The following is a 230,686-nucleotide window of genomic DNA, read 5'->3' on the forward strand; positions in this document are numbered from 1 at the left end:
CGAACATTTTTATGTTGGCCAGCGTCTGAGCCGCAAAGGCTTCGTGCATTTCGATTAAGGTTAAATCGTTAAGCGTCATACCCGCTTTATCCAGCGCCATTGGCGTTGCATAAGAAGGCCCCATTAACATGTCTTCCCACACATCTATAGCTGCAAACGCATAACTCTTAATGTAACCCAGTGGGGTATAGCCCAGCGCTTTCGCTTTACTTTCTGTCATCATGAGTACAGCAGATGCCCCGTCCGTAAGCGGCGTGGCATTCGCTGCCGTAACTGAGCCATACTTCTTATCGAAGACCGGGCGCAGCTTTGCATAACCTTCGATTTTCGAGTCAAAACGAATGTTATTATCCTGCTCCAGCGCGCCTTTATAAGGCTCCGCATAGGCAGTCATTACTTCATTGGCTAACTTACCCGCATGCCAGCTTTCAGCAGCCAGGCTGTGCGAACGGTGCGCCAACTCATCCTGAGCCTGACGAGTAATGCCATGGCTTTTAGCCATTTGTTCTGCCGTCTGCCCCATAGACAAACCCGTTGAATATTCAGCTACAGCGGGTGGTACCGGCAGCAGATCTTTTAAGCCCAGTTTTTTAAGCACGGCCCATTTTTGCCCCAGCGTTTTGGTTTTCTGCAAATCAACCAGCGCTCTGGCCAGCTTTTTCGATACACCTATAGGCGATACTGAGGTTGAGTCGGCCCCACCAGCCACACCCACTTCAATATTGCCCGCCATCATCGACTCGGCAATATTAACAGTGGATTGAAAGCTGGTCGCACAGGCTCGGGAAACACTGTAGGCATCGGTGTGCACGTTCATTCCAGTGCCCAGGACGATTTCACGGGCAATGTTAGGCGCTTCGGGCATTTGTACAACCTGACCATACACCAGTTGTTCAACCAGCTTAGGATCCACAGCATTGCGAACCAGTAGTTCGTTTACCACCATCTTGCCCAAATCAACGGCGGGCACGCCGTGAAAATAGCTAGCCATTTTTGCAAACGGCGTTCTTAGGCCGGCAACAATTGCGATCCTGTCGCCGTTGCGCGTTGTGACTGATTGTTGTTTAGCCATGCAATTCAACCTGTATTTGCGACCATTAAGTGGTCTGACCTGTAGTTAGTTGCCAGATTTTTACAAACTATTAAACAAATAGCAAATGTGCAGCGGAATATTTTGCAACATTTATTCACTTGAGGATGGACATCTCTTGAAACAAAATAAAGCGACCCTATTACAGATTGTTGATATAACAACAATTGGACACGCAAATATGGCTTTCTACCCATTTTGCGGGAACCTTTAAGACCTTTAAAAGTCATATCGGTTCAGTGCCGGTACCGGCCAACGGATATCGCGCAATTTTTACCCATTATTTTGCATTTTCAATAACATAAAAAAGGTAAGATTTTCCTATGGCAGCTGAGCAGTTCAGACAGTTACACGCATACCTCGACTCACAGATAATTGGTCAGTCTCAACTTACGCTCAACATGTTAATTGCATTACTTGCTGATGGTCACTTACTGGTTGAAGGGCCTCCGGGGCTGGCGAAAACCCGCGCCATCAATGCGTTGGCAAAAGGCATTGATGGTGACTTTCACCGCGTGCAGTTTACCCCCGACTTACTGCCTGCCGATCTCACTGGTACTGATATCTATCGCCCGGAGACCGGTGAATTTGTTTTTCAGCAAGGTCCGCTGTTCCATAACCTGGTGTTAGCGGATGAAATTAACCGGGCGCCTGCCAAAGTGCAGTCAGCACTGCTTGAAGCCATGGCAGAACATCAGATTACGGTAGGTAACAAAACCTATAAGCTGCCAGAGCTGTTTTTGGTCATGGCCACCCAAAACCCGCTTGAGCAGGAAGGTACTTATCCGTTACCTGAAGCGCAGCTAGACCGTTTTTTAATGCATCTGGAGATTGATTACCCGGATGCCGATACTGAACTGCAAATCTTGCAGCTCACCCGTAACGAGGAATTGAGTGCGCCGCAGGCAGTTCCACCCAGCCTCAGCCAGGCTGATATCTTTGCGGCCCGCAAAGCTGCACTGGGATTGCACATGGCCCCCGCCCTTGAAACCTATCTGGTGCAGCTGATTATGGCCACCCGTCGCCCGGAAAACTACGCGCCGGAGCTAGCCGAATGGATTGAGTTTGGTGCCAGCCCCCGTGCAACTATCGCTCTGGATCGTTGTGCCCGGGCGCATGCCTGGCTGGCCGGTCGTGACTTTGTTGGGCCGGATGATATCCAGGCGGTATTTCACAATGCGCTGCGCCATCGCATCATTTTGTCTTACCAGGCAGAAGCTGAAGGGGTCAACACGAATCAGGTACTGGATAAAATTCTCAATCTGGTGGCCGTGCCTTAAATCATGACTGCGCAATCCTATTTAGCACGATTGCAGTCGGATGGCATTCACTTAGGTGTCAAAGAGCTACTGCAATACCGACAGTTTGCCAATCTGTTGGACTTAACTCCGCGGCGCACGCCCCAGGCGCGCCTGGCGGGCAGTTACCTGACCAAACATAAAGGCAGAGGGATGGAGTTCGACGAAGCCAGGCATTACCAGCCCGGCGACGACATTCGCGCTATTGACTGGCGGGTTACAGCGCGCACCGGTAAAACCCATACCAAAGTTTATCGAGAAGAACGCGAGCGTCCGGTTTTCATTTTGTGCGACATGTCTTCTTCTATGCAGTTTGGTACTCAGTTATTGCTGAAGTCGGTTCAGGCCGCGCATTTAACGGCGCTAATTAGCTGGGCCGCTGCCCAACGTGGCGACAAAGTGGGCGCGCTGGTTTATTCCGATCATATGCATACCGAATGTAAACCGCTGAGTCGTAAACGTGCAGTGCTTGCTATCTGTCACGAACTCATGCGGTGTCAGAATGATGCCCGAAGTCAACAATCGGCTCAGCCCGACACTAATATGGAAAGCGCTCTGGCCCGCCTGCGTCGTCTGGCTAAACCGGGTAGCCTGGTTTATGTCATCAGTGACTTCCTGCAATTAGAAGAACGCGCTTTACAGCATTTAATGCAGATTAGCCGTCATTGTGAAGTCAGTGCGCTGGCCATTACCGATCCGCTGGAGCGCGAACTACCGGTAACGCACCGGTTACAACCAGTGAATGTCACCAACGGTGCTCAGCAACAAACCTGGCTGTTAGGCGATAGCACACTGGCCCGTCATTATTCATCCAGTCAGCAGGCTCGCTGGCAGGCGGTTGAATCGCACCTCAAGCAATGTAAAACCGCATTGAGTTTTATTGATGCCGGCCTGCCGCTTACTGAACAGTTTGAACGCTTACGGAGGTTGTCTCAGTGGACCCGTTAGCTCAGTTAAAAGATATTCATACACCACAAGGCGCAGACTGGTGGCCACTCGCCTGGGGATGGTGGGTAGCAGCACTGCTTGTGGTAGTACTGCTGTGTGGCCTGGTTTATAGGGTAATCCGTCACATCAGATTTAACCGTGCCCGCCGTGAGGCCATCGCGTTGCACAAAACTTTAAGTGTAGATGCCCACTACCCGGCTAAAGCCAATCAATTGCTCAAACGGGTTACGCTGCATTACTTTGATGCTGGTTATTGTGCCGCAGCGTATGGTAACGCCTGGCTACATTTGCTGTTGAGCTGTCTGGCCGACAAGCATCAGTCCAGAGCAAAAGCAGGGCTCAAAGGCCTGTGTCAAAGTTCTTATCAGCCCACTGCGCCAGAGGGTGAACAATTAAATGAAATGCACCAGGCTGTCAGCCTCTGGCTGCAACATGCCAGATTAAAACGGGCGCCTGAATCCCTTACCACGGCGGAGGTAAACCATGTTTGAGTTTGCCTGGTGGTGGATGCTCTGTATTTTACCCTTGCCGTGGATACTCCGGTTACTCAGCCGCAGAACCCAGAGTGCCGAAGTGGCATTGCGCGTGCCAACGCTGCTGAACAACTTACCAGAAACACAATCGTCGAAAGGCTCGAACCTGTGGCTACACCTGTTAGCAGCCGTTATCTGGATATGCCTGGTACTGGCGGCAGCTCGCCCGCAATGGCTTGGAGAACCGGTGAGTATTCCCAGTGAAGGCCGGGAAATGATGCTCGCGGTTGACCTTTCCGGCAGTATGAAAATTGAAGACATGCTGGTTAATGGCCGTCAGGTAAACCGGCTAACCATGATCAAATCAGTGTTACATGACTTTATCGAACGCCGGGTGGGTGACCGCCTCGGGTTGATACTGTTTGCAGATACAGCTTATTTGCAGGCACCACTGACTTACGATCGGGAAACCGTTGCGACCCTGCTCGACGAGTCGGTTATTGGCCTGGTTGGCGAACAAACCGCCATCGGCGATGCTATTGGCTTAGGGGTAAAACGTTTTGAACTCAAAACCGACTCTAACCGGGTACTGATATTACTCACCGACGGTCAAAACACCGCAGGCAATATCTCGCCGGAACAAGCCAAAGAGCTAGCCGTTGATGCCGGAGTGACTGTGTATACCATTGGTGTGGGTGCAGATGTCATGACGGTAAATAGCTTTTTCGGCAGTCGCCAGGTCAATCCCTCACAGGAGTTGGATGAGACTATGCTAACCGATATCGCCAAAGCAACCGGTGGCCAGTACTTCCGCGCCCGGGATGCCGCCGAGTTGGAACAAATCTATGCCATGCTCGATCAACTGCAACCTATCGCCGGTGATGAACGCAAGATGCGTCCACTTACAGCACTCTATTATTACCCGCTGGCGCTGGCACTTATAGTAAGTATATTGCCGGTTCTTGGCCTGCTGATTAATCTGCTCTGGCGCCGTCTTTTTGCAATGAGGATGTCAGCCGAATGATGTTACTGCCTGCTGATTTTCATTTTTTACGCCCTGAATGGTTTTATGCACTCATTCCCCTGCTGCTGGCTGTGTGGTTTGTTAAACGCTGGCGCGCCAAGGCAACGGGTTGGCAGGGCGTGATTGCCAGTCACCTGTACCAGCACTTAATTACCGGTAAACAACAATCTGTCACTTCCCTGTTTGTGCCGTTTCTGGCACTTACCTGGCTAATAGGCGTGATTGCCCTGGCCGGGCCTACCTGGGAGCGCATCCCGCAGCCGGTATATCAGGTGAAAACCGGTCATGTGCTGGTGCTGGATATGTCGCTTTCCATGCGTGCCACCGATATAGCGCCCGACCGACTGTCCCGCGCAAAATACAAAGCCATCGATCTGGTCAATTTAATTGACGAAGGCGACATGGGTCTGGTGGCTTACGCCGGCGATGCCTTTGTGATCAGCCCGCTCACCGAGGATGCTAATACTTTAAATGCGCTATTACCCGGTTTAAGCCCTGAAATTATGCCGGTTGCCGGCAGTGATCCGGTACAGGGATTACGTCTGGCTGAAACCCTGCTAACCAATGCAGGCTTCCAAAATGGCATACTGTACTGGATTACCGATGGTGTGGAAGTTTCACAAATGAAAGAACTAAGCGACTTTCTTTCTGAAACCCCGTTTAAGGTGAATATTCTGGGTGTGGGTACCGAACAAGGTGCGCCCATAAAACAGCTCAACGGTGAACTGTTAAAGCGCAATAATGGCTCGATTGTAATTCCAAAACTGAATGCCGGGGCGCTCCAGCAGCTTAGCCGGCAAGGTGGCGGCACTTTTGCCGAGCTTACCGCGAATGACGCCGATATTCGCCAGCTATCGGCAACGGGCCGTTTCGAAAATCGCGAAACGGAGGATAATGACAATAATAACCAAGGTGATGAATGGCGCGAGGCAGGCCCTTACTTATTGCTATTGTTATTGCCCATTGCCGCGTTTGCGTTTAAGCGTGGTTTACTATTTGCCTTTTTAGTTTCAGTAACGCTGACACTACCTGCGCCGCCGGCCAGCGCTCAGGAGCAGGAAAAACCGCAGGTAGAAGCACCCCAAAGTGATCTGTCTGGCCTGCCGTGGTGGCAGAAACCCTTCTTAAATGCCGATCAACAGGGTCTCGAAGCTTACAACGCGTCACAATATGACACGGCAAGCAGTCATTTTAAAGACCCGGCCTGGAAAGGCGCAGCCCAGTACCGTGAGGGAGACTATGCCGGGGCTGCCGAGACTTATGCTCAGCTTGATACAGCCGACGGTTATTACAATCAGGGGAATGCGCTGGCCAGGGCTGGTGAATTAGATGCTGCAATAGCCGCTTACGATAAAGCGCTGGAAAAACGCCCGACTTTCCCTGATGCCAAAGACAATAAAGCGTTGCTCGAAAAGCTTAAGGAACAACAGGATCAACAGCAGCAGAATCAGCAAAACCAACAGGACCAGAATCAACAGGATCAGTCACAGCAAGATCAGCAGCAGTCTGATCAACAGGACGGTGAATCCGGACAGGATCAGCAAAACCCTGAACAGCAAAATGGTCAGAATCAGCAGGACTCACAGCAAAACTCTCAACAAGAGCAGCAAAATGCTGATCAACAGTCTGAGCAGGAGCAACAGGAAAGCGAGCAACAAGACGATCAGGAAGCACAGTCCGAGGAACAACAACAGCAGCAAGGTGAGCAAAACGAACAACAGGCTCAGGCCCAACAAAGTCAACAGCAACAGAGCGAGCGGGATAAGGAAACGCAGCAGCGGCTGAACAATTTGTTGCGTCGGGTCCCTGATGATCCTGCTTTCTTACTTAAACGCAAAATGCAACTGGAAGCCCAGAAGCGGCAGTATCGCCGCCCACCAGATTCAAACCGGAGTGATTGGTAATGCTTAAACAACGCCATTGGTTTATATGGTTACTGTTACTGACTTTTACAGCCCACGCTGAAGTAACCAGCGTCACTGCGAACGTGGATAAAAACCCGGTGATGCTCGATGAGGCCATCACCTTAACCGTTACCGCCGAAGGCGATGCCGAAAGAGAAGCTTTCGACAGCTCGGTATTGCTCAGTGACTTTGTTGTGGGGCGCACTTCGGTAAGCTCACAAACATCAATTATCAACTTCGATACCCGGCGCACAACCACCTGGAGCACCACCTTGTTTCCGCGCAAGGTCGGGACGTTTACCATCCCCGCATTTACCATTGAAGGACAAAAAAGTACCCCGGTGGAGGTAAGGGTTATTCCGGTCCAGCAAGGCGACGATGCGCCTGCACGGGATTATTACGTTAGTACCGAAGTGAACAATAATTCGGTGTATTTGCAGCAGCAGTTGCGTTATACCGTAAAGCTTTATCTGTCTTCGCAGATTGAACGCGGCAGCTTGCAGGCCCCGGAACTCGAAAATGCGCAAATTCAACAGCTCGGTGATGACAAGCAATACACTGAGCTGGTGAATGGTCGTCGCTACCAGGTAGTGGAGCGTAACTTTGCCGTTTTACCCCAGCAATCCGGCACCTTTACCATTCGCGGCCCGGTATTTTCCGGCGAGGTAATTGCCCCTAGCACCAATCAGCGCTTTGGTTTTTTTAACCGCACACAAACCATCAACCGGGTAGGACCGGATGTGCAGGTAGAGGTCAAACCGATCCCCGCTGAAGTAGATTACCAATGGTTACCCAGCGACTTTGTGCAACTGGATGAAGAATGGCAAAACGATACCTTTACGGTGGGTGAACCTGTCACCCGCACGCTGACGCTCACCGCAGTAGGCGTTGTAGAAGAACAACTGCCGGAGATTGAGCAAATTTATCCGCCGGACTTTAAACTGTATCCGGACCAGGCCAATAGCGCATCGGCTGAAAAGGACAACCGTTTAATAGTGCAACGTACCGAATCGGTTGCCATGATCCCGACCAAAGCAGGCAGCTATATTATTCCGGAAGTCAGAGTGCCCTGGTTTAATGTATCTACCGGTAAAACCGAATACGCAAAACTGCCCAGTCGCACGGTGAACGTGATCGCTGCTGCCGGGCAATCCTCGCCTGTTGCTACACCGCCCCCAATGCAACCGGAACAGCCACAACAAATAGCCGAGGAATCTGAGCAGGCGTCAACTCAGCCTGCCACGGCTGAAGCAGCACAAAACGAATGGGATAACCTGCACACGATCATGCTGGCGCTTTGGCTCCTAACACTGATTGGCTGGCTGTTTACCTATGTTCAGCTTAAAAAACGTGGCCCGCGCAACCATTCACCCGCGCAAGCCGAGGCATTCGAGCCCACCGCATCGGCCAGCCAGTTGCAGCAAGTTGTTCGTCAGGGTGACATCCGTAAAATCCAACCAGCGCTTAACCAGTGGCTTAGTCAGTTCTCTGCGGCTAAACGCTGGCAAATAGAGCAACAGATAAAGCCAGAGGTTGACGCTATGATGGCAGCCGGCTATGCCCCTCAGCCTGGTCAGTGGGATCCTTCCACATTGCTTGATAAGCTGAAGAACCTGCCACACCAGCAAGCTACATCCGAACACGGATTATCCCCCCTCTACCCTACCAGTTAGTGGTGATTTGTTCGCTTGATTACGGACTTTGGATAAATGGATAAATAAAGGAGCGTTTTAGCTCCTTTGTTTTTTTTGAAAAATTTTATTCTTTTGTGAAATTAATTTATTTAATGTCAGGTCTGGTTAATCATGAAAGAAAAAACGCTCCGCTACGACGCTTTGGTACGTGCTCTTCACGGTGATATTTATCGCTATGCGTACTGGCTCACAAACGATAAGAGTACTGCCGAAGATATTGTGCAGGAGACGTTCCTGCGCGCCTGGCGGGCATTGGATAGTTTGCAAGATGAAAAAGCCGCAAAATCCTGGCTGATCACTATTTTGAGACGGGAAAACGCCCGGCGCTTCGAACGCAAGCAGTTCGATTTAGTCGACTTTGACGAAGTATCCGTTGCTGGAAATGACGATCAGGATAGTGACGCGGAGCTCCGTCAGGTAAGACGGGCAATAGGTAAACTGGCACCGGATTATCGTGAGCCCTTGATGTTACAAATCATATTTGGTTTTAGTGGCGATGAAATCGCCCAGCAACTGGAACTCAATAAAAATACCGTTATGACAAGGTTGTTCAGAGCGAGAGCGCAATTAAAGGATGCACTGACATCATCGTCGCAACAAAGAGGTTTACATAGTGGATGAATTAGAATTTCGCCGCCGAGTCTATACAAACCCTGCGGATAACGAGAAAGATTTGCTCGAAGCTGCTGCGCAAAATCCAGACAACGATGCATTTTGGCAGGACATCAAGCAACTTGATAAGAAATTAAAAACCGCAGCTCATGTGCCCGTGCCTGACGATCTGGCTAACCGACTTATCCTCAAGCAAACGTTACGGGAGTTTAATCAGCAAAAACGCCGTAATCGTTGGTATATTGGTCTTGCTGCCAGTGTCGCCTTTACCTTTGGGATTGCGTTAACCGCCTGGCAACAACAGCATGTGCAGCTGGATCAGGCCGCATTAGCGCATATGTACTACGCAGAGACTGAGCAACCCCACGCCAATACCGAGATTACCCCTCAGTTAGTTAACGCCAAACTGGCACAGTTTGGTGCTGAACTCGATACTTCGATTGGTCATATTGCCTCGGCAAATTACTGCATTCTCGATGCGATTCGTAGTTTACACCTGATTATCGAAACCCCTGAAGGGCGCATCTCGGTTTTCCTGGTGCCGGATCACGATAAGCCTATGACCAGAGACTTTGCCGACGAAGTTTATCATGGCAGCAGCTATGCAATGCATAAAACCAATATCCTGGTTGTGGGTGATAAAGATACCAATATTCCGGCATTTAAATCAGAACTTAAACAATTTTTAAAATTTTCAGCGTAGACAAATACCTTAACATTGAAACGCCGGGCAGGAATTGCCCGGCTTCACCATCCTCGCCATCCAAGAATGTCTGAGAATTACAAAACCGTGCTGACGTTCAGTTTAAGCAATAGTTGATTAAGGCATAGTAGAATAGCACTGAATGTCCAGTGCGTAACCTCAAGGAATAACTGACTATGCAAACTTTAACAATGAGTGAAATCTCGATGGTAACTGGCGGCTGCGAAGAATACTGCTGGGGCGACTTTGAAGTTGGCGGATTGGCTGCTGCAGCATCCGGCGGTGCTGTAGCAGGCAGTGTCGCAGGACTGGCCGGAGCAGCTGTAGGCGCTGTTGGCGGCGCTGTCGCTTATCTGCTTGACGTTGTATGGACAGATTAAACTGCCCGGATTGACTGGAGTCTGATATGCAACTCAGCAAAGAAATATTCTTCGTTATTATCAGCTTGTTGTCAGGGGTAGCAGTGATCATTACCGTGGAGCAAGTAGTCGGTGCCGAGGGACTGATAGTGATGGTTGCGAAGAATTTTAGTGCGGGGGCAACGACAACCGCCGTTTATCTCACTCTTAAATGGCTCGAGAGAGAACCTCTATAACCCTACCACAGGATATTCAGTAAACTGAATATCCTGTTTTTTTAAGTCAGAGTCTTATCAAATATAACTCCGTTAGCCACCGCAACCTTATTAAACTTACAAACCTGAATCAAGTTATCGCTATAAACGACTAACTTGCATTAATTCCTCTTGTTCACTTAAGTGCTTTCAAGCCCTTACCTTACCTATTGGCTGTCATCCTGTTATAGTGACTCAACACGAGATGCTTTAGGGGCAAAACGGCTAACGCAGCGCTACTCCGTAAAAAGCACACTTTAATCAAACAATAATGAGAAGGGAGCGCTAATGGCAGTAGGCACAATGATTTCTTTAGGAGTGTATTTTCTGGTTATGCTGGGCATCGGCTGGTATAGCTTTAAGGAGTCCGACACCAGTGTAGAAGGCTACATGCTGGGCGGGCGTAAACTTGGCCCCGCCGTAACGGCTTTATCGGCCGGCGCCTCGGATATGAGCGGCTGGATGTTAATGGGGTTGCCGGGCGCTATGTATGTGGCCGGTATCTCAGCCATGTGGATTGCAGTAGGTCTTACCATCGGTGCTTTCGCTAACTATATACTGGTTGCGCCACGTTTACGGGTTTATACAGAAATTGCCAATAATGCCATCACCCTGCCCGACTATTTTGAAAACCGCTTTGCGGATAACTCCCGGATGCTTCGGGTTATTGCTTCAGTGGTTATTGTTATCTTTTTCACCCTGTATACCTCTTCTGGTGTGGTAGCCGGCGGCAAGCTGTTCGAATCATCCTTTAACCTGAGTTACGAATTAGGCCTATACGTAACCGCAGGAGTGGTTGTGGCTTACACCTTGATTGGTGGCTTTATGGCGGTAAGTATGACCGACTTTGTACAGGGTTGTATTATGTTCCTGTCGCTGATTCTGGTACCCATTGTGGTGGTCATGAACCTGGGCGGATTATCTAATGCCAATGCCATTATCACCGATATAAACCCTAACCTGTTTGCCCTGTTTACCGATGCTTCAACCAACACAGCTCTCTCCACCGTTGGGATTATATCGTTGCTGGCCTGGGGATTAGGCTATTTTGGTCAGCCGCATATTATTGTGCGTTTTATGGCAATTCGCTCGGTAAGAGATGTGCCGGTTGCCCGCCGTATCGGTATGAGCTGGATGATCATGTCCATCATCGGTGCATTGTTTACCGGCCTTTACGGCATGGCATACGTGAGTCAACAGGATGGCGTTAGCATCGATCCGGAAACCATTTTTATCTACCTTTCACAATTGCTGTTCCACCCGTTAATTGGTGGTTTCCTGTTAGCGGCAATTCTGGCGGCCATCATGAGTACTATTTCCTCTCAGTTACTGGTGACCTCAAGCTCTTTGACCAGCGACTTTTATCAGGTATTTCTGCGTAAAGATGCATCAGAGAAAGAGTTGGTAATCGCCGGACGGATATCAGTCATCGTCGTGGCGGCAGTGGCTATTGCGCTGGCTTATGACCGCGACAGCACTATTTTGTCACTGGTCAGTAATGCCTGGGCAGGCTTTGGGGCGGCATTTGGTCCACTGGTGATCTTCAGCCTGTTCGACCGTCATATGACCCGGGCGGCGGCGTTTGCCGGCATGATCACCGGCGCAGTAACGGTGCTGTTATGGATTTACCTGCCGATTACCATTGGTGGCCAATCATTGAGTGCCTGGATGTATGAGATCGTCCCCGGCTTCATTCTATCGAGTCTTGCCATAGTCGTTGTGTCTAAACTGACCCAGCCACGGGAAAGCGTTAAAGAGACCTTTGAAAAGTTTGAAGCCGCCCTGCATCATCAGCAAAATGTAATTTAACCAACACATCGGAGCAGCAATTCAGGTTTTTTTATCTCCCTGAGTTGCTGCTTTGTTCAATCGTTTTTTCATTCAGCTGGCCAGGTTTTCGCCCTGATCAACGCCGCTATCATAAGCAAATCAAGGCTCTCCAGGATGTGGTTCCTTTACTGCCTGCCCTTTTCCAATTCAAGGTTTATGACGGCCAAATTACAGTGGAATAAAAACGTAATTTCAAATAGCAAAATAACATAGCACTTTTGTTTCTAAATATGCTAGGGTTCTATGCATATAATCATTTCGTATATAAACCTAAACAACTTCGGACTCGATAAATGACTGATAGTATCCCGTCAACCACCCACTTGAAACAACTCGAAGCCGAGAGTATCCATATCTTTCGTGAAGTCGCCGCAGAATTTGAAAATCCGGTGATGCTTTATTCCGTTGGCAAGGACTCTTCGGTGTTACTTCATTTGGCACGTAAGGCCTTTGCTCCTGGCAAAATTCCTTTCCCGTTACTTCACGTTGATACCACGTGGAAGTTTAAAGAAATGATAGAGTTTCGTGACCAGCAGGCTAAAAAGTATGGCTTTGACTTGCTGGTACACATCAACCAGGAAGGCGTTGATATGGGTATGGGCCCATTCTCTCACGGTAGTGCCAAGCATACCGATGTGATGAAAACTGCCGCCCTTAAGCAAGCCCTGAACAAATACAAGTTCGACGCCGCCTTTGGTGGTGCTCGCCGTGACGAAGAAAAATCACGCGCCAAAGAGCGTGTTTATTCATTCCGTGACAGCAACCACCGCTGGGATCCCAAAAACCAGCGTCCGGAGTTATGGAACATTTATAACTCTCAGGTAAACCGTGGCGAAAGCATTCGGGTATTCCCAATGTCTAACTGGACGGAACTGGATATCTGGCAGTACATCTACAAAGAAAATATCGACATTCCTCAGTTGTACCTGGCCAAGCCTCGTCCGGTTGTAAAGCGGGATGGCGTACTGATTATGGTAGATGATGACCGTATGCCGCTGGCAGAAGGCGAAGTACCAGAAATGAAATCGGTCCGCTTCCGTACTTTGGGTTGTTACCCACTGACCGGTGCGGTGGAATCGACTGCTGCTACGCTGCCTGAAGTCATTCAGGAGATGCTGCTGACCAAAACGTCAGAGCGTCAGGGCCGGGTTATCGACCATGACAGCGCAGGCTCTATGGAGAAGAAGAAAATGGAAGGTTACTTTTAATGGCTACTAATATCGTCTGGCATCAACACGAGATCAATAAAGAGACTCGCGGCGAAAGCCTTGGCCAAAAGCCGCGTGTATTGTGGTTAACCGGTTTAAGTGGCTCGGGTAAATCGACCCTGGCCAACCTGCTGGAGAAAAAACTCCACGAACAGGGTAAGCACACTTACCTGCTCGATGGCGACAATGTGCGCCACGGCCTGTGCGGCGATCTGGGTTTTAGTGATAAAGACCGGGTAGAAAATATTCGTCGTATCAGCGAAGTCGCTAAATTATTTGTCGATTCGGGCATGGTGGTATTAACCGCGTTTATTTCACCGTTTCAGACCGATCGCGACTTTTGTCGTAACCTGTTAGCCAACGGCGAATTTATCGAAGTATTTGTGGATACCCCACTGGAAGTGTGCGAGCAGCGCGATCCTAAAGGCCTGTATAAAAAGGCCCGCAGTGGTGAAATTAAGCATTTCACCGGCATCGACTCTACCTATGAAGCACCCCAGTCTCCGGAAGTCCATTTGCAGTATCAGGATGAACCGGCGGAACAGACTGCAGAGCGCCTGTTTACCCTGCTTGAAGAAAAAGGATTATTATAATGGCGATTACGGATCCACTGGCACTTCAGGTGCTCGCCATCGCAAAAGAAGCTGGCGCCAAGATCATGGACATTTACGACCGTGACTTCGCCATCTATGAAAAACAAGACACCAGCCCTTTAACTGAGGCGGATTTAGCTGCCCACAAGAGCATTGTGGTCGGGCTTGAGGCGATTTCACAGCTACCTATCCTGTCTGAAGAATCAGCGGATATCAGCTGGGACGAGCGCAAAACCTGGGATAAATACTGGTTGGTTGACCCTCTCGATGGTACCAAAGAGTTCATCAAGAAAAACGGTGAATTTACGGTAAATATTGCACTGATCGACGCCGGTAAGCCAATCATGGGTGTGGTATACGCCCCGGCGCTTAACAAATCTTACGTTGGTGTCGTTGGCCAGGGTGCCTGGACAGAAACCACTGAGGGCGTAAACCCAATCAGCGCCAAGCCGCATCAACCCGGCGAACTTTGGAAAGTCGTGGGCAGTCGCTCACACCAAAGTCCTGAAATTCAAAATCTACTGGCTCAGCTTGAAGGCGAAACCGAACTGGTTGCCATGGGAAGCTCCTTAAAATTATGTCTGGTTGCGGAAGGTGAAGCTCACCTTTACCCACGCTTAGGCCCAACATCTGAGTGGGATACCGGCGCGGCACACGCGGTAGCATTAGCTGCCGGGGCCGACGTTACCGTACTGGACGGAGCTGACCCGCTGAAAGCTGACGCCGAGGCTCTTACTTACAACCAAAAAGAGTCTGTGTTGAACCCTTATTTCCTCGTGAGTGCATAAGCATGAATAACGAAAACGCATTATTGAAAGAAGACATTCTGTCTTACCTAGAACAACACGAACAAAAAGATCTGCTGCGCTTTTTAACCTGCGGCAGTGTAGACGATGGTAAAAGTACCCTGATCGGACGCTTGTTACACGACTCAAAGATGATCTTTGAAGACCAATTAGCAGCCATTACCCAGGACAGTAAAAAAGTCGGCACTACCGGCGACAAAGTTGACCTGGCGCTATTGGTAGATGGTTTACAATCAGAGCGTGAGCAAGGCATAACCATTGACGTAGCCTATCGCTACTTCTCTACCGACAAACGTAAGTTTATTATCGCGGATACCCCTGGACACGAGCAGTACACCCGCAACATGGTAACCGGTGCTTCTACCTGTGACCTGGCTATTCTGATGGTTGATGCCCGCGCCGGTGTAAAAACGCAGACTCGTCGTCACTCATTCCTGGCTTCGCTGTTAGGTATCAAGCATGTTATCGTTGCGGTAAACAAAATGGACCTGATGGATTATTCCGAACAGGTTTACAAAGACATCCAGGCAGACTTCCTGGAGTTTTCCAAGCAGCTGAACATCACCGATATCCAGTTTGTGCCCATTTCGGCACTGGAAGGTGATAACGTAGTTAACATCAGCGAACATACACCATGGTACGCCGGTGAAACGCTGATGAACATGCTGGAAAATATCGCAATCCAGAAAGATGCTAACACCGATGATTTCCGCTTCCCGGTACAATACGTAAACCGCCCTAACCTCGACTTCCGTGGTTTTGCAGGTACTGTTGTATCAGGTTCAGTTAAACCTGGTGATGAAATTACCGCGTTGCCTTCTGGCAAGAAGTCCAAAGTGAAATCGATTGTGACTTTCGACGGCGATTTGGACGTTGCTTACCCACCACTGGCAGTCACCTTAACGCTGGAAGATGAGATTGATATCTCCCGTGGCGATATGATTGTTAAATCAGACAACCTGCCTCTGTTAAGTACTCAGTACAAATCGCATCTGGTATGGATGGCGGATGAGCCAATGATGCCTAACAAACAGTATCTGTTTAAATTTGCCAGTCAGATGACATCCGGTTCTGTAGCGGAAATCGACCACCTGATTGATGTGAACACACTGGAACATACCCAGGGCGTACACATGAACCTGAACGAAATTGCGGTAGTCGACCTGAAATTTACCCAGCCAGTACCTTGTGATAATTATCAGAAGAACCGTGCAACCGGCGCGTTTATTGTGATTGATCGCCTGACTAACGGCACCGTAGGTGCAGGTATGATCATCGATGAAATCGCCAAGGACCAGCAACATAAAACGCAGGAATTCTCAGCCTTTGAGCTGGAGTTTAACGAGTTGGTTCGTAAGCACTTCCCTCACTGGAATGCGCTCGATATTAGCAAACTGTAGGAGCAGGTTCTCGCAAGATGGAACTTAACCAGCTACTGGTACTGATGTTTTTCTTTGGTACCATCGGGGCGCTGATTTTTACAAATCAGCGCCCTTCTACTGTATTTGCATTAACGGTGCTGGGTCTGTTGACGACTCAGCAGATTACCTTTGATCAAATTCTCGATAACTTAACCAATAAGGGCTTAATTACTCTTATTTTGTTGCTCCTGGTGAGCAGCGCCATTGATAAAACCGCCTTTATTAAACGTTTGGGCCGAAAACTGGTAACGGCCAGTTTTACCAAATCATACTGGCGATTGTTTGGCCTTACCTTTTTCTCGTCGGCGTTGCTGAATAATACGGCAATTGTGGCCAGCCTGATTGGACCGGTAAAACAAAACCAGTACCACCCTGCTTCCCGATTACTTATTCCTTTATCCTATGCGGCTATTTTAGGTGGTACCGTTACCTTAATTGGTACGTCTACCAACCTTATCGTAGATAGCTTTTTACAAGAACATGGTCATCCTGGTTTTGGTTTTCTGGACTTTACCCTGTTTGGCCTTATCGCAGGTTTAAGCTGCGGTTTACTGATGTTTATGCTTTCCCCTTTATTACCGGTCATCGCTAACAAGCAACGCGATTTCAGGGAATACATTGTTGAAGCTGAAGTCAGTGAAGATTCAGAACTGGTTGGCAAAACGGTTGAGCAGAATCATTTACGTAATCTGCCGGAATTGTTTTTGGTTGAAGTGGTTCGTCAGGGCAAGCTCATTACGCCGGTCAGTCCTGACTTAAGTATCCAGGCGGATGATAAGCTTATTTTCTCTGGCAATGTAAAGAACCTGGACACGCTGAGCCACATCAAAGGGCTTAAAACCTTTGCTGAGACAGACGGCATTTTGCGTGAAAACCTCACCGAGGTTATCGTTTCCAACCGCGCACAAATTATTGGCCAGACGATAAAAGCACTGGGCTTCAGAGCGCTGTTCGACGCTGCGGTAGTGGCAATTCGCCGTGATGGCGAGCAATTATCCGGCAAGCTGGGAGAAATTAAACTGCAGGCTGGTGACTTTTTATTACTCGCCGCGGGGCCGGATTTCCACAGTCGGCACAATATTTCCAAAAACTTCTTTATTCTTTCTGAGCAGCGCATCGCGCGGCCGCTTTCCACCCCTCAGGAGTGGATAACGGTGGGTGGATTCTTACTGACTGTGTTGCTGGCAGCTACAGATATCTTGCCGCTTGGCATTGGATTACTGTTTTTCGCCGCTGTTCTGCTGGGCGCAAAAGTAACCACAAACGGGGAAATCAAACGTAACCTGCCATTAAACCTGATTGTGGTCATCGTCGGGGCGTTATCACTGGCTACCGGGCTGGAACAGTCTGGTGTCATCGATTTAAGCACCGAGTTACTGGTGCCTTACCTGGCAGATACCAACTGGCTTATGGCACTAATTGTAGTGTATGTGCTCACCCTGCTACTCACTGAGTTTGTTACCAATAACGCTGCTGCCGCATTAATGTTCCCATTTGCCTATGGTTTGGTGGAAATTATCGGCGCGCCGTTACTGCCATTCGCGTTAGCCGTGGCTTTTGCTGCCAGCGCAAGCTTTATATCGCCCTACGGATACCAGACGAACCTACTGGTGTTTAATGCGGCCAATTATAAGTTCAGTCACTTTATTCGCTTTGGTTTACCCATTTCAATTGTGTACTCTTCCATCGTGATTGCATTACTCAACTGGGTTTATTTTTAAGCAAGTTTACTCATAACAAGGATGTAGGATGTATTGTACAAAATGTAAAACCGGTACCTTGAAGCCAAGTTTGTTGGATGGTATGTTTCGCGCTCATACCTGCTCAGATTGCGGTGGAAACTGGATCCTGGTAGAAGACTTTATTGCCTGGAAGGAGCAAAACAACGCCTTTCAGTTTCCCGCTGAGCACACGGTAAGTGAAGACACCGAAGACACCAAAAAAGCGCTGCTCTGCCCGGTAACCGGCGCGATCATGCGCAAGTTTAAAATTACAGCAGGTACCGATCATCGGATTGACTACAGTGCCTCCGTTGGCGGTATCTGGCTTGATAAAGGCGAATGGGATTTACTTAAAGCAGAAGGCATTGCCGGAACACTTAACAACGTGGTCACGCAACAATGGCAAAAGCAAATAAGAGCAGAAAGTACCGCCAATAACCTCAGCGCCATATACGCCGAGAAGTTTGGTGACGATACTTATGAAAAGCTTAAGGCCTTACGTGAATGGCTTAACAGTCAACCCAATAAATCAGACCTCAGAGCCTATTTGCTGGCAGAAGATCCGTATTCTGTTACCAGGTAATCCAGCAAGAACGCGGCGCTGTTATGTTAATCGCAGCGCTCATTTTCACCACGCAACCACTGCGCCCCGTTCAGATACAAATCATCCTGTAGCTGAAGTTGATACACCGTCTGCTTAGCATTGGCAAAATTAAGCTCTAATGTACCGGCCTGACTGGTTCTGCCATGTGCTTGCATTACCATCACTTACGGTACCACTGAAGCCGTCCATGCTGTAGCCGCCTGAGTGAAAACTGCTGGCAAAGCTACCATCGCTAGATAACCATAATTCGTGCTTTTCAGGATACCCTGAGCCGGTAGTAGCGAACAATATAACGCCCTTGCATGTTGCTCTGCTAGCTTGCAGCATCCTGTGCCGGCTCTGGCGCGGCGGGTTCGGAAAGTCTCAAATCTGTGGTTAATCGAATTACCACTTCTCGCTTTTCCTGGTCGACATTGGTACTCATCAAAATGGTAGCCAGGCTCAAACCTTCACGCAGCGCTTTAGCGGCGATAGAAACAATAAGGGGGATAGAAGACCCAACCACCTGGTAATCATTTTGTACATAGCCTTGCTTGTTTTCAGGTTGAGCATCAGGAATGGTCAGAGTAAAACCAAGAGGGGAAAATGTAACCTCAGTTTCAGCGGTATAGATTTCACCGGGTTTAACCTCAACGGCCAGGCACTGTTGGCTCGCCAGCAAAAGAAGTAGTCCTATTAACCTGTTCACTTTACAACCCTGATGATAAAAAGCACGACAAATCAGGTTGTTTTTTGTGCGGCGACATGTAAGAAAAGCGCAAGAGTTATTGGTTATCTGAAAGTAGCAGACTATTACAGAAGCCCCGGATAGCGCCCGATGGGTGCTTCCGGGGTAATTACTGTTACCGGAACAGAACTTTTTCTTTGTTGAACCAGAACACACAGAAGTACAGAAGTGCGCCGGCAATCACTGCAGTGGACGAAAAGATAGCAAACAGCTGGAAGTAATCCATGGTGCCTTTAATCAGCTCTTTGATGGCCAGGGCTACATTCGTTAATGGTACCCAGGCCCAGCCGCCTTTGAGTTCTACGCCAGGTAGCATTGCCAGCATAACCGGCACAATGACGGCAAACACCAGCGGCGTCATATACCCCTGCGCTTCTTTAAAGCTGCGGGCATAAATCGACAAACTTAGCAGCACTGCTGAGAAAATCGCCACCACCGGCACTAACATTAAGAACATCAACACAAAATCGATAGCATTGATGGCGCTCATAAATTCGCTAACCATTTTAATTGCCATACCCTGACTGATTACCAGCCCCCATACGGCCATGCTCGAAACGGTGATCAACGCCGATGTGGCTCCTGCCAGCGCAATGGTAAGGAACTTACCCAGCACCAGTTTGTGTCGTTCGATGGGCGAAATAAGCAGGGTTTCCAGCGTACCGCGCTCTTTCTCACCCGCGCCCAAATCAGTCGCCGGGATCATGGCGCCTTGTAAACACAACATAAAGATAAAGTACGGGATCATGCCGCCGATTTTTTCACCCCAGTTTTCACGCTTGTCCGCCACATCGACTTTTTTAATCACGATAGGCTCAATAAGCGCCTGTTGCTGGGATTCATCCAGATCTAGTAAGGCAAAGGCTTTCTGCTGGCTGCGCTCGGCATAAACATCAACGATTTTATCAAGTCGACGACGCACCATGTTGAGGCCAGCATCATTTAAATAGAGGCTCAGTTCAATCTGGCCACTCTGCAGGGCATCCTCACTAAAATTATCCGGGATAACCAGCACAAAGTCGGCTTGCTCAGACTTTACATAAGCGGCGATATCCTCGCCCTCTTCTATTGTGACCTGATTAAAGAGTTCAGAAGCCGCCAAATCGTCAACCAATGCAGGGGCGTATTGCGCCCCCACCACCGCGTAATCGAGCACCTTGTTTTCAGCTTTATCAACCGCTTTACCGGCAAAAAACATCACCAGACCGATTAATAAAGGAAAGACCAGAATCGGTAGCGCAACCATAAAAAACAGGGTTTTTCTGTCGCGCAGCAGCTCTTTAATTTCTTTCAACATCACTTTCCACATACGCTATGCTCCCTGGTTGATTACGTGCATAAAGGATTTATGAAGTGAGCCCTCTGCCTGACCTTTAAATTGTTCAAAGGAGTCAGAGAAATGGGTTTTGCCGTGATGGATCACCGTTACCCGATCACACAATTCCGCTACCTCATCCAGGTGATGAGTGGAAAAAATCACCGGCACCCCCTGTTCTTTTAGGCGGCTGATAAAATCCAGCACCGTTTGCGCGGCCATAATATCCAGGCCGGTTGTGGGCTCATCCAGAATAACCACTTTCGGGTCGTGCACCACCGCGCGGGCAATAGCCGTCTTCTGTTTCATCCCGGTAGAGAAGTTCTCGCTGCGACGGTCTAAAAAGGTGTGCATATCCAGAATATCAGCCAGCTCAGTTATCTTGGCGTCGATTTGCTCTTCACTCATGCCATGGAGTTGCCCAAAATAGGCAATATTCTCACGACCGGTTAAGCGCCCGTACAAACCGGTAGAGCCAGACAAAAAGCCAATCATCTGACGGGCAACAACAGGCCTGGTTACCACATTGGTACCATTAATAATGATTTCGCCACTGTCGGGGGTGAGTGCGGTTGATAACATCCGCAGTGTAGTGGTTTTACCGGCGCCATTCGGGCCTAACAGCCCCAGCACCTCGCCGGCTTCACAGTAAAAGGACACGTCCTGTACAGAATGGAAAAACCGCCCCTTCAAGCGGGGATCTTTTTTTTCCTGATCGCTGAGTTTTTTAGGATTCTCAACGGCGAATTTTTTTGCCAGATTTGAGATTTCTATCATTATCCTTCCCTAAGTTATTGTTATTGGTCCGGTTGGCTTGTGAAAATTCGTTACACTTTTTCCCGCAAACCAAGGAAAATTATGAGTATACTGGCATGACTAAAAATAATAATCTGCAGAAATGTTACAAAATATAAGGAGTCAGGGATGTCGGAAGTCACCAATCCTTTCCAGGCATGCAATAACATCTTTTTTAAGCCCAATGGCGTGTTCAGAGCCATCGACGAAAAAAACAACTGGTCCTGGATACCGTTTTTCATTGTTATCCTGATGAGTGTGTTACCCGCTTACCTGTATATCAACTTTGTTGACTTCGAATGGTATAAAAATATGTTGGTAGACACTCAGTATGGCGAGTTGAGCCCGGCAGAACAAGACAACATCCGCGGTTCCATGGCCCACCCACAGGTAATGGTGGCAATGTTAATTTTCGGCGTTCTGGGACCCATTGTGGTAAACGCCATCCTGGCGCTGTACCTGAACCTGACAACTAAATCCGACGAGGAAAATCTTAACGGATTCACCGACTGGTATGGCTTCACCTGGTGGGCAGGCATGCCCGTTGTAGTGGGCGCTTTACTGGGTATTGTCTTAATTGCGCTTGAAGATAACCATCAGGTATTACCTACTATCGTCAGCCCTTTATCCGTAGCCTATATCTTTAATGTGAGTATGGAATCAGACTGGTTCGGTTTCGCTCAGGCATTACGTCTGGAAACCTTGTGGTCGGTCTATCTGATAACGGTTGGTATTACCCAGTGGACCCGTTTCGATACTAAAAAATCGGCCATTATCGCCGCCGCACCCTTTGTGATTATCATGGGCGTCTGGGCGTTAATAAAGCTTTTCTAAATGCGGCCAAGTGGCAATTGAATGGTGGCTGGCGCGTTAGGCGCCAGCGGCCGAAAATAATCAGCATCGGCATAAAATGCCTCATTCTGGTTTTCGTACCAGCCTGGTATTCCCAGTAACGGTAAAGGCTTTAAAATATTTTTTGCCGCCAACCCGTCAAGTTCAGATAGCCGCTCAGCCAATGCCGCATCTACCATCTGATAGCGGGTTTTCTCATCCTCTCGCTCAAACCCGGCCGGCACAATCACGGCAAGCCATTTAGCGGTTAAACCAATAAAAGGGTCCAGCAGCATTTCATATAACGCATGACCAATTATCATTGGAAACAGCGTGGTACCCCATTCCTGCTGGTTATCAACCAAACACGCCTGCCATTGATGGTTTGCCAGCAGGCTCAGTAGTCGGTTACCTGCTTCGAGCTTGTCTTGTGGAACGGCAATAACCAGCCCGCACTCATCAAAATGCGTAATACGATTCCGCTTAGGGGTTCTGGGGTGCACGCCAAACTGCGCAATCTCCTGACAATGCAGTGCATTGATCAGTTTTTTAGTGCGCGGGAAGACTATCCACATCATCGCATTAAAGGTGTCATGCCAATTAGTACGCGTTGGCACTTGGTGTTCCTCGGCGATAAAGACTTCATAATAGCGATTTGCCAGAGCGGCCTGCTCATCATCAATAAAGTCAGGACCTGCCCAGCCTTCGTCCATTCGTCTGGCATAATCATTAAGTTGTGGCACTCTTACCGGATTGCGCGCAACCATCCTAAACGTGGTAAACAACTTCTCTATTGGCAAAGAGGACAGCCTGGCTGATTCGGGTTGTGAAGACATGAGAAAACGAGGATATCTTAGCAGTTCAATTTTGTACTGAATTCTCTATACTGGAAAGCTAATGTAAAGCAATCAGAGCAAAATAAATGAAAAAAATCCTCCTGTTGCCGTTAGTTGTTTCCTCAGTGGCGTGGTTATCTGCCTGCTCACAGGAACCAGCGGCCACAACCCCGACAGAACAAAACAACTTTGATGCGGTATATAACAGCATTACAGCCAACAAAATAGCACCGCCACTAAAAATCCTGGCGTCTGATGAATTTGAAGGGCGTTTGCCAACGACAGCGGGCGAACAGAAAACCCTCGATTTTCTGGTTTCAGAATTTAAACGACTTGGCCTTGAACCAGGTAATGGCGACAGTTACCTGCAAGCGGTGGAGCTAATGGAAATTACCGCCGATCCGGACATGGCGATGACCATTGGCGATCATACCTTTGAATACAAAACCGATATGGTTGCCGGCTCCAAGCGCCAGCAGGATGTGGTAACACTCACCGATTCAGAGCTTGTTTTTGTGGGGTACGGTATCAATGCTCCGGAATACGACTGGAATGATTACGAAGGCCTGGATGTGGCCGGTAAAACCGTGGTTATTCTGGTTAACGATCCAGGTTTTGAAAACCCGGAAGGTGGCAAATTTCAGGGTACCACCATGACCTATTACGGTCGCTGGAGCTATAAATACGAAGAAGCCAGCCGCCAGGGTGCCGCGGGAGCCATTATTGTTCACGAAACTGCCCCGGCTTCTTACGGCTGGTCGGTTGTCGCCAATAGCTGGAGCGGTCCGCAGTATGGCTTGGTTAGCCCGGACAAAGGGGCAAGCCGCGTGGCTGTTGAAGGTTGGTTAACGCTTGAAGCCGCCAGCCGCGTATTCGCGGATGCCGGACTCAATTTCGAGGAAGAAAAAGCTAAAGCCATGCAAGGCCCCTATTCCGTGCCGCTCGACCAAAGCATGTCGGTGACGGTTAAAAACACCTACCAGGCATCCACCAGTTACAATGTGCTGGCCACCCTGCCGGGTAGCGAAACACCGGACGAGCACGTGATTTATACGTCGCACTGGGATCATCTGGGCAAGGATGAAAGCCTGGAAGGCGACCAGATTTATAACGGCGCACATGATAATGCAACCGGTACTGCCGCGGCACTGGTTATGGCTGAAGCCTTCAGCAAACTCAAGCCCGCTCCGAAACGCTCAGTGTCATTTTTAATTGTTACCGCCGAAGAGCAAGGCTTGTTGGGCTCTAAGTACTACGCTGACCACCCGATTATCCCGCTTGATAAAACCGTGGCCAATATCAATATGGACGCCATGAATGTACTGGGTAAAACCAAGGACATCGCGGTCATCGGCATGGGTAAATCCGATCTTGAAGAAGAGCTGACTATCGCAGCGAATCGTCAGGGCCGAACCGTCACCCAGGAAGATCGCCCCGAAGCCGGATATTACTATCGCTCAGATCATTTCAGCTTTGCCAAAGTCGGCGTTCCAGCGCTCTATGCGAAGGGTGGTAGCGAGCCCTTTGACGAAGAAACCGCGAAATATCGCAAACGTACCAGCGTGATAGTGACTGGCTGTTATCATCAGGTCTGTGACAAGTTCCGTGACGACTGGGACCTAAGCGGAATTTCACAGGATACCCAGCTGTTAATGGAAGTTGGTTATTTGGTCGCCAACAAAGACAGTTGGCCGCAATGGCGTGAAACCAGTGAGTTTCAGCGTAATTAATCAGGCTCCTCCAGAAAACCGCCACTTTCGGCGGTTTTTTTTATCTAAATGTTTAAATAGGCCAGATTGTACTTGCATTTTTTGCTCATGCTGGCACATTCAGTAGTCGCGAGTGTAAAGGTTTATCCTGCAAAAAAATAATCCACCGCTGTATGTCAATTCGAACACCGACAGAAAACATTATCCTTTAACTATGTGACAAGAGAGAACGCTTCTTATGTGTGGTATTTTCGGTATCTTAGATATCAAAACCGATGTGTCTGAACTCAGAACCCAAGCTTTGGAACTAACCAAAACGCTGCGTCACCGCGGCCCTGACTGGTCGGGTATCTGGAATAATGACAATACCATTTTGTGTCACGAGCGTTTAGCAATCGTCGATGTTGATACGGGTGCCCAGCCACTGATCAGTGACAACGGGCAACAGGCTCTGGCTGTAAATGGTGAGATCTATAACCACAAGCAGCTCGCTAAAGAGCTGGACACTCCTTACAACTTTAAAACCCGCTCTGACTGCGAGGTCATTCTGCCGCTGTACCAACAGCGCGGTGTTGAGTTTATTGATGATTTACAAGGCATGTTTGCGTTCATTTTGTATGACGAAAAAGAAGATGCCTATCTGATTGCTCGTGACCATATTGGTATTATCCCGCTGTATACCGGTTACGACGAACACGGTAATTTCTACGTGGCTTCCGAAATGAAGGCACTGGCCCCGGTGTGTAAAACGATTAGTGAATTTCCTCCGGGCCACTACATGTGGAGCAAAACCGGTGAGATGGTCAAGTATTATAAGCGCGACTGGATGGAATACGACGCCGTTAAAGACAACGAGTCGAACATTGAAGAACTGCGCATTGCCTTCGAAAAAGCCGTTAAGTCACACATGATGTCAGACGTACCTTACGCCGTGCTGTTATCCGGTGGTCTGGATTCATCGCTTGTTTCCGCAGTTGCTGCCAAATACGTAGCCAAACGGGTTGAAGACGAAGACAAATCCGATGCCTGGTGGCCTCGTCTGCACTCATTTGCGGTCGGTCTTGAAGGCGCGCCTGATTTAGTGGCTGCCCAAAAAGTAGCAGAGATGATTGGCACGGTGCACCACGAAATTCACTTTACCATTCAGGAAGGTCTGGATGCTATTCGTGATGTGATTTATCACCTGGAAACCTATGATACCACCACTATCCGTGCCGCCACGCCAATGTACCTGATGACCCGTAAGATTAAAGCCATGGGTATTAAAATGGTATTGTCGGGTGAAGGCTCTGATGAAATCTTTGGTGGCTACCTGTATTTCCACAAAGCACCGAATGCTAAAGAGTTCCATGAGGAAACGGTACGTAAACTGGACCGCCTGCACATGTTCGACTGTGCCCGTGCGAACAAAGCCACCTCGGCGTGGGGTGTTGAAGCCCGTGTCCCTTTCCTTGATAAAGAATTCATGGATGTGGCCATGCGCCTGAACCCGAAAGACAAGATGTGCGGCAACGGCAAGATGGAAAAGTACATTCTGCGTGAAGCCTTTGATAACGGTGAGACCCTGCCGCCGGAAGTGTTATGGCGTCAAAAAGAGCAGTTTGGTGATGGTGTAGGGTACTCCTGGATTGACTCCATCAAGGACTTTGTTGCCAATGAGGTAAGCGATCAACAGCTGGCCTCTGCGGAGTTCCGTTTCCCAATCAATACACCGGATACCAAAGAAGGTTACTACTACCGCACCATTTTTGAGGGATACTTCCCGCAAGAAACAGCGGCTCGCTGTGTGCCTGGAGGTAAGTCTATCGCCTGTAGTACGGTAGAAGCCCTTGAATGGGATGAGAGCTTTAAGAACAATGCCGACCCGTCCGGTCGCTCTATGCAGGGCGTGCACGGCAAAGCATAAGCAACTCTTTGCAACCAAAAACAGCACCTTTGAGGTGCTGTTTTTTTATCTGCTTACCGGGCACTTTTCTCAGGCGTGTGTAACTGCGGATCAAACCACAAGGCTTTGTCGTCCAGCGGCGTTTCTTTCGGCAGTAACGGGTTTTCTAAATGGAAGACCTTACGTTCGCCCACGTTTACTTTCAGTAATGCCTCACGGTGATGGCTCACAAAGATATTATCGAAAGAGCCATCCTCCAGAGCCCTTCTTAACCCCGTTTCAATCAGCCGCGCCATGATGGGATTTGAGCGATTCACAAAGAAATACATCGCAGCAGGATAATGCACAACCAAAGATGGCTCCAGCACGATGTCGTTATCCAGTGAACGGGCATTTAATTCACCCAGTACTTCGCTAACGGCTCGTGGGAAAAAGTCTCCCTGTTTTAACTCCAGGCGGTTAAATGCCTCGGGAAAATCAGACACTGTTAGCACATTAAACCCGTTGGACTGCAAAATTTTAGTATCCGGCCATTCGGCACCCTGTAACGCCGTTAAAGCGGTTAAATCACGGACTTCGCGGATGTCTTGAAACTTAGCGGCAAAGTCCTGATTAATTAAGAACACGCGCCAACCAATAAGGCCTTTATGGATGGGGATACGAATAGGTAACAACTCTTTTTCGCGCTGCATATCCGTCATGACCCAAACGATGTTGATTTCACGGTTTTCCTTTAACTGCCGGATAGCTTTGCCCTGCAACAAAATACGTTCAGACGGGGTGAGAGTGTAGCGTACTCCGGTTTTACTGAGCGCCAGTTTGAGCAGCGTTAACGGGTACTCATGGCGGCTGTCAGTTTCATTGATGGGTCGCGGGTAGTGAATCGACCAGTTGGCAGCACTGGCGTCTAGCGTCCACAGTACCAGTATTAAAAGCAGTCCAATGCCGCGGTAAGTCCTGGTGCGTTGTAGGTTAATAATGTACTTCTTCATTGGTCTTGCCTCAGGCGATACCGACGTATTTATGCGTTTGTAGCGACAGACGCCAGTTACGCTCGATACAGGTTCTGATGGCCAGTTCGGTGGCTCTGGGCTGTTGACTGATAGGTTGCAGACAAATAATGTCCGGAACGGTATCAAGCTTCGCCAGTAATGCGTCCAGTTCATCGATGTGTTTTTGCATCGCGATGGGATGCTTTATTTCATTCGCTCGTTCAAGGGCGCTGGACAGAATATCGTAGCCGCCTTTCATATTAATTTTAGGCGATACGGTGACCCAGGTGTCTTTGGCACAGCGCACTTCAAACGCGCCACTGGTTTCAATTTGGGTGGTATAGCCGTGCTCATGAAGTAATTCAGTGAGCTCGGTTAAATCGTACATGCAGGGTTCTCCCCCTGTAAGCACAACGTGTTTGGCCTGATAGCGCTGCTGCTCAAACAGGGCCAGCAGACCCAGCTCTGAAATACCGAAGTAGCGTTCCGATTCGCCGGCTTTATTAATCACGGCATCAACGCTGTCTATCATGTTTTCGTTCAGTTCCCAGGTGTGCTTAGTGTCACACCACGGACACCCTACCGGGCACCCCTGCAGACGCACAAACACCGCTGGTACGCCGGTATAAACGCCTTCGCCCTGGATGGTTTCGAACATTTCATTGATATTGAGTCGTTGATCTGTCAATTGTTTAATCCTGTCGTGATTATTGTTGGGATTCTAGCAGGGATAGCATAAAATTCCGTTATCATTTATTAAATTATACCTGTTATGTCTGAAAAAGTGATTGTTATCTATTCCGGCGGCATGGACTCATTTACCGTGCTTAATAAAGCGCTGGAAGATGGAAAGTCGCCCATGGCACTGTCCTTCAACTATGGCCAGCGCCATAAAAAGGAGCTCGATTACGCCGCTCGGGTGTGTGCCGAACTATCGATTGCGCATAAAATCGTCGATATCTCGGCCATTAACGATTTGATAGGCGGTTCTGCACTTACCAGCGACATTGATGTACCTGAAGGGCATTACGAAGAACCCAGTATGAAAACAACTGTTGTGCCAAACCGCAATATGATCCTCCTTTCCATGGCTGTGGGCTATGCTGTGAGTGAAGAGTCTACTAAGGTTTACTACGGTGCACATTCAGGCGATCACGCGATTTATCCGGACTGCCGCCCTGAGTTTGTGGAAAAGATGAATGATGTGTGTGCGATCGCCAATTATGAGGCGGTTGAAATAGTCACCCCTTACCTACGGGTAAGTAAAACTGCCATCCTCACTGACGGCCTCAGAATGGGTCTGGACTATGGCAAAACCTGGACCTGTTACAACGGCCGCGAAAAAGCCTGTGGTCAGTGTGGAGCCTGTCAGGAGCGCCTCGAAGCTTTCAGTGATAACGGCATAGCGGATCCACTGGATTATGAATAACCATCACGGCAAGAACATTTTACACCTGTAAAACGGAGTTTTGCTATGCAGTCAGCCCTGTTGAGTTTTGCCACTGTTACTCAGTGTCTGACGAACCCTGCTCAGGCCGGTCAAAGTCTCACAGTACAAATAAAAGGGTACGATAACGGTGTAAAGTCCTCAGCCTGACAGAGGCTGATATTGGAACTTGTTTCTGGCCAGTGGCGTAAGGGCCATTCGCAAAAAATAGCGCGCCTGAGGTTTGTACTCTCAGGCGCTCTTTAATGATACTTACCGTTACTTTTGACTTTCGGTAATGAAGTAGCTGAGTTCCTTAATACAGTGACGCAGTACCGGGTTTAACCGAGTATTCTTACCGTTCATCACAAACAGTTCATGGCTGAATTCAAACAAATTGCCGTTAGCAATAGGTACCAGTCCTAACGCCACACCCTGCTCTTTTGCCATGTAGTCCGGCAATAACGCGACATACTCACCGGTCATCATGGCCGACATCGCCGCATCAAATGAATCAGAAAAAGTCTGGATAGACAGGCGACGGTCGCCATCAATGTAATTGGCAGAGGATAAGCCCGAAATACCGATAGCCGGATAATCTTCAATTCTGACATTGTCAGGCAAGGCGTCCACATCCCGGTACTTAGCTAACGGGTGAGAAGGCGCACAGTACAACCGGCCTTTACACGAGGTGCCAATGGGATGGAAAGTCACTGATTCTGGTTTCACCATATCGTACGTTGAGATCACCAGGTGACATTCACCCGACAGCGCCACATGCTCTACTTCATTATACAGACGAGTTTGGATATTCACGTGGATATCATCAAACTTTTTCATGGTGCTTTTCACTGCCCGGCTCACCGCCATATGGATAGACAGTGGCAGGCCAGCCATCAGCACCAGGGTAATATGACCTGAGTAGTCATCGTGCAGTGATTTTAAATTAAATACAAAGTTATCGAAGGCATTAAAGATACGTTTGGTTTCCTGAAAAACCACCTCGCCTTCTTTGGTCATCTGAAAACCACCGCGCCCCCGGTGACAGAGAACGAGATCCAACCGTTCCTCAAGTTTTTTAATGGCGGCACTGATATTGGGACGCTGCATTCTTAATACCGGCTCAGCTGCCGTGAAGCCATTACAACTGGCTACTGCATAAAACACTCGCAGTAGTTTGATATCAGATTCTTGTAATCGGTTTAACATGATTGCACCCAAAATAGGTATAGTTATCAATACTCAAACCATAATAGGCACAGTACACAATATTTACAATCATATTTTTAGCAATCAGCAGGGAAACCGCGAAAATAACGGCGTGCCGGGCCATGCCGGCAGTATTTTAAGCAATTAAGACAGGGCTACCACCTGTTTTCTTAGTTGCTCAATTTCATCCCGTAACGACGCCGCTTTTTCAAACTCCAGCTCCTTGGCATATTCGAACATTTGCTTTTCAAGCTCACTTACCTGCGCCATCAGCTCGGTTGCCGAGGCGGCTTTAGCGGCCTTCCTGGACTCAGCCACTTTACGCAACTTAACCTGACCTGAACCTGGTGCCACAGAATCGCCTAAATCCATTACGTCGGTGATAGGCTTATTTAACCGCTGCGGCGTAATATTATTAGCTGTATTGTGTTCTATTTGTTTGGCGCGGCGGCGTTCTGTTTCATCGATCGCCTTGCGCATGGAACCTGTAATGGTGTCGGCATACAATATTGCTTTACCATTGACGTGTCTGGCAGCCCGCCCCATGGTTTGAATCAATGACTTTTCGGCACGTAAAAAACCTTCCTTATCGGCATCCAGAATCGCGACCAGGGAGACCTCCGGCATGTCGAGGCCTTCCCGCAGTAAGTTAATCCCCACCAGAACATCAAATTTACCCAGCCGCAGATCACGAATGATCTCTATACGCTCCACCGTATCGATATCGGAGTGTAAATAACGCACTTTTACGCCATGCTCATTAAGGTACTCACTTAAATCCTCAGCCATGCGTTTGGTCAGTGTGGTGATCAGTACTCGTTCATCTACCGCTACCCGCAGTTGAATTTCAGACAGCACATCATCCACCTGAGTCGCCACCGGGCGCACTTCGATAGTCGGATCCAGCAAACCGGTCGGCCGCACTACCTGCTCAACTACTTCGCCGTCTGATTTTTCCAGTTCATAATTACCGGGCGTTGCTGAAACATAGATGGTTTGCGGTGAGATATGCTCGAACTCGTCAAACTTCAGCGGCCGGTTATCCAGTGCCGACGGCAAACGGAATCCGTATTCCACCAGTGTTTCTTTGCGCGAGCGGTCGCCCTTGTACATTGCGCCGATTTGCGACACCGTGACGTGGGATTCGTCTATGAACATCAGGCCATCAGCCGGGAAGTAATCCAGTAAAGTCGGCGGTGGTTCGCCAGGGGCTCTGCCGGAAAGATAGCGTGAATAGTTCTCGATTCCGGAACAATAGCCTAGTTCCAGCATCATTTCGATGTCGAACTGAGTACGCTGCGAAATGCGCTGCTCTTCGAGCAGTTTATTCACTTCCAACAGCTGCTTTTTCCGGTCAGCGAGTTCTTCTTTAATACTGTCCACTGCGCTGAGAATTTTTTCGCGCGGCGTCACATAGTGAGTTTTCGGGAATACGGTCGCCCGCACTACGTTTTTTTCTACCGAGCCGGTGAGCGGATCAAACAAACTGATGCGGTCGATTTCTTCATCAAACAGCTCTACCCTCACCGCTTGTTTTTCTGAATCCGCCGGAAAGATATCAATCACATCGCCGCGCACCCTGAATGTGCCCCGCTCAAACGCCAAATCGTTACGCTTATATTGCAATTCGGCCAGACGTCTTAGAATATCCCGCTGATTGATAGTATCGCCGGTGCGCAAATGCAGCAGCATTTTCATGTAGGATTCCGGGTCACCCAACCCATAAATGGCCGACACACTGGCCACAATCACAACATCACGGCGTTCCATGAGGGCTTTAGTTGCCGACAATCGCATTTGTTCGATATGATCGTTTATCGAGGCATCTTTCTCAATAAAGGTATCAGTACTCGGTACATAAGCTTCGGGCTGATAATAATCGTAGTAAGATACGAAGTATTCTACGGCATTGTGAGGGAAAAATTCTTTCATCTCCCCATATAACTGCGCAGCCAGAGTTTTATTGTGCGCCAGCAATAATGTTGGTCGCTGCACCTGATTAATAATATTTGCCATAGTGAAGGTCTTACCTGAACCGGTTACCCCTAACAGCGTCTGATGAGCAAGACCGTTTTCCAGTCCGTCCACCAGCGCTTCAATCGCCGTGGGCTGGTCGCCCGCAGGCTGATAATTGGAAACAAGCTCAAAGCCTTTATCTGCCATGTTATAAAACCTTTATTCGTGTGTTTGTGCTGAAACTACCCGCAGAGACCGTCGGAACCAGTAAATCGACACCATAGCCATTAGTAAATTCGCTATCACCGCGCCGGTAAAGATACCTTGCAAGTCGTAAAATATGCCCATGGTAATGGTGATCGGTACAAAAAAGATGAACAGCCGGATTACGCTGAGAACCAGAGCCGACATAGGCAAATGAATCGCATTTAGCGAGGAATTAGTGAGAATAACGATCCCCTGTAAACCATACCCTAAAGGTACAATAATCAGGAACATCTGGATCAATTCAGCCACCTGCTGCTCTTTGGCAAACAGTGATGCCAGCAAACCAGAACAGAGCCATAACACAACACAGATAAATAATTGCCACGCCAATACGAATTTCACTATAAGCCAATAGGCATCTCTTACGCGCCCAAACCGATTTGCCCCCATGTTCTGACTGATAAACGGCGGTAACGACATCGACAGCGCCAGCACCACAATGGTGGTGAACGACTCCAGTCGGCTCCCTACGCCCCAGGCGGCGACAGCTTCTTCGCCATACCCTGCGACAACGCGAGTCAAAATGGCACCAGCAATGGGGGTTAACATGTTGGCGCCGGCAGCCGGCAGCGCGATATGTAAGATAGAACGACTGCGTTCAGCCAGTTCCTTTACTGTTAACAACCGGGGCAAGATATAGTTACGCTTTCTGGCCAGCAAATACAGAATCCAGACAGAACAAACAATCCAGGAAATCAACGTAGCCAGAGCGGCACCACCAATGCCCATGGCCGGCACCGGACCAAAACCAAAAATAAACAAAGGATCCAGCAGCGCATTGATACCACCGCCAGTGGCCATAATAATACTTGGTGTTTTGGTGTCTCCACGGGCACGTAGCACGCTGTTACCCACCATGGGCATGGCTAAAAATACCGAAGCAAAATACCAGATTTCCATATAGTCATGAATATGCGGCATTAAGTGTTGCTGGGCGCCCAGTAATTCAAATACAAAATCAATACTCAGGCCACCGCACAAAGCGAGAATCCCCACCATGATGAAAGACAGCATCAGTGCCCCTGAGCCTGTCTCCCTGGCTCCGTCCTGCTTGCCCTGCCCGGCAAGGCGAGCTATCACGGCAGAGGTCCCAATGCCGAGGCCTATATTCAAGCTGATAAGAGTGAAGGTAACCGGAAAGGTAAAACTGATAGCAGCGAGTGGTTCAGTGCCCAACAGGCTTACGAAAAAGGTATCGATAAGGCCAAAGCTCATCATCATGATCATGCCTATGATCATGGGAACAGTCATGCGTTTTAACGACTTGGCAATATCACCATTGATTAAATCTCGTGATTTATCCTGCTTCACCCTGCTCACTTATTACTTTAATGGACTGATGTTACTGGCTGCCTGCCCAGCATAATGCGGCAAACAGCAGGATAGCTTTAAGGTAACTACGTAGCATCTTGCCCGGAATGGTTAATTATTCTTGCAATTTTTAAAGCCAACAAATCTGATTCCAAGTGTAATCGACCGCGTCAGTGAACAACAGGGATTTATCAAATAAAAACGCTAGAAGTTAAACCGGCAACATTTCCGCTCTTTTTATCAATTTAACGCTTAATAACGGAAGCTTATTTGTTTATATTTCACGCAAATAGCAATGTGACAGCCTGTACATAAGGTATCAGGGGGCTCTGACCATGTGCCGAACCAAATCCTGCCCTTCCTCCCGAAAACCGGATACCTTTTAAACAGTCCGCAAAATTGTGTATCAGGTGAATTTATTGTTAATAGGACGTTACTACACGCATTACATCAGCGTTTAACACACAAGAAAAATCATGTCTATCCCCCAAGCAAAAAAAATGACAAGCTTTCGTCTATTATTCCATAGATTAAATTTAAGATACTGTTTTATATAAACTTTAAGGCAAATCAATGTGACAACTTTGTGACAATAAATTGACTTGTCCGCAGTGCATTCAGTACTCTGTCATTTCTATCAACATAGTTATCCACAGATTTGGTGGATAACTAATTAAGAACCAGTATTGGCGCGGCTTAGGCGTTAATTGGCTGCAATTTTTGTAAGTGACGACTAACCTTGTGAGAATACCTCAATGGTTACACATTTATGAAAAACTGTACGCATAAACAGTATTCAACAGTTTTTTAATAGCTTTTAGTTATAGATTTATCTATTTAAATTACTAAAAATCCCCCCGACTTCTGTGTTTCTTCCCCAGTTACCATTAACACAATAATATTCAATGAATTAGCCTTGGCAAGGCTAAGTAAAGTCGAAAAAAGATGCGTTTCGATTGTTTTTTAAGCTGAAACACCGCCGTATGACATTTTTTATCCAAACGAAAGAAAATTTTCACGAAGTTTGTTGACACAAGAATCTTACGTCATTAATATTCGCCTCCGTTGAAACACAGGTCCCCCTTAGCTCAGTTGGTTAGAGCGACGGACTGTTAATCCGCAGGTCCCCCGTTCGAGTCGGGGAGGGGGAGCCAAGTTTCAGCAGTAAATAGCAAGACATAGCGTTCCCCCTTAGCTCAGTTGGTTAGAGCGACGGACTGTTAATCCGCAGGTCCCCCGTTCGAGTCGGGGAGGGGGAGCCAATTTTCTTACTAGGAAATATTGGCTCGATGAATACAAAATTTAATAACCGTTTGTTTTATATGCTGATTTTTTCTATTCTTTTTTGTCACAGATTTCCTTTATTTATAAAGAAAACACAAAATTAGGTTGCTTATCCTAGAAACTAATATCTTTTAGGATAAAAATTCTCATATTTTAAGTCCCCCATCCCGGACTAGAACGCTTCAAACCTCCGGCTATACCTAATGAAATCCATATCTTTATATCCTTCATGGCTCTAATATTTTTTTCCGCCTCACAGTAAACTTAGAATCACCTTCAAATTACAATTTTTATACTGTAATTTATTCCAGCGATTTGGTTTTTAAGGACGGTCAATGGAATATGAGACTTTGATTTGGGGTGTATTTGTCATTTTGGCTGTTATTGTTCTGTGTGTTCTGTGGTTTAGCGTTTGCAGTCTCAAAAAAAGTTTTTCTCTAAGTTTAGAGGTCAAAAAACAAAGCAGCCTGCTCAACTACAGCCCATTCTGGTTAGTTGGGTTTGTATTTTTTTCATTAGCGCTAATTTCCTTCGCCGCGACAATTGTTTTTCACGCCATTACCCCTGAACTAAATTTAAGTTTTGATCTAAGTCGCAAAGGATGGGAATCTGGAATAGGTTTGTTCAAGTTTCCTCTTGGTTGCTTAGCAGCAGGTGCTGCGGCGATGGGAATTACTGCAACTATTTTTCGATCAAGTCAAACTCTACTTCAGATTCAAATTTCAGAGAAGACAGCTAACGTATCGTATTACTATGCAACTATGAAAAGCTTTACCGAATACGTTGAATCGATCAGTAAAAGTTATGATTGGCATAACACTTCACCTCACAAGTTGTTTAATTTACTGTTCAAAACCGATGAGCATTACAATCTAGAGGTACAAGTAGATAACTGCGTAATGCTATATCGAAACGTATGTATGAATATTCAACGTTGCATAGAAGCGATCAACAATAAAGATGAATTCGAATTTTATGTTTCACTAAGTCAATTTAATCTGACTGAATATCTTGGCGGAACCATAATTGGAAATACTGAAAATAAAGACTCGATCGTTTTTGAAGATGTACGCAGTTCCCGCGCATTGACAATAGAATTACCAAGGACATACTGGCTATTGTCCAAAGAAAAAACATTCAACCTTCTCAAAAGAATTTTACAGTTTTCAATCTTGGCTCACATTGACATCGAAACTAAAGCCAAACAGGGCTTCGAACCATTAGTCAATGTGAGTTTGGGGTTCTTATTGGGCGACCTAAGAGAAGCATATAACCATTCAAAAGAATGGGTTGACGAGTGTATTTTTCAAACAAAAACTCAAGGCAACACCAAAGTAATTAGTTCTAAATCAGGGGTGAAAATAACTATTCGATATAAAAATGCTTTTACTATCCAAATGAACTAGCCTGCAAAGCCATTTAGCTGCTTAATTTTTTAATACTTAGTTGAAAGGGAACTAAATATAGCCCTATCAATAACGCTTCTTCTTCAGCTTTGACGGGAGCTCGCGATAAAATGTGATATTGGGTACATACTCCGTTCCCAGTAAGGAGTGCTCAGGGAGCCAACTTACTGGCTCCAAACACCTTCTGTAATACTCCCTGCTCTCCCAGTCGTTTAGTTTACCTGCAAATCTGTATGGATTCTGTTATACCTGTTGTCTTTTTAGTCTGGGTAACTAACGCCTTTATGATTCGTAAATCAGATTTATTCATCTCTCTGCTCTTTATTTTAGTAATACATTGTGGCGAAAGCATGGCGCAAGCTGCCACAACAGAGCCGCTTGCGGATCAACTATCCACACGCAGCTGGCATATCCTGCAGCAAATCACCAGTGAGATTGGCGCCCGCCCTGCCGGCAGTGCTCAGGAAAAAATGCTATTGCACGATTTTACCGCCCGCTATTGGCGTAAGTCCGGTTCGCAGCCGGTTAATAATCAGCGGGTAACCTTTGGCAAAGATAAGTCCAGCGCCAATGTCTGGATAACCCTGCCCGGGAAGTCAGATCAACATATCGTTATTGCTGCCCACGCCGACTCTACGGGAGAGGATGAGGGGTCACAGGGGGCAACGGATAATGGTATCGCGGTGGCTCTGCTGCTGGCCCTTGGCGAACAACTAAGCACTATGCAGCTGCGCCCTGCTGTCACCCTTATACTGTTTGGCGCCGAAGAAGTGGGTCTGATTGGCTCTAAGGCTTTTGTCAACAGCCTCCAGGCAGACAACCGCTTTTTCGGTGACGTACCATTGCCCACTGCAATGATCAATCTGGATACTATCGCTGGTGGCGATTACCTTTACATCCACAGCCCGACTCAGAAGCCATATAAGCTATGCGCTGACAGCGAACACTATAGCCCGTCAACCATTGTAAGAGACACGCTGTTACACGCAGCACAACAGGATACCCTGCCCTTTCAGTTACATCCCGCCTATCCTGATTACCCGGCAGGTGAAACCGGCGGCTGGTCAGATCATGCGCCTTTCGCCTGCGCGGGTATCCCCATTGGTTATATTGAAGCGACAAACTTTTCTATCAATGGCAGGGAGGGCTACGACGGCTATTCCCAGGCCTTGCATCCATCATTATGGAATTGCCTTGATAGGGCTAAAAGAACAGCCTGCAACCGCGATCAGGAAAGGCGCTGGGGGCGGATCTGGCATACCCACGCCGATCAGCTGGTTGAGCTGAACAAAATATATCCAGGACGCCTGCGCACTCAATTGCATGCGGTCACTAAACTCCTGCTCCGTTTTCTTGCCGCAAATAACTCTCATCCGCAATACAACAACTGATCTGACCCGGCACCTTCGCCCTACAAACCTCAAGACGTGTTTATTACATCGTCAATCAATCGTTTAGCAAGCAAAAACTAAGTCGAACAACATTGTTAATTGCGGGCAAAATATTAGATAATACTCAGCTAATATTTATGGCTCACCCATCTCCTGCGTCTGGCAAGCCATGAGGGTAAAATTATTGATAACGGCGTAAGCAAAACCTGATGACCGAATTTCTACTGTTACTGATAAGTACAGTCCTGGTAAATAACTTTGTGCTGGTGAAGTTTCTCGGCCTCTGCCCGTTTATGGGTGTGTCCAGTAAACTCGAGACCGCCATAGGCATGTCCATGGCTACCACCTTCGTGCTAACGTTGGCATCGGTGTGCAGCTACCTGGTTGAAACTTACCTGCTGCAGCCGTTGGGTATCAGTTTCCTGCGCACACTGAGTTTTATCCTGGTCATCGCTGTGGTCGTTCAATTTACCGAAATGGTGGTGCATAAAACCAGTCCGACCCTGTACCGGCTACTGGGTATTTTCCTGCCGCTGATCACCACCAATTGTGCTGTACTGGGGGTGGCTCTGCTCAATCTCACCGAACAGCATAACCTGATTGAAAGTATTATTTATGGTTTCGGCGCTGCCGTGGGCTTTTCTCTGGCCATGATATTATTCGCCGCCATGCGCGAGAGACTGGCTGCAGCCGATGTCCCCACACCGTTTAAGGGGGCGTCTATTGCTATGATCACTGCCGGACTGATGTCTCTGGCCTTTATGGGCTTTAGCGGACTGGTTAAGTTGTAATGTTAGTATCATCATTAATTGCCTTAGGACTGCTGGCGCTGGCATTTGGACTAGCGTTGGGATACGCAGCGGTTCGCTTTAAGGTAGAAGGCGATCCATTGGTTGACCAGGTAGATGCGATCCTGCCACAGACCCAGTGTGGACAGTGTGGTTATCCAGGCTGCCGCCCCTATGCTGAGGCCATTGCCAATGGCGATGACATCAATAAATGCCCGCCGGGCGGTGAATCCACCATTAAAGAACTGGCAGAGCTGATGGGGGTGGAGGCTAAACCGCTGGATGCCGCGCACGGTGAAGATGCCGCGCCCAAAGTTGCCTACATTCGGGAAGACGAATGTATCGGCTGTACCAAGTGTATTCAGGCATGTCCGGTGGATGCCATTGTTGGCGCAGCAAAACAAATGCACACAGTGATTACCGATGCCTGTACAGGCTGCGATCTCTGCGTGGAACCCTGCCCGGTAGATTGTATAGATATGGTCACGGTGAATCCTACTACCGCCTCCTGGCAATGGGATTTTAACCAAACTCCCCGTGGCGACATTCCGGTTAAAGTGATTTCCTGATATGCCGTATGATTTTGAGCAGATAGTTGAGCGCATCGACCAGCAAAAATTTTGGACATTCCCTGGCGGTGTGCACCCGGACGGGCGTAAGCACCTGTCCAATCAAACAGCAATCAACACCTTGCCGCTCCCCAGGCACCTGGTTATCCCGGTAAAACAACATATTGGCACTGCAGGCGTTTGTCTGGTGTCGGTTGGCGATACAGTTTTAAAAGGGCAAACGCTGACCAGCAGCCCACACCCTTTCTCCGTGCCGGTTCATGCGCCTACATCGGGGTTGGTCACTGCAATCGAAGAACGCACCACTGCTCACCCCAGTGGTCTGCCTGAGCTTTGTGTGGTTATCGAGGCGGACGGCAATGATACCTGGACCGAGCTGAATCCTGTCGATGATTATCAGCAACAGTCTAAATCATCCCTGAGCAGTGCAATTTGCGAGGCAGGTATCGCCGGAATGGGCGGCGCAGGCTTTCCCACCCACATAAAGTCAACCGCGCGCAAAAAAGTTGAATTCCTGATTATCAACGGGGTGGAATGCGAGCCTTATATCACCGCCGACGACCGTTTAATGCGCGAGTTTGCCTGGCAAATACGCCAGGGGATCGACATTCTGAGTCACCTGATTGAGCCAAAGGTGGTGATCATCGCCATTGAGGACAATAAGCCCGAAGCTTTCAAAGCCATGCAGCAGGTGTGTAATGACACACCTGTTATTCGCGTAGTACAAATACCCACCAAATACCCGGCCGGTGGCGAGAAGCAACTTATTCAGGTACTTACCGGGCGTGAAGTACCAAGAGCCGGACTCCCGGCAGACATCGGTGTGATGATGTTTAACGTAGGCACTTGCTACGCCATCGCTGATGCTATTTTATATGGCAAACCGTTAATTCAACGGGTGGTCACTGTAACCGGTGAAGCCGTGCAAAAACCACAGAATGTGTGGGCACTGATAGGTACGCCCATAGAACACCTGCTCAGCCAGGCTCAGTATCAGATTAAAAAGCAAAAGGCTCCCACGGTGATCATGGGTGGCCCGATGATGGGCTTCACTCTGCCCTCGGTTGACGTACCCGTGGTCAAAATCACTAACTGTTTGCTGGTCCCCGCTAAGAAGGAACTCAACCTTGATCAACGGGAACTGGCGTGCATTCGTTGTAGCGCCTGTGCTGATGCCTGCCCGGTGAGCCTGCTACCGCAACAAATGTACTGGCACAGTAAGGCTCTGGAGCTCGATAAAGCCGAAGAATACAATCTGTTTGACTGTATAGAATGCGGCGCCTGTGCTTATGTTTGCCCCAGTGAAATCCCTTTAGTGCATTACTACCGTAAGGCCAAGGCACAAATCAGAATACAGCGCGACGATAAAGATAAAGCGGAAAAATCCAAACAGCGTTTTGAGGCCCGCAAAGCCCGCCTTGAAAAAGAAAAGCAGGAACGTGAAGCCAAGCATAAAAAAGCCGCCGCGGCTCGCAAGCAGGCCACGCAACCGGGCGCTGCCGACGATAGCGGAGCGAAAGACAAAGTCGCCGCAGCGCTGGCCAGAGCGAAAGCTAAAAAAGCCGAACAGGCGCAAGCGGCCGACAAACCCGCCGACGCTCAGCCTGACGACAACAAAGCCAAAGTAGCCGCAGCAATTGCTCGGGCTAAGGCAAAAAAAGCACAACAAAACGCTTCACCTACGGCTGGTTCAGACGACGGTGCCGAGGACGAACGTAAAGCTAAAGTCGCAGCTGCGGTAGCCAGAGCAAAAGCGAAAAAAGCCGCTCAACAAACAGATCAGCACGAGCCTGCAAACACGAATGACACAGCACCTACTGAAACCGCTGAAGACGCACGTAAGGCCAAAGTGGCTGCTGCGGTAGCCAGAGCAAAAGCGAAAAAAGCAACAGCGTCAGTAGCGCCAAAAGAAAGCACGACTCAAGCAGACCAAGACAGCGAGAGCAGAGAAGCGCAGCGAAAAGCTAAAATCGCCGCTGCGGTCGCCAAGGCAAAAGCAAAGAAACAAGCGGCTGAGCAAGCCGGGAGCGAGCCTCAGAATCCAGAACATGCACCGGCAGAGTCCGCTCAGGACGAAAACTCACCGGAAGCACAGCGCAAGGCCAAAATCGCCGCTGCGGTTGCCAAAGCAAAAGCAAAGAAACAAGCGGCTGAGCAAGCCGGGAGCGAGCCTCAGAATCCAGAACATGCACCGGCAGAGCTTGCGCAGGAAGAAGACTCACCGGAAGCACAGCGCAAGACCAAAATCGCCGCTGCGGTTGCCCGCGCCAAAGCTAAAAAAGCGCAGCGAGAAGCACAGCAAAGCAGCTCAGAGGATAACGAATAATCATGAAGTTAGTACTATCGAGCTCTCCTCACCAGCATGTGCGACGCCGCACCGATCAGGTCATGCGACTGGTTATTTATGCGATGGTGCCAGGGGTAATTGCCCAATTGTACTTTTTTGGCTGGGGCGTACTGGTACAGATGCTTATTGCCCTGGTAACCGCTTTGGTTTCGGAAAGCGCGATTGTCGCATTACGAAAACGCCAGATTGGTCAGGCGCTACAAGATTACAGTGCCGTGGTAACCGCCCTGCTTCTAGCGGTTAGTTTGCCGCCACTTTTACCATGGTGGATGACCGTTATCGGGACCTTCTTTGCCATAGCGGTAGTCAAACAATTGTATGGTGGCCTCGGGTTTAACTTGTTTAACCCGGCAATGGCTGCTTATGTAATGCTGCTAATTTCTTTTCCAGCCGCTATGAGCAGTTGGTTGCCTCCTGGCGAACTAACCGCGCACGCCGTAACATTCGGCGATGTCATCAGCGTGATTTTTACCGGGTTTAGTCACAGCGGCTATGATATTAATCAGTTAAGAGCCGGTTTCGACGGGGTTACCATGGCAACGCCATTGGACTATGTAAAAACCCAGGTTAGCCAGGGCTATACTTATTCTGAGGCGCTCAGTCACCGGCAGTTTACTGAGACCTTATGGTCCTCTGCCAGTCTGGGCTGGAGTGCTGTTGCACTGGCTTATACACTGGGCGGCCTGGTGTTAATTCAGCAGCGTATTGTCAGTTGGCATATTCCCGCATCACTTATTGCGGGCGTTGCCATTACAGCCACGTTTTTATCCATGATCAATGGTGATGTTTACGGCTCGGCGTTATTTCATTGTGTTAATGGTGCAGTGATGTTTGGTGCCTTTTTCATTGCTACTGATCCGGTATCTGCCTCAACCACACCAAGAGGTCGGCTTATTTATGGTGCCGCTATCGGCTTTTGGACCGTTATCATTCGCACCTTTGGTGGCTACCCTGATGCCATTGCCTTCAGTGTAGTGATCATGAATATGGCAGTACCACTGATTGATTACTACACCCAGCCCAAAGTTTATGGCCAGCAGCGCCCGGTTAAGCAAACAGAGGGAGAGCCCTGATGGCGCTAAACAGCATTACTAAAAATGGCCTTATCCTTACCGCTTTTGCATTAGTAACCACCGGACTCATTGCAGTGACCTTCGATGGTACCAAAGCGCGTATCGATGAACAGCGGGCCAAAAAGAAACTGGCAACACTCAACGAAGTTGTTCCACCAACAGTGTATGATAATCAGCTCTACATGGACTGCATCACTATTGACGCCAGCGCTCTGGGCGATGACCCCAAATCAATTTACCGTGCCCGTATGAGTGGCAATGATGTAGCGCTGGCGGTGGAGTTTACTGCGCCCGACGGCTACAGCGGTGATATTGACCTCATAGCGGGTATTGCTATTAACGGTGAAGTGCTGGGTGTGAGAGTACTATCACATCAGGAAACACCCGGGCTTGGCGATAAAATTGAGATGAGCGTCAGTGACTGGATGCTGTCATTTAATGGTAAATCCTACGATGAAGATCAGGCCAAACGCTGGCAGGTAAAGAAAGACGGTGGTCAGTTTGACCAGTTTACCGGCGCCACTATTACACCCAGAGCTGTGGTAGGCAGTGTAGCGCGCACACTGGCTTATGTTGAGGCTAATCAACACCAGCTATTCAACACGCCGAGCAACTGCCAGGCTTCAACGCAGAGCGGAGGACAGCATTAACATGTTTAAACAGCTCACCATTGATGGCTTATGGAAAAATAACCCTGCGCTGGTACAGTTACTTGGGCTTTGCCCCCTGTTGGCAGTCACCTCAAGCGTTATTAACGGCCTGGGTCTTGGCCTTGCCACTGCACTGGTCCTTATCGGCTCTAATGCGACAGTGTCGATCATTCGCCACTGGGTAACACCGGCGATTCGTATTCCGGTATTTGTGATGATTATCGCCGCTTTCGTTACTATTATTCAGCTGTTGATGAACGCCTTCACCTACGAGCTTTATCTGGCTCTTGGAATATTTATCCCCCTTATTGTAACCAACTGCGCCATCATCGGCCGCGCCGAAGCTTTTGCGTCAAAAAATCCGTTGTCAGTTTCTGCCTTTGACGGCCTGATGATGGGTTTAGGTTTTACTTTTATTCTGGTGGTACTGGGCGGCCTGAGGGAACTTTTGGGTAACGGTACCTTGTTAAACGGTGCAGAGCGTCTGTTTGGGGCCGGGGCCGAAAGCTGGAAAGTCACTGTTTTTACCACTGACCATCCTTTTTTACTGGCCATTTTGCCGCCTGGGGCGTTTCTCGGCATGGGGCTACTCATTGCCGTTAAAAACGTTATCGATAAAAAAATGGCAGAGAAAGCCGCTGCCAGTGAAACCAAAACAGTTGTCCGTGCGCGGGTCACTGCAGAGAGTTAGACGTAATGAATAAAGCCAAACGACTGGAAATTTTAACCCGTCTTCGTGATGCCAACCCGCACCCGACCACCGAGCTCAATTTTTCCAGCCCTTTTGAGCTGCTGGTGGCGGTAACGTTATCCGCACAGGCAACCGACGTAAGTGTTAATAAAGCTACCGATAAGCTTTTTGCGGTTGCCAATACCCCCGAAGCCATTGTTGCACTGGGTGTGGAGGGACTTAAGAGCTATATTAAAACCATTGGTTTATTTAACTCTAAAGCACAGAACGTTTATAAGCTGTGCCAGATCCTGATTGAAAAGCACAATAGTCAGGTACCGGAGAGTCGCGAAGCGCTAGAGGCTCTGCCAGGGGTCGGCCGCAAAACCGCTAATGTGGTGCTTAACACCGCGTTTGGCTGGCCAACTATAGCTGTAGATACCCATATTTACCGCGTCTCAAACCGTACCAAGTTTGCCATGGGTAAAACAGTTGAAAAAGTCGAAGAGAAGCTGCTTAAAGTCGTCCCAAAGGAGTTTAAAGTCGATGTCCATCATTGGCTTATCCTACACGGCCGATATACCTGCATAGCCCGTAAGCCTAGATGTGGTTCATGTATCATTGAAGACTTGTGTGAGTTTAAAGAGAAAACCGATTAATAAATTACTGGCAATGTGAGCTGCTCAGATAGGCTGCCGCTAATACTATACACCCAGTCCAGACTCTGCAAAGCCAATGAACCACTATACCCATTAAAGAGCCCGTTACACTAATGGCTGCTCTTTCAACAAACAATTCAATTAAACCATAACTAAAAAAACGCCAGCAACAATGCTGCTGGCGTTAGAGTGTTTGTCACTATCTATTATGTCTTCTTTATGTTGCGAGCTATTTATTCCTAATTTGGAAACGGCGTACAACTAGAAAAAGGGAAAATAACGCAAATAAAGCGCCAACAGGTGGTGCAGGAACTGGATATCCTGTCACATCAGAGTTCTTATACAACAAATACCCGACTGGAGTTTGTGAATTGGACTCGGTGAACGAAGCGGCATCTGTAGTTGTTAACCAGTCGTCATAATCTTTAATCAAACCATCAGTGCTTTGCAGTTCAACAAATCCAACATCGAGTTCAAATGGTATGTTAGGTGTATTATAGGTGCTGACATAAAACCAAATGTCAATTCCAGAAGTGAACGACGCTCCTAAACCACCATCTGCCCATCCTGAGATATTCCCGCAAGAAGTTGCCGTATCTACCGCACCTGTGCACGGGCTAATAGACTGCAACAGAGCATTAATCAAATCGTCACTCTCTTTGCTGGTCGCGAAGCTCCATCCATCCCACGCACCACCAGACTGCATAGCTAAAGCCAAGTCGTCGTAGGATAGCCCCAAGGTTGCGTCGAGACTACTATATTGAACACCAGTTTCCGTATCGGTCATATAGTCTTGGGTATTGTCGTAACTGACATCTCCAATATTGATTATAGCTGCATTAACCATTAGTGGCACAGTCATTGTCAAAAGGAGTAAAGTGGATTTCATTAAACGCATATTAAAATTTTCTCAGCTCATTATTTTGATAAAGCCAAAGCAAACTTCATGCCACTGCCTTTTCTATTGATTTTTAAGGGAAATATAGCCAATCACACGTTTACTTATATTGGAATGTAAAAAATATTGACAGGCTATCGGTAGAGCATTTGAGAAGACAAACTGATTACTCCATACATTCTAACCGTCTTGCGTTGACTCGTATTCAATAAACACGAAGTGCAACCATATCTACCTTTGTTCTTCTTTGGCTGGCCTACTATCACCGAGGATACGTATATCTCTCATGTATCCAACCGCACGAAACTGGCCATGGGAAAGAACGTCGATCAATTTGAACTAAAGCAGCTCAAAGTCGTCTCAAAGGAGTGTAAAGTCGATGTCCATCACTGACTCCTGCCAGCAATATAGAGCCAATAGTTAGCGTGGGCAAGGAGGTTAAAATAAGCTGGCCATAACGTTCCAGTAAACTGGCTTTCAATACTTTTCGCGCCCGGCTCAGCCGCTGACGCACCAGTTCAGGAGAAACAGAGAGTAACTGCGCCGCCTGATTTGCAGACTGATCCTCCCGATAATATAACAGCACCATTTCACGGCTTTCCTCGGGCAGTTCATCAACCACCTGTTTAAGTAGTAAGTCTATTTGTTCCCGGCTCAGACGGGTCTCAGGCGGCAATTCCTCATCACCATACGCGGCAAGCAAGGCATCGGCCTCCTCACCGCCTACACGATCTGCCAGGCGATGATCGCGCAGGTAATTGCAAGCGGCATAACGGGTCGACTGACGTAACCAGAGTAAAAAGCTTGCAACATTATTGAGTGTGTGCAGTTTTTGCCAGCAACTGATAAACACCTGCTGGGTAATTTCTTCGCTGGCATCAAGGTCCGGGTAATGGCCAGAGCGATGCTGGCTATCGTATTGCGACTGGCTCCAATCAGACGGTTAAACGCCGACTCATCCCCATGCTGAGCAGCAATCATATCGTCGTTTGAAATCAGGCTTTGTGTGCTCACTTTGCAATTCCTTGCGGTTGCTGTGCGGTAGTAAGGTTTAAAGCGTTCTGAACCGATGCACAACTGTTAGCCGACCAAATTCACAATAGCCACAACAACACCGAAGGAACGGGTGCGGCTTGTTCGACATAATACTGACAGTGATTTTTTCATCAGGGTATCTTCCTTATTTATCCATTTATAATAAAGAAACCATTGCCCACAAAAGTGTGACAGGTAATTGAACAAAATACTGTCGAAACGCGCTTTTTACTTTGCCAGGCTTTCAAACCAGCTATTTTGCCTGCTGGTCACAATTTACTTTAATCTGCCTGGCAGATTAATTACAGTGCCACATTAAGCGCTCTCACTGTCATACTGTTGAAAAACTGCTGAATTATATTGTCTTATTAAGGAGCTTCTTATGCGAATGTTACACACCATGTTACGGGTTAAAGACCTCGACACATCCCTGGCGTTCTATGTTGATACCATGGGCATGAAGCTGTTGCGTAAAAGCGAAAATACTGAATATGAATACACCCTGGCTTTTGTGGGCTATGCCGATGAGTCTGAGCAGGCGGTTCTGGAACTGACTTACAACTGGGGTGATAACAAATACGAACTGGGTGATGCATATGGCCACGTCGCTTTCGCAGTCGAGGACATCTATAGCTTTTGCAAACAGCTTGAAGCAAAAGGTGCAGATGTTTACCGCAAACCTGGTCCGGTAAAAGGTGGCAAAACCGTGATTGCTTTTGTTCGCGATCCTGACGGTTATGCAATTGAATTAATCCAACCTGAGTAACCATTAGTGTTAAAAATAGTATCAAAACCGCTGGCGATGCTATCGCTGGCAACATTTGCTTCATGTCAGGCGCTGGCGTTTGATGTAATTGCTCACCGCGGCGCTCCGGGCTACCTGCCAGAGCATACACTAGCATCCACGGCCATGGCTTACGCTCAGCAACCTGACTATATTGAACAGGATCTGGTGATGACCCGTGATGGCAAGCTGGTTGTGTTACACGATATTCACCTGGAAACGGTAACCAACGTGGAAACAGTCTACCCTGACCGCCACCGTGAGGATGGCCGTTACTATGCGCTGGACTTTACCCTTGCAGAACTTAAAACTTTAAACGTTCATGAGCGTACCGATGCAAAGGGCGAGCAAGTTTATGCCAATCGCTATCACGGCCTCGGTCAGTTTAAAGTAGCTACCTTTGCTGAACATATCAGCACCATCCGATCTCTTAATGAAACCGCTGGTGAGTCAGTCGGCTTATACACCGAAATCAAATCACCGGCTTGGCATCGTGAGCAGGGCGTTGATATCAGCAAAGCCGTGCTGACTGTATTGCGTGAACACGGCCTCGATGACGCTAAGGCGAACATCTATATTCAGTGTTTTGACTTTGAAGAAATAAAACGTCTGCGTCAGGAGTTTGGTGCCCGGGTCAAACTGATCCAGTTAATTGCAGAAAACAGCTGGCATGAAACCCCAACCGATTATAATGCGCTGAAAACAGCAAAAGGCATGCAGGCGCTTAGCCGCTACGTGCAGGGGATTGGCCCCTGGCTGGGTCACGTTACCCGTTACCAGCAAGGCCAGCCTACTACAGACCTTACTGAGTGGGTGGTTGCAGCTCAGCAAGCTGGCTTGTTGATTCACCCTTACACTTTTCGGACAGATGCCTTGCCACCGGGAATTTCAGCTTCCCAATTACTGATGCTGATAGTAGAGAAATGGCAATTTGACGGCGTGTTTACCGATCAGGTAGCGCCGGTTAAGCACTTTTTGCAAAACCGCTAACAATGCCCCAAAAAAGAAGCCGCGAAAGTGTGTACGCGGCTTCTTTTTTACATTAACTGATTCAGGACTTTGCCATTCTGACCACTACCCTGCGGTTTGTTGCCCGGGACTGACTGTTGGTGTTGGGCGCAATATGGCGTTTTTCGCCGTGTCCGGTGATCTCGATACGATCCTCTCCCACCCCTAAGTCAGTCAGGAAGTTTTTTACTTCGTTAGCGCGTTTAACCGATAATTGCTGGTTATTCCACGATCCGCCATAGCTATCGGTATAACCATCAAGCAACACCAGTTCTAATTCATTATCTTCACGAAGATAGTCGCCAATCATTTGCAGACGTCGTTTGGAATATTTGGAAAGCTCTGTGGAGTTTTTCTCATAACTCAACACCGTATAACTAATATCGTCAAAACTGTATGGCAGCAAGTTTGAAACACAGCTGACAAATTCGTGATAAACCGGCGTAAAGTTACTCGCATTAAGGCCCACAGCAACCTTGTCGTTGGTGTTATACCAGTCCTGGTAGTAAATGGTTGGCCAGAAGCCCTTCTCCAGCTCGCTCAGCATGGTCCAGGCTGTCTCCTCGGGCAAGTCACCATCATACTGGGTGCGCAACGTCATATCCGCAATTTGCCGGGCCCGTACCCCGGGCATCCATTTCGGCGGCACGGCATAAACAGCTGCAGTGCCAAATTTTTTAGGCAACAGGTTCATATCCAATACAAAATCCATATTGAGCTGCTTGGACGCTTCACTGATAAACTGGGCCTCACCGTATCCAGGTAAAGTGTGGCTTAGCGTACAGTTAAGCCTGGAACGCTCACTAAGTTGCCATTGTGAGTTTTCTACCGTTGAATGGTACTGACGCAGTGATGCCTGAACCGGGCTGGCAGTCATCCCTAACAATCCAACGGTAAATGATATAAGCGAAACCGATTTCAACATGTATAGCCTCAGCAATCGATAAACCTGTTAACCTTCGTCTCTATCTTATCGTCAACGAACAATAAAAGTTTAGCACCGGGTAGATAGTCAGCGCTAATATTGACATAATTCTCCCTTTAATGAGAACTCTGTTTGATTTACCGGACTGTAATGGGTCCAGATCCAATAGCCGTCAGGGTTACTATTCAACCACCAGATTTAGAGTGATATGCCACAAACAATCCCCCCACTGTCACAACGCTTCAGAGGCTACTTTCCGGTCATCATTGATGTCGAAACAGCTGGTTTTAATGCCTCCACAGATGCCCTGTTAGAGATTGCTGCGGTGACTCTGAGCATGGACAGCGCTGGCATGCTGGCACCAGCCGACACCTATCACGCTCACGTCACGCCGTTTGAAGGAGCGAATCTGGAGCAGGCAGCACTCGATTTTAACGGCATCGACCCGGACTGTGCCTTACGTGGCGCTATTAGTGAAGACGACGCGATGAAAGGGTTATGTAAGCATGTTCGTAAGCTACAAAAAGCGGTTGACTGCCAACGTAGCGTGATAGTTGCACATAATGCCACTTTCGATCAGAGTTTTATTAATGCGGCCATCGAACGTTGTAATATCAAACGTACGCCATTCCACCCGTTTGTCTCATTTGATACCACCACACTCGCCGGCCTTGCTTTAGGGCAAACTGTACTGGTAAAAGCCTGTCAGGCTGCCGGCATCAGTTTTGATCAGAATGAAGCCCATTCAGCCCTTTACGATGCCCAAAGAACAGCCGAATTGTTCTGCTACATTGTGAACCGCTATGCCAGTCTGGGCGGTTGGCCGCTCGCCCCGCAAAGTTAACGGGGTGTAAAAATACCATTAGAGTATTAGTGTAATTAGCGATACACTCGCCTAAACTTAATCGTTTAAGATTGAAGCGAGTTATCATGAAGCAAAAACTGATACTGTGGTCGGTTACGGTGGCCTGCGCAGGTTTTTTATTCGGCTTTGACACCGCGGTGATATCAGGTGCCGACCAACCCATTCAGCAGCTTTGGCAAACCTCTGCCCTGCACCATGGCTTGTTTATAATGTCATCGGCGCTATGGGGCACAGTACTGGGTGCGCTAGGTGCCAATTACCCCTGTGATCGCCTGGGTCGTAAACCGACACTTATCATCATTGGCATGCTTTATTTGCTTTCCGCATTAGGCTCTGCACTGGCAACCGATCCGGTGTTTTTCAGTCTGATGCGCTTTATCGGAGGGGTCGGGGTTGGCATTTCCTCCATTGCAGTGCCGGCTTATATTGCGGAAATTGCGCCGGCGCAACAGCGTGGGCGTTTAGTCGCGCTCTATCAGTTTCAAATTGTGTTTGGCATTCTCATTGCCTTTTTATCCAATTATTTGCTGGCAGAGGTTTTCACTCTGGACTGGCGCTGGATGCTGGGAATCGAAGCTATACCCGCAGCGGCATACTTGCTGTTAGTCAGTACCGTACCTGAGAGTCCACGCTGGTTGTTGTTACACAAAAGTGATGAGCAGGCGGCCATTGAGGTTATTTCGCTCACTGGCGAAACCAATCCCAGTCAGATCATCAACGATATTCAGACTGAGCACGATAAGCGCGCCTCTGAATCCTTGTTTAATCCGGCTTATCATTTTCCTATCCTGCTGGCGTTTTTACTGGCCATGTTTAACCAGCTGTCCGGGATCAATTTCGTTATCTACTTTGCACCGCGTATTTTTAACCTGGCGGGCATGGACAGCAGCTCAGCATTACTATCGAGTGCAGGCATCGGTGTTATCAATTTATTGTTTACGCTACTTGGCATGCTGCTGATTGACAAAGCCGGCCGCAAAACCCTGCTCATGGCGGGCTCTATAGGATACGTCATTTCACTGGCAGCAATTACACTTGCCTTCGCCTTGGACCTGTCAGGGCTGATTGTGGTGCTATTTATATTTATGTTTATTGCCGCCCACGCCGTTGGTCAGGGTGCCGTCATCTGGGTCTATATCTCTGAAATCTTTCCTAACGCCGTTCGCACTAAAGGTCAGAGTCTTGGCTGTGGAACCCACTGGGTATTTGCGGCGCTAATCACATTGCTTATGCCGCTGGTGCTCACGACCTTCAGCCCGGTCACAATCTTTGCGTTTTTTGCAGTAATGATGGTGTTACAAGGACTTAGCGTCATCTGGTTATTTCCTGAAACCCGGGGCAAATCGCTGGAAGCGCTGGGCTTGAGCCTGTCAGGAAACAAACAGACACCGAATCAATAAGGCTGACATAAAAAAAGAGGCACCTAAGTGCCTCTTTTTACTATTAAATTACTATTAAAGCTCTTCTGATTTCTCAGACAGATACTTAGCAACACCTTCAGGGCTTGCATCCATACCCGCTTTACCTTCGGTCCAACCAGCCGGGCAAACTTCACCATGCTCTTCGTGGAAGTCCAGCGCATCAACCATACGTAGCATTTCGTCGATATTACGACCTAATGGCAGATCGTTAACCACCTGATGACGTACCTGACCTTCTTTGTCGATCAGGAAAGAACCACGGAAAGCAACACCAGCTTCCGGATGTTCAACGTCATAGGCCTGACAAATTTCGTGCTTGGTGTCGGCAACCAGAGTATATTTAACCGGACCAATACCGCCTTCGTTTATAGGGGTGTTACGCCATGCGTTGTGCGAGAACTGAGAATCGATTGATACACCGATGACCTCAACGCCACGCTTAGTGAACTCTTCGTAACGCTTATCAAATGCAATCAGTTCTGACGGACAAACAAAGGTAAAGTCCAGAGGGTAGAAAAAGACAACGGCTTTTTTACCTTTAATGGCTTCGCTCAGGGTAAAACTGTCAACAATTTCACCACTGCCTAACACAGCTGCTGCAGTAAAATCCGGGGCTGGACGACCAACGAGTACGCTCATATCTATTCTCCATTTTCATTATGTGAATGGCAGTAGTTGTGATCTGTATCACATCAGTATCTGCTACTGCCTGATATAGTGAGTGCAAATAATGAAAATACAATTGACGTTTCAGACTTTTTAAACTCATCAGACCAGACAACCTGCTATTTCCACGATAGATGACCGAATCGTCATAAATCTGCACAAAATATTTGCAATAACCTCAAATAGCAATTATTATCATTTGCATATTGATATAGGAGTGAGTGTTCTATGTATATTTGCATGTGTTACGGTGTAACTGATACTGCGATACGCAAAGCTGTAACTGACAGCGGCGTTGGTAATATACGTGATTTGCGTGAACAACTGCAATTGGGCTCTCAGTGCGGTAAATGCATACAAATGGCTCAACAGGTCATCGACTCAACCATCATTAACGAAAGCTTATTTAAGGACGTTGGCTAACGTCCTTTTTTATAGTCCGCAGTTTTACCGGCTCGCTGTTAACGCCATAAATCCATAACGCCGATTAAATCTATCCGGACTTGTCGACAGCGGTTCTTTTCTAATCATAAATTCTGCGACCTGTGTTAGTTAAACTAACGATATTCAAATTTGCGACACGCTTCAGTCAACTTTCGCTATTGCTGACATAAAAAAACCGGCTGTATCAAGCCGGTTTTTTTACGATATTGCGTGACTATTCCGCTTTGGTTTTCGTAGCTGTTTCTTTAATCAGTGGCTGTAGTTCACCTTGCTGGAACATTTCCAGAATAATGTCACACCCGCCAACTAATTCACCGTCGACCCATAACTGCGGAAACGTAGGCCAGTTAGCATACGCTGGCAGCTCTGCACGAATGTCAGGGTTTTGCAAAATATCGACATAAGCAAATTGCTCACCACAGGACATCAGTGCCTGAGATGCCTGAGCTGAGAAGCCACAGCTGGGCAATTTAGGCGAGCCTTTCATATAAAGCAGGATCGGGTTTTCCGAGATTTGCTGCTGAATACGCTCTAATGTGGTTTGTTCACCGTTGTTTTCCATGAATGCCTCTTAACTTTTTACCTTTGCAGGGATATGTATGCATGAACGCCACTTTTCAAGTGGCGGGTAATGCCGATTGTACCATTAATATGTACCGCGCATAAATTCTGATTTCACAGTTTGCCCTATTTTAAGTGATCCGATAAGTGCATTTATACCTATGATATAGCAAGCTGATGTTGGCGTTTCACAAGTGCTTGGGCTAACCTGTAATACAATAGTCAGTCAGCTTGTTACGACACACAACAGCGTTTGGATTGGTTACCGGTGTTGTGACTGCGAAGTATTAGGTTCCCACCGCCGCCAACTAACTCAAAAAAGAAAAATTTCATCTAATTGTCATTGGGTTAAATAAATCCGTCCCTATATCATAGGGTGTCGGGATAAATGACCGTTAGATAAAAAGACTTATTCTGATAACAGACTACGTACAACTAACCAAGAAAATGGAGACTCATATGGCTTTTGAACTACCAGCGTTACCTTATGAAAAAGATGCTCTGGAGCCACACATTTCTGCTGAGACACTTGATTACCACTATGGTAAACACCACGCTACTTACGTAACCAAACTGAATGGTCTGGTAGAAGGTACTGATCTGGAATCAAAGAGCCTGGAAGAAATTGTTAAGACTTCTGAAGGTGGTGTATTTAACAACGCCGCTCAGGTTTGGAACCACACGTTCTACTGGAATTGCTTAAGCCCGAACGGTGGCGGCGAACCAACTGGCGCACTGGCTGATGCTATTGTTGCGAAATGGGGCTCTTTCGAAGACTTCCAGGCTGCATTCAACGACAAAGCCGTTAACAACTTTGGCTCAAGCTGGACCTGGCTGGTGAAAACTGCTGACGGTAGCCTGGATATCGTTAACACCAGCAACGCAGCAACACCACTGACTGACGACAGCCTGACGCCAGTGCTGACTGTTGACCTGTGGGAACACGCTTACTACATTGACTATCGTAACCTGCGTCCTAAGTACTTAGGTGGCTTCTGGGCATTGGTTAACTGGGAATTTGCAGCCGCTAACTTCGGCGCGTAATCCCCTTTTCGTACCCGCGCCCTGCGGGTACGATCCTTCTCTCTCACCACTGATAATTTTCACTTTTTTCTGCTTATTACTGCCCTTTGCAAGCCCTTAGTTCACTTGGGCCTCATGATTTTATTAACATTTTTGTTGCAAAAATAAACGACGAATATCAGCTTTCCCCCATTGTTTTCTGAAATTATAGGACTATGCTGGAAGTACGGGAGACCGTTTTTTATACAGGGGTATTTATGGGTATTTTCGAGCATTACCAAGAGCGCTATGAAAAACATAAGCAAGAAGAGTTTACCATTCAGGAATTCTTAGACATCTGTAAAAACGACCCGATGGCCTATGCAAATTCCGCTGAAAGACTGTTGCAGGCCATTGGCGAGCCTGAAATGATAGACACATCCACCGATCCGGCACTCAGCCGCATTTTCTCAAACCGCGTCATTGCCCGTTATCCGGCATTCCATGAATTTTTTGGCATGGAAGAAGCGATAGAGCAAATTGTATCCTACCTGCGCCATGCCGCGCAGGGGCTGGAAGAGAAAAAACAAATACTCTATCTGTTAGGACCGGTAGGTGGCGGTAAATCATCACTCGCTGAACGGCTCAAAGAACTGATGCAGAAAGTGCCGATCTATATGATTAAAGACTCACCGGTTAACGACCATCCTTTCTGCCTGTTCGATTTAAATGAAGACGGCAACATTCTTGAGCAGGAATACGGCATTCCAAAACGGTATTTAAAAACCATCATGTCACCCTGGGCCAGAAAGCGCCTGCATGAATACAACGGTGACATCACTAAATTTAAAGTAGTGAAGGTGTATCCCTCTATTCTCGATCAGATGGGCATTGCCAAAACCGAGCCCGGCGACGAAAACAACCAGGATATTTCGTCACTGGTAGGTAAAGTGGATATTCGTCGTTTGGAACAATTTGCTCAAAACGATCCGGATGCTTACAGCTACTCAGGTTCTCTGTGTAAGGCCAATCAGGGCCTGATGGAGTTTGTGGAAATGTTTAAAGCGCCGATTAAGGTGCTGCACCCGCTACTGACAGCAACTCAGGAAGGCAACTATAACCCTACTGAAGGATTCTCTGCCCTGCCCTTTGACGGGCTGATTCTGGCGCACTCAAACGAGTCTGAATGGCAGACATTCCGTAACAATAAAAACAATGAGGCCTTTCTCGACCGGGTATACATTGTCAAAGTACCCTACTGCTTACGCGTTTCTGAGGAGATGCGTATCTACGACAAACTATTGCAAAACAGTGAATTACACGGCGCGCCCTGCGCACCTGACACGTTAAAAAGTCTGGCCCAGTTTATCGTGCTGTCGCGACTTAAAGAGCCTGAGAATTCCAGTATCTATTCGAAGATGCGGGTGTACGACGGTGAAAGTCTGAAAGATACCGATCCGAAAGCCAAGTCTTATCAGGAATACCGCGACTACGCAGGCGTTGACGAAGGTATGGAAGGCCTATCTACCCGTTTCGCTTTCAAGATTTTATCTCGCGTGTTTAATTTCGATCACGCCGAGGTCGCGGCTAACCCGGTGCATTTATTCTATGTGCTGGAGCGACAAATTGAGCGTGAGCAGTTCCCTCAGGATACGGCCGATCGCTATAAAGAATTTTTAAAAGGCTTCCTGATCCCGCATTACGTAGAGTTTATTGGCAAAGAGATTCAAACGGCGTATCTGGAGTCTTACTCTGAATATGGCCAGAACCTGTTTGACCGCTATGTCACCTATGCAGACTTCTGGATCCAGGATCAGGAATACCGGGATCCGGAAACCGGCCAGTTGTTTGATCGTGCGTCGCTAAATGCTGAGCTGGAAAAAACCGAAAAACCAGCCGGTATCAGCAACCCGAAAGATTTCCGTAATGAAATCGTGAATTTTGTGCTCCGTGCCCGGGCCAATAATGGGGGTAAAAACCCGAACTGGACCAGCTACGAAAAACTGCGCACCGTAATAGAAAAGAAAATGTTCTCTAATACGGAAGATCTACTGCCGGTAATTTCGTTTAACACCAAAGGGTCTGCTGAAGATCGTAAGAAACACGACGACTTTGTAAACCGTATGGTGGAGAAAGGGTATACACAAAAACAAGTACGGTTACTGTGCGAATGGTACCTGCGTGTCCGCAAAGCATCTTAGGGTGCGCTTTAGCGTGAAGGGGTTGTATGGCACATTTCATAGACCGCAGGTTAAATAGCAAAGGGAAAAGCACCCTTAACCGTCAGCGGTTTTTAAAACGATACAAGCAACAAATCAAACGCGCTGTGTCAGATGCCGTCGGTCAGCGTTCGGTGACCGACGTCGAGTCTGGCGAACATATCAGCATACCGAAACAGGACATCTCCGAACCATTATTTCACACCGGCAAAGGTGGTAAACGCACCGTTGTTCATCCGGGTAACGACCAATTCACTGCTGGCGACCGTATTGACCGCCCGCCACCTCAGGGTGGACAGGGTTCGGGTCAGGGCGACGCGGGAAACAGTGGCGAAGGGGAAGATGACTTTACCTTTTCGATATCCAAAGACGAATACCTCGACTTACTGTTTGAAGATTTGGCCCTGCCTAACCTGAAAAACAGCCAGTTCGATCAGGTCGTTCAGTACGAGACCTACCGGGCGGGTTATCAAACCGACGGGGTTCCTACCAATCTGGATATCGTGCGCTCACTTAAAGGCTCGATGGCCAGACGGGTAGCCCTGACTGCGGCAGACCGACGCAAGTTGCGCGAAGCCGAAGAGGAGCTTGAGAAGCTTAAAGCCGATAAGCACGATAACACCGTGGCTATTATTGAACTGGAAAAAACCATTGGCGCGTTAAAAGCAAAAATTGCCGGTGTGCCGTTTATTGACACCTTCGATTTACGTTTTAAAAACTACACCAAAAAGCCAGTGCCCACCAGCAAGGCAGTAATGTTTTGCCTGATGGATGTCTCCGGCTCAATGGATCAGGCCACTAAAGACATGGCCAAGCGTTTTTACATCCTGCTTTATTTGTTTTTAAGCCGGACGTATAAAAACGTCGAGGTGGTATACATTCGCCATCATACTCAGGCCAAAGAAGTCGATGAGCAGGAGTTTTTCTACTCTCAGGAAACCGGCGGTACCATTGTATCCAGTGCGCTTAAACTGATGGACGAAATTATCGCCGAACGCTACCAGGACAGCGACTGGAACATTTATGCCGCGCAGGCATCAGACGGCGATAACTGGGCCGACGACTCTCCTCAGTGCCGCGAAATTCTGATGAAAAAACTACTGCCGGTTACACGCTATTTCGCGTATATCGAAATCACCGAACGCCAGCACCAAAGCCTGTGGCGTGAATATCAAAGCGTGGAGGAAGCCTGCAGTAACTTTGTTTGCAAACACATCATCTCGGTCAGCGATATCTATCCTGTATTCCGTGAACTGTTTGAGAAAACCAGTGAAAACAGCGGAGGAAGCTAATGACGGCTGAAATAGCAGAAGTAAAGAAAACACTCAGCGACGGGCCTGACTGGACCTTCGACATGCTGGCCCAATACGAAACTGAAATAGACCGTATTGCCAAAGCATACAAACTCGACATTTATCCTAATCAGATCGAAGTGATCACCGCCGAACAAATGATGGACGCCTATGCCAGTATTGGCATGCCAATTAACTATACCCACTGGTCCTTCGGCAAAAAATTTATTCAGAACGAACAGCAATACCGTCGTGGCCAGATGGGCCTGGCCTATGAAATTGTGATTAACTCCAACCCCTGTATTGCTTATTTAATGGAAGAAAACACCATTACCATGCAGGCCCTGGTAATGGCCCATGCCTGTTACGGACACAACTCTTTTTTTAAAGGCAATTACCTGTTTCAAACCTGGACCGACGCCAGCTCGATTATCGATTATCTGGTATTTGCCAAAAACTACATTGCCAAGTGCGAGCAAAAATACGGCTACGAAGAAGTCGAGCAAACACTGGATTCCTGCCACGCGCTGATGAATTTTGGAGTCGACCGTTACAAACGCCCGCAGAAGTTATCGCTTCAGGAGGAAAAGAGCCGTCAGAAGCAGCGCGCCAAATACTTACAATCTCAGGTTAACGAACTATGGCGCACCCTGCCCGACAGCAAGGAAAAAAACCAACCAAAGGCAATGCGTTTTCCGGCTGAGCCACAAGAAAACCTGCTGTATTTTATCGAGAAAAATGCCCCTTTGCTGGAGCCCTGGCAACGTGAAATTGTGCGCATTGTACGCAAGGTCTCCCAGTATTTTTACCCGCAAAAACAAACTCAGGTAATGAACGAAGGCTGGGCATGTTTCTGGCACTATCATATTTTAAACAAGCTTTACGATGAAGGGCTGGTGACCGACCGCTTTATGCTGGAGTTTTTACACAGCCACACCAGCGTGGTGACCCAACCCGATTACAACAGCCCTTACTACAGCGGTATTAACCCGTATGCACTGGGTTTTAATATGTTTATGGACATTAAGCGCATTTGCCAGGCGCCTACAGAGGAAGATCGCTATTGGTTTCCGGACATTGCCGGTAAAGACTGGCTGGAAACCGTGCATTTCGCTATGCATAACTTTAAGGATGAAAGCTTTATCAGCCAGTTTTTGTCACCCAAGTTGATCCGCGACTTTAAACTGTTTGCAGTGGAAGATGATGCTGATAAACCCTATGTGAGCGTATCGGCTATTCACGACGAGCGCGGTTACCGGGCCATCCGGGAAAAGCTCTCCGCCCAGTATAACCTGAGTAACCTAGAACCTAACATTCAGGTATATAACGTGGATGTACGTGGCGATCGCTCGTTAACGCTAAGGTATGTGCCACAAAATGGCATTCCACTGGCTGACAGTAAAGACGAAGTCATGCGCCACCTGCACAGGCTTTGGAAATTTGATGTCAAACTGGAGCAGTTGCAGGACGATGGGGATACTGCGGTGATAGCACACTGCGTCCGTCAGTAGGCCCTTTAACAGACATTATCAGGAGAGAAATGTTAATAATGAGGATTGCTCAATGGTAGAACACGCCGGGAGTTGTCACTGTGGCGCTATCAGATTTACTGTCAACGCGCCGCAAGACCTGAAAGTGAATCAGTGCAACTGTTCGATATGCAGTAAGTCTGGGTATCTGCATCTCATTGTTCCTGCAGATCGTTTTATGCTATTGCAAGGCAAACAGTGTCTGACGACCTATACCTTTAATACGCATACCGCTAAGCATTTTTTCTGTAAAATCTGCGGTATTAAACCGTTTTATATCCCCCGCTCCCACCCGGATGGCTACAGCGTAAATGCCAGATGCCTGGATGAAACGAGCGTTAACAGCATTGAGATACGGCAGACCAATGGTAAAGAGTGGGAGAAGCAATACCCAATAGGACGTGGCGATTATGAATAGCGTTTAAGGCCGCGCACTGAGATCAAGGGGTCAGATTCTTTGAAACCATTCCTTAAACTCTTCAGAGCGTCTATCCCCTCCGTGTTCAAGATATCCGACAAAGCGCTCAAGTTGTTCGGATATCTGCTTTACAAATTTATCATCGCCCAGCACCCTGGACTTATTTATTGATAATCTTATCTTGTTCACTATCTCATTTGATAACGAGTTGTCGAGAAGACGGTTATAAGCCAGTTTTCGACTCGCGGAGTCATTGCCGAGGGATAAATAGAGAGGGTGAGGCTTTATCAAGGCAATATTTTTATTGCCTCCGTTTGCATGATAGCTACTCCATACGTAGTCTTTTGGGTGATCTACCATTTTTGCTCTGACCGGATTTAATTCAATATATTGGTAAACCTGTAGTAGGTACTCGTCAGAATTCACCAAACTTGATTTAAACCTACCTTCCCAAAGCGTGCCAGTTCGATTGTAAGTGGTGTTGATATAGCGAACATAATAGCGCCCTAAACTCTGCATAACATAACTAATGCCCTCATAGTCTGATGCTTGCAAAAGTAAATGAACATGGTTTGTCATTAAGACAAAACAATGTATCCGCACATTAAATTTGTCTGCACACTCTTTAAGCTTTTTAAGGTAAACCGCATAATCTGCAGCCTGAAAAAAACACGCTTGTCTATTGTTTCCTCGCTGAACAACGTGTACAGGCATATTTGGAACCAATACCCTCGGACGACGAGCCAATTTTAATTCTCCCTGAAAACAAACTGGCTTAAATCTTATGTGAAAATCCACTAAATTATACTGGTCAACAGGCCTGTTCTTTATTTGCGGTAAACTAAAGGCTTACCTCACTATGAGAAAGTATTTTCAAAGAACCTGACCCTTTGATCGAGAAAGTATTTTTAAAGAACCTGACCCCTTGATCGCTGGTTTAATGTTCCTGTCGCTTATCCATCTGCTGCGGCGTGATAAGCAGCAGTATTAATCCACCTGCAGCGGCACAGGCACCAGCCGCCGAAAACGTTAGCATAGAGCCAGCGCCCTGCTGCCACAATAACCCTGCGGCATAATTGCCTATGGCGCCGCCCAAACCAAAGGCCAGACTAATGTAAGCGGCCTGAATACGGCCGTGGATCTGGGAAGGAAAATAGTGATGGATGAAATGCATCGAGGTAGAGTGATTTAAGCCAAAGCTTAACGCATGGATAAACTGACTGAAGAACACCAGCCAGAACATATCGGCCAGCGTCCCAAGAACCAGCCAGCGTACCCCGGTGGCAAGCAAACAGAACACCATTAAGCGCCATACACCGAAGCGGGAAATCAGCCGCTGGGCAACCAGAAAGATGCCGACTTCGACGGTCACACCCAGTGCAATCAGTAAACCGGTTTGCATGCCAGAATAGCCTAAATCCCGCATATACAGTGCAAAAAAGCCGTAGTACGCGCCAAAACTTAATTGCAGTAAGGCATTGGAGAGCAGAAACAACAGTGCCACCTTATCCCGCAAAAACGGCATGATCCGCACGGCAACCACCGCTTTGGGTTTAAGATCTTGCGGTTGTGTAAGGATGAGACTGCTTAGAAAGAGGCCGACTAATACCAACATCGAAGCATAAATTGGCGCATCGGTTGACAAGAAGTCGAGTGCCTTGCCGACTAATACAGTGAGTACGATAAAGCCGATACTGCCCCACAAACGAATACGACCGTAGCGTTTGGAGTCACCTTCAATGGTTTGTAGCGTCAGCACTTCAAGCTGCGGCAACACTGCGGTCCAGAACATCATCATCAGGCCCATAACCAGCGTCAGATACCAGAATGAGTAAGCCCAGAATACACCAATAAAACTCAGTACGGTTAAACCGCTGCCGAGTCTCAGAATAAACAGTATTTTGCCAGTGCGATCGGCAACGCCGGCCCATAGCGAAGGGCCGATAATGCGTGCCAGGGTAATAACCGCAAACAACTCGCCAATTTCTGCCGAAGTGAAGCCGCGCCCATCAAGAAAGACGCCAAGGTAAGGAGTGATGACCCCCAACTGACCAAAATACAGAGCGTAGGTAAGGCTGAGCGCTATAATTGCAAAGCGGCTGGAAGATGCCGCCATTACTTGAGTGTCAGGTTCAGCATCTTATTTAGCTGAACCCGGAATAATCGGCGTGGTGCAATGCACAGCCGCGTTTTGTGCGCGATGACGCAGGCAATGGTCCATTAACACCAGCGCCAGCATGGCTTCGGCGATTGGCACAGCACGAATGCCTACGCAAGGATCGTGACGTCCCTTGGTTACAATTTCAATCGCGTTACCGTCGGTATCAATCGTTTCGCCCGGTACCGAAATACTGGAAGTGGGTTTAAGTGCCATATGAACCACCAAATCCTGACCGGTTGAAATGCCACCCAATACCCCACCTGAATGATTAGAGGTAAATCCATCCGGGGTTAGCGTGTCGCGATGTTCACTGCCCTTTTGAGTTACCACATCAAAGCCGTCGCCCACTTCCACGCCTTTAACCGCATTAATGCCCATCATGGCACCTGCAATATCAGCATCGAGACGGTCAAACACCGGCTCACCCAGGCCTACCGGCATATTAGTGGCTACGACTGACACTTTTGCGCCGATCGAGTCGCCGGACTTTTTCAGATCGCGCATGTATTCATCCAGCGCTTCCAGCTTCGACGCATCCGGGCAGAAAAATGGGTTTTCGTTAATAATGCTGTAGTCAACCGTGTCGATGGCAACCGGGCCTAATTGCGACAAAAAGCCGTGAATTTTAATGCCATGAACCTGCTCAAGGTATTTCTTGGCAATGCCGCCAGCGGCCACACGTATAGCCGTTTCGCGCGCAGACGAGCGGCCACCGCCACGATAGTCGCGAAAACCATACTTTTGCTGGTAGGTATAATCGGCATGGCCTGGGCGGAAGCTCGCAGCGATATTGGAGTAATCCTGACTGCGCTGATCTTTATTCTTAATCAGCAAACCAATACTGGTACCGGTGGTTTTGCCTTCAAACACGCCAGATAAAATTTGCACTTCGTCGTCTTCGCGACGGGCTGTGGTATAGCGTGATGTACCTGGTTTACGACGGTCTAAATCTACCTGTAAATCTTCTTCGGTCAGTTCCAGTCCCGGAGGACAACCATCTACCACACCGCCCAGGGCAATGCCGTGACTCTCACCAAAGGTGGATACCGTAAATATTTTACCGAAAGTATTACCCGCCATCTCTTTTATTTATCCTGTTGGTTGTAACTGTCTAATGCTGCTTTGGTTACAGCGAATATACCATGGCCACCCTGTGCCAGTTCGACCCACTCAATATCCAGTCCCGGGAACCTTGCTGCCATATGCACCAGGCTGTTGCCGACTTCAACAAACATGACGCCCTGCTCGGTAAGATAATCCGCGGCCCGGGCAATCATGGTCTCCACTAAATCGAGGCCATCCTCGCCAGCAGCCAGCGCCAGTTCGGGTTCGTGCTGAAATTCCACCGGCAAGTCGGCCATATCCTCAGCATCCACATAAGGGGGATTCGATACGATTAAGTCGTATTTTTGTCCCTCGAGCTGACTGAACAAATCAGAGTACAAAGGGAAAACCCGTTCACTCAGTCCGTGTTCTTCTATATTCAGTTCTGCCACGGCCAGAGCATCGGCACTGATGTCCACCGCATCAACCTGGGCCTCATCGAACGCGTAAGCCAATGCAATGGCTATACAACCGCCGCCGGTACACATATCCAGAATTCGGGTTGGAGTGTTGCTAAGATATGGCACAAATTTGCCCTGGATCAGTTCGGCAAACGGCGAGCGTGGGATCAGTACCCGCTCATCCACATAAAACGGCAGTTCGCAGAACCAGGCTTCATGCGTTATGTAAGGGAGTGGTAAACGGGTTTGCACTCGTTGCACTACCAACTCGGCGACCTTACTGCGCTCACTTTTGGTCAGCCTCGCTGCAAACACTCCGTCACCGGTTTGAGAGGTTAATGTGTGAGGTAAATGCAGTGCATAAAACACCAGGCTCACCGCCTCATCCCAGGCATTGTCGGTACCATGACCGTAAAACAGTTCTGCATCATTAAACCGACTAACCGCCCAGCGCACCATGTCTAAAATGGAGTGCAGATCAGCAATGGCTTCGTCGAGGTAAAACTTGTCGGTCATACGGGCTACAATGTCCTGAAATTATAAAGCTGGTATGATACCTAATGTTGTCCGCTTCGGACATGCTTAATTTAATGCAAAATCACCCGCAATGAAGATTAGGAAACCTGACCTGTGAAATTTAAGTCGCAATTTCCCCCTGTCACCGCCGAGCAGGACACCGAAGACAGTGATGATATGGCGTTATTTCGGCAAGAAATTAAAGGCGTAGCGCCTTTGAAGCAGGATACTTACGTACCAGAGACGATCCGCCCGGAAGTGAAAATTCGTCGCCAGCAAAAAGCTAACCGGCAGGCCAGGGCAAGCTTTGAATTTTCCGACGCCTTTGAAGGTTTTATTCCGCCAGAAGGCGCCCTTCGCTACTGCCGACAGGATGTGCCCGGTTATGAGCTTAAACGGTTGCGCCGGGGCACGTACAACCCGGACTATATTCTTGATTTACACGGCCTGACCAGAGCGCAGGCTAAACATGAGTTAGCGGCTTTACTGCATACGACGTGGCAGGAACATGTCGACTGTGTGTGTATTGTGCACGGTGTGGGCTCAGGCGTCCTCAAACAGGCGCTGCCCCATTACCTTATTCAACATCCCAGAGTGATGGCCTTCCATCAGGCACCACTGGAATATGGTGGGCAGGGTGCCTTGCTGGTGCTGCTGGAAGTCGAGTCACCGTTTAACAAAAAACGCTAATCACATTCAGGCTTCAGCCATTTGCGGTTTACTTATGGTCATCGCCGCTGTTGTGGATAAACAAGTAAGTGTAATACACCATCATTGCGCATACGATAAAAATGCCAAGTAATGAGCCCCATACAACCGGATCTTTTAATAACATTGACCACATAACAATCACCTTTTTATTTGCTGTTTCTATGGTGATAGTGTGCGCCTGAGAGGCAGAAAAAACGCTGATCCAAATCAATATCAAAATAGCCATCTGGCGCAAAGCATGACCTGGATCAAAAGAATGCGGCTAACCTAATATACAGGGTTTTCAAAACTTTTATTGATAATAGTTATCATTTAGATTAAAGTAAATATGCCTGTTGGGTTTCCGGAAATTTTACGGTCTTGGACGGAATCCCACTTCTGGCAGGCGGGTACATTGCCCGCCTGCTTTTTTCGTTCGAGAGTGCTCTGCACGACCACTCGGGCGTTAGTCAAATAACTTCCAGAACCAGCTTTTCTGAAGGTCTTCTTCGCAGGTTTTTAATTGCGTAGCATAGCGCAGTGAACGGCCTTTAACGCGCTGAGAAACTTTTACCAGCCAGCCTTTTTTAAGATAAGTTTTGCGCCGGTAGCCCCCCCACCCTTCATGATAATTGAGATATTGTGCGTAGGCATCCCATTTTGAGACGCCGTTAATTTTGTGGGTTTTACTGATAAACCAGCCCATAAAATCCATGGCATCCTCAAAATCATCGCGGTCAGCGCCGGAATTTCCCGTTTCGCGAATGTAGTCGCTCCAGGTGGGCGTTTTGGCCTGAGAATAGCCATAAGCCGAACTCACCCTGCCCCAGGGAATGAGTCCGAAGAGAATGTAATCACGGGGCGGCAGCGCATCGTGACGAAAAGAACTTTCCTGGTACATCATGGCCATGGGCACGTGGATGGGTACGCCCCATTTATCACGCATGTCAGCCGCAGCATCGTACCAATCTTCCTTTTCGTAAAAGATCTCACACAGGTTGCTGGTGTCTTTCGGCGGCGTGGTAGCACAACCTGTGATCACTATCGGTAAAAAAATTACCCAGCCAGAAAAAAAGATGCAAATTTTTTTGAACTTTTTGTACATACGCTGTCCAAACTCATGTTCCGAAAGTGTGTTTCCCTGGAACAAATTCTTATGCCTGACCCGTGTCAGGCATTTTTTTTGGCGGGTTCCCGGGCAAAATAGTCGGTGATAAACTCGCTGAAAGACATGTTATCACTGGCTTCAATTTCTCGCTGAGCCACGAAAGAACGCTCAGCTTCGGCGACAAAATCCTCTGCCGATTTAAACTGGTAATTAAAATCAGTAATTTGCTGACGATAGGTTTCTGCCAGCTCACGACCCACTACCGCGTTATCACCTTCTGCCAGTAACTTATTCAGCCAGCGCCCTGAGAAAGTTAAGTCAGGATCGTCCACTTTTAGCCATTCACGTTTAACCGCTTCGCTGTAGCGATTGTCGTTATAGTTTTCATCCATACACTCAGCCACTTCGGCATAGCGTACAAACAGTGCTTCGGCCCAGTCACGCATGGCAACTTCCTGCTCATTTTGCAGCAAGGTTAAGCCTGGCTTACGCCCTTCAAGTACTACCCGATTAAGGTTCACCTCGGTCTCTTTATAGCGCTCTGCATCAAACTTAGGGCTCTCGGTAAGCAGGCACGCCATCAGGAATACATCCAGGAAATGCATTTGCTCTTTATCGATACCAACCGGACTAAACGGATTAACGTCAAGCGCCCGAATCTCGATGTAACTTACGCCTCTCAATGCCAGGGCATCGGTGGGTTTCTCACCTGATACGGTGGGCTGCTTCGGCCGGATTGGCGAGTAAAATTCGTTTTCAATTTGCAGCACATTTTTACTGAGCTGTTGATAATGACCGCCTTCCCCGGCCGCAAAGCCGGCGTAATTTTTTGACGGCGAATACATTGCTTCGCGCAACAACTGCACATACGAATCAATTGAGTTATAGCAAATACGCAAAGAAGACTGTTCATTACTGGTGTAACCCAATCCGCTCATACGTAACGAGGTTGCATAAGGTAAATATAACGTTCCGCGCCCGAGCTGTTTAAAGTCCAGGCCGTGTTCACGCCCTTCAACAAAGGACTTACACAACGCAGGAGAAGCGCCAAATACATACGGAATTAACCAGCAACTGCGACGATAGTTTCTGATCAGACAAAAATACTGTTCAGACACCCATTCCTGAGTGGCTTCTACGCCTTTCTGACTGGCCAGGTGCTGCCAGAATGTGTCTGGGACAGAAAAGTTGAAGTGTACTCCGGAAATCACCTGCATCAGGCTGCCGTAGCGATTGCGTAATCCCATACGGTAAGCTTTCTTCATTTTACCGACATTAGACTCACCAAAATAGGCAATGGGAATATCTTGCGCATTTTCAATAAAGCAAGGCATGCTTAGCGGCCACAGCCGTTCATCACCTATATTATTAATGGTGAATTTGTGCACGTCTTCTAACTGCGCCAGTGTAGTATTAACGTCAGACTCAGGCGGGGTAATAAACTCAAGCAGCGATTCAGAGTAATCAGTGGTGATACTCTCATGGGTAAGGGCTGCTCCCAGCGCCTTTGGATGCGGCGTCATCGCCAGCATGCCAGTTGGATTTATCCGCAAGCATTCGCGTTCAACCCCACGTTTAATCGCACTGAGTGCAGAAAACGCTGAAGATGATTTAAGGGCCTCAAAATCGTAAGAAAGGTCGTGAGTCAGTGGGCGCAATGTCGATTCCATAATGTCGGTTGCGACTTACATTGGTTGCAAGACGGTTAGCTGTGGGTCGTATAATATCAAATATTTATATCGACCCAAGCATAATTCATAGCTCAACGAGGTTAATTTATGGCGCTCCTCCCCCGATTGAGCCACAAAAACACTGTTATTGCAGGCCTGCAGGGCTCACTTCTTTAATAGTAATGCCGAGGGTTTCAAGTTGGGGCAGGATCACACTTTTGTCTCCCACAACAACAATTTGCAATAACTCCGGATGTAAAGACTTAGCTGCCACGGCATCAATTTCAGCTTTACTGATGTTCAGCAATAGAGCTTTTTGTGCTTTTTTATAATTAACCGGTAGATCATAGGCCAGCAGGCGTCGTAAAAAGGCGGCTTTATCCAGTGGTGTTTCGTATTCTAATGCTTCACTCAGCGTAAAGGCATTTTGCAAATAACTGAGCTCTGCATCAGTGATACCGCGTTGCTTATAATGATTGATCTCAGCCAGCAGCTCCATAATACCCGCCGCGGTAAATTCCTGATTCAGATCGGCACCGGCTTCAAACCAGCCCAGGGTTTTACCACCATTAAACGCTGAAAATGCCCCATAGGTGTAGCCTTTGTCTTCACGCAGGTTAAGATTAATACGGCTGTTAAAATCATCACCGAGCGGAAAGTTCATCAACTGGGCACGAAAATAATCGCCGGTAGCATCATAGGGCATCGCCCGCTCAACCATTCTGACCAGGCTTTGAGCAGCACCAGGGACATCCACCAGTAAAATTTGTTGATGTTTATAGTCAGGAAAGTCGCCGTAATCAGCGATTTGATAGTCAGCCCCCTGCCAGGTGTTGATAAAGTCAAAATAAGTGGTGATTTGACCGGGAGTCATGTCTCCCACTACCACAATAGTACCTTTTGCCGGCACGTAGTACTGCTCATAAAACGCTTTAATATCGTCCAGGGTAATTCGGGATACGGTTTCTGCAGTACCGCCGGGAGGCAAACCAACACGATTATTTCCGCCCCACAATACGGCCGTTTTTACTTGTTCCATGATTGCACCCGGCTCTTTGCGCTGGGCAATGATGTTGTCGAGCAGTTGCTGTTTGATACGGGCAAAATCCTCGGCTTTAAACGCCGGGTTAAACAGTTTCTCTTCCAATAGCGCCAGGGTCTCATCTAGGTGCTCTGTCAGACTGGAAATGAAGACCTGGGTATACCGGCCGTTACTGGCAAAACTAATGGAGGAGCCCATTTTAGCCAACGCGTTCGACATGTCCTCATTAGAATAATTCAACGTCGATTCGTTCATCATCAGCGCGGTAAACGTTGATAAGCCGGCTTTATCCACCGGATCCAGTAACATACCGCCATCCAAATCCAGAGTAATGGTTACCGTGGGCGTTTCATCATTAGTAACCCCAAGTACCTGAATACCATTACGCAACTTGAGTTGCCAGAAACTGGGAATAGTCACTACCGGTGGTTCACCCGCTTCAGGCATTTGGCTACGGTCAAAATCAGACGTCGGCGTTTGGTCGGTAGTCACCTGCTGGTTAGTGGCATTCGCCACTACCTGACGCTCTGGCTGACTGACAGTGGCAGGTTTCACCGCCAAGGCGGGCTGACCTTCGGGCACAACACTGAGAACAACCGCTGCCCGGCCTTTAATATACCGATGGAAAACCCGGTATACATCTTCCTTGGTGACTTCGCTGTAACGCTCAACATCCTCGTTCATTAAATCAGGCTTGCCAAAAAAGGTTTCGTTATAGGCCAGGGTCGATACTTTGCCACTGACACTCTGCAGGCCATAAATAGTAGATGCTTTTATATTCGCTTTGACTCTGGCCAGAGCATCTTCGTCGAAAGGGCGACTTTCAAAGTCTGCCAGAATCGCCTCAATGTCGCTGTAAATCGTGGCCAGTGTGTGCTCGGACTCCGGCGAAACCAGGGCCACAAGATTAAATTCGCAGGCCAGTTCACTACAAGGATGAGAAACACCGGCCTGAACCACTTTACCGGTTTTCACCAGTTGCTCGTAAAATACCGATGTCTTGCCACTGCCCAGAATACTGGCCAATACATCCAGCGCAGCCTCGTCTTCGTGCCTTGCGTACACAGTGGGAAAGACTATTTGTACCAGCGGCAAATGCACATTGTCCTGCATGGTAATAAACTTGTTTTCACTAAGTGAGGCGGGCGCTGGCGGCTGAGCATTCACTTCCGGGCCGGCTGGCAAACCAGCAAAATATTTTTCAATCCAGGCTTTGGTCTGAGCGACATTAATATCACCACCGATGGATAACACCGCATTATTAGGCCCGTACCAGCGCTTGAAGAATGCTTTAAGGTCGTTAACATTCACCCGGTCGAGATCTTCAGTATAGCCAATCGTCAACCAGGAATAAGGATGCCCTTCAGGATACAGCACCTCGCCTATTTTCTCGTGGCGTCGGGCATAAGGCTGATTATCAATGCGCTCAGCTCGTTCGTTTTTCACTGTCTCACGCTGGATCTCAAACTTTTCCTGTGTCACGGCAGGTAGCAGAAAGCCCATCCGATCTGACTCCAGCCATAACACTTTCTCCAACTGATTGGCCGGTACGGTCTGATAATAATTGGTTCTGTCACGATTGGTGGAACCGTTAAGCGTTCCCCCAGCATCGGTAATCAGCTTAAAGTGCTGTTCGTCTGCCACATTGACAGAGCCCTGAAACATCATGTGCTCATAGAAGTGGGCAAAGCCCGTTTTGCCAGCTTCTTCTCTGGCTGAGCCTACATGATAAGTCACATCTACGTGCACCAGCGGATCAGAATGGTCTTCGTGAAGAATAACGGTAAGTCCGTTTTCTAACTGATATTTTTCATAAGCAATAGCAACAGGTTGTGCTACACTTTTTGTATTGGCAGGTGAGAGATCGGATGTCTGAGAGCAACCATATATTGAATGGGCTATCAAACCCAAAAGGACAAATCTGAACAACATTAAACATTCCGGAATTAGTGGATGAAGCATCCATCTGCGAAGGTACGTTAAGTTTACGTGACGACTTTAACAATAATTACACGTAAATGTGTACTGTTAAAGCCTCGTCGGCATTTTTTCGTATTTACAGATATATCGAGATTACAGGAACTTATGCAAGAACAGCCAATGGTAATAGATTTTGACTTCGGATTACGGCAACTTAATGGAAACCGTAGCCTGTTATATCGCCTGTTGCGCAAGTTTGCTGCTGAGTATCAATCTTTGGATACCCGCTTGCAAACCATGCTTGCCCAACACGAAATGACAGACGCCGAGAATCTGATACACACCTTAAAAGGCGTGTCGGGCAACCTTGGCTGCACGGCAGTATATCAATCAAGCCGCCTGGTAAATGAAGAACTTAAACTGGGTAAGCCCGAACAGTCCTCATTGAAAGAATTAATCCACCGCCTAGCTGAGACTATCCGGGTAATCGAAGAACTGCCAAACGATTCTGAAATAAATGTTAGCGCTAAAACCGCGCCATCAGACGAGAAACAGAAAACCTTTCAGGCGCTGAGTCAGGCACTACAGCACCACGAATACATCAATGACGAGAAGCTTAATGACTGGCTGACAACGCTTAATCTTAATAGCAGTGACCAGCAGGAGTTAGTCGATGCGGTGTCGTCTCTTGAATATGACAAAGCGCTGGCTATTTTAGAAGACGCTAATGCCTGATGACTGAAGCCATTCTCAGTCATGCCGATTTCTTCGTTATAAACAAGCCTGCCGGAATTACCATGCACGATGCTGAACACGGCATCCTGCAACATGTTTGTAAAACGCTGAGTGAAACTGACTTACATCTGGTTCACCGGCTTGATGATGGAACCTCGGGCTGTTTGATCCTGGCGCGCAACCGCCAGGCAGCGGCGCGCTTTGAAGTCTTATTTCGCACCCGACAGATACAAAAATATTATCTGGCGCTGGTAGAGAAGAAACCCAAAAAGAAACAGGGCACTATAGCCGGCGATATGAAAAACCGCCGCAACGGTCAGCATATTCTATTAAAGTCACAGCATAATCCTGCGATCACCCAGTTTTTCAGTTATGGCTTTGCCGATGCGCCACGTCTGATGCTGGTGAAACCTTTAAGTGGTAAAACTCACCAGATCCGCGTTGCCATGAAAAGCCTGGGCAGCCCCATTGTTGGCGATACCCTTTACAGCGCAGCCTCCGCAGACAGATTATATCTGCATGCCTGGGGCCTTGAGTTTGAGTATGCTGGGGAGCCGGTGAGCGTATTCTGCAAGCCGGCCAGTGGCGAGTACTTTGCACACAATAGTATAGCAGGCTGGCTTACCCAAGCCCCCCATCCCAATACGCTCAACTGGCCCAAATACACCAGTAAAACCCGAGGTGAGGACGTCTGACATGACAATGACTGTGAATATTCTCGGTAGTGGCGCTATTGGCGGGCTCTGTGCCGCAGGTGCACAATTATCCGCTACGCCTTATCGATTATGGCCAAGGGATGGTAGCACTGCGCTGAACCATGTGGAATTACTCAACGGAGAATCGGTGAGCCTTAAGCCGCTAACTTGTAGTGGCAATGCGCTCACAGCCGCCGATGTATTGATAGTACCGCTTAAGGTGACGCAGCTCAAAGAAGCGCTGAAGACGTGGCGGCATAGGCTACCAGTAGCGTCAGCAGTGATCCTGCTCCACAACGGTATGGGGGGGATGGAGCTGGCAGTTAAATATCTGCCGGATAATCCAGTGTTTCTGGCCACAACCAGCCATGGCGTACTCAAGACTTCGGCAACAAGCATCAGGCATACCGGCCAAGGTGAAACCATGTTAGGTTGCTCTCCCTGCCACACCGCATCTACGCCGCTGAATACCCATATTGCTGAAATAATGAACCGCTGTATCGGACCGGTGACCTGGCGCGATGATATCGAAACTGCACTCTGGCAAAAGCTCGCGGTTAACTGCGCTATCAACCCGTTAACCGCGCTTAACAATATCCCCAACGGCGGCCTGCAGGCAGCACAGTATGCTGAGACGATTACCGGGGTCTGTGAAGAAGTGTGTGCGGTTGCCAGCGCATGTAAGATAGAGCTTGAGGTAAATACAATCACCACTCTGGTATTTAACGTGATCGAACGCACCGCAGAGAACTTTTCCAGTATGCATCAGGATGTGGTCCACAGACGCACCACCGAGATAGAAGGGATCAACGGCTACATTGTTAAACGGGCAAAGAAAAAGGGTATTGATGTGCCCATCAATACCCTTTTATACAAAGCAGTACAAGCGCTTTAGCGCTTATTCCGCGTCCTGAGCCTGCACTTCCGGCTTCATATGCGGGAACAGGATCACATCTTTAATCGTTGGACTGTCAGTAAACAGCATGGTCAGGCGGTCGATACCGATCCCCTCACCGGCCGTTGGTGGTAAACCAAATTCCAGCGCGCGGATATAATCTTCGTCATAATGCATGGCTTCGTCATCACCGGCGTCTTTCTCTTCTACCTGCTTGCGGAAACGCTCAGCCTGATCTTCCGGGTCGTTAAGCTCACTAAAGCCATTGGCCAGTTCGCGACCGCCGACGAAGAACTCAAACCGGTCGGTAATAAACGGGTTCGCATCGTTACGACGTGCCAGCGGTGACACTTCCCATGGATATTCGGTAATGAAGGTTGGCTGTTCGAGCTTTTCTTCGGCCGTCGCTTCGAAGATTTCGCACAGATATTTACCTGCGCCCCAGATACCATCGACTTCCGGCTCTTTAATATGCAGTTGCTTTGCCATTGCCTTCAGCTCATCCAAATGCGCTTCGGGATCGCGAATTGCAGCTTCATTAGCCTCCGGCCAGTATTTCAGGATAGCTTCACCCATGCTCAGGCGGTCGAAAGGTTTACCAAAGTCGTAGTGTTTTTCTTCTACAACATTACCTTCCGTATCACGTACGGTATTCACCAGTTCAGTAGTGCCTAAGATGTCTTGTGCCAGTGTACGCAGCATGTCTTCGGTCAGGTTCATCAGATCGTTGTAATCTGCATAGGCCTGATAGAATTCCAGCATGGTAAATTCCGGGTTATGACGGGTAGATAATCCTTCGTTACGGAAGTTACGATTAATTTCGAACACTCGCTCAAAGCCACCCACTACCAGACGTTTGAGGTACAACTCCGGCGCGATACGTAAATACATATCGATATCCAGCGAGTTGTGGTGAGTCACAAACGGCTTCGCTGTCGCCCCGCCCGGAATAACCTGCAACATTGGCGTTTCGACTTCAATGTAGTTACGGGTGGTCAGGAAGTTGCGGATACCATTAACGATTTTACTGCGCACTACAAAGGTTTCGCGGGTCTTTTCACTGGTGATAAGATCCACATAACGCTGGCGGTACTTGGTTTCCTGATCGGTTAATCCATGGAATTTTTCAGGTAACGGGCGTAAAGACTTGGTCAGCAGTTCGTAGCTGGCCATATTCACATATAGATCACCCTTACCGGATTTGTGCAATGCACCTGCCACGCCGATGATGTCACCAATGTCCAGTGAACCATAGCGGGCTTTAATGTCTTTTTGCGTGGATTTGTCAGCATAAGCCTGAATGCGGCCAGTCATGTCCTGTAATAACAGGAAAGGACCGCGCTTGGCCATTACCCGACCCGCGATACTCACCTGGTTGTCCTGCGCTTCGAGAGCTTCTTTATCCAGCTCACCAAACTGCCCTTGCAGTTCCTCGGCGTAATTTTCGCGACGGAAGCCATTCGGGAAACCGTTAGCGCGACAGTTTTCGCGGATTGCGCTTAACTTGGCGCGGCGCTCGGCAATCAGTTTATTTTCGTCGAGTTGTTTTTCGCTCATAGTCTGTTCACTTAAAGTTGAGTTACTACAGCCCCGATTTCAGGCTGGCTTCAATAAATTTATCTAACCCACCGTCCAGGACGGCCTGGGTATTTCGGGTTTCAACGCCGGTGCGCAAGTCCTTAATGCGTGAGTCATCCAGCACGTAAGACCGGATCTGACTGCCCCAGCCGATATCTGACTTATTGTCTTCCATGACTTGCTTTTCAGCGTTTTGTTTTTGCAGTTCAAACTCATAGAGTTTGGCTTTTAACTGCTTCATCGCCTGATCTTTGTTCTTATGCTGTGAACGGTCGTTCTGACACTGCACCACAATACCGGTTGGCTCGTGGGTAATACGCACGGCAGAATCGGTACGGTTAACATGCTGACCACCGGCACCTGATGCCCGGTAAGTATCGATGCGTAAATCCGACGGATTAATATCAATTTCGATATCATCGTCAATTTCTGGATAAACAAACGCTGATGCAAAAGACGTATGGCGACGGTTGCCAGAGTCGAAAGGTGATTTACGCACCAGACGGTGTACGCCGGTTTCTGTGCGTAACCAGCCAAAAGCATATTCACCTTCAAACCGGATAGTGGCACTTTTAATGCCCGCTACGTCACCGTCGGATACTTCGATGAGTTCGGTCTTAAGGCCATGCTCCTCGCCCCAGCGCAAATACATTCTGAGCAGCATATTGGCCCAGTCCTGCGCTTCGGTTCCGCCTGAGCCAGACTGAATATCCAGATAGCAATCACAGGTATCATTAGGACCTGAAAACATCCGACGAAACTCAAGGGTTTCCAGTTGCGCGATCAGGCCATCCAACTCGCCCTGTGCTTCAACGAAGGTTTCTTCGTCTTCTGCTTCAACGGCCAGTTCCACCAGTCCGTCAACGTCTTCGGCGCCCTGCTCAAGGTTAACAATGGTTTCTACCACCTGCTCCAGAGCCACTTTTTCTTTACCGAGAGCCTGAGCTCGTTCTGGCTCATTCCACACGTCCGGACTTTCCAGTTCGCGGTTAACTTCTTCTAAGCGTTCTGACTTTACATCGAAGTCAAAGATACCCCCGAAGCGCTGCGGTACGCTCACGGATGTCCCGAATCGCATTTAGCACAGGGTTTACTTCAAACATAATGACCTTTTTATTGATTCATTTTTCAGGGCCCGGATAGTACCGGATTTGGCCTGCTTTTAACAGTCGTTTTGGATGCAAAGTGCGCACACAGATGCCTGTTAATCCTTAAGCTTTTCGGCCATGGAGACCACTTGCGAGGCTAAGTTGACTAACTGTTTCTTAGCAGTATCGTCAGTGAGCTTCCCTGCTTCGTCCAGCTTCTCAGCCGCTTTGGCCACCGCAACCTGAGCCGGCGTCACCACACACATCAGATTTTGCATCAGCATGCGCAATACCACCAGCACCCGCATACCACCAAGTGCACCCGGCGACGCCGCCATCAGACCAACCACTTTGTTTTTGTAAGCCGCCAGCACGGCTTCATCGCCGGCCTGACGCGATGCCCAGTCGATGGCATTTTTCAGCACCGCCGGGTAACTGCTGTTGTATTCCGGACTGGCAATTAAAAAAGCGTCGTGGTCGATAAGTAATTGCTTAAATGCCTGCGCCCGCTCCGGTATACCGTATTCGTCTTCCTCATCCTGATTAAAAATGGGCATTGCATAGTCAGCCAGGTTGATCACCGTGACGTCTGCACCCGCCTCGCGCGCGGCAGCGGCGGCATTTTCCACCAACGCCTGATTTAATGAGCCGCTGCGGGTGCTACCAGAGAATGCCAGTACTTTAATCATGATGTCTTCCTTATTTACCAAGTGAGTATGGCCGTTTATCAGCCTTACATTTTTTCTAACGTTTCGATGCCCAGCAGCTCCAGCCCTAGCTTCAGTTCTTTGGCGACCAGCGCCGATAAGGCTAAACGACTGTTGCGGGTGGCTTCAGGCACGTCACTCTTTAATACCGGACAAGCCTCATAAAAGCTCATAAAGTGGCTGGCTAAATCATACAAATAGCTACACAGTACGTGAGGCGTTGCATCCCGGGCGACGACGTTGAGTTGCTCTTCAAATTGCAACAGCTGTACCGCCAGCGCATGTTCCTGAGCATGTTCAATACTGATGGTGGCATTCAGTGCGGTGGGGCTCACTTCTGCTTTACGGAACAGACTCTGCACCCGGGTATAGGCATATTGCAGATAAGGCGCGGTGTTGCCTTCAAAGCTTAGCATGGTATCCCAGTTAAACACGTAGTCGGTGGTGCGGTTTTTACTCAGGTCAGCGTACTTCACAGCACCAATACCCACCTTACGCGCCACATCGTTCAGTTCATCAGCCGTTAAGCCCGTATCTCTCTCGGCCAGCAGCTTACGTGCACGTTCCACGGCTTCATCCAGTAACTCCACCAGTTTCACCGTGCCGCCGCTGCGGGTTTTAAACGGTTTGCCATCGCTGCCCAGCATCATGCCGAACGGGCAGTGCTCATAGGTTTGCTCCGGTTGCATAAAGCCAGCTTTGCGACCAACAATTTCAGTTTGTTTAAAGTGCAGAGCCTGACGGGCGTCAGTCAGGATTAACGTACGATCGGCGCCCAGCTTACCGCTACGATAACGCATGGCTGCCAGGTCGGTGGTCGCATACAGATAGCCGCCACCGGATTTTTGCACGATATACACTGCCGGCTTGCCTTCTTTATCAGCAAGCTCCTCAATGAACACGACCTGAGCGCCCTGATCTTCCACCGCAATGCCTTTCTCTTTCAGCTCGGCCACCACGTGAGGCAAGTCTTCGTTATAGGCAGACTCGCCCATGATATCTTGACGGGTCAGGCTAACATTGAGCTTCTGGTAAACTTCTTCGCTGTGAGAAATAGACACGTCGATAAACAAATGCCATAGCTCAGCACACTGCTGATCGCCGCTTTGCAATTTCACTACATATTCACGGGCCCGATCGGCAAAACCGTCTTCCTCATCGAAGCGGATTTTGGCTTCCCGGTAAAAGTTTTCCAGATCTGACAAAGCGGTTTCGGCCACGGCATTAGCGCTGAGTTTGTCGCTCAGGTGCGCCAGCAGCATGCCAAACTGGGTACCCCAGTCACCCATATGATTCTGACGAATCACCTTGTGCCCCAGAAACTCCAGCAGTTTAACCACTGCATCACCAATGATGGTGGTACGCAGGTGACCAACGTGCATCTCTTTAGCCAGGTTAGGCGATGAGTAATCGACCACGACGGTTTGAGATGCCTGAGCCGGTATACCTGAACGGGTATCTTCCAGCGCCTGTTGACATTGCTGCGCCAGCCAGTTATCGGCCAGGTGAATATTAATAAAACCAGGCCCGGCAATGTCGAGTTTACTGGCCACGTCGTCTAGCTTGACGTGTTCTAAAATGGTGCTGGCAATATCTCGAGGCTTTTGCCTGAGCTGCTTGGCAAGCGCCATAGCACCATTAAACTGATATTCACCAAACTCAGGTCGGCTACTGCGCGCAACCGGAACCGGCGCGTCGGTAATGCCCATGTCACTTAAGGCCTGAGAAAAACGAGAAATAAGGAGTGCGTGAATATTCATTGTAATGTCTAGTGCTCGCGAGTCGTTCTAAATTCAATATCGGGGTAGCGTTCCTGTGCCAGAGACAGGTTCACCATGGTTGGCGCCACATACGCCAGGTTATCACCACCATCCAGCGCCAGGTTTTGTTCCGCTTTGCGGCGGAATTCATCAAGCTTTTTATCACTATCGGAATATACCCAGCGGGCAGTAGCCACACTGACATGCTCATACAGTGCATCAACGTTGTATTCGGCTTTCAGGCGTGCCACTACCACGTCAAACTGCAGCACACCCACGGCACCAACAATCAGGTCGTTGTTAGCCAGCGGGCGGAATACCTGTACAGCGCCTTCTTCTGATAGCTGAATCAGGCCTTTTTGCAATTGCTTCATCTTTAACGGATCACGCAGGCGGATACGTTTAAACAGTTCCGGCGCAAAGTTAGGAATACCGGTAAAGCGGTAATCTTCGCCTGAGGAAAAGGTATCACCAATACGAATGGAGCCATGATTATGTAAACCAATAATATCCCCGGCGTAAGCTTCTTCAAGCAATGACCGATCGCCGGCTAAAAACGTTAACGCATCAGAAATCCGGATATCTTTGCCAATCCGGGTGTGGCGCATTTTCATGCCCTTTTCGTATTTACCCGACACTATCCGGCAAAACGCAATACGGTCACGGTGTTTAGGGTCCATATTGGCCTGAATCTTAAAGACAAAACCGCTGAACTTCGGATCCAGGGCATCCACCCGGTCGTTGTCGGTTTCGCGCCCCTGCGGCTGTGGCGCCCACTCCACCAGACCATCAAGCATATGATCCACACCAAAGTTACCCAGTGCGGTACCAAAAAATACCGGGGTGATTTCACCGGCCAGGAACAGCTCCTGATCAAATTCGTTCGATGCGCCCATCACCAGTTCAAGCTCGTCTCTGAACTCGGCAGCCAACCCTTCGCCTACCGCAGTATCTAATTCCGGGTTGTCCAGTCCTTTAATGATACGGACGTCCTGAATCGTGTGGCCCTGACCGGTTTTATATAAGATCGTTTCATCGCGGTGAATATGGTAGACCCCTTTGAACTGTTTACCACAGCCAATTGGCCAGGTGACCGGGGCGCAGGCAATGTTCAGCTCAGTTTCCACTTCATCAAGCAACTCCATCGGATCGCGAATATCGCGGTCGAGTTTGTTCATGAAAGTGATAATCGGCGTATCCCGTAAGCGGGTAACTTCCATCAGTTTGCGGGTTCTGTCCTCAACCCCTTTTGCTGCATCGATCACCATCAGACAAGAGTCAACCGCAGTCAGGGTGCGATAGGTATCTTCAGAGAAGTCTTCGTGTCCCGGCGTATCGAGCAGGTTAACCAGATGATCACCATAGGGAAACTGCATAACGGAGGTGGTTACTGAGATCCCCCGTTCTTTTTCCATTTCCATCCAGTCTGATTTGGCATGCTGCCCGGATTTTTTACCTTTTACGGTACCGGCTGTCTGTAGCGCTTGTCCGTAGAGTAGCACTTTTTCGGTGATGGTGGTTTTACCGGCGTCCGGGTGCGAAATAATCGCAAACGTACGTCGACGTTTGATTTCTTCTAACAGCTGGGTCATTCACTAAACCTGATTTTAATTCGGAGGTGACGGCCCAGTGCCTGAATGCCATATTGCAGTCAGCTTGTCTTGCAGCAAAACCAGGGCCATACGTTTTCGCGGGATTATACGGACTTTTGGTTTTCAATGGTAGTAAAGCTAGGGGTTCAGCACCGGATTTAGCGGTTTGGCCGATGCTGAAAGGTCAGAAATGACAACTAATGCTGTTGCAATAAATGGACAACCCGTTCGCGCAATACCGTGCGTAGAATTTTACCTGCACCGTTGCGGGGAATAGTCTCAGTCAGGGTCATATATTTGGGAATTTTATACCGTGCAAGATGATCATTGAGCGTAGCAAGAAAACGTTCGTCATTGGCAAAGTCCTGTTCGTTGTACGGCACTACAAACAGGTGACCGACTTCGCCCCAGCGTTCATCAGGCACACCGATAAGCGCACAATCCTTAACGGCCGGATGCTTCAGCACTACACCCTCAACCTCTACCGGATAGACATTCTCGCCACCCGAAATAAACATATCCTTTTTGCGATCGACTATGCGGTAAAAGCCGGCACTATTGCATACAGCCATGTCACCGGTTTTAAACCAGCCATCTGCCGTAAAGCACTTTTTGAATTGGGCTTCCTGTTGCCAGATCCCTATAAACAAATTGCCGCCCTTAATTTCAACTTCGCCCGCTTCGCCGTCACTGACCTCCTGGCCGTTATCGTCGGTTAGTCTGACTTTAACTCTGGGCGTAGCCAGGCCAACACAACCCGCGTTTTCATCCAGTATGTCAAGGTCAAACGGCATCCCAAATACGGTTCCCGCTTCACTCATCCCATAGCCATCAACGATGGGAATTCCATCTTTGAGCCAGGCACGGATTTGAACTTCAGGATGGGGCGCGCCACCGGTCAGTAAGGCTTTCAGGTTTTTAAGGCGGCTGACATCAAATTGTTCATGCTGACGCAACATGTTCGCCATTTGCGGCACACAAAAATAATGACTGATCTTCAGCGACTCATCGGCCAGCCGGCACAGCGTTCGAGACGGCTCAAACGCATCAGATATGACCAGGCTGCCGCCACAGTATAGGGCCGGGCGAACACAGGACACCAGGCCAATGACATGAAACATGGGCGTTTCACACAGAAATACACTGTGCTCATTTACCTGTCCCAGCTGAATCATGTTCAACGTGGTTTCCATCAGCGTTGCTTCGCTGTGCATAATGCCTTTGGGTTTACCTGTCGTCCCGGAGGTATACAGAATAAGTGAAGGCGTATGCTCGTTATACTCAGGGAATGAAGCACGTAGTGCACCACAATCACTAAACAACTGATTGATATCATAATGACTGAACTGCATAGCCACGGCGGTTTCATCGCCTATCAGAATAGCCGGAGTGCAGTCACTCATCAATGCTTCCAGTTCTTCTTTGGCCAACCGCCAGTTTAGCGGCACAAACAACAATCCGGCCCGGGCACAAGCTAGGTGCAAGGCAACCAGCTCAGCCCGGTTTTTAGACAGACAAGCCACTCTGTCACCCTGCTTTAACCCATTACCCTGACACCAGCTAACCAGTTGATTAATAGTGGTATCGAACGCGGCATAGGTCCAGGTCCGGTGATGAGTGACATCGTTAACAGCGATACTTCTTGGCCGTAATCGCGCCTGCAGGGTCACAAAATCCATAGCGGCCTCGCTTAGTTTTGTTGCTTGGATTTATCATAAGCCCCTAATCCAGGCTTATAGGTTTTGTCGTCGATAAACTGCTTAATGCCTTCTTTGCGACCGTCACTGTCGAAGCTGTTAGCGGCTTCCTGAGCTCGGACCAGATAGTCTTCAGCATTGTCATAGGTCATCTCTTTCACCCGACGAATAGCATCTTTAGTGGCCTTAAGTGCCACCGGATTTTTCTCAAGTAGTACATTACAGATTTCGGTAACCCGGGCCTTGAGTTCTTCAGCCGGTACCGCTTCGTTGATAAGGCCCCATTCTACGGCAGTTTTACCATTAATATTTTCACCCATCATGGCGTGATACATGGCTTTACGCAACGGCATCAGGTCCGCCACCACTTTACTGGCACCACCGCCAGGTAAAATACCCCAATTTATTTCGCTCAGACCAAAGGTGGCATCTTCAGCGGATACCGCCAGATCGCAACTAAACAGCGGTCCGTAACCGCCGCCAAAACACCAGCCGTTGACCATGGCTATAGTGGGTTTATGATACCAGCGTAATGCACGCCACCATCCGTACGCCTCGCGCTGAGCCGTACGTGTTGCACCAAGGCCCTTGGCTTCGTTTTCACGGAAGTATTCTTGTAAGTCCATGCCTGCCGTCCAGGCAGTCCCCTCGCCACTCAGCACCAGTACGCCCACATCGTCGCGGTATTCGAGATCATCCAGTACACGCATCATCTGCCGGTTGAGCTTAGGGCTCATACAATTGCGCTTCTCCGGACGGTTGTAGTACACCCAGGCAATCTTGTTCTCAACAATTACCTTAACTGTTTCTTCTTCACTTCTTTCTACTGACACGTTGGTATCCTCTTTCACAATATGATTAGGGTGCCTTCGATGCTCTGCACCGCAGAAAACAATGCACCCGGGTAATTAAATAGGGTAATGACCAGGCTCGGTTTCCACCGTGATCCAGCGCAGTTCGGTAAACTGGTCAATGCCAGCTTTACCGCCAAAGCGTCCGTATCCAGAGTCGCCCACACCGCCAAATGGCATTTGCGCCTCATCATGAACGGTTGGACCATTCACATGACAGATACCCGACTTGATTTGTTTAGCGACTTTTAATCCATTGGCAATATCATTGGTAAATACTGCGGCGCTTAATCCGTATTCACTGTCGTTAGCAATGCGAATAGCGTCGGCTTCATCTTTTGCGCGTATTACCGCTACCACCGGCCCAAAACTCTCATCAGCATAAATCGCCATTTCTTCGGTCACGCCATCTAAAATGGTGGCAGGCATCAGTACTGAATCCGCTTTCCCGCCAACGACCAGCGTTGCGCCTTTACTCACTGCGTCATCAATCAGTGCATTGACTTTTTCCACTGTTTTCATATCGATCACAGCGCCAAGCGGGGTTTTACCCTCGCGGGGATCACCGGTTTCCATCGTCGAAACCTTAGATTTAAAGGCTGCAACAAACTCATCAGCAATACTGTCGACCACCACCAGCCGCTCGGTAGACATGCATATTTGTCCCTGATTCATGTAAGCGCCGAAAGCCGCAGCTTTTACGGCCTCTGCAAGATTGGCGTCTTCAAGCACCAGTAATGGCGCTTTACCGCCCAATTCAAGTAAACAAGGCTTGAGATTATCTGCCGCACGGCGAGCAATAATGCGACCCACACTTGTTGAACCGGTAAAGTTAATGCGCTTGACCGGTTTGGCATCAATTAAAGCGCCAACTACGTCAGCAGCATCGTCCTGAGAGTTAGTCACAATGTTGACGGTACCTTCCGGGAATCCGGCTTCAGACAGCGCTTCAATAATCAACGAATGGGTAAGCGGACAAACCTCAGAGGCTTTTAAAATAACGGCATTACCACAAGCCAGTGCAGTAGACACAGCCCTGGTACCCAGAATGATAGGCGCATTCCATGGAGCAATCCCCAGAATTACCCCTACCGGCTCGCGCAATGCCATAGCCATGCAACCAGGTTTATCCGATGGAATCACTTCGCCACTGATTTGTGTGGTCAGTGCACTGGCTTCGCGTAACATCGATGCAGCCAGCATCAGGTTGAACATTGCCCAACCCGCTGTAGCACCTGTTTCGCCCATCATGGCAGCGACAAACGCTTCCTGTTTACTTTCCAGTGCTGCTGCTGCTTTTTGCAGGACCGCACGACGGGCGTTAGGGCCGACCTTTGACCATGCTTCAAAGCCTTTTTGGGCTTTTTCTGCCAGCGCCGCCATGTCTGCGGGCTTCATTGCTTCAGCCTCGCTGGCAACTTCACCAATCACTGGATTTAATCGGGTGAATTTCATTCCTCAATCCCCTTAATTATCGCAAGTTTGCTTTGTTAAAATTGGACTCGCATCTTGTGCAACTTTAGGTTGTTGCACTCGACCAAGCAGAAATACGGTAATAGCTGCGACTACTGCACCAGCTCCCATCGCAATGGCCACGCCCTGTAGCGATACGCCCTGAGTAAATAAGATGCCAGCCACCACCGGACTCAATGCTGCGCCACCACGACCGACACCAATAACAATTCCGGTACCAGAAGCACGTACCTGAGGCGGGAATGCCTGTGCCATTAAGGCATACAGACCGACAACGCCTGAGTTGGTAAAGAAGCCGGTAGCCGCTGATATCAAGGCAAGCTGGCCAAGCGAGTCATAGCCAATACCAAACGCCGAGACCATCACAAATCCGGCAAGTAATACGCCTACCAATAGTTGTCTTAAGGGAAGTTTGGAAGCAAATAAGCCCAGCAAAATGGCTCCGATGGCGCCACCTACATTGGCCCATACCAGCACCTGACCAGCCTGAGAAGGATGAAACCCCATATCAACCACAATTTTAGGGATCCATTTGAGTATGAAGTAAAAGGTCATAATCTGGGCAAAATACGCCATTATCAGTAACAGCGTGGTGGCCCGCAGCTGTGGCGTAAACAACGCTATGAAAGAGCTTTTCCCTGCATTTTGAGACACTGGCGGTAAGGCTGCCAATAGCGGCTTTTGCATTGCATGTAGTGAGCGATTAATTCGCTCAAGCGCATTGGCAGGTTGTTTGGAAACCAGGTACACCACAGACTCGGCGAGAAATAACTGCACGATAATCAGGAAAGCGCCTGTGACCAGGGCACCGAAAATAAACACCGATCGCCAGCTGTAGGATTCCAGCAACACCGAACTAATCGAGCCGCCAATAATCGCTCCCACCGGGTAGCCGGTAGCCATCAGAATAACGCACAGGTGACGGAACTTTTTATTGGAGTACTCAGCAACCATGGCATTAGTTGCGGCCAGCATGCCGCCAATGCCCAGGCCAGTAACAAAGCGCACCACCAGTAAGGAAGTTACTGAATTGGCAAAAGCAGAAAAACACATACCAGCAGTCATCACCACCAGGCAGGTTTGGATGGTTGGCTTACGTCCTATCTTATCGGCAAAACCACCTAAAAAGATGGACCCAAAAGCCATGCCGAGTAGCTCCATAGCCAGCACAACCCCCAGCTCTGTTCGATTAATTGCCCACTCAGCAGCAATGCCGGGTGAGGCAAAACTGATCGCCAGAACATCAAATCCATCCAGAGCGTTAAGCGCAATACACAAAATAACGGCAATCATTTGTTGCCTACTCATTTTGCTGTTGTCGAGGATTTCAGACGGGTGTTGATTCATAACATGCACTCTGTGTTTTTAGCGTAACTACCAGGCTGGTGTTAACACGGCAACTAAAACATATCCCAGATGTTAATATTATGTACCTGATTGTAAAATAGCAGAAGGTGACGAAATTATTGTCAAATAATGACAATAAGTATTTTTTGCATAAAAGAGAGCCGTGGTTTTAGCTCACCTCTACTTTATGCAATGCTCTGAATTTTCTTGGCGTTTCTCCGGTCCAGGCACGAAATGCGCGGGTAAACGCAGCAGGGTCGGTAAATCCGACTAATTCTGCAATTAGATTGATTGGTGTGGAACGTTGCGTAAGCAACACTGCGGCCTAGTCGCGTCTCACCACGTTTTTATCTTTTGAAAACAGGTGCCTTCATCCTTTGACCGTCGCATAAGTGTTCGGCTTGTCATGTGTAACGCTGACGCTACTAAATCAATCGTTAACAAGCCGTTTTCGATATCACTAATTAGCAAATGTCTGACTTCTGAGGTTAAGGAATAATCTGATTTGTATTGCCTGAAAGGTTCAAGAGGACATCTTTTCATAAAAGAACTCAATGAGCCCTCGCTTTGTTTAACCGGCTTTGATAAATAATGATCGGGGCAACAAATTGATAAATGGCGACAGTTAAATTCGTGCTCGCCGGGAAACAGGTAGTGGTACTCATGAATATGGGACGGCGGAGCATAATTAAACTTTACTTTGGTTAATGGAATACTACTGGCGATAAGCCAGGAGGAATAACGGTGCCAGGCCGAGACTGTAAGGTTTTCTATGTAAGTGGCTGTTAATCATAGTGATACACGGTCATTGTGCATAATCAAAACAGACTCATAGCCGCTTTCCATTCTGTTATTGACACCGTCCATTTCTTCGCTATCTGATGAAGCGCCAGACACCGTATTTGCATCACTGAACCGTCTTCCCGGAACGACCGTCTGGTCTTGGTAATTTTCCGCAGGCTGTATTTTAACGCCAGCTAGACGATTACCGTCACGTGAAAAGCGACGAGGAGGTACTGGATGACATCGATTTAACCCGGGAGCTAGAACAAAACACTAGTTACTCCCTTGGACTGCGGATCCCGTTTTAGACTGATAGCTGTGCTAATTGGCTTTCTCTGCGATAACTGTCACGGTGTAATTGACTTTAGCATCCGCTTTCAGCGCGTGGAGGTACTGACCCCCATGGTATCAGCATTGCCCGTGGAACAAAGGAATGGGTAGCCCCTAATGGTAGGGGGTCATGCTAAACAGGGTGATGGGCAAGGTTCGTTATGCCGATGTGGGGTATGTAGAAGCAATAACCGGAGTTAGCCATTATCCGGAGAACGATTCCAATGACGTTCGGTCTGCTGACAAATCATCGGTAGTCATTCTTGCCAGTATGGACTTTTAACGCAGACAGATATCACCGCGTTTGCTGGCCGATGGACAAGGACATCATCAATGCGTCTTCCCTGCCCTCATCTGATGGATAGTACCCTTTGCGCCGTTCCAGCAATGCAAAACCGTGGTTTTCATATAGCGTGCGGGCGGCCCGATTAGACTCGCGAACTTCCAGAAAGCAACACGAAGCTTTGAGTTGTTCGCAACGGTTTATCACAAAATCCAACAGCCGTTTACCGGCGCCCTGACCACGCAAGTCAGCACTGATTGCAATATCCATGAGAGTGACTTCGTCCAGCACTACCAGAAGGATAGCAAAGCCAATCACCTGCCCGTCATTCATCATTACCCAGCATTCGTAGGGCGAGGTCGTACAATCCAGAAAAGTCGCAATAGACCAAGGGGCATACTGGGCTTCAGAGTGAATAGAATACGCCTGTCTAGCCAGAGTTTCTCCTGCCAGCGAAAAGGTGAATTGCGCTAAATTCAGCTGATTGCGCACAATGCCTGCCAAAGCTGCTTTTTCTGCAGATGCGTGAGTTTACCCGGTTCAACAGGCAGTGTAATGGCCGCTTTAGACGCAGCGATCGGCGCTCCAACTTTAACCGGTGGGATTGGTTCTATCGCCAGGCTTCGCATGGCAATGATCAGATCAGTAAAAAATACCGGCGCCTGCTGCGCGGTGACTTCCTGCAGTTTTACTTGTTCGTCAGCTTTTTCAGGCGCTACAGATTTCGCAGTCACGCTGTCTTTTAAACGTTGCAGGTGGGAGCGTGCGGTATCCTGTGATACCGGTTCTGATTTACCTTTCTCTTCACTAACCGGCGACTCAAGCGCTTTGCTTGTCAGTTCGCTTTGTAACTGCCAAACGGGAATTTGCATTTCTTGTAATGCAGCAATTTGAGAATCAGTTAACGCAAATGCCATGATCAGCTACGGACTTTCTATATAAGGAAATAATTGACTGGAGTTTAACAGAATAGAGAGAAAAGTGGCAGGGGTGGAGGGACTCGAACCCCCAACCATCGGTTTTGGAGACCGCTGTTCTACCAATTCGAACTACACCCCTAGCGCGCTGTGAATTATACGTATGCACCTTAAAAGGTAAAGTGTTTTTATAATAAATAGCTAAAATCGCGTTTAAGCGCGCAATTATTAATCGCCACGACCAATTATTAACCCGGATTCCTTTCTGCAGCGGCGGTCCAGAGACGATTGGTGAAGTCGACTACCGGTAAAAAGGCCTCAACGCCTGTTTCCACTGTTGTGGTTAACTTGCCTGTTTGTTGCGCATATACCTCACACAGTTGTTGCTGTTGCTGACGGTTTAGTTCGTTGATCAGCACACATGCGGCAATGTCGAAGTAACGGTTGCCGGTTGCTGCATACTCCCAATCGACCACCTTACTGCGAGAGGTCCCGACTAAATGCGCAAAAGACAAATCATTATGACAAAAACAGAAGTCCTGATAATGGCTGAACTGAGAAATGACCGGTACCAGTTTATCTCTTTCGGTTGCGTAAGAGCGACCCGCTTTGCCCGGTAATTGTTCCAGATAATGTTGCCAGCATGGCAACAGGGCTAAGGTAGGCGCGGTTATATCGCACTGATGGATACTGGCCAGCACTTGCGCCAGCCGCTCTACATCCATAGATGGTTGCTCAGGCGTGTTAACCCACTCTTCAATCCAAACGCGTAATTGTGCATTATACGCGGTAACAACCGGGGCCAAGCCAATAACCGCTAGCTGCTGTTGCAGTGTATTAATTTCAGAGTAGTCCACCGCACTGAATGTAGCGGGCCCCAATAATTTTACCGCCCAGCTTTGCTCTGCGCTGCTCGCGCGATATACGCTATTGGCCAGGCCCTGGCGTATGGGCTCAAAGGTTAACTGCGAAGAACTACACGCTGCTGCAATATAGTCGCTTAACTGTTTGTCAGATACCGTTCTGACCATTCCTGCTTCCATTGGTTGTATCCATAAACTGAAAAGCCAACATACCCTAAAAACAGACAGGCAGACAGAATTAATCCACTTTGCCAGTACAGGAATACCGCGGCGGTGTTAATCACAAACCAATAAATCCAGTTTTGTAGTATTTTGTGAGCAACCATAAAAGTCGTCGCCACGCTGAACACATTAATCGCAGCGTCAAGCCACAAATATTCACTGTTAAACTGAGTTGCAGCTAATTTGCCTAATCCCACCGCAGTTGCTGCCAAGCCAAACACAGCCATTAAATGCCAGCTCAAAGGCCGGGACTGAACTGATTTATCTTCACCCGGTTTATGATGCCACTGCCAGTAACCGTAAACCGCCATCACCATGTAAAACAGGTTAAGCACCGACTGAAACGGTAGTGCTACCTGCCAAAACAGCCAGGTGTAAATAGCGGTACTGGTCAGGGCCGCAAGCCAGCACCAGGCACTTTGCCGGGCAGCGAGCAGCACATAGGCAATGGCCAGCACTACGGCCAGCCATTCAGCCAGCGAGGTCGCGACGATTTGCTCAACCAATTGCGAAAGGGTCTGCTCCATATCGCCCTACTTAGTGCTCATGGCATCAAAATTAAGAAATTTGGCCACAAACACAGCCTGCCCGACTTCTTCATGGGTTCGCTGCATTTCAATTCCGAGCACATGCATCACCTCGGTGTAGTCGCCATGCACCTGAGTGCTGGTAGAACAGGTGATGACAGTAAGATTACTATAACTATTCAGCCGCTCAATAAACGTCTTTATAGGCCCAATATAATCATTCACCAAGGGATAAAGCGATAATTCAACCATCACCTGCATAATGCGCTCCTAGAATTGATAACGAACGGTAACACCAGTCTGACGGCCATTCCCGAGTTGGTAATATGGCTCATCAAATTCGTAAAAATCACGGGGATCGTTACTGAATCCGCCAAAGCCACGGGTATAGTAGGTTTCATCAAACGCATTATTGATCCACAGCTGCGTTTCCCAGTCATCTATTCGCCAGCTTAGCTGGGTATGCACTAATGTGCGCGACGGCGCCATAACATCATGGCCATCAGAAAAACGGTAGCGATCTGTAAAATCCACTTCAACATTCCAACGTATCGACTCATTGATATCCAGCCGGCTGAGTAAATTAGCCGTAAACTCGGGCGCCTGGGCTTGCTGCTGCTCAGTTACGGTGGTCCCGTCTGCCCGGGTATAATCTTCAAAATAGGCATCCAGATAACCGCCCGAAAAGTTCAGGTTCCAGTTGTCAGTTGCCTGCCAGCTAAGCTCAACCTCAACGCCCTGGTTGGTTCCTAAATCGGCGTTACTGATAATATCGATAAATTCAGCAGAGCCGTCATCCCGATACTGCAGTTCGTAGTCACTGACCTGCGTATCTTCCCGCTTCATAATAAAAAATGCTACCCGGGAGGTTAACTGGTCAGCCAGCCGCCCCTTCAAACCAATTTCATAGTTCCAATTGTATTCTTCGTCATAGAAGCGGTTGTTAATCGACACATTCTGATCAGGGTTAATGCCAGCGCCTTTATAACCTCGGGAAACACTGCCGTAAACAAGTTGCTGACCGAACTGATAACTGACTGCCAGCTTTCCGCCCAGCATCGTGGAGTCATGCTCACCATTCAGGCCGTCGTTGTCGCCGTAAGAAAAGTCATAATTTTCTGCACGTAAAGCAAACGTCAGCAATAAATCATTGTTCAACTGGCTTTCCAGCTGACCATAAACAGCCTGAGTGATGGGCTGATAGTGACTGACGAAATCGCCGTCAGCATAAGTGTACTGACGGAGTAAATCTTCTTTATTATTCTTTACCCGCGCTCCAATAACCCAGGAGGTTGTGTCGTTAAATAAACGCCATTGATCGCCACTGACGAAGCGTAACTCCACGGTATTGGTATCCACATCGCGATAAAAAGCGTCGAAAGAGGTGTATCCCCACGGATGAAAGCCATCATAGGTCCAGTCTTCGTCATAAGCATAGCCAATATTGTGGCTGGCGTGGGTGACAATAAAGTGCAGATCGCCGCCATCCAGACGGGTTAGCAAGTTAGCGCTGACAGCATGGGTTTGCTGGCGGTCAAATCCGGGTTCGTCTGACAATGTTTCGCGGGTGTTATCCAGTGAAAATGCATCAAAACCGTTGTCGATATCGTACCAGCGATAGTTGAGGGTTAACGATACTTGATCGCTGTAGTCATAGCTTGTCGCTAACCGTATTGCGCTTTCGTCAATATTGTTGGTATCGTCGCGATCAAGAAAGGTATTACGCACAAAACCGTCACTCTGGTTATGCACTAACGCGCCGCGTATGGCCAGCTTGTCTGATACTGCTATACTTTTCCCTGCTTCCACGCGATAGCTGTTCTTCGTTGCGGCAGAGAGCTGTACATAATCGGCGTTGCGATCATCGGCCTGAGTAGATTTAATTAATACCGCCCCGGCCAGTGCCCCGGTACCGAACACCGTAGCCTGAGGGCCTCTGAAGATTTCGACTTGCTGGGTATCAAATAGCAGTGCAGCAGCGCCAAGTCCGGTAAAGTCAAAATCATCAACCATGATGCTGACCGACGGATTAATCGGTTCAGCAAACTGACTGCGCTCGCCAATGCCGCGAATTTGCACAAAGCGTCCCCGCGAGGCACCCGTTGCAAAACTTACGTTAGGCGCAATGCGCAGTAAGTCTTCAATGTGTGCAGCCTGACGGCTTTGAATACGCGCATTATCAATGATTGAGGCACTGGCGCTCAATTGCGCCAGGGCCCGTTGATGAAAATCGCCGTACACGGTAACTTTTTCGATGTCTTGTTGCTCAGCAGCTAAAGCGCTGACAGATAAACTCAGTAAAGATAAGGAAAACAGAGTTTTGGGTAATTTCATACTGGATCTCTTGTGCAATGATGACCAAAAGATCCGGCTTTTAACGGCAGGTGATAAGGCTTGATTGTAACCATCCCTACGCCGGTATTATCCGGATCAGGTTTAAGGGTTCCCACGTGATGGATCTCAGCCGTTTCCGGCACCCCTTGGTGAATGCATTATGAATGCGCGATGGAGTCTACCAAGACTTAAGAGATTTGCAACTGTTTAACAGGTTGTTGCGCAATGGTATTTACCCGCAGAAATAAGAACGCCCACCGTGACGTGGTGGGCGTTACTTAATTGCTCCCGGATAAAGAGCTTTATACAGACCGGCGGTGACGACGCCAGCCTGTTATGCCGAGTCCGAGTACTGTCAGCGACAATGCGGTTGGCGCGTTAACCTCAGACAACGTCATATCTTTAAAACGTACTTGGGTGTTGCCACATTCATGGTCACAATCGTTAACCAGCACGATATGGGTAAAGTTGCCGCTCAGGTAGTTATCCAGATCGATTGAAAAACATTGCCAGCGATCGTTGGTGTAAGAAAAATCATCCAGCCCCCAATTTCGGGTAATGAGGTCGGAACACCTTTGGCTTCGCCACCATCGCCAATGCGCTGGAATAGGCCGAGTCTGAGTAGATACTGATCACACCATTATGCTGCACAAAATAATCACTGTCGCCGTTGTTCTAACGACTCATTCTTTCAAAAGTTGTTGTATCAAAGTCCACATCGTAATTGATAACTCCAACATTGGCAGAGGCTGCCATACCGCAGGCGACGATTACTGAACATACTTTTCTGGCCAACTTCATGTTTTAACCCTTAACTACTAATCAATACGTAAATACTGTACTGACTCTGAGTAACCCGGCCGCCTTTGTAATCAAAAGCTCGTGGCTTTTCGTCATGGCTTCACAACAAGTTTGGCTTTGTACATCATCAAACTTCGGAATTAATGGTAGCGCAGCAGAAAAATCAAAATAGGACACATTTTGTCGAACTATAGGACAATTTTGACCGTCCTCACTTAACACCAGGGCAAAAGTCGTTATTATGGTGGGAGAATTGCCAGGGATACAAAAACTGATATGTCTGTTACCTATACAGGAACGTTTTGGTCAGCCGTCACACGCGCGTTATTATCGTTACGCCGGGATAAGAGCCTGACAACGGAAGATGAAACTACCGTGCTATCGGTGCTCAGAGACATTGAAAGCGGTGACTACCCGGTTACGGCCCTGAATGAAAAATTAGCGCTGCTGAGTAAGAGTGATTCACCACAACGGATTGGTCAGTCCTTACTGGGGTATCTTGATTTCAACAAGATGGGTACCTTTCATTGTTTTTTATCCATGGCCCGCGATATTAACGCTGCCCTGGATGCTTTGCATACTTTCGACAGTCCTTTATTTGAAGCTTCTGAAAAGATTCAAGTCAATAAAACTGACAAACGGGTATCCCTCACAGTAAAAGCCGGTATTCTGGCCGATATGGAGCCCTTTGTGGTGGCATTTCTGCTGGCGCTGTTCCGTCACCTGGCCGGTCGAAATTTCGATTTCCAATACGTTGAACTCGTTCACGCTCATCCAAAGTGGCTGTTAACATCAGTGAGTCAGGCCCAATGCAGTAACCACCATCCGGCACTGGCTGTCAGCTTCGACACAAAGTGGTTAGCCAGCCCGTCGTTTTTCTACACTCCAAAACTGCAACTTGTGCTGGTAAAAAACCTGCAACCTGTCGGTGAGGGAGGCTTTAAGCAAGACCTTGTTGATGCATTCAAACAATTTGATACACCAGCCAGAATTCGCTCTGAAGCGGTTGGTGAACTGTTGGGCATGTCTGAGTCGGTGTTTCGGCGCAAACTCAAACAAGAAAAACTGTCGTTCAGCGCCCTGCTAAAATCGCACATCCATGAACGCAGCATAAATGGTTTACTGAGCGGCGAGAAAGTGGATGTTCTGGCTCAGTCGTTGGGGTTTTCCGATCGCCGTTCCTTCGATCGCAGCTTTAAAGAGTTTACCGGAATAAGCCCTGGTCAGTTACGTCAGGTAGGAAGCCGACTGCGGTTCCAACGGGGTAACCAGGCACTGATCGAAGTTACCGAAAATCTGCCCCCTCTGCCAGAAACCATCAGTCATATTGTGAATCTATCCGACGAACAGCTTACAGTCAGCCGACTGGTAAAGCTCATTGAGCCTGATCCGGTATTTCTGGCGCACATCATTGGTAAAGCCAGTAAAGCGCTTTACGGTTCTGTTCCTCAATCCCTTGAGCAGGCTATCGGACGTAACCTGGGCGTAAACAACGTGAGAAACCTTGCGGTGTTATTCGCCGCCCAGCAATTCCTGACAGTACTAAGTGTCCATCCGAATATCGAGCGGCTGATAGATGCTATGCTGTTAAGTAATGCCTTATTTGAAGCAATTTTTGCTGGCGAATATAGCCGCGACGACAAAGCCCTGATTAGCCAGCTCATTCTGTTTGGTCCACTGGCATTATTGTTAATTTTCCATACCGAACACCTGGATGCTTCACTATTTTTTGAACAGTGGCAAAGCGCTTCCAGTTTTGACGAATTTCAGTCAGCCCTGGCCGATGAACATAATCTGTGCCTGTATGGCGCCTCGTCTCTATTGCTGGTCAGATGGGGATTTACCAGTAAAGTGAATCAGACATTGTGGCGGTTGTGTCAGGAGCCGAATGCAACAGTGAATCAACGGATCCGCTGTTGTCATGAGCTGGCCTTTAACCATTTGTGCTTTAATCAGGCCCCGATTCACAATGAACAACTCGTCGCCGCGCTATCAGAACAACAGCGTAACCAAGCCAAAGACCTGATGGCAAAATGGTAAACTACCGCGAATGATTCTGGCTGAATTGGTAGCCAACCCACAAACAGGTACAATAGCGGTTTGACGTGATAACTTTTGCTTCTATGCCTACCGTAAAGACGTTAACCGCGCTATCAGACTGGAATACTGCGCTTCAGCAAACTTCGAATGCTCACCGCCATCTGTTGGTAGTGAGCGGTTCAGCGCACTATTGCAAAAACGTTATTGACCAATTAAAACAATGCTATGGTGAACAGGAAACGCTGCTTCTGGGTAAGGCCCTTAACCCTGAAATTAACTCACTAAGCATTGCAGCCTATCGTCAAATTCTCGGTGCTGAATACAGCCTGGCGATTGTTGATGCCTTTGAGGCGTTTCGCCCCAATGCGATTCTGGCAGTTGCCGGGACGGTAACCCGGGGAGGCCTGATGGTGGTGTGCTGTCCGGACTTTAACGAGTGGCCCGTTTACCGCGAGGCGTCTACCGGCCACTATTTAAGTTACGGAGAACAATTGCAATTCAGCCATTTGCGAGCTGCTATCCTAATGCAGTTCGAGAACACCTCAACGGTTGCCATATTGCACCAGAATCATCAGCCCAAGTTGCCTGAAATTACCTCTGTCCATCCGCCGCTTGCTTCTTTTTCACCGTTTAGATCGGCGGAACAACAAACTCTTTTCAACCGTATTACTGCCGGCCAGCCCATTCAAAACGCCCTGATCACTGCCGACCGTGGCAGAGGTAAATCAACCCTACTGGGCATGATTGCCGGATACTATATGACCTCATATGGTCAGTCAGTGATCATCACCAGCCGGTATGCAGAATCAATCAACCAGGTGCTTGCCGGCGCGCTCTTAACCTGTCCTCAAGCAGCTCGAGCAGCTCGAGCAGCTCGTCATCGGGTAACCTTTAATGATACGACATGCCAATGGTTACCACTCGATCACCCTTCGCTGGCCACTCTCAATGATTCGGTGTTATTACTAGTTGACGAAGCCGCAAGCATTCCGGTTCCGCAACTCACAGCGCTCTGCAATAAAGCTAAACATCTGCTGCTTAGCACTACGGTAAGAGGCTATGAAGGCTCAGGAAGAGGCTTTATGACCCGTTTCGTCCCCTGGCTTGGAAAACACCGACCGGATATCCTGCATTATGAATTGCAAACCCCTATTCGTTGGTTTCAGGGTGACCCGCTGGAACAATTCTGGTACCGGGCATTGTGTCTGGACCTGACCGTTTCGGATTCTCCTGACACAGAGGCTGTCGATTATCAGTACAACGACCCCTTTAACTATAAGGTTCTGAATAAACAACAGTTCGATGGCCCTACTAACCGCCAGCTGCTACCGCTACTCATGCAAGCCCACTATCAGACCACTGCCGATGAATTGGTACGTCTCTACGACTCACCAGACAATAATACATTACTGGCAATCTGCGACTATCAGGTAATCGGCGTATTAAATTATCAGCAAGAAGGCGGTGCATTACTTAAAAACGTTGCAAAAGACATTGCCTGCGGCGCCAGGCGAGTAAACGGGCATTTATCAGCCCAGGGGCTAAGCGTATTATTAGCCTCTTCGGTGCTTGCGACTGCCACTTACTGGCGTATTAACCGGATCGCTGTTCTCCCGGGGTTTCGGCGTAAAGGCATCGCCAGCACATTAATCAGCAAGTTGCTGGAAAAAGCAAAACAATGCGCAGTGGATGCACTGACTACTTCTTATGGCGCAACCCCTTCTTTGACTACCTTTTGGAATGGCAATGGCTTTGTTCCCGCCAAACCGGGATTAAAGCGTGATGCCTCAAGTGGTGAATACAGTTTACTGATGTATCTGCCATTAAGTCAGAAGATTATCGATGTTCAAATGTTAATTGCTCAGCGTTTTAGTCAGGAGTTAATGCTCCACCCTGTACCAGAAACATTTGGTTATCCCCCTTCTCAGTGCGCTTTTGAAATGAATCACAGTATTCTAAGGTGCTCGTTAGCCATACTGGAGCAGGTCGTTCGCGGTAGTAGAAGTCTTCAGCATGCCCGCGGCAGTGTTGCATGGTTGCTTAAAACACAGTCAGATAACATCACAGATAACGAGAGCAAAGCTGTACTACAGGACTTTGTGACGAACAGTAACGCGCTCGATGAGTTTTCTAAACGGCACCGGTTGAACGGCAAACGTGAAACAGAGCGTTTTATTACTATGCACCTCGGCAATGTCCTTTCCGGGAAAAAGCAATAAAGATGAGAATAACAGAGATAAAAAAAGCGCCATTTAGGCGCTTTTTATTTAGATATTTATACCGCGGTTTTTCGCTTTTTGCTTGATGTAAGGCTCCCAGGCATTCGCATTTCTGCGCAATGTCTTGTCCTTCTTCGCTTCCTTAATATGCTCGTACGCTTGCTTAAAGTTTCCGGCATAGAAGTTAGCTTCCATTAAGCTAAAGTGAACTTTGCCCGGGTCTTCTACGCCACGCTCCAGAGCTTTAGAAAGAGCTGCGATAGCGCCTTTGTAATTCTCTGCAACCAGCAGCAGTACACCCTGCTTACGGTAAAATTCTGGATCAGACGACATTTCTGCCGCTTCCTGATAATACTGCGCAGCAGTTTCATATTCCATCGCCTGGTGATAGCTGTTCGCTACAGACGCCAGATTATCTGCTGTTTTCTCAATCTTGCCGTTCGCAATATTCTCTGCCAGTACCTTGGCTGAACGATAAGGCATATTGTTTGTTGCATATAATTGAGACAACATTTTTATCAGGTTAGGCTTTTCTAAAAAACCTTCGTTGTAAGCAATTTCTAATGTTGCCAAAGACTTTTTATAGTCTTCGATCATCAGATAAAACTGCCCTAACTGAACCCACCACTTACCTTCTTCAGGGAACGTGTTAACGATGTCCTCGGCAACCCCAACGGTTTCTTTGAACATCTTACGCTCATAGTACGAAGATAACTTCAGTACATATGGGTTTTTGTTTGGTTCTTCATACAACGCGATGGCTTTGTTAGCTGGATCGATAAGCTTGTCGTATTGCTTCAGCTCGTAAAAAGCGTTAGCCATACGAGTGTAAACTTCAGGATCTTCTTTACAAGTAAAGTCCAGATATGCCTGATAGTACTTAACCGCTTGCTCGTATTCCTTTTCCTGCAGACTCAGGTCAGCAACCAGCTTGAGCGTTTGCGCATGCTCAAGGTCGTTTAATACCTTAGTTTCCACCGAAGACACTAACAGCTCCAGGGCTTTTGGCCCCATGCCGTCTTTAGTGGCCATGATGTTACCGAGGAAACGGTTTACATAAGCTTTGTCAAAGTCTTCCTTCGCTTCAATCTCAGACAGGATTGTGATTGCATCATCAATCAGGTCTTCGTTATAAGCTTCAAAAGCCTTCTGTACTTTTTTACCTACACGCTCACCCACCAGGTTGGTTGTACCTTTCTCGTAGCCTGGACACACCACCGGTGCCGAGCTTTGCGCTGCTGCTGGCAACGCAATCGCTGAGCCTAACGTGAATGCCGCTACTACCAGTGACTTTTTAAACATTGTGGATTTCAACATGATTATTGCTCCAGTTTAAAGTCTAGTTGTACAAACATATTAGGTTGCTTAACAGGCTTGCCGTCAACGATCTTAGGCTTGTATTTCCACTTCGCCAGCGCTCGACGGGCTTCACGGTCGAAGATACGCTTGGGATCCGCATCGATGACATCGATGTCGTCAACCGAACCGTCTTCCATGATAGTAAACTGAAGCTTAACCCAGCCTTCTTTACCATCACGTGCAGCCTGCGGCGGGTATTTAGGATCGATTCGAACGATTGGTGTCGCATCACCATCACTCTGCATCGCACCAACACCACCAATGTTTACACCAACACTACCGGTATCAACACCTGGGATATCCAGGCTGAATCCGTCTGCATCCGGCTCAGCTTCTTCCGGCTCAACAGGCTCCATTTTAGGCGGCTGTTGTGGCGGAGGAGGAGGCGGCGGCGGAACACGAGTACGTGTTTGCGTATCCTCTTCTGGCGGCTGCATAACGATATCGATAACCGGTGCATCCGGAATTTCATCAACCGGACGCGCTGAGTTTTCAATAAGTTTAGCCATTATTACGAACAGACCAAAAGCAACGGCTGCACCGATAACAATAGAGGCGATAATTCTACCCATACTAGTTCCTCGCAGCTACTGCAATGCGGTCAATGCCTGCGGCTTTAACCTGGTCCATAACTTCAACAACCACGCCGTGTTTAGCCTTAACATCTGCCTGTATAAACACGTAATCAGTTGGTTGCTCCGTAAGTAATCGCTCTAAGTTTGCCCTGACGCTGTCGACAGACACCTCGCGTTTATCTAACCAAACATCGCCATCTTCGGTGATCGCAATGAAAATGTTAGCATTTTTATGTAAGAACGCTCGGCTCGCATCGGGCTTGTTAACTTCTATACCGGCTTCCTTAACGAAAACCGTTGTCACGATAAAGAAGATCAGCATGATAAATACGATGTCCAGCATGGGCGTCATATCAATCGCTGCATCTTCCTCTTCGGTTCTGACTTTTCGAGCCATAATCTCTCTCTCTAATGATACGGCAAGCTATCAACTAGCTTTTCCCGCGCAATCTTAACCTTCGCTTCGAGACGAGTACTGATAAACAGCCCTGACAGCGCCGCGACCATTCCCGCCATTGTCGGGATAGTTGCCATCGAGATACCACCCGCCATAAGACGTGCGTTACTCGTACCTTGCGTTGCCATAGTCTCAAACACGCTGATCATCCCAGTTACAGTACCCAGCAGACCGATTAACGGACACATAGCTACCAAGGTTCGAATGATAAGCATTCTGGCGTTCAGGTTATCTGAAGCCTCGGAGATCCACGCTTCACGGATTCTATGCGCATACCATGACTTAGTATCTGCACGAGCGTTCCAATCCTGAATGATTTGCTTTTTCAGTTTTGGAAACACTGACGTCAAATACCAGTAGCGCTCAATCATTAATACCCACATGAGAAAGAGCGCGGCAGCAACAGCGTATAACACGTCACCACCGGTAGCGATAAAGTCCCTGACCGATTCCCATAATCCAATCAGGTAAACCATATTATGCTTTCTCCGACTCTGCGTGAGCAGCAATGATGCCTGCAGTCTGCTCGTCCAGGATGTGGACGATCTGCTTGCTCTTAGAGGCAACGATGCTGTGCGTCAGGATTAATGGCAGTGCTGCAATAATACCTTGCGCGGTAGTTACAAGTGCCATAGAGATACTTCCTGCCATCATACGTGGGTCACCAGTACCGAACAGTGTGATGGTTTGGAAGGTAGCGATCATACCCAGTACTGTACCTAACAGACCCAGTAGAGGTGCGATTGCCGCAAAGATTTTGATAACGTTAACGCCAGAGTCAATGCTTGGCAGTTCACGTAGGATAGCTTCATCCAGTTTTAATTCCAGGTTTTCAGCGTCTACATTTTTGTTTTCACTGTACACTTTCAGGATACGACCCAGTGGGTTTTTATCTGAAGGTGCAGAAGGATTTTTCAGCTGTGAACGGATCTTACCACCAATCAGAGTCAGGGTAACCAGTTTGTACAGACCGATTAACAGGCCAATCGCCAGCATACCAGTGATAACGTAACCTACTACGCCACCAGCGTGATAACGCTCAGCCATAGTGGCTTTTTGCTTCAACAGACCTAAGATTTGGCCGCGTGAAGGGTCAGCATAGAAAGGAACGAAACCAGACGTCGCTTCACGCGCGCTTTCTGCTGCAGATACCAGATAACCGTCTGGTTGACGACCAAGAGGCTGAACGATGTCATTCTCGTCGTCGTAAGTCAGGTAACCTTCGTCGCCGATCAGGTTAAATGTACCAACACGTAGCACTTCCTGAGAATTAGTACCACCATCCAGATTGATTACATCAGTAGTGAATTTAACTACTGAACCCTGTTCTGTCATTTCTGTTTGTAAAGCAATCCACAGTTCTTCCAGCTCATCGATGTTAGGAAGACCTTTGGATTCTTCAGACATGCGGGCCAGGAACTCGTCACGACCAGGATACTGAGCACTTACAATTGACGTAGCGATACGGCCGTAGGCTTCAGAAGATGCCTGACGTACCACACCGAACATTTCACCTAAAGTACCGGTAGCCTGTTCTAACTCAGCCGCTTTATCGTTCAACGTTACTTCGTTGTCAGAAAATTGCTGTTGCAGACGGTCGCCACGGTCTTGCTCTGCTTTCAACTCAGACTGAGCTTTGCGCAGCAGTGCTTGCTTGTCAGCACGGGCAGATTGGAATTCTGCTTCGCGCTGTGCGTTGATTTTTGATTCAGAAGCACGGTTTGCTTTTACAGAGTTCAGCAGGTCCTGCAGAGATGCTGGCTCCTGAGCTACCGCAGTTGAAGACATAACCGCTACCGTCGCAGCGGCGAGTAGAGATTTAAATACTGGTTTCATTAACGCTTACTCCGCTGCTTTAATTGGAAGTTTGATTAGGTCAGCTGGGACCAAGCCATTAGCCATTTTAACGGCTTCATTAACAGAACCCAGGTACTCATCACCAAGTGCTTCCCAAGAACGGGTGTCATTGTTCCAGACCCAAGCGTGCTTTTGGTCCAGTGACAGCGCCAGCATTGCAGTTCGGCCAAGGTTGAAGAAGTCAACGGTCACTGCTGTGCCATTGTCGTCCAGAGTACCCTGGTAAGACGCAATACGTGTGCCGTATTCAGTTTCGATTAGGTATGCATCAAGCACCTGACGGAACTGCTCGGAAACGGTTACATTCGAATTAGCCATCAGGTCACGTAATCTTTCGATACGCTCTTTACGCTCTTCAAGACGAATTGGAACGTCCAGCTCAATGAATTTCTCGAGACTGTCGATCATACGGAACATCAGAGGAACGATACCCTGCTTGGTATCTTCGATGCTGTCGATTTGTTTTTGTAACGAGTCAATACCACGCTGCTGGTCAGCAACTAAGCTTGCCAGGTAATCATTGTAGATCTTCAGGTTTTCAGTTTCATCAACAACACCACGGTATTCTACTAACAGTTCTTGTGACTGTTCGAAAAGCGCGTTGATCTTTTCTTGAGATTTCGCTGCAGCCGCATGAATCTTTGCTTCTTCTTTCTGAAGATCGTTCAGATTCGTTGCAGAGACGACTGCGCTACCAGTCAGTGCGAATGCACCCATCATAGTAGAAGCAATAAGAGTTCTCTTGCTCATTTTGGACATAGTTCCCAACCAATTTCTTATTTGAATCCTTGCGACTTGTAATAAAAATACTGCTTCGCAAGGGGCGTATAAAATTTATCTATATTTAGGAAGGTAGTATTTGCCAGACTGACACCAATACTACGAACGTCTTATAGTCACACGAGATCAACAAGGGAGTCAAGTAACAAGCTCTTTACACCCCTGATATCGCGTTGCGTTTGCTCAGTGAATAAACAAATCTACTGTGTAACATATGTTATAAAACTTTCGAAAGTGTAAATATATTACAAAAGATTCACAACATCAGTTAATCAATTATTAATGACTGACGGCAAAGTCCGACCACATTCCATTCCGGCGGATTGCTGACAGTAACTAACATAATCTGTTAATCATCTGATTTTGGCATTAAAAACGCCGCATGTTGCATCCTGAACGACATTTATCGCTGTCTTACCATTATTATTACTGCTTCGTTATTCAGCAATTCAATAAACATTTTGCAATCCGACCACCCTATTCTAAGCATACTTATGTTGTATCTTTACAATACTTTAGGCTTAGATAGTCGGGGAAAGTGGCGTGTGAGAAGCGATACACTGGTCGTGAAATCGTTTCAGTGGTGCTGCTACACGAGGCCATGTTCAGGTAAACGCCGAAAACGGTTATTTTGCAATGTGCTGGTCGTATCTCCAGGCGGCAGCCCCGGACACTGTCTTTATTGATTTCCATCCACATCGGTATTTATCGTTACATAGCTTGTTGCCGTTGGGGATGCTGTTTGTCTCTGTTTTTGGTTGGTACGACTTAATCGTTTATTTGTACTACCAAATAGAGTGGCTAAGGTAGCTTTACAATAAGCTTGTTGCAAACACATAAATGGCTAAAAAGTGATTGGATTTGACCAGTTAGGCCAGTTCGTTAATAGAACAAAACAATTAGTTATACGAATCGTAACAACGTTACTTCAAAAGGAGGTCCACCAGCGAGCGGAATTTATGTCACAAAAAATCCGGCACCATTAATGGATACCGGATTTTTGTATTTTGATATATCACACAGCGTTACGATAAAACTATGTGACAGTTGTTAACCCATAGGCCCTAGAAACGGAACACTACGTTACCAAATACTCGGCGACCAATCACGTCATAAGTACCGGGTTCAGTATTTGCGTTAAATGCACTGTGGAAGTATGGTGGATCCTGATCTGTCAGGTTATTTACACCTACACTCACAGTGGCTACACCAAAGGTATAAGTGCCCACTATATCATGGTAAATAGTTTGTTCTGCAACAGCATCAGCAGTACTGGAAGCGGTTTGTAAGCGATCCTTTGCTTCAGCTATAAACCGGATCTTGTAGTTAAATGACCAGTCATCACCATTTAATCCGACATTAGATTGCCAACGCCATTCTGGGAATACTTCGAAGCCATTCGCAGTTCCAGCCAGTTCAATTGCACCAGTTAGTGGATAACTACGCTTATAGCTGTTCACCCATGTACCAGTCCAACCCAGGCTATAACCGGTAACGACGCCCATATCTAGATCACCTCTATAGGCTACATCTATATCAACACCGTCAGTTTTCAGGGTTCCCAGGTTACCGAACTCAGCAACTGCGTCACCTGGCGCATCGCCAAACTCAGCGGTATTATGTGGGCCTTGCTCGAACGCGCCACATGCTGCTGAAGACAGGTTCTCAGATCCCATACAGGCTCTGTACAAGTCATTGATATCCGGTTCACCGATAACGTTATCGATCTCGATGTTCCAGTAATCAATGTTAATCGCTAAACCTTCAACCATAGAAGGCGTAAGTACCACACCAATGTTATAAGAATCTGACTCTTCAGGCTCTAAGTCTACTGCTGGTGCAGAGGTGGTATAAGCTGCTTGGTAAGCATAGCCAATCTCGCTGTCTTCAGAAAACGATGTGTCAACCCCGAGGGCTTGGCAGTTATCGTATACCGTTTGGCTAATTTCGCCAGCGTCAAGTTTTCTATCACCAAATTCGCAAAGCGATACGATGATTGGGAATCCTGTTGATTGCCCAGAGTTAAGCTCAGAGATATTCGGCGCGCGGAAACCTGTTGCGTAAGAGGCTCTCAGGCGTGCATCTTCAGTTAATGAGTAATCAACCCCAAGTTTATAAGTGAAACTTGTTCCGGCAGATGTGTCATAGTCAGAGTATCGCGCTGAAGTACTGACCTGTAGGTCGTCGGTTACTGGCAAATATAGTTCGCCGTAGATTTCGTCAACAGAAAAACCACCAGATTGCGGGTCGTTAGCACCACCAGTAGTTAAACCTGCTGCTAAGAATTCATCCGGAGAATAAGAGCCTTGTTCGTTACGATGCTCGTAACCAACAGACCAACCTACGTAACCACCGCCCAGTTCAAAGGCTTCACCCGACAAGTTAGCTGAGAACAATTCCATTGTACCGCGATATATGTCTTTCAAAGAACCGGTCGTCAGGTAATCCATTTGCTCGTCGGTAATGCTGCCGTACGGACCAAATGGGTTCAGTACGCCAGGACATGCTGTATCAGCTGCACAAGCATCTGGGTCTACCGCTGTTGCCCAACGGTCAAAACGTCCATAGTTCAGCGTTTCATCAATGGTTTCTGCTTCTGAGTATGCGTAAGACACGTCCCAGAACATGCTACTACCGATATCACCGCGCAAACCTGCCACCATACGGTAAGTGTCCGCAGACTGACGGAATAAACGGCCACCAGATTCAACAAAACGACGGTTTACCCGTACTCCGATGTTAGAGATTCCCAGTGGGTTATCAGCGTTAACGCCAAACGGGTTATAGGGGTTTGATGCAGGTACGAAGTCGTTCCACTGCAGACCATTGTTTGGCGTTTCAAAGCTAGGAGTCACTGCAAATGACGCATCAGGTGCTAAACGCTGTTGCGACGTTCTGCGCGTATACAGTCCTTCCATATACGCTTCAACATTATCTGTGATTTCAACTTTACCAATAGCAGAAAATTGCCACCGTTCATTTGGTTGAATAAGTGCATTTACGGGTGCGTAATCATAGACATCGCTGTTTTCAAACGGGCGAGCTTCTCCGGTTTCAGCATCTACGATGTAGTTCTCAGTTGAACCATCTACCGGCACTCGAATTTTGCGGCTATTCCCAGAACCTGACCCCACCAATTGGAAGGTGCCGTCTTCTTGAAGTAGCGGGTATAGCGCTTGCAGAGCGAAATCTCGATCTGCCTGTTTCATTTCGTCCTGGTTATTATAAGACAGCGACATCACCATGTTGGCTTTATTACTGGCAACACCGGCTTTTACATAAAAACCGTCGTTGCGCGCCTGGCCGTCTGAAGTCCCCATACCAATGTTAGCGCCAGCTTCCAAGCCAACAAATTCATCATCGAGTACAAAGTTAACAACACCTGCCAGTGCGTCTGACCCATAGATAGTTGAAGCACCGTCTTTCAGCACATCAACGCGCTTGATCATGGCTTCTGGTACGTTGTTGAGGTCAACAGCACCGTCGCCGTTCACGTCACCAATCATTCGGCGACCGTTAACCAGCACTAATGTACGGTTGAATCCTAAACCGCGCATGTCAATTTTTTTCTGACCAGATTCGCTACCGTTGTTGGTTGAGGTGCCCATTTGGTAACCGGTAAAAGCAGGTACGTCTTTTAAGAATTCATCGATACTTGCCACACCGGACACGGCTATATCTTCTTCACCGAAAGAAGAGATGGGACTGGATGAACTGAATTCGGATTTTAAAATACGAGAACCTGTGACTGAAATTCTCTCTACGGCAGCTTCTGAATCCTGAGCAAAAACAGCGCTAGGTATTAGCAGAGTCGAAGCTGCACCTACGGCGCAAGCCAGCTTCACTGACTTAGCCAATTTAGTGTTTGTAAACATTAATTGTCTCCCTGGACCACTATTTACTTTTATGGTTGTCGCTTGATAACGACTTTTTTTAATAGACGCGGCACCTTTTTACAGACACTACGCTAATTTAAAAAGCAGACGACTTGCCGAATTATATCGACAAACGCAACGCGTCTCAGTCGATAATAACCAGATCGCACAGGAAGGGTCAACCAGGCGGTGAACTTGTATTCCAAAAAGTTCCGCCAGTTTACTAATAAACAATTCTTATTGTAAACAATTCCTTACGGCGTGTTAATAGATATTCACAATACCTTATATTTTTAACAGCACTTTTTTAAAGTGCATGTTTGCTTCTTGCGCAAAACCGTGCTCATTGATGATAATTTCAACATCCATATATAAAAATAAAAAAACACTGAAAAACACTAGATTGGTATTTTCAGAAGGTAACATCAGCACTAATTTGTGCGTAGCGAGGGGTTAGGAATGCCTACTCAAAACCATAGCATAGGCTTGCCTGACCATGGGCACTGTCTGCAACCTCGATAATAAGAGTAATACTATCTCTGTGCCGAGCTAATTAAACATATCGACTTTGAAGTGCTTATCCAGTCTGGTGACCTCTGTGCTTTATGCCAGGACGAGGGCGGCGCTTGAACCCCATAGAGTACGCTCCTGAGAGTCAAGGGTGAACGCCTCATAGTCATAAATGATTGGACTTTTTTTCACAGCCCCTGTCGTTAAACATATAATAGCTGTAGCTACAAGCCACTTTACCATCGGGCCCCTGATGGAAACATCAAAAGTATTTACCGGACGATCAGATTGCACAGCGCAGTTCCCCCCCTACTATGACGCTTTCACTGTTGGCTAGAAAACTTATAATTTTTAGCAAATGGCGACGATCATTCAGACAGGTTACCGTAGGCACCATCCATCAGTGCAGGAAAGTCTAAGTCAGTTGGCAAACCCGCATCGCCCTGACCTTACCGAATACAACTAAACCTTCTGAATTAGCTTAGCAGTGAGAACGGATATAAGTAGCATCCAGACTCCGTAAGCTGTCCCGGCTTTTGCGATATTCAGGTCAAACGAATAAAGTTTAATTCAAAACCCGTGATGCATACGCCTAGCATTCCACAGAAACTGTGTTTTTTGTCATAAAGACGCTCGACAACTGAGCCAGAATAGCTATAACTGAATACTAATAGGTTGTTGAAAATAGGAAATTACCGTGAAATTAGATGATGATATTCATAATTACTATGAACACCTGGTTTTGGAGCGCATTACTCAACTGGGGCTTGATAAAACCAAGTCTGGTGATTATCTGGCAGATTTGTGCTGTCTGGCGTTAAATCAGGTAGCACCGCGCTACATTCGTTACGAAGTTGATATGGCGTTTTATCTGCCACAGAGCGAGCGTCAGCAAATGGAAATGAATGTTGAGTATGCTATCGACAAAGCAATCAAGTTTCTGGATCAAGGCAAAAACAGAAAAGACTAACAACTGCCAATGAAATAAAACGAGGAAGATTTGGGTGGCAGGCTTCCAGCCACATCCCGGCACATGAGTCGTCTGCTGCGGCTGCTCCCTTCCGGGCCTGACCGGGTTCACAGAGTATCATTGCGGGAGGACCAAAAGCCCACCATAGAAACTTGTGCGCCGTGCCTTTGTTACGAGTCACGAGCGCGGCGCATTATGACGGCTTGTTTACTAAAGTTCAACCCCGCTTTGCAAATCGTTCTTCAGCAATACGATTAGCCACCAAATTAGTCGGCGCATTTTCAGCTTCAGCGCGCTGATAGATTTCAATCAGCGTATCGCCAATTTTTGCCAGGTGCTCACGCATTGCCTGGTCTGAACTATCTGCCTGCTTCTGATGGTAGATATCAATAATGCCACCAGCGTTGATCACATAATCCGGTGCGTAACAAATGCCTTTTTTATGTAGTACCGCCCCAAGCTCTTCCCGGGCCAACTGATTATTCGCCGCACCGGCTATAATTTTGGCGCGGATATCGGGCACCGACTCATCATTAATCGACGAACCCATGGCACAAGGTGCCAGTACGTCCACCGGCAGAGTTAAGATTTCTTCCGGCGCAACAACCGTGGCGCCCAGTTCTTGCTGAGCGCGTTCCAATCCTTCGGGGAAAATATCGGCCACATAAAGCTCCGCACCTTCGGCATGTAGCTGTTTCGCCAGCCGATATCCCACGTGACCCATGCCCTGAATGGCCACCTTGACTCCCTGCAGGTCACTACCAAATACATGTTTAACTGTTTGCTTAAGCCCGACAAAAACGCCGTAGGCGGTTGATGGCGCGGGATTACCTGTAGGGGTTTCAGCCAGAGCGTTGTACTGCGCAGACGTGCCTGCTACGTGGCGTGTTTGAGTAGCCACCGCTTTAAGATCGTCAACGGTGATGCCTGAGTCCTCAGCAGTAATATATTGGCCGCTCAAACTCTCAACAAAGCGACCCATCGACTGCATAAACGCTTCACTTTTGTCTTTACGCGGATCACCAATGATTACGGCTTTACCACCCCCTTGCTGCAGATTAGCCATGGCGGCCTTGTAGGTCATTCCTTTTGATAACCGCAACACGTCAGTAAGTGCTTCGCTGCTGTTAAGATAAGGCCACATCCGACAGCCACCCAGTGATGGCCCCAGATTGGTGTTGTGAATAGCAATAATCGCTTTCAGTCCGGTAACCGGATCGGAGTAAAACGCAACATGCTCATGGGCATCAAATTCTGAATGTTCAAACACAGACATTATCTTCACAGTTCCTTAAGACTAAAAGTGTATAGTAGCGCAGCCTCATGAGGACAAGCGTTGCGTCTTTTACGGCATTAAATTTACACCTTGCAAGCGCTTTTTTTTACTGCACCGCTTTCTAGGATGGTTATCCTAGTATTATAATGTAACGCACAATAACTATCATAATTACCGGAAGCCTCTCCGGCACAGGCACCCTCGATGAAATTGGATAAATTTGACCGCGAAATTCTGCGCGTTCTGCAACAAAATGCCACGATCTCCATGGCCGATTTAAGCCAACAGGTAGGGCTTTCTCACACGCCTTGCTGGCGTCGCGTGAAACGTCTCGAAACAGAAGGCATTATTCTTCGCAAAGTCACATTGTTAAACGGTAAAAAACTAAATTTAGGTGTATCGGTATTTATCTACGTGTCACTGAAAAATCATGATGGCGATTCGCTCACCGACTTTGAAAATGCCGTGCAATCGATTGAAGAAATTGTCGAATGCCATACCACCAGTGGCGAAAAAGATTATCTACTGAAAGTGATTGTAGAAAGCATAGAAGAATACGAATATTTACTTAAAACCAAGCTCACTCACCTGCCCTGCGTTGATCACTTAAGTTCAACATTCGCCTTAAAGCAGGTAAAAAACACGACCTCATTACCCATTAAAAATCAGTGAAGCAGGCGCTTCACTGATGTTATTTTTAAGGTGCGTCCGGTTGGTTTTCCGGTTGCGCCTTCTGAAATGCCTCCAGCGATAAACACTGGTCATAAATTTTGCTTATCAATGGAAATTCGCTCATATCCACATCAAAGCGCTTAGCGTTAAAGACCTGAGGCACCAGGCACACATCCGCCAGTGTTACGTCGAAATCGAAGCAGTACCGACCCGCCTGAGTTTGCAACCGTCTTTCGATAGCTGTCAGGCCGCGGGTGATCCACTGCCTGGCCCAGTCTGCAGATTGTTCTACCGATAAGCCATAGTCACCCTGCAAGGTGTTGAGCACCCGCAAATTGGCCAGGGGCTGGATATCACAAGCAATATCCTGCGCCAGTGAGCGTACCCGGGCTCTTTCCACCGTGTGGGATGGTAGTAGCGGACAAGGTTCACGATAGCGTTCATCAAGGTACTCAATAATGCTGAGCGACTGATTCAGAATAATGTCTTCATCATCATCAACAAAGGTAGGCACCAGGTGTGCCGGGTTGAGGCGGTCATACGCTTCCTGATGTTGCTGGCCGCCTTCCATAACCAGGTGCACCGGCACATATTCGTAGTCGAGGCCCTTTAAATTTAGTGCTATGCGGACCCGGTAAGTCGCCGACGAACGCCAGAAGCCGTAAAGTTTTAAGCTCATTTGCACAACCTTATTGTCATTGTTGTTAGTTTAAGCATAACTCATTTTTTAATTTTTACGCGCTGCTCAATTGCACCAAAAATACTGCTGCCGTTATTGTCTGCCATTTCGATGCGAACGATGTCATTGTTGCTCATAAAGGCAGTGGATGGCTGACCATCCCGGATCGTTTCTATCATTCTGACTTCAGCAATACAGGAATATCCTACTCCACCGTGCACAATGGCAGAGCCATGGTCAGTGCCCTGTTTGTTAGAGACCGTACCCGAGCCGATAATCGTGCCGGCACCAAGGTTTCGGGTTCGCGCGGCATGAGCCACCAGTTCATTAAAATTAAAGGTCATATCAACCCCGGCATTGGGCTTGCCAAACAATTCATTGTTATAGTGCGTTAACAGCGGCAGATGCACCTTACTATCAAACCAGCTGTCTCCCAATTCATCCGGTGTTACTGCAACCGGAGCAAAACTGCTGGCCGGTTTAGACTGATAAAAACCAAAGCCTTTTGCCAGCTCACCTGGAATTAATCCTCTGAGCGACACATCATTTACTAACATCAACAACCTGATAAAACGGCCTGCATGCTCGTCTGCGATACCCATTGGTACATCCGCGGTCACAACGGCAATCTCAGCCTCAAAATCAATGCCCATGCTTTCATTGGGCACCTCAATATCATCGTAAGGTCCAATAAAGTCATCACTGCCCCCCTGATACATTAACGGATCATGCCAGAAGCTTTCCGGCACCTCTGCACCACGGGCGCGTCTGACCAGCTCAACGTGATTAACATAGGCGCTGCCATCGGCCCAGTGGTATGCGCGTGGCAGTGGGGAATGACAAGCATGAGGGTTAAACTTGTCGCCTAATAGCTCACCTTTACAAAGGGCCTGATAGCGCTCATTGAGGGCGGGAAACAACTCATCCCATTTATCCAGTAGCTGTTGCATGGTGTGCGCCACCGGCGCAGCGCTGCAGGTGAGTGTTAAGTCCCGGCTAACCAGCATTAACTGGCCATCCCGGGTATTATTTTTATAGGTTGCTAATTTCATATTATTTTCCTGTTACCCTCTCCAGCTATACACGTAATTGGCGTTTTCTACCGACTGCGCTGCCGCGGTCATTTCCAGCGCATCGCGGGTATCGAGCATCACTGCGACTTCATCAGTAAAGGTTTTGGCATGGGCCTGCCCGGCGGCAAATGCTTTCGGATGCGGACCATGGGTAAAACCAGCTGGATGAAACGTCACCATTCCCGCTTCAATATTATCGCGACTGAAGAAGTCGCCAGCATGGTAAAAAAGCACTTCATCAAAGTCGTCGTTACTGTGATAAAACGGCACTTTCAGGGCCCCTGGATCGCTTTCAATCGGACGCGGCACAAAAGTACACACCACAAAACGTTTGGCTACAAATGTAGTATGTGCCGAAGGTGGCAGATGATAACGATGACTCATAAGCGGGCGAATATCGCGCCAGTTAATTTTCATTACAGTTAAATCACCATGCCAACCCTGTGCATCCAGAGGATTAAATGGATAGGTAATTCGTGACAGGCGGTGGTGACGCTTTACGTCTACCCGCCAGGTGTTTTCATCCTGCTGGGCCAGAAACGTGTCATTAATACGAGGATGTTCGAGCATAGCTGGATCGAAAACGGCATGCTGGCCTACCATACCTTTCTCTGGTAACTGGTAGCTGTCGTCGGTGGCTTCTATCATCAGCAACTGCATCGGGCTTACCGGTGTTAACCGCCACATTGTCGAGCGTGGTATAACGATGTAATCGCCCTCGTTCACGACCATGTGACCATAATCACAAAACAACTCACCTTGCCCCTGATGCACAAACAGTAAGTCATCGCCGTCGGCATTACGCGCCAGTTCAGTCATGGGTTCATTGCAATGCCAGAAACGATACTGACAATGCGCATTATGCAGGATCACTGGCGCCGAAAAGGGCGAGCGCGCCTGGGCCAGATTATTGAGCTGATTCAGATCCATGGCTCTGGGCCGCAGTTCGCCTTCCCATTCCACCCACCCTGTCGGCGGATGTTTATGATGGATATGCGAGGCCGGGCCAAAAAAGCCGTCGCGGCCAACTTCCCGTTCGTATATGGCCTGTTCAGGTAAGTCAGCATGGGCCTGCCGGGAATGCAGGCCTTCCTTGAGCGGAAAACGCGCCGGATTACGCATTGCCATCCTCAACATTCAGCACGCCACGACGAATCTGATCCTGTTCGATACTTTCGAACAACGCCTTAAAGTTGCCTTCACCAAACCCTTCATTGCCTTTGCGCTGAATAATTTCGAAAAATACCGGACCGATAACAGTATCGGTGAATATTTGTAGCAAAATGCCGTCTTTTTCCGGCGCACCGTCAATCAGGATCCGCAAATTCTTTAATTGCTCAATGGACTCACCGTGCCCTTTAACTCTGTCGTTAACGGCTTCGTAGTAGGTATCCGGCGTGTCCATAAACGCCAGACCACGATGCTTTAAATCCGTAACAGTTTGGTAGATATCGTCGGTGGCCAGCGCAATGTGCTGAATACCTTCACCGTTATACGCTTTGATGAACTCTTCGATTTGCGAGTGGTCATCCACCGACTCATTAATCGGAATACGGATTTTGCCACAGGGGGATGTCATGGCTTTACTTACCAGTCCGGTAAGTTTACCTTCGATATCGAAATAGCGAATTTCACGGAAGTTGCCTATATTCTCGTAAAATTCTGCCCAGACAGCCATGTTGCCACGTTTTACGTTGTGCGTGAGGTGATCCACCAACTTCAGGCCGGCTCCTGCTCTGTCCATACGTTCCTGCCAGTCAGGGTAGAAACGGAAGTCCACATCATAAATGCTCTGCTTACCATACAAATCAACAAAGTACAGCGTACTTTCGCCAATGCCGTAGATAGCCGGAATATTCAGTTCCATGGGCCCTAAGTTGCCGTGGAACGCTTTGCCGCCATGCTGTTTCGCATGCTCAATAGCTGACCGGGCATCTTTCACACGGAATGCCATACCACAAACACTTGGTCCACGCAGGCGAGCGAATTCTTCTGCCTGGGAGGCAGGTTCCGCGTTGACGATAAAATTAATATCTCCCTGACGATATAACCACACACGTTTCGATTTATGTTCAGCCACCTCGGCGAAGCCTAACGAGCTGAATAAGTGTTTTAGCGCCTCAATACCTTCTTCATCAGCCGCAGTATATTCAACAAACTCAAAGCCATCGGTACCCAGAGGATTATAATTATTGCTATTCGCCATGTTCACTCTCTCCACTTAACAATTATGCAACATATATAACCAGAGAAACCGCTTTGCGAATAGCACCGGGAGACTCAGACCGAATTCATAACGTTTACATTTTTTGTAAACAAAACATAACGCTAGCAATGTGCATAAAAACAGACGAGCAGAAACGCAGACGGGCCGCCTCTGGCAGCCCGTCCTGAACTGTTTTAGATGTAACTAAAGTTTTACAGTGGTCTTGTTGATGCCGTACTCGCGCAGCTTATTAGCAATGGCGGTGTGGCTAAGCCCCAGTTTTTTCGCCAGTTGTCGGGTGCTGGGATAAGAAGGGTAAAGTTTACGCAGCAAATCCCGTTCAAATTTTTTCACCTCTTCGTCGAGCGTACCTTCGAAGTTCTCATCAACGTATGTCATGCTCGGCGTACAACTGGGCAACTGAATATCCTCTTTGGTGATTTCGTTACCATCCAATAAAGACAAGGCTCTGAACAGTGCATTCTGCAATTGGCGGACATTGCCCGGCCAGGGATACTGCTGCAGAAAATCCACGCAAGACTTGCTCAGTTTGGCAGGCCTGCGCCCCAGCTTGGCGCTGTGCTGTAAAATGAAGGATTCGGATAAAGGCACAATGTCTGAACGACGTTCACGCAACGCCGGCACGACCAATCCGAGCACGTTAAGGCGGTAATACAACTCCTTGCGGAACTTACCGTCATCAACCAATTGGCCAAGGTCCTGGCAGGTGGTACAAATAAAGCGCACATCTACCGCAACCGGGTTCACATCCCCGACCCGACGAAACTCACCGTCTTCCAGTACCCGCAACAACTTAGCCTGCAGGTGTACCGACATATCGGCAATTTCATCCAACAGCAAAGTGCCGCCTGCAGCCAGTTCTAACAGACCGGCCTTACCTTCTGTTTGATTAAACGTGCCGGCCGCATAACCAAACAATTCTGTTTCAGCCACATTATCGGGCAACGCCCCACAGTTTAGCGCCAGAAACGCTTTGTCTGCGCGACGGCTACTTTGGTGACAGGCTTTAGCCAGCATTTCTTTACCGGTGCCGGTTTCACCAAAAATAAGAATGGGCGCATCCAGATCGGCAATGCGTTTTGCCTCACTGATCGTTTGCTGCATAACCGGTGACTGAGTAACCAGCTTATCGAAACTATCGGTCCCGTGCTGATGGAAGACGTTAATTTGCTGACCCAGCCTGATTTCGGATTTAAGCATCACCACGGCGCCGGCCAGGATCGTGGTCTCGGCGGCATCCGGTACCGTAATCGGTAAAATATCGGCAACAAAATCCTGCTGGATAAACTTCACCTTGGTACTCTTATGATCCGGCGCTTTGCCCTCCAGCCAACGTCCAAAATTAAAACCTTTTACATACTCACTGATTTCGGTATTTAGCAGTTCGTTAATATCCATCTCCAGGCCACTGGTGACCGCGTCGTTACACAACAACAGCTTACCTTTGTTATCAATGGAGAACACCGGATCCGGTAAGGTTTGCACGATCGCCGAAAGTTGATTGCGTTCCCGCTCACCTGGCATAAACAAAGTGGTTTTTACGTCTTCGATACCCTCAATACGACGTATTTTAGGCATTAAGTGCTGAAAATCTTCAAATTTAATATTGGGGAAATTAAGGAAAATTTTGCCGCCCTCATCAATCTCGATCCCTCTGAGATCAATGTTATGGGTGACCAATATATCCAGCACATCCTGGGTGATCCCGAGACGGTCCTGACAGCTGATTTCTAAACGCATTGAACACTCAATAACTGTAAACTATATTTTACAAGATATCACAATATCATTACTTTTAAAGTTTAATACGCGAAAGTTGCGCTAATTGGTTAATTACTCAACAAATAGCGCAAAATAAAGTTGAAGCAGACACCTGATTAGTATTAGCCCGCCTTTTGTTTAGGTGTGAAAAGCGGCTCAAACAGGCCCAGTTGGCGAGCTTGATCTACCAGCGGCATAATGTCCATTTTGGATATTTCCATTAATTGGCTGAAGTTTTTCAGGACGTAGTAAAGCGGTTGTAAAATATCAATCCGGTATGGGGTTCGCAGAGCATCGAGCACTTTAAGCGGATGCCGCACCGCCACATCACTCTCCAGAGCGTAGCAGGTTTCTTTCGGTGAACTGAGGATACCGCCACCGACAATCCGTAACTCCCCCTCTTCTTTAACCAGTCCAAACTCGACCGTAAACCAGTACAAGCGCGCCAAAAACACTCTTTCTTCTTTACTGGCATTCAATCCAAGTTTGCCGTAGGTCTCAGTAAAGGCAGCAAAGGATGGATTAGTTAGCAGCGGGCAATGACCCATTACCTCATGAAAAATATCCGGTTCCTGAAGGTACTGGAACTCCTCACGGCTGCGAATAAAGGTTGCCACCGGAAAACGTTTACTGGCAAGCAGTTCGAAAAACTCTCCAAAACTGATTAAGGCCGGTACTGCGGCGGTCTGCCATCCGGTGGATACCTTTAGCACACGGTCGATATCCGGTAACTGAGGGATGGCCTGAGAAGAAAGCCCTAACATGTCCAGGCCATTAAAGTATTCCTTGCAGGCGCGCCCGGGTAGCAGGGCCATCTGGCGTTGATACAACTCGCCCCAAATGGCGTTTTCCTCATTACTCCATTGAATTATTCCGTTAATGTCTGGATTTTTTGAATTATATTTTGATTGTTTAGACATAGACCAAATTTGGTTATTAAAGACCGTTCAAGTTTACCCCTTTAAACGTCACACTAAACCATTAGGATGAGGATACACCGCCCCAGGATGTAACATTAATTTTACAAATTGATTTTCACAGAGCACTTGTCTGAGCATTTAAAACGTCCCAACAGGTTGTTTATGCGGGCTTATCTATAACGGCGCAAATATCAGAAAAACAATGTTAAAAATAAAAACCACTTTATTGGCCATGGGCATAATGACGGTACTGGGCTGCAGCGAAAGTACCGTTACTACTCAACAAACCACTATGGCCGCAGAAGCAGCCTCCACACCGGCTGTTGAGAATGAATCAGCGTCACTGAGTGTGGATTATGAAAGCTATGAGCTGGAAAATGGCCTGACGGCAATAGTACATGTTGATAAGTCCGATCCCCTCATGGCCATGGCCACCGTGGTGCACATTGGTTCAAACTGGGAAAAGCCCGGCCGTACGGGCTTTGCCCACTTCTTTGAGCACATGTCATTTAACGACTCAGAAAATGTGCCTAAAGGGGCCAACCGTAAAATGCTTCCCGAGCTGGGTGGTGCCCCTAATGGCGGCATCTGAATTGATACTAATGAGATTGCTGGCCGTTTTGCGATTAACGAACAAGCCAATTCCAATGTACCACTCAACAAATGTACTCGGGTATCCAGCAAGCCCTTGATGACTTTGCTGAAAACGGGTTTATTGAGCAGGATATTGCCAATATTCAGGCTGTGAGTCGCAATAACATCATACGCGTATTCAATCAGTACGTGTATAATCAACCAGCTATCGTGACATCCTTCGTAACTAAGGGCCAGCCGGCTCTGGTACTCACCGGTTCCAGCAGAGCGCCGGTGGAAGAAGAAATCGTTGCTGGCAACGAGCCGGAGTTTGAAGAAAAGCCGGTAGAGTTTACCAAAACGTCCACTGTACACGACCGCCCAGCCCCCGCTGGCGAAGCTGCCTGCGCTTACCACGCCAGACATCTGGCATTAATCGCTGGACAATGGCGTGAAGGTCATTGACATTACCAGCAACGAACTGCCAGTGGTTAATTTCTCACTGACCATCAATGGTGGACAATGGCTGGATCCAAAAGGAAAAGCTGATACTGCAGCGCTGAAGGCGCAATTACTCAACGAAGGCACGACGCATAAAACACCACAGGAACTTGAACAGGTAATTGGCCAGTTAGGCGCACAACTTTCCATCTCTGCTGATCGTGAAAACATTGAACTATCCGGACACGTATTAGCCAAGCATTACCCGGCCTTGATGGAGCTAACAGCGGAAATGCTGTCATCACCACGTTGGGATGAGAATGAATTTGAGCGCCTTAAGTCGACGAGCCTGACCCGGATTAAACATGACGAAGGTGATGCAGCGCAATATCAGGTCCCCTTTATTGTGGCCTCTCAGGTGCGAACCAATGTTACTTTGAAATCACTCCGAATTTTCAAAGAGCTGATAGGTCAGTATCAGTCAACCTATCAGGAAGAAGATTCGGCCACCGCCCAAAATAGGATAATAAAGCTAACTAAAGACGCTTTGAGACCCTGGATAGTCAGCTAAATATGCTCGAAGAAATCAGCCGTCAGGGTTAAGAAGACAACTACATTGCTACCCAGCAGGACTTTGTGCAGAACGCTTCGCTGGATGATATTCATCAGGTCATTAAGCAACACCTCAATGAACAGCAGATGATATATCTGGTGGTTGGTGATGCCGCCACACTGTTTGAGCGAATCAAAGAACTCGGCTACGGTGAGCCGGTGGAACTGGATATATACAGCAACCCCGTAAACCCAATCTAAAACAAATAAAGGGGTCAGAGTCTATTAATGGCTAACAATAATGGACTCTGACCCCTTTATTTTTGTGTATTTTACAGCCGGCTAATTTCACGATTTAGCTGATACTCACGTGATGTCACGTAGGTTTCCATTTTACGCAACCGCGATTCAATGGTTTGAAAACGATTGGTAATATCATGAAACGCCTGACGAGGAGGCTCTCCTGCCTGCCATACACGAGTTTTCACTTCCACTTTGTCGTTATTACCAGTAACGGAATTTCTCCAACCCTTGCCACTTACTTCGATCGGCTGACTATAATTCATTGCTTCAGGGTTTTGCGGCTTTTTGTCAAAAATGAACCAACACGCCACATAGCTTACCAGAACAAATGGACCGGCCAGTAAGAAAAATGCGGTTACCGTCAGAATTCGTACCAGCCACACTTCTAAACCGAAGTACTCAGCGATGCCGGCGCAAACGCCGGCTATGCGACCGTGCTTGGCATCACGGTAAATGGTTTTCTTACTGTTCATGCCCGGTTCCTCCATTCAGGTGCTTCTGAGTCTAAAATAGCCTCCAGCGTTTGAATTCGCTCTGACATCGCTTCCGCTTTGCCCGCCAGCTCCTGCAATGCCACCTGCTCTTCAGCTGACAGTCCCTGGCTGACTTGCTTTTTACTGCGGTAATGCAGGATTAGCCAGATAGGGGCTACAAAAATCAAAAAGATGATCAGTGGTGCCAGTATGAGTGCAACAATATCTCCGTCCATTTTAATACCTCCGGTCAGAAGTGCTGAGTTCCCCCCAGCCAATAAATTATAATCAGTTATTTAGATTTTGCTGTCTTTGCAGCAGGCTTATCAGCCTTTTTCATCTTTGCCTTCAGCGCTTCTAACTCATCATTAATCTTGTCGCCGGCTTCCAGCTCGGCAAATTCATCCTGCAAGCTTTTCTTACCCAGATCATAAGCTTCAACTTGCGACTCAATATCATCAATCTTGCGCTCATACTGCTCAAAGCGACCCATTGCCTCATCAATCTTGCCGCTGTCGAGGGTTTTACGTACCTCAAGGCGAGACGATGCCGTTTTCTGACGCATCAGGATAGTTTTCTGACGGGCTTTGGCATCAGCCAGTTTTTCCTGTAGCTGCACAATTTCATCCTGCAGCTTGCTAATTTGCTCTTCCACTGCATTCAATTCAGCGGTCAGCACATCTGCGGCTTCCTGACTCTTTTTCTTTTCTTGCAGCGCTGAACGGGCCAGATCTTCGCGATCTTTGCTCAGGGCAAACTCCGCCTTGCTCTGCCAGTCGGCGGCATCCGCTTCCATTTTGCTGATTTGAGAAACAATTTCCTTTTTATTCGCGATGGTCTTAGCTGACGCTGAACGAACCTCAACGAGTGTGTCTTCCATTTCCTGAATAATCAGACGAACCATTTTTTCAGGATCTTCGGCTTTATCCAGTAACGCGTTAATATTTGAGTTCACAATGTCTGTGAAACGAGAGAAGATACCCATAATTATTTACCTCTAGCGCGTGTTAAACAGTTTGGATTAACTTGGTTTGAACTTGTACTAGTACATACAAATACCGCGCCAACTCACAAAAACCAAGTAAAGCTTTGAAATTATTGGTTAATATTTAATATCAATAAACGCTGTAATCAACGATGCTTTTAATCTACACTATTAATTGGTCGATTTGGCTACTTTTTGAGGGAATTAATGAGTCGTTTTCGCCAGCAAGATAATTTACTTGGCCAGGCCAACAGTTTTTTAGAAGTTTTAGAGCAGGTTTCGCAAATCGCCCCGCTTAATAAACCTGTGCTCATTATCGGTGAACGTGGTACCGGTAAAGAGTTAATTGCAGCTCGCTTACACTTCCTGTCGCAACGCTGGGATCAAAACTATGTAAAGCTAAACTGTGCTGCGCTTAACGAAAATTTGCTGGAAAGCGAACTCTTTGGTTACGAAGCTGGCGCATTTACCGGCGCGGGTAAGCGCCGTGAAGGTCGCTTCGAACTGGCGCACACCGGAACGTTGTTTCTTGATGAGCTGGCCAACACGTCCGGTTTGATCCAGGAAAAACTCCTCAGGGTTATCGAATACGGTGAGTTTGAGCGTGTCGGGGGTAACAAAACGCTCAAAGTAGACGTGCGCTTAGTCGCCGCCACCAACGAAGACCTCCCTGCACTGGCCGAAAGCGGCGAATTTCGGGCCGACCTGCTCGACCGACTGGCCTTTGATGTTATTACCATCCCACCACTACGTGAACGTCAGGAAGACATTTTACTGCTGGCCGAAACCTTTGCCATTAATATGGCCCGGGAACTGGAAATGGAACTGTTCAGCGGCTTTACCGAAAAAGCCAAGCGTATCCTGCTTGAGTATGACTGGCCCGGTAATATTCGTGAGTTAAAAAATGTTGTGGAGCGCGCCGTATACCGCTGTAACAACCCCCATTTACCGGTCCACGAAATTATTCTCGATCCCTTTGAATCGGCTTTTCGGCCGAAAGGAAGAGTTAAAACCCAGGACCGGATATCTGCGCCTGCTGAGCAGTCAGAAACCAAACCCGCAACCACCGCCAGCGACGCTGTGGTAACTGCTGAGACAGTAGCCCAGGCGACACCAGCAAAACCGGCCACAGAGTATCCGGTAGATCTTAAAAACCTGTCTCAACAGTATGAAATCGAGTTGATTCAGCAAGCCTTAGCAGACAGTCAGTACAATCAAAAGAAAACGGCCGACAAACTTAGTCTGACCTATCACCAGTTGCGGGGCTACCTCAAGAAGTACAACCTGCTCGACTCTGCGGCCACTGAGGAAGAGTAATCATGCGAAAGTGGTTAGTCTGGCCGGTGGTTTCAACAACTTTGATGACGTTACTAGGTGGCTGTTCGCCGCAAAAATACAGCGCTAACTATACCAATGGTTTGGTGTATTGCTCGGAAAGCGATCCCATTTCGATGAATCCTCAGCTCGATACTTCCACTACCACCGCCGATGCCACTGCCCATCAGATTTACGACCGGTTGCTAGAGTTCGATACAGAAACCGGCCACATCCGACCATCACTGGCAACCAGCTGGTCGATAAGTGACGATGGACTGTTATACCATTTCTCACTACGCCAGGATGTTAAATTCCACAACACGGATTACTTTACGCCCAGCCGCAGTTTCAATGCCAGCGATGTGCTGTTTTCGTTTAATCGCTGGCGTTTACCACAACACAGTTTTCACAATGTTTCAGGTGGCTATTACCCCTACTTTGAATCACTGGGCCTGGCCGATAATATTGCCGACATTAAGGCGCTTTCACCGTACGAGGTTGAAATCAGCTTAAAGCAACGTGATAGTTCTTTTCTGGCCAACATTGCCAGTGACTTCTCGGTCATCCTTTCAGCCGAATATGGTGATGTGCTGATGTCTGAAGGGATCCCGGAGAAAATAGACCGCCTGCCTGTCGGTACTGGCCCTTATCAGTACGCTAACTACCAGAAAAATCACTATATCCGTTATGACGTTAATAATGATTACTGGCAAGGCACCCCGGCGAGTAAAGCGCTGATCTTCGATATTACGCCGAAAAGCTCGCTGCGACTGGCTAAACTGATGACGGGAGAATGTGACGCGATAGCCTTTCCGGCCCGGGTAGACCACCAGATTATTCGTGAACGGGAAGATTTGATATTGGCCGAAAAACCTGGTCTCAACATAGGCTTCTGGGCATTTAACACCGAGCGTCCGCCGTTTGATAATCCCTCCGTACGAAAGGCCCTTGCTTACGCTATCGATAAAAACACGCTAATTGAAGCGGTCTACTTCGATAGTGCGACCCGGGCTAAATCGCTTTTACCGGCAGCCAGCTGGGCTTATCAGGCTGATGCTCAGGACACTGGTTATAATCCTGTACTGGCCCGCCAGTTGCTCGATGAAGCTGGCGTTGAACCAGGCTTTACCATGTCGGTATGGGCAATTCCCGTAGAGCGGGCGTATAACCCTAACGCTCAGAAGATGGCAGAACTTATCCAACGCTATCTGGCCGATATTGAGGTTGAAGTGAATATTGTCAGTTATGACTGGTCGACTTTCCGCCGGCAGTTGCGTCAGGGTAACCATGACTCAGTACTGATCGGCTGGTCGGCCGATAACGGTGATCCGGATAATTTTTACCGGCCCTTGTTAAGCTGTGATGCGATTCCTTCCGGCACTAACCGGGCGCGGTGGTGTAATCCGGCCTATGATGAAATCCTCGACCGCGCCTTACAAACCGAAGATGTGGATATCCGCAAAGCGTTATACTTTCAGGCCAACGAACTGTTGTTCGATAAACTGCCAGTGGTGCCGATTGCCCACGCATACCGGTATCAAGCATACCGGGAGGAATTAAACGGCATGGTGATCAATCCATACGGCGGTGTCAGACTGGGCGGGGTAACCAAACAACGTGATTAGAATCCTGTTTCGTTACTCTGTTTTATTCAGCCTGACTTTGCTGTCGCTGTGTGCCCTGTCGTTTTCACTGATTTATCTCTTCCCGGCAGAGCCAATTACCACCTTAACCGGTATTATGCCGCAGAACCTGATTCAGCATGAAGCACTGATGAATCAGTATCACCTTAATAACAGTATTATCGTACAGTTTGCCGATTACCTCAGTGAACTGTTTGCCGGTAACTGGGGAGTCAGTCTGATTTCCGGTCAGCCCCTGTCTGAAGAGATCATGCTGGCTTTACCTGCTACGATTGAGCTCAGTGCCTGTGCCATGTTTATTGTCATCGTAGTGGGGATCCCGCTCGGTTGCTACAGCGGATTGCGCGCCTACAGTACTACCGACTTTACCATCAACTCCCTCAGTGTCACGGCCTATTCAGTACCTGTATTCTGGCTGGCAGTGCTGTTTATTCTTACGTTTAGTTTGCAGTTTGGCTGGTTGCCCCTTTCCGGGCGAATCAATCTACTGTTTGATATTCCGCCTAAAACCGGTTTTCTGATGATTGATATTTTACTGGCCGACAACGTTGATAAGGCCGCCGCGTTCAGCGATGCTCTGTTACATATGATTCTCCCAGTATTATCCATTACGTTTATCTCCACCGCGTCGATGATCAGGGTCACCCGGCGCTCCATTATCGATGTACTGAACAAACCTTTTATTATTGCCGCCCGTTCCAAAGGGTTATCGAGCAATCAGATATTTTTCCGCCATGTGTTGCGTAATGCCCTGTTACCCATATTGCCGCTGATGGCCATGCAGATCACCACGCTAATTACCAATGCCATGATTGTAGAAACCCTGTTTTCCTGGCCAGGCATCGGCAACTGGCTGATTCAGGCCATTTACCAACGGGATTATTCTGCATTGCGTATGGGTATGCTGGCCGTTTCGACGCTGGTTGTGATGATCACTATTGCCATTGATTTATTTAACCGTTTAATCGATCCAAGCAGGGAAAAGTACGAAAGTGTCACGATTTAGCCTCTACGATGATGAAGCCCATCCGTCGCCGTGGCAACACACCTGGCGGGCGTTTAAATCCAGTCATATCGCATTGGTAGGACTGGCTGTTCTATTGTTGTTTGTGTTTTTTGCTTTCTTTGCCCCGCTTGTGGCCCCTTACAACCCTACTTACCAGAACACCGAAGCTCTGCTCATTCCGCCGAGCTGGGCACCAAACGGCTCGATTGCTCACCTGTTCGGCACCGATGGTCTGGGCAGGGATTTATTTTCACGCATCATGTACGGTTGCCGGGTGACATTCGGAACCAGCCTGCTGGTAGTTATCATTGCTATGGTGGTTGGCGTTACCATAGGTACCATTGCCGGTATGTTAAGTGGTGTTCGCTCCAGCGTGGTAAATCATTTACTGGATGCACTGATGGCTATCCCCACCCTGCTGATAGCCATTATTATCGTTGGCATTCTGGGGAGTGGCCTGGTTAATAGTATGTGGGCCATTACGCTGGCGCTGATCCCACAATTTGTGCACCGTACCCGCTCCTTTGTACGGGGCGAAATGAAAAAAGACTATATCCAGTCATCCACGCTGGATGGCGCCAGCAATTTGCAGCTGTTTTACTACTCAATCTTACCGAATATGATTGAGATGCTGGTAGTACAGGGCACTCTGGCGCTGTCTATTGCGGTTATCGATATCAGTGCCTTGGGCTTTTTAAACCTGGGCGCACAAGCGCCGCTTCCCGAACTGGGGGCTATTCTGGCCACAGGCCTGGACGCGGGATACCTGGCGCCCTGGAATATTGCTATTCCTGGCGTGTCGATTTTTCTGATGGTATTGTCGATCACTATAGTAGGTGACGGACTGCGTTCTGCACTGCGCAAAAGGGTGAATCGCTAATGCCTTTACTGGACATCAAAAACCTGACCCTGGAAATCGATACTGGTACCCAGGTGATTAAAGCCCTCGACAAAATTAACCTGACCGTTAACTCGGGCGAGATCCGTGCCTTGGTAGGCGAGTCGGGCTCAGGTAAAAGCCTGATTGTGCAGGCGATAGCCGGGGCGACGCCGCCTAACTGGAGAATTACCGCCGACCGCATGAGCTGGCATGGGAATAATCTGCTGTCGATGTCAGAACAAAAGCGTCGACAAATCCTGCGCAAGGATATCGGCGTGGTATTTCAGCATGCCATTGCCTCGATGGACCCATCAGTCACGCTTGGCGAACAGCTGGAAGAATCCCTGCCGGATCAGCTTATTGAGGGTAATTGGTTCTGGCAACGGGCACAGTCGCGACGCAAAGTGGTGATAAACACCGTGCATAAAGTGGGCATTAAAGACCACGAACAGTATCTGCGCGCCTACCCCCATCAGATCCCCACCGACATTGGTCAGAAACTGATGCTGGCCACGGCACTCATCAGTCAGCCTAAAATGCTGATTGCCGATGACCCCACCCGGGGTATGGAAACCACCACTAAAGTACAGGTGTTAAAACTGCTGTCGCGTTTGAATCAAACCCGCTCGTTAGGGATTTTATTTGTCAGTCACGACCTGCTGGCCATTGCCAGTATGTCACATACCATGACGGTTCTTTACTGTGGTCAGACCGTGGAGTCCGGCAAAATGAAGCATATTCGTAAACGGCCGCTGCATCCTTATACCAAGGCGTTATTGGACAGTGCCCCCAGTTTCAGTAAAGATTTACCGCCCAAGTCACAGTTGCCGACACTGGCCGGCACGATCCCGACTCTGCAGCATCTGCCTATCGGCTGTCGTTTGGGCCCTCGTTGCCCCCGCGCCCAGCGTGCCTGCGTGAATGTACCGGCGGTACGCAAAATTCATGATCATAGCTATAGTTGTCACTTCCCACTTCACCGGGAGAAAGTATGACGCAAATCCTCAATGTCAGCGGCTTAACTTTTCGCCACAGCAGCAAAAAGCGCTGGCTGAAAAAACCTGAGGTGTTTTCTCTCGGCCCGATAGATATGCAGGTGACCAAAGGCGAAACCATTGCCATTATAGGTCAGAACCGCTCGGGTAAATCCTTACTGGCAAAAATGCTGGCCGGTGCGGTGGAGCCCGATGAAGGCCATATCCAGTTACAAGAAGAAAGATACTGGTCAGTAAAACACCGTGTTGCCCGCAAAAAAGCCGACATTACCGGTATCCGGATGATTTTTCAGCACAACAGTGAATCAATCAACCCCGGGATCACTGTGGGCCAAATCCTCGATGAACCCTTGAGGTTAAATTCATCCATGGCTGAGGATGAGCGTATAGCCCTCATAGGCGATACATTGGTAAAAGTAGGGTTACTACGGGAGCATATCTATTTTTACCGCCATATGCTTTCTGACGGCCAGCAACAGCGTGTCTCACTGGCGAAAGCCATCTTGCCCGACCCAAAGGTACTGATTGCCGATGAACCTTTTGCCGCGTTGGATCCCACTATCCGTTCCCAGACCGTTAACCTGATCCTGCAACTACAAAAAGAAATGGGCCTGGCGTTTATCTTTATTTCGCACAACCTGGGGATTGTCCGGCACATCGCCGACCGGGTGATTGTGATGGATAAAGGGCAGATTATTGAAAGTGGTAAAACAGAGACCATCTTTCGATGGCCTCAACATGAAATGACCAAGAAACTGGTGATGTCTTATCAGTCGCTTATCCCGCAACAAACCATGCGGGAACCCGATTAATAAATTAACCCACCAATGCTAACAGCACACCGGCTGCAACAGCAGAACCCAGTACACCTGCAACGTTTGGCCCCATAGCATGCATTAACAGGAAGTTATGCGGGTTTGCTTCAAGACCAACCTTGTTGACTACCCTGGCAGCCATAGGCACAGCTGATACCCCTGCAGCACCAATCAATGGGTTAATGGTACCGCCACTAGCTTTACTCATTATTTTGGCCATGATGACACCTGTTGCGGTACCAATCGCAAACGCAATGGCGCCCAGCGCCAGAATACCCAGCGTTTCAACAGTCAGGAATTTATCCGCTGATAGCTTTGAGCCGACGGCTAACCCCAGGAAGATAGTGACAATGTTAATTAACTCATTTTGTGCTGTTTTGCTCAAACGGTCTACCACACCACATTCTTTCATCAGGTTACCAAAGCAAAACATACCCACCAATGGCGTAGCCGAAGGCAGGAACAGAATAGTCAGGAACAGCACTGCCAGAGGAAATAACACCTTCTCTTTAGCAGATACGTGACGTAACTGAGCCATCTCAATTTTGCGTTCTTCCGGCGTGGTAAGTGCCTTCATAATAGGCGGCTGAATAATCGGTACAAGTGCCATATACGAATAAGCAGCAACCGCAATAGCACCCAGCAAATCGGGCGCCAGCCTGGAAGCCAGGAAAATAGCCGTGGGCCCGTCAGCACCACCTATAATGGCAATTGCCGAAGCGTCCTTGAGGGTAAAATCGAAACCCGGAATAAAGTTAAGTGCAATCGCACCGAACAGCGTGGCAAAGATCCCGAACTGGGCAGCCGCGCCGAGTAACAACATTCGCGGGTTAGCGATTAACGCGCCAAAATCGGTCATGGCACCCACGCCCATAAAAATAAGCAGTGGAAATACGCCCGAGTGGATCCCCACTTCGTAGATGTAATACAACATCCCGCCAGGCTCAGTAAACCCTGCCAGTGGAATGTTGGTTAGTATGGCGCCAAAACCAATCGGAAATAACAGTAACGGCTCAAACTTTTTAACGATTGCCAGATACAGCAGTAGTCCGCCTACTGCCATCATGATTAACTGGCCGGATTGAAAATGGGCCAGCGCAGTGCTGTCCCATAATATGGCTAATTGTTCCATAGCAGGTTAACCCAAGCTGATCAGAGGCTGACCGCTGGAAACGCTGTCGCCATCTTTTACCTGAATTGAAGACACGGTGCCGTCAAACGCACTACGGATCTCCGTTTCCATTTTCATGGCTTCCAGAATGATCACCACATCACCATTGGCAACCTGATCGCCCGGCGATACCAGGATTTTAAAGACGTTACCCGCCAGTGGTGCATTAATGGTCTGGCCCGACGGTGCCGGAGCAGACGCTGGCGCTGCTGCAGCCGGCGCCGGAGTGATTGCACCCAGCTCGCCTTGAGCACCGACTTCAACGCTATACAGCTTGCCATCTACACGTACATCGTAAACCGCCGCTTCTGATGCTGAGGCTCCAGCACTGGCTGCCGGCGCAACAGCTACCGCTTCTTCGCCGCTGGGCACCGGTTCAAAGGCATCCGGATTATTGCGGTTTTCAAGGAACTTCAGACCGATTTGCGGAAACAGGGCATAAGTCAGTACGTCGTCAATTTTGTCTTTTGCCAGAGAGATGGATTTTTCTTTGGCCAGACTATCGAGTTCCGTTTCAAGTTTTTCCAGTTCCGGCTCTATGAGATCGGCCGGACGACAGGTAATAGCTTCGCCACCATCGAGCACGCGAGCTTGCAGTTCGCTGTTTACCGGCGCAGCAGTAGCACCATATTCGCCTTTCAGCACCCCTGCCGTTTCTTTGGAAATACTCTTATAGCGTTCGCCGGTCAGTACATTAAGCACGGCCTGGGTACCAACAATTTGAGAGGTTGGAGTCACCAATGGGATAAAACCAAGATCTTCGCGCACACGCGGAATTTCCTGCAGCACTTCGTCAAATTTATCAGCTGCGCCCTGCTCTTTGAGCTGGCTTTCCATGTTGGTAAGCATCCCGCCTGGCACCTGAGCCAAGAGGATACGAGCATCCACACCTTTTAAGCTACCTTCAAACTTGGCATATTTTTTTCGTACATCGCGGAAATACGCGGCGATTTCCGCCAACTCAGGCAAATCCAGGCCAGTATCGCGCTCGGTACCTTCCAGAATCGACACAATCGTTTCTGTTGCAGAATGCCCGTAGGTCATACTCATTGAAGAAATAGCGGTATCCAGAATATCAATGCCAGCGTCGATGGCTTTTTGATAAGTTGCGGTGCTTAAACCTGTAGTAGCGTGACACTGCATGGCAATCGGCACTTCAACGGTTTTCTTAAGCTCAGTGATTAAAGTTTCACATTCGTAGGGCTTAAGCAGACCTGCCATGTCTTTGATACAAATAGAGTGCACACCCATATCTTCGAGTTTTTTCGCCATGTCCAGCCACAACTCAAGGTTGTGGACCGGGCTCACGGTATAAGAAATAGTCCCCTGTGCATGTGCACCACAACTGACTGCCGCTTTAATTGCAGTTTCCAGGTTACGCACATCATTCATTGCATCAAAGATGCGAAACACGTCTACACCATTATCGTGGGCACGCTCAACAAAACGGGTGACAACGTCGTCAGCGTAGTGACGATAGCCCAATAAGTTCTGGCCACGCAGCAACATCTGCTGTTTGGTTTTTGGCATGGCTTTCTTTAGCGCGCGGATGCGTTCCCAGGGATCTTCGCCTAAGTAGCGAATACAGGAATCGAAGGTAGCTCCACCCCAGGACTCGATAGACCAATAACCAGCATTATCAAGCTTTTCAGCGATGGGTAGCATATCGTCCAGACGCATCCTGGTGGCTAGCAGTGATTGGTGCGCATCCCGAAGCACCAGTTCGGTAATCGCCAGTGGCTTAGACATGTGTTCTCCTAAAGTGTGTTATTTATTTTTTGCGTTTCTGTGCGCATGCACAGCAGCAGATATGGCGGCGATAACGTTATTATCGGCAGCGGCTGTTGAAGTGGCTTTCGTGCCCGACGTTCTGACCGGCGCCTGAGGCTCCTGACCAGGGAAACGTTCACAAAAAGTTTTGAGTGCGTTTACCGCGAAAATTAGAATGGTCAGAAACACAAAAACAAAGCCCATTCCTACCAGCAGCAAATTGCCAGCTTCCATGAGTAATTCTGAAATTGGTGTAGTCATTGCTTTTCCCGGGCATTATTTTGGAAACAAATTAGTATCACGGCAGTTAGTAAAAGACAATATAAACAACCGTTTGAATTGCATAAAAAGTCATTTTTTACGACTAAATATTAATATATATTCTATTTTATGCATAAAATTAAGTTTCATTTATGCATCTTATAAATGGTGTGAATACCTATATCACACTAAATTAACAAGTTTAAAAGGGTGGCACTTGTCATAAACAGTATTTATAGCTTGTATAAATTTTTAATATATTACCTGTTAAGAAGTGTGCTGAAGTGAAACGGTGAAGACAAGACAAACCAAAACATTGCTTGATCTGAATTAATGGAAAAATGACTGGCGGCTTCAGCCCAATCTTGACTGCCAGTGTTTATAAGGCTTTGCACATAAAACAACTGTGCGGGTCGGGCTGATAATCGGCAAATGGCCCACAAAATTCAAAACCATAGCGCAGATATAACTGCCTGGCCGGAGCAAAAAAATCCATACTGCCCGTCTCCAGCCACAGGGTTTGATAGCCAGCATCGCTGCCATACTGAATAACATGTTCCAATAATCGTTTACCCGCGCCGACTCGCCTTGCGCCGGACGGTGTCCGCATGGATTTTATTTCTGCCTGGACGGGATTAAGGTGCTTTATGGCTATGCAGCCAAGCAGTTGATTACCTGAACGCGCCGCAAAAAAGGTGATATCCGGCGCTTTTAGCTTATTCACGTCCAGAGCATGAACGCACTCGGGCGGCGATGTGGCATACATGTCTGCCAGGTGTTCCTCGAGTAAAGCAATAACGTCGCCGCCCGATAAGTCGTCCTCTGTAATTTGCAGCGATGCAATGTTGCTCATTAAAGATAACCTTTAAGCGTGGCCAGTCCGAATGCATTACAGCTAGTTGAGTCCATCATCTCACCGCTGATAATACGGTCTTTTACTTCAGACAGAGGCAACTTATGCACGGTAAGCCCCTGCTCTTCTTCTTCGAGCTCCTGAGCCGTTTTGCTGAGGGTTCTGGCTACAAAAATATGATAGCGCTGAGAACACATACCATAGGCAAGGAATTGTTCGCCGACATATTGCCAATCAGCCGCCAGTAAACCGCACTCTTCCCTTAATTCAGCCTTTGCAACACTTAACGCATCAAAAGCCTCAGCGCCTTCTTTCGCACCCTGAGGGAATTCCAAATGGCGGCCTTTCACCGGATAGCGATACTGCTCAACAAGATAGACATCGTCACCATCAATAGCGATGACCACCACAAAATCGGGCTTATCGACAACCCCGTAAATCCCGCGATAACCATCGTCGCGACCAATGGCATCTTCGCGTACGGTCATCCAGCGGTTCTGATAAACCACTTTCGAGTCGAGGGTTTGAATTTCGTCGGTCTTGGTCTCTTTCATATAAATTGATTTAGTGCAGGGGGTATAACTAAGCGTTTACCAAGAAAAAGAGCTGCGAAAGCAGCTCTCAGAAAAGATTAAAGATATTCCACTTCAATGATTTCGTATTCAACCGCACCAGCCGGCGTTTGAATGTTCACCATATCGTCGAGCTCTTTACCAATCAGGCCTCGGGCGATTGGCGAGTTAACAGAAATCAGGTTCTGTTTAATGTCGGCTTCATCGTCACCCACAATGCGGTAGGTGGTTTCTTTATCGTTATCAACGTTAAGAATGGTGACGGTGGCACCAAAAATAACCTTGCCATTGTTAGGCATTTTGGTGACATCAATAATTTGTGCATTGGACAATTTGCCCTCGATGTCCTGGATGCGACCTTCACAGAAACTTTGCTGTTCACGGGCAGCATGGTACTCCGCGTTTTCTTTTAAGTCGCCATGTTCACGGGCTTCCGCAATGGAAGCGATAATTTTTGGACGCTCTACCGATTTAAGCTGATTCAACTCCTCGCGAAGCATCTCAGCACCACGTGCAGTCATAGGATATTGAGTCATGTTGTTATTCTCACTTACCTGGAAATGTTTTACCTAAAACAAAAAAATGCGCCCGGTGGGCGCACTTTTCAATAGTTAATAACGAATTAATGCGTTAATGAAGAATACACAGAATCCTTCTTTTTGTCATTAGCCGTTTATTCTGGCGTGTAAGTCCTGAACCGAAGTGACTTTGCCACGATCGTCAGCTGATTTAGCCTGCACAGTGGCAAATGCAGCATTCATGGTCGTGGTATAGGTAACTTTATTCACCAGCGCTTCACGACGGATATACACCGAGTCGGTAATCGCCTGACGGCCTTCTGTTGTGTTTACGATGTAAGAATATTCACCATTCTTAATCGCATCCACAATATTCGGACGACCTTCAGAAAGCTTGTTCACTACCGATACTTCAATACCCTGAGCACGCAGAGACTCTGCAGTACCACTGGTACATTCAATGGTAAAGCCCTTCGCGATTAACGCCTTGGAAAGTTCAACCAGCTTAGGCTTGTCGGTTTGACGCACTGATAACAGCGCCTTACCTGAAGCAGGTAATGGAGCACCAGCGCCAAGGTTTGCCTTAGCATACGCTTCTTCAAAGGTATCCCCTACCCCCATGACCTCACCGGTTGAGCGCATTTCAGGGCCTAACAGTGGATCCACACCCTGGAATTTAGCAAATGGCAGAACCACTTCTTTCACTGAGTAAAACGGCGGGATAACTTCTTCATTGAAGCCCTGTTCTTTCAGTGACTTACCGGCCATTACCCGAGCTGCTATCTTGGCCAGCGGAACCCCTGTGGCTTTAGACACAAATGGAATGGTCCGGGCTGCACGCGGGTTAACCTCAATCAGGTACACTTCGCCGTCTTTTATCGCAAACTGTGTGTTCATGAGGCCAACCACACCAAGCTCCAGCGCCATGGCTTTCACCTGGGCTCGCATCACGTCCTGAATATCTTTTGGCAGTGAGTGCGGAGGCAATGAGCAGGCAGAGTCTCCGGAGTGAACACCTGCTTGTTCGATGTGCTCCATAATACCGCCTATCACTACATCGGTACCGTCACACACGGCATCGATATCCACTTCGATGGCATCGTCAAGGAAACGGTCAAGCAGTACCGGTGAGTCGTTTGATACCTTTACCGCTTCATTCAGATAACGTTTCAAGTCTTTTAAGTCATACACGATTTCCATCGCGCGACCACCCAGAACGTAAGAAGGACGAACCACCAGCGGGAAACCAATTTCCTTCGCTTTTTCCAGTGCCTGTTCCATATTGCTAACGGTTGCGTTAGCTGGCTGTTTCAGCGCCAGTTTATTTACCATTTGCTGGAAGCGCTCACGATCTTCCGCCCGATCAATGGCCTCAGGCGAGGTACCGATAATGGGTACACCATTGGCTTCAAGGGCGCGGGCCAGTTTAAGCGGGGTCTGACCGCCATACTGTACGATAACGCCTTTAGGCTGTTCCACCGCAACGATTTCCAGCACGTCTTCTAAAGTTACCGGTTCGAAGTACAGGCGATCTGAGGTGTCGTAGTCGGTAGACACGGTTTCCGGGTTACAGTTAACCATAATGGTTTCGTAACCGTCTTCGCGCATGGAAAGCGCCGCATGTACGCAGCAGTAATCAAATTCGATACCCTGGCCGATACGGTTTGGACCGCCGCCCAATACCATGATTTTGTCTCTATCAGACGGCGCAGCTTCACACTCTTCATCATAGGTTGAGTACATGTAAGCAGTACTGGTGGCAAATTCAGCTGCGCAGGTATCTACCCGCTTATACACAGGTTTAATACCCATGCCTAAACGCAGGTCACGCACGTCACTTTCTGCAACCGCCGTTAATTCGGCCAGGCGCGCGTCTGAGAAACCTTTGCGTTTTAACGTGTGCATCAACGTATCATCGATGTTGGCCACGCCTAACTCAACCACTTTTTGTTCCAGTACCACCAGCTCTTCTAATTGCACCAGGAACCAGCGGTCAATGTTGGTTAGCTTGAAGACATCTTCTACGCTCATACCTGAACGGAAGGCATCACCGATATACCAGATACGCTCGGCACCTGGCTGGCGCAGTTCATAAATCAGCTTGTTTTGTGCTTCCGGGTCGTCAAGATCGAGGATTGGATCTAAACCAGCCACGCCAACTTCAAGGCCGCGCAGGGCTTTCTGCAAAGATTCCTGCTGGTTGCGACCAATCGCCATCACCTCACCGACAGACTTCATCTGAGTAGTCAGGCGGTCGTTCGAGCCGGCAAATTTTTCAAAGTTAAAGCGAGGGATTTTAGTTACAACGTAGTCGATTGCTGGCTCGAAAGACGCAGGCGTTAAGCCACCGGTGATGTCGTTCGCCAGTTCATCCAGGGTATAACCCACAGCCAGCTTGGCCGCTACTTTGGCAATCGGGAAACCGGTGGCTTTTGAGGCCAGCGCTGATGAACGTGATACCCGCGGGTTCATCTCGATGATAACCAGGCGGCCAGTTTGAGGGTCGACGCCAAACTGAACGTTTGAACCGCCGGTTTCCACCCCAATTTCGCGCAGAACAGCCATGGCTGCATTACGCATAATCTGGAATTCTTTGTCGGTTAAGGTTTGCGCCGGCGCTACGGTGATGGAATCACCGGTGTGCACACCCATTGGGTCGAAGTTTTCAATGGTACAAACAATGATACAGTTATCCGCTTTATCGCGAACCACTTCCATCTCGTACTCTTTCCAGCCAATCAGTGATTCATCAATCAACAACTCGTTGGTGGGTGATAAATCCAGACCGCGGGTACAGATTTCGTTAAATTCATCGATATTATACGCGATACCACCACCGGTGCCGCCCATAGTGAACGACGGACGAATGATACACGGGAAGCCAATACGGCTTAATACATCGTGAGCCTGTTCCATGGAGTGAGCGATTTCAGCGCGCGGGCACTCAAGACCGATTGACTTCATGGCTTTATCGAAACGTTCGCGGTCTTCCGCTTTATCGATGGCATCCGCCGTGGCGCCAATTAGTTCGACGTTGAATTCATCAAGCACGCCTTCACGATTCAAATCCAGCGCACAGTTAAGTGCAGTCTGACCGCCCATGGTAGGCAGGATTGCATCAGGACGCTCTTTCTCGATGATCTTGCGCACCACTTCCCAATGAATTGGCTCGATGTACGTTGCATCAGCCATTTCCGGATCGGTCATGATGGTAGCAGGGTTAGAGTTAACCAGAATTACGCGATAGCCTTCTTCACGAAGGGCTTTACACGCCTGGGCACCTGAATAGTCAAATTCACAGGCCTGACCGATAACGATAGGCCCGGCGCCGAGGATTAGGATACTTTTTAGGTCGGTACGTTTTGGCATTGGGGCAAGTTCCTACTGCTTTGACTGTTCGATTAAGTCGATGAAGTGATCAAATAATGCAGCTGCATCGTGCGGACCGGGGCTCGCTTCCGGGTGACCCTGGAAACTAAACGCCGGTTTATCGGTACGATGAATGCCCTGCAGGGATTTATCAAACAAAGAAACATGCGTGACTTTAAGCGTATCAGGCAGGCTCGATTCATCAACCGCGAAGCCGTGGTTCTGACTGGTGATCATCACTACATCACGTTCCAGATCTTTCACTGGGTGGTTAGCACCGTGGTGACCAAACTTCATTTTCACGGTTTTAGCGCCGCTGGCCAGAGCCAGTAACTGGTGACCTAAACAGATACCAAAGACCGGTAAGCCGGTGTCAACGATAGTTTTGATAGCTTCAATGGCGTAGTCACATGGCTCAGGGTCGCCCGGGCCGTTTGACAAAAACACACCATCAGGATTTAGTGCCAGAACCTCTTCGGCAGAGGTTTGTGCCGGTACCAGAGTGAGTTTGCAGCCACGGTCTACCAACATACGCAGAATGTTGTGTTTTGCACCGTAGTCGTAGGCCACTACATGGTATTTATAATCCGCGCCGTCTTTGTAACCACCTTCAAGCTCCCATACACCGCTGGTCCATTCGGTGATTTGTGTGGTTGATACCACTTTGGCTAAGTCCATGCCTTTGAGGCCGGGGAACGCTTTAGCGTTTTCCAGCGCCGCCGCTTCATCCAACGCGTCGGTGCAAATAATGCAACCATTTTGAGCGCCCTTGTCACGCAGAATACGCGTTAAGCGACGGGTGTCGATATCTGCAATGCCTACTACATTATTAGCTTTGAGATAATCAGACAGTGTTTGTTCGTTTCGATAGTTGCTGGCAACGAGAGGGAGATCTCTTATAACCAGACCTTTTGACCAGATTTTATCAGATTCAACATCTTCCTGGTTGGTACCGGTATTGCCGATATGGGGATAAGTAAGAGTAACAATTTGTTCAGCGTAAGAAGGGTCGGTCAGAATTTCCTGGTAGCCGGTCATTGATGTATTAAATACTACTTCACCAACTGACATACCTTGAGCACCAATAGCAGTACCCTTAAACACAGAACCATCTTCTAAGACCAGAAGGGCGGAATTAGCCAAGTCAACCTCCAAATTAAGGATAACCGAGAGTTTTAAATAACACTCACAAAAAACGGGAGGTAACGTTACATTTACATCCCGTTTACTAGAATTTGCAGCTAATGAATATGTGCTTAAACTGCCGCCGAAGCTAATGCAGCAACGGTTCAAACACTAATTTTTGGCAAATTCCGTGGATTATAGCTTAAGAGACTTTAAAGGTCTATTCCGATCTAGAAAAATTATTAAAATAACCCATTAAGCCTAAAATTCACACAAACAAGCCAAAACAACCACTCATAGCAGCGTTTTCTGTCGTTTTATTTTTATTGTTGATTTAAAGATAATACATCGTTCATGCTGTACTGACCGGCATTTTGCTGCGACAGCCATATTGCAGCCTGCACCGCCCCGCGAGCGAAAGTAAGTCGGCTGGAGGCCTTATGGGTAATCTCCAGACGCTCTCCAATATCGGCAAATAACGCGGTGTGCTCACCCACTACATCGCCTGCGCGCACAGTAGCAAAGCCAATAGTATTGTGGTCTCGCGGTGGTGTTTTACCTTCGCGACCATAGACTGCACAGGTTGAAAGATCGCGGCCCAGTTCATCGGCTATGGCTTCACCAATCGCCATCGCTGTACCCGACGGTGCATCCTGCTTAAAGCGATGGTGGGCCTCAAGAATTTCGATATCCGCTGTGGCACCCAGCGCACGGGCCGCCTGTTTTACAAGGGATAACATTAAATTCACTCCAACACTGTAATTTGCCGCAAAAACTACCGGGATTTGAGTGGCTGCAACGGCCAGCAAATTTAACTGTGCCGCCGACAAACCGGTAGTACCAATGACCACAGGTTTAGTATTAGCTACACACCACTGCAGATTACTTTCGAAGGCTGCAGGCAGAGTGAAGTCGATCATCACGTCAACGTCTGCCGGATTGATAGAGGATAAAGCGCTACATCCTGTTTCCAGCTTACCTATTCCCGCCAGTTCACCGACGTCCATACCTACCCAGGGAGAATCATCGCGCACTGAAGCAACACTTAATGTGGCAGTGTCGTGTTCATTTAGTGCCTCAATTAAAACTCGTCCCATCCGACCATTGGCGCCAAAAAGACCTACTTTCATCGAAAACCTGCTTGCTTATTTAAGGTGCCCTTGGTTGACTGTAGGGACAGTTTCAGGGCAATGTGACTATTGATGAGCGAATTGTGCCTGATAGCTGTGCAGATGAAAACCCACAAATGGTTGAACTTTGCTACCTGCCCGGGTTCGATCAGGGTCCATTGTACTGACATTGAATTTTTTACGCTGAACCCCAAAAGGTTTGTTACAGGACTAATAGAAATGGAAAAACGTCTTATCTGGGATCTTCCAACCCGTCTGTTCCACTGGTTGCTGGTTGCCTGTATCCTGGCGCAATATCTCACCGCCGAAGTCTTCGATGCTATCGACTGGCATTTTAAAATTGGCTATTTCACACTGGGACTGATTTTGTTCCGCTTACTATGGGGCTTTGTGGGCACCACTTACGCCCGTTTCAACCAGTTTTTAGCGGGCCCCGGTACTGTGCTTTCTTACGCAAAAACCGTAACGAATCCAAATTCGCCAGAACATGCAGGTCATAACCCTATGGGTGGCTGGATGGTAATTGTGATGCTGCTATTAGTCGCACTACAGGGTATCAGCGGCTTATTTATAGGCGATGATATTATCAATAACGGCCCCTATTACGATGCTGTCTCCGAGTCCACCCGCGATACCATGAACGCTATTCACCATACAGCGTTTAACGTATTGTTGGCAGCAATTGCACTGCATATTATCGCCGTAGTGTTTTATGCCCGTTTTAAAAAGCAGATGCTGGTTCCGGCCATGCTGCATGGTAAAAAGCCCACCAATGAACCGGGTATTTCTTCGTCGCGACTATTACTGGCGCTGATACTGGTCGTAATTGTGATTGCAGCGATGTACTACGCCATAGAAATCGCCCCTCCCGCACCGGCTGTAGATGCGGATATGTATTACTAATACAACTTTAAGCCCGCTAATTAATGCGGGCTTTTTTATATAGGCCCGCATCACATACCGACTATACCAATTATCAGGAAAGGACAAAGTCGTGACCAGCATTAAGCGCCGTTATTTTGGTGTATTACTATTGCTCAGAAACTACCATCTGGCTGTTTTTTCCTGAATGGCAGGTCTGGGCGTATAGCATACATTTTACTTTTTCCATGAAAATACAGAATATGATTTTTCTTTGGATACGAGTGCTAATGAAAAGTCTCAGTAATAAGCAGTTGGATTTGATCAACTGGGAAGGAACCGTACATGCTGTCTGTTGTAGTTAAAAAATTTAAGCTCATCTTGCCAGCCTATATTTTTGTAGCGATCATGAGTTTACTGCTCCCGCTATTAGCCAGGTGGACGCTTGATAAATTAAATGTTGATGTTGTAAGACTGGAATATTGGGAATTATACATTCCACTGTGTCTGCCCTGGTTGTTCATCTACCCGTTTTTACGACCGCGTCTGGCATTGTTGAAATTTAAGAATAACAATCATCGTTCCGGGCTACAGGTGCTTGTCTGGCTATGCATCGGCTTAACGGGAGTGACTTTTCAACTTTACTACACCAAAGCGGCTTATCCGCTGGTTTATGCTAATGGCATACATGATTTTGAAAAATCAAAGCGTTCGAGATTTTATCAAATCAAGTGGTACCGAATTGTAGGTAGTGAAGCAACTAATCATGTCGACGTCAGGCCTTCTGATAAAGGGCGGGAACTCAGGTTATCACTGTATACCGCCGTGCCATTTGATAAAGGCCAGGCCGGTGAATCCAGCCAACATTATTGGTTTGGTTTTTTACATTCCAAAACCATCAGCAATCGTCTTTCTGAGACCGAAAAAAAGGAGCTATTGAAGGCATTCCTTGAGGATTCCTGGGCCAAAGTCGGTCATTATGACTTTGGTAAAATACGTTATCTTGAAAAGCTGTCAAATTCGGCCGACAGAGATTTATTCTTAAATGCGATTGCAAAATCGAAAGGCGAAAACTTTGATACTTCTGAAATAGTGATACTGACACCTCGGTTGGAACCCTTTACGCAAATAACAGGGGATAAGCTTTATTGGGGGAGTCTTACATTGGGTATTGGCACCGCACTGTTCATATTTATTTTGCTTTTTCCTCCTTTGAGTACTTCACGGGTAGCACAATTTGCCAAAGGAAATTTAAGGTTAAATAACCCGGTTAAAGAGGCTCTGGTATTTTTCTTGCCCGATAAATTACGGTTGGTTGGGCCATTAATTATGGGCTTAAACATACTGGCTTATTTAACGCTTTGCCTTGCTGGTGTTGATCCTATTTATCCAAATGGTGCTGAGCTGTTATCGTGGGGAGCCAACCGAAGACTTGAGACCATAGGCAACGGAGAATGGTGGCGGTTAGTCACAAGTATGTTTTTGCATGGCGGTATCATGCATCTGCTGCTTAATATGTATGGATTAGCATTAGCATCATTATTTATAGAACCGATGTTGGGAAAACTTCGCGTTGCATTGCTGTATTTGGGCGCGGGCATCATAAGCAGTTTGGCCAGTGTTCTCTGGTATGAAAATACTATTAGCGTTGGCGCCTCAGGGGCTATATTTGGCCTCTTGGGGGGAATTTTGGGATTAACGGCAACGAGTGCAATGAAAAGGCATGAAAAGAAAGCAATGTACTTGCTGTTTCTGCCTTATATCGGGATATCGCTGGCAATGGGTTTAGCTGGCGGCATCGACAATGCCGCACACATAGGGGGTTTATTATCCGGCGCCATGATCAGTTTGGGTATGTATTTTTCATCAAAGTTTAAATTCCAAACAAGCTAAGTTATTTAGTATTTACCCCTTACGGTTACTTTCTCTCGGCAACCTAAAACAGACTTGCCGCCATTTCGGCTGGGCGGCAGTATCGAAGTTATGCGTATCCGACATCACCGCAAAACTAACCTGTGCGATGATCTGAACTTTCCTCTGTAACCGCAGTGAGAGCATGTAGGTAATTTCAAACGCGCCATTGAACTTACACAAGGATGCTTAGTCGATATACTGTAAAATAATTATTCTCTACAAGGAGTGTTATGAATATTAAAGTGTTAGCCCTCTTCCTAATGGCGACATCTACGCTACTTGGTGGATGTATGAGTATCCCTGTTACTACCATGTACAAGATGTCCCAATTGTCTGTCCTGAGTTTGAATCCTGACGAAATTCAGGTTGCCGTGCGTACCAATGAATTAGTAGAAGTACATGGCGGCGCGGTTAATATCCGCATGGCCACCAGCAGCGACGGCTTGCCAAAAGGTAAAAATGAAGCAGAAACCGAAAACTTTCCTCCTTTCAACCATGAGTATAAGTTCAAGCCACAGGAACAGGTACTGTCAGCTTCTGAAAGTAATATCCCGGCCATTCTTAAAGATGACATTGAGGATAATGAAAAAATAACCATCCTGAAGTTTTATGACAAAGATGCTGCCACCATGAGAGATGCGCTGGCACAGGTAAAACGATATCGAGAAAAGGGCGCGAAAGTATTTGGTGAATTTTCTATTGGCTTCGAGAGCAGTTGCTTTAGCAATCTTTACCAATTTGATGAGCTTGAAGTTGATTTGTTTTTGCAAACAAAAGAAGACGATGGATTCATGCTGTTTTTCGAAGATATAGATATAATTGAAGAAGCCCGAGAGTACGACGTTGAAGAGAATTCCCTGGGGCAATGCAACGCGGATTAATCTATCGCACTACCAGGAAATGTTGAACTGTAGTGCAGAAATTTTGTTTTACATGGACACAGAGATCAGCAAACTTTCATAATTTCCAACCTGTCAGATGTACCGCCTGCGCTCCGCCGCCACACCGAGTGCGATAAACGCTGCAATAAATGCCACACCACGGTACTCGTAGGCCACAAATTTAAAGATATGATGAAGTAGTGGCGCGCCGTATAGGGTTAGCGCACCGTATCCAAACGCACACAGCAACACAAACAATCCGCTGCGAAGTATAAAGTGCAGGCCACTCAGGCTTCGCTTTACCTGCTTGTTGATAATATCGCCATAAACCACCAGCAAGGTAGCCATTAACATCAGGCTCATTTCGTTAAAATAACTCGCCAGCAAGTCGCTGACAGGCGTGGTTAAAGACGCGATCACGTACTACTCATTATCCGCTCTACAGTTGGCCGCATTTTGCAAGCTGGCCCGGGGTAAGTCAAAGAAAAAAGCCGGCTTACGCCGGCTAAAAAGCGACTCCCGAAGAACGAACAAGAGCAGCTTTCATATTGAAACTTTTGTCACTAGTCTGTTTCAGACTTCACCAACCCCTGCTCTTTCATAATGGCTTCAATTTCCGGCACACTGGCAGGATCATCAATGGTAGATGGCACTGCCACTTCCTGATTCGAGGCAATCTGGCGTAGTAGCTTACGTAGTATTTTACCGGAACGGGTTTTCGGTAAGCGTGGAACCACCACCGCGCGTTTAAAGCAGGCGATGGGGCCAATTTCCTTACGAACCATGGCAACCAGCTCTTTTTGCAAGTCATCCTCATCAATATCGTAACCGTCTTTAAGCAATACCAGGCCAACCGGCTCCTGCCCTTTTAACGCATCATGTACACCAATAACGCTGCATTCAGCTACGGCATCATGGGCCGCCAGGATTTCTTCCATTTCACCGGTAGATAAACGATGCCCGGCCACGTTTATCACGTCATCGGTACGGCCCATGATAAAGACATAGCCATCATCATCCTTGTAACCGCCATCACCTGAGCAATAATAACCCGGGTAATCGCTGAGATAACCTGATTTGAAGCGCTCAAAATCGCCCCAGATAGTGGCCAGACAGCTTGGTGGCAAAGGCAGTTTAATCGCAATAGCGCCTTGTTCGCCCGCGGCTAATTCATTACCGCGAGCGTCCAGCACCTGAACGTTAAAACCTGGTGTAGGCAGAGTTGATGAACCCGGCTTGGCAGGTTTTGGCTCAACTCCCATCAGGTTCGCACAAATTGCCCAGCCTGTTTCGGTTTGCCACCAGTGGTCAACGACCGGTTTGCCGGTTTTATCCACGGTCCAGAGGTAAGTTGGCGGATCAAGACGTTCTCCCGCCATGAAAATAGTTTTCAGTGAAGAGATGTCGTACTTGCTAATTTCTGCCGCTTCCGGATCTTCTTTACGAATAGCCCGAAATGCCGTGGGCGCAGCGAACAACGCTTTAATTTTGTACTCGTCGACCATTCGCCAGAAAGCGCCGGCATCAGGCGTACGAACAGGTTTACCTTCGTAAACAACGGTAGTGCAGCCGTGTAGGAGCGGGCCATAAACAATGTAGGAATGACCCACGACCCAACCCACATCGGATGCGGCCCAAAATACTTCGCCGGGTTGCATATCATAAACTGCCGTCATGGAATACTTTAATGCCACGGCATGGCCGCCGTTTTCTCGCACAACGCCCTTCGGTTTACCCGTAGTTCCGGAGGTATACAGAATATACAGCGGATCGGTGCCTTTAACCGCTACGCAATCGGCTGGTGTGGCTTTAGCCATCGACTCTGCCCAGTCAATATCCATGCCTTCATGCATAGCCGCTTTTGCCTGTGGACGTTGTAGTACAACACAACACTGTGGTTTATGCGCGGAGAGCTCAATAGCTTTGTCGACAAGCGGCTTATACTCGATAACCTTGGCCACTTCGATGCCGCATGATGCCGTGACAATCAGTTTTGGTTCAGCATCCTCAATACGCACCGCCAGTTCGTGAGGGGCAAATCCACCAAATACCACGGAATGTATTGCACCTAAACGTGCAATCGCCAGCATTGCTACCACGGCTTCAGTGATCATTGGCATGTACACGACCACACGATCGCCCTTTTCTACGCCCTCGGCTTTCAGCACGCCCGCGAACAGCGAGACCTGCTCCTGTAGCTGCGCGTAGGTCAGTACAGACTTGCTATTGGAAACCGGTGAATCGTAGATAATTGCAGGCTGATCGCCGCGACCATTCTCAACGTGATAATCGACGGCCATGTAGGCAGTATTCATTTCACCGTCGTCAAACCAGTGATAAATTCCGTCGTTGTCCTGGGTTAGAATGTCCTGAGGTGTTTTAAACCAAGGCAGAGCTTTAGCTTGCTCTGCCCAGAAATCGACGGGTTGTTCGATTGAACGCTGGTATTCTGCTTGGTATGACATACAAATTCACTTCCTACACTATTATTATGCGGTTTGAAATCTTCACTGAAAACTTCTACATGCTATTACAGTAATAGAAAATGGACGGTTTGCGCATACGACCATTGGCTTATATGTCGACAACTTAAGGCCAATTGAACTTTTTTTAATCTAAATCAATTTTACTTAACGAGCTGTTCATAATAAAGTCGCGCCAGGCTTTTTCAGGCAGAGGGCGAGAGTAGAAATAACCCTGAAAATACTCACAGCCCCGTTGACGCAAATACTCTCGCTGAAACTCGTTCTCAATACCTTCTGCTACGCAGGTAACGCCAAGCGCGTGGGCCAGGTCAATAATAGAATTCACAATGGGTACTTCTTCATCATGGAAGTTGATTTCATCAACAAAGTACCGGTCTATTTTTAACTCGGAAATAGGGAGTTCCTTCAGATAAGTCAGGCTAGAGTAACCGGTACCGAAATCATCGATAGAGAATGAGAAGCCTAATTCGCCAAGTTTATCCATGCGCTCACGGACTAAATCGATGCTCGATACCAGCGTAGTCTCCGTGATTTCAAGCATTAAAGTTTCTGGCGTTAAGCTCCACTTTTCAATCAGTTGTGTAATCGTTTCCACAAAGTCTGCCCGCACAATATGGCGGCCACTGATATTAACAGCAATGCGGGTATGCTTGCCATGCTGCTCACGTTCATGCAGCAACCGGCAGGCTTCGTTTATCACCCAGTTGCCTATATCAATGATAGCGTCACTCTCTTCCGCGATCGGAATAAACTCTACCGGACTGATCATGCCCAGTTCAGGGTGCTCCCAGCGGATCAGCGCCTCGGAGCCGATAACCTGGTTAGCCGCATTAAACTGCGGCTGCAACATAAGGTAAAACTCATTGTTCTGCAGCGCGGGCTGAAAAGAATGAATGATGGTATTGTAGCGGTTGTAGTCTTCAAACGCAGCGTTGTCGAGGGTTAACACACTGCCCGGCCCCTGTGTCTTTGCACACTTTTTGCCAAAGGACAGTACGCCATTGACCTTTTCGTAACTGGCCTTCGATGCCTCTAACCGGCATGAGGAAATCGCGGCGGTAACTGAATGAGTTAAATCATCAACTGCAATGGGAGTGACAATCGCTTTGTGGATCTCCCACTCCAGGGTATTGATAGTGTATTCGTTTTCACGATTTTTGCTGTCCACAGGCGCAGTAGAGAGGATAAGGAAGTTATCGCCAATACCGCGATACGCCTTTAAATCTCCTTCAATCGTTGCGCTTAAACGCTGAGCTATCGTGGCCAGTATTCTGTCGCCAACATGCTTGCCAAAGCTCAGGTTGTATTGAGTGAAGTTGTCCATGTCGATAAGACAACAGTAAATATCCAGAGCATTAAACTGGGAAGAAGCCTGATTGAGTACCCGTGCCAAATCCATTTCAAACGAACGCATATTCGGCAGCCCGGTGAGATCATCGAAATAAGCGGTCTTATAGATCTCTTCCATGGCCTTCTTGCGTTCGGTAATATCTTTAACAATACCGATAAACTGACGCTGGCTATCCTGAACAACTTCTGACAGGGAAAGTTCGATAGGAAACACCCGACCGGATTTATGTAACCCCGGTAACTCGCGCCCTACACCTATGATTTTAGCACGACCTGTTTCAAGATAATGTTTGATGAATTCGCTATGGTATTTGGCATAAGGATCAGGCATTAGCATACTGACATCCTGCCCCATTACTTCCTCGGGCTCGTAACCAAAAATTGTCGACATTGTTTTATTAGCGGTAATGATAGTGCCGCTGGTATCAATGGTAACAACAACATCGTTTAAATTGTCAAGAATCGCGGTCAGGTACGCCGCATAATTGTATTCGGTTTCCAGTAAACGGTACTGTTCGGTGATATCTTCTAGTGCACCGAACACCTGAGACACCTTTTGCCCGGTATAGCGTGGCTTTCCGGTGGCTTTAATACGTAATACTTTGCCGTCGGCGCGCCGCAGGAAACCTTCATGACAATATTCCTTACCCTCATTAACCACCTTTTCGAAAGAAGCCATTATGGCTTTTTTCGTTTCTGACGGAAAATAAGCCATGGCAGTGGTAATGGAAACCGGTGAGCCAATGGGTAATCCGTAAATATGGAACATTTCGTCGGTCCAGGTAATCACCCCACTGCGCAAATCAACTTCCCAGCCGCCGGTTTTTGAAATAGACCCTATCTCGTTGAGTAATTCGAGTTTCTGATTGAGCTGCTTATTTGTACTGATGACAGGACATTTATTGCTATGCGCCCGCTCAAGGGCTAATTTCAATCGCTCAGTGGCCAACTCCATAGCGAGCTCAGCCTGCGTTGTCGATCCGCTCTGTTTATCGAGTAAAAAAACCAAGCCCCCTACAGGACTGGTATCTTCAAGGAGTAGTAACTTTGCCAGGCCCTCGACATTGCCAAGCAGATTGCTGCCATTAACACTGAACTTATCGACTTTTTGTATACCCTGACTACGACGATCGAACTGTTTAAAGAACAGCTCATAACCTGTCACATCAACGATTTCGTCTTTATTCATGAAGAATAGAAGATTATCTGGTTCGCCCTGCTCATTGAGTGTAAACACGGCTACACCTAAACATTCAGACTTTGATACGGCCTGCTCAGCAATTCGGAGAAACTCGAGTTCGGATACCTTTTCCAGCATGTGGTGTCTGATGCGTCCTGCTAAAATTTACGGTTATTGGTCAGCCGTTAATAGTCCAGCCCGTTACTAAGCTTAGAAAACTATTCCTGAATTACAACTAATTTAGCATAGAAATCATAATCCCGGCCGGCTCCATTAACGATTGAACCTGATCAAGATACTACCAATCACAGCCCTTAAACTAAAGTATAGATTAATTTAAATTTTCACTTTTATTATAGTAATCTGCGTATTATCAAGATTTCCCTGTCCAAACGAGTATTCAAGCTGAATAGTCAAGTCATGTTGATTGCAAGATAGTGGTACAGCAGGTAGTAAAAACCGGCCTGTGGCCGGTTTCTGATAGATTCCGTTGAAGAGTTGTGATTACTCTTTGTAATCATCGTGGCATGACTTACAGCCGCCGCCCAGTGCGCCAATAGCCTTGCCGTAGCTACTCTCATCACCGGCCATCGCCACTTTTTTGATGCCAGTAGCGGCTTGTTTAAATTTAGCAATCTTAGCCATTACGTCTGACTCGTTGCTGAACAGGGCTGGTTTAGCTTCTGTATCCACGTCAAAACCTGTGGTATCAACCAGCAGGTAGTCGGCCATCATATCGGCTAACTGCTCCAGTCGCGTGGCATTGGTTTGCATAACCTCGGCATCAAAGGGCAACGCCCCCTTCGCCATACCAAACATAGGTGAAGCGTTGCTTTTTACGAGTTGAAACAGTGACTGGCGATACTCCACTGCAGCTTCAGCCTGTTTTTCTGACTTTGCAACGGTTGCTGCATTCGCTGCAGTTAGCATGCCTGCTGCCATTAGTCCCACTGTAAATACCTTTACTGATTTCATTTCCTGGTCTCCGGTTATTAAAGGATCGCCTTGGTAAGCGTAATTGTTATTACTATTTTTTATACTGGACAAACAAAAACGGATCAACAAGAGTTGATCCGTTAAATGTTTAATTTTAAAAGCCGGATGACTAATTGGTTAAGTCATCAAAGAACTTTTTAACACCGTCAAAGAAGCCTTGCTCTTTAGGACGGTGTTTAGCAGCGTCTGTGCCTTTACCCATTGACTCGTCCAGTTCTTTAAGCAGCTCTTTCTGCTTGGATGACAGGTTTACAGGGGTTTCCACTACCACTTTACACAGTAAATCACCGATAGCGCCACTGCGAACCGACTTCACCCCTTTGCCACGTAAACGGAACATGCGTCCGGTTTGGGTTTCAGGGCTGACTTTCAGCTTCACTTTACCGTCGAGCGTCGGTACCTGTAACTCTCCGCCCAGCGCCGCTGTAGTGAAGCTCAGTGGTACCTCGCAGTACAGGTTGTTACCGTCGCGGGTAAAGATATCGTGATCGCGCACGTGTACCTGTACGTATAAATCGCCTGCCGGAGCCCCGCTCTCGCCCGCTTCACCTTCTCCGCTTAAGCGGATACGGTCGCCGGTGTCTACGCCTGCCGGCACTTTAACCGACAAGGTTTTAGTCTGTTCTGTGCGACCCTGACCATGACATTCATTACACGGATCGCTGATAATCTTGCCACGACCTGAACAGGTAGGACAGGTTTGCTGAACCGCAAAGAACCCCTGCCGCATCTGCACCTGGCCCTGTCCATGACAGGTTGGACACGTTTTAGGGCTGGTGCCCTTCTTCGCACCGGAGCCATGACAAGAATCACAGACAACTAAAGTAGGTACGCGAATTTCCACCTCTTTGCCGCGTACGGCTTCTTCCAGTGACATTTCCAGGTTATAACGTAGATCTGCACCCTGACGAGCCCGTGACTGACGACCACGGCCACCGCCGAAGATATCACCAAACACGTCGCCGAAAATATCGCCAAAGTCAGCACCGCCGCCAAAGCCTGCGCCGCCGCGATTCGGATCAACGCCGGCATGACCATATTGATCGTAAGCTGCACGTTTCTGGCCGTCGGTCAGTACCTCATAGGCTTCCTGAATTTCCTTAAACTTTTCTTCAAGTTCCTTGTTGCCCTGAGTACGGTCAGGGTGGTACTTCATAGCCAGTTTTTTGTATGCTTTTTTTATCTCGCGCTCGCCGGCACTTTTGTCCACGCCAAGCACTTCGTAGTAATCTCGTTTCGACATATCGCTCGCTATTCCTACCCGTTAACAGCAATGCCGTGTGCATTGCCCGATTGCTTAATTGTTTCTATACCCATTTCAGCAACCATGTGTTTTGGATCACTGTTTGCCTTAGTGGCTGTTAACATAGTTTGTGGAATGGGTATTACATAAAAAGGCGCAACAAGCTGTATGCTGCTGCGCCTGATGGTAACGCTAACCGGCGGCGAACCGCCGGTATTTCGTGTTACTTACTTCTTGTCGTCGTCTTTGACTTCTTCAAACTCAGCGTCAACAACGTCATCGTCAGGCTTGCCCTGGCTTGCACCAGCATCCGCGCCTTCGGCACCGCCAGCCGCAGCTTGCTGTGCCTGAGCCGCTTCCATCAGCTTGGATGAAGCCTGGATCAGTTCCTGAGTTTTTGCTTCGATTTCCGCTTTATCTTCACCTTTGGCTGCTGTTTCCAGCGCGCTCAGGGCTTCTTCGATAGGCGCTTTATCGTCGGCGCTCAGTGCGTCACCTACTTCGTCCATTTGCTTGCGGGTAGCGTGGATCATACCATCAGCCTGGTTACGAGTCTGAATCAGTTCTTCAAACTTCTTATCCGCTTCTTTGTTCGCTTCCGCGTCGGCAACCATTTTTTCGATTTCGTCTTCGTTCAGACCAGAAGACGCCTGGATGGTGATCTTCTGTTCTTTACCGGTGTCCTTATCTTTAGCAGATACATGCAGGATACCATCGGCATCGATATCGAAAGTGACTTCGATTTGCGGTACACCGCGCGCTGCCGGACGAATACCTTCTAAGTTAAACTGACCCAGTGACTTGTTACCCTGTGCCTGTTTACGTTCACCCTGCAGCACGTGTACGGTTACTGCAGACTGGTTGTCTTCTGCGGTTGAGAAGGTTTGCGATTTTTTAGTAGGAATCGTAGTGTTCTTCTCAATCAGTGCTGTCATTACGCCGCCCATGGTTTCGATACCCAGTGAAAGCGGGGTAACATCCAGCAGCAATACGTCTTTCACATCACCAGACAGTACACCACCTTGAATTGCAGCACCAACCGCTACCGCTTCATCAGGGTTAACGTCTTTACGTGGTTCTTTACCGAAGAACTCTGTTACGTACTTCTGTACCAGAGGCATACGGGTCTGACCACCTACCAGGATAATGTCGTTTACATCGCTAACTGAAAGGTCAGCATCAGCCAGCGCTTTCTTAACCGGCTCAAGTGACTCTTTCACCATGTCTTCTACCAGTGACTCAAGCTTGGCACGGGTCAGTTTAATCGCTAAGTGCTTAGGACCTGAACCATCAGCCGTAATGTACGGTAGGTTAACTTCTGTTTGCTGAGAAGAAGACAGTTCAATTTTCGCTTTCTCACCCGCTTCTTTTAAGCGTTGCATCGCCAGCGGATCTTTACGCAGGTTGATGCCCTGATCTTTATGGAACTCATCGACCAGGTAAGTGATAACGCGGTTATCGAAGTCTTCACCACCTAAGTGCGTGTCACCGTTGGTCGCCAGTACTTCAAACGTGTGCTCGCCGTCTACTTCATCAATTTCGATGATAGAGATATCGAAGGTACCACCACCTAAATCGTAAACCGCAACAACGTTATCACCTTGCTTTTTGTCCATGCCGTAGGCAAGTGCAGCAGCTGTCGGCTCGTTGATAATACGCTTAACTTCAAGGCCCGCGATACGACCAGCGTCTTTAGTTGCCTGACGCTGAGAGTCGTTAAAGTAAGCCGGCACAGTGATTACCGCACCCGTTACTTTTTCGCCCAGATAGTCTTCGGCGGTCTTTTTCATTTTCTTCAGTACTTCGGCAGAAACCTGCGGCGGCGCCATTTTGTCGCCTTTTACTTCTACCCATGCATCACCGTTGTCAGCCTTGGCAATTTTGAAAGGCATGATGTCGATGTCGCGCTGTACTTCTTTGTCTTCAAAACGACGACCAATTAAACGCTTGATAGCGAATAAGGTGTTTTCCGGGTTTGTCACAGCCTGACGCTTTGCAGACTGACCAACCAGGGTTTCGCCGTCGTTAGTGTAAGCGATAATTGATGGCGTGGTGCGGTCACCTTCCGCGTTCTCAATCACTCGCGGTTTGTCGCCGTCTAAAACTGCGACACATGAATTCGTTGTACCTAAATCGATACCAATGATTCTACCCATTACGTGTCTCCGTATAATTCTGTAATCTTGCAAAATTAGTGGGGTTATTTCCCACCGATTTCAATAGTTGTTGAAAAAAATATCTTATTAAGCCTGCGTATCCACACCGTCACTTGGAGCACGCGAAACCATTACCATGGCTGGACGAAGCAAACGTCCATTTAATTCATAACCTTTCTGCATTACTGCTATTACCGTATTTGGTTCGTGGTCAGCACTTTCCTGCATCGACATTGCCTGGTGTAGCTCCGGATTGAACGCCTCGCCTTGCGGATCAATAGGGGCCATTCCAAATTTTTCAATTGTGCTAACAAAAGATTTTAGGGTCATTTCAACCCCCTCAACCATCGGCTTGATAGCTTCGTTCTCGGTATCCGCCATTTGCAGGCCGCGCTCGAGATTATCAATCACTGGCAGCAGTTCACCAGCGAAGCGTTCTAAGGCAAATTTGCGGGCTTTTTCTACTTCACCGTCGGCACGACGGCGAGCGTTATCGGCTTCTGCACGAGCCCGTAACACACTGTCCTGCTGCTCGGTAACTTTGGCTTCAGCCGCGGCCAATGCTTTTTCCAGGCTGGCAAGCTTTTCTGCCGTTTCGTCGACGACTTCGCCAGCCAGGGCTGCTTCGGGAGCTTCGCCCTCTACCACTTCCACTTGCTCAGTATCAACTGCCTGGGCTTCGGTCTGGGGATCTACGGTTTCATTTTGTTCTGATTGCACGTCGCGCGGCTCGCTCATGCTTTCCTCCACAAGTTAAATTGGGTCGTTTTTCACATTGAGGCTATTTATGGGGGTGGTTTGACGACCTTCAAGGGTATCCACAATTTTTTTATGGTTTGCCGCAATTTTCTTTGCCCACTGGCGGTCAATGGCCGTTTTCATTACTAATATCAGTTACGTTTTACTGATAAAAAATGTTTACAAAATATCAACATGAACAGGAATTATGCTAATTTAACTGCGCAGCAAATAGGGGCTATTCATCATGCTAAACATTTGGAGTGTCAGCGCTATCGTCCTGCTTTATCTGGCAGGTTTATTCGCGCTGGCATTTTGGGGTGACAAAAAAATTGATAAAAATAAGCAGCATCCCGTCCTGTATAGTTTAGGACTCGGGGTTCACTGTACCTCCTGGGCATTTTTTGGCACCACCACACAAACCACTCATTATGGCTGGCCGGTTTTTCCTACTTATGTTGGCATTGCACTGGTGATGCTGTTTGCCTTTCCGGTGTTAATTAAAATTACCCGTATTTGTCAGCAGAACAGTGTCAGCTCCCTGGCTGATTTTATCAGTCTGCGCTATGACCGCTCACATAGTCTGGCAGCACTGATCACCCTGTTATGTTTTGTTGGCGTTGTGCCCTACATCGCCCTGCAACTCGATGCTATTACCGAAAGCATTAACCTGCTTACCGCTGATGCAGAAAGTGGTTCTGGCACGGTAGGGTTGTACGTGGCCGCGTTAATGGCACTGTTCGCTATTTTGTTCGGAACACAAACCCTCAGCCTGACCGAAAAACACCCGGGTCTGCTGGTGACCATTGCTGCAGAGTCAATGATCAAGCTTGTTGGCTTAAGCATCGTAGGAATTTATGTGTGTTACGGATTGTTTGACGGCATTTTTGACCTGGTTGCCCAGGCCGCACAACATCAACCCGGTCGAGACATTCTATACGCGGATAAAAGCTGGACTGTTTATTTAAGCCATATACTCCTGGGCATTTGCGCCATGTTTATTCTACCCCGTCAGTTTCATATGAATTTCGTCGAGAATAACGGTGCCGGTGAACTCAAAACGGCCCGCTGGTTATTTCCTCTATACCTGCTGGGCATGACGGTTTTTCTGCTCCCCATTGCCTTAGCCGGCAGTCTGTTGCTAGACCCTACAACGGCTCAATCAGACTCGCTGGTACTGGCTATTCCGCTACATGAACAAAACCTTAGCGTATCGGTCATTGCCTTTTTGGGCGGCCTGTCGGCTACCACCAGCATGATCATAGTCGCCACCCTGGCGCTGGGGATTATGATTGCCAATAATCTGATTACGCCACTATGGTTTAAGTTCAAGCTCAAAAAACAGACTCGGCATACCATGGAAGCCAGCCAGCTACTGAATATCCGGCGGTTAACCGTACTGGTCGTATTGTCAGTGGCGTTTTGGTACCACGTTAATATCAGTCAAAGCGCGCCGCTGGTAAAAAGCGGCATCATCGCCATGGCGCTGTTATCGCAAATGCTACCCGCTATGATGTTCAGCCTGTACTGGCAAAAAAGCAGTAAGGCCGCAGCCATCAGTGGCATGCTGGCGGGATTCATCGGCTGGGTGGCCTGGATGCTTTATCCCAGTCTTTTATCCAGTTATTACTTTAACCCTATTCCTAGCGACCATGAACTCGCTTCCAGCTATGTACTGAGCCTGGTGATTAACTGCGCGGTGTATGTACTCGTTGCAGTTGCGCTGCCTGCTACTAAACCCACCTCGGCTAAAGAGCAAGGCCACTCCGAAAACCGGTTAGACGAGCCGGAACTGGCGATCCCGGTGAACGACTTATTAGCGCTTACCGAGCGGGTGTTGGATCCGGTTACCCATGCTACGTTGGCTAACCAGTTAAGCGTTACTGACTCAGGAAGTCATCGTCAGGGCTATGCCAGTCAAGGCCTGCTTGTACGGGTAGAAAAACTGATGGCGGGACAAATTGGTCATCCCAGCGCCCGCTTGCTATTAACCGCGATTGCCGATACCCAGGGCCGTGGCTTTTCCAACCTTGTGCACTGGGTAGAGGAAGCTTCGCAAAGTTTTCAGTTTAATCATGAAATCCTGATGTCGTCGGTACAACATATTCAACAGGGAATTGTGGTACTCGATCAGAGCCTGGATGTGCTGGCCTGGAACGACAGCTATCTGGATATGTTTAATTACCCTGTTGGCGTGGTTCAGGTAGGCATGCCGATTAAAGATCTTTTGCAGTATAACGCTCAACGCGGTCTGTTAGGCGAAGTCGACAATATGCAGAAAGAGATCAACAAACGCGTACAGTATATGGCCGATGGCAGTCAGTACAAATATGTGCGTAAGCAGACTGACGGCCGGGTTATTGAACTCAACGGCAGTCCACTTCCAGGAGGCGGTTATGTCACCACGTATAGCGATATTACCAGCTATATTCGTATTCAGGATGAGCTGGAACAGGCTAAAGCTGACTTAGAAGCGCGTGTCGCCCATCGAACCAAACAGCTTGAAGTGGCGAAGCAAGAAGCTGACCAGGCCAATTTAAGCAAAACAAAGTTTCTTGCTGCGGCAGGGCATGATCTCATGCAGCCGTTTAATGCGGCCACACTGTTTGCTTCTATGCTGGTGCAGAAAACGTCAGGTACTGAATTACACACCATGAGCGAAGGACTTTTACATTCACTCAACAGTGCAGAATCATTGCTGACTTCACTATTGGATATGACACGTCTTGAATCCGGCCGCCTGACAGTCCAGAAAACCCATTTTGCTCTCGATGACGTGCTTGCCGGGCTGGTAAATGGGTTTAGGATCATCGGCGAACAGAAATCTTTGAAACTCAGCTATGTACCCACCAGCGTGAATGTATATTCAGACCCCAAACTGTTGCGCCGGATTATTCAGAATTTGTTATCCAACGCGGTGCGCTACACCCAAAGCGGTAGGGTGTTAATTGGTGTTCGTCATCGCTCCGCCAGCTTTGTCGAGATCGCGGTTTTCGACACTGGCCCTGGTATTCCGGAAAATCAGTTACAAGAGATCTTTAATGAATTTCATCAGCTTGATCACCAGCATAATCAGGGACTCGGGCTGGGCCTCACCATAGTGGAGCGGATCAGCCAGTTATTGGTTCACCCGGTTAATGTAGTCTCCCAACCCGGCAAAGGCACAGCATTCAGCATCCGTGTGGAGCGTTCACCTGACAACTTGCAGCGCCATCCCGACGCAGTAGCTGAAAAACGCCCTGATCCGGTAAATTTACTTGATAAGCAATGCGTTCTGATTATCGAAAATGACGAGCAAATCAGCGCTGCTATGGAAGTACTGCTTTCTGACTGGGGAGCTAATGTAATCGTTGCCAAAACAGCTACTCAGGCCCTTGCGCTGAAGACGATACCTGATTTGATGCTGGTTGATTATCATTTGGATCATGGCGAAACAGGCATTAACGTCGCGCGTCAGTTGCGCGAACACTGGCAGCGTGCGGTACCCGGTATTCTGAATACCGCTAACCGGCATGACGGTGTTCGCGATGAAGCACGTGAGGCAGGATTGCTGTATCTACCCAAACCGTTAAAACCTGCGGCACTCAAACGTATGCTGAAACAACATAAACTGACCAGTGGCTAACGCTGATTATTCAGTGCGGATAGTTTTTGACTGACCACTGGCAGCTATTTGCTCATAACTGTTCAGGGCGGCCTGTGCATGCTCTTTCATCAGAGCCTCAGCACGTGCTCCCTGCCCCGCAGCAATGGCCTGCACGATGGCGTGATGTTGCTGATGAGCATAATAAAGCCGTTCATATTCGCGCTCGGGTTGCTCAGGGTTAAACACCAGCGCATTTACCGATGCCATAGGGAGATGCTCATTAATCTGCAAAGCCATCACAATCGCATTGTTCTGACTGCCTTTTACCAGGCACTCGTGGAACCGTCGGTTTATCTCCACATAGGTCTGGATCTTTTCTTCATCAAACGTGCGCTCGGCAAACAAGGTGTCTCCGTCATGCAGACACAATTTGAGATCGGCAATAATTGCACTGCCCACTCCCTTCTCAACAATCTGTCGCACCGCTAAGCCTTCCAGCACGCCCCGCACTTCTACCGAACCGGCTATTTCCTCGTTAGTCACTTTCCTAACCTGATAACCACGCCGGGGCAACTTCGTTAATAACCCCTCCTGTTCAAGGGCACGAAAAGCAATGCGAACCGGTGTTCGAGATACCCCCAACATATCTGCGGTTGGTATTTCAGCCAGTCTATCGCCCTGATTCAGCGCGCCAGAGAGGATTTTATTCCGCAATATGCTGAGTACGGCGTGTTTATCTTTCTTCATTCTCAATTTTCCTGAACGGCTATTCATCTTGTCTAACCAGGCACCCCTTCTATTTTGCGTAGTAATGAGGTTGTAAACAAGCACTTAAGTAAATTCTTAATTGGATCCAATTATTATTAAACGGGCAAAAATTAAGGCCAATTAGTCTGACAATGTCCATTTTTGGATCCAAAATTTACAAAAAGGCTAGAAACATTCTATTAACATTGCTAACATTGGATCCAATATACAAGATTATTTGAAAAAGGAACGCTACTCATGAGTCATTTTATTCGCAATGCTTGGTACGTCGCAGCAACCAGCGATGAAATTAAAGGTACGCAACCTCTGGGCCGTACAATATGTAATATTCAAATTGCTTTTTATCGTGACAGTAACAACACAATTCAAGCCGTTGAAGATTTCTGCCCTCATCGTGGAGCCCCTCTTTCTCTTGGTTATGTAGAAGGTGACAACCTGGTATGTGGTTACCATGGTTTACAAATGGGCGCCGACGGTAAGACCCAAAGTATGCCTCTTCAACGCGTCGAAAACTTTCCTTGTATCAAGTCTGTTCCGGTGGTGGAACGCTATGGTTTTATCTGGATTTGGCCAGGCGATAAGGCAGCGGCGGATGAAGGTTTAATCCCTGAACTCAACTGGGCATTGGATCCAAACTGGGCTTATGGTGGGGGTATTTACTACATAAAATGCGATTACCGCCTGATGATTGATAACCTAATGGATCTTACCCACGAAACCTATGTGCATGCTACGTCGATCGGGCAAAAAGAAATTGACGAAACACCGGTTAACACCACTATGGAAAATGGACAGGTAGTCACAAGCCGTTTTATGGAAAATATTTTACCGCCCCCGTTTTGGCAAGACGCGCTTAGCGCCAATGGTTTGCCTAACGACCAGCCGGTAGACCGCTGGCAGATCTGTCGGTTCGATTTACCCAGTCACGTTATGATTGAAGTAGGTGTGGCTCTGGCCGGTAAGGGCGGGTACGACGCACCCGCCGATCAGAAGGCTAACAGTGTCGTGGTTGACTTTATTACACCAGAGACCGACGGCACAATGTGGTATTTCTGGGGTATGGCAAGAAATTTCAAAGCGAATGATGACGCATTAACCGCTACCATCCAGGAAGGCCAGGGTAAAATATTTGCTGAAGACCTTGAAATCCTTGAGCGTCAGCAACAAAACCTTGACCGTTTTCCTGACCGTCAGATCCTCAAACTCGATATTGATGCAGGAGGCGTGCAGGCTCGACGGTTGATTGAGCGGACCATGAAAAAAGAAAAATCTGCTGCAAGCAACGGAGAGTCATAATATGTTACAGGTTATTGTTTCGGGCAAAGAGAGTCTTACTCCTCGAGTCTGCAAGCTCACGCTGACCTCAAGCACCGGTGAGCCGCTGCCAGATTGGGCACCCGGCGCCCATATCGATGTATTTTTGCCAGGTGATATGATTCGCCAGTATTCGCTATGTGGGGCACTCAACAGCAATCACTATCAGATTGCTGTGCAGATAGAAGAAAACGGTAAAGGTGGTTCCCGCTATATTCACGAAACACTGCAAAGCGGTACTGAAATTACCATCAGTGAGCCGCGGAATCATTTTCCATTAACAGACGGCAGTTCACCCTGCTTGTTTCTGGCGGCCGGTATTGGAATTACACCGATGATCCCAATGATCGAGCAATGCCAGGCGGAGCAACGAGAATTTGCTCTGTACTACGCTGTGGGCAACCAGACTGATAACATTTTAAGCGAGAGCTATAGTAAGCTGAGCAATGTTTGTATACATGACAAAGCAGCCAAAGGTATACGGCTCGACATTCAGGCGGTGTTGGCAAACGCCGCCGCTGACGCTGATATTTTTATTTGCGGGCCAGCAGGTTTTATCAATGATGTTCTGACCCGAGCGAAGCAGCAAGGTATTAATAGTGAGCGACTGCATCGTGAGTTTTTTTCAGCCGAACCTATCGATCATAGCAATGATGGCAGCTTCGAAGTTGAAATCGCCAGTTCTGGCCAAGTCATCAGTGTCGGCAAAGATGAATCCATGCTGGAAGCTCTGGAAGATAACGGCTTTTTTGTACCGGTATCCTGTGAAGAAGGGGTATGTGGCACATGTGTGACACCATTACTCGGTGGTGAAGCGGACCACAAGGACGTTTTTCTGACCGATCAGGAAAAAGCTCAGATGGACCGGGTTGCAGTTTGTTGCTCAAGAGCTAAAAGCGCGCGCCTGATACTTGATCTTTAATCCCGACTTTGGCGACGGTAAGCCGCGGGGCTTAGCCCCGTATGGCGCTTAAAAAACTTATTAAAATAGCCTGGTTCATGGAAGCCCAGTCGTTCGGCAATTTCAGCGACGGCTATATCACTAAATACCAGATAGCGCTTAGCTTCACTGATCAGGGTATTATGAATTAATGCCAACGCCCGGGATTGAAAATATTGTTGGCAGATTTGATTCAGATGAGCCTGACTTACACCAATTTGCTGTGCATACCAGCTTACCCTGTGCTGCGATGCAAAGTGCTGGCGTATAAGTTGTTGAAATATTCTTAGTTTTCGTTCTGGTTTAGTTAATCCTCCTTCTTCATAGCGGGAAGGTTGTAACCGATGCATCAGAATTAGTAATTGTTGAAGTAACGCCTGAAGCATACCGCTCTGGTGCAGAGACGGACTGCCTGCTTCCTGCTGAATTATGCTACAGAGTGTTTGTAAAGGCGTTCGATAGCTCTTCTCCACGGTTAATACAAATGCCTCTACCAGGGCGTCGACTGATTCCCCAATATTCTGCTCCACCTGACGTAACATTGGCGTGGCTACTGATAATACCGTGCCCTGCGATTGAGCCTGCCAGTCAAAACCATGCATAACACCATCTGGAATATAGATAAGAGCAGGTGCCGTTATCTGTTGCCGCTCACCATCTAGCTGCACTTCCACACCGCCCTCGTTAAGCACAAATATCTGAGTAATGTGTTTATGCCTATGGGGGTGGATTTTCCATTCGTGCTGCGCACTTCGTTGCGTAAGCGGTTCGCAGTATAAAAAAGTTTGATGTGGAAAACTGCTCTGCTCCCCATACAGATCAACAAATTCTAAATTACCTAACATAATTACTACAATCTACAAAATTAACCATTAAATAAGTATTTTAACCCTTATAAAGACAGAATATATGCATAAAATACAATTAACAAGTTAAGAAGGGGTTCCAAATGAACTGGAAAAAGCAGGACTATGATGATATTCCCGGCACTTACGTCTTTGATGGCCAGCGGGCTCACCCCGCTTACGCTATCAATAAGTTGCTCTATACCTTTAACGACCAGGCTTGTCGTGATGAGTTTGATGCCGACCCTGCCGCTTACTGCGACAAAATGGGGGTTGCTGGTGAGTATAAGAAAGCCGTGCTGGAGCAAGACTTTTTAAAACTGCTCCGCATGGGTGCAAACATTTATTTTCTGGCCAAAATGTGTATCCCGCGCGGCGTGTCTGTACAGGATGCCGGCGCCGCTTTTCAGGGGATCACCACTGAAGAATTTCAAAAGCGTCTGCTCGACAAAGGTAATGGTCTGAGCGATATACTGGCAAAACGAGGAGACTACTGGAATGGCTAAAATTATTGGCGGGATTACAAGCTCACACATCCCCGCAGTGGGCAATGCAATTTCTCAGGGGTTAACACAAGACCCTTACTGGAAGCGCTTTTTTGATGGTTACGAGCCGGCAAAAGCCTGGCTAAAAGAGGCAAAGCCAGATTTGGTGATAGTCGTTTACAATGATCATGGATTAAATTTCTTCCTTGATAAAGTACCGACTTTTGCGCTTGGGTGTGCCGATACATACGAGAATGCCGACGAAGGTTGGGGATTAAAACCGGTCTCTCCCTTCGAAGGTGACGCAAAACTGTCCTGGCACATTGCACAGTCGCTGGTCGAGCAAGAATTTGACATTTGCACCTGTCAGGAAATGAAAGTTGATCATGGCTTTGTTAACCCAATTCGCGCGTTGTTTGGCGATCACGACGTATGGCCGGTAAAAGCCATTCCTCTGGCCGTTAATACAGTGCAGCATCCGGTACCGTCTGCTGCACGCTGTTTAAAACTGGGCAGGGCTTTGGGCAAAGCCCTTGAGTCTTATCCGGAAGATACCCGGGTAGTGATTCTGGGTACAGGCGGTATGTCACACCAGTTGCAAGGTGAACGAGCGGGTATTATCGACGTTGAGTTCGATTTAGAGTGCATGGATAAAATTGCCACAGAGCCAGAATGGATGACTCAGTTTAGTAACGCTGAAATTATTCGCCGAGCAGGTAGCGAAGGTATAGAAACCATTATGTGGCTGGTAATGCGTGGCGCATTAAAAGACGATGCAGCCGTACTACACAAGCACTACCATGCACCAATCTCCAACACCGGTGCCGGCGTGTTAGTACTGGATAATCAATAATCAGGTGCCCCGTCACTGGCCGCGCTATTTATGGTGGCCGGTGACACCCAGTTATTTCATTCCTCCATATTCATCATTTGCTTAAATAACACACCGGCCTGAGTCCGGTTGATTACTTCAAGCTTCCGTAATACGGCTGATACATGTTGCTTGACGGTAGATTCAGATATTTTCAGTTCATAGGCAATTTGCTTGTTTAACAAGCCATCTGCCATCATGCGCAGTACCTTAAACTGATGGGGTGTTAACTGCGCCAGTTTGTCTGCAAACGCTTTGTCCTGCTGATTTTCCAATGCTTCAATAGCTTCGTTGATGTTGTCTGGTAACCACTGTTCACCATCGAGCACAAGATTAACCGCTTCGGCGATTTCAGCCAATGGCGTGGACTTGGGAATATAGCCACTGGCACCTAAATCGATTGCCTTGCGAATTAACACTGGATCTTCTTCGGCTGAGACTATCACCACCAGTACGCCAGGAAACTGCGTGCGTAGTGTGGATAGCCCAGTGAGGCCCTCATTGCCCGGCATATTTAAATCCAGAAACACGAGTTCCAGTGAGTCATCAGCTTCAATGACGCTGTAAGCTTCAGAAAATGAGGCCACTTCAGTAATATTGTCACCCACGATATCCACCATCGCCTGGCGCATGGCGGCGCGAAACAGCGGGTGATCATCAGCAATAAGTATTCGCGTATTCAATACCGCTTCCCTGTTTAACAATAGGTTATTCATTGTATGCAGTGTATCGCAATTTCATCGTGTTAAGAACAAAACGGCCAGCTTAAGCTGGCCGTTAATTTACTTCAGTCGTTAGGTCTTTTAATTGTTAGAAGCGATAACCAACAGTAAGCTGAACGGTCATGGGATCGCCATAGTAACCAATCAGTGTGGTATCACCACCGGTTCCGGGACCATAGCTGCCATCTTCGTTTTGAGTAACAAAGTCATACCCCCCCACCAGATATTCTTCGTCGGTCAGGTTTTTAACGTGAACACCGGCGTACCAGTCACCTTCAATGCTTTCCCAATTAGCACTCAGGTTAACCATACCGTAAGCATCTTGTTGAATAAGATCGCTGGTTTCAAACAGCAGATAATCATCACGGTAATAATAGTTTGCATTAAAGTTAAAATAGCCGATGCTGGTGTCCAGTGCATAATTTGCCGCCAGATTCAGCGTATTCTCCGGTGTACTTGCTAAGCCAATCAGAGGTGGTGTTGCATTGTTTTCCTTAATTTCAAAATCAATATAACCATAAGCTGCTGACAGCGTCAGACTCTCCGTTGCAACATAAGTTAATTCTACTTCAGCCCCTTTCGCTGCGGTTTCTGCGGCGTTACGTAAGCGCTGTTCTAAACCGGTAGGATCAGTTGCGTCACCTTCAATACCAATATATTGTCTGTCTTTATGATCATAAGAGAATAGCGTGACGTTAGCTCGGAAAGAGTCTGTTACATCACTTTTCACCCCAATTTCAAAAGAGTCCACCACTTCAGGATTAACGCCTGGTTCATTGATTGTTGCACGAGGGTTAAAGGTACCTGACTTGAAACCTTGTGAGTAACTGGCAAAGAACATGGTATCCCGGTTCATTTGATACTCGACACCTACTCGTGGCGTAAACCGTGACCAGCTTTGTTTAGCCGGTGCATCCAATACGCCGTCACCATCGGTGTCTCTACCTAAAACCAGAGGAAATACGCTGGTATCTTCTGGTCTGACATAACCCGGTATCCAGCCTGATTCAGGATACCAGTTTTGCGTATCAGTGCCGTTATATACCGTTACTTGCTTCTCTTCATCTGTATAACGAGCGCCTACAGACAAAGAAAGTTTATCAGTAATATCGTAGTTTACCTGACCATAAACGGCCCAGCTTTCACTGTTGTTACAGCCAGATACTTCGCGCGAAAAACCATTGGTATCTGGTGGAAATATCCCCGCTGCAGCATAAGTTCTGCCCAGCACACCTAGCACCGCATCAAACACCCCGCATGATGTTCCATCATAGTAGTATAAGCCGCTAACCATGGTAAATCTGTCACCCGTGAGGTTAGCTTGTAGTTCATGGGTATCGTTGTCATCTTCGTAAATAGCCGGTACGTCAAAGATATCCAGAGCGGTATTGTCAAAGTCGATATTGGTAGGTGAGTAGCTCTCACGATGCGAACCAATGTATTTCAACTCAAGATTATCGGTGGCATCATAGCGCATTAACCAGCTATAACCTTCCAATTCAACCTTGTTCCAAGTCGGCATACTGGTATAAGAATCATACACCGAGTCTGGCACTGGTGCGTCGGTCAGGATACTTGGTAATAAACGGTACCCCCCTTTAGAATTAGAGGTATCTTCGGTTTTATCCCAGCCTAAACGGAAAAATAAATCATCGGTAATGTGCGCTTCCAGAGTTAACCGTGCGGCCCACAGATCTTTGTTGTAGTTTTCACGGTCCTGCCCTTCCAGCGCGCTTTGCAGGAACTCACCGTAACCGTCACGATTCAGGTTGGCATAACCAAAGCCCAGATAAACCTTGTCTTCAACCAGTGGATACTGACCGGTCACTTTAACGTCTGCACGACTGTAATTACCAATTGTACCTTCAATATTTAAGGTTGGGTCGCCGGTCATATCTTTGGTGACATATTTTACTGCACCACCAATGGTGTTTTTACCGTACAGTGTACCCTGTGGTCCGCGCAGAACTTCTATACGCTGCACGTCAAGCAAATCCAACACCGCTCCTTGTGGACGGGCAACATAAACATCATCAATGTAAATACCGACACCGGGTTCATAACCCCACAGTGGATCCTGCTGACCCAGACCACGAATAAAGGCAGTCAGAGTGGAGTTGGTTCCGCGGCTGGTTTGTAAGGTCGTATTCGGTGAGAACTGTTGCACTTCTGTTAAAACACTGATCCCTTTATTGCCCAGTTCAACAGCACCAAGAGAAGTGATAGCAACCGGCACTTCCTGCAAACTTTCCACCGTTTTACGGGCAGTAACCTCAATTTTTTCCAGTTTGCCTTTTTCGATTCCGTCTTCAGAATCCTGAGCTATTGCAGCCTGCGAGCCCATGCAGGCCAACGTTACCGCCGTAGCGCAGAATGTGCGGGTAAAATTTATTTTATTACCGAATGTGTGTTTCATAGGGTGTCCCTTGTTTTAGTAAATCAAAAATCTTTCTGAAGAGCGCGGTCGAGTTAACTGTAGAGTTTTTTAACAATTTCGTAACTAGTACCATCGTACTATGGGCAGATTTGTTAATGCGATCCACACTTTGCAGCACTGATGAAGAGTCTGCGGTCACAGATTTCAATCAAAGGAAAGTAACATTATGTTGAGTTTACTCGGACTGGTTGGTGGACTGGGACTGCTTATTGTACTCACTATCCGCGGGATGAATTTATTCATTGCCGCCCCGGTGTGTGCCCTGATCGTCGCGCTGACGAGCGGCCTTCCCCTGTTTACCGGCGATGCAAATTTCGTCACCACTTATATGAGTGGTTTCGCAGGCTTTATTTCAGCCTGGTTTTTTATGTTTTTACTGGGGGCGATTTTTGGCAAATTCATGGAAGATACCGGCGCGGCAGATTCTGTCGCCCGCTGGATTGTAGGAAAACTGGGCTTTAAACATGCCGTAGTTGCTGTGGTACTGGCGTGTGCCATCTTAACTTACGGTGGCGTAAGTTTGTTTGTGGTTGCTTTCTCAGTGTACCCCATGGCACTAAGTCTGTTTAAAGATGCTAACCTGCCCCGCCGCTTTATTCCTGCCACGATGGCCTTTGGTTCAGTGACCTTCACCATGACCTCGGCAGGTTCGCCGGAAATTCAGAACTGGATCCCAATTAAATACCTGGGCACGTCACCCTTTGCGGGTTGGGAAGTCAGTCTGGTGGTCGCTATTTTCATGGCGTGCTTTGGCTATTGGTGGCTTAAGCGTATGATTGGCAAGGCGATCGCCAACGGAGAATCTTTCGAAGAGCGACCGACCGATCCCAAAGTAAAAGTCCGTGATTTGCCGCATCCATTAACCGGGGTTCTGCCCCTGTTAGTGGTACTGGTATTAAGTTTCTGGTTGCACGAATCACTGGCCCAGTTGGCCCTTATTGTGGCGCTATCCGGTGGCGTATTAACCCTGATGGTAATTAACTTTCAGTATTTTCACGACTTATCCAAAGCCGTTAACACCGGCACCACCGGTGCTCTGGTCGCTATTGGTAATACAGCTGCGGTAGTGGGCTTTGGTTCCATAGCCAAAAACACCGATGCTTTTCAGGCAACTGTTGAGGTGATGGCAAACCTGCCAGGTAACGAACTTATTGGTGCAGCCGTAGCGGTGAGCGTAATTGCCGGTTTAACCGGTTCAGCCTCAGGAGGTCAGGCAATTGTTTTACCACTGATTGGTCATCACTATATCGACCGTGGAGTAGAACCTGAAGAACTGCACCGCATTGTGGCTATCTCATCCGGCGCGCTGGACTCTTTGCCACATAATGGTTACGTTGTGACCACCATTCGGGCAATTTGTCATGAAACTCACAAAGCCGCTTATGGCTCTGTAGCTGCGTTAACCGTTGTCGTACCGCTAATCGGGTTGGCAATGGCTATCGCGTTGTTTAGTTTCTTTTAAGGAGTCACCATGGCACGGATATTCCTATTATGCTGCACACTACTGCTGGCCTTGCCAGCAGTAGTATCCGCCTCTGAAGAAGTGTTACTCACCACCAAAAAACGTTTTAGCATGCCGTCTTACACCACCGTTGGCGGTCGAACTATTAAGTCTCTGCAGGTTGGCTGGGAAAGCTACGGCAAACTCAATCAGTCTAAAGATAATGTGATATTAATTACCCATTATTTTTCGGCCAACTCCCACGCTGCCGGTAAGTACCATCCGAATGACGCAGTCTCTGGCTATTGGGATGCCATTATTGGTCCGGGCAAAGCTATTGATACAAACCAGTATTTTGTTATCAGTGTAGATAGCCTAGCTAATCTAAATGCCAACGATCCCAATGTAATCACCACCGGCCCGGCCAGTACCAACCCCGACACCGGGAAACCTTACGGGCTCGATTTTCCGGTGGTAACCATTAAAGATTTTGTCAACGTGCAAAAAGCGGTGTTGGAAAGTCTTGGGATCAGCAAACTGCACGCTGTCATCGGTCCTTCCATGGGCTCAATGCAGGCACTTGAATGGGCAGCCAGTTACCCCGACTGGGTACCACGCATGATATCGGTGATTGGCACCGGTGACAGCGACGCCTGGACCACGGCCGCGCTTGAGCAATGGGCCATACCCATTCGTCTGGATAAAAACTGGCAGGAAGGTGACTACTACGATAGCGAACCGCCGGTAGATGGCCTTGCCGCTGCGCTGATGTTAATTACCCAACAAGCGCTGCACCCACTGTATTTTAATCAGCAAGGTGAGAAGTTAGACTATCATCCGCTAGAAACCGGCCCATTGAGCAGTATCCGTAAATCACACAGTATAGTGACCTGGTTAACTGAAAGAGCCCGCACCCGAGCCGAAAAAATGGATGCCAATCATTTATTGTATCTGGTTCGGGCCTGTCAGCTGTTTCTTGCCGGGCACGGTGACTCACTGAGTCAGAGTCTGCGTTCAGTGAAAGCGAAAACCTTATTTTTACCGGCCGAAAATGATTTATTATTAATGCCTTATATGGCGCAAAAAGCGCACGACACGTTACAGAAGCAAGGCAAGGACAGTCGCTATGAAGAACTTAGCGGCAGTCTTGGCCATTTCGATGGTGTGGTGAACATTAAGCAGAAAGCCGATGCTATTGAAGCTTTTTTAAAATATTAACAAGGACATTAATCAATGAAGACAACCTTACAAACGGCTTTGGGTTTTGGCCTTGTGGTTATCGCACAAGGCAGCATTGCTCAGCAGGAAGGCAGTTTACAGCTTGATACCGATACCATTACGGTGTCAGGGTTATCCTCAGGTGGCTTTATGGCCACCCAGTTTCACCTGGCGAACAGTGACAAGGTAACCGGCGCTGCAATGCTCGCCTCCGGCCCTTATTACTGTGCCCAGAATGATATTGCTGTGGCACTTGGCCAGTGTGTGGATAAAGTTAACCCACCGCTGGATGTTAAGGCTCTGAGTGCGCAAGCCAAGAGCTGGGAAAAGGCAGGTAAGATCCCGCCTCTGGCTAACCTGAAAGATGATAACGTCTGGCTATTGCATGGCACTGCGGATACGCGGGTCAACTCTGAAGTGAGTGATGCTTTATATGAACAGTACCAACAATGGGTACCCGCTGAACAACTGACCTACGTAAACGACAAGCCCTTTTCTCACGTGTTTCCAACCATCGATGCCGGTGGTAGTTGTCTTGACTCCGCTGCACCTTACATCGGCAAATGTGAGTATGACGCCGCCGGTGAGCTGCTGACAGCCCTGTTAGGTGAACTAAATCGCCCTGATGACGTACTAAAAGGTGAAGTAATTTCCTTTGATCAACAGGAAATTGCCGGCGATGATGCCAGCACGCTGGCCGATAAAGGTTATGCTTATATCCCGACATCATGCAGTAATGGCGAAGCCTGCCGCGTACATGTGAGTTTTCATGGTTGTAATCAGTACGCGGACGCTGTTGGTATGGCCTACGTTGAACAAACTGGCCTGAACCGCTGGGCTGATGATAACCAGTTAGTCGTGATTTACCCACAAACCAAGAAATCCCTGATTATGCCAATGAACCCTCAGGGCTGTTGGGATTGGTGGGGGTATACATCAGACGCCTACGCAACCAGTGACGGGCCGCAAATTAAAGCGGTCAATGCTTTCATTGATTATCTAGCCACACGCTAAGGATTATTTTTATGTCATCTTACAATATTTTTATTACCGGTGGTGCCAGTGGTATTGGTTATGGTATTGCCGAATTTCTGGGCGCTCAGGGACACACTATCCTGGTGGCCGACATCAATGCCGATGCCGCTGCGGAGGCTTGTAAAAAACTGGCCAACAAAAGTATTAACGCACTGCCTGTTGAAATAGACGTGACCAACGCTGAACAGGTTGGCGCTCTGCCCGGCAAGCTGAAAGACACACCGGTAGATATTCTGGTTAACAATGCCGGTATTCAGCACGTGTCTAAAATTGAAGACTTCCCGCCTGAAAAATGGCAGATGCTTATCAATATTATGCTGGTTGGCCCGGCGTTACTCACCCAGGCATTTATGCCCGGTATGCGCGAAAGAGATTTCGGCCGTATTATCAATATTGGCTCAATTCACTCGGTCGTTGCCTCCCCCTTCAAGTCAGCTTATGTCGCGGCAAAACACGGACTACTGGGCTTTTCGAAAACCATTGCACTTGAAACCGGTGACGCCAATATCACGATTAATACAGTCTGTCCGGCATACGTAAAAACGCCTCTGGTGGAAAAACAGATCGCTTCACAAGCTAAGGAAAACGGCATTACCGAAGAAGAAGTGGTCAATAAAATAATGCTTGAACCCATGCCGAAAAAGCAATTTATCAGCTTAGAGGAGCTGGGCGAAACGGCGGCCTTTTTAATGAGTAACGCTGCCCGTAACATTACTGGCCAGACAATGATTTTAGACGGTGGCTGGACCGCCCGATAAATCCGGGCTTTATGAGCAGAAGGCGCTTAATATCGCCTCCTGCTTTATTTTGCGCATCAGGTTATGGTAATGTCGCCTCAGGAAGTGGGGAAAACAAACAACATGCCATACAACACCGTTGGATTAATCGGTAAAGCGGCCCACGAAGGTGCCCATGTAAGCCTCAATGCATTAGCGGACTATCTGCGCGCCAAACAATGTACCATTCTTGTTGAAGAAAGCGTCGCCCAGGAAATGGATGGCGATGACTTTACCGTTTGCGACCTTGTCTCTATCGGTAGACAAGCCGACCTGGCTGTGGTGGTTGGTGGCGATGGCAATATGCTGGGCGCAGCACGCGTACTCTCTCGCTTTAATATTCACGTAGTGGGCGTCAACCGCGGTAATCTGGGATTTCTTACGGATATCCACCCGGATGAAGTGGTCCAACAAATGGATCTCATCTATAACGGTGAAACCATGGTTGAGCAACGCTTTTTGCTGGAAGTGGAAGTGTATCGCCACGAACAGCTAAAAAGTAATAACTCGGCGGTTAATGAGGTGGTACTGCACCACGGAAAAGTGGCGCACATGACGGAATTTGAAGTGTTTATAGACGATCAGTTTGTGTTTAGTCAGCGCTCAGACGGTCTGATAGTAGCAACCCCCACCGGCTCCACCGCCTATTCTTTGTCTGGTGGCGGCCCCATTTTAATGCCACACCTTGATGCTCTAACGCTGGTTCCCATGTTCCCGCATACCTTAAGTAGCCGCCCGATTGTGGTTGATGCCAACAGCACTATTTCCATGCGGGTATCCAAAGCTAATGTAGACAGCGTTCAGGTAAGTTGCGACAGTCATATTGTCCTCCCTGCCCTGCCTGGCGACGAAATTCGGGTCAGAAAAAGCAACGACAGGTTATCGCTGGTTCATCCAGCTGGCTACAGCTATTTTAATGTACTGCGGAAAAAGCTTGGCTGGGGTAGCAAGCTGTTTTAGTTCACTTCCGGTGGGTGAACTCTGGCTGACCGATAACCAGTCAATTTCTGATGTGGTGGGCGATGAACAAGGCATCAGCAATATTGAAACAGTGAAGCCGGCGTGAATATAAGGCACTCTGGTCCTAGGTTACAAGACCTCATTATTTTCAGCCTTGGTTGGGATTTACGGCATTAATTACCACTTTGCTATTCTGGAAAGTGCCAACTTATTCGTACACAGTGCTTTTGGCATGGGCTCCGTATTTGGCATTAGCGATCCCAACGGCCCAAGTACTTGTCCGTAACCCGGCTTAACCACAAAGCTTGGCTATCAGCGTGGTAATCATTCGGTGCAATTTACTGTCGTGTCAGGATTACGCTTTAGCTGGAGTTTTGACTAACGGTATGGGGGTCACCCTGATAGCAGGACTGGAAACCGATCCGGTTAGTCATATCTGTTTTTCCCTGAACCGAAACCAGATGGTTATGTTAAAGGGTTAAATTAAATGTGATTATCTGCACTTGGCAGAGCTTGGTTATTCACGCTTTTTGTTGCCGCTACTGCTTTTCACCATATTGCTAACACAACAGTTGCCGCCAGTGCAGAGATATGCATCACCGCTTTAAGCGCTGGCGAACCGTAAACGATATTCTCAAGCCCTGCACTACGAAATGTCAGATGACTGTTGTACAGCTATCGAATCTGACTTCCCGGGCGAAATAATTTACTTTACGTTTCTTAATGTGGATAACGAACAGACACTGAGATATGCCACCACAATGATACCGGATGTTTACGAACCCAATGGCAATAAGATATTGGTCGGCAATCAACCTGCGTCAGCAATAGTTCACACAAAGCAGAAAGGGATTGTTGAATTAAATCGCCAGCAACCAGGCGACAAATTTTCTGGCTTCCATAGCGCTTTTCAGCGGCACATATTTTTTATCGTGACAGTCTTCAAACGCAACGTTGAATTTATTCACAGAAATATTAGAGATGGGTGGTTTGGCATTAATGCTTAAACCATTAAATGTACGATTCATAGAGTTTCTTATTTTTATAATGCTTAAAAAGAGGTGTTTCTGAATGGGGGTAGTCGGTCAGAATAAGGAGTTGCAGTAAGATAAAAGGCTGGTTAAAACCAGCCTTAAAAAATCATTTTGATTTATAAAGCTACGACATTCGAAGCTTGAGGACCTTTTTGGCCCTGTTCAATAATAAATTGAACTTGCTGGCCTTCTGCCAAAGACTTAAAGCCTTCAGAAGCAATAGAGCGGAAATGAACGAATACGTCTTTGCCGCCATCATTAGGAGTTAAAAAACCAAAACCTTTATCATCATTGAACCACTTTACTACGCCGTTTACAGGATCAGACATAATTGAAACCTTTTTATTTAATTTAAGTACGATGGCGTGCCATCGGTGAAGCTATAGATACGAAGAAAACATTTACCAGTAAAGCAAATGTAAATACAAGTTCGACTTAATTAAATAAAAAGCAGAAAAAGAGACGCATAATGCAGTAAGGGATAAAGCTTTAACTTTCTAAAGCCTGATCATAATATGCTAATCCTTTACACAAGTAAAGTGGTTTATTTTTTATTATGCTAGCCAGTGGTGCCTTTCCTAAAATCGGCTGCCGGCGATGGCAGCAACAGCTTTATTGCCGCAACTGCTCAACCCGCCATTAATCTTCATACAGATGAGAATAAATCACTCTTAAAGTACGCTGCAGGTTTTGCTTGGCCATGGGCCAGTAAATAGAAATATTATCGATATTATCATGGTTACAGTCTGCGCTTAAGCGCGATTCCATGTCTTTTAACGGCGCCGAATTAATGGTGCTGATCACACTGATCAAACGCCGGGATGCCATTAATATGGCCCGGTGGTCGTCGGCCATCACCGCGTCATCCATCATTTGCGTAGCCGCTGCAAGTTTATCCATTAAACTGGTTAACGACGTGGCCATGGAGCTCACCTGATGACTGCTTTGCAGGTAATTCAGCAAATCAAACCAGGTATTGGGATCCGACGGTATTGCCAGGTCGGCAAAGTCGGGCTTTTCGCGTACTTGCACAGTAGCTTCCTGCGCCTGCTGCAACTCTACTTTCTGTGCTTCAACCAGCGCTTTTTCCTGCTCTGCCAGTTTGGATTCGCTGTCTTTGAGCTTCACCTGAGCTTGTTGTAACGCCTTCTCTCGACTCTCCAGCTGTGATTTACGTTCACTGAGCTCATCTTCCAGCGAGCTGAGCTGTACATGTAAATCGGACTGTGACGAATTCTGCAGGGTTAACGATTGCTGTGATGCTACGTATTCGCGCTGTACCGTTTCCAGTTGCGCGGTAAGCAATTGCTGCTGCTCCTCAAGCTGCTCGATACTGTTCTGGCTGGATTTCAGGGCTGACTGCTGTTCTTGCACCTGAGCCTGTAGCTTCGCTTCCTGCTCTTCCTGCTGAGCTAATTTTGCCTGTAATGCCTGTGCCTGTTCTTTGGAGCGATTCAGCTCCTCCTGCAGCTTCTGCTCTTCACTTTGGGTTAAAGAAACCTTTTCTTCGGCGTCAGCCAGTTCATTCATGCTCGACTGCAGCTTGTTTTGCATCGCTGAGTTTTGACTCTGCGCTTCTTCAAGGGCTTGCTGCAACTGTTGTTTTTGCGCTTCAATTTCTTCATGATGCTTACGCCACTGCTCATCACTACCCAGCATCATTTCTTTCTGCTTGGCAGCACGCTGAGCGACATCAGCCATTTCAGACTTCAACTGTGCCAGCTTGTTTTGCTGTGATTCGCGCTCAAGTTTTTCCGCTTCCATCTGTTTTTGACGATTATCCAGCTCTGCTTCCGCCGCTGCCAGTTTTGCCTGCTTAGCCGCCAGTTCGTTAGCCAGAGTCTGCTGCTCTGCCAGCCATTTTTGCTCGCTTTGCTGGATGACCTGTTGTTGCTGACTGGACTTTCGCTGCATTTCACTGAGCTCTTCCTGCAACTTGGCAAAGATGGCCTGCTGACGGGCTTTTTCCTGTTTCTCCGCTTCGGTTTGTTGTTTAGCTTCTGACAGGATCTGCTCGGTTTGCTGTAACTCTGCCTGCTTGACCTGCAATGCCTGCTGTAGCGCTTCGTGCTCAGCCTTACGCCGGGCATCGGCTCCGGCAACCTTCGACTGCAGCTCTGCTGATCGGCTTTCAATATCGGCCAGTTCATTTTGCAGTTGTGCCAGGCGTTCTTGCTGCGCAGCTTTCTCCTGTTTATCCCGTTCGGCCTGTTGCCTGATTTCAGCCAGCGCCGTTTGCGTTGACTGTAGTTGTAACTGTTTGGCTTCGAGCTCTTTTGCCAGTTGTTCAGCATGGGCCTGCATATCACCTTTTTGCTGAGAGGACATTGCTTCGAGCATTTGCATCTCGTGCTGCAAGTGATCGATATGGCGGGCTTTGCCTTCCGCCTCGGCCTGCATTTTCTGATAAGCAATCGCCAGTTTACGGCGCTCCTGCTCCGCCTGCTCACTGGCTTTGCGTTGGTTAGCCAGTTGCTCGCGTAATTTTTCCGATGCTTCACTGGAGCTGGTTAACTGTGATTGTAAAGCGGCTATCTGACCGCTAACATCGCCAATCTGCTTGTCTTTATCTTCTATGGAAGCCTGTAAACCGGCTATTTCTGATACATAATTTTCAACCGCTTTTTGTTGCTCAACCTGCTGTTGCTCGAGGCGCAATGTCTCCTGCTGACTTTGCTCTAGTTGCTGCTGCGCCTCGCGATATTTTCGCTCGCTATATTGCAGCGCGTCGGCTATCTGATTACGTTGTTTTTCCAGACTGCCCACTTTCATGCTGGAGCGTTCAAGCTGCGCTTCCAGTGCGGCATTCGCCTGTTGACTTTCTTCCAGTAATTCACGGTTTTGGCTGTAGTCAGACTTCAGGCTGGCGAGATGCTCGCTGATATCCTTATGGGCCTGCTGAAGTTCTGAGATGGTTTTAATTTTTTCAGACAGGATCACTTCAGCATCCTGTAATTTAAGTTCGGCCTGAGCCAGCGTCTGCTCAGTTTCTGCCAGGGCTTCCTGTTGTTGCGCCAGTTTATGCTGGCTACTGGCCAACTGCTGTTGTTTAGCCTCAACCTCCAGCTCTGCCGCTTCGCGCAGTTTAACCGCCTCAGCACGAGCCGCTTTAGCCTGTTCAATAGCACGCAAATCAATCCAGATACAGATAATGCCCTGTAATTTAGCATCCCGTAAAATAGGAATAAGCGTAAGCTCGCAAGGTAAGATGCGTTGCTGATACTGATGTTGCCAGCTCAGGGTTACTACCTGACCGCGACTACCGACGGTCTCCAGTTTTTGCGCGAGAGTGTCGATATTTGTCGTTGCGCCATGCAGCTCAGGGGCGGTTAACTGCAGGCCAAGCATTGCTTCTTCATCCTGAATGCCAAAGAAGGCGCAGGCGGCAGAGTTAAACTGCGTAAAACAATCATTGGTTAACAGGGCCACCGGCACACTGGCGTACTTCACCAGCCGCTCAAAGCGACTGTTCAGGTAATCCTGTTCTTCACGACTGCCAATCCAGCACACATATTCTTCGGGGATCTCGCTGATTTTATTGGCGTGCAGGGTCGTCGAAAACGTGTTGTTGGTACCGCATCTTAACCGGGCCGGAAACTCTCTTGCCTGATCATGTCGGTCCAGCCGCTGAGTTAACTTATCGGTTTCCGCTCTATCTGTGAACAACTGATAAAACGACTGTGACAGTAATTGCTGGCTGTTCATATCCAGTTGCCGACACAGGGTTTGATTAACTTCTTTAATATCGCCTTCGCGATTAAACACCGCGATCCCCATTGGTGAATGGTCGGTGAACATACTTAACCGGTCTTTGGCTTCGGTCACTTCATGGGTCAGGGATTCCACTTTGGTATGATCCTCGATAATCCCCATGGCAGCACCAGACTCTCCCGCCAGGGCCTGCAACACCACGTACAACGAAAGACGTTGCCCATCGTCCCCTTCCACTGCGATCATCTGGCGTTTGGTAGTCATTTTGTCGCGGGTTTGATGGAGCGCCTTAAAAGCCTCATCAAACTGCTTGAGCTCGTTAAGCGGTTTACCCTTAATGTACATTAAGTCGGTTTTGAACAGATTCAGAAATGCCCGGTTAGCGTCGACAAATTTGTGTTCACCATCGAGCAAATATACCGGCTGGGTGGCGGTGGATACCATTGTATTGAAACGTTGCATTGCCACATCGCGCTCTGTTTTAGTACGGGTTATCTCCCGGCAGTTCACGACCGAAATATGCGCAATGGGTGAATCCGACTCACCTGTATGCTCAGCCAGGGTGCCACACAAAGTTACCGGTACCAGACTGTCTTCCTTTGCCTGCAAAGACGTACTGACCTCGAGCATTTCGCCGCTTGCCAGACGCTCCAACGCACCGCTTAACATTTGCTGATCGCGCGAGTCCACCCGCTGCATAAACTCATTCACCGACAACTCGCAGTGCTCGATGCCAAGCCACCCGGCTAAACTTTCGTTAACAGTAAGCTGTTGCGCGGCTAAATCAATTTTGGCCAGGCCCAACTTGTGGCCGTCGAATAATCCAATAACGTGGCCGAGCATGGCTGATGAATCATCCAGGCGCTGCTGGTAATCCTCAACATCTTCGATAATGATCATCATTTGAGCCTCTGCCGCCTGACTGAGTGCGGGATTGATACGCAGACGGTATGCCCTGTCTCGTTGACCAAGCACACACTGCATGGAAAGCTCCCGACTGGCGCTGCGGGCCCGGCTGAGTAACTGTTGCGCTCCGACCGGCAGCAAATCAACCAGTCCTTTTCCTTTTACTGTATCGGCGTTTTGTCCCAGTAAGTATGCACCTGTGCGGTTTGCATAACTCACCGTCAGTGCTTCATCAACCAGAATGACCCCGACACTCACTGCGTTTAAGCGCTCCTGCTGCACCCTGAGCAATGCATTGGCTTTGTTAAGCTGCTTATTAAGCTGGCTACGCTTAAATGCACCAAATAAAACCACCAGCAACAATAAACCTGCACATGCCACAGCGGCATAGGCTAACAGATTAAACTGATTCGGCGACAAAGACTGCAGGGAAGACGGGAAAGCATACACATCAGGTGCCACAACACTTAGCAATAACAATCCCTTGTTTTGAAAACAAATTCTCTGGCAACAAGCACTCATAATCTACATTCGACAACGCGATTAGGGTAAAAATTAAACTATACGCCAGATATACCAAGTTGCTATGTACGATTCTTTAAAAACGTTTAAATTTGTATACGTGAACAATATTAAACCTGCCAGCATGGTGTCACTGGCATTCTCCATAAGGTGGCTGCCGATGTATTGCTGAGCAAAATATGTACAGCAAAGATCAACAGGCCTTATACCAATCCGCATAGAAACCAGGCAGCTGACTAAGCGTTATAGCGCTATGCGAATGCCGGCGGAAAGCGTCCGACCGTAGTAGGTGTAATTGGTAAAGTAACCATCAAGAACATACTCAGACTCGGCCTGCTCAAGCAGATTCATGCCTTCTGCAAACAAGACAATTTGTGACGATAACTGGTACGAAGCATGCAAATTCAATGCACCGAACGGCGCACTGAATCGAGCCGGCATATTACTAAGCTTGGTCTGTTGCAGGATTTCGCTGGTCCAGTTGTAGTTTGCCCGTATCGCCCACAAGGCAGTCTCGTAATACAATTCGGCATTGAATGTGCGCTTTGCCACCCCTTCCAGGGCATCCTCCCATTTATGGTCATCTTGCTGGTAGGTGGCATGCGAGCCAGTCAGGGTGACATTCAGGTTGTAGCCCAATTGGTGATGGGATTGTAAAAACGGATTGAATGCATCCTGATAAGTCAATTCAACGCCATACACACTGGCGTTGCCACCATTGGACTTCCCCTGCAGCAAATAGGACTTCTGGTTAACTGACAACGGTGACAAGTCAGATTGAATAAAACTATCCAGTTTTTTGTAAAACAAGCTCAAGCCGAAAACACCATTGTCTCGGGCATACTGCTCGGCACTTAAATCTATTTGCCAGGCTTGCATAGGAAGCAAATAGGGATTGCCGCCTTTTGCGGTGAGATCATCCCCGGAATTGAGGGTTAATCTGGGCGCTAAATCAGGCAGATCCGGGCGGCTCAGCGCTCGGGAAATGCCGGCTCTAAGCTGCCAGTCAGAGGTAACGCCCACGGTAATATTAGCCGCTGGTAGAAAATGGTAATAATCGGAATCAAAAGAGACCGGGGTCAGCGTTAAGGCATCATTGGTTTCAACAAAATATCCATGGCTGCTTTGATAGGTATTCACCAGACGCGTGCCAATATTTCCCCATACCGAGGAGTAATCGAAATTCAGTTGCACAAACATACTGTTGGTATTCTCGACCACCCGATAGGAATTAAACTGATCACCACGGGAGGGCGACATTTGGCGTAGTTCCTGATCATTAACCCCCGACCAAAATACCGATTGTTCTGGCACCAGCCACTGCGTTGGCAGAGGCTGGGACAGGCTATCAAGAAACTGACTGTTGTTAACAAAAAATGCAGACGGGGCAAAGTACTCATCTTTAATACCGGCTGTAAAAATCACGTCCCGGCGCTGGTATTTTCGCTCATGCCGCTGGATAAGCAAACCTGCTTCCAGACCGGTAAATCCTGCCCATGTCAGGGCTTTGGTGAAATGGAAATTAGCAAAGTACTGGCTATCATGAGTAGTATTTTCGCGCCATTCCAGGCGGCGACCGGGAAAATCGCTGCTCTCAAGCAGATCAATATTACGATACTCAATCGCCGGAATCGCTGAGGGATGTTGTAAGTTATAGTCAAAGCTTAGGTTCACATCGCCTTCACGGCGCAGACGGGTACGCTTAATGGGATCGTCGTTGCTGCTTGTTGCGTAAGAGACACCCATTTGCGACTGCCATTCCCAACCGCCTGTCCGCCATACATGATCGAGGGTAACACTATGGCTGTCATCGCTTAATCCGGCGGTTTCGCGACTGATTTGCACCGAGCCAGACTGAGTTTCACCGCCAGCCAGAATATTACCGTCCCACACCGCGCTGCCAGTGTTCAACTGGCTATAATCAAAGTCAGCACTATACGAATTTTCATCGTAATCAATGGTTTGACTCAATCCCAAATAAGAAAGGCTAATAAGCTGATGAGATGATCGCTGCCAGTCAATTGCCGCACTTAAACCAAAGCGGTGCCGGGCTTCCCGCTCCTGCGTAGGCCGGATATTGGGCGTATAGTAGATATCACCTTGTTTACCGACAGCTTCACCGTTGTCGATGGCCCAGTCAAAGGACAACACGCGGTCCTGGCGTACATGCCGCCTGGCATAGGTTGCAGCAAGCATCACACCTACATTTTCGTGGTCGTTAACCCAGTTGCCTAATAGTGAAAAGCGCGGATCACGATGATTCGCCAAGGGTGACTCGCTGCTCATGGCTTTAAAGGCAAACTGCCGCCTGCCTAATGTGAGTGGCCGATAGGTAGAAATATTCACGCTGCCGCCGATTGCGCCAGCAAAGTCAGATGCCATTGTGGTCTTATTAACCTCTACCCTGGCAACCAGCTCGGCAGGTAAAATATCGTAATGAAAGCGCCGCCCATATTGTTCTGAAGTGCGCACGTTTTCATTCGCTGCGATGGGCAAACCATTCACACTGAGTGTATTAAATTGTGTGGGCAACCCCCGGATACTCACAAATAGGGCTTCACCACGGTCACGCTCTACCGACACACCGGGTGTACGGTTAAGTGCATCAGCAATATTAAGTGCGGGAAATTCTGCAATATCAGTGGCCATGACCACTTCCTGCGTTTGTGGCGCAAAGCGCTTTTGCTGGCGCGCTTTATTGAGACTGTCACTGTAACTGGCGGTTACGGTGACTTCTTCCATTGCAGGCTCTGACGAAGTGACTTTTTGCGGCCGTACTGAGCCAGAGTTTTGCCTGACAGCGGTAATGATCCAGCCGTTGGCAAACGACTTTACCTGTAGCGGACTTTGCGACAACAACAGCCTGAGACCAGCCAGTACCGATTGGGGCTGGGAAATTGCCGGTGCCTGGTAAAGACTGACTACGGTAGGATCATAGATCAGCGTTTGGTTGGTGGCGCGAGCAAAATCAACCAGTGCCTTATCCAGCGGCTGGGCAGGCATATGTAACCCTTCACCTGCTGGCGATATTGATATTGCCCCCTTCGGTGCTAACTCATTGGCGATGGCGCAACAACCGCTATACTGCGTCAGTAAAGCCATTACCAGGGCATTACAAACGAGAGACTGGCGCATCGGGGTTAGGGTTGCCGTTTGATGGTATAGTGTTCTGGCGATTCGTTGATGTCGAGTTCATAGGCCTCAGCAAGTAAACTCAAAGCTTGTTGGGGAGCTTTGAGCCGAAACCGCCCGGCCACTCGCAAATTATTGAGCGCCGGAGAGGCAATTCGAATCACTTTGGACGATTCTCGATTTAACCGCTCTACCAGATAATCCAGAGATTCGTTATCCAGTTCGAGCCACCCCGAACGCCAGTCCAGCGTGCGACTAACATCTATGCTCTGAATGGCCCCCAGTGTGCGCCCGGTGATTCTGACGCGTTCACCCGCTTTGAGTAACACTGGCGTTTCATCCGGCCCGCCTGCCACCTCAACCGCCCCTTCATGCACAACCACATCGGTAAAATGCTGGCCGCGGTCAATATTAAATTCGGTGCCCACAGCGACCACACTGGCAGTGCCAATTTTGACTTCGAAAGGGCGCTGTTTATTGCTGGCAACGTCAAAATACGCAGCCCCTTGTTTAAGGTTAACCAGTCTGCGCTGGTCAGTAAATTTAATATAGACATCACTGGCGGCCCCCAACGTTAACACGCTGTTATCTTCGAGGGTAACCGTGCGTACTTCGGCGTTTTCAGTGGCGTACTGAAGCACTGTAACTGCTGGCTGCTGAGGGCTGAATTGCCATGTCACAAGGCCTGCAAGCAGCGCAACACAAAGGGTTGCCGCCTGCCACCAGCGCACTATCGGCACATATTGGATGCGCTCTTTCAGGGTGATGTTTTGCTGTACCTCGGCCAGGGCCCGCCCCAACGCCGGTGACGACCAGGTGGTCAGCATCGACTCAAACACCTGTTTATGGGTTGGATCAGCATCAACCCAGTTAATAAACCGCCGTTTACTGAGCTTATCTAAGGGCCCCGTTGAAAGACGTTCCAGCCATTCGGCGGCCTGTTCGTATACGTCTGTAGAGATAGGTTGAGAAGTCACTGCGTTTATCCTGCTGCTTATTGATGCCGGTCGAGATAAATTTGCACATCAGCCATCGCGCGGCTCAGGTGCTTCGATACTGCATCAACGCTTATATCCAGTTGTTTGGCGATTTGCTGGCGAGTTTCGCCCTCCACCCGTCTGAGAATAAACACTTTTTTCCGTAACGGCGGCATGCTTTCCAATACTTCCGATAACTGCGCGCAGGTCTGTGCGTGCTCAACATGATCGGCCGGTGCATAGCGTGAACAGGCGATACTGTCGATTTCGTCGGAGTCCTCGTTATTGCTACGGGCGCTTAATAGGTTTCGCGCCACCCGAATCGCATAGGCCAGCGGATTATCAATACGGTGACGGCGTGATTGCTCCAGGACTCTCACTATGGATTCCTGATAAATATCAGCGGCTTCGTCGGCACTGTTTGCGTGACGATTAAGGTAGCGGTTAAGTTGCGCCCCTTCGACAATTTGCTTATGAATATCCTTGCTACTCACGTTAACGTCTGACATATCGGTTATCGACTCACTGGAGGTAAGTTTATGTCATTGTTATGACAAATTAGCGACAGCATACCGTTTGGCTGTCCACTCAGACTGACCCGCGCAAACGATCGAAAGAAACCATTCACGCGACGGTCAAACAGGTAGAGCGTGCAAACTGCAAAAACAGGACAGTGTTTTTGATGAAGGTTTTGTGACAGAGCATTAGCCGGCTGTGGCTAATGCTCTCCCGGGTTTGTATTAGAATGCGCGTTTAGTTAACCGGGGTATAAATAACGCCCAGCGCATCGAGCTCATTTCCAGCACGGCCATGCAGGCCACTAATTTGCCAACCGCTTGGCGCTTGATACCCGGTGCAGTTTCCGGTTGTTGTACCGCCACTGATAGCGCGTTGCTGATTGGTCCCGAACAGCGTATAAAATACCCGTTGGCTGTTATTCCGTTCTCCTACGCACACCTCGACAGTGGTGATATATTCGCCGCTTTGTAAGTTCAAAGACTGCAGCGTACCACCGCTGCCACCATGACTACGACTGTTCCCGGCAGTGTCAGTAAGGCCAACCTGATCAACCCGGGCGCCGGCACGTAACCACACCGATGCAACACCGGGGTTGGCATCCACCGCTGTGACATCACTGAAAAATTGGCCGCCATTACCGCCACGGTAGTCAGACAGTTGCATGTTTGCATTGGTGCTGTAGTGCCAGTTAGCGGCAACCGGCGGGTGATCGGAGAGCTTTTCACCGTTACTGTTTACATCGTCGACACGCACCTGATAATCGGTTGGAGTAAGGTCGATAAAGGCATTGCTGCGATACAGCACCTTGTCGACAATTTCGCAGTTAAAATCGGTGATTTTAGGGTCGCACACCAATGCCTCAGCACCTGATGCGGGGATACTGCCCTGTCGTATCAAATCAACCCAGACATCGCTAAAGCCAATATCCAGCAATTCCCGAATATTGTCGCCCTCTCGGGTAAATCGTGTGTTGGTATCGCCCGCGATAATGACCGCATTGTCGCTGCTGTGCTGGTTAATATAATCTACAAGTTGCAAAATATTTGCACGACGGGCGCTTAAATCCGCTTCTGCCACCTGTGCCTGCGTGTGTAAGTTATACACATCCACATAAACACCTTCACTTAGCTGAACTTGCGTTAGGGTAAAGCCCTTCGGCGTCAGGCAGTCAACACCATTGCAGTTATCCCACGACACGCGGTAAACAGCGGGAAACGGATAATAACTCATCGTGTTCAGGCCACTACCAATTCCCATTCCGCCGGTGGTAGAGGTGCGATGTGTGTGCGTATTGCAGGTATCGTAAAGGGCGGCGTGATAGTTAAAATCTTCCTGGACGTTGACCACGTCGAAGGCGTTCACGTAGCAGCTAATTTGTTCTGTAGCTTGCTGGCGATTGGTTTCAGCGCTGGAAAATAACTCCAGCAACCCCGCCACGTTATAGCTCAGGGTAGTAAAGGTGCCTGTTTCGGCATGGCTCACGCCAGCATTGGATAATGCAGCAATGGTTAACAGCAATGATTGACGAAGTTTCATGGTATGTCCTTGTTGGTTGCTTGAGCAGATTCAGAGCCCTGGTAAGTCACACAAACTGACTTAAAAGTACTCAATGTGTAGAACAAACAAACGGACTTTCGGGACACGCAATTGAGTGAATTTTTTATGACAACGCGGCGCTAAACCGCGCTGTCAGTAGTGGTTAAAATTGAATAAAAATGGGATTACTGTAAAACCATAAATCGTGCCATGGGTTTTCACCCGGGGGGTCGATTTGCGGCTCCAGCTCGTTGGTATTCGTGGTGCCTCGTATACGCACGTAACTGCTGGCAGAGAGTTGACGTAGTGGCAACGTCAGCGTCACAAAGCCGTCGTCGCCCGCTTGCCAGTCACGAGCATAAAACCGCTGCGTCACGCGGGTAGTGAGATTACGGTCTTCAGTGCGGTTGGTCAGTGGCCCGGTAATATCGCCCACAATCACATCCACCCGCGTTACCTGAGGGTTTTCGTGGTTAAAATTTAAGCTATCAGGGTCGCGGAACCGCACCGTTAACAACAGCTCGTCGCCGGGTTTGGCAGTCAGACTCTCGGCGATGTCAGCCGTTTGGCCGGTGCGCGGGTTTTGTACACTAACAAACAGTGCATCGATTAAATCGCCGGTGGTGACAAACACCCGGCCATTGCGCAGGTTTTCCAGCACGCTCTCGTAGGTTTTCTTAGCATAAACATAGGTTTTAGAATACTCACCGGGCCAGAAGTCAGTACGGCTATCGGTATAATGAACGTGCGAATCTGAGGTGGCGGTAATAAACCAGCGGCGTCCTTCGCCTAACATGCTATCCCAGAACCCGCCGAGCCGGGCAGTCATTTGGTCAAATCCACCCATCGTTGGGTAGTTATCGTAGCCACCGCGTATACCGGTAGGATCAATACTGCCGTCGGGATTAATCGCATTAGCCTGATGCCCTGGTGCGCCCTCCATGCCAATGGCGATATCGGGCGCCGTGTCATGCCAGTCGCGCAGTTCTCGTGGTGTCACCTTGGTGTATTGGCCTAAATCCGTCGCGGTGCGGCCCGGATGGTTGGCTAAAACAACCGGTTTATGGGTGTGCGTTTGCATATCAGCAAGCGCCTCAAGCATAAGCGCCTCTTTATCGCGGGTGATTTCATGCAGCACTTCGCGGCGATTGTAGTGTTTTTCAATATGAAAAAGCTGATGCGCTTCTTCGTCACTGTGGGGAATAATTAAGCTGCTGTGGCGTGCACCTGGTGTGTCCAGCTCCATGCCGTAAAACTGCAGCACCTGGGGCACTGCCTGTCGCGACGCTTTAAGTTCGGGATACGCCATTTCAAGATTCACTTTGCTGTGATTCGGTCCGCCATGATCGGTGGTCACCATCCAGTCCAGGCCATGAAGCGCTGCCATTCTGGCATTTTTAGGCGTGGAATAATGGGCATCCCCCGCCAAAATGGGGCGCGGCGGATTAACAGACTTATCCCAACCTACGCTGTAATGACTGTGAATATGATGATCGCCGGCCAGCCATTGTGGCGTAAGCTCTGTTTCAGCGCCGTTGTGGGTGTGAGAGTGAGTGAGGGAGTTAGAATGCGAGTGAGAGTGACTGCCAGACTGACAGCCAGAGATGGTGAGTAGCATTGTCGCTAGTAATCCAACAATTATACGATGTTGCATGTTTTCTCTAATTTACTGAATACCTGAAAAACGCTCCCTGCTGTTGCAGGGAGCACGGCAAGTTAAAACTGTACGGTTACCCCGGCCATTATGGTTCGGCCACTGCTGGTGGTATTGTACTGACGGTCGTGAGAGTCGCTGTAAAGCTCTTCGCGTTCATCGGTGAGGTTAATGCCTTCCAAATTTAAGCGCACACTGTCAGTGATCTGGTAGAATGCCGAGAAGTCCAGGTAGGTGGTGGCATGATAACCACTTTCATCCTGGTCACCGGTGGACGAGGCACTGGCGATGTAAGGGCTGCGGTGTGCCGCTGAAATGCGCCCGCCCCAGCTATCCTGTTCATAGTAAAGCGTAAAGTTATAGCTGTTCTTCGACAAACCGGTGAACGCTTTGTACTGGTTATTGCCCTCTTCACCATAAATGTTGCGGTATAACGCCTCGCCATCGGCATAAGTGTAGTTAGTGATAACACCTAAGTTATCAAACGGTGCCGGCAGAAAATCCAAATCCCGCGAGAAAGACAACTCCACGCCTTTAATGGTAGATGAGTCTAAGTTTTCCGGGCGATCCAGGTAAAAGATACTCTCCATGGTTTTATCCGCGGGCAGCAATGAAGCTGGCAACCCTAAGGACGAATAAACCACTTCGGTGGTTGTCGAGACAATAAAGTTATCAATTTCTTTATGGAACAGCGCTGCCGATAAGTATCCGACTTCATCAAAATACCACTCGTAGGCAACATCAAGGTTGGTTGATTCAAACGGCTCCAGGGTTGGATTGCCCATGGATACACTGGTAATAGCATCGCCTGAGGTTTGTGATACCGACGCATTGTAGCTCACCGCGCCAAGTGATGGACGGGTAATATTCTGACTCGCACCCAAACGCAGCAGCATGTCATCAGATAACTCATACACCATGTTTAAGGTTGGCAACACATCTGAATAGTTACGTGAGGTTTCAATATCAACGCCATTTGAAATACCGGCTGCGGTAATCTCAGTGTCGAAATAGCGCAAGCCCGTTTGTATTCTCAGCGGGTTGCTTCCAAGCTCCATTTCCCAGCCGTAGGTAATATAGAATGCTACCGTTTCTTCAGTGACAGGCGATTTGTTATTACGACTGATATCGCTATCGTCAATGCTGTAGTTGGCTAAACCATAATGTTCTAACAGCATCGGCAAATTGCCCTGAATCCAGCTGGCATCCGGATGCTGGGTAAATACCGATGTCATATCAGCGGTAAGCGTGCTATCACCGGTATTTTGTGGCGCGATGTTTTGCGCATTACTTTGTGATAACTGGTATTCGCTGTTCTCAAACTTTTTATAGTTAGCACCAAAACTCAGTTCACCGGTGTCACCCGTATAATAGGTAAAATCGACTTTGGCAGTGTCGAAATCGTTAGTGATGTAGTTTTCCTGCAGATAGATATCTTTAATTTCGAAACCCTCAATACTGGTGGTATCGAAATCCGGCGAATAACTTAAGCCATAAAAACGATCGCCAGTGAAGTCACTGATTATATCGACCTTCTTGCGCGCATGAATGTTCGACTTTTGCACGCGGGGCTGATCGAAATCAGAGGAGCTGGTACCAAGCAGACCTGTCATGCTTAAGGAATCCGTAAGCTGCCACTCGGCAGTTAAGGTGTACTGATTAAACGTAGACTCATTAAAACGCCGGCTGTTTTCATTGCGCCACGTTGCGTTCTCATAGCTGGCGTACACAACTTCTTTCTGACCGTTATTCTCAACCCACTCCAGCTCTTTAACGACTTTATTGTCTTTCACTGCAGTGTGATGTTCATCCTGGTTGTTTTCCAGCTGTGCATACATGATATCCAGCGTTAAACTGAAATCATCGCCAGGTTTATATTGCAGCGCCCCGGTTACGCCCAATCGCTGCTGTTGGTTATTCCACAAGGAGTAGCGCTGACCACGCGGAAACCATAAATCACCGGCATCTAACTCGGCCTGCAGTGCAGTATTGGTATCGTCAGCGGCTGATTTGCCGGTTTCGCGACGCCAGCGCGTAGTATTGGTGCCATATTCTGTGGTGTTACGTTCGCTGTACGCGACTGTCATTAAGGCACCAAAATTATGCCAGGTATTACTGATGAGGCCAGCAAAGCGTGGGTCGGTTTCTTCACTGTTGTCATTGTAACCACCACGCAGTGACACCGCGCTTTTAAAACCAGCATAGTCAAACGGCTTGGCCGTATACAGCCCTACTGTACCGCCTATGCCACCCTCTTCCTGATCGGCAGAATAGGTTTTGTTTACATCAATACGATTAAACAGCTCCGACGCAAACACGTTAAAGTCGAACCCGCGCGAACGACTCACGCTGCCTTTAGCGTCCATGGGCGACGCTGAAGTGCCCATTGCTTCCATACCGTTCACCTGCACACGGGTAAAATCTGGGCCTAAACCACGCAATGAGATCTGACGGCCTTCTCCGGCTTCACGCGTAATCGTAATGCCCGGCACACGTTGGAGTGAATCGGCCAGGTTGAGATCAGGAAAATCAGCAATGTCTTCTGCCAGAATGCTGTCACGAGAAATCATCGCTTCGCGTTTCAGATCTTTGGCTTTAATAAGCGAGCCACGAAAAGACGTAACTTCAATCACTTCCATCATGTCTGCATTGTCGCTGGTCTGTGCGTGCACCGGGAAAAGACTTATACCTGATAACGCAGCTAGCACTGCAACAGATAAGCGCGTTTTGTTGAGCATGTGTTTCATCATTAGTTCCATCATATTAGTTTAAAAGCATGTTCTAATCGGGCCCGGCACCACTTTTGTTGTGAAGCGGTGACATGGATAAAGAGCGCGATACCGGTTAAAACCGGACAATAAGTTTGATGAAGTTTTTGTGACACATGAGGCTTGCGGTTGCAGCAACAACCATTATCAATCGCCAAGCTCAGGCTTTCAGTAGAGCCACGTGTTGTGGTTTTCAGATTGTTTGAGGTGGTCAGAATTATACTATTCGCTTAACTAGGGAAGATGCGAATAAGTCCCTGATGTGAGATCATAGCTACATAGTAAATCACAGCCATTACCGCCCATGAGCCAACAGTTAACTTTTGCCGATAGTGAGTTTTCCAGCAAGCGCCGTCAGACCCGTAAAGAGATATTTTTGTCCAGAATGGATAACCTGCTGCCGTGGTCTCAACTGCTGGAAGTGATTGAACCTTTTTATCCTAAAGCAGGCAATGGTCGTCGTCCGTATCCACTGGAAACGATGTTCCGTATTCACTGTATGCAACAATGGTATAGCCTTGGCGATGAAGCGATGGAAGATGCGCTGTACGAGATTGCTTCGATGCGACAATTTTCTCAGCTGTCATTGGATAAAGCCATTCCTGACCGTACCACGATTATGAACTTCCGGCACTTGCTGGAAAAACACAAGCTCACTCGTAATTTATTTAAAACGGTCAACCAATGGCTGTCGGATTGCGGTGTAATGATGACCCAAGGCACGTTGGTGGATGCTACGCTTATTGAAGCGCCAAGTTCCACGAAGAACAAAAAGAATGAACGTGACCCGGACATGCATCAGACCAAGAAAGGCAATGAATGGCACTTCGGCATGAAAGCCCATATTGGTGTGGATGCCAAGAGCGGTCTCACTCATACACTGGTAACCACCGCCGCCAACGAGCATGACCTGAATCAGTTGAAAAACCTGTTGCACGGCGACGAGGAATTCATCTCTGGCGATGCCGGATATCAAGGCGCAGAGAAGCGAGAAGAACTTGAAGGTACGGATGTAGAATGGCTGATTGCTGAGCGTCCCGGCAAAGTCCGCGCACTGAAGAAGCATCCCCGCAAGAACAAAACAGCCATCAATATCGAATACCTGAAAGCCAGTATCCGAGCAAAAGTTGAACACCCGTTTCGCATCATCAAATGCCAATTTGGTTTTATCAAAGCTCGCTACAAAGGACTCGTGAAAAACGATAGTCAATTGGCTATGTTATTTACTCTGGCGAACGTGTTTAAAGTTGACCAGATGTTACGACGACAGCCAAGATCTGTCTGAAATCCGGGAATAGCCCGGATTAAGGCCAAAATCCGGCCTAAAACGGCGGCATATTGGCCTAAACTGCAAAATTAGAGTTTAAAAATTAGGCAGGTGATGCTGCGGCTTAACTGAGCGCTAAACTGCGGAACTTATTCGCAGTTTCCCTAGCCCTTGTGCGTTAGTGGGCGTTACAACCATACTTGAATCAATCTTGTCGTAACTGTATGTGATGCTATGACAACTATCCCCTACCAAAATTGGTTTATCGCATCCAAAGCAGTGACAAAAGGTTTCTTCTTTAGTTTCTGTCATGATCGACTCCTAATGTTTTATTGGGTTGCTCCCAATTGAGCATAATGTTCTTAAGGCAAGTAACTCTGTTGGTGAAAGCTTGTTCTCTCGCATGATTAACCATTCTGTTGCGGAAATCACAAAAGGTTGTGGTTCTGAACTAGTTATATAAATGCTTCCAGATTTAGTTTTAACTATATGTTCCGTACAACTTACGATTGGAGAGGTGATTACTCTATGTCCAGCGGGAAATCGGCTGGTTTCATCATTAGTAACTTCGCCAAACAACACTGAACAAAATATTTCAGAGTTATCATCCTTAGTTTCCAGAATATGAAGTAAGAAAGTGTTTTTCATGTGCGTCTTTAACACTCAACCAATCTCAACAAACACCTAAAATTACTAATAAGGCTAGCTAACAAAAACTGATTTGGGAAAGACTTATTTCAAAGAGGATTGAGCGATTTTTAGCATAAATTCGTATTTCACAACTCGGTATATTAGACTTACCATGAACAACTCAAGTTATTGATTAGTATATATTTTAATGTTTATTAATTAGTTTTAATTTAATTTTTTATTTAATAAATCGTCCCCCTTTAACACCCATAAGATTTGACTTATAAAATCAATAGGATAATATCATGTAATCATTTTGATTATATGATGGTGCAATATTGAGTTCTTCGAACAAGTTAGATTTAAGTTATGCTCAAAAGCAGAGATTAGCCTATATCGATTTCTTGTTAATGTTTAGAGGTCACTTCAGTCGTAGTGACTTGACAAACAAGTTTGAGATGGGAATGGCAAATGCGACACGTGACATTGCCCTGTATAAAGAGCTATCACCAAAGAATATGGAGCTTGAAAGCTCTACAAAACAATATTTGCAAGCAAAAGCCTTTAAACCGCTTTTCAAGCATGATGCGAAGAAAACGTTAATAAAACTCGCTAATGATATTACGGATGGTTTTGATGCTATCGGTGACGTGACTTTCCCTATCGAAGCACCAAGCCAATTAAACGTTCCTGATATATTCATTGTTGCCAAACTTGTTCAAGCGATACTAAATAACAAACCCGTCAATGTTATTTATACCTCGTTAAGCAGTGGATCTGCCTCTAGAGAGTTAGTTCCCCATTCTATCGTTGATAATGGGCTGCGTTGGCACGTGAGAGCCTTTGATAGAAAAACAAAATCATTTAGAGATTTTGTGCTTACCCGGATAAGCAAAGTTACGATTAAAAACCAGACTGCTGAGCCACGTGAAGACAAATTAGAGGATCATCAATGGATGAGAATGATGCCTTTGCAGCTAGTAGCCCATCCAAAAAATGTTAAATATCCCACAGCAATAGCGATGGATTATGGTATGGAAAATGGTGTTCTTGAGTTAAATGTAAGGGCTGCGTTAGCAGGATACTTGCTTAGACGATGGAATGTAGATTGCACCTCCAGTGCAGATCTTGCGGGTGGCGAATATCAGCTTTGGTTGAAGAATAGGCAAACTCTATATGGAGCAGAAAATCTTGCCATTGCTCCCGGTTATCAGCAGTCAGAGGACGACTAATGTACGATAAAAGAATTGGTAAATATTTTCAAAATATTGAACAATCCAAAGCAATTGATTATTCCAAGTTTCTATCTTTACTACCTGAGCAATTACGTGAGGAAGTTAAAGAGAAAGCGACGATTAATTTTCTGAGTAAAGGCTCCGTAATAGTTGAAATTTGTTGTGAGCAGCTATTGGAAAAATTACGCTCATTGACAATTGAGCCTTCAACTCGCATTGATGCAACGTTGCTGGGTGACTCTCATAAAGTAAACACATCGACTAGCTACTTGTTAGCATACCATCAGTCTTCCGTTGATGTTCATCCTGATACGATTATCAGTAGTAAGAACGAAACATACCTGAAATTCCAACCCAAAAAACGTCTGGTAATTGTTGAAAATGCAGAGCTGTTTTTCGCAAGAGGAACACTATTTGCACAAATGAACAAAGCGTTTTCTCTTTCCTTATCATTTGACAATACAGATTTGGTTTTTGGTGCCGGAAATCAAATATCCAATAAGCATAACTATAAATTTATCAATCAGTATGACTCGATTTTATGCTTCTTTGATTACGATTTTGGTGGTTTGAAAATTTATAAGGCGATGCGAAATATGGTAGGAAGCAAGGCTAAATTCTTAGAGCCTAGCTCGGATAATTTAACTGAATTTTTCATCAAGAAACCGAAGACCCAAGAACAGTACACAAAGGCGTTAGAAACTGCCAACAGTCTTGGCTTAAGCAAGCTACACAGCCTGTTTGAATCAGAAAAATCATTCATGGAACAAGAAGCTTTGTTGGCGTTATAAGAAGGAGTTAGAACATTGTCTCATCAATTTAATTTTGTATTAAAGAAACTCGTACTGGTCGATTCTGCTGGGTTTTGTTACTCAGAGATAGAGCTAGATAAACACACTATATTGCTTGGCGAAGGTAACGTTGGTAAATCAAGTCTTCTTAATTGCATCCGTTTGTTTCTTTTACCTGAGGTAAACTTCAATCGAGCAAAAGATAAATTTAATTTCAAAAGTTCAAATGGCTATGAATATGATAAAAACGAGTCATTTGGGCATTATTTCCCTAGCAAGTACTCGCATTTAATTATCGAAGTGGAGAAAGTTATCGCAGGCAAACGATACACCCACTGTCAGATTCTAAATAGGGGCAAGAACCTTTCATTTGAGCGTATTTTTACTGCTTTGCCATACCAAGAAATTCAGCATTTATTTTGGCAAGTAGAGGGCGATGACGAGCATAACATCGGGTCTAGAGTTGAAAAGCTATCTACTCAAGATGTGTTTACAAAAATTAAAGCTAAAGATAAGCACTGTATTTCAGTCAGAGACCCACAAAAGTTGAAGGATTTGATGTATGCACGAGACATACTATCTGAAACTGAAATGCGCTATAGCCTCTTTCCACTCAATGATGCGTCTGACGAAAACGTAGAGTCACTACGAGCACTGATTTTAATGCTTTTCGATATGGAAACGTCAAATGAGGGTGTTGCTAAAGCGGTTGCTAACATCGTTGAGTCAGAGAAAAAAGAGACAAGCGATGCCCTGAACTTTGATATTCAATCCTTCTTGGCAGCACATGACTCACTTAAGCTAGAAGAGCAAAAGTTAACTGATATCGAAAACAAAACGAGAGAGTTTGAAACCCTAAAGTCTAACTTTGCCAAATATAGTGAACTGTCTGAAGTTGAGACTCGTTTTGTTGATTTTTATCTGCACCTGAATCGCAAATTAAAAGAAACAAATGAAGCCGTAAACGAATCGGCAGGGAAAATTAAGGAATGGCAACAGCAATTACAACCCATTGCTGACCAAGTTAAGGTAATCAACCAAAATTTGTTCACAGCTAATAAAATCATTAACACTTCAGAACAAAATATAGCGAAGACTCAACAAGCGATTGATAAAGGAGAGTTCGAGTTAAGTCGTTATGTAAACATGACACAACAAGAAGTACTAGAGCTTCTTGATGAGGAACTGATTGATACGCAAGAGAAGATTCAAGCTTATCAAAATACGAACGCTAGACGTATACGAATTAATAAGCTTGAAACTGAAATTACTCAGTATCGGAAAGCTCAACAGAATATAGAGTTGGATATTAAAAATTCAGAGTTTGCGATTCAAAAGCAGTTACCTAACGATACACTAGAGCTACTAAATTCAATTAATTCACGGCTCTTATTGGCAAACCCGGGTAAGGAATTGGAAAAGCATGAAGTAGATGCAATTGAAAATTTTAAAGGCTTGTTTAGTGACCAAGGTTATTTATATAACTTTTGGGGGCAAGAATTTAGAAAATCTGACTCTAGGGCAACTCGCGATTTACACAAAGAGCTAGAAAATATTGAATCCGAAATTAATGCTGTGATTTTGGAAAAATCTGACCTTGAAAAGCAAGATACTGAAAACCCATTAATCATAGAGAAAAAGCTTCAAGACCTAGGGAAAGAGTTAAAAGAAATAGAGCGCGTTAAAAAAGTTATATTTGAATTAAATGATAATAACAGCGCTTTAAAAATATATAGCGGACAGCTAGCTGAAAACCAAGCTGCGGTTGAAGAATTTTCACCTCAAGTAGTAACCTTATCAAAACAACAAGGTGAACTATCTGAGTTAATTGAATCTGAAAAGCAAAAGCAAACGGGTTTAAGTCGGGAACAATCTCAGCTATTGGCACTTCAAAGTAACGCGAATGGTACTAAACAAGCCTATCCAAAAGTTCAAAAACAACTAGAAAGACAGGGAACAGCTAATAATAACGCCACTTTAACATCAGAATATTTATCTACTCTTCAACATGACTTACAGCAAGTTGATCAGTTGAGGGGGCAGATACTTGAAGGGCTTCGAGATTTTGCTAGGGATGGGTTTATCGAACTAGAAGGTGACCTTTTTAACTCAAGTCCAGTACCGAGCACGATTCATCAGGCTTATGCCAACGTTAAACAAATCTATGATGAACTTGAAGGTCAATGGCACCTACTTAAATCAAAAACTCGTTCGCATAATGAAAGTGTCAGTAATTATGTTGATATTTTAGAAAAGAACTTTGAGCATATTAGTCGCTTTGAGAATCAACTTAACCGCTCGTTTGAAGGTATTTCGGTTAATGACTTAACTCAAATTGAAGTGTCTATCCATGTAGACCCGCGTTTTAAAAATCTCATTTCTGAAATTCAAAAGAGCTATAACGAGTTTAGTGAACAAGCGCTTTCTAAGCAGTTCTATCTAAGGCTTCAAGCGTTTAGCAATACGTTCTTTAAAGATGGTGAGCGTAATCGGCTAGTAATGTCTGATGTTATCAAAAAAGTCAGCTATAGAGTCAAGAAAGATGGTCATGACAGTTGGCAAACTAAGCAACAATCAACGTCTACCACTGCATTGATAAACCTTAAACTTGTACGGATTTTACTTGCAAAATTACGTGCGGATAGTTGTATGGTGAAGCTGCCAGTCATAATGGATGAGGCGGCAAATATCAATGTGAATCAGTATGAGTGGCTTTTACGAGATATCAAGGACAGCGGTTTTTATCTTTTCACCGCAGGTACTCATAGCTCTGGTGCAGAACTAGTTCACATGATAGGGAACCATTATGATGTTGACGCTTTAAGAACAGCAAAACCATACACCGCAGAGAGAACACGTGTAGTTTGGGATGGTCCACAGTCATTTTATGATGAAGAAAGCTTTGAATCATTAGTAGAAGATGATCAAATTGAACTGTTGGAAGGTGTGAATGAAACAGTTTAGTGCCATTCAAACTCTTAAAATAATGTTAGAGCGACCTGACATTATGTTTAATGTTATCAAAAAAATGGATGCTCAAAATGAACGTTTTATTAGTGAAGGGGCCGTTGCATTTGAAGTTTTGGAAAGTATAAAGCACCTAGATAAGCTAGAGCAGCAACGTTTCAAAATAGCTTATGCAACGGACAATTTAGCAAAGTCACATATTGTTGCTGATCAAGATCAGGTTGATAACGTTAGCCGCTTAATGTTTCAAGAATCCGTTGTCTCTATTTTTAGGCTTTGTGAAACATCTCTATATCAAGAGCTAACAGATGCAAAATTAAAAGCTGAACTCGCTTCTTTTTGGCATATTCAAAAGAAACTTCTTTCTGGTGATTGTAGTTTCAACTCAATGGATTATGACTATACAGAGCTGGTAGATGAGTTATTTCACAAGCTCGGTAGTTTACTAGATTTGCTCAAGCGCAACTTGGTTAGAATGCAGAGCATTAATAGTGATTTGGAAAAACTATCGTTTGAGGTGAGCAAAGACGGTACTGACTTTGTTGAGTACAGACAAAAAGTGCTAGATGACGTAACGCATCTATATGAAAGACATATTCTTCCAACTCAGCGATTTGTTAATCCTGACGTAAAGTTAGTGGATGGAGACAACCTGCTAGCGACAATCAACTCTATAAAGTTGTTATTTGATGCTCATGGAAAACATGAGCTTTCTGACCAAGTGTTTCGCTATGGACTGAGTTTTACCAACATCATCAACCCACTAAAAGACGTTTCAAATCAGATAAATGGTTTTATTCGCAAGACCCAGAAGAGTTTAACTCAATTTAACGCGATGGAATGGCACTTTGAACGCTTTAAGAAAAAGTATGAAGAAACTCTGGATGGTCGTGTAAATCGCACAAAAATAGATAACTCTTTCGCTAATGACGTTCCTTTCATGAAAAATGTGAAGCGAATTCCGAGGCCCAAAGGATTAAAAATTGAAAACAATAGCTCTTATTTTTACAACATATTCAAAGATCTTGAGTATCGAATCCAAGACCAATTACTGCTATCAAACGAAGATATAGAAGCAGAAGGCCAAGCTTTGGTCTCTTTCACCTCGAAAGATCGCTTAAAGAGAGCAAAGGCAATATACGACTTGATAGAAAAGTTGTCATTGAGAGAATCGAAGGACGTAATTGCTACCTTACATTACCGCCTTCAAAGTTTATTACCAGAATATCACTTTGTTGATCTTATAAATGCTGTTGTCCATTTTATGAAAAAGACGCTTGATGGAAAACATCTGATTAAGACAAACAACAAGGCGTTCATTCAACAAGAAAATAAATATTACGTATATAGGATTGTCATCTTGCAGGAGTCTAACTAATGGAAAGTGAAGTTATTTACAGTTTTGAAGAAATTCCTTACACCAAAAGTGCTGAGATTTACCGATTATTCTCTCAAGGTAGAGTGCTCAATAAGCAGCGCTATGACGATGTTCACGGTTGCTTAGTAGATGATGACTTATTCACACTGGTATTCAATAAAATTAAGCACTTTTCCCTTTACTTTAAACATATGGGGTATGACTTAAAGTTTGATGAAGAAGGTGACTTTTACTTCACTCAAGACCTTCGAGACTCAAATAACGATGAATCAGATGACAATGCCATGAAGATTCAATCTATCTTGCTTTTTATTGGAAGGTACTATGCAACTGTGGGCGATTTAGCACAGTTGCAAGATCCTATGTTTGGGCTGAAAGAGTCAGATATTGATGCATTAAAGCAAGACGATTTGCTAGCTAGTTCGCTAAAGGCTTTAAGGGTAGACAATTGGGACAAAGCTCTCGAATACCTAACAAGCAGAAGCCTTATATTTAAAGTGTCACAAGATAAATATGTGTTAAGTAAAGCCGCAATGACATTTTTGAATAGGCTGATAGAGGCTCATTCAGCATTTATTAACATTCAAGACTAATTATTCATATGAAAACTAAGTGTTTAAGTTTGTTGGCTATTAAAAAATAATTAGCTCACGATGATTTTTAAACTTAACACACTTTAAATTTGGACAGAACCTTAGGCTATTGAAGATGCCCAAAAAAAGAAAAAATAAACAAAGAAGCTCAAGAAGCGTTAAACCAAGTATGAATAATTTTGGTTTATTGGCTCTTATTCAGCTAAATCAAGAAACAGATAGAGAAGCATTCCGAAATTTATTGGATACAAAATGCCGAAACCCTATTTTTAAAACTTATTTGTACAGCAACCCTGTACATTATTCTAAATTTATCAGAAGAAATATTAATTCATATAGCTTTGATAATAACTGGCAAGAAATTGAGGTTTGGATAAAACAAATCACTCAATTCAAAAAGCAAATAAATGAATTTTTAGAATTGAAAGAGAGTATAGAAAAAAATGTTCTATTAGGTCATTTTGAAGCAGTTTTAGATACCCTTGCAATTATTAAAGATAGATTTGGGTATTCGTATTGGCATGTCCAAACTGAGCTTTCAGTATTATCTTTCATCAATCAAGATAGCGAAGCGTTAAAGCGATACAAGTTTCTAGTTGAAAACCGTAATCGGCCAGTTGAAGAGCGTGATTTAGACATAATTTTATCTAATGCTTCAAGTAGTAGAACATCTGAACGGAATGACTATTCATTTGAAGCAATTTTAGAAGGTTTGAACAACTCGGAAGGCAAGGCACTTGAATTTCTATTTCGTTTTGATCCGTTGAACTTTGATGATTCTGATTTTAAAGGAATTTTCGAGTATCTGTTTCCAGCTAGCATTATTGATAAATACCTTGCTTTTTGTAGGATGGCGATGGTTTGTCAGGCTAAAGGCAATTTTGAAAATGATGTAGTAAAAGGTTTTTTATCATTAGGATCTCATATTAATGATTATAAGCTCATCAATATTTATCGCTTACAAAGTGGAGAAATGACTCTTCAGGAGGAAGATAAAGCGATAATTGATATTTGCGATACCTATATGATGGGAGATTTTGAAAGTGTAATTGGAAAGTGTGAACACTATTTAACCAAGTGGCCAAATATAGCAAATGCTTACGAATTTTATGTGAACTCCTTAATAGCTCTTGATAGAGGCAGTAGTTTTAATAAAGGTAGTTTGATTCATAAAACTATCTCACAACTGCGAAGTTACATAGTTGGAAGAGGTGATGTAAGTTTTACAAGATTGACTAGGTTGTTTCAACAGTTTAACCATTTTGATGTTATGCCGCTTGTTAAATTGGTAGAGCTTAAAGGTAACATTTGTCACGATACAAACCTTGTAAGAGCACTGTATAGCTTTTTAGACATTAATGGCTCTACTTTTAATCCCTTTAGAAATAACCTTCCCAACCAAACGTCAATTAGCTATGTAATTGCTAATTGTAAAAATGATGATGTTTACTTATTAGATATACCGGAATATCGAAAGCTAAAGTGGCATGCTGACAAGTTATTTAGCGAGAATCATTTTTCCGATGCACTGGATTTATACAAAAAAATAACTGACTGTCCGTTACATCTAGAAGATGAGATCAGAGCTAAGATTGCATTAAGTATGATCAAATCTGGTAACTGCCAAAGTACTGTCGAATATATCAGTAATTCATATTTTGAGAATCCCAAAAATGTCTGGAAACTACCGAAAGAGCTTCTCTTTAAAGAAATTAACGAAAGTGAAGATATAAATTTCGACTCGATTGATACTGTTATTAGTATATATCTGCTGCTGAAAGATGATTATACCGAGCACCAAGTAATATCTCTGTACTTAAATGATTACCTTATGCAATTTGGAATAAAATCCCCAAGCGAGTTGCTTCCAAGCTGCTATAAACAAAGGTTTTTACTTCGAAATATATGTGATTTGAGTATCCTCGAAGGATTAAATATTTATCGTTCTAATAATGAGAAAATTCTAGATCGTGTAAACATACTTTCAAATTTGATATCTGAAGAAGGAGAAGAAGATAAAGTTCTCGAAGAATTAGAGTTCATGATTCATCAGTATACGAAAAACTCATGCGTTAAAAAATTGGGGAAAGGTAAGCTGCATGTCGATCAGTCTAAAGTATTTGCTGAATCAAAAAGGCTTTATGCGTCAGTTTTTGAAGAGCTTGTTTTAGAGTTAGATAGAGAGGAATCCTCTCCTCAAAGCGAGTTGAGCGTAAGCGTTACACAGAAAGATCAGAAAATTGTTAGAACAGACAGAAAGGCTTTTAACCTAGCATTATTTTTGATGCTAGAAATAAGAGATATTTACACACTAAACCCAATGTTTGGATTGGATAACTCTCTAAATGTAGACATTAGACACAATGGTATTGTGCCGAGATTGAGATCAGTTTTTGAAAAGCATGATTTACTATGCAGGCAAGTCAATGGCGAATATTTAGACAATGAGTTTATAGAAGATTGTTTTAAAGCAAGTTTAACGAATGTTTATTACCGCAAGCTGCAAGATGCTTTCAAGGTATTTTCTAAATCTGTTAATGACTTTTTAATTCGAATAAAAAATAGTTACATGCAGATAGGCACAGATGACCTATCTTCAATTGATTCTTTGTTTAAATTTTCATTTGAGTCAGATGAAGTAAATAACATGCTCAGTTTAATAAAGAGTGGAAGTACTTTTGACGAAATTATTAAATGGAATATTAACTCTTTGGATAGAAAAGCAGAACAGCTAATTGAAGCGGGAAAAGTCATTATAGTTAACTTATTGCCAACGAAAGTAGATAGCTATTTTAGAGAGTTAAAGTACGTCTCAAACGATTTGAGGAACAATGCATATCGAGTAAATGAAAAAATTTCGCTAGCAAAAACGGATCTAATAAGTGCAAGTAATGAAGTTAGTGGCTGGTTAGATTTTGTTAAGTCTTCTGGCGAACATTTTGATATCAATGTGCCTATATTGGAAGCTTTAAATTTTGTACAAAATTTGTTTCCAAAAGTTGAGGTTTCAATAAAGCAAGGAACCGTTGTTTCAAATATATATGATGGCAGGCATTTGAAAAGTTTCATAAGGGTTTTCATTATGTTGTTTGAGAACTCTGTAAGTAGAAGAAAGTTCAAACAAAAGTGTGAATTAGTTATCGGTTGGGAAGAGCAAAATGAGAGTTCTACCTTAACAGTATCTTCTCTTTCTAAAAATATTGATTTAGCAAAAGTACAAGAAATAAATAACACGGTTAATGATATCAATTATCTAGATAAAGCTAGCCGAGATAAAAATAGTGGCTTTTATAAAATTAAGAAAATATTTGAACAGGATCTCAATGCACAAAATAGAATTGAGCTATGCGCAGATGGAGATTCATTTAGAGTAAAGATTGAATTTGTTAATAAAAACATTTTAAAAAAGGAGTCTGACTAATGAAAATTCTGATAGCGGAAGACAATGCTACAAAGGCTGCTCAAATAATGGAGTTGCTATTAGAACAGCTAAATTTAAATTCAGCGGATATAACTCTGACAACAAATAAAGAAGAAACTATAGAGGTACTTACTACTCAAACGTTTTCACTCTTAATACTAGATATGAGCCTACCAAGGTATATGAATGATATGGATGATATTAAACACCTTGCTGGTAAAGATATTTTAATATTCATGAGACACAGAAGAAAGTTCATACCTACGGTTGTCATAACTCAACATGATGTGTTTGGACATCATAACAGTCAAATATCTCTTGAGAACTTGAGTAGTGAGCTGATGAATGATTTTAGTAAATTTCTGGTTGACGTATTGGCTTGGGATTCTTCATCTGAACATTGGAAAGATGAACTAACAAAATTTATAGAGAGTGTTGAGTAAGAATGATATCTGTTCTAGTTGTCGAGGATGATGACTCAAAATTTGAAAATGTAAAAAGTATAATCGAAGAATTAAATATTCCAGAGAGAGGGATTTCAAGAACTATAAGTGTTCAGGAAACTTTGTCTGCTCTAGAAAACGCTAAATTTGATGTGTTGATATTAGATCTCCAGATTCCACAGAGGGTTAACGAAGAAAAAAAGGATACTGGTGGGTTAAATGTTCTTAAAGTTATAAAGCATGATGTTAAGAGAAAGGGCGATAAATATAAGACACCAAACGTAATTATTGGGCTGACAAAACACACAGAATTATTTGAAGAACAAGCTTCTTTATTCACGGAACAAAGAGTATTTTCCTATGTATATGATCATATAGATATGACTTGGGCAGATGGGATAAAAGAATCTATAAATGAATATATTCACTCTAAGCAGACATCAACAATTCATAAACCTACAGATAAGGTAATTTACTCTATTCATGGGATACATTCATTTGGACGTTGGCAAGGCAAATTGGATGAATATATTAAAGAGCAAGGCAGTGAGTTTGAGCACATAGAATTTAAATATAACTTCTATCCTGTTTTTTCTTTTTTGATACCACCGCTGCGAAATCGTGAAGTTAAGACCTTTATTACTGAACTGCAAGATCTGGCAAATAGAAATAGAACCGCAGAAATTAACATTGTAGCTCATAGCTTTGGTACTTTTGTCGCTGTCAAAGCGCTAGAAAAAATCCCGTTAATTACAAGTCCCAAATTAGGGCGGGTTGTACTCTGTGGAAGTGTATTAAAGTCCAACTATCAATTGCAAAAAATCATTAATAAACATGAGATTAAAGGGATTGCTAACGATTGCGGTATTTCGGATAAGGCGCTAGTCCTCAGTCAGGCTTCTGCTGTTGGCTTGGGAATGGCTGGTAAAGTTGGTTTCAAAAATACATTTGCGGGCTTGATACAAAATAGGTACTTCGAAGGTGATCACGGTTTATTTTTTAATAAAGGTTTCTTTAAAGATTGGTTAGACTTCTTTTCAGGTAAGCAATTAGATAAACAAGATGACAGGAAAGATCCAAATATATGGTTGTCTATTAAAGCTTGTTTAGTTTTGTATAGCCCATTGATATGCTTATTAGCAGTAGCCTATCTGATTTATTATATTTGTTTCTGAGGCACTGTTTAGAGAGCGAGAATTTACGTCTACAAGCTACAACACATAAGAGATTCACCTATTTAGAAACAAATTCACTGAATCTGAAACCTACACTGTAATAAAAAACTACACAATAACATTTTACTCAGCAGAGATACTGTATATAATTACACTTACTGTATATTTATCTAGTTATTCTGTGAGGCATTTATGTTATCGCATTTATCGGTTAAAAACTTCGCTGTAGTAAAAGAGATCAACATCGCCTTTGAGACCGGCATGACAGCGATGACCGGTGAAACCGGTGCAGGTAAATCCATTGCTATCGACGCGCTTAGCTTATGTCTTGGTGAGCGTGCCGATGCATCCGCCGTAAGGAAAGGGGCTGATAAGGCAGAGATCATTGCCTATTTTTCGCTGCTTGACGCGCCCCTGGCGAGAGCCTGGCTGGATGAAAATGACGTGGTACTGGATGATGATCCCAACACCTGTTTTATTCGTCGACTGATCTCAAAAGAAGGCCGCTCAAAGGCATTTATTAATGGTGTACCGGTTGCGCTTCAGCAGCTTAAGCAACTGGGGCAGTTTTTATTGGCGATCCACGGGCAGAATACACACCTGCAGTTATTAAAAGACGACGTACAACGCAAACTTCTGGATGATTTTGCCGAACACGGCCCGTTACTCTCTGCTACAGCATCTGCTTACCAACACTGGCAACAACTGGCAAAAGAACTCACTGCCCTGGAGCAGGCTGCCCAGCAACGAGCCGACAGAGAACAGTTGTTAAGCTATCAGGTAGCAGAACTCGACGAGTTTTCATTAGCTGAGGGCGAGTTCAGCGAGCTTGAAGCTGAACACAAGCGCCTGAGCAATGGCCAGACCTTGCTCGAAGAAGCGCAAAAGAGCTTTTATCATTTATATGAAGCAGATGAATTTAACGCGTTGTCAGCTATCCAGACCAGCATTGATAAACTCAGTAATCTGGAAGATCATGACCCGGCATTAACCCCCATTGTAGCGCTGCTGAACGAAGCGGCCATTCAGGTGGAAGAATCGGCTAATGAGCTACGCAGTTATTGTGATCAACTGGAAATCGATCCAATGCGTTTGCAGCAGGTTGAAAAGCGCTTTGCCCAGGCCATGGAACTGGCCAGAAAGCATCAGGTGTTGCCAGAATCCCTGTACGAGCATCATCAGCAACTGTCTGAAGAGCTTGCAGGGCTAAGTGCAGATACTGAAAGACTGGTGGTTCTGCAAGAAGACCTTGAAAACAGTCATGCCCAATACCTTGCCGCCAGCGAAAAACTGTCGCAAAGCCGCAGCAACGCTGCTGAAAAGCTAGCTGCTTTGGTTCAAACGCAGGTTCGCACCCTGAATATGCCCCATGCTGAGTTTTATATTGAAGTGTCTTATTGCGAACAGGCCCGCCCTTCTGCGCAGGGAATGGATACCGTGGTCATGAAAGTGGCGACTAACCCGGGGCAACCTCAGGATCGCCTCGACAAAGTGGTGTCTGGCGGTGAGTTATCCAGAATTGGGCTGGCTTTACAGGTGATCAGCCGTGATACCAGCTTAACCCCTACCATGATTTTTGACGAAGTGGATACCGGCATCAGCGGCCCTACGGCTTCGATAGTCGGCCAGTTATTACGCCGTTTAGGTAAGGAAAATCAGGTCATGTGTGTTACCCACTTACCGCAGGTAGCGGCGCAGGCTCATAATCAGCTGTTTGTAACCAAAACCACCGAGAACAGCGAAACGCAGACCCATATTTTAGCACTTACCGAACAAGCCAGAATTGATGAGCTGGCACGTTTACTGGCGGGTGATAAAATTACCCCTAATGCGCTGGCTAATGCCAAAGAATTACTTGATAATGCGCTGGCGAACTAAATTGCAATTCATTGGTCAAAGTTGACGTGCCGGTGTTGAGCGATTAGCATGCTCGACACCGATAGCGTCTGTAAAGACTGTTCAACACCCATAACAGCCTGGCATGCAGACTAAATAATAACGAATACTTACTGTAATAATTGGATTTATCTGTTAATGAAGCTGTCTCACCTGATTGTTGTGCTTTCACTTACTTTTTTATCAACTGCATGTTCTAACTGGATTTACCGGATAGATATTCCTCAAGGTAACTTTTTGGACGAGCGGGACGTAAAAAAACTGCGCATTGGAATGACAAAAGAGCAGGTTGAGTTTGTTCTGGGCCGCCCGATCCTTAAAGACGCCTTCGATAAAGATACCTGGTATTACTACTATGAAATGAAGCGTGGCATGGAAAAACGTGGTGAAGATTTTGAGAAAAGCCTAGTCATTACTTTTAATAACGACCGCGTAGAAACGGTAGACAGCGATTTCGAACTATCTGAAGATTTCAACACGCCTCTGGAGCAATAACACCATTCAGTATGGCTTGCTTAACCTTCAATAATAAGTAAGCCATTATTTAAGTCTTGTTGGTTTGAACACCACGCTCACATCAACTATGCCCTCCTTTCCACCGCGTCAGACATATTTTGAAATTATTTTAAAGTACGCCCTTTACATCCTCCATGCTAAGGTTGTCCGGTCTTTAATCTAAACTATTCAAATGTATTATGAAAAATCGCTTAATAAACACCTTACGCCTGGCCCCCATATGCTTTGTGATTGGTACGGCGCTCACTGGTTGTGTTATCAACGTCGGCGGTCATAGTTCTGCTGACTATGATGGTAATGTAAACCGGGTTTTCGGCAGCATAAGTGTGTCGGAGAATCGACAGGTAGGCTCCCTGACTACGGTTAATGGTGGCATCACCTTAGGCTCTAACGTTAAAGCGGATGAATTAACCACGGTTAATGGTGGTGTTACGGTAGGCGATTTTTGTGAAATTGATGGGATCACCGTGGTAAATGGCGACATTGAAACCGGCCAGAAGCTGATTTCAGGTGACGGTATTGAGTCGGTTAATGGTGATATCACCCTGGACTCCGGCGCTAAGGTTCATGGCAGCCTGATCACCGTTAATGGCGACATTGAAGCAACGGATATCACTCTTACTGACAGCATCGAAACAGTTAATGGCGACATCAGTATTCGCGGAAACAGTCTTATCGAAGGCGATATCATTTATAACGATCCGGAAAATAATGACAACCATTCAACCCCTACCTTATACATTGATGGTAACGTACAACTAACCGGAGAAATTATTTTAGAACGTGATGTTAAGCTGGAAATTCCCGACACTATGACATCCAAAGTCCGCTATAAGAGCTCAGCAATGTAATGCACCCGTTTTCAGAATTAATCGTTCAGAATAGTCATGGCGACGATATCGCCATGCAGGCCTTTGACAACAAAGTACTGCTCATCGTCAATACAGCAAGTAAGTGCGGCTTCACACCTCAGTACGAGGGACTGGAGGCTTTACACCAGCAATATGCTGATCAAGGGCTGGTCATTCTTGGCTTTCCCTGCAACCAGTTTGGTCAGCAGGAGCCCGGTGACGATGCCAGCATTCAGTCTTTTTGCACCCTCAACTACCAGGTTACCTTTCCGGTAATGAAAAAAATTGAAGTGAACGGCTCTGGTGCCAGCCCGTTGTATAAATACCTGAAAGCTCAAGCACCAGGCCTGTTTGGTACCAAGGCTATCAAATGGAATTTTACCAAGTTTCTGATCAGTAAAGACCGTGCCACTATCACACGGTTCGGCCCGCAAACCAGCCCCGAATCCATTCAACAGGCATTAGAAACGTTACTGGCGCAATAAGGCTAACCACAATGTGTGCACACAGAGAGGGTTAGCCGGCCGCTGGATTAAAACTGACGGCGTTGGTGGACCCGCTCTTTACGGATTTTGTGTTTTTTAACCGAACGACGCATGCGACTGAGGCGGGCATGGTCAAGCTTAGTCTGGCGTTCATCAACCATACTTTCATTTTCTGCCGGTAACTGGACCATATGGCGTAACGCATTAACGTCACTCAATGGCAATTCAACCCAGGCGCCCTGCGGTAATCGTTTTTGCAATTCTATTGGCCCGTAACGAACACGGATCAAACGACTAACCTGACAATCCTGGGACTCCCACAAACGACGTACCTCGCGGTTACGCCCCTCTTCCAGAGTGACGTTAAACCAGTTGTTCATGCTCTCTTCATCGGTTGCCGGGCGGGGTTTTATGGTATTAAACTTAGCCATACCATCTTCGAGCTTCACGCCTTTTTTGAGCAACTGAAGCGCTTTTGGCGGCACTTCGCCAAAGATACGCACAGCATACTCACGCTCAATTTTACAACGGGGGTGCATCAGGCGATTAGCCATCTCACCGTCGTTAGTAAACAGCAATAAGCCACTGGTGTTGATATCCAGACGACCGACGGCGATCCAGCGTCCCTGACTGATTGCCGGCAAACGGTCAAATACGGTACTACGGCCCTCGGGATCAATTCGGGTACATAACTCGCCTTCCGGCTTGTTGTACATCAGCACCCGGCATACCGGCTCTTCATTACTGCGTGATAAAATGTGGCCGTCTACGCGAATTTGCGCTGTTGCATCAACCCGGTCACCCAATTTGGCCACGATGCCGTTCACCGATATACGGCCCTGCTCAATCCAGCGTTCCATTTCTCGGCGCGAACCCATGCCATGATTAGCTAGTACCTTCTGTAATTTCTCTGTCATTAGTGTATTGACTCTTTTTGGTTGTCGCTATCACCTTGTACCTGAGTCGCCTGTTTATCATGCAACACGTGAGTTACGTTTTGTGTCGCATCAAGGGAGGCCATAAAATCCTCGGCATTAGGTAAGTCACTGAGTGACTTCAGCGAAAAATAATCTAAAAATTGTTTTGTCGTAGCATACAGCGCCGGCCGGCCGGGAACTTCCTTATGACCAATCACTTTTATCCACTCACGTTCAGTGAGCGTTTTAATAATGTTGCTGCTAACAGCCACACCACGCACCTGCTCTATTTCACCCCGGGTTATCGGTTGTCGATAGGCAATAAGCGCAAGTGTCTCTAACATCGCCCGGGAATATTTGGGACTGCTCTCCTGCCACAGACGACTAAGCCAGGGGCTAAGGCTATCGAGTGACTGAAACCGGTAACCACTGGCAACCTCTACTAGTTGGATACCACGTGGGCGATAATCCAGTTGCAGGGTGCTCAGTGCTGATTGTATCGCTTTATCACTGACGGTGAAATCAGCCAGCACAGTATTTTTTAATTTATCAACGGAAACCGGTTGCTCCGAGACAAAGATTGTTGCCTCAATAAGCTGTTTAAGCTGCTCACTATTGATTTTTTTCATGGTGCTTCAAAACTACCTAACTTCACATGAATGCGGGCAAACGGCCCGGCCTGAACCAGGCTAATAGTCTGCCCTTTTACCAGCTCTAAAATGGCCAGAAAGGTTACTACCGCGCCGGCCCGCCCCTCTTCAGCGGTAAACAAAGCTTCCATCGGGGTATATTCTTCGGCGTTAAGTAACTGCAAAATTTTACTCATACGTTCCCGGGTGCTGAGCGCTTCCGGGGCTATATGATGATGTTCAAAAGCCGCAGCACGCTGCATAGCGGCCGAAAAGGCTAGCACCAGGTCCTGTAGCGATACGTCCGGCTGTATAATCACCGGCTTAATATCGGCAGAGGGTTCCACACTTACCCTGAACAGATCGCGCTCCATACGTGGCTGCAGATCCAGATCTTCGGCCGCTTGCTTAATGAGCTCATATTCCTGCAAACGTCGTATCAGGGCCGCTCTTGGGTCTTCTTCGTCTTCTTCTTCATCGCTGCGACTTGGCAGTAATAATCGAGACTTGATCTCAGCCAGAATAGCAGCCATCAACAGGTATTCAGCCGCTAATTCAAGCTTAAGGGTTTGCATCACCTCAACGTATTCCATGTACTGGCGGGTGATTTCCGCCACTGGCATAGTGGTAATATCAAATTTTTGTTTACGGATTAAATACAGTAATAAATCCAGCGGACCTTCAAATGACTCTAGGATGACCTCCAGCGCTTCCGGCGGAATATACAAATCCTCCGGCTTTTCAATCACCGCCTCGCCGTTCACAAAGGCCAGTGGCAGCGGTTGCTGTACCGGTGTGGCGAGGGTTGAGACTGGCTCGTCGCTATTGCTCATGGCAGGCCTTATTCACCCTCTTATAAAAAAGGCGTAACATCACCACTGCCTTCACGAACCACCACGGGATCGCCTTCACTTAAGTCAATCACTGTAGTGGGTTGTTCACCCAGATAGCCGCCATGAATAATGAGACCCACCTGTTTTTCCAGCTTATCGCGAATTTCATCAGGGTCTGATTCTGCCAGTGATTGCCCGGGCAGAATTAACGACGTGGACATGAGAGGCTCGTTCAGTTCTTCCAGCAGAGCCAGCGCGATGATGTTATCCGGTACCCGAATACCGATGGTACGGCGTTTAGGATTCTGAAGTCGTTTAGGTACTTCACGGGTGGCCTTAAGCACAAACGTGTAAGGCCCGGGAGTGTTGTTTTTTAACATCCTAAACGCCACATTATCCACCTTAGCGTATACCGATAGCTCGGACATATCCCGGCACATTAACGAGAAATTGTGTTCGTTAGCAATCTGACGAATGCGACAGAGCTGGTCCAGGGCGCGTTTATCATCCATCTGGCAGCCAATCGCATAGCCAGAATCAGTAGGGTAAACCACTACCTCGCCCTGACGAATAAGCTCAACGGCCTGTTTGATTAAACGTGGCTGTGGATTATCAGGGTGTACATAAAAAAACTGACTCATACAGGATCCTTTAGTGTAGATTCACTCACCGTAAATTCCAGTCATGCCAAACCGGAGTAAGTGTTTCTGATTTTAACTGACAACGGCCCAGTTCAGTCCAGCGACCGGGAAAATGAAAATCCGATCCCGCCGACGCCAGTAACTGATGTTCAGCAACAATAGAGTGTAGTAGTGCTTGTTTGTCAGGGTTCATTCCCGGAAACACTACTTCAACTGCGTCCCCCCCCGACTGGTCGAATTCAGCGATAAGACGTCGCAGCCATTTAGCACTCATATCATAATGTATAGGGTGAGCCAGTACAGACCGGCCCCCCGCCTGCTGAATCACCTCTACCGCCGCGGCGATATCCGGCCACTCGGCCTTCACTGCAGCGCGTTTTCCTTTCCCCAAATACAGTTTAAATGCCTTTTCCAGGGTCGCGACCTGAAAATTATCCACCAGCACACGGGCGAAATGAGCACGGGTGATTTGACCAACCCCTGCGTATCGGCGCGCTCTTTCCAGCGTGCCCTCAAAGCCGCACTTCGTTAGCTTATCGGCAATTTTAGCAGCGCGTTCATCACGTTTTTGCTGTTGTTCAGCTAAAAAGGCCTGAAGTGCCGGATGCTCGGTATCGATATTCAAACCCACGATATGGATTTCAAAACTGTGCCAGCGCGTGGAGATCTCAACGCCGTCAATAATTGTCAGTGCCGGGTAGTGGTCTCGGGCTGCGGCATGGGCATCAGCCAGGCCATAAACAGTGTCGTGATCGGTAATAGCCAGTATATCAACCTGCATAGTTTGAGCACGTTGAATAAGCTCGGCCGGCGTTAACCGGCCGTCCGAAAAAGTGGTGTGACTGTGCAAGTCAATTTTCATGTATTTTCAAATTTATGGTTGACACAAATAGTTTTTTGTTTTCTTCTATAGCACAGTATACGGATTGAATGCTTCGATGCCTATCGAAGTTATCAAATTAAAACAAAGAGACAGGAAACTAATGCTAAAACAACCACAACACAGCGCCGTAATGGCAACTATCTGGTGGTGGCACTCCCTTCGATAATGGGCGGTGTGAGCGTTAGTGCGCAAAACAAACAAAAAAGGCCCGTAATGTTACGGGCCTTTTTTTTAATTTTTAAGCGGAGAAATAAGATGAGTTTGGCCGAATTAGGCATGGTCCCGGGAAGAGTGGAAACCATTGAGAGAACAGCAACCTACGTCAATGATCCCTTGGCGGCATTTGCCCAGCTGTGTGGCGACAAGCCCCATGCATTACTGCTTGAGTCCGCCGAGATAGACAGTAAGGATAACCTGCAAAGTTTGCTGATGGTGGATGGCGCTCTGCGCTTTGAATGCCGCGGGCAGCAGGTCGCCATACAGGCGCTGAGTGCCAACGGTAAAGGGTTGTTACCGCTGTTTATGGAAAGCTGTCCGGCAGATTTAAGATGCCAGATCATCAGCGAAACTGAAATTACTCTTCAGTGTCATTCCCAAACAGCCAACCTTGACGAAGACAGCCGCTTAAAATCCACCAGTGTGTTCGACGTATTACGGATGGTAGTTAAACAGATCACGCCGCTTCGTGACCACCAGCATGCAGTGTTTTTAGGTGGCGTATTCGCTTATGATTTGCTGGCAACCTTCGAAGACCTGCCTGAAGTAGAAGAAGGCGATAATGACTGCGCTGACTATGTTTTTTATCTGGCAGAAACCCTGATCACTTTCGATCATCAAACCCGTCAGGCACGTTTGCTGGGCAGTGTGTTTAGCGGTAGTGAAGTGGCCACCAGTTACTTTGCCATTGCCCAGCGCCTCGAATCCTTGTGCGCAGAGTTACAAAGCCTGGCACCACTAGATATATCACCGGTCTCCGTCAGCGAACCAGCATCCTTACAAGTGGATAAATCTGACGAAGAGTACTGCAACGACGTGCTGACCTTAAAGGAACATATTCTGGCCGGCGATATTTTTCAGGTTGTGCCGTCCCGAACGTTTTCTCTGCCCTGCCCTGCACCACTTACCGCCTATGCGGCCTTGAAAAAACAAAACCCCAGCCCTTATATGTTTTATATGCAGGATGCTGAATTTACAATTTTTGGCGCCTCTCCGGAGTCCGCCCTTAAATACACCGCGCAAAGCAATGTGGTGGAAATCTACCCGATTGCCGGCACCCGCCCCCGTGGCAAACGCGCCAATGGCGAGATAGACCATGATATGGACAGCCGCATTGAGCTTAACCTGCGCGAAGATCAGAAAGAAAAAGCCGAACATCTGATGCTGGTAGACCTGGCCCGTAATGACGTAGCCAAAGTATCAGAGCCCGGCACCCGCTATGTGAAAGACTTACTTAAGGTTGACCGCTATTCCCATGTAATGCACCTGGTATCCCGCGTAGTAGGCCAGTTGCGCCACGATCTGGATGCGCTGCATGCCTATCAGGCCTGCATGAACATGGGCACCCTGGTGGGCGCGCCCAAAGTCAGTGCCGCTTCGTTAATCCGCAAAGTCGAGCACAAACGTCGCGGTAGTTATGGTGGCGCTGTGGGCTACCTGAATAACGATGGCGATATGGATACCTGTATTGTTATCCGCTCAGCTTTTGTTAAAAAGGGTCGCGCCTATATACAGGCAGGGGCTGGCGTAGTGTATGATTCCGACCCGCAAGCAGAAGCCGATGAAACTCGTAACAAGGCACAGGCCGTTATCAATGCGGTAAAATCCTCGGTTAGCGTTCAGGGAGAAATATAATGAGCCAGCCTATCACCGTTTTTCTGTTGGACAACGTCGACTCCTTTACCTACAACCTGGTCGATGAACTGCGCACGATGGATTTAAATATTGTGGTATACCGCAATAATGTTGACGCCAAAATGTTATTCGAAAAAATGCAATTGCAGGCTGAAAAAGGGCCGGTTTTATTGCTATTATCCCCGGGGCCTGGTGCACCGCATGAAGCCGGATGCATGCCCGAACTGTTAAACATGGTTCAGGGGCATTTCCCGGTACTCGGGATTTGTCTTGGTCATCAGGCGATTGTGGCCCATTATGGCGGCACAGTCGGTCGCGCTGAAGATGTTATGCACGGTAAATCCTCGGCCATTATCCATAGCGGTGAGGCCATGTTTGCGAATATGCCACAGCCGCTTCACGTTGCCCGTTATCACTCGCTGATGGCACTGGAACTGCCTGAAGGTCTAACGCCACTGGCCAAAGTGGGTACTACGGTGATGGCGGTTTACCAGTCTGACGATAAAATGCTTGGATTCCAGTTTCATCCGGAGTCCATTCTAACGGCAGAAGGCAGTCGCCTGCTGCTACAAAGCATTCATTACCTGACCAAAGAGGATTAACTCATGGCTGACTACAGCAAGGTAATTGAAAAACTCTTCGACGGTCAGCACCTGACTCAGGCCGAGTCGTTCTCGGTATTCAATCAGGTGATGCACGGTGAGCTTTCCGATGTGAAACTCGCGACCTTACTGACCGCACTTAAAATTAAGGGGGAGTCCCCCAATGAAATTGCCGGGGCAGCCAGTGCAATGGTGTCTAATGCACGCCCTTATCCAACACCGGATTACGAATTTGGTGATATCGTAGGCACCGGTGGCGATGGTCATCATACCATCAATATTTCCAGCGCGGCGGCGCTGGTAGCCGCCAGTTGCGGTGTTAAGATCGCCAAACATGGTAACCGCAGCGTATCAAGCAAGTCCGGCTCGGCCGACTTCTTTCGCGAATGCGGTATCAAGCTTGATATTACCCCGGAGGTTGCCCGCAAATGCCTGGATGAGGTTAACTTCTGTTTTCTGTTTGCTCCGGTCTATCACGCCGGTATGCGCTTTGCTGCGCCGGTACGCGCCGAGATGAAAACCCGCACACTGTTTAATATTCTTGGTCCACTGGCTAACCCGGCGGGCCCAACCTTTGGCGTGTATGGCGTTTATACACCGGAACTACTGGATACCTATGCCCAGACTCTTACTCTGATGGGACAACACAGCGCGTTAATTGTCCACGGTGACGGACTGGATGAACTATCCTTACACGGCCCCACTCAGATAGTTGAAATCGATCATGGTAGTGCCACCCACTATACGGTTACGGCAGCCGATTTTGGCTTGAGCCATGCGCCTATCAGCGCTATTGCCGGTGGTGAGCCAATTGAAAATCGCCGGCTTATTGAAGCGGCCTTACGCGGTGAAGGTGAACAGGCCCACCGTGAAGCCATCGCGATGAACGCCGGCGCGCTGCTAAAAATCAGCGGGCATGCCAATACCTTTAAGGATGGCGCGGAACAGGCACTCAATGCCATGGCCAGTGCCGCCCCCGTCAACTTAATCAGACAAATCGCTGAACTAAGCCAACTGGAAGAAAATGCATGAGCAACGTCCTCGATAAAATAGTTGAAGACAAACGTGTTGAAATTGAAGCACGCATGGCCGAGACGCCTCTTGAGCAAATAAAGCAGGGGTTAACACCGTCAACCAAAAGTCTGTTTGATGCACTTAATACCCCGAATGCCGGGTATATTTTAGAGTGTAAAAAGGCATCTCCCTCAAAAGGGCTGATCCGTGAGAAGTTTGATCTGGATGAAATTCTCAGCGCCTACACGCCCTTTGCAGCAGGCATTTCGGTACTGACCGACGAGAAATACTTCCAGGGCAAGTTTGAATACTTAGCCTATGTTACCGAACGGGTAAGCCAGCCGGTGCTCAACAAAGACTTCTTTGTTTGTGAGTATCAGGTGTATCTGGCCCGTTATTACAATGCTGATGCCATTTTATTAATGCTATCGGTACTTGATGATGAGACCTACCGACAGCTTGCGGCGGTGGCCGACTCGCTGGGTCTGGATATTCTTACCGAAGTCAGCAACGAACAAGAAATGCACCGTGCGATTGCGTTAAAGGCCAAAATTATTGGTATTAATAACCGTGACCTGCGCGACCTGTCTACCGATTTGGCGACGACTGAAAAGCTGGTGCCCATGCTGCGAGATGCAACCCATGAACATGTAGTGATCAGTGAGTCCGGCATTTATACCCATCAGGACGTGTTGCGCCTGGCCCCCCTGTGTCAGGGCTTCTTAGTGGGCAGCGCCTTAATGGCTCAACAGGACCTGCCGCTGGCCGTCAAACAACTGGTGTACGGTACGGTAAAAGTATGCGGCATGACCCAGCCAGAGCAGGTACGTCATGCCTTTGAAAGCGGTGCCAGCTATTGCGGGTTAATTTTTGCTGCTCACTCCAAACGCTGCGTGTCGCCAGACCAGGCGCGCGACATTGTCGCCGCCACGCCCGGCAACTACGTTGGTGTGTTTGTCAATCAACCCCTCGAAATGGTGCTGAAAATAGCTAACGAACTGGGCCTTAAAGCCGTGCAGTTACATGGTGATGAAGACACTATGTACCGCCAGCATTTACGGGCAAACCTGCCCGAGGGCTGCGAAATCTGGCAGGCCATTGGCGTTGCTGGCGAATTACCTTACCTGACTCATGCTTTGCTGGATGACGACACACTGGATAAGGTGTTGCTGGATTGTCAGGTTGGCAAACAAACCGGCGGTACCGGCCAACAATTTGACTGGTCAGTGATCCACAATGAGCTCGAACTCGAAAAACTCGTTATAGCAGGTGGTATCAATCCACAGAATATTGCCGCTGCGCAGGCAACCGGTGTTGCCATTGTTGATGTAAACTCAGGAGTGGAAGACAGCCCGGGCAACAAGTCTGCACAGCAGGTCAGCGAACTTTTTACTCTTTGTCGCCAGTATTAACCGGCCGATATATTCAACGGGACATTTCATGAATCAATTAGATACAAAATTTGGGGAATATGGCGGCATGTACGTGCCTGAGCTGCTAATCCCCGCGCTCGACCAGCTTGAACAGGCCTTTCTGGAGGCTAAAGACGATCCGGAATTTAATGCTGAGTTCATGTCACTTCTGAAAGATTATGCAGGGCGTCCAACGTCGATGTTCCTGACCCGTAATCTGGTGTCAAACCCCAACGTAAAACTGTATTTAAAGCGTGAAGATTTACTTCACGGCGGTGCTCATAAAACCAATCAGGTATTGGGTCAGGCACTACTCACCAAACGGATGGGTAAAACCGAAGTCATCGCCGAAACCGGTGCCGGACAGCACGGCGTAGCAACGGCGCTGGCGTGTGCGTTACTTGGGCTGAAAGCGCGTATTTACATGGGCGCGAAAGACGTTGAGCGACAATCGCCTAATGTGTTCAGAATGCGTTTAATGGGCGCCGAGGTGATCCCGGTGGACTCCGGCTCAGGCACCTTAAAAGACGCGGTAAACGAAGCGCTGCGTGACTGGTCTGCCAATTACGACAAAGCCCATTACCTGCTCGGAACGGCAGCGGGCCCTCATCCGTTCCCAACCATTGTACGCGAATACCACCGCATGATTGGTGAAGAAACCCGGGCGCAGATCCTTGAGAAAGAAGGTCGTCTGCCAGATGCCGTAGTCGCCTGTGTGGGCGGAGGCTCCAATGCTATCGGCATGTTTGCTGACTTTATCGATGAGCCATCCGTTCGTTTAGTAGGCGTAGAACCAGCCGGTAAAGGCATTCATACCAAAGAGCATGGTGCCGCCATTGGTAAAGGCACTAAAGGCATTCTGCACGGTGCCTATACCTATATTATGCAAAACCCGGATGGACAAATTGAAGAAAGCTACTCGGTATCTGCCGGTCTGGATTACCCGGCGGTAGGCCCCCAGCATGCACACCTTGCCGATATCGGCCGGGCCGAATATGTGTCGGTAACCGATGAAGAAGCGCTCAACGCTTTTCAGCTACTGGCCCGTAAAGAAGGCATTATCCCTGCCCTTGAGTCCTCTCATGCGCTGGCCTATGCCCTAAACATGGCCGATGAAGCTGAAGAAGAAACCGTTATTGTGGTGAACCTGTCTGGCCGGGGCGATAAAGATCTTGGTCACGTAATTAGTATTTTAGGAGACCAGATTAATGGATAGATATGCAGCCATGTTTGACCGTTTAAACGAACAAAACGCTGGCGCGTTTGTGCCTTTTGTGATGGTCGGTGATCCGGACATTGAAACCTCAGAGAAAATCATCACACAATTGATTGAAAGCGGCGCCGATGCGTTAGAACTGGGCATCCCGTTCTCTGATCCGGTAGCCGATGGCCCCACCATTCAAAAGGCCAGTATTCGTGCGCTGGAAAGCGGTGTTACGCCCGCCTCTTGTTTTGAATTACTCAAGCGCATTCGGGCTAACCACCCGGATATCCCCATTGGTTTATTGCTTTACAGTAATCTGGTACTGGCTAAAGGCGTGGACGGCTTTTATGCACAAGCCGCCGATGCCGGTGTGGACTCGATCCTGATTGCTGACGTGCCCATTCGTGAAGCCAAGCGCTTTATCGATACGGCTAACGCTAACGGCATCAAGCAAATTCTTATCGCGCCACCAAACGCCACCGATGCCACCTTTAAAGCCATTGGTGACTTATCCGCTGGCTATACCTATTTGTTGGGCCGGGCTGGCGTAACCGGGGCAGAAACGGCTGCCACAATGCCGGCTGCGTCATTAATTGAACGCCTCACCAGCGTTAATGCAGCGCCGCCCCTGCTCGGTTTTGGGATCTCAAACCCTGAACAGGTAAAACACGCCATTGAAAGCGGTGCGGCCGGAGCAATTTCTGGGTCTGCCACCGTTAATATTATTGCGCAAAACCTCGAGGACGAACCGGCCATGCTGGCTGCACTCGGTCAGTTTGTGTCAGAAATGAAAGCCGCCACAGGGAAGTAAGCCATGTATTATATGATTTGTGCCACCGACAAGCCCGATACCCTGGCCGAACGCTTAGCTGCTCGCCCGGCGCATCTGGCTCGCCTTAATGAATTAAAAAACAACGGTCGCCTGCTAATAGCCGGCCCTTTTCCGGCCATCGACAATGAAGACCCTGGCAGCGCCGGATTCACCGGCTCGCTGGTGGTGGCAGAGTTCGCCAGTCTGGAGGATGCTCAGGCGTGGGCCAATGCCGACCCGTATATCGATGCGGGGGTTTATCAGGAAGTTATCGTTAAACCCTACAAGAAAGTATTACCTTAATCCTCCCTTCTGTTGCGCAAAGCAAGCACAGGCTTTGCGCTCTTCTCCCCCGGTGGTACTATAATTATAACCTTATAGCGCATCGTAGTGTTGCCTGACCTTAAATTGTGCCCTGGCGCTCGGGATGAGCCGCAGCACAATTCAGACAATATTCAGCCTGACCGGGTTATCCTGCTAATAATAACTAATGATTGGGTAGTACCCAACGAGTGGAGTGACATGTTCAAAAGCGTTGTTACCGGTGTATTGCTTGTGATGCTGACCCTCTGTGCTCCTGGCGCAATGGCCCAGCAAGACAAACAAAAGCCCGTGAAAAATTCGACCCAGGCGGCACAACAGGCCAAACGTCATGTTGAGGGTCGGGTGTTGAAAGTCGATCCGCAAAAAAGCTCGTACCGGGTAAAAATGCTAAAAAAATCGGGCCGGGTTGTCTCTCTCGATGTGGACAAACGGTCTGGTAAGGTTAAACCCAGCAAGCGCAAGGATGATAATTAGTGAGAATATTAGTCGCAGAAGACGATAGCCGTCTGCTGATGCAGTTAGATAGTTTGTTCCAGCAACAGGGATTTAGCGTTGATTTAGCCGATGATGGTGAAAAAGCGTTATTTCAGCTAAAAGAAGTGAATTACGATTTAGCAGTCATTGATATTGGTCTGCCTAAACTCGATGGTTTCGATGTCATTCGTCAGGCTCGTAGCAGCGATGTCAGCACCCCCGTACTGATCCTTACTGCCCGCGACCGCTGGCAGGAAAAGGTTGAAGGCCTGGATGCCGGTGCCGACGATTACCTGACCAAACCTTTCCATAACGAAGAATTACTCGCCCGGGTCAAAGCACTGATCCGCAGAGCTTCGGGCCAGGCCAGCTCGACCATTGAATTCGGTCCGGTAGTACTGGATATGCAGGCCAAAGAGATCCGCGTGAATGCCCGCGCCCTCGATCTGACCGCCTATGAATACAAAGTGATGGAATACCTTATGCTCCATCCGCAAAAAGTCATTTCCAAAACCGAACTCACCGAGCATATTTATGATCAGGACTTTGATCTCGACAGTAATGTGATTGAAGTGTTTGTCGGTCGCTTGCGCCGCAAACTCGACCCCGAAGGCACACTCAAGCCTATCGAAACGCTCAGAGGCAGAGGCTACAGAATAAGCCGCGAACTGGCTCAGGATGTCAGCGGCAGCTAATCGATGCCTAATCTGTCGCTGCGGCTACGCAGTTTACTTATTGCCATACTCGCCCTGGGTATATTTATTCCCGTTACCGTGTTAACGCTTTCCAAGGCGTATACCTCCAGTTTGCTACAGGCTAAATACAACGAACTAAAGCTGATGAACCTGGCGATGATTTCGGTCTTTGAATTTGAAGGCGGTGAAAGCCTGATGCCGCAAATGCTATACGATGAGCAGCTTAACTTGCCTGACTCAGGATATGTGGGTGCTATTAGCATTAATAATCAACTGGTATGGCAATCCGCTTCCAGCGTCTACACCGTCTTTGAATCGCTGATGGCAACGCCGGCTATCGGCAACGAGGTCTTTATTCCTCGCTATACACTGGACGATTCCGGCAGTGAGTATTTCGCCTACGCTTTTACGGCTGAGTTCGATAATGGCGAACAATATATCCCGGTGAGTTTTTACGTATTTAACGACCGGCGGGATTTTCTGCACGAACGTAATGCCTTTCTACGTTCGGTCTGGCAATACCTTGGCGCCCTTGGGGCCGGCCTGCTGGTTGTACTGATTATTGGCATGAATACCTTGCTCAAACCAGTGCGCTTACTGATTGGCGAAATACAACAGGCCAGTGGTGGCAACCAGACCCAGCTGACCGAAGATTATCCACCGGAGTTTACCCCGCTTAAGCAAAGCATTAACCAATTGCTGGCTGGCGAAGCAGAACAACGGGAGCGTTACAAGAACAGCCTGGGCGATTTGGCTCACAGTCTGAAAACACCCCTTGCAGTGGCCCTTGGTACGGCTGCTCTGCCCGACTCCGCCAGAGAACCTCTGCAGCAAATTGACGCATTAATTAAGCGCCAGTTAAAGCGCGCTTCTGCGGGTGCTTCTGCATGGAGTCAGGGTGAGCCGGTAATGCCGGTGGTAAAGCAGTTAATTGCCGCGTTGAATAAGGTTTATCGCGATAAAAACCTGAGCCTCAGCGCGACCGGCGATGACGGGTTGTTTTTTGGCGATAAAACCGATTTGATGGAAATTCTCGGCAACCTGATGGATAACGCCTGTAAAGCGGCACGCAGCAAGGTGGTGGTTTCCATCAGGCAATTATCACGACAGACAGAACTCCACATCGATGATGATGGCCCGGGGATCCCCGCAGAGCAAGTTGAACGACTGCTTAACCGTGGGCAACGACTTGATGCCTACACCGATGGTCAGGGTATAGGGATGGCCGTTGTGACCGACTTACTAACGGCCTACGAAGGCAAGCTGACGATTAATCGCGCTTTACTCGGCGGCGCCAGCGTTATGATAACTTTTCCTGCTCCTCGCTAACGGATTAACCGTTTGCCTCGTCGAGTACCACTTCACCATCGCTGGAGAGTAAAATGGCCAGCCAGCGACTTTCTTCCCGAGACTCCAGTGCAATCTTCACAATCATGGTCAGCGGCACAGAAAGTAGCATGCCTACACTGCCCAGCAACCAACCCCAGAAAATTAATGAGAGGAATACCACCAACGTGGACAACCCCAGACCACGCCCCATAAAACGCGGTTCAACGACATTGCCCATTACGGTATTAATGACAACGAAGCCCAACGCCACCAGCCCGGCTTCACCGCCGCCGTATTGTACCAGAGCCATTAATACCGCAGGTACCGCAGCAATAATAGAGCCAATATTGGGGATATAGTTAAACAGGAAAGCCAGTACGCCCCACAACAGAAAGTGGTCAACGCCCAGGATATACAACCAGGTGCCGGCAAGCAGACCTGTCACCAGACTGACTACGGTTTTAATTGCCAGATAGCTGTTGACCGACTGGATAAAACGGTCGATGTGATGCATTTTCATTTGCGGATCGGAAAGCGCCACATGCAGACGCCTTGGAATGCCCTCAGCCTCAAACAGCATAAAAATAACGGTTAACAGGATCAAAAACAGATTAGAGAGCACGCCTCCCATGCCACTTAAAAAGTTTGTCACCATCGACATGGCCATCCCCGGATCGAGATAGGACACAATCAAATCTTTATCCACATGGATATTAAAACGCGCGAGCTGATTGACTACCCAGGTGAACTCGCCAGAGAGTTTCTCGCGGTACTGCGGCATATTTTCCCGGAATTCTGCCAGGGATTGCCCCACTAATCCCGCCAACATAAAACCAAATACCACAATTAACAGTACAACCAGAGTAATAGACAGCCAACGTGGGATACGGTATTTCGACATCCACAGAATTAAAGGCCCGCAGGCTATAGCGATAAAGCCGGATAAAAAGAACGGTACCATAATGGTACTGGCGGCTTTAATACCGGCCAGAATGACAATCAGGCTGGCAAAAATCAGCAGGGCTTTAGCGGTTGGTGACAGAGTTGACATAAAATACTGGTTTCGCAGGCAAAATGTCACGCTACCAGATTTAACCCGAATTAGGTAGCCCTCGAAGCAAAGGCCTGATGTAATTAGTGTAACGGAGCGTGTATGCAAATTTTTATTACCGGCGGTACAGGGCTAATCGGGCAACGTCTGATAGCCAGACTGGTCCCTGAACATTACATCACGGTACTCAGCCGTTCTGAGTCAAAGGCGCGCGCCACCCTGCCTGCTGCAGTATCCATTATCAAAAATCTGGACGCTATAACGAACTTTAATGACTATGATGTGGTCATTAACCTAGCTGGCGAGCCGATTGCAGATAAACGCTGGACCCGTCAGCAAAAACATCAGATTTGCCAAAGCCGCTGGCAACTGACTAGCACGCTGGTTACCAAAATCAATGCATCCTCTTCCCCACCGCATACATTTATTTCAGGCTCTGCAATTGGTTACTATGGTCGTCAGGGCGACAAACCGGTGACAGAAAGTAACACTCAGCCTCATCAGGAGTTTACCCATGAAGTCTGCCAACGCTGGGAACAGATAGCCGAAACCGTTAAGCAACACTGCCGTGTATGCCTGCTCCGCACCGGTGTGGTACTGGCCGCTAAGGGCGGCGCGCTCGATAAAATGCGCCTGCCTTTTAAGTTAGGTCTTGGCGGCCCGATTGGTAGTGGTGAGCAATACATGTCATGGATCCACCTCGACGATATGGTGGCCGGCATTTGCTTTTTGATAACTCACACCCAGTGCAGCGGTCCATTCAATTTAACCGCTCCGCAGCCCGTCACCAATAAGGCATTCGTTAGCGCTTTTGCCAACGCCCTTAATCGCCCGGCGTTTATTCCCATGCCAGGATTTGCCTTAAACATTATCATGGGTGAAGCGGCAGAGATGTTGCTTACCGGGCAACGGGTTATTCCGCAGAAGCTACTCGATGCAGGCTTTGAGTTTCAATTCGACAGTATCGATAAAGCATTCGCTACGACAGAAAGTTAAACTAGCAGGCTCATTACTATAATCATCACGCCAGCCAACAAAGGAAAAACCAGATAGTAGCCTGGTCTCAATAATATTCCAGCCTGGGTGATCGCATATGTAAAAGTGAAGAGCGCCCATTGTAACAGCGCAAATAGGTCAAATAGTATAATTAGGGCTATAGTTGGCAGTGAAAAGAACAAGCAGTAGCCTATTGCCTGCACAGTGATTTGGTAGCGCGCTTTTGGTAATGACGCGATATAATATACGAGTTTTTCCCTTAATTTTTGTAACTCCAGAAATTTTGTCGCTGCAACCACTCCCAGCACAAAGGCCAGAAACAAACTGACTGGTGCTTTGGCGCTGATATCTATTTGCCTTACAAAGGTGGCCCCGATAACGAGGATAAGCAAAACCACCACAGCTCGAAGTAATGTAGGTTTGGTATGGTTTATGTCCTGCTGCAAAAACAAACGCCAGAACCCTTGCGGTAATCCGGCTAGGGATGGGGTCGGCAAGCGGAGCATGCGTTCAACCAAAACTGCCACCGCCAGTCCCAGCAAACAAAGCCAGGGAGAATGCACATTGGCGGTAAAGGGCATAGCAATCAATGGCAACAAACCTAAGCTCAGCCAGGGCTTTACTGGTCCCATCGCACTCTGGCAATAGTAAAGCGTAAACACCAGTAAGCCAGTCACCGGGTAAAGCTGCGTCACCGAAACCCACAGCTCGCCACTGAGTAACTCGGCAAAGTGACCATACACCATGGCCAACAGTACCGCAGCGGGCCCGATAACAAATACGTTAGCCGCATAAAGCAATAATCCCAGCTCGGTAGTACCTCTGCACCATACTGACACAGGTAATGAACGGTCATACAGGGCATACTCTGCCGCCGCCAACGCCTCCTTTTGCATAGCGATCCAGCAATAGGCCAGTAGCAGATAACCCCACAAGGTGTAAAAGAAACTCTCTCCCTGGGAGTCTTTATCAGCCAATACTCCCAAAGCGAGCAAAGGTAAGAGTAACAAGGCATAAAGCGCCATGGGGAAGAGCGCTACAATACCACTACTGACCTGGGTCAGACTTTCCAGCCACTGCTTCAGAGCGTGCTGGTAGAGCTGGCGCCGAAACTGCCAGTAATTCACTTGTCATGTACTCCGCCGGCATCCAGATGCAAATGGCGCACGTTACTGTTGCCAGCAAACACCTGCGGCTCATGACTGGCAATGATTAATTGCCCGGCATAAGTTTCAAAGCAATCTTCCAGCGCGCTGCGTGTTTGGTCGTCGAGCCCGTTGGTAGGCTCATCCAGTAACAGTAAATCAGGCGTGTGCATCAGGGCGAGGATCAGACTGAGCTTTTTATAATTGCCAAGGGAGAGATCTTCCACCCGGGTATTGAGAAAAGGGGTTAAGCCAAAAGCAGTCACCCAACGGTAATCGGCCCAATGGCAATCCGGCACACACTTGAACTGACGCCCGTGGAACGCGAGCATTTCGTTTACCGTAAAGAAGCCCGGCAGATTCACTTTGCTGGCGCTAATGCCGATTTTACGGCGCATGGCAATATCTGCAACGTTTTGCTGATTAAAACTCACCACACCCTGACTGGGTGGCAGAATGCCGGCGGCAATCAACAGCAGAGTGGTTTTTCCTGAGCCATTCGCACCGGTGAGCACAACACGGGATTCAGGCAATGAAAGGGTTAACGCCCTGAAAAGGGTTCTGGCACCAAAATGGTGGCTGACCTGCGCAAAACTCAACAACGAATGATTCCTTATTAAACGCCCGAAGCCAGGGATTCGGGCTAAACTTGCCTTATACCATTTTACGCAATAGTTGCCCGGTATTGAGCCGCAACAGACGATAACATCCTATGCCGCCTAATACACCCACAACCAGTGCGCCAACCAATGGCGCAATAACCCAGTATTCCCAGTGCATGGAGGCCTGCATATCGAAAATCCGACTTTGTAGTAAATACAAACTGACTTCATTGGCCATCGCCGCCATTAACCCGGCAACCGTACCGATAATCAGAAACTCATTGATCACACTGAAGCGGATCAGGCTCCCTCTGGCACCGAGCGTTCGCAGGATGGCAAGCTCCTGCTGACGTTCGTCCATGCTGGCCTGCACCTGGGCAAACAGTACCAGCGAGCCGGCAATCAATACCAGTACCAGGATGAACTCAACCGCCAGCGATACCTGGTCAATGATGTCCCTGACCTGATTAATTCTGGCATCCACGTCAAACAAGGTTACCGAACTGAAGGGCTGCATTAACGCGGTAATATCAGCCTTACGCCCCCCATCAAGGTGGAAACTGGTGATGTAGGTTGCACTAAATTCCTGCATTGCTGCCGGATGTAACACAAAGAAAAAATTAGGCTGCATGGTTTGCCAGTTCACTTCGCGAATACTGGTTACCCGGGTCACTACAATTTCGCTGCCAACATTGAAAGTGAGTAAATCATCCAGGGCGATGTTTAACCGTTGGGCCACACCTTCTTCTACCGATACCGGATAGATCTGCTGCCCTTGTGCGGTGAGATCGTGCCCCGCGGGCTCCCAGTTTTCATGCCACTGCCCCTGTACGACCGTATTTTCGCGCTGTAGCCGGTTACTCCAACTCAGGTTAGCTTCCCGACCCAAACCACGACGGCCTTCGCTTTGCTCCGGATCCTCTTCTTTGCTGACTTCGGTATTTACCCGCTCGTCATTCACCGCCACAAAACGACCACGCACCACGGGATAAAACTCATCTACCGTGACCTGCTTTTCTGCAAAATGGTTTTCCAGCGGTATTCTTTGCGCCTCGGTAATATTGGCCATGAAATAGTTAGGCGTATCCACCGGTAACTGCGCCCGCCACTGGGCAATCATATCGTTGCGCATGACCAGTACCACCAGCAACAACATAACGGTTATTGAAAAGCTAATCAGTTGCACGCTGTTGTCCATGGCGCGCCGCCGAATGCGCGCCCAGGCTAATTGCCAGGCACCCATTGCGCCTTGCCCCAGACGTCGGCCAGCAGCAATCAGGCCAAAGGTAACACCCAACAGGGCAACCACCAGCAAGACACCTGAGCCAAATAAAATCGCGCTGATTTCCAGATCCCGACTGTACACCCACATAAGCAGAAATATAGCGCCGCCTGAGGCGCCAAACTGCAGCCCTCTGGAGCTCAAACCGGCATCCATATCTCGGCGCAGCACACGAAGGGGCGGCACCGAAAACAGACGCAGAAGTGGATAGAGTGAAAACAATACGGCACAGATTGACCCGGTCAGTACCGCTATAAACACCGGCCGCCAGTGCCACACATCCAATGACACATCGACCTGCCCGGCCAACGCCGTAACCACCAATTGCTGAATAATCACACCGGCTATAATCCCAATGACAATGCCCAGTACTGTGATAAATAGAATTTGTAGTACATACACCCGCCGGATCATTTGTTTGGTGGCGCCGAGGGTCTTAAAAATAGCCACCGGATCGAAGTGGCGCTGACTATATCGTTGCGCGGCGACGGCAATAGCAACCGCAGCGAGCACGATAGCTAACAGGCTAGCCAGCAGAAAGTAACGTTCAGCACGGGCAATAGAACGGCCTATCGCAGAATCATCATCCCCCACCCGTTGCCAGCGATGTAATTCATCATCAAGCTTCGGTCTTAACCAGTCGTAGTATGCTTCAATTTGTGAATTTTCACCGGCAAAATAAGCTTTATATGTTACTCGGCTGCCCGGTCCGGTAATGTTAGTTCGCGCCAGATCCTCCAGCGCAATGAGCACCATGGGGTCAGTATTAAACACACTGAAACCCTGATCGGGAATTTCTGCCAGAACCTGGCTAACCGTAAACTCGCCGTCGCCGATATAAACGGTATCGCCAATCTCCACATCGAGGAGCTGAAACAATCTTGAGTCGATCCAGACTTCCCCCGCGGCAGGCGACATATCGGTTGCAGTTGTTGTGCCAAAAGGTTTGTCGGCAAGCTGAATCTCGCCCTTCAAAGGATACTGCGGACTGACGGCCCGCAAGTCCACCAAAGACATATTCTGCTCACCAAAAGCCATCGACCGGGTGCTAACCTGTTCGGCTGTGGCCAGCCCTTCAGCCTCAGCCTGACGCGTCCATTCCTCATTAATAGGCTTACGTGAACGCAACTGACTGTCGGCGGCAATAAACTGTGAAGAGCGCTCTACCAGTGCGCCCTGAAGCCGCTCACTGAATAACGACAAAGACAGTACGGCAGCGACCGACAGAATAATTGCAAACAGGATGATGGTTAGCTCACCCCGCCGGGCCTCATGCTTAAATAACCGCCAGGCCAGATTAACTACCATATGCACGACCCTTTTCCTCGGTGGCCACCGATGTTACGGTAATTTCACTCAGTTCGCCGGCTTGCATTTGTAATTGCCGTTCGCATTTCCTGGCCAGTTCATTATCGTGGGTCACCAGTACCAGTGTGGTGCCGATTTCGCGGTTGAGATTAAACAGTAAATCCTCCACTTTCACGCTATTCGCGGCATCCAGGTTACCGGTTGGCTCATCGGCAAACAGAATTTTAGGCTGGCCGATAAAGGCCCGTGCAATGGCCACACGCTGTTGTTCACCACCAGACAATTGGTTGGGATAATGATGGGCGCGGTGACTTAACCCCACTTGTTCGAGGATTGCCTGAGCGCGTCTGTGCGCATCGGGCAGTCCGGCAATCTCAGCCGGCAACATAACATTTTCAATGGCCGTCAGGCTTTGCACTAACATAAAGCTTTGAAAGATAAATCCGACCTTTGCGCCGCGCAGTCTGGCCCGCTGCTCCTCGTCCATGGTGTGCAAAGGCGAGTTGTCGAGGAAAATTTCGCCGCTGCTGACTTCATCCAGTCCGGCCAGTAAGCTAAGCAGTGTGGATTTTCCGGAACCCGACGCGCCGACAATAGCAATAGACTCCCCGGCCTTGACTTCAAAGGAAATAGGCTGAAGGATCTGAAGCGAACCTTCACTCGTAGTGACTGTCTTAGTGATGTCTTTGGTTTGAATCATATGGGAGCTATTGTCGTTTTGATTTGTCATCGTTTATTCCGTCGTGGACCCACTCTTAAGTGGATAAAAACACTGGTATTATTAATACCTTTTACGCTGTTTTCAGATCACCTTCTGGCACAATCAACTACCCCTCAACCGGTCAGCCAGCAAAGCAGTCCTGCGGCATCTGATACCCGCCTGCTTATCCTTGGTGATAGCCTAAGTGCCGGCTATGGACTATTGCAAGCACAAAGTTGGGTTAGTTTGTTACAAAATATCTGGCACGACGAGCAGCGCGGGATTGATGTGATAAATGCTGCGATTAGCGGCGAAACCACCGACGGCGGGCTGGCCAGGCTTCCCCGATTACTTGAGCAACATCAGCCTACTCATGTGTTAATAGAACTCGGCGGCAACGATGGGTTACAGGGCCATAACGTAACTAAGTTGCATAATAACCTGACGCAAATGGTGCAACTGGTAAAAGATTATGGTGCTGAAGTGTACCTGCAGGATATGGAAATCCCTACCAACTATGGCCGACGCTACAACCAGATGTTCAGCAACACCTATGAGCAGGTAGCAGATGCCGAGGCTATCCCCTTGATTCCGTTTTTCCTGCAGGACATCGCGCTCAATGAATCACTGATGCAGCGCGACGGTATTCACCCGAATGCTGAGGGCCAGCCACTTATCGCCGATTTTATGTATCAGCAACTCTCCCCCTTCATCTTTGCTAAAGGGGACGAATAGTCGCATTTTTGCTAATTGCTCCTATACTAAGCTATTAGCCTGTGTTTATTTTAAGGGGGAAACGATGGAAATTGGACAGTCACCCGTAGACAGTGCGTACTCGCAACCGACACCAGCGCCAGCAGAGCGTAGCGAGACACCGCGTCAGGAACGCCTCGAAAGCAATCAGAGCGACGCCCCGGCGCCAACCACGCAATCGACTTCTCAGCCTAGCACCACCGGCTCAGTGGGCCGTAATGTCGATACTTACGCCTGAGGCAACAAATACATTTGCTCAAACTCCGCAAGCGGTATGGGTTTGCTGTAATAGAACCCTTGTACCCGGTGACAACCGAGTTGTTTGAGTAATTGTTCCTGCTCTGGGGTTTCAACGCCTTCGGCCAACACCCGCAGGTCGAAGTTTGACGCCAGATCAACGATGGATTTTACAACCCCGGCTCCCTCGCCAAGCTCAAGTTTAGAGGTAAATTCGCGGTCAATCTTGAGTTTATCCACGGGCAGTTTGTCCAGGTAAGCGAGGGATGAGTACCCGGTGCCAAAGTCATCAATGGCCACGTGAAAACCTAATTCACGTAGCTTCGACAAAATAGCACTGGCCGACTGAAAATTTTCGATGATCGCACTTTCGACGATTTCCAACTCAATATTCGACGGCTTGATTTGCTGCAGCTGAAGTTCTTCGGTCATTCGCATAAGCAGTTCGTTATCGGCCAAATCCAACGCAGAAATATTGAATGACAGGAATAAATCCCGATCTGCCTGCTCCCAGCGTTTAATGATGCCAAAGGACTCTTTCACCAACCAACCTGTGACCAAACGGATGGCCCGGGTTTGTTCAGCCACATCAATAAACACCGCCGGTGTCAGAAAACCTTTTACCGGATGATTCCAGCGCAATAACGCCTCAGCTCCAACAACTTCGCCACTGGCACTGTCGAGCTGAGGCTGCAGGTATAACTCAAGTTCATTATCAACAATCGCCCGTTTCAGTTCAGCTGCAATGGTTAAACGGGAGCTGGCCTCCACCAGAATATTCTGGGTAAAGAAAGCCAGTGCTGCACCACCGGCTTGTTTGGCTTTATACATGGCGGCATCGGCACGCACCAATAAGTCCTCGCTGCTGGTCGCATCTTCCGGGAAGCAGGCAATGCCTACGGACCCGCCCACATTAATCTCCTGCTCACCCTCCAGGTAAAAAGGTTGATTCATTTCAGCTATAAGTTTGCGGGCCAGCACTTCGAGCTCTTGCCGTTGCCGGTATTCCTCAATCAGCAGAACAAATTCATCGCCGCCCATTCGGGCCAGAATATCAGACGCCCGCAACTGCGACAGCAGACGCTCAGTGACCATTTTAAGCAGTTCATCACCAGCTGCATGGCCAAGGCTATCATTCACTACCTTGAATCGGTCGAGGTCGAGATAGAGTAACGCGCATTGCTGGTTGGAACGTTTACTGCGTGACACCGCATGCTGAAGATGCAACTGGAACTGCACGCGATTGGGTAGACCGGTTAAAGAATCATAATGCGCAAGGTGTTCAAGCTTTTCTTCAGACTGCTTTAAATTAGTAATGTCAGAAAATACGCCAAGGTAATTGATCACTTCACCCTGATCATTTTTCACGACCGAAACACTGAGTAACATGGGAAATACAGAACTGTCTTTACGTCTGTTTAATACTTCGCCACGCCAGAAACCTGACTTAGTGAGAGTCATTACCATAGTTTGCCTAAACCTCTCATCCAGCAACCCCTCTCCGAGAAAAAAAGGAGACCGACCAAGCACTTCACTCTCAGAGTAGCCGGTGATTTCGGTAAATGCCGGGTTGACCGACACAATCTGGTTATTAACGTCGGCGACGATTATCCCTTCCAGACTGTAATTAAATACCTGCTGGCTTAATTCCCAGCGTTTTTGATACTCGAACTGCTCAGTCATATCGATTACCAGCGAATAAAGTAAGCGCTGACCGCCACTGTCCACTGGGGTATTAAACACCTCTACATCCCTGACTTCACCGGAAGCCAAACGATGCTTTACGCTAAATGTTGTCGACTGTTGCAAAAGTGCCTGTTTAACCTTCGACATAACGGATTTTTGTTCCGGAGCTTCTAGATCCAACATGGTCTTACTAGAAAACTGCTGAGCACTGTATCCGTAATAACTCAATGCGGCGTCATTAGCATCCAAAATATTCCCACCATCATCGACAATTAGCATAACCACCGTATGGGCGGAGAAGAACTGGCGGAACTTCTCCTCTGAAGTGGCCAGGGCTTCGAGCTTTTCCTGCTCCAGTAATGAGTTGTTAAACCTGAGCTGCACAATATAAAATGCGATTGCACTAATGATAAAAGCCATTAACCACAACACCGGGTGTAACTGAAAAGACACCCAGCCCTCAGCAGGTTGCGCCGCTAGATGCCATTCGCCGTAGGGCAGCTGAATTGATAACTCAACAGGAGCAGTCATTGGTTCACCTTGTTGGCTGCGAAAGATTTCAGTCAGATCTCCAAACTCATTTCTGCCGGTGATAAGTAAGTCAAGCTCGTTGTCGTCGATAAAGCCGGCTTCGCTTAACACTCCCTGATAATCAAGCACTACTGAGATAATCCCCCATACGCCCTGATTATTGATTACCGGTAATCGCGCAATAAACCCCACGCCCCCCTGCACCAGTTCCACTGGGCCATCCAGCACTGGCGAACCGGTATCAGCCGCCGTAAAAGCCGACTCCCGCTGCTCTTCATTTACCCGATAATCCAAACCTATCGCTTTTTCGTTACCTGCGACCGGGTATATCAGGTTCACCACAAATCCTCGCGCCCCGGCAATGTTTATGATGTTGTTGTGCTGTTCCAGCAGGCGACTCATGTACTGGCTAAATCCGGTCTGATCAATTTCCGGATTCAACGATATGTATGCGGCGGCCCCGCGGATAAGTTCGATATTAGTGTAGAGTTCAAACTCCAGATTAGAACGTAGCATCCCCAACTTTTGGGTGACCTGGTTAACCTGTTCTTCCCGTTGCCACTTGCTGGCCAGAAAATCAGCCACCATGGTAACCGAGACGACCAAAGTAAATACGCCTAAAAATAGCCAGACAGGGCGATGTTTTTGTTGAGGGCTTTTTTGACTACGCAAGACAATCCTAATTCAAATAAACGAAGTCATTTAACCGTTAGTCTGCCTTCACTCAGGCGAGGCAATACTGGCTAAAAAAAACACAAAAAGAGAGTTATCCCTAGCATAGGACAACTTGCTGTAGTTTGCTGATATTTTTTTAGAAATCCAGCGAGACTTAAACTAACCGGCAGGCCCGTTAGCGATCAAATCTCTCCCGATGAATCAGGATCAACGTTTTTTGCTTGTCGCTCGATACGAACGTATAAATATTCATTAGTCTTACTTTGTGGAATCAGTCAGGCATATGAAAGCAGCGCGTTGGTGTTTGATGTCATGGGGACTTCCTGCTTGTGGCTGGGTGCCCTGATGACCCGCCACTGCTTGGCTGGATTGCCATGGGAATTAAGCTCGTCTGTTACGTTGCCGCACAGCGAATCATATATCTCGGACAAGGCCTGTCTCCCAACCTCGATTAATCCTCAGTATACAAAAAAGCCGGTAGAATCATACCGGCTTTTACCATCACCTGACAATGCTAGCGAATATACTGTGACGCCTGCGCCGACTCGGCCCGCTGTTGATAACGGTCGCGAAGCTTAATTTGACGTGATGTCACCTCCATCATTTCACCGTCAATGATCACGATTTCCGCGGCCTCAGTCACTTCCAGCGGATCGCCACTCCACACCACTACGTCAGCTTTGGCTCCGCGGGTGAGCGTACCCTGTTGATCAGGCAGGCCAAAAATGCGCGCCGGATTAACCGTGAGGGCCGCCATAGCGCCTTCCCACGACATGCCAAATGCCACGGCATTGCCGGCATGTTGGGTAGCAAGACGGATATTGTGGGTTTCCATTCCTATCGCTACCATGACACCGGCAGCTTCCAGACGCTGAGCATTGGCCAGCGTGGCACCAAGCTGCTCGAAGCTACCGGGCAAATTAAACTCAGGGTCAATGATCACCGGAATGTTAGCGTCAGCCAGTTCCTCGGCAACTCGCCAGGCTTCCATCCCGTTAACCAGTACGACTTTAATATTGGGGTAGCGCTGTTTAAAAGCGATAATCTGGCGAATGTCCGCCGCCCTGTCGGCAAACATCAGTAAAGGCGTTTCACCATTGACCACCGGTTTTAAGGCTTTTACATCCGCCCGGCTGTTTAAACCATGCCATTGTGAGGATGGACTCAATTGCGCTGCAGTACTTACCTGCATGGCCTCACTGATGGCTTCTTCCAACATCACCCACAGCGCGGCTCTCGATCCGCCATTGCTGTCGGCTCCGCTATTCCCTACATTCACCGCGTTAAATGCCCGGGGTTTTAGTACCGAGTCGCCGGCACCAGATAACGTAATGACAGCCCCCTGCCCGTAAAATAAACTGTCACTATGAGAGATGCCGCTGACCGCTGACGTAATGCCTTCAACGCGACTAATGGCAAGCAGGCTGGAATCCGGGTTTATCGCATAACTGACATCAAAGGCTGCACCAGTAGACGATACCGGATTTGATGACACCGAGGAGTCCACGGTGCCGGCAGAGCTGCTTACTTCGACCAGTCCCAACTGCGTATACGCACCAATCAGTCCCGGTGTCACATACTTACCGCTGGCATCAATGGTCTGGTACCCATCAGGCACCTCAGAGGAGGCACTGACCGACACAATTTCATTACCGTCAATCAATACGGTAGCAGTTTCAAGCGTCCCCTGATCGCTGCCGGTAAACACCTTACCGCCAACAATAGCCAGTTTTTCAGCAAAGGCGACACTGCTTACGGTTGCCAGCAGGCAGATCGTTAATAAAGACTTCATTTGATATCTCCTTCGCCAACCTGCCCTAATTCAAAATCAGCCACCGGCCATGAAGTCGGATCGTTAAGATCGAACGCCAACCCGCCGTCGATGTACACTTTGTCTGCTCTGGCGTAAGTGGAAAACGGATCAGCACTCCACAGCACTAAATCGGCATTTTTTCCCACTTCCAAAGAGCCGGTTTTATCAAAAATACCCAGCGATTTGGCCGGATTAGCGGATAACCATATCCAGGCCTCTTCCTGACTGATATCGATACCGGCGCGGCGGCCATCAGACCATGCCTTAGCGGCCTCCTGGTTGAGACGCTGAATGCCTAAATCACTGTCGGAATGAACTATTGCACAAGCGCCGGCCTCGTGAACCATAGGTATATTTTCACGGATGCCGTCGTAGGCCTCCATTTTAAACCCCCACCAGTCAGCCCACATGGCTGAACAAACGTTATTCTCGGCCAGAAGGTCACCAATTTTGTAGGCTTCTACACCATGCTGAAAGGAGTAAATCTGATAGCCGAATTCTTTCATTACATCCATCATCACAGCCATTTCATCGGCGCGATAACAGTGCATGTGAACGCGGATCTCGTCTTTTAACACGCCCATCAGGGTATCGAGGTTTAAATCGCGCTTAGGCGGTGTTGGATTTTTTCCCGCCTCATAATCGGCTTCGTAACGTTCCCAGGCACGCATGTAGCTCTCAGCATCGGCCCATGCCTGACGATAACCGGCTACGTTCCCCATACGGGTGGAAGGGCCACCTTTTTTGCCATAAACCCGTTTCGGGTTTTCACCACAAGCCATTTTCAGACCATAGGGGGCATCGGGAAACTTCATTTCCTGCATGGTACGATTCGGGACATTTTTCAGCACTACCGAACGGCCACCAAACAGGTTGGCAGAACCAGGTAAGATTTGCAGAGCAGTAACGCCTCCGGCCAACGCTCGGCCAAAGCCAGGATCCTGAGGCCACACCGAGTGCTCAGCCCACACATTCGCGGTAACCGGCTTAACCATTTCGTTACCATCCGAATGAGAATGGGTAGATGGATTTGGGTAAACCCCTAAATGACTGTGTACATCAATGATGCCCGGCGTTACCCATTTGCCGCTACCGTCGATGACCGTTGCTGTTGTCGGCACATCCAGGTTCTCACCGATTGCGGCTATTTTACCGTTGGTAAAATACACCATGCCATTATCAATTTTATTACCGATGCCATCTAAAATAGTGACACCGGTGATCACCGTTGGCGCACCAGGTAGCGGGGTATACTGACTGGGGAATGGGTTTTTATCGATGGTCACTTTCGGTGACTGCTCAGCTTGATCTGCTTTGTCTTCTGCACACGCAGAAAGCAGCAAAGCACAGCAACACGCTGCAGTGATAGCTAACTGCTTAAATGTAGTTGTCATGCATTACCTTTCTTTTAATTGTTGTCATTTAGGTGCCACACCCCATCAAGGTTTTGTTGAGAAACGATGAGATGGGATTGGATTAACGGTAGCGAATCGAAGAACAAGGTACAAGTAGGAAACGTTATTTTGCTGCGGCAGCAGATTGTTGCAGCACCTTGACAATTTCGTCGGCTTTTTGCAATCGGCGAATATTATCGAACAGGACTTCGGCCTGGGGATACTGGCGCTTAAGATAGCCGCACCATTGTTTCAGGCGATTAGGATAGTAACGGCCTTTGTCACCGTAGATTTCGTAACCGGAATAATCTATGAGTAACTGCGCTAACTCCGGCCAGCTCATCGGTGGTTCGTTGTCACGAATATGTCGGGCCAGATTAGGCATAGCAAGTGCCCCGCGGCCAATCATCAAATCGCTGCAACCAGACAGCTCCTGGCAACGTTTGGCATCATCATGAGACCAGATTTCCCCATTGGCAATTACCGGTAAGCGGGTGTGTGCGCAAATTTTTCTAATATAATCCCAGTACGCCGGCGGACGATAGCCCTCGGTTTTAGTCCTGGCATGAACCACCAATTCAGAGGCACCGGCTTCATCAATAGCGACTGCATTGTCGATAGCCAGCGACTTATCCTCAAAACCGAGACGTATTTTAGCCGTTACGGGCAAATGGGCTGGAACTGCCTCTCGCACGGTTTTAACAATATCGTGTAACAACTCGGTATACTGCAATAACACCGCACCACCTTTACTTTTATTGACCGTTTTGGCCGGACAACCAAAGTTTAAATCCACTCCGGGCGAACCGAGCTCAACCGCAGTTAAGGCATTTTCTGCCAGCCACTGAGGATGCTGGCCCAAGAGCTGTACGCGAACCGGCACGCCACAGGGCGTTTTTCCCCCCTCGTGCAATTCCGGACATAAACGGTAAAAGGTTTTGTGAGGGAGTTTTTGGTCAACGATACGCACAAATTCTGTTACGCACAGATCAAAGCCGCCTACCCGGGTAAGCATGTCGCGCATTAAATGATCAACAACGCCTTCCATCGGCGCCAACAAAACTCGCATAGTGTTCAGTATTTAAAAAATAAGGGGGCGGATTTTAGCAGAACATTTGGCCGCTGGCATCAGAATTGGTGCTTATGCCCTGAGCGCAGAGCAAAGCGTTTCTCGCACCGATCTAAAATGGCGCGCCGCGCTGTAGCATCGGCACTGTGCCAACCGGTGATTTCCTCAATATGACGCTGACACCCCAGACAAATGTCCTCAGGATCAAGGCAGCAGTTGCCAATACAGGGCGATGTGGCAATCGCCTGTTCAACAGGAACTCTGGGTGTGAGTTTTTTCATTATTTGAGACCTGTTCCTCGGTAAACCACAGGCAGACATAACAGCCAAACCGGGCGTTAAGTTTAGCAAAAAAGTCTGCTTCATTACTGGCTTCATACCTGACCAGCCTTTGCCCTACCCCTTCATACAATAATGCA

The 230,686-nt window shown here is 47.6% G+C and carries 203 protein-coding genes, 3 tRNA genes, 1 other RNA gene, 1 pseudogene and 2 riboswitches (1 of these 210 running past the window's edge); of the genes and pseudogenes, 102 read left to right on the plus strand and 106 right to left on the minus strand.

Annotated features, from left to right (window positions below; translation table 11 throughout):
- A protein-coding gene (gene fadI, locus AC2T0J_RS21900) for an acetyl-CoA C-acyltransferase FadI (protein ID WP_489807842.1) crosses the window boundary here: on the minus strand, positions 1 to 1,072 show its 5' portion. 239 nt of this gene lie to the left of the window's left edge; 1,072 of the gene's 1,311 nt are visible here — the first part of the coding sequence; the start codon lies at positions 1,070 to 1,072; the stop codon falls past the left edge of the window.
- 341 nt (positions 1,073 to 1,413) lie between these two features.
- Between fadI and AC2T0J_RS21905 the strand changes: the two genes are divergently transcribed.
- From AC2T0J_RS21905 to AC2T0J_RS21985, 17 genes are all read left to right on the plus strand, one after another.
- Positions 1,414 to 2,370, plus strand: coding sequence for an AAA family ATPase (locus tag AC2T0J_RS21905; protein WP_489807843.1), 957 nt, complete (start codon positions 1,414 to 1,416; stop codon positions 2,368 to 2,370).
- Positions 2,371 to 3,336 carry a DUF58 domain-containing protein gene (locus tag AC2T0J_RS21910; protein WP_489810385.1) on the plus strand — a complete coding sequence of 322 codons (966 nt, stop codon included), beginning with the start codon at positions 2,371 to 2,373 and terminating at the stop codon, positions 3,334 to 3,336.
- Entirely contained in the window at positions 3,324 to 3,827 is a 504-nt protein-coding gene (locus AC2T0J_RS21915; protein WP_489807844.1) for a DUF4381 domain-containing protein, read from the plus strand. The genes AC2T0J_RS21910 and AC2T0J_RS21915 overlap by 13 nt, the downstream gene beginning before the upstream one ends.
- On the plus strand, positions 3,820 to 4,833 hold the full coding sequence (locus AC2T0J_RS21920) for a vWA domain-containing protein (protein WP_489807845.1): 1,014 nt from the start codon (positions 3,820 to 3,822) through the stop codon (positions 4,831 to 4,833). Before AC2T0J_RS21915 ends, AC2T0J_RS21920 begins: the two co-directional genes overlap by 8 nt.
- Positions 4,830 to 6,737, plus strand: coding sequence for a VWA domain-containing protein (locus AC2T0J_RS21925; protein ID WP_489807846.1), 1,908 nt, complete (start codon positions 4,830 to 4,832; stop codon positions 6,735 to 6,737). The genes AC2T0J_RS21920 and AC2T0J_RS21925 overlap by 4 nt, the downstream gene beginning before the upstream one ends.
- Positions 6,737 to 8,410 (plus strand): BatD family protein, encoded by a 1,674-nt coding sequence (locus tag AC2T0J_RS21930; RefSeq protein WP_489807847.1) that lies wholly within the window; start codon positions 6,737 to 6,739, stop codon positions 8,408 to 8,410. Before AC2T0J_RS21925 ends, AC2T0J_RS21930 begins: the two co-directional genes overlap by 1 nt.
- Before the next feature lie 132 nt (positions 8,411 to 8,542).
- Positions 8,543 to 9,052 carry a sigma-70 family RNA polymerase sigma factor gene (locus AC2T0J_RS21935; protein WP_489807848.1) on the plus strand — a complete coding sequence of 170 codons (510 nt, stop codon included), beginning with the start codon at positions 8,543 to 8,545 and terminating at the stop codon, positions 9,050 to 9,052.
- Positions 9,045 to 9,746, plus strand: coding sequence for a DUF3379 family protein (locus tag AC2T0J_RS21940; protein ID WP_489807849.1), 702 nt, complete (start codon positions 9,045 to 9,047; stop codon positions 9,744 to 9,746). Before AC2T0J_RS21935 ends, AC2T0J_RS21940 begins: the two co-directional genes overlap by 8 nt.
- Before the next feature lie 176 nt (positions 9,747 to 9,922).
- Positions 9,923 to 10,126: a hypothetical protein gene (locus tag AC2T0J_RS21945; RefSeq protein ID WP_489807850.1), complete on the plus strand. Its 204-nt coding sequence runs from the start codon at positions 9,923 to 9,925 to the stop codon at positions 10,124 to 10,126.
- Between the two features lie 26 nt (positions 10,127 to 10,152).
- Entirely contained in the window at positions 10,153 to 10,341 is a 189-nt protein-coding gene (locus tag AC2T0J_RS21950; RefSeq protein WP_489807851.1) for a hypothetical protein, read from the plus strand.
- A gap of 306 nt (positions 10,342 to 10,647) precedes the next feature.
- Positions 10,648 to 12,168: a sodium/proline symporter PutP gene (gene putP, locus AC2T0J_RS21955; RefSeq protein WP_489807852.1), complete on the plus strand. Its 1,521-nt coding sequence runs from the start codon at positions 10,648 to 10,650 to the stop codon at positions 12,166 to 12,168.
- 314 nt (positions 12,169 to 12,482) lie between these two features.
- Positions 12,483 to 13,397, plus strand: coding sequence for a sulfate adenylyltransferase subunit CysD (gene cysD, locus AC2T0J_RS21960; RefSeq protein ID WP_489807853.1), 915 nt, complete (start codon positions 12,483 to 12,485; stop codon positions 13,395 to 13,397).
- Positions 13,397 to 13,990 carry an adenylyl-sulfate kinase gene (gene cysC, locus AC2T0J_RS21965; RefSeq protein ID WP_489807854.1) on the plus strand — a complete coding sequence of 198 codons (594 nt, stop codon included), beginning with the start codon at positions 13,397 to 13,399 and terminating at the stop codon, positions 13,988 to 13,990. Before cysD ends, cysC begins: the two co-directional genes overlap by 1 nt.
- Complete coding sequence (gene cysQ / locus AC2T0J_RS21970; RefSeq protein WP_489807855.1) at positions 13,990 to 14,778, plus strand: 3'(2'),5'-bisphosphate nucleotidase CysQ; 789 nt, start codon at positions 13,990 to 13,992, stop codon at positions 14,776 to 14,778. The genes cysC and cysQ overlap by 1 nt, the downstream gene beginning before the upstream one ends.
- A gap of 2 nt (positions 14,779 to 14,780) precedes the next feature.
- A complete protein-coding gene (gene cysN, locus AC2T0J_RS21975) occupies positions 14,781 to 16,196 on the plus strand; it encodes a sulfate adenylyltransferase subunit CysN (protein ID WP_489807856.1) in 1,416 nt (471 codons plus the stop codon).
- Between the two features lie 17 nt (positions 16,197 to 16,213).
- The gene (locus AC2T0J_RS21980; RefSeq protein WP_489807857.1) at positions 16,214 to 17,938 is read left to right on the plus strand and encodes an SLC13 family permease; all 1,725 of its coding nucleotides are present in this window, start codon (positions 16,214 to 16,216) and stop codon (positions 17,936 to 17,938) included.
- 28 nt (positions 17,939 to 17,966) lie between these two features.
- On the plus strand, positions 17,967 to 18,521 hold the full coding sequence (locus AC2T0J_RS21985) for a zf-TFIIB domain-containing protein (protein WP_489807858.1): 555 nt from the start codon (positions 17,967 to 17,969) through the stop codon (positions 18,519 to 18,521).
- A 26-nt stretch (positions 18,522 to 18,547) separates the two neighbouring features.
- Here AC2T0J_RS21985 and AC2T0J_RS21990 read toward each other — a convergent pair whose 3' ends face one another.
- The 4 genes from AC2T0J_RS21990 to AC2T0J_RS22005 all read right to left on the minus strand — a co-directional run bounded on the left by AC2T0J_RS21990 (position 18,548) and on the right by AC2T0J_RS22005 (position 21,361).
- Positions 18,548 to 18,697 (minus strand): hypothetical protein, encoded by a 150-nt coding sequence (locus AC2T0J_RS21990; protein WP_489807859.1) that lies wholly within the window; start codon positions 18,695 to 18,697, stop codon positions 18,548 to 18,550.
- 158 nt (positions 18,698 to 18,855) lie between these two features.
- Positions 18,856 to 19,230 carry a hypothetical protein gene (locus AC2T0J_RS21995; protein ID WP_489807860.1) on the minus strand — a complete coding sequence of 125 codons (375 nt, stop codon included), beginning with the start codon at positions 19,228 to 19,230 and terminating at the stop codon, positions 18,856 to 18,858.
- Between the two features lie 154 nt (positions 19,231 to 19,384).
- Entirely contained in the window at positions 19,385 to 20,578 is a 1,194-nt protein-coding gene (locus AC2T0J_RS22000) for an ABC transporter permease (protein ID WP_489807861.1), read from the minus strand.
- A 3-nt stretch (positions 20,579 to 20,581) separates the two neighbouring features.
- Positions 20,582 to 21,361: an ABC transporter ATP-binding protein gene (locus AC2T0J_RS22005; RefSeq protein WP_489807862.1), complete on the minus strand. Its 780-nt coding sequence runs from the start codon at positions 21,359 to 21,361 to the stop codon at positions 20,582 to 20,584.
- A 147-nt stretch (positions 21,362 to 21,508) separates the two neighbouring features.
- Here AC2T0J_RS22005 and AC2T0J_RS22010 point away from each other — a divergent pair, with 147 nt between their 5' ends.
- Entirely contained in the window at positions 21,509 to 22,213 is a 705-nt protein-coding gene (locus tag AC2T0J_RS22010) for a Yip1 family protein (protein ID WP_489807863.1), read from the plus strand.
- On the opposite strand, the gene AC2T0J_RS22015 is transcribed toward AC2T0J_RS22010, so the two are convergent.
- Positions 22,210 to 23,046 carry a DUF3025 domain-containing protein gene (locus AC2T0J_RS22015; protein WP_489807864.1) on the minus strand — a complete coding sequence of 279 codons (837 nt, stop codon included), beginning with the start codon at positions 23,044 to 23,046 and terminating at the stop codon, positions 22,210 to 22,212. The two genes, AC2T0J_RS22010 and AC2T0J_RS22015, sit on opposite strands and share 4 nt — an antisense overlap.
- An 86-nt stretch (positions 23,047 to 23,132) precedes the next feature.
- Between AC2T0J_RS22015 and AC2T0J_RS22020 the strand changes: the two genes are divergently transcribed.
- Both AC2T0J_RS22020 and asnB read left to right on the plus strand, forming a co-directional pair.
- Positions 23,133 to 24,776 carry a M28 family metallopeptidase gene (locus tag AC2T0J_RS22020; protein ID WP_489807865.1) on the plus strand — a complete coding sequence of 548 codons (1,644 nt, stop codon included), beginning with the start codon at positions 23,133 to 23,135 and terminating at the stop codon, positions 24,774 to 24,776.
- Between the two features lie 217 nt (positions 24,777 to 24,993).
- Positions 24,994 to 26,661: an asparagine synthase B gene (asnB, locus tag AC2T0J_RS22025; protein WP_489807866.1), complete on the plus strand. Its 1,668-nt coding sequence runs from the start codon at positions 24,994 to 24,996 to the stop codon at positions 26,659 to 26,661.
- A 53-nt stretch (positions 26,662 to 26,714) separates the two neighbouring features.
- On the opposite strand, the gene AC2T0J_RS22030 is transcribed toward asnB, so the two are convergent.
- Both AC2T0J_RS22030 and queE read right to left on the minus strand, forming a co-directional pair.
- Positions 26,715 to 27,632, minus strand: a complete 918-nt coding sequence (locus AC2T0J_RS22030) for a type 2 periplasmic-binding domain-containing protein (RefSeq protein WP_489807867.1) — start codon at positions 27,630 to 27,632, stop codon at positions 26,715 to 26,717.
- Positions 27,633 to 27,642: 10 nt separating this feature from the next.
- Positions 27,643 to 28,290 (minus strand): 7-carboxy-7-deazaguanine synthase QueE, encoded by a 648-nt coding sequence (gene queE, locus AC2T0J_RS22035; protein ID WP_489810386.1) that lies wholly within the window; start codon positions 28,288 to 28,290, stop codon positions 27,643 to 27,645.
- Between the two features lie 114 nt (positions 28,291 to 28,404).
- Here queE and queC point away from each other — a divergent pair, with 114 nt between their 5' ends.
- On the plus strand, positions 28,405 to 29,061 hold the full coding sequence (gene queC, locus AC2T0J_RS22040; RefSeq protein WP_489807868.1) for a 7-cyano-7-deazaguanine synthase QueC: 657 nt from the start codon (positions 28,405 to 28,407) through the stop codon (positions 29,059 to 29,061).
- Between the two features lie 276 nt (positions 29,062 to 29,337).
- Here queC and AC2T0J_RS22045 read toward each other — a convergent pair whose 3' ends face one another.
- The 3 genes from AC2T0J_RS22045 to AC2T0J_RS22055 all read right to left on the minus strand — a co-directional run bounded on the left by AC2T0J_RS22045 (position 29,338) and on the right by AC2T0J_RS22055 (position 33,810).
- The gene (locus tag AC2T0J_RS22045) at positions 29,338 to 30,267 is read right to left on the minus strand and encodes a LysR family transcriptional regulator (RefSeq protein ID WP_489807869.1); all 930 of its coding nucleotides are present in this window, start codon (positions 30,265 to 30,267) and stop codon (positions 29,338 to 29,340) included.
- A 144-nt stretch (positions 30,268 to 30,411) separates the two neighbouring features.
- Positions 30,412 to 32,430 (minus strand): excinuclease ABC subunit UvrB, encoded by a 2,019-nt coding sequence (gene uvrB / locus AC2T0J_RS22050; RefSeq protein ID WP_489807870.1) that lies wholly within the window; start codon positions 32,428 to 32,430, stop codon positions 30,412 to 30,414.
- A gap of 12 nt (positions 32,431 to 32,442) precedes the next feature.
- Positions 32,443 to 33,810, minus strand: a complete 1,368-nt coding sequence (locus AC2T0J_RS22055; RefSeq protein ID WP_489807871.1) for an MATE family efflux transporter — start codon at positions 33,808 to 33,810, stop codon at positions 32,443 to 32,445.
- Positions 33,811 to 34,878: 1,068 nt separating this feature from the next.
- Between AC2T0J_RS22055 and AC2T0J_RS22060 the strand changes: the two genes are divergently transcribed.
- From AC2T0J_RS22060 to nth, 11 genes are all read left to right on the plus strand, one after another.
- A tRNA-Asn gene (locus AC2T0J_RS22060) sits at positions 34,879 to 34,955 on the plus strand.
- A 31-nt stretch (positions 34,956 to 34,986) separates the two neighbouring features.
- Positions 34,987 to 35,063, plus strand: a tRNA-Asn gene (locus AC2T0J_RS22065).
- A gap of 357 nt (positions 35,064 to 35,420) precedes the next feature.
- A complete protein-coding gene (locus tag AC2T0J_RS22070; RefSeq protein WP_489807872.1) occupies positions 35,421 to 36,491 on the plus strand; it encodes a hypothetical protein in 1,071 nt (356 codons plus the stop codon).
- A 350-nt stretch (positions 36,492 to 36,841) separates the two neighbouring features.
- Positions 36,842 to 37,882: a M28 family metallopeptidase gene (locus AC2T0J_RS22075; protein ID WP_489807873.1), complete on the plus strand. Its 1,041-nt coding sequence runs from the start codon at positions 36,842 to 36,844 to the stop codon at positions 37,880 to 37,882.
- 209 nt (positions 37,883 to 38,091) lie between these two features.
- Positions 38,092 to 38,673, plus strand: coding sequence for an electron transport complex subunit RsxA (rsxA, locus tag AC2T0J_RS22080; protein WP_489807874.1), 582 nt, complete (start codon positions 38,092 to 38,094; stop codon positions 38,671 to 38,673).
- Complete coding sequence (gene rsxB / locus AC2T0J_RS22085) at positions 38,673 to 39,239, plus strand: electron transport complex subunit RsxB (protein WP_489807875.1); 567 nt, start codon at positions 38,673 to 38,675, stop codon at positions 39,237 to 39,239. Before rsxA ends, rsxB begins: the two co-directional genes overlap by 1 nt.
- 1 nt (position 39,240) lies before the next feature.
- On the plus strand, positions 39,241 to 41,565 hold the full coding sequence (rsxC, locus tag AC2T0J_RS22090) for an electron transport complex subunit RsxC (RefSeq protein ID WP_489807876.1): 2,325 nt from the start codon (positions 39,241 to 39,243) through the stop codon (positions 41,563 to 41,565).
- 2 nt (positions 41,566 to 41,567) lie between these two features.
- Complete coding sequence (rsxD, locus tag AC2T0J_RS22095) at positions 41,568 to 42,659, plus strand: electron transport complex subunit RsxD (protein ID WP_489807877.1); 1,092 nt, start codon at positions 41,568 to 41,570, stop codon at positions 42,657 to 42,659.
- Positions 42,659 to 43,309 (plus strand): electron transport complex subunit RsxG, encoded by a 651-nt coding sequence (gene rsxG, locus AC2T0J_RS22100; protein WP_489807878.1) that lies wholly within the window; start codon positions 42,659 to 42,661, stop codon positions 43,307 to 43,309. Before rsxD ends, rsxG begins: the two co-directional genes overlap by 1 nt.
- Positions 43,305 to 44,000 (plus strand): electron transport complex subunit E, encoded by a 696-nt coding sequence (locus tag AC2T0J_RS22105; protein WP_489810387.1) that lies wholly within the window; start codon positions 43,305 to 43,307, stop codon positions 43,998 to 44,000. Before rsxG ends, AC2T0J_RS22105 begins: the two co-directional genes overlap by 5 nt.
- Before the next feature lie 5 nt (positions 44,001 to 44,005).
- Entirely contained in the window at positions 44,006 to 44,638 is a 633-nt protein-coding gene (nth, locus tag AC2T0J_RS22110; protein WP_489807879.1) for an endonuclease III, read from the plus strand.
- A 229-nt stretch (positions 44,639 to 44,867) separates the two neighbouring features.
- Here the strand turns inward: nth and AC2T0J_RS22115 are convergent, their stop codons facing one another.
- Entirely contained in the window at positions 44,868 to 45,536 is a 669-nt protein-coding gene (locus tag AC2T0J_RS22115; RefSeq protein ID WP_489807880.1) for a hypothetical protein, read from the minus strand.
- A 246-nt stretch (positions 45,537 to 45,782) separates the two neighbouring features.
- Between AC2T0J_RS22115 and AC2T0J_RS22120 the strand changes: the two are divergent.
- Positions 45,783 to 45,926, plus strand: a pseudogene (locus AC2T0J_RS22120) (endonuclease III); the annotation flags it as partial.
- Here AC2T0J_RS22120 and AC2T0J_RS22125 read toward each other — a convergent pair.
- Positions 45,886 to 46,389, minus strand: coding sequence for an RNA polymerase sigma factor (locus AC2T0J_RS22125; protein WP_489807881.1), 504 nt, complete (start codon positions 46,387 to 46,389; stop codon positions 45,886 to 45,888). The pseudogene AC2T0J_RS22120 and the gene AC2T0J_RS22125 overlap by 41 nt on opposite strands.
- A gap of 564 nt (positions 46,390 to 46,953) precedes the next feature.
- Here AC2T0J_RS22125 and gloA point away from each other — a divergent pair.
- Together gloA and glpQ are read left to right on the plus strand one after the other, a co-directional pair.
- Positions 46,954 to 47,337 (plus strand): lactoylglutathione lyase, encoded by a 384-nt coding sequence (gene gloA / locus AC2T0J_RS22130; RefSeq protein WP_489807882.1) that lies wholly within the window; start codon positions 46,954 to 46,956, stop codon positions 47,335 to 47,337.
- A gap of 6 nt (positions 47,338 to 47,343) precedes the next feature.
- Positions 47,344 to 48,345, plus strand: coding sequence for a glycerophosphodiester phosphodiesterase (glpQ, locus tag AC2T0J_RS22135; protein WP_489807883.1), 1,002 nt, complete (start codon positions 47,344 to 47,346; stop codon positions 48,343 to 48,345).
- A gap of 61 nt (positions 48,346 to 48,406) precedes the next feature.
- Here the strand turns inward: glpQ and AC2T0J_RS22140 are convergent, their stop codons facing one another.
- Complete coding sequence (locus tag AC2T0J_RS22140; RefSeq protein ID WP_489810388.1) at positions 48,407 to 49,240, minus strand: flagellar protein MotY; 834 nt, start codon at positions 49,238 to 49,240, stop codon at positions 48,407 to 48,409.
- A gap of 256 nt (positions 49,241 to 49,496) precedes the next feature.
- Here AC2T0J_RS22140 and rnt point away from each other — a divergent pair, with 256 nt between their 5' ends.
- Both rnt and AC2T0J_RS22150 read left to right on the plus strand, forming a co-directional pair.
- Entirely contained in the window at positions 49,497 to 50,132 is a 636-nt protein-coding gene (rnt, locus tag AC2T0J_RS22145) for a ribonuclease T (protein WP_489807884.1), read from the plus strand.
- A gap of 86 nt (positions 50,133 to 50,218) precedes the next feature.
- Positions 50,219 to 51,553, plus strand: coding sequence for a sugar porter family MFS transporter (locus AC2T0J_RS22150; protein WP_489807885.1), 1,335 nt, complete (start codon positions 50,219 to 50,221; stop codon positions 51,551 to 51,553).
- Positions 51,554 to 51,607: 54 nt separating this feature from the next.
- Here the strand turns inward: AC2T0J_RS22150 and AC2T0J_RS22155 are convergent, their stop codons facing one another.
- Positions 51,608 to 52,213 carry a peroxiredoxin gene (locus AC2T0J_RS22155; RefSeq protein WP_489807886.1) on the minus strand — a complete coding sequence of 202 codons (606 nt, stop codon included), beginning with the start codon at positions 52,211 to 52,213 and terminating at the stop codon, positions 51,608 to 51,610.
- A gap of 255 nt (positions 52,214 to 52,468) precedes the next feature.
- Between AC2T0J_RS22155 and AC2T0J_RS22160 the strand changes: the two genes are divergently transcribed.
- The gene (locus AC2T0J_RS22160; RefSeq protein WP_489807887.1) at positions 52,469 to 52,663 is read left to right on the plus strand and encodes a (2Fe-2S)-binding protein; all 195 of its coding nucleotides are present in this window, start codon (positions 52,469 to 52,471) and stop codon (positions 52,661 to 52,663) included.
- A gap of 235 nt (positions 52,664 to 52,898) precedes the next feature.
- On the opposite strand, the gene AC2T0J_RS22165 is transcribed toward AC2T0J_RS22160, so the two are convergent.
- Positions 52,899 to 53,246 carry a Grx4 family monothiol glutaredoxin gene (locus AC2T0J_RS22165; protein WP_489807888.1) on the minus strand — a complete coding sequence of 116 codons (348 nt, stop codon included), beginning with the start codon at positions 53,244 to 53,246 and terminating at the stop codon, positions 52,899 to 52,901.
- Between the two features lie 458 nt (positions 53,247 to 53,704).
- Here AC2T0J_RS22165 and sodB point away from each other — a divergent pair, with 458 nt between their 5' ends.
- From sodB to AC2T0J_RS22190, 5 genes are all read left to right on the plus strand, one after another.
- A complete protein-coding gene (gene sodB / locus AC2T0J_RS22170) occupies positions 53,705 to 54,289 on the plus strand; it encodes a superoxide dismutase [Fe] (protein ID WP_070174795.1) in 585 nt (194 codons plus the stop codon).
- Between the two features lie 236 nt (positions 54,290 to 54,525).
- The gene (locus AC2T0J_RS22175) at positions 54,526 to 56,448 is read left to right on the plus strand and encodes a PrkA family serine protein kinase (RefSeq protein WP_489807889.1); all 1,923 of its coding nucleotides are present in this window, start codon (positions 54,526 to 54,528) and stop codon (positions 56,446 to 56,448) included.
- Between the two features lie 26 nt (positions 56,449 to 56,474).
- On the plus strand, positions 56,475 to 57,758 hold the full coding sequence (locus tag AC2T0J_RS22180; RefSeq protein ID WP_489807890.1) for a YeaH/YhbH family protein: 1,284 nt from the start codon (positions 56,475 to 56,477) through the stop codon (positions 57,756 to 57,758).
- Positions 57,758 to 59,269: a SpoVR family protein gene (locus AC2T0J_RS22185; protein ID WP_489807891.1), complete on the plus strand. Its 1,512-nt coding sequence runs from the start codon at positions 57,758 to 57,760 to the stop codon at positions 59,267 to 59,269. Before AC2T0J_RS22180 ends, AC2T0J_RS22185 begins: the two co-directional genes overlap by 1 nt.
- Positions 59,270 to 59,321: 52 nt before the next feature.
- Positions 59,322 to 59,705, plus strand: coding sequence for a GFA family protein (locus tag AC2T0J_RS22190; RefSeq protein WP_489807892.1), 384 nt, complete (start codon positions 59,322 to 59,324; stop codon positions 59,703 to 59,705).
- Between the two features lie 30 nt (positions 59,706 to 59,735).
- Here AC2T0J_RS22190 and AC2T0J_RS22195 read toward each other — a convergent pair whose 3' ends face one another.
- From AC2T0J_RS22195 to prmB, 4 genes are all read right to left on the minus strand, one after another.
- Entirely contained in the window at positions 59,736 to 60,452 is a 717-nt protein-coding gene (locus AC2T0J_RS22195; RefSeq protein WP_489807893.1) for a transposase, read from the minus strand.
- 190 nt (positions 60,453 to 60,642) lie between these two features.
- Positions 60,643 to 61,821, minus strand: a complete 1,179-nt coding sequence (locus tag AC2T0J_RS22200) for an MFS transporter (RefSeq protein WP_489807894.1) — start codon at positions 61,819 to 61,821, stop codon at positions 60,643 to 60,645.
- Positions 61,822 to 61,845: 24 nt separating this feature from the next.
- Positions 61,846 to 62,946, minus strand: a complete 1,101-nt coding sequence (aroC, locus tag AC2T0J_RS22205; RefSeq protein ID WP_489807895.1) for a chorismate synthase — start codon at positions 62,944 to 62,946, stop codon at positions 61,846 to 61,848.
- A 5-nt stretch (positions 62,947 to 62,951) separates the two neighbouring features.
- The gene (gene prmB / locus AC2T0J_RS22210) at positions 62,952 to 63,887 is read right to left on the minus strand and encodes a 50S ribosomal protein L3 N(5)-glutamine methyltransferase (RefSeq protein WP_489807896.1); all 936 of its coding nucleotides are present in this window, start codon (positions 63,885 to 63,887) and stop codon (positions 62,952 to 62,954) included.
- A gap of 114 nt (positions 63,888 to 64,001) precedes the next feature.
- On the opposite strand from prmB, the gene smrB reads away from it, so the two are divergent.
- Positions 64,002 to 64,577, plus strand: coding sequence for an endonuclease SmrB (gene smrB, locus AC2T0J_RS22215; protein WP_489807897.1), 576 nt, complete (start codon positions 64,002 to 64,004; stop codon positions 64,575 to 64,577).
- 28 nt (positions 64,578 to 64,605) lie between these two features.
- Here the strand turns inward: smrB and AC2T0J_RS22220 are convergent, their stop codons facing one another.
- The 4 genes from AC2T0J_RS22220 to AC2T0J_RS22235 all read right to left on the minus strand — a co-directional run bounded on the left by AC2T0J_RS22220 (position 64,606) and on the right by AC2T0J_RS22235 (position 70,329).
- Positions 64,606 to 64,731 carry a DUF3149 domain-containing protein gene (locus tag AC2T0J_RS22220; RefSeq protein WP_489807898.1) on the minus strand — a complete coding sequence of 42 codons (126 nt, stop codon included), beginning with the start codon at positions 64,729 to 64,731 and terminating at the stop codon, positions 64,606 to 64,608.
- A 312-nt stretch (positions 64,732 to 65,043) separates the two neighbouring features.
- Entirely contained in the window at positions 65,044 to 65,682 is a 639-nt protein-coding gene (locus AC2T0J_RS22225) for a transglycosylase SLT domain-containing protein (protein WP_489807899.1), read from the minus strand.
- Positions 65,683 to 65,747: 65 nt separating this feature from the next.
- Positions 65,748 to 67,355, minus strand: coding sequence for a glutamate--cysteine ligase (gene gshA, locus AC2T0J_RS22230; RefSeq protein WP_489807900.1), 1,608 nt, complete (start codon positions 67,353 to 67,355; stop codon positions 65,748 to 65,750).
- Positions 67,356 to 67,500: 145 nt separating this feature from the next.
- On the minus strand, positions 67,501 to 70,329 hold the full coding sequence (locus tag AC2T0J_RS22235; RefSeq protein WP_489807901.1) for a M16 family metallopeptidase: 2,829 nt from the start codon (positions 70,327 to 70,329) through the stop codon (positions 67,501 to 67,503).
- A gap of 153 nt (positions 70,330 to 70,482) precedes the next feature.
- On the opposite strand from AC2T0J_RS22235, the gene AC2T0J_RS22240 reads away from it, so the two are divergent.
- Genes AC2T0J_RS22240 through AC2T0J_RS22250 form a run of 3 tightly spaced genes read left to right on the plus strand, consistent with a single transcriptional unit; the run spans position 70,483 to position 72,642 of the window.
- Positions 70,483 to 71,052 (plus strand): Hpt domain-containing protein, encoded by a 570-nt coding sequence (locus AC2T0J_RS22240; protein ID WP_489807902.1) that lies wholly within the window; start codon positions 70,483 to 70,485, stop codon positions 71,050 to 71,052.
- A complete protein-coding gene (locus AC2T0J_RS22245) occupies positions 71,052 to 71,747 on the plus strand; it encodes a TIGR01621 family pseudouridine synthase (RefSeq protein WP_489807903.1) in 696 nt (231 codons plus the stop codon). Before AC2T0J_RS22240 ends, AC2T0J_RS22245 begins: the two co-directional genes overlap by 1 nt.
- Before the next feature lies 1 nt (position 71,748).
- Positions 71,749 to 72,642 carry a ketopantoate reductase family protein gene (locus AC2T0J_RS22250; RefSeq protein ID WP_489807904.1) on the plus strand — a complete coding sequence of 298 codons (894 nt, stop codon included), beginning with the start codon at positions 71,749 to 71,751 and terminating at the stop codon, positions 72,640 to 72,642.
- Positions 72,643 to 72,645: 3 nt separating this feature from the next.
- Here the strand turns inward: AC2T0J_RS22250 and lysS are convergent, their stop codons facing one another.
- The 11 genes from lysS to AC2T0J_RS22305 all read right to left on the minus strand — a co-directional run bounded on the left by lysS (position 72,646) and on the right by AC2T0J_RS22305 (position 85,509).
- Positions 72,646 to 74,199 carry a lysine--tRNA ligase gene (gene lysS, locus AC2T0J_RS22255; protein WP_489807905.1) on the minus strand — a complete coding sequence of 518 codons (1,554 nt, stop codon included), beginning with the start codon at positions 74,197 to 74,199 and terminating at the stop codon, positions 72,646 to 72,648.
- 25 nt (positions 74,200 to 74,224) lie between these two features.
- A protein-coding gene (gene prfB, locus AC2T0J_RS22260; RefSeq protein ID WP_489807906.1) for a peptide chain release factor 2 occupies positions 74,225 to 75,323 on the minus strand; the annotation gives its coding sequence in 2 pieces (ribosomal slippage) (positions 74,225 to 75,247 and positions 75,249 to 75,323; 1,098 coding nt in all).
- A 101-nt stretch (positions 75,324 to 75,424) separates the two neighbouring features.
- On the minus strand, positions 75,425 to 75,997 hold the full coding sequence (locus AC2T0J_RS22265) for an NADPH-dependent FMN reductase (protein ID WP_489807907.1): 573 nt from the start codon (positions 75,995 to 75,997) through the stop codon (positions 75,425 to 75,427).
- Between the two features lie 44 nt (positions 75,998 to 76,041).
- On the minus strand, positions 76,042 to 77,775 hold the full coding sequence (gene argS / locus AC2T0J_RS22270; RefSeq protein ID WP_489807908.1) for an arginine--tRNA ligase: 1,734 nt from the start codon (positions 77,773 to 77,775) through the stop codon (positions 76,042 to 76,044).
- Between the two features lie 8 nt (positions 77,776 to 77,783).
- A complete protein-coding gene (gene prfC, locus AC2T0J_RS22275) occupies positions 77,784 to 79,367 on the minus strand; it encodes a peptide chain release factor 3 (RefSeq protein ID WP_489807909.1) in 1,584 nt (527 codons plus the stop codon).
- 197 nt (positions 79,368 to 79,564) lie between these two features.
- Positions 79,565 to 81,046, minus strand: a complete 1,482-nt coding sequence (locus AC2T0J_RS22280) for an AMP-binding protein (RefSeq protein WP_489807910.1) — start codon at positions 81,044 to 81,046, stop codon at positions 79,565 to 79,567.
- 11 nt (positions 81,047 to 81,057) lie between these two features.
- Positions 81,058 to 81,897, minus strand: a complete 840-nt coding sequence (locus tag AC2T0J_RS22285) for a p-hydroxycinnamoyl CoA hydratase/lyase (protein WP_489807911.1) — start codon at positions 81,895 to 81,897, stop codon at positions 81,058 to 81,060.
- A gap of 75 nt (positions 81,898 to 81,972) precedes the next feature.
- Entirely contained in the window at positions 81,973 to 83,370 is a 1,398-nt protein-coding gene (locus AC2T0J_RS22290; RefSeq protein WP_489807912.1) for an aldehyde dehydrogenase, read from the minus strand.
- 12 nt (positions 83,371 to 83,382) lie between these two features.
- Positions 83,383 to 84,735 carry an MFS transporter gene (locus tag AC2T0J_RS22295; protein ID WP_489807913.1) on the minus strand — a complete coding sequence of 451 codons (1,353 nt, stop codon included), beginning with the start codon at positions 84,733 to 84,735 and terminating at the stop codon, positions 83,383 to 83,385.
- A 169-nt stretch (positions 84,736 to 84,904) separates the two neighbouring features.
- Entirely contained in the window at positions 84,905 to 85,054 is a 150-nt protein-coding gene (locus AC2T0J_RS22300) for a helix-turn-helix domain-containing protein (RefSeq protein ID WP_489807914.1), read from the minus strand.
- A 17-nt stretch (positions 85,055 to 85,071) separates the two neighbouring features.
- A complete protein-coding gene (locus AC2T0J_RS22305; RefSeq protein ID WP_489810389.1) occupies positions 85,072 to 85,509 on the minus strand; it encodes an AraC family transcriptional regulator ligand-binding domain-containing protein in 438 nt (145 codons plus the stop codon).
- A 469-nt stretch (positions 85,510 to 85,978) separates the two neighbouring features.
- Here AC2T0J_RS22305 and AC2T0J_RS22310 point away from each other — a divergent pair, with 469 nt between their 5' ends.
- Positions 85,979 to 86,131, plus strand: a complete 153-nt coding sequence (locus tag AC2T0J_RS22310; RefSeq protein ID WP_489807915.1) for a hypothetical protein — start codon at positions 85,979 to 85,981, stop codon at positions 86,129 to 86,131.
- A 12-nt stretch (positions 86,132 to 86,143) separates the two neighbouring features.
- Here the strand turns inward: AC2T0J_RS22310 and rimI are convergent, their stop codons facing one another.
- The 7 genes from rimI to AC2T0J_RS22345 all read right to left on the minus strand — a co-directional run bounded on the left by rimI (position 86,144) and on the right by AC2T0J_RS22345 (position 90,994).
- Positions 86,144 to 86,623, minus strand: a complete 480-nt coding sequence (rimI, locus tag AC2T0J_RS22315) for a ribosomal protein S18-alanine N-acetyltransferase (protein ID WP_489807916.1) — start codon at positions 86,621 to 86,623, stop codon at positions 86,144 to 86,146.
- Positions 86,608 to 87,048, minus strand: coding sequence for a hypothetical protein (locus AC2T0J_RS22320; RefSeq protein WP_489807917.1), 441 nt, complete (start codon positions 87,046 to 87,048; stop codon positions 86,608 to 86,610). The genes rimI and AC2T0J_RS22320 overlap by 16 nt, the downstream gene beginning before the upstream one ends.
- Before the next feature lie 65 nt (positions 87,049 to 87,113).
- Positions 87,114 to 87,190 (minus strand) — tRNA-Trp (locus AC2T0J_RS22325).
- 106 nt (positions 87,191 to 87,296) lie between these two features.
- Entirely contained in the window at positions 87,297 to 88,091 is a 795-nt protein-coding gene (locus AC2T0J_RS22330; RefSeq protein WP_489807918.1) for a phosphotransferase, read from the minus strand.
- Positions 88,049 to 88,660, minus strand: a complete 612-nt coding sequence (pnuC, locus tag AC2T0J_RS22335; RefSeq protein WP_489807919.1) for a nicotinamide riboside transporter PnuC — start codon at positions 88,658 to 88,660, stop codon at positions 88,049 to 88,051. The genes AC2T0J_RS22330 and pnuC overlap by 43 nt, the downstream gene beginning before the upstream one ends.
- Before the next feature lie 6 nt (positions 88,661 to 88,666).
- On the minus strand, positions 88,667 to 88,921 hold the full coding sequence (locus AC2T0J_RS22340) for a YkoF family thiamine/hydroxymethylpyrimidine-binding protein (protein ID WP_489807920.1): 255 nt from the start codon (positions 88,919 to 88,921) through the stop codon (positions 88,667 to 88,669).
- 9 nt (positions 88,922 to 88,930) lie between these two features.
- On the minus strand, positions 88,931 to 90,994 hold the full coding sequence (locus tag AC2T0J_RS22345) for a TonB-dependent receptor (RefSeq protein ID WP_489807921.1): 2,064 nt from the start codon (positions 90,992 to 90,994) through the stop codon (positions 88,931 to 88,933).
- A gap of 56 nt (positions 90,995 to 91,050) precedes the next feature.
- A riboswitch (TPP riboswitch) is annotated at positions 91,051 to 91,151 on the minus strand.
- A 690-nt stretch (positions 91,152 to 91,841) separates the two neighbouring features.
- Positions 91,842 to 91,921, minus strand: a riboswitch (cyclic di-GMP riboswitch).
- 150 nt (positions 91,922 to 92,071) lie between these two features.
- Here AC2T0J_RS22345 and AC2T0J_RS22350 point away from each other — a divergent pair.
- The gene (locus tag AC2T0J_RS22350; RefSeq protein ID WP_489807922.1) at positions 92,072 to 93,835 is read left to right on the plus strand and encodes a helix-turn-helix domain-containing protein; all 1,764 of its coding nucleotides are present in this window, start codon (positions 92,072 to 92,074) and stop codon (positions 93,833 to 93,835) included.
- 65 nt (positions 93,836 to 93,900) lie between these two features.
- Positions 93,901 to 96,054, plus strand: coding sequence for a GNAT family N-acetyltransferase (locus tag AC2T0J_RS22355; RefSeq protein ID WP_489807923.1), 2,154 nt, complete (start codon positions 93,901 to 93,903; stop codon positions 96,052 to 96,054).
- Positions 96,055 to 96,102: 48 nt separating this feature from the next.
- Here the strand turns inward: AC2T0J_RS22355 and AC2T0J_RS22360 are convergent, their stop codons facing one another.
- The 7 genes from AC2T0J_RS22360 to AC2T0J_RS22390 form a co-directional block, all read right to left on the minus strand.
- Positions 96,103 to 97,371, minus strand: coding sequence for a tetratricopeptide repeat protein (locus tag AC2T0J_RS22360; protein WP_489807924.1), 1,269 nt, complete (start codon positions 97,369 to 97,371; stop codon positions 96,103 to 96,105).
- A 2-nt stretch (positions 97,372 to 97,373) separates the two neighbouring features.
- Entirely contained in the window at positions 97,374 to 97,985 is a 612-nt protein-coding gene (locus AC2T0J_RS22365) for an energy transducer TonB (protein WP_489807925.1), read from the minus strand.
- Position 97,986: 1 nt separating this feature from the next.
- Complete coding sequence (locus AC2T0J_RS22370; protein ID WP_489807926.1) at positions 97,987 to 98,385, minus strand: ExbD/TolR family protein; 399 nt, start codon at positions 98,383 to 98,385, stop codon at positions 97,987 to 97,989.
- Between the two features lie 11 nt (positions 98,386 to 98,396).
- Positions 98,397 to 98,921: a MotA/TolQ/ExbB proton channel family protein gene (locus tag AC2T0J_RS22375; protein ID WP_489807927.1), complete on the minus strand. Its 525-nt coding sequence runs from the start codon at positions 98,919 to 98,921 to the stop codon at positions 98,397 to 98,399.
- A gap of 1 nt (position 98,922) precedes the next feature.
- Positions 98,923 to 100,281 (minus strand): MotA/TolQ/ExbB proton channel family protein, encoded by a 1,359-nt coding sequence (locus tag AC2T0J_RS22380; protein WP_489807928.1) that lies wholly within the window; start codon positions 100,279 to 100,281, stop codon positions 98,923 to 98,925.
- Positions 100,282 to 100,287: 6 nt separating this feature from the next.
- Positions 100,288 to 101,052: a DUF3450 domain-containing protein gene (locus AC2T0J_RS22385; protein WP_489807929.1), complete on the minus strand. Its 765-nt coding sequence runs from the start codon at positions 101,050 to 101,052 to the stop codon at positions 100,288 to 100,290.
- Positions 101,053 to 102,146: 1,094 nt separating this feature from the next.
- Positions 102,147 to 104,957 (minus strand): TonB-dependent receptor domain-containing protein, encoded by a 2,811-nt coding sequence (locus tag AC2T0J_RS22390; RefSeq protein WP_489807930.1) that lies wholly within the window; start codon positions 104,955 to 104,957, stop codon positions 102,147 to 102,149.
- Positions 104,958 to 106,164: 1,207 nt separating this feature from the next.
- On the opposite strand from AC2T0J_RS22390, the gene AC2T0J_RS22395 reads away from it, so the two are divergent.
- Positions 106,165 to 106,437 carry a late competence development ComFB family protein gene (locus tag AC2T0J_RS22395; RefSeq protein ID WP_489807931.1) on the plus strand — a complete coding sequence of 91 codons (273 nt, stop codon included), beginning with the start codon at positions 106,165 to 106,167 and terminating at the stop codon, positions 106,435 to 106,437.
- A gap of 40 nt (positions 106,438 to 106,477) precedes the next feature.
- On the opposite strand, the gene ffs is transcribed toward AC2T0J_RS22395, so the two are convergent.
- Both ffs and AC2T0J_RS22405 read right to left on the minus strand, forming a co-directional pair.
- An RNA gene (gene ffs / locus AC2T0J_RS22400) (signal recognition particle sRNA small type) lies at positions 106,478 to 106,574 on the minus strand.
- A gap of 80 nt (positions 106,575 to 106,654) precedes the next feature.
- Complete coding sequence (locus AC2T0J_RS22405) at positions 106,655 to 107,713, minus strand: Glu/Leu/Phe/Val dehydrogenase dimerization domain-containing protein (protein ID WP_489807932.1); 1,059 nt, start codon at positions 107,711 to 107,713, stop codon at positions 106,655 to 106,657.
- 204 nt (positions 107,714 to 107,917) lie between these two features.
- Between AC2T0J_RS22405 and AC2T0J_RS22410 the strand changes: the two genes are divergently transcribed.
- Positions 107,918 to 108,385, plus strand: a complete 468-nt coding sequence (locus AC2T0J_RS22410; RefSeq protein ID WP_489807933.1) for an Lrp/AsnC family transcriptional regulator — start codon at positions 107,918 to 107,920, stop codon at positions 108,383 to 108,385.
- 25 nt (positions 108,386 to 108,410) lie between these two features.
- Here AC2T0J_RS22410 and maiA read toward each other — a convergent pair whose 3' ends face one another.
- From maiA to phhA, 6 genes are all read right to left on the minus strand, one after another.
- Entirely contained in the window at positions 108,411 to 109,064 is a 654-nt protein-coding gene (gene maiA / locus AC2T0J_RS22415) for a maleylacetoacetate isomerase (protein WP_489807934.1), read from the minus strand.
- A 41-nt stretch (positions 109,065 to 109,105) separates the two neighbouring features.
- Entirely contained in the window at positions 109,106 to 110,116 is a 1,011-nt protein-coding gene (locus AC2T0J_RS22420) for a fumarylacetoacetate hydrolase family protein (protein ID WP_489807935.1), read from the minus strand.
- 12 nt (positions 110,117 to 110,128) lie between these two features.
- Complete coding sequence (locus AC2T0J_RS22425; protein ID WP_489810390.1) at positions 110,129 to 111,259, minus strand: homogentisate 1,2-dioxygenase; 1,131 nt, start codon at positions 111,257 to 111,259, stop codon at positions 110,129 to 110,131.
- On the minus strand, positions 111,252 to 112,343 hold the full coding sequence (hppD, locus tag AC2T0J_RS22430; protein WP_489807936.1) for a 4-hydroxyphenylpyruvate dioxygenase: 1,092 nt from the start codon (positions 112,341 to 112,343) through the stop codon (positions 111,252 to 111,254). The genes AC2T0J_RS22425 and hppD overlap by 8 nt, the downstream gene beginning before the upstream one ends.
- 204 nt (positions 112,344 to 112,547) lie before the next feature.
- Entirely contained in the window at positions 112,548 to 114,104 is a 1,557-nt protein-coding gene (gene tyrR, locus AC2T0J_RS22435) for a transcriptional regulator TyrR (protein WP_489807937.1), read from the minus strand.
- A 143-nt stretch (positions 114,105 to 114,247) separates the two neighbouring features.
- Positions 114,248 to 115,045 carry a phenylalanine 4-monooxygenase gene (gene phhA, locus AC2T0J_RS22440; protein ID WP_489807938.1) on the minus strand — a complete coding sequence of 266 codons (798 nt, stop codon included), beginning with the start codon at positions 115,043 to 115,045 and terminating at the stop codon, positions 114,248 to 114,250.
- A gap of 202 nt (positions 115,046 to 115,247) precedes the next feature.
- Here phhA and AC2T0J_RS22445 point away from each other — a divergent pair, with 202 nt between their 5' ends.
- The 4 genes from AC2T0J_RS22445 to AC2T0J_RS22460 all read left to right on the plus strand — a co-directional run bounded on the left by AC2T0J_RS22445 (position 115,248) and on the right by AC2T0J_RS22460 (position 116,872).
- Entirely contained in the window at positions 115,248 to 115,637 is a 390-nt protein-coding gene (locus AC2T0J_RS22445; protein WP_489807939.1) for an insulinase family protein, read from the plus strand.
- A gap of 71 nt (positions 115,638 to 115,708) precedes the next feature.
- Positions 115,709 to 116,083, plus strand: a complete 375-nt coding sequence (locus AC2T0J_RS22450) for a hypothetical protein (RefSeq protein WP_489807940.1) — start codon at positions 115,709 to 115,711, stop codon at positions 116,081 to 116,083.
- A complete protein-coding gene (locus AC2T0J_RS22455) occupies positions 116,070 to 116,630 on the plus strand; it encodes a M16 family metallopeptidase (protein ID WP_489807941.1) in 561 nt (186 codons plus the stop codon). Before AC2T0J_RS22450 ends, AC2T0J_RS22455 begins: the two co-directional genes overlap by 14 nt.
- A gap of 65 nt (positions 116,631 to 116,695) precedes the next feature.
- Complete coding sequence (locus tag AC2T0J_RS22460) at positions 116,696 to 116,872, plus strand: hypothetical protein (RefSeq protein ID WP_489807942.1); 177 nt, start codon at positions 116,696 to 116,698, stop codon at positions 116,870 to 116,872.
- 71 nt (positions 116,873 to 116,943) lie between these two features.
- Here the strand turns inward: AC2T0J_RS22460 and pspC are convergent, their stop codons facing one another.
- Genes pspC through pspA form a run of 3 tightly spaced genes read right to left on the minus strand, consistent with a single transcriptional unit; the run spans position 116,944 to position 118,372 of the window.
- Positions 116,944 to 117,387 (minus strand): envelope stress response membrane protein PspC, encoded by a 444-nt coding sequence (pspC, locus tag AC2T0J_RS22465; protein ID WP_489807943.1) that lies wholly within the window; start codon positions 117,385 to 117,387, stop codon positions 116,944 to 116,946.
- Positions 117,384 to 117,623 (minus strand): envelope stress response membrane protein PspB, encoded by a 240-nt coding sequence (gene pspB / locus AC2T0J_RS22470; protein ID WP_105934481.1) that lies wholly within the window; start codon positions 117,621 to 117,623, stop codon positions 117,384 to 117,386. Before pspB ends, pspC begins: the two co-directional genes overlap by 4 nt.
- Before the next feature lie 56 nt (positions 117,624 to 117,679).
- Positions 117,680 to 118,372 carry a phage shock protein PspA gene (gene pspA, locus AC2T0J_RS22475; protein WP_489807944.1) on the minus strand — a complete coding sequence of 231 codons (693 nt, stop codon included), beginning with the start codon at positions 118,370 to 118,372 and terminating at the stop codon, positions 117,680 to 117,682.
- A gap of 207 nt (positions 118,373 to 118,579) precedes the next feature.
- Here pspA and pspF point away from each other — a divergent pair, with 207 nt between their 5' ends.
- The 6 genes from pspF to AC2T0J_RS22505 are packed head-to-tail and all read left to right on the plus strand — an operon-like array spanning position 118,580 to position 125,025.
- On the plus strand, positions 118,580 to 119,689 hold the full coding sequence (gene pspF / locus AC2T0J_RS22480; RefSeq protein ID WP_489807945.1) for a phage shock protein operon transcriptional activator: 1,110 nt from the start codon (positions 118,580 to 118,582) through the stop codon (positions 119,687 to 119,689).
- Positions 119,690 to 119,691: 2 nt separating this feature from the next.
- Complete coding sequence (locus AC2T0J_RS22485) at positions 119,692 to 121,314, plus strand: ABC transporter substrate-binding protein (protein WP_489807946.1); 1,623 nt, start codon at positions 119,692 to 119,694, stop codon at positions 121,312 to 121,314.
- On the plus strand, positions 121,307 to 122,338 hold the full coding sequence (locus tag AC2T0J_RS22490; RefSeq protein ID WP_489807947.1) for an ABC transporter permease subunit: 1,032 nt from the start codon (positions 121,307 to 121,309) through the stop codon (positions 122,336 to 122,338). Before AC2T0J_RS22485 ends, AC2T0J_RS22490 begins: the two co-directional genes overlap by 8 nt.
- The gene (locus tag AC2T0J_RS22495; RefSeq protein WP_489807948.1) at positions 122,325 to 123,218 is read left to right on the plus strand and encodes an ABC transporter permease subunit; all 894 of its coding nucleotides are present in this window, start codon (positions 122,325 to 122,327) and stop codon (positions 123,216 to 123,218) included. Before AC2T0J_RS22490 ends, AC2T0J_RS22495 begins: the two co-directional genes overlap by 14 nt.
- Entirely contained in the window at positions 123,218 to 124,213 is a 996-nt protein-coding gene (locus AC2T0J_RS22500) for an oligopeptide/dipeptide ABC transporter ATP-binding protein (protein WP_489807949.1), read from the plus strand. Before AC2T0J_RS22495 ends, AC2T0J_RS22500 begins: the two co-directional genes overlap by 1 nt.
- Positions 124,210 to 125,025, plus strand: a complete 816-nt coding sequence (locus AC2T0J_RS22505) for an ATP-binding cassette domain-containing protein (protein WP_489807950.1) — start codon at positions 124,210 to 124,212, stop codon at positions 125,023 to 125,025. Before AC2T0J_RS22500 ends, AC2T0J_RS22505 begins: the two co-directional genes overlap by 4 nt.
- Positions 125,026 to 125,029: 4 nt before the next feature.
- Here the strand turns inward: AC2T0J_RS22505 and AC2T0J_RS22510 are convergent, their stop codons facing one another.
- The 9 genes from AC2T0J_RS22510 to dapB form a co-directional block, all read right to left on the minus strand.
- Entirely contained in the window at positions 125,030 to 126,160 is a 1,131-nt protein-coding gene (locus AC2T0J_RS22510) for a sodium ion-translocating decarboxylase subunit beta (protein ID WP_489807951.1), read from the minus strand.
- Positions 126,161 to 126,166: 6 nt separating this feature from the next.
- A complete protein-coding gene (gene oadA, locus AC2T0J_RS22515) occupies positions 126,167 to 127,948 on the minus strand; it encodes a sodium-extruding oxaloacetate decarboxylase subunit alpha (protein ID WP_489807952.1) in 1,782 nt (593 codons plus the stop codon).
- An 18-nt stretch (positions 127,949 to 127,966) separates the two neighbouring features.
- On the minus strand, positions 127,967 to 128,230 hold the full coding sequence (locus tag AC2T0J_RS22520) for an OadG family protein (protein ID WP_489807953.1): 264 nt from the start codon (positions 128,228 to 128,230) through the stop codon (positions 127,967 to 127,969).
- 379 nt (positions 128,231 to 128,609) lie between these two features.
- On the minus strand, positions 128,610 to 129,083 hold the full coding sequence (locus tag AC2T0J_RS22525; protein ID WP_489807954.1) for a GNAT family N-acetyltransferase: 474 nt from the start codon (positions 129,081 to 129,083) through the stop codon (positions 128,610 to 128,612).
- Positions 129,083 to 129,637, minus strand: a complete 555-nt coding sequence (locus tag AC2T0J_RS22530; protein WP_489807955.1) for an NUDIX domain-containing protein — start codon at positions 129,635 to 129,637, stop codon at positions 129,083 to 129,085. Before AC2T0J_RS22530 ends, AC2T0J_RS22525 begins: the two co-directional genes overlap by 1 nt.
- Before the next feature lie 77 nt (positions 129,638 to 129,714).
- The gene (gene greA, locus AC2T0J_RS22535; protein WP_489807956.1) at positions 129,715 to 130,191 is read right to left on the minus strand and encodes a transcription elongation factor GreA; all 477 of its coding nucleotides are present in this window, start codon (positions 130,189 to 130,191) and stop codon (positions 129,715 to 129,717) included.
- A 129-nt stretch (positions 130,192 to 130,320) separates the two neighbouring features.
- Positions 130,321 to 133,542, minus strand: coding sequence for a carbamoyl-phosphate synthase large subunit (gene carB / locus AC2T0J_RS22540; protein ID WP_489807957.1), 3,222 nt, complete (start codon positions 133,540 to 133,542; stop codon positions 130,321 to 130,323).
- A 12-nt stretch (positions 133,543 to 133,554) separates the two neighbouring features.
- A complete protein-coding gene (gene carA, locus AC2T0J_RS22545) occupies positions 133,555 to 134,685 on the minus strand; it encodes a glutamine-hydrolyzing carbamoyl-phosphate synthase small subunit (RefSeq protein WP_489807958.1) in 1,131 nt (376 codons plus the stop codon).
- Between the two features lie 305 nt (positions 134,686 to 134,990).
- Positions 134,991 to 135,797: a 4-hydroxy-tetrahydrodipicolinate reductase gene (gene dapB / locus AC2T0J_RS22550; RefSeq protein ID WP_489807959.1), complete on the minus strand. Its 807-nt coding sequence runs from the start codon at positions 135,795 to 135,797 to the stop codon at positions 134,991 to 134,993.
- A 219-nt stretch (positions 135,798 to 136,016) separates the two neighbouring features.
- Between dapB and AC2T0J_RS22555 the strand changes: the two genes are divergently transcribed.
- The 3 genes from AC2T0J_RS22555 (at position 136,017) to AC2T0J_RS22565 (ending at position 139,453) form a co-directional block, all read left to right on the plus strand.
- Entirely contained in the window at positions 136,017 to 136,700 is a 684-nt protein-coding gene (locus AC2T0J_RS22555; protein WP_489807960.1) for a cytochrome b/b6 domain-containing protein, read from the plus strand.
- A gap of 303 nt (positions 136,701 to 137,003) precedes the next feature.
- On the plus strand, positions 137,004 to 138,551 hold the full coding sequence (locus AC2T0J_RS22560; protein WP_489807961.1) for a rhomboid family intramembrane serine protease: 1,548 nt from the start codon (positions 137,004 to 137,006) through the stop codon (positions 138,549 to 138,551).
- Between the two features lie 251 nt (positions 138,552 to 138,802).
- Positions 138,803 to 139,453, plus strand: coding sequence for a hypothetical protein (locus tag AC2T0J_RS22565; protein WP_489807962.1), 651 nt, complete (start codon positions 138,803 to 138,805; stop codon positions 139,451 to 139,453).
- A 93-nt stretch (positions 139,454 to 139,546) separates the two neighbouring features.
- On the opposite strand, the gene AC2T0J_RS22570 is transcribed toward AC2T0J_RS22565, so the two are convergent.
- The 8 genes from AC2T0J_RS22570 to AC2T0J_RS22605 all read right to left on the minus strand — a co-directional run bounded on the left by AC2T0J_RS22570 (position 139,547) and on the right by AC2T0J_RS22605 (position 149,746).
- Entirely contained in the window at positions 139,547 to 139,873 is a 327-nt protein-coding gene (locus tag AC2T0J_RS22570) for a DUF3392 family protein (RefSeq protein WP_489807963.1), read from the minus strand.
- A gap of 143 nt (positions 139,874 to 140,016) precedes the next feature.
- Positions 140,017 to 141,918 carry a propionyl-CoA synthetase gene (locus AC2T0J_RS22575; RefSeq protein WP_489807964.1) on the minus strand — a complete coding sequence of 634 codons (1,902 nt, stop codon included), beginning with the start codon at positions 141,916 to 141,918 and terminating at the stop codon, positions 140,017 to 140,019.
- 145 nt (positions 141,919 to 142,063) lie between these two features.
- Positions 142,064 to 144,607: a sensor domain-containing protein gene (locus AC2T0J_RS22580; protein WP_489807965.1), complete on the minus strand. Its 2,544-nt coding sequence runs from the start codon at positions 144,605 to 144,607 to the stop codon at positions 142,064 to 142,066.
- Between the two features lie 366 nt (positions 144,608 to 144,973).
- Positions 144,974 to 145,444, minus strand: coding sequence for a c-type cytochrome (locus tag AC2T0J_RS22585; protein ID WP_489807966.1), 471 nt, complete (start codon positions 145,442 to 145,444; stop codon positions 144,974 to 144,976).
- Positions 145,445 to 145,574: 130 nt separating this feature from the next.
- Positions 145,575 to 146,708: a molecular chaperone DnaJ gene (dnaJ, locus tag AC2T0J_RS22590; protein ID WP_489807967.1), complete on the minus strand. Its 1,134-nt coding sequence runs from the start codon at positions 146,706 to 146,708 to the stop codon at positions 145,575 to 145,577.
- A gap of 227 nt (positions 146,709 to 146,935) precedes the next feature.
- A complete protein-coding gene (gene dnaK / locus AC2T0J_RS22595; protein WP_489807968.1) occupies positions 146,936 to 148,864 on the minus strand; it encodes a molecular chaperone DnaK in 1,929 nt (642 codons plus the stop codon).
- Positions 148,865 to 148,951: 87 nt separating this feature from the next.
- A complete protein-coding gene (gene grpE, locus AC2T0J_RS22600; protein WP_489807969.1) occupies positions 148,952 to 149,602 on the minus strand; it encodes a nucleotide exchange factor GrpE in 651 nt (216 codons plus the stop codon).
- 15 nt (positions 149,603 to 149,617) lie between these two features.
- Entirely contained in the window at positions 149,618 to 149,746 is a 129-nt protein-coding gene (locus AC2T0J_RS22605) for a hypothetical protein (RefSeq protein WP_489807970.1), read from the minus strand.
- A gap of 103 nt (positions 149,747 to 149,849) precedes the next feature.
- Between AC2T0J_RS22605 and AC2T0J_RS22610 the strand changes: the two genes are divergently transcribed.
- Positions 149,850 to 153,227, plus strand: a complete 3,378-nt coding sequence (locus tag AC2T0J_RS22610; protein ID WP_489807971.1) for a PAS domain-containing hybrid sensor histidine kinase/response regulator — start codon at positions 149,850 to 149,852, stop codon at positions 153,225 to 153,227.
- A gap of 6 nt (positions 153,228 to 153,233) precedes the next feature.
- Here the strand turns inward: AC2T0J_RS22610 and AC2T0J_RS22615 are convergent, their stop codons facing one another.
- The gene (locus AC2T0J_RS22615) at positions 153,234 to 153,935 is read right to left on the minus strand and encodes a GntR family transcriptional regulator (protein ID WP_489807972.1); all 702 of its coding nucleotides are present in this window, start codon (positions 153,933 to 153,935) and stop codon (positions 153,234 to 153,236) included.
- Positions 153,936 to 154,193: 258 nt separating this feature from the next.
- On the opposite strand from AC2T0J_RS22615, the gene AC2T0J_RS22620 reads away from it, so the two are divergent.
- Positions 154,194 to 155,252 carry an aromatic ring-hydroxylating dioxygenase subunit alpha gene (locus AC2T0J_RS22620; protein WP_489807973.1) on the plus strand — a complete coding sequence of 353 codons (1,059 nt, stop codon included), beginning with the start codon at positions 154,194 to 154,196 and terminating at the stop codon, positions 155,250 to 155,252.
- Position 155,253: 1 nt separating this feature from the next.
- Positions 155,254 to 156,192, plus strand: a complete 939-nt coding sequence (locus tag AC2T0J_RS22625; protein WP_489807974.1) for a PDR/VanB family oxidoreductase — start codon at positions 155,254 to 155,256, stop codon at positions 156,190 to 156,192.
- On the opposite strand, the gene AC2T0J_RS22630 is transcribed toward AC2T0J_RS22625, so the two are convergent.
- Positions 156,189 to 157,055, minus strand: a complete 867-nt coding sequence (locus AC2T0J_RS22630) for a helix-turn-helix domain-containing protein (protein ID WP_489807975.1) — start codon at positions 157,053 to 157,055, stop codon at positions 156,189 to 156,191. The two genes, AC2T0J_RS22625 and AC2T0J_RS22630, sit on opposite strands and share 4 nt — an antisense overlap.
- A 104-nt stretch (positions 157,056 to 157,159) precedes the next feature.
- Here AC2T0J_RS22630 and AC2T0J_RS22635 point away from each other — a divergent pair, with 104 nt between their 5' ends.
- Both AC2T0J_RS22635 and AC2T0J_RS22640 read left to right on the plus strand, forming a co-directional pair.
- On the plus strand, positions 157,160 to 157,561 hold the full coding sequence (locus tag AC2T0J_RS22635; protein WP_489807976.1) for a protocatechuate 4,5-dioxygenase subunit alpha: 402 nt from the start codon (positions 157,160 to 157,162) through the stop codon (positions 157,559 to 157,561).
- Complete coding sequence (locus tag AC2T0J_RS22640) at positions 157,554 to 158,393, plus strand: class III extradiol dioxygenase family protein (RefSeq protein ID WP_489807977.1); 840 nt, start codon at positions 157,554 to 157,556, stop codon at positions 158,391 to 158,393. Before AC2T0J_RS22635 ends, AC2T0J_RS22640 begins: the two co-directional genes overlap by 8 nt.
- Before the next feature lie 56 nt (positions 158,394 to 158,449).
- Here the strand turns inward: AC2T0J_RS22640 and AC2T0J_RS22645 are convergent, their stop codons facing one another.
- Together AC2T0J_RS22645 and AC2T0J_RS22650 are read right to left on the minus strand one after the other, a co-directional pair.
- Positions 158,450 to 159,094, minus strand: a complete 645-nt coding sequence (locus AC2T0J_RS22645) for a response regulator (protein WP_489807978.1) — start codon at positions 159,092 to 159,094, stop codon at positions 158,450 to 158,452.
- A gap of 127 nt (positions 159,095 to 159,221) precedes the next feature.
- Positions 159,222 to 161,549, minus strand: coding sequence for a TonB-dependent receptor (locus AC2T0J_RS22650; RefSeq protein ID WP_489807979.1), 2,328 nt, complete (start codon positions 161,547 to 161,549; stop codon positions 159,222 to 159,224).
- A gap of 187 nt (positions 161,550 to 161,736) precedes the next feature.
- Here AC2T0J_RS22650 and AC2T0J_RS22655 point away from each other — a divergent pair, with 187 nt between their 5' ends.
- The 6 genes from AC2T0J_RS22655 (at position 161,737) to AC2T0J_RS22680 (ending at position 167,106) form a co-directional block, all read left to right on the plus strand.
- Positions 161,737 to 163,032, plus strand: a complete 1,296-nt coding sequence (locus tag AC2T0J_RS22655) for a GntP family permease (protein ID WP_489807980.1) — start codon at positions 161,737 to 161,739, stop codon at positions 163,030 to 163,032.
- 9 nt (positions 163,033 to 163,041) lie between these two features.
- Entirely contained in the window at positions 163,042 to 164,229 is a 1,188-nt protein-coding gene (locus AC2T0J_RS22660) for an E22 family MetX-like putative esterase (protein WP_489807981.1), read from the plus strand.
- 15 nt (positions 164,230 to 164,244) lie between these two features.
- Positions 164,245 to 165,243 (plus strand): extracellular catalytic domain type 2 short-chain-length polyhydroxyalkanoate depolymerase, encoded by a 999-nt coding sequence (locus AC2T0J_RS22665; RefSeq protein ID WP_489807982.1) that lies wholly within the window; start codon positions 164,245 to 164,247, stop codon positions 165,241 to 165,243.
- A gap of 11 nt (positions 165,244 to 165,254) precedes the next feature.
- Positions 165,255 to 166,022, plus strand: a complete 768-nt coding sequence (locus tag AC2T0J_RS22670; RefSeq protein WP_489807983.1) for a 3-hydroxybutyrate dehydrogenase — start codon at positions 165,255 to 165,257, stop codon at positions 166,020 to 166,022.
- Positions 166,023 to 166,124: 102 nt separating this feature from the next.
- Positions 166,125 to 167,000 (plus strand): NAD(+) kinase, encoded by an 876-nt coding sequence (gene nadK, locus AC2T0J_RS22675; RefSeq protein WP_489810391.1) that lies wholly within the window; start codon positions 166,125 to 166,127, stop codon positions 166,998 to 167,000.
- Positions 166,975 to 167,106 (plus strand): hypothetical protein, encoded by a 132-nt coding sequence (locus AC2T0J_RS22680; RefSeq protein WP_489807984.1) that lies wholly within the window; start codon positions 166,975 to 166,977, stop codon positions 167,104 to 167,106. Before nadK ends, AC2T0J_RS22680 begins: the two co-directional genes overlap by 26 nt.
- A gap of 754 nt (positions 167,107 to 167,860) precedes the next feature.
- Here the strand turns inward: AC2T0J_RS22680 and AC2T0J_RS22685 are convergent.
- The 9 genes from AC2T0J_RS22685 to AC2T0J_RS22725 all read right to left on the minus strand — a co-directional run bounded on the left by AC2T0J_RS22685 (position 167,861) and on the right by AC2T0J_RS22725 (position 183,729).
- Positions 167,861 to 168,028: a hypothetical protein gene (locus AC2T0J_RS22685; RefSeq protein ID WP_489807985.1), complete on the minus strand. Its 168-nt coding sequence runs from the start codon at positions 168,026 to 168,028 to the stop codon at positions 167,861 to 167,863.
- Positions 168,029 to 168,150: 122 nt separating this feature from the next.
- Positions 168,151 to 168,363 (minus strand): transcription antiterminator/RNA stability regulator CspE, encoded by a 213-nt coding sequence (gene cspE, locus AC2T0J_RS22690; RefSeq protein WP_105934443.1) that lies wholly within the window; start codon positions 168,361 to 168,363, stop codon positions 168,151 to 168,153.
- Between the two features lie 310 nt (positions 168,364 to 168,673).
- Complete coding sequence (locus tag AC2T0J_RS22695; RefSeq protein WP_489807986.1) at positions 168,674 to 173,125, minus strand: PAS domain-containing protein; 4,452 nt, start codon at positions 173,123 to 173,125, stop codon at positions 168,674 to 168,676.
- Between the two features lie 291 nt (positions 173,126 to 173,416).
- Positions 173,417 to 176,308, minus strand: coding sequence for a TonB-dependent receptor (locus AC2T0J_RS22700; protein WP_489807987.1), 2,892 nt, complete (start codon positions 176,306 to 176,308; stop codon positions 173,417 to 173,419).
- 5 nt (positions 176,309 to 176,313) lie between these two features.
- Positions 176,314 to 177,282, minus strand: a complete 969-nt coding sequence (locus AC2T0J_RS22705) for a FecR family protein (protein WP_489807988.1) — start codon at positions 177,280 to 177,282, stop codon at positions 176,314 to 176,316.
- A 17-nt stretch (positions 177,283 to 177,299) separates the two neighbouring features.
- Positions 177,300 to 177,791 (minus strand): RNA polymerase sigma factor, encoded by a 492-nt coding sequence (locus tag AC2T0J_RS22710; RefSeq protein ID WP_489807989.1) that lies wholly within the window; start codon positions 177,789 to 177,791, stop codon positions 177,300 to 177,302.
- A gap of 244 nt (positions 177,792 to 178,035) precedes the next feature.
- Entirely contained in the window at positions 178,036 to 179,337 is a 1,302-nt protein-coding gene (locus AC2T0J_RS22715) for a jacalin-like lectin (RefSeq protein WP_489807990.1), read from the minus strand.
- 163 nt (positions 179,338 to 179,500) lie between these two features.
- Positions 179,501 to 180,991 carry a CehA/McbA family metallohydrolase domain-containing protein gene (locus tag AC2T0J_RS22720; RefSeq protein ID WP_489807991.1) on the minus strand — a complete coding sequence of 497 codons (1,491 nt, stop codon included), beginning with the start codon at positions 180,989 to 180,991 and terminating at the stop codon, positions 179,501 to 179,503.
- 62 nt (positions 180,992 to 181,053) lie between these two features.
- The gene (locus tag AC2T0J_RS22725; RefSeq protein WP_489807992.1) at positions 181,054 to 183,729 is read right to left on the minus strand and encodes a TonB-dependent receptor; all 2,676 of its coding nucleotides are present in this window, start codon (positions 183,727 to 183,729) and stop codon (positions 181,054 to 181,056) included.
- A gap of 334 nt (positions 183,730 to 184,063) precedes the next feature.
- Here AC2T0J_RS22725 and AC2T0J_RS22730 point away from each other — a divergent pair, with 334 nt between their 5' ends.
- Positions 184,064 to 185,044 (plus strand): IS5 family transposase, encoded by a 981-nt coding sequence (locus AC2T0J_RS22730; RefSeq protein WP_489807993.1) that lies wholly within the window; start codon positions 184,064 to 184,066, stop codon positions 185,042 to 185,044.
- Between the two features lie 303 nt (positions 185,045 to 185,347).
- Here AC2T0J_RS22730 and AC2T0J_RS22735 read toward each other — a convergent pair whose 3' ends face one another.
- Positions 185,348 to 185,674 carry a hypothetical protein gene (locus tag AC2T0J_RS22735; protein WP_489807994.1) on the minus strand — a complete coding sequence of 109 codons (327 nt, stop codon included), beginning with the start codon at positions 185,672 to 185,674 and terminating at the stop codon, positions 185,348 to 185,350.
- Positions 185,675 to 186,066: 392 nt separating this feature from the next.
- On the opposite strand from AC2T0J_RS22735, the gene AC2T0J_RS22740 reads away from it, so the two are divergent.
- The 12 genes from AC2T0J_RS22740 (at position 186,067) to AC2T0J_RS22795 (ending at position 201,407) form a co-directional block, all read left to right on the plus strand.
- Positions 186,067 to 186,888 carry a WYL domain-containing protein gene (locus AC2T0J_RS22740; RefSeq protein ID WP_489810392.1) on the plus strand — a complete coding sequence of 274 codons (822 nt, stop codon included), beginning with the start codon at positions 186,067 to 186,069 and terminating at the stop codon, positions 186,886 to 186,888.
- A complete protein-coding gene (locus tag AC2T0J_RS22745) occupies positions 186,888 to 187,682 on the plus strand; it encodes a hypothetical protein (RefSeq protein WP_489807995.1) in 795 nt (264 codons plus the stop codon). The genes AC2T0J_RS22740 and AC2T0J_RS22745 overlap by 1 nt, the downstream gene beginning before the upstream one ends.
- 15 nt (positions 187,683 to 187,697) lie before the next feature.
- On the plus strand, positions 187,698 to 190,646 hold the full coding sequence (locus tag AC2T0J_RS22750; RefSeq protein ID WP_489807996.1) for a hypothetical protein: 2,949 nt from the start codon (positions 187,698 to 187,700) through the stop codon (positions 190,644 to 190,646).
- Entirely contained in the window at positions 190,633 to 192,027 is a 1,395-nt protein-coding gene (locus tag AC2T0J_RS22755; RefSeq protein ID WP_489807997.1) for a hypothetical protein, read from the plus strand. The genes AC2T0J_RS22750 and AC2T0J_RS22755 overlap by 14 nt, the downstream gene beginning before the upstream one ends.
- Positions 192,027 to 192,620 carry a condensin complex protein MksE gene (locus AC2T0J_RS22760; protein ID WP_489807998.1) on the plus strand — a complete coding sequence of 198 codons (594 nt, stop codon included), beginning with the start codon at positions 192,027 to 192,029 and terminating at the stop codon, positions 192,618 to 192,620. Before AC2T0J_RS22755 ends, AC2T0J_RS22760 begins: the two co-directional genes overlap by 1 nt.
- A 115-nt stretch (positions 192,621 to 192,735) precedes the next feature.
- The gene (locus AC2T0J_RS22765) at positions 192,736 to 196,041 is read left to right on the plus strand and encodes a hypothetical protein (RefSeq protein WP_489807999.1); all 3,306 of its coding nucleotides are present in this window, start codon (positions 192,736 to 192,738) and stop codon (positions 196,039 to 196,041) included.
- A complete protein-coding gene (locus AC2T0J_RS22770; protein ID WP_489808000.1) occupies positions 196,041 to 196,484 on the plus strand; it encodes a response regulator in 444 nt (147 codons plus the stop codon). The genes AC2T0J_RS22765 and AC2T0J_RS22770 overlap by 1 nt, the downstream gene beginning before the upstream one ends.
- A gap of 2 nt (positions 196,485 to 196,486) precedes the next feature.
- The gene (locus AC2T0J_RS22775) at positions 196,487 to 197,659 is read left to right on the plus strand and encodes a hypothetical protein (protein WP_489808001.1); all 1,173 of its coding nucleotides are present in this window, start codon (positions 196,487 to 196,489) and stop codon (positions 197,657 to 197,659) included.
- Between the two features lie 192 nt (positions 197,660 to 197,851).
- Entirely contained in the window at positions 197,852 to 199,537 is a 1,686-nt protein-coding gene (recN, locus tag AC2T0J_RS22780; protein WP_489808002.1) for a DNA repair protein RecN, read from the plus strand.
- 156 nt (positions 199,538 to 199,693) lie between these two features.
- Complete coding sequence (locus AC2T0J_RS22785; protein WP_489808003.1) at positions 199,694 to 200,050, plus strand: outer membrane protein assembly factor BamE; 357 nt, start codon at positions 199,694 to 199,696, stop codon at positions 200,048 to 200,050.
- Between the two features lie 200 nt (positions 200,051 to 200,250).
- On the plus strand, positions 200,251 to 200,922 hold the full coding sequence (locus AC2T0J_RS22790) for a DUF4097 family beta strand repeat-containing protein (protein ID WP_489808004.1): 672 nt from the start codon (positions 200,251 to 200,253) through the stop codon (positions 200,920 to 200,922).
- On the plus strand, positions 200,922 to 201,407 hold the full coding sequence (locus tag AC2T0J_RS22795) for a glutathione peroxidase (RefSeq protein WP_489808005.1): 486 nt from the start codon (positions 200,922 to 200,924) through the stop codon (positions 201,405 to 201,407). The genes AC2T0J_RS22790 and AC2T0J_RS22795 overlap by 1 nt, the downstream gene beginning before the upstream one ends.
- A 47-nt stretch (positions 201,408 to 201,454) precedes the next feature.
- On the opposite strand, the gene rluB is transcribed toward AC2T0J_RS22795, so the two are convergent.
- From rluB to AC2T0J_RS22820, 5 genes are read right to left on the minus strand one after another with little or no spacing between them, the layout of a single operon-like run.
- Entirely contained in the window at positions 201,455 to 202,324 is an 870-nt protein-coding gene (gene rluB, locus AC2T0J_RS22800; RefSeq protein ID WP_489808006.1) for a 23S rRNA pseudouridine(2605) synthase RluB, read from the minus strand.
- The gene (scpB, locus tag AC2T0J_RS22805) at positions 202,324 to 202,953 is read right to left on the minus strand and encodes an SMC-Scp complex subunit ScpB (protein ID WP_489808007.1); all 630 of its coding nucleotides are present in this window, start codon (positions 202,951 to 202,953) and stop codon (positions 202,324 to 202,326) included. Before scpB ends, rluB begins: the two co-directional genes overlap by 1 nt.
- Positions 202,950 to 203,786 (minus strand): segregation and condensation protein A, encoded by an 837-nt coding sequence (locus AC2T0J_RS22810; protein WP_489808008.1) that lies wholly within the window; start codon positions 203,784 to 203,786, stop codon positions 202,950 to 202,952. Before AC2T0J_RS22810 ends, scpB begins: the two co-directional genes overlap by 4 nt.
- Positions 203,787 to 203,806: 20 nt before the next feature.
- Positions 203,807 to 204,427, minus strand: a complete 621-nt coding sequence (locus AC2T0J_RS22815; protein ID WP_489808009.1) for an L-threonylcarbamoyladenylate synthase — start codon at positions 204,425 to 204,427, stop codon at positions 203,807 to 203,809.
- Between the two features lie 25 nt (positions 204,428 to 204,452).
- Positions 204,453 to 205,289, minus strand: a complete 837-nt coding sequence (locus tag AC2T0J_RS22820; RefSeq protein ID WP_489808010.1) for a PHP domain-containing protein — start codon at positions 205,287 to 205,289, stop codon at positions 204,453 to 204,455.
- Positions 205,290 to 205,565: 276 nt separating this feature from the next.
- Between AC2T0J_RS22820 and AC2T0J_RS22825 the strand changes: the two genes are divergently transcribed.
- The 10 genes from AC2T0J_RS22825 (at position 205,566) to AC2T0J_RS22870 (ending at position 215,026) form a co-directional block, all read left to right on the plus strand.
- A complete protein-coding gene (locus tag AC2T0J_RS22825; RefSeq protein WP_489808011.1) occupies positions 205,566 to 207,161 on the plus strand; it encodes an anthranilate synthase component 1 in 1,596 nt (531 codons plus the stop codon).
- Positions 207,161 to 207,763, plus strand: a complete 603-nt coding sequence (locus tag AC2T0J_RS22830) for an aminodeoxychorismate/anthranilate synthase component II (protein ID WP_489808012.1) — start codon at positions 207,161 to 207,163, stop codon at positions 207,761 to 207,763. Before AC2T0J_RS22825 ends, AC2T0J_RS22830 begins: the two co-directional genes overlap by 1 nt.
- A gap of 3 nt (positions 207,764 to 207,766) precedes the next feature.
- The gene (gene trpD / locus AC2T0J_RS22835; RefSeq protein WP_489808013.1) at positions 207,767 to 208,795 is read left to right on the plus strand and encodes an anthranilate phosphoribosyltransferase; all 1,029 of its coding nucleotides are present in this window, start codon (positions 207,767 to 207,769) and stop codon (positions 208,793 to 208,795) included.
- A complete protein-coding gene (gene trpCF / locus AC2T0J_RS22840) occupies positions 208,792 to 210,189 on the plus strand; it encodes a bifunctional indole-3-glycerol-phosphate synthase TrpC/phosphoribosylanthranilate isomerase TrpF (RefSeq protein ID WP_489808014.1) in 1,398 nt (465 codons plus the stop codon). The genes trpD and trpCF overlap by 4 nt, the downstream gene beginning before the upstream one ends.
- Before the next feature lie 28 nt (positions 210,190 to 210,217).
- Positions 210,218 to 211,405: a tryptophan synthase subunit beta gene (gene trpB, locus AC2T0J_RS22845; RefSeq protein WP_489808015.1), complete on the plus strand. Its 1,188-nt coding sequence runs from the start codon at positions 210,218 to 210,220 to the stop codon at positions 211,403 to 211,405.
- The gene (gene trpA, locus AC2T0J_RS22850; protein WP_489808016.1) at positions 211,398 to 212,204 is read left to right on the plus strand and encodes a tryptophan synthase subunit alpha; all 807 of its coding nucleotides are present in this window, start codon (positions 211,398 to 211,400) and stop codon (positions 212,202 to 212,204) included. Before trpB ends, trpA begins: the two co-directional genes overlap by 8 nt.
- A gap of 3 nt (positions 212,205 to 212,207) precedes the next feature.
- Complete coding sequence (locus tag AC2T0J_RS22855) at positions 212,208 to 212,507, plus strand: YciI family protein (RefSeq protein ID WP_489808017.1); 300 nt, start codon at positions 212,208 to 212,210, stop codon at positions 212,505 to 212,507.
- Between the two features lie 219 nt (positions 212,508 to 212,726).
- Positions 212,727 to 213,002: a PepSY domain-containing protein gene (locus tag AC2T0J_RS22860; RefSeq protein ID WP_105934524.1), complete on the plus strand. Its 276-nt coding sequence runs from the start codon at positions 212,727 to 212,729 to the stop codon at positions 213,000 to 213,002.
- Positions 213,002 to 213,697: a response regulator transcription factor gene (locus tag AC2T0J_RS22865; protein WP_489808018.1), complete on the plus strand. Its 696-nt coding sequence runs from the start codon at positions 213,002 to 213,004 to the stop codon at positions 213,695 to 213,697. Before AC2T0J_RS22860 ends, AC2T0J_RS22865 begins: the two co-directional genes overlap by 1 nt.
- Positions 213,698 to 213,700: 3 nt before the next feature.
- Positions 213,701 to 215,026, plus strand: a complete 1,326-nt coding sequence (locus tag AC2T0J_RS22870) for an ATP-binding protein (protein WP_489808019.1) — start codon at positions 213,701 to 213,703, stop codon at positions 215,024 to 215,026.
- 4 nt (positions 215,027 to 215,030) lie between these two features.
- Here the strand turns inward: AC2T0J_RS22870 and AC2T0J_RS22875 are convergent, their stop codons facing one another.
- Positions 215,031 to 216,077, minus strand: a complete 1,047-nt coding sequence (locus tag AC2T0J_RS22875) for an AI-2E family transporter (RefSeq protein WP_489808020.1) — start codon at positions 216,075 to 216,077, stop codon at positions 215,031 to 215,033.
- Positions 216,078 to 216,179: 102 nt separating this feature from the next.
- Between AC2T0J_RS22875 and AC2T0J_RS22880 the strand changes: the two genes are divergently transcribed.
- Positions 216,180 to 217,073 carry a TIGR01777 family oxidoreductase gene (locus tag AC2T0J_RS22880; RefSeq protein WP_489808021.1) on the plus strand — a complete coding sequence of 298 codons (894 nt, stop codon included), beginning with the start codon at positions 216,180 to 216,182 and terminating at the stop codon, positions 217,071 to 217,073.
- On the opposite strand, the gene AC2T0J_RS22885 is transcribed toward AC2T0J_RS22880, so the two are convergent.
- Genes AC2T0J_RS22885 through AC2T0J_RS22900 form a run of 4 tightly spaced genes read right to left on the minus strand, consistent with a single transcriptional unit; the run spans position 217,070 to position 222,110 of the window.
- Positions 217,070 to 218,200 carry a DUF6136 family protein gene (locus tag AC2T0J_RS22885; RefSeq protein ID WP_489808022.1) on the minus strand — a complete coding sequence of 377 codons (1,131 nt, stop codon included), beginning with the start codon at positions 218,198 to 218,200 and terminating at the stop codon, positions 217,070 to 217,072. The genes AC2T0J_RS22880 and AC2T0J_RS22885 overlap by 4 nt on opposite strands.
- On the minus strand, positions 218,197 to 218,817 hold the full coding sequence (locus AC2T0J_RS22890) for an ATP-binding cassette domain-containing protein (RefSeq protein WP_489808023.1): 621 nt from the start codon (positions 218,815 to 218,817) through the stop codon (positions 218,197 to 218,199). Before AC2T0J_RS22890 ends, AC2T0J_RS22885 begins: the two co-directional genes overlap by 4 nt.
- 55 nt (positions 218,818 to 218,872) lie before the next feature.
- Complete coding sequence (locus AC2T0J_RS22895; RefSeq protein ID WP_489810393.1) at positions 218,873 to 221,410, minus strand: ABC transporter permease; 2,538 nt, start codon at positions 221,408 to 221,410, stop codon at positions 218,873 to 218,875.
- Positions 221,400 to 222,110: an ABC transporter ATP-binding protein gene (locus tag AC2T0J_RS22900; protein ID WP_489810394.1), complete on the minus strand. Its 711-nt coding sequence runs from the start codon at positions 222,108 to 222,110 to the stop codon at positions 221,400 to 221,402. The genes AC2T0J_RS22895 and AC2T0J_RS22900 overlap by 11 nt, the downstream gene beginning before the upstream one ends.
- On the opposite strand from AC2T0J_RS22900, the gene AC2T0J_RS22905 reads away from it, so the two are divergent.
- Positions 222,111 to 222,845 carry an arylesterase gene (locus tag AC2T0J_RS22905; RefSeq protein WP_489808024.1) on the plus strand — a complete coding sequence of 245 codons (735 nt, stop codon included), beginning with the start codon at positions 222,111 to 222,113 and terminating at the stop codon, positions 222,843 to 222,845. It begins immediately after the preceding gene.
- 64 nt (positions 222,846 to 222,909) lie between these two features.
- Positions 222,910 to 223,101 (plus strand): hypothetical protein, encoded by a 192-nt coding sequence (locus AC2T0J_RS22910; RefSeq protein WP_489808025.1) that lies wholly within the window; start codon positions 222,910 to 222,912, stop codon positions 223,099 to 223,101.
- On the opposite strand, the gene AC2T0J_RS22915 is transcribed toward AC2T0J_RS22910, so the two are convergent.
- From AC2T0J_RS22915 to AC2T0J_RS22935, 5 genes are all read right to left on the minus strand, one after another.
- Positions 223,092 to 225,989, minus strand: a complete 2,898-nt coding sequence (locus tag AC2T0J_RS22915) for an EAL domain-containing protein (RefSeq protein ID WP_489808026.1) — start codon at positions 225,987 to 225,989, stop codon at positions 223,092 to 223,094. The genes AC2T0J_RS22910 and AC2T0J_RS22915 overlap by 10 nt on opposite strands.
- A gap of 517 nt (positions 225,990 to 226,506) precedes the next feature.
- Positions 226,507 to 227,784: an amidohydrolase family protein gene (locus AC2T0J_RS22920; RefSeq protein WP_489808027.1), complete on the minus strand. Its 1,278-nt coding sequence runs from the start codon at positions 227,782 to 227,784 to the stop codon at positions 226,507 to 226,509.
- Entirely contained in the window at positions 227,781 to 229,199 is a 1,419-nt protein-coding gene (locus AC2T0J_RS22925; protein WP_489808028.1) for an amidohydrolase, read from the minus strand. Before AC2T0J_RS22925 ends, AC2T0J_RS22920 begins: the two co-directional genes overlap by 4 nt.
- A 124-nt stretch (positions 229,200 to 229,323) precedes the next feature.
- Positions 229,324 to 230,268, minus strand: a complete 945-nt coding sequence (dusC, locus tag AC2T0J_RS22930; protein WP_489808029.1) for a tRNA dihydrouridine(16) synthase DusC — start codon at positions 230,266 to 230,268, stop codon at positions 229,324 to 229,326.
- A gap of 59 nt (positions 230,269 to 230,327) precedes the next feature.
- Positions 230,328 to 230,549: a DUF1289 domain-containing protein gene (locus tag AC2T0J_RS22935; protein WP_489808030.1), complete on the minus strand. Its 222-nt coding sequence runs from the start codon at positions 230,547 to 230,549 to the stop codon at positions 230,328 to 230,330.
- Positions 230,550 to 230,686: the final 137 nt, after the last annotated feature.

It is taken from the genome of Alteromonas sp. ISO5 (assembly GCF_058105165.1).

Bases quoted from the DNA above. Each gene is read 5' to 3' on its own strand.
- dnaJ (WP_489807967.1), bottom strand. From the start codon at position 146,708: ATGTCGAAACGAGATTACTACGAAGTGCTTGGCGTGGACAAAAGTGCC.
- AC2T0J_RS22560 (WP_489807961.1), top strand. From the start codon at position 137,004: ATGCTGTCTGTTGTAGTTAAAAAATTTAAGCTCATCTTGCCAGCCTAT.
- AC2T0J_RS22925 (WP_489808028.1), bottom strand. From the start codon at position 229,199: ATGACAACTACATTTAAGCAGTTAGCTATCACTGCAGCGTGTTGCTGT.
- dapB (WP_489807959.1), bottom strand. From the start codon at position 135,797: ATGAAAGTAGGTCTTTTTGGCGCCAATGGTCGGATGGGACGAGTTTTA.
- AC2T0J_RS22720 (WP_489807991.1), bottom strand. From the start codon at position 180,991: ATGCAACATCGTATAATTGTTGGATTACTAGCGACAATGCTACTCACC.
- pspB (WP_105934481.1), bottom strand. From the start codon at position 117,623: ATGGACGGAGATATTGTTGCACTCATACTGGCACCACTGATCATCTTT.
- AC2T0J_RS22280 (WP_489807910.1), bottom strand. From the start codon at position 81,046: ATGGATTTTGTGACCCTGCAGGCGCGATTACGGCCAAGAAGTATCGCT.
- carB (WP_489807957.1), bottom strand. From the start codon at position 133,542: ATGCCAAAACGTACCGACCTAAAAAGTATCCTAATCCTCGGCGCCGGG.
- AC2T0J_RS22810 (WP_489808008.1), bottom strand. From the start codon at position 203,786: ATGAGCAATAGCGACGAGCCAGTCTCAACCCTCGCCACACCGGTACAG.
- AC2T0J_RS22785 (WP_489808003.1), top strand. From the start codon at position 199,694: ATGAAGCTGTCTCACCTGATTGTTGTGCTTTCACTTACTTTTTTATCA.
- argS (WP_489807908.1), bottom strand. From the start codon at position 77,775: ATGAATATTCACGCACTCCTTATTTCTCGTTTTTCTCAGGCCTTAAGT.
- AC2T0J_RS22190 (WP_489807892.1), top strand. From the start codon at position 59,322: ATGGTAGAACACGCCGGGAGTTGTCACTGTGGCGCTATCAGATTTACT.
- sodB (WP_070174795.1), top strand. From the start codon at position 53,705: ATGGCTTTTGAACTACCAGCGTTACCTTATGAAAAAGATGCTCTGGAG.
- queC (WP_489807868.1), top strand. From the start codon at position 28,405: ATGTCTGAAAAAGTGATTGTTATCTATTCCGGCGGCATGGACTCATTT.
- AC2T0J_RS22775 (WP_489808001.1), top strand. From the start codon at position 196,487: ATGATATCTGTTCTAGTTGTCGAGGATGATGACTCAAAATTTGAAAAT.
- trpD (WP_489808013.1), top strand. From the start codon at position 207,767: ATGGCTGACTACAGCAAGGTAATTGAAAAACTCTTCGACGGTCAGCAC.
- AC2T0J_RS21935 (WP_489807848.1), top strand. From the start codon at position 8,543: ATGAAAGAAAAAACGCTCCGCTACGACGCTTTGGTACGTGCTCTTCAC.
- AC2T0J_RS21925 (WP_489807846.1), top strand. From the start codon at position 4,830: ATGATGTTACTGCCTGCTGATTTTCATTTTTTACGCCCTGAATGGTTT.
- AC2T0J_RS22140 (WP_489810388.1), bottom strand. From the start codon at position 49,240: ATGACTGCCAGCCCGGTTCAGGCATCACTGCGTCAGTACCATTCAACG.
- dusC (WP_489808029.1), bottom strand. From the start codon at position 230,268: ATGCGAGTTTTGTTGGCGCCGATGGAAGGCGTTGTTGATCATTTAATG.
- rsxA (WP_489807874.1), top strand. From the start codon at position 38,092: ATGACCGAATTTCTACTGTTACTGATAAGTACAGTCCTGGTAAATAAC.
- AC2T0J_RS22745 (WP_489807995.1), top strand. From the start codon at position 186,888: ATGTACGATAAAAGAATTGGTAAATATTTTCAAAATATTGAACAATCC.
- AC2T0J_RS21945 (WP_489807850.1), top strand. From the start codon at position 9,923: ATGCAAACTTTAACAATGAGTGAAATCTCGATGGTAACTGGCGGCTGC.
- AC2T0J_RS22630 (WP_489807975.1), bottom strand. From the start codon at position 157,055: ATGTTAGGTAATTTAGAATTTGTTGATCTGTATGGGGAGCAGAGCAGT.
- AC2T0J_RS22635 (WP_489807976.1), top strand. From the start codon at position 157,160: ATGAACTGGAAAAAGCAGGACTATGATGATATTCCCGGCACTTACGTC.
- AC2T0J_RS21980 (WP_489807857.1), top strand. From the start codon at position 16,214: ATGGAACTTAACCAGCTACTGGTACTGATGTTTTTCTTTGGTACCATC.
- AC2T0J_RS22820 (WP_489808010.1), bottom strand. From the start codon at position 205,289: ATGAAAATTGACTTGCACAGTCACACCACTTTTTCGGACGGCCGGTTA.
- AC2T0J_RS22115 (WP_489807880.1), bottom strand. From the start codon at position 45,536: ATGCGTTTAATGAAATCCACTTTACTCCTTTTGACAATGACTGTGCCA.
- pnuC (WP_489807919.1), bottom strand. From the start codon at position 88,660: ATGGAGCAGACCCTTTCGCAATTGGTTGAGCAAATCGTCGCGACCTCG.
- cspE (WP_105934443.1), bottom strand. From the start codon at position 168,363: ATGTCTGATCCTGTAAACGGCGTAGTAAAGTGGTTCAATGATGATAAA.
- AC2T0J_RS22365 (WP_489807925.1), bottom strand. From the start codon at position 97,985: ATGGGTAGAATTATCGCCTCTATTGTTATCGGTGCAGCCGTTGCTTTT.
- AC2T0J_RS22345 (WP_489807921.1), bottom strand. From the start codon at position 90,994: ATGAAATTACCCAAAACTCTGTTTTCCTTATCTTTACTGAGTTTATCT.
- AC2T0J_RS22740 (WP_489810392.1), top strand. From the start codon at position 186,067: ATGTTTAGAGGTCACTTCAGTCGTAGTGACTTGACAAACAAGTTTGAG.
- AC2T0J_RS22265 (WP_489807907.1), bottom strand. From the start codon at position 75,997: ATGATTAAAGTACTGGCATTCTCTGGTAGCACCCGCAGCGGCTCATTA.
- AC2T0J_RS21905 (WP_489807843.1), top strand. From the start codon at position 1,414: ATGGCAGCTGAGCAGTTCAGACAGTTACACGCATACCTCGACTCACAG.
- AC2T0J_RS22880 (WP_489808021.1), top strand. From the start codon at position 216,180: ATGCAAATTTTTATTACCGGCGGTACAGGGCTAATCGGGCAACGTCTG.
- AC2T0J_RS22860 (WP_105934524.1), top strand. From the start codon at position 212,727: ATGTTCAAAAGCGTTGTTACCGGTGTATTGCTTGTGATGCTGACCCTC.
- cysC (WP_489807854.1), top strand. From the start codon at position 13,397: ATGGCTACTAATATCGTCTGGCATCAACACGAGATCAATAAAGAGACT.
- AC2T0J_RS22605 (WP_489807970.1), bottom strand. From the start codon at position 149,746: ATGAAAACGGCCATTGACCGCCAGTGGGCAAAGAAAATTGCGGCAAAC.
- AC2T0J_RS22425 (WP_489810390.1), bottom strand. From the start codon at position 111,259: ATGCGTAATCCGGCGCGTTTTCCGCTCAAGGAAGGCCTGCATTCCCGG.
- trpA (WP_489808016.1), top strand. From the start codon at position 211,398: ATGGATAGATATGCAGCCATGTTTGACCGTTTAAACGAACAAAACGCT.
- AC2T0J_RS22180 (WP_489807890.1), top strand. From the start codon at position 56,475: ATGGCACATTTCATAGACCGCAGGTTAAATAGCAAAGGGAAAAGCACC.
- AC2T0J_RS22670 (WP_489807983.1), top strand. From the start codon at position 165,255: ATGTCATCTTACAATATTTTTATTACCGGTGGTGCCAGTGGTATTGGT.
- AC2T0J_RS22320 (WP_489807917.1), bottom strand. From the start codon at position 87,048: ATGGCATTTGCGTTAACTGATTCTCAAATTGCTGCATTACAAGAAATG.
- tyrR (WP_489807937.1), bottom strand. From the start codon at position 114,104: ATGCGTTTAGAAATCAGCTGTCAGGACCGTCTCGGGATCACCCAGGAT.
- cysQ (WP_489807855.1), top strand. From the start codon at position 13,990: ATGGCGATTACGGATCCACTGGCACTTCAGGTGCTCGCCATCGCAAAA.
- AC2T0J_RS22220 (WP_489807898.1), bottom strand. From the start codon at position 64,731: ATGTGGTCAATGTTATTAAAAGATCCGGTTGTATGGGGCTCATTACTT.
- AC2T0J_RS22350 (WP_489807922.1), top strand. From the start codon at position 92,072: ATGTCTGTTACCTATACAGGAACGTTTTGGTCAGCCGTCACACGCGCG.
- AC2T0J_RS22530 (WP_489807955.1), bottom strand. From the start codon at position 129,637: ATGAAAGAGACCAAGACCGACGAAATTCAAACCCTCGACTCGAAAGTG.
- AC2T0J_RS22175 (WP_489807889.1), top strand. From the start codon at position 54,526: ATGGGTATTTTCGAGCATTACCAAGAGCGCTATGAAAAACATAAGCAA.
- oadA (WP_489807952.1), bottom strand. From the start codon at position 127,948: ATGTCTAAGCCACTGGCGATTACCGAACTGGTGCTTCGGGATGCGCAC.
- nth (WP_489807879.1), top strand. From the start codon at position 44,006: ATGAATAAAGCCAAACGACTGGAAATTTTAACCCGTCTTCGTGATGCC.
- AC2T0J_RS22855 (WP_489808017.1), top strand. From the start codon at position 212,208: ATGTATTATATGATTTGTGCCACCGACAAGCCCGATACCCTGGCCGAA.
- rsxG (WP_489807878.1), top strand. From the start codon at position 42,659: ATGGCGCTAAACAGCATTACTAAAAATGGCCTTATCCTTACCGCTTTT.
- AC2T0J_RS22150 (WP_489807885.1), top strand. From the start codon at position 50,219: ATGAAGCAAAAACTGATACTGTGGTCGGTTACGGTGGCCTGCGCAGGT.
- grpE (WP_489807969.1), bottom strand. From the start codon at position 149,602: ATGAGCGAGCCGCGCGACGTGCAATCAGAACAAAATGAAACCGTAGAT.
- AC2T0J_RS22330 (WP_489807918.1), bottom strand. From the start codon at position 88,091: ATGGAAGCAGGAATGGTCAGAACGGTATCTGACAAACAGTTAAGCGAC.
- dnaK (WP_489807968.1), bottom strand. From the start codon at position 148,864: ATGGGTAGAATCATTGGTATCGATTTAGGTACAACGAATTCATGTGTC.
- AC2T0J_RS22765 (WP_489807999.1), top strand. From the start codon at position 192,736: ATGCCCAAAAAAAGAAAAAATAAACAAAGAAGCTCAAGAAGCGTTAAA.
- AC2T0J_RS22290 (WP_489807912.1), bottom strand. From the start codon at position 83,370: ATGAAATTCACCCGATTAAATCCAGTGATTGGTGAAGTTGCCAGCGAG.
- AC2T0J_RS22580 (WP_489807965.1), bottom strand. From the start codon at position 144,607: ATGCTGGAAAAGGTATCCGAACTCGAGTTTCTCCGAATTGCTGAGCAG.
- AC2T0J_RS22075 (WP_489807873.1), top strand. From the start codon at position 36,842: ATGGCGCAAGCTGCCACAACAGAGCCGCTTGCGGATCAACTATCCACA.
- AC2T0J_RS22935 (WP_489808030.1), bottom strand. From the start codon at position 230,549: ATGAAAAAACTCACACCCAGAGTTCCTGTTGAACAGGCGATTGCCACA.
- AC2T0J_RS22020 (WP_489807865.1), top strand. From the start codon at position 23,133: ATGAAAAAAATCCTCCTGTTGCCGTTAGTTGTTTCCTCAGTGGCGTGG.
- AC2T0J_RS22500 (WP_489807949.1), top strand. From the start codon at position 123,218: ATGCCTTTACTGGACATCAAAAACCTGACCCTGGAAATCGATACTGGT.
- AC2T0J_RS22030 (WP_489807867.1), bottom strand. From the start codon at position 27,632: ATGAAGAAGTACATTATTAACCTACAACGCACCAGGACTTACCGCGGC.
- AC2T0J_RS22760 (WP_489807998.1), top strand. From the start codon at position 192,027: ATGGAAAGTGAAGTTATTTACAGTTTTGAAGAAATTCCTTACACCAAA.
- nadK (WP_489810391.1), top strand. From the start codon at position 166,125: ATGCCATACAACACCGTTGGATTAATCGGTAAAGCGGCCCACGAAGGT.
- AC2T0J_RS22245 (WP_489807903.1), top strand. From the start codon at position 71,052: ATGACTGAAGCCATTCTCAGTCATGCCGATTTCTTCGTTATAAACAAG.
- gloA (WP_489807882.1), top strand. From the start codon at position 46,954: ATGCGAATGTTACACACCATGTTACGGGTTAAAGACCTCGACACATCC.
- AC2T0J_RS22920 (WP_489808027.1), bottom strand. From the start codon at position 227,784: ATGAAGTCTTTATTAACGATCTGCCTGCTGGCAACCGTAAGCAGTGTC.
- trpCF (WP_489808014.1), top strand. From the start codon at position 208,792: ATGAGCAACGTCCTCGATAAAATAGTTGAAGACAAACGTGTTGAAATT.
- prmB (WP_489807896.1), bottom strand. From the start codon at position 63,887: ATGACCGACAAGTTTTACCTCGACGAAGCCATTGCTGATCTGCACTCC.
- AC2T0J_RS22200 (WP_489807894.1), bottom strand. From the start codon at position 61,821: ATGGCGGCATCTTCCAGCCGCTTTGCAATTATAGCGCTCAGCCTTACC.
- AC2T0J_RS22585 (WP_489807966.1), bottom strand. From the start codon at position 145,444: ATGAAATCAGTAAAGGTATTTACAGTGGGACTAATGGCAGCAGGCATG.
- AC2T0J_RS21930 (WP_489807847.1), top strand. From the start codon at position 6,737: ATGCTTAAACAACGCCATTGGTTTATATGGTTACTGTTACTGACTTTT.
- AC2T0J_RS22650 (WP_489807979.1), bottom strand. From the start codon at position 161,549: ATGAAACACACATTCGGTAATAAAATAAATTTTACCCGCACATTCTGC.
- prfC (WP_489807909.1), bottom strand. From the start codon at position 79,367: ATGACCCAGCTGTTAGAAGAAATCAAACGTCGACGTACGTTTGCGATT.
- scpB (WP_489808007.1), bottom strand. From the start codon at position 202,953: ATGAAAAAAATCAATAGTGAGCAGCTTAAACAGCTTATTGAGGCAACA.
- phhA (WP_489807938.1), bottom strand. From the start codon at position 115,045: ATGTCTAAACAATCAAAATATAATTCAAAAAATCCAGACATTAACGGA.
- AC2T0J_RS22045 (WP_489807869.1), bottom strand. From the start codon at position 30,267: ATGTTAAACCGATTACAAGAATCTGATATCAAACTACTGCGAGTGTTT.
- AC2T0J_RS22155 (WP_489807886.1), bottom strand. From the start codon at position 52,213: ATGAGCGTACTCGTTGGTCGTCCAGCCCCGGATTTTACTGCAGCAGCT.
- AC2T0J_RS22870 (WP_489808019.1), top strand. From the start codon at position 213,701: ATGCCTAATCTGTCGCTGCGGCTACGCAGTTTACTTATTGCCATACTC.
- rsxB (WP_489807875.1), top strand. From the start codon at position 38,673: ATGTTAGTATCATCATTAATTGCCTTAGGACTGCTGGCGCTGGCATTT.
- AC2T0J_RS21990 (WP_489807859.1), bottom strand. From the start codon at position 18,697: ATGCAAGCACATGGCAGAACCAGTCAGGCCGGTACATTAGAGCTTAAT.
- AC2T0J_RS22895 (WP_489810393.1), bottom strand. From the start codon at position 221,410: ATGGTAGTTAATCTGGCCTGGCGGTTATTTAAGCATGAGGCCCGGCGG.
- hppD (WP_489807936.1), bottom strand. From the start codon at position 112,343: ATGGCGAATAGCAATAATTATAATCCTCTGGGTACCGATGGCTTTGAG.
- AC2T0J_RS22735 (WP_489807994.1), bottom strand. From the start codon at position 185,674: ATGAAAAACACTTTCTTACTTCATATTCTGGAAACTAAGGATGATAAC.
- AC2T0J_RS22790 (WP_489808004.1), top strand. From the start codon at position 200,251: ATGAAAAATCGCTTAATAAACACCTTACGCCTGGCCCCCATATGCTTT.
- AC2T0J_RS22295 (WP_489807913.1), bottom strand. From the start codon at position 84,735: ATGAATCAACACCCGTCTGAAATCCTCGACAACAGCAAAATGAGTAGG.
- AC2T0J_RS22450 (WP_489807940.1), top strand. From the start codon at position 115,709: ATGTACTCGGGTATCCAGCAAGCCCTTGATGACTTTGCTGAAAACGGG.
- AC2T0J_RS22655 (WP_489807980.1), top strand. From the start codon at position 161,737: ATGTTGAGTTTACTCGGACTGGTTGGTGGACTGGGACTGCTTATTGTA.
- AC2T0J_RS22380 (WP_489807928.1), bottom strand. From the start codon at position 100,281: ATGAAACCAGTATTTAAATCTCTACTCGCCGCTGCGACGGTAGCGGTT.
- AC2T0J_RS22185 (WP_489807891.1), top strand. From the start codon at position 57,758: ATGACGGCTGAAATAGCAGAAGTAAAGAAAACACTCAGCGACGGGCCT.
- asnB (WP_489807866.1), top strand. From the start codon at position 24,994: ATGTGTGGTATTTTCGGTATCTTAGATATCAAAACCGATGTGTCTGAA.
- AC2T0J_RS22410 (WP_489807933.1), top strand. From the start codon at position 107,918: ATGAAATTGGATAAATTTGACCGCGAAATTCTGCGCGTTCTGCAACAA.
- AC2T0J_RS22575 (WP_489807964.1), bottom strand. From the start codon at position 141,918: ATGTCATACCAAGCAGAATACCAGCGTTCAATCGAACAACCCGTCGAT.
- AC2T0J_RS22770 (WP_489808000.1), top strand. From the start codon at position 196,041: ATGAAAATTCTGATAGCGGAAGACAATGCTACAAAGGCTGCTCAAATA.
- AC2T0J_RS22660 (WP_489807981.1), top strand. From the start codon at position 163,042: ATGGCACGGATATTCCTATTATGCTGCACACTACTGCTGGCCTTGCCA.
- putP (WP_489807852.1), top strand. From the start codon at position 10,648: ATGGCAGTAGGCACAATGATTTCTTTAGGAGTGTATTTTCTGGTTATG.
- AC2T0J_RS21985 (WP_489807858.1), top strand. From the start codon at position 17,967: ATGTATTGTACAAAATGTAAAACCGGTACCTTGAAGCCAAGTTTGTTG.
- AC2T0J_RS22700 (WP_489807987.1), bottom strand. From the start codon at position 176,308: ATGCGCCAGTCTCTCGTTTGTAATGCCCTGGTAATGGCTTTACTGACG.
- AC2T0J_RS22620 (WP_489807973.1), top strand. From the start codon at position 154,194: ATGAGTCATTTTATTCGCAATGCTTGGTACGTCGCAGCAACCAGCGAT.
- rsxD (WP_489807877.1), top strand. From the start codon at position 41,568: ATGAAGTTAGTACTATCGAGCTCTCCTCACCAGCATGTGCGACGCCGC.
- AC2T0J_RS22165 (WP_489807888.1), bottom strand. From the start codon at position 53,246: ATGGAAAACAACGGTGAACAAACCACATTAGAGCGTATTCAGCAGCAA.
- AC2T0J_RS22730 (WP_489807993.1), top strand. From the start codon at position 184,064: ATGAGCCAACAGTTAACTTTTGCCGATAGTGAGTTTTCCAGCAAGCGC.
- lysS (WP_489807905.1), bottom strand. From the start codon at position 74,199: ATGAGCGAAAAACAACTCGACGAAAATAAACTGATTGCCGAGCGCCGC.
- AC2T0J_RS22000 (WP_489807861.1), bottom strand. From the start codon at position 20,578: ATGTGGAAAGTGATGTTGAAAGAAATTAAAGAGCTGCTGCGCGACAGA.
- AC2T0J_RS22240 (WP_489807902.1), top strand. From the start codon at position 70,483: ATGCAAGAACAGCCAATGGTAATAGATTTTGACTTCGGATTACGGCAA.
- AC2T0J_RS22235 (WP_489807901.1), bottom strand. From the start codon at position 70,329: ATGTTGTTCAGATTTGTCCTTTTGGGTTTGATAGCCCATTCAATATAT.
- AC2T0J_RS22225 (WP_489807899.1), bottom strand. From the start codon at position 65,682: ATGTACAAAAAGTTCAAAAAAATTTGCATCTTTTTTTCTGGCTGGGTA.
- AC2T0J_RS22015 (WP_489807864.1), bottom strand. From the start codon at position 23,046: ATGTCTTCACAACCCGAATCAGCCAGGCTGTCCTCTTTGCCAATAGAG.
- AC2T0J_RS22625 (WP_489807974.1), top strand. From the start codon at position 155,254: ATGTTACAGGTTATTGTTTCGGGCAAAGAGAGTCTTACTCCTCGAGTC.
- AC2T0J_RS22010 (WP_489807863.1), top strand. From the start codon at position 21,509: ATGTCGGAAGTCACCAATCCTTTCCAGGCATGCAATAACATCTTTTTT.
- maiA (WP_489807934.1), bottom strand. From the start codon at position 109,064: ATGAGCTTAAAACTTTACGGCTTCTGGCGTTCGTCGGCGACTTACCGG.
- AC2T0J_RS22685 (WP_489807985.1), bottom strand. From the start codon at position 168,028: ATGAATCGTACATTTAATGGTTTAAGCATTAATGCCAAACCACCCATC.
- AC2T0J_RS22755 (WP_489807997.1), top strand. From the start codon at position 190,633: ATGAAACAGTTTAGTGCCATTCAAACTCTTAAAATAATGTTAGAGCGA.
- cysN (WP_489807856.1), top strand. From the start codon at position 14,781: ATGAATAACGAAAACGCATTATTGAAAGAAGACATTCTGTCTTACCTA.
- AC2T0J_RS22910 (WP_489808025.1), top strand. From the start codon at position 222,910: ATGGAAATTGGACAGTCACCCGTAGACAGTGCGTACTCGCAACCGACA.
- rnt (WP_489807884.1), top strand. From the start codon at position 49,497: ATGCCACAAACAATCCCCCCACTGTCACAACGCTTCAGAGGCTACTTT.
- AC2T0J_RS22485 (WP_489807946.1), top strand. From the start codon at position 119,692: ATGCGAAAGTGGTTAGTCTGGCCGGTGGTTTCAACAACTTTGATGACG.
- pspA (WP_489807944.1), bottom strand. From the start codon at position 118,372: ATGGGTATCTTCTCTCGTTTCACAGACATTGTGAACTCAAATATTAAC.
- queE (WP_489810386.1), bottom strand. From the start codon at position 28,290: ATGTTCGAAACCATCCAGGGCGAAGGCGTTTATACCGGCGTACCAGCG.
- AC2T0J_RS22825 (WP_489808011.1), top strand. From the start codon at position 205,566: ATGAGTTTGGCCGAATTAGGCATGGTCCCGGGAAGAGTGGAAACCATT.
- AC2T0J_RS22510 (WP_489807951.1), bottom strand. From the start codon at position 126,160: ATGGAACAATTAGCCATATTATGGGACAGCACTGCGCTGGCCCATTTT.
- AC2T0J_RS22505 (WP_489807950.1), top strand. From the start codon at position 124,210: ATGACGCAAATCCTCAATGTCAGCGGCTTAACTTTTCGCCACAGCAGC.
- AC2T0J_RS22665 (WP_489807982.1), top strand. From the start codon at position 164,245: ATGAAGACAACCTTACAAACGGCTTTGGGTTTTGGCCTTGTGGTTATC.
- AC2T0J_RS21950 (WP_489807851.1), top strand. From the start codon at position 10,153: ATGCAACTCAGCAAAGAAATATTCTTCGTTATTATCAGCTTGTTGTCA.
- AC2T0J_RS22390 (WP_489807930.1), bottom strand. From the start codon at position 104,957: ATGTTTACAAACACTAAATTGGCTAAGTCAGTGAAGCTGGCTTGCGCC.
- AC2T0J_RS22715 (WP_489807990.1), bottom strand. From the start codon at position 179,337: ATGAAACTTCGTCAATCATTGCTGTTAACCATTGCTGCATTATCCAAT.
- trpB (WP_489808015.1), top strand. From the start codon at position 210,218: ATGAATCAATTAGATACAAAATTTGGGGAATATGGCGGCATGTACGTG.
- AC2T0J_RS21920 (WP_489807845.1), top strand. From the start codon at position 3,820: ATGTTTGAGTTTGCCTGGTGGTGGATGCTCTGTATTTTACCCTTGCCG.
- AC2T0J_RS22405 (WP_489807932.1), bottom strand. From the start codon at position 107,713: ATGTCTGTGTTTGAACATTCAGAATTTGATGCCCATGAGCATGTTGCG.
- rluB (WP_489808006.1), bottom strand. From the start codon at position 202,324: ATGACAGAGAAATTACAGAAGGTACTAGCTAATCATGGCATGGGTTCG.
- AC2T0J_RS22250 (WP_489807904.1), top strand. From the start codon at position 71,749: ATGACAATGACTGTGAATATTCTCGGTAGTGGCGCTATTGGCGGGCTC.
- recN (WP_489808002.1), top strand. From the start codon at position 197,852: ATGTTATCGCATTTATCGGTTAAAAACTTCGCTGTAGTAAAAGAGATC.
- AC2T0J_RS22445 (WP_489807939.1), top strand. From the start codon at position 115,248: ATGTTAAAAATAAAAACCACTTTATTGGCCATGGGCATAATGACGGTA.
- AC2T0J_RS22795 (WP_489808005.1), top strand. From the start codon at position 200,922: ATGCACCCGTTTTCAGAATTAATCGTTCAGAATAGTCATGGCGACGAT.
- AC2T0J_RS22900 (WP_489810394.1), bottom strand. From the start codon at position 222,110: ATGATTCAAACCAAAGACATCACTAAGACAGTCACTACGAGTGAAGGT.
- AC2T0J_RS22005 (WP_489807862.1), bottom strand. From the start codon at position 21,361: ATGATAGAAATCTCAAATCTGGCAAAAAAATTCGCCGTTGAGAATCCT.
- AC2T0J_RS22385 (WP_489807929.1), bottom strand. From the start codon at position 101,052: ATGAGCAAGAGAACTCTTATTGCTTCTACTATGATGGGTGCATTCGCA.
- greA (WP_489807956.1), bottom strand. From the start codon at position 130,191: ATGACTCAATATCCTATGACTGCACGTGGTGCTGAGATGCTTCGCGAG.
- AC2T0J_RS22555 (WP_489807960.1), top strand. From the start codon at position 136,017: ATGGAAAAACGTCTTATCTGGGATCTTCCAACCCGTCTGTTCCACTGG.
- AC2T0J_RS22615 (WP_489807972.1), bottom strand. From the start codon at position 153,935: ATGAAGAAAGATAAACACGCCGTACTCAGCATATTGCGGAATAAAATC.
- cysD (WP_489807853.1), top strand. From the start codon at position 12,483: ATGACTGATAGTATCCCGTCAACCACCCACTTGAAACAACTCGAAGCC.
- gshA (WP_489807900.1), bottom strand. From the start codon at position 67,355: ATGGAATCGACATTGCGCCCACTGACTCACGACCTTTCTTACGATTTT.
- AC2T0J_RS22525 (WP_489807954.1), bottom strand. From the start codon at position 129,083: ATGAGCAACATTGCATCGCTGCAAATTACAGAGGACGACTTATCGGGC.
- AC2T0J_RS22310 (WP_489807915.1), top strand. From the start codon at position 85,979: ATGCTAAACAGGGTGATGGGCAAGGTTCGTTATGCCGATGTGGGGTAT.
- AC2T0J_RS22420 (WP_489807935.1), bottom strand. From the start codon at position 110,116: ATGAAATTAGCAACCTATAAAAATAATACCCGGGATGGCCAGTTAATG.
- AC2T0J_RS22875 (WP_489808020.1), bottom strand. From the start codon at position 216,077: ATGTCAACTCTGTCACCAACCGCTAAAGCCCTGCTGATTTTTGCCAGC.
- AC2T0J_RS22815 (WP_489808009.1), bottom strand. From the start codon at position 204,427: ATGAGTCAGTTTTTTTATGTACACCCTGATAATCCACAGCCACGTTTA.
- AC2T0J_RS22905 (WP_489808024.1), top strand. From the start codon at position 222,111: ATGGGAGCTATTGTCGTTTTGATTTGTCATCGTTTATTCCGTCGTGGA.
- uvrB (WP_489807870.1), bottom strand. From the start codon at position 32,430: ATGGCAGATAAAGGCTTTGAGCTTGTTTCCAATTATCAGCCTGCGGGC.
- aroC (WP_489807895.1), bottom strand. From the start codon at position 62,946: ATGGCGGGTAATACTTTCGGTAAAATATTTACGGTATCCACCTTTGGT.
- AC2T0J_RS22360 (WP_489807924.1), bottom strand. From the start codon at position 97,371: ATGTTGAAATCCACAATGTTTAAAAAGTCACTGGTAGTAGCGGCATTC.
- pspF (WP_489807945.1), top strand. From the start codon at position 118,580: ATGAGTCGTTTTCGCCAGCAAGATAATTTACTTGGCCAGGCCAACAGT.
- AC2T0J_RS22565 (WP_489807962.1), top strand. From the start codon at position 138,803: ATGAATATTAAAGTGTTAGCCCTCTTCCTAATGGCGACATCTACGCTA.
- AC2T0J_RS22725 (WP_489807992.1), bottom strand. From the start codon at position 183,729: ATGCTCAACAAAACGCGCTTATCTGTTGCAGTGCTAGCTGCGTTATCA.
- AC2T0J_RS22610 (WP_489807971.1), top strand. From the start codon at position 149,850: ATGCTAAACATTTGGAGTGTCAGCGCTATCGTCCTGCTTTATCTGGCA.
- pspC (WP_489807943.1), bottom strand. From the start codon at position 117,387: ATGAACAGTAAGAAAACCATTTACCGTGATGCCAAGCACGGTCGCATA.
- AC2T0J_RS22375 (WP_489807927.1), bottom strand. From the start codon at position 98,921: ATGGTTTACCTGATTGGATTATGGGAATCGGTCAGGGACTTTATCGCT.
- AC2T0J_RS22710 (WP_489807989.1), bottom strand. From the start codon at position 177,791: ATGTCAGACGTTAACGTGAGTAGCAAGGATATTCATAAGCAAATTGTC.
- AC2T0J_RS22070 (WP_489807872.1), top strand. From the start codon at position 35,421: ATGGAATATGAGACTTTGATTTGGGGTGTATTTGTCATTTTGGCTGTT.
- AC2T0J_RS22160 (WP_489807887.1), top strand. From the start codon at position 52,469: ATGTATATTTGCATGTGTTACGGTGTAACTGATACTGCGATACGCAAA.
- AC2T0J_RS22640 (WP_489807977.1), top strand. From the start codon at position 157,554: ATGGCTAAAATTATTGGCGGGATTACAAGCTCACACATCCCCGCAGTG.
- AC2T0J_RS22340 (WP_489807920.1), bottom strand. From the start codon at position 88,921: ATGCAGGTGATGGTTGAATTATCGCTTTATCCCTTGGTGAATGATTAT.
- AC2T0J_RS22830 (WP_489808012.1), top strand. From the start codon at position 207,161: ATGAGCCAGCCTATCACCGTTTTTCTGTTGGACAACGTCGACTCCTTT.
- AC2T0J_RS22370 (WP_489807926.1), bottom strand. From the start codon at position 98,385: ATGGCTCGAAAAGTCAGAACCGAAGAGGAAGATGCAGCGATTGATATG.
- AC2T0J_RS22520 (WP_489807953.1), bottom strand. From the start codon at position 128,230: ATGACTACACCAATTTCAGAATTACTCATGGAAGCTGGCAATTTGCTG.
- rsxC (WP_489807876.1), top strand. From the start codon at position 39,241: ATGCCGTATGATTTTGAGCAGATAGTTGAGCGCATCGACCAGCAAAAA.